Source organism: Colwellia polaris (genome assembly GCF_002104515.1).
Taxonomy (GTDB): Bacteria; Pseudomonadota; Gammaproteobacteria; order Enterobacterales; family Alteromonadaceae; genus Cognaticolwellia; species Cognaticolwellia polaris.
The window spans coordinates 1-203,175 of the sequence record NZ_NBOE01000007.1; the positions used below are offsets into that span (position 1 = coordinate 1).

General features: G+C 37.8%; 167 protein-coding genes, 6 tRNA genes and 1 pseudogene. 83 read left to right on the top strand and 91 right to left on the bottom strand.

All coding sequences use genetic code 11. The annotated features are described in order from the left end of the window. Nucleotides 1-605: 605 nt before the first annotated feature. The 8 genes from B6A32_RS11970 (at nucleotide 606) to ttcA (ending at nucleotide 8,579) form a co-directional block, all read left to right on the top strand. Nucleotides 606-1,106 carry a FixH family protein gene (locus B6A32_RS11970; RefSeq protein ID WP_085304351.1) on the top strand — a complete coding sequence of 167 codons (501 nt, stop codon included), beginning with the start codon at nucleotides 606-608 and terminating at the stop codon, nucleotides 1,104-1,106. 27 nt (nucleotides 1,107-1,133) lie between these two features. Then, nucleotides 1,134-3,533, top strand: a complete 2,400-nt coding sequence (locus B6A32_RS11975) for a heavy metal translocating P-type ATPase (protein WP_085304353.1) — start codon at nucleotides 1,134-1,136, stop codon at nucleotides 3,531-3,533. Further along, nucleotides 3,530-3,763 carry a cbb3-type cytochrome oxidase assembly protein CcoS gene (gene ccoS, locus B6A32_RS19450; RefSeq protein ID WP_085304355.1) on the top strand — a complete coding sequence of 78 codons (234 nt, stop codon included), beginning with the start codon at nucleotides 3,530-3,532 and terminating at the stop codon, nucleotides 3,761-3,763. Before B6A32_RS11975 ends, ccoS begins: the two co-directional genes overlap by 4 nt. Further along, nucleotides 3,753-4,415, top strand: coding sequence for a sulfite exporter TauE/SafE family protein (locus B6A32_RS11985; RefSeq protein WP_085304357.1), 663 nt, complete (start codon nucleotides 3,753-3,755; stop codon nucleotides 4,413-4,415). Before ccoS ends, B6A32_RS11985 begins: the two co-directional genes overlap by 11 nt. A gap of 44 nt (nucleotides 4,416-4,459) precedes the next feature. Next, nucleotides 4,460-5,179, top strand: coding sequence for a fumarate/nitrate reduction transcriptional regulator Fnr (fnr, locus tag B6A32_RS11990; RefSeq protein WP_085304359.1), 720 nt, complete (start codon nucleotides 4,460-4,462; stop codon nucleotides 5,177-5,179). A gap of 203 nt (nucleotides 5,180-5,382) precedes the next feature. Next, nucleotides 5,383-6,315 (top strand): universal stress protein UspE, encoded by a 933-nt coding sequence (gene uspE / locus B6A32_RS11995; protein ID WP_085304361.1) that lies wholly within the window; start codon nucleotides 5,383-5,385, stop codon nucleotides 6,313-6,315. A 615-nt stretch (nucleotides 6,316-6,930) separates the two neighbouring features. Further along, a complete protein-coding gene (locus tag B6A32_RS12000) occupies nucleotides 6,931-7,560 on the top strand; it encodes an SGNH/GDSL hydrolase family protein (protein ID WP_158088484.1) in 630 nt (209 codons plus the stop codon). Between the two features lie 86 nt (nucleotides 7,561-7,646). Beyond that, nucleotides 7,647-8,579: a tRNA 2-thiocytidine(32) synthetase TtcA gene (gene ttcA, locus B6A32_RS12005; protein ID WP_085304365.1), complete on the top strand. Its 933-nt coding sequence runs from the start codon at nucleotides 7,647-7,649 to the stop codon at nucleotides 8,577-8,579. Between the two features lie 270 nt (nucleotides 8,580-8,849). Here ttcA and B6A32_RS12010 read toward each other — a convergent pair whose 3' ends face one another. The 4 genes from B6A32_RS12010 to B6A32_RS12025 form a co-directional block, all read right to left on the bottom strand. Next, nucleotides 8,850-9,713: a glucosaminidase domain-containing protein gene (locus B6A32_RS12010; protein WP_233131409.1), complete on the bottom strand. Its 864-nt coding sequence runs from the start codon at nucleotides 9,711-9,713 to the stop codon at nucleotides 8,850-8,852. Between the two features lie 74 nt (nucleotides 9,714-9,787). After that, nucleotides 9,788-10,576 (bottom strand): hypothetical protein, encoded by a 789-nt coding sequence (locus B6A32_RS12015; RefSeq protein WP_085304367.1) that lies wholly within the window; start codon nucleotides 10,574-10,576, stop codon nucleotides 9,788-9,790. Nucleotides 10,577-10,725: 149 nt separating this feature from the next. Beyond that, a complete protein-coding gene (locus B6A32_RS12020) occupies nucleotides 10,726-11,271 on the bottom strand; it encodes a DUF1415 domain-containing protein (RefSeq protein WP_085304369.1) in 546 nt (181 codons plus the stop codon). Nucleotides 11,272-11,330: 59 nt separating this feature from the next. Further along, entirely contained in the window at nucleotides 11,331-13,121 is a 1,791-nt protein-coding gene (locus B6A32_RS12025; protein ID WP_085304371.1) for an ABCB family ABC transporter ATP-binding protein/permease, read from the bottom strand. A 178-nt stretch (nucleotides 13,122-13,299) separates the two neighbouring features. Here B6A32_RS12025 and B6A32_RS12030 point away from each other — a divergent pair, with 178 nt between their 5' ends. Next, a complete protein-coding gene (locus tag B6A32_RS12030) occupies nucleotides 13,300-13,818 on the top strand; it encodes a DUF2937 family protein (protein ID WP_085304372.1) in 519 nt (172 codons plus the stop codon). An 81-nt stretch (nucleotides 13,819-13,899) separates the two neighbouring features. Here B6A32_RS12030 and B6A32_RS12035 read toward each other — a convergent pair whose 3' ends face one another. Further along, the gene (locus tag B6A32_RS12035) at nucleotides 13,900-14,811 is read right to left on the bottom strand and encodes a LysR family transcriptional regulator (protein ID WP_085304373.1); all 912 of its coding nucleotides are present in this window, start codon (nucleotides 14,809-14,811) and stop codon (nucleotides 13,900-13,902) included. A gap of 162 nt (nucleotides 14,812-14,973) precedes the next feature. On the opposite strand from B6A32_RS12035, the gene B6A32_RS12040 reads away from it, so the two are divergent. Continuing rightward, nucleotides 14,974-16,146 carry an MFS transporter gene (locus tag B6A32_RS12040; RefSeq protein ID WP_085304374.1) on the top strand — a complete coding sequence of 391 codons (1,173 nt, stop codon included), beginning with the start codon at nucleotides 14,974-14,976 and terminating at the stop codon, nucleotides 16,144-16,146. A 33-nt stretch (nucleotides 16,147-16,179) separates the two neighbouring features. After that, on the top strand, nucleotides 16,180-17,328 hold the full coding sequence (locus B6A32_RS12045) for an MFS transporter (RefSeq protein WP_085304375.1): 1,149 nt from the start codon (nucleotides 16,180-16,182) through the stop codon (nucleotides 17,326-17,328). 82 nt (nucleotides 17,329-17,410) lie between these two features. Here the strand turns inward: B6A32_RS12045 and B6A32_RS12050 are convergent, their stop codons facing one another. The 13 genes from B6A32_RS12050 to thrS form a co-directional block, all read right to left on the bottom strand. Further along, a complete protein-coding gene (locus tag B6A32_RS12050; RefSeq protein ID WP_085304376.1) occupies nucleotides 17,411-17,704 on the bottom strand; it encodes an integration host factor subunit alpha in 294 nt (97 codons plus the stop codon). 3 nt (nucleotides 17,705-17,707) lie between these two features. Then, complete coding sequence (gene pheT, locus B6A32_RS12055; protein WP_085304377.1) at nucleotides 17,708-20,119, bottom strand: phenylalanine--tRNA ligase subunit beta; 2,412 nt, start codon at nucleotides 20,117-20,119, stop codon at nucleotides 17,708-17,710. Between the two features lie 12 nt (nucleotides 20,120-20,131). Continuing rightward, entirely contained in the window at nucleotides 20,132-21,112 is a 981-nt protein-coding gene (pheS, locus tag B6A32_RS12060; RefSeq protein ID WP_085304378.1) for a phenylalanine--tRNA ligase subunit alpha, read from the bottom strand. Between the two features lie 365 nt (nucleotides 21,113-21,477). Then, entirely contained in the window at nucleotides 21,478-22,770 is a 1,293-nt protein-coding gene (locus B6A32_RS12065; protein ID WP_085304379.1) for an ammonium transporter, read from the bottom strand. An 82-nt stretch (nucleotides 22,771-22,852) separates the two neighbouring features. Then, nucleotides 22,853-23,191 (bottom strand): P-II family nitrogen regulator, encoded by a 339-nt coding sequence (locus B6A32_RS12070; RefSeq protein ID WP_085304380.1) that lies wholly within the window; start codon nucleotides 23,189-23,191, stop codon nucleotides 22,853-22,855. A gap of 663 nt (nucleotides 23,192-23,854) precedes the next feature. Then, nucleotides 23,855-25,120, bottom strand: a complete 1,266-nt coding sequence (locus B6A32_RS12075) for a GYF domain-containing protein (RefSeq protein ID WP_085304381.1) — start codon at nucleotides 25,118-25,120, stop codon at nucleotides 23,855-23,857. Between the two features lie 69 nt (nucleotides 25,121-25,189). After that, a complete protein-coding gene (locus tag B6A32_RS12080) occupies nucleotides 25,190-25,618 on the bottom strand; it encodes a GYF domain-containing protein (RefSeq protein ID WP_085304383.1) in 429 nt (142 codons plus the stop codon). A 64-nt stretch (nucleotides 25,619-25,682) separates the two neighbouring features. After that, nucleotides 25,683-26,009: a PilZ domain-containing protein gene (locus tag B6A32_RS12085; protein ID WP_085304387.1), complete on the bottom strand. Its 327-nt coding sequence runs from the start codon at nucleotides 26,007-26,009 to the stop codon at nucleotides 25,683-25,685. A 226-nt stretch (nucleotides 26,010-26,235) separates the two neighbouring features. Next, nucleotides 26,236-27,339 (bottom strand): phosphoribosylaminoimidazolesuccinocarboxamide synthase, encoded by a 1,104-nt coding sequence (locus B6A32_RS12090; RefSeq protein ID WP_085304389.1) that lies wholly within the window; start codon nucleotides 27,337-27,339, stop codon nucleotides 26,236-26,238. A 193-nt stretch (nucleotides 27,340-27,532) separates the two neighbouring features. Then, a complete protein-coding gene (rplT, locus tag B6A32_RS12095; RefSeq protein WP_077284679.1) occupies nucleotides 27,533-27,889 on the bottom strand; it encodes a 50S ribosomal protein L20 in 357 nt (118 codons plus the stop codon). Between the two features lie 15 nt (nucleotides 27,890-27,904). After that, nucleotides 27,905-28,099 (bottom strand): 50S ribosomal protein L35, encoded by a 195-nt coding sequence (rpmI, locus tag B6A32_RS12100; protein WP_077342442.1) that lies wholly within the window; start codon nucleotides 28,097-28,099, stop codon nucleotides 27,905-27,907. Between the two features lie 181 nt (nucleotides 28,100-28,280). Further along, nucleotides 28,281-28,835, bottom strand: a complete 555-nt coding sequence (infC, locus tag B6A32_RS12105) for a translation initiation factor IF-3 (protein WP_085304391.1) — start codon at nucleotides 28,833-28,835, stop codon at nucleotides 28,281-28,283. A gap of 88 nt (nucleotides 28,836-28,923) precedes the next feature. Then, nucleotides 28,924-30,834, bottom strand: coding sequence for a threonine--tRNA ligase (gene thrS, locus B6A32_RS12110; RefSeq protein ID WP_085304393.1), 1,911 nt, complete (start codon nucleotides 30,832-30,834; stop codon nucleotides 28,924-28,926). A gap of 234 nt (nucleotides 30,835-31,068) precedes the next feature. Here thrS and B6A32_RS12115 point away from each other — a divergent pair, with 234 nt between their 5' ends. Next, nucleotides 31,069-31,803 carry an START domain-containing protein gene (locus B6A32_RS12115; RefSeq protein ID WP_158088485.1) on the top strand — a complete coding sequence of 245 codons (735 nt, stop codon included), beginning with the start codon at nucleotides 31,069-31,071 and terminating at the stop codon, nucleotides 31,801-31,803. A 140-nt stretch (nucleotides 31,804-31,943) separates the two neighbouring features. On the opposite strand, the gene B6A32_RS12120 is transcribed toward B6A32_RS12115, so the two are convergent. Further along, the gene (locus tag B6A32_RS12120) at nucleotides 31,944-33,590 is read right to left on the bottom strand and encodes an NAD(P)/FAD-dependent oxidoreductase (RefSeq protein WP_085304397.1); all 1,647 of its coding nucleotides are present in this window, start codon (nucleotides 33,588-33,590) and stop codon (nucleotides 31,944-31,946) included. Between the two features lie 192 nt (nucleotides 33,591-33,782). Between B6A32_RS12120 and fdxA the strand changes: the two genes are divergently transcribed. After that, a complete protein-coding gene (fdxA, locus tag B6A32_RS12125; RefSeq protein ID WP_085304399.1) occupies nucleotides 33,783-34,115 on the top strand; it encodes a ferredoxin FdxA in 333 nt (110 codons plus the stop codon). Between the two features lie 267 nt (nucleotides 34,116-34,382). Continuing rightward, entirely contained in the window at nucleotides 34,383-34,589 is a 207-nt protein-coding gene (locus B6A32_RS12130) for a CPXCG motif-containing cysteine-rich protein (protein WP_085304401.1), read from the top strand. Between the two features lie 129 nt (nucleotides 34,590-34,718). On the opposite strand, the gene B6A32_RS12135 is transcribed toward B6A32_RS12130, so the two are convergent. Continuing rightward, a complete protein-coding gene (locus tag B6A32_RS12135; RefSeq protein WP_085304403.1) occupies nucleotides 34,719-35,342 on the bottom strand; it encodes a riboflavin synthase subunit alpha in 624 nt (207 codons plus the stop codon). Nucleotides 35,343-35,450: 108 nt separating this feature from the next. Between B6A32_RS12135 and B6A32_RS12140 the strand changes: the two genes are divergently transcribed. The 5 genes from B6A32_RS12140 to B6A32_RS12160 all read left to right on the top strand — a co-directional run bounded on the left by B6A32_RS12140 (nucleotide 35,451) and on the right by B6A32_RS12160 (nucleotide 41,094). Continuing rightward, nucleotides 35,451-36,785: an MATE family efflux transporter gene (locus B6A32_RS12140; RefSeq protein WP_233131410.1), complete on the top strand. Its 1,335-nt coding sequence runs from the start codon at nucleotides 35,451-35,453 to the stop codon at nucleotides 36,783-36,785. Between the two features lie 165 nt (nucleotides 36,786-36,950). Continuing rightward, nucleotides 36,951-37,027: transfer RNA gene (locus B6A32_RS12145), tRNA-Val, on the top strand. A 128-nt stretch (nucleotides 37,028-37,155) separates the two neighbouring features. After that, nucleotides 37,156-38,349, top strand: a complete 1,194-nt coding sequence (locus B6A32_RS12150; RefSeq protein ID WP_085304674.1) for a leucine-rich repeat-containing protein kinase family protein — start codon at nucleotides 37,156-37,158, stop codon at nucleotides 38,347-38,349. 185 nt (nucleotides 38,350-38,534) lie between these two features. After that, nucleotides 38,535-40,463, top strand: a complete 1,929-nt coding sequence (locus B6A32_RS12155; RefSeq protein WP_158088486.1) for an alpha/beta hydrolase family protein — start codon at nucleotides 38,535-38,537, stop codon at nucleotides 40,461-40,463. A 154-nt stretch (nucleotides 40,464-40,617) separates the two neighbouring features. Continuing rightward, a complete protein-coding gene (locus tag B6A32_RS12160; RefSeq protein ID WP_085304407.1) occupies nucleotides 40,618-41,094 on the top strand; it encodes a DUF2947 family protein in 477 nt (158 codons plus the stop codon). 399 nt (nucleotides 41,095-41,493) lie between these two features. Here B6A32_RS12160 and B6A32_RS12165 read toward each other — a convergent pair whose 3' ends face one another. From B6A32_RS12165 to B6A32_RS12185, 5 genes are all read right to left on the bottom strand, one after another. After that, complete coding sequence (locus tag B6A32_RS12165) at nucleotides 41,494-42,849, bottom strand: Na+/H+ antiporter family protein (protein WP_085304676.1); 1,356 nt, start codon at nucleotides 42,847-42,849, stop codon at nucleotides 41,494-41,496. Between the two features lie 142 nt (nucleotides 42,850-42,991). Further along, nucleotides 42,992-43,765 (bottom strand): HalD/BesD family halogenase, encoded by a 774-nt coding sequence (locus B6A32_RS12170; protein ID WP_085304409.1) that lies wholly within the window; start codon nucleotides 43,763-43,765, stop codon nucleotides 42,992-42,994. Nucleotides 43,766-44,063: 298 nt separating this feature from the next. Further along, nucleotides 44,064-45,116, bottom strand: a complete 1,053-nt coding sequence (locus B6A32_RS12175; protein WP_085304411.1) for an AI-2E family transporter — start codon at nucleotides 45,114-45,116, stop codon at nucleotides 44,064-44,066. 119 nt (nucleotides 45,117-45,235) lie between these two features. Next, a complete protein-coding gene (locus tag B6A32_RS12180) occupies nucleotides 45,236-47,818 on the bottom strand; it encodes an ABC transporter permease (RefSeq protein ID WP_085304413.1) in 2,583 nt (860 codons plus the stop codon). 2 nt (nucleotides 47,819-47,820) lie between these two features. Further along, nucleotides 47,821-48,606: an ABC transporter ATP-binding protein gene (locus B6A32_RS12185; protein WP_085304415.1), complete on the bottom strand. Its 786-nt coding sequence runs from the start codon at nucleotides 48,604-48,606 to the stop codon at nucleotides 47,821-47,823. Here B6A32_RS12185 and B6A32_RS12190 point away from each other — a divergent pair. Beyond that, nucleotides 48,605-49,279, top strand: coding sequence for an arylesterase (locus B6A32_RS12190; RefSeq protein WP_085304417.1), 675 nt, complete (start codon nucleotides 48,605-48,607; stop codon nucleotides 49,277-49,279). The genes B6A32_RS12185 and B6A32_RS12190 overlap by 2 nt on opposite strands. A gap of 6 nt (nucleotides 49,280-49,285) precedes the next feature. Continuing rightward, the gene (locus tag B6A32_RS12195; protein WP_085304419.1) at nucleotides 49,286-50,857 is read left to right on the top strand and encodes a cation:proton antiporter family protein; all 1,572 of its coding nucleotides are present in this window, start codon (nucleotides 49,286-49,288) and stop codon (nucleotides 50,855-50,857) included. Between the two features lie 1,030 nt (nucleotides 50,858-51,887). Here B6A32_RS12195 and B6A32_RS12200 read toward each other — a convergent pair. The 3 genes from B6A32_RS12200 to B6A32_RS12210 form a co-directional block, all read right to left on the bottom strand. Continuing rightward, nucleotides 51,888-53,048 (bottom strand): iron-containing alcohol dehydrogenase, encoded by a 1,161-nt coding sequence (locus tag B6A32_RS12200; protein ID WP_085304421.1) that lies wholly within the window; start codon nucleotides 53,046-53,048, stop codon nucleotides 51,888-51,890. Between the two features lie 87 nt (nucleotides 53,049-53,135). Beyond that, nucleotides 53,136-53,564 carry an organic hydroperoxide resistance protein gene (locus B6A32_RS12205; protein ID WP_085304423.1) on the bottom strand — a complete coding sequence of 143 codons (429 nt, stop codon included), beginning with the start codon at nucleotides 53,562-53,564 and terminating at the stop codon, nucleotides 53,136-53,138. Nucleotides 53,565-53,637: 73 nt separating this feature from the next. Next, nucleotides 53,638-54,324, bottom strand: coding sequence for a type 1 glutamine amidotransferase domain-containing protein (locus tag B6A32_RS12210; RefSeq protein ID WP_085304425.1), 687 nt, complete (start codon nucleotides 54,322-54,324; stop codon nucleotides 53,638-53,640). Nucleotides 54,325-54,506: 182 nt separating this feature from the next. Between B6A32_RS12210 and B6A32_RS12215 the strand changes: the two genes are divergently transcribed. After that, nucleotides 54,507-55,418 carry a LysR family transcriptional regulator gene (locus B6A32_RS12215; protein WP_085304428.1) on the top strand — a complete coding sequence of 304 codons (912 nt, stop codon included), beginning with the start codon at nucleotides 54,507-54,509 and terminating at the stop codon, nucleotides 55,416-55,418. Nucleotides 55,419-55,727: 309 nt separating this feature from the next. Here the strand turns inward: B6A32_RS12215 and B6A32_RS12220 are convergent. From B6A32_RS12220 to B6A32_RS12240, 5 genes are all read right to left on the bottom strand, one after another. Then, nucleotides 55,728-55,803, bottom strand: a tRNA-Glu gene (locus B6A32_RS12220). A 92-nt stretch (nucleotides 55,804-55,895) separates the two neighbouring features. Next, nucleotides 55,896-55,971: transfer RNA gene (locus B6A32_RS12225), tRNA-Glu, on the bottom strand. Between the two features lie 137 nt (nucleotides 55,972-56,108). Beyond that, nucleotides 56,109-56,184, bottom strand: a tRNA-Glu gene (locus B6A32_RS12230). A 145-nt stretch (nucleotides 56,185-56,329) separates the two neighbouring features. Further along, nucleotides 56,330-56,405, bottom strand: a tRNA-Glu gene (locus tag B6A32_RS12235). A gap of 136 nt (nucleotides 56,406-56,541) precedes the next feature. Then, nucleotides 56,542-56,617 (bottom strand) — tRNA-Ala (locus B6A32_RS12240). A 442-nt stretch (nucleotides 56,618-57,059) separates the two neighbouring features. Between B6A32_RS12240 and B6A32_RS12245 the strand changes: the two genes are divergently transcribed. Next, nucleotides 57,060-57,989: a gluconeogenesis factor YvcK family protein gene (locus tag B6A32_RS12245; protein WP_085304430.1), complete on the top strand. Its 930-nt coding sequence runs from the start codon at nucleotides 57,060-57,062 to the stop codon at nucleotides 57,987-57,989. Between the two features lie 147 nt (nucleotides 57,990-58,136). Here B6A32_RS12245 and dcd read toward each other — a convergent pair whose 3' ends face one another. Then, nucleotides 58,137-58,730 (bottom strand): dCTP deaminase, encoded by a 594-nt coding sequence (dcd, locus tag B6A32_RS12250; protein ID WP_085304432.1) that lies wholly within the window; start codon nucleotides 58,728-58,730, stop codon nucleotides 58,137-58,139. Nucleotides 58,731-58,913: 183 nt separating this feature from the next. Next, on the bottom strand, nucleotides 58,914-60,017 hold the full coding sequence (apbC, locus tag B6A32_RS12255) for an iron-sulfur cluster carrier protein ApbC (protein WP_085304434.1): 1,104 nt from the start codon (nucleotides 60,015-60,017) through the stop codon (nucleotides 58,914-58,916). 120 nt (nucleotides 60,018-60,137) lie between these two features. Here apbC and metG point away from each other — a divergent pair, with 120 nt between their 5' ends. From metG to B6A32_RS12280, 5 genes are all read left to right on the top strand, one after another. Further along, nucleotides 60,138-62,261 (top strand): methionine--tRNA ligase, encoded by a 2,124-nt coding sequence (metG, locus tag B6A32_RS12260; RefSeq protein ID WP_085304436.1) that lies wholly within the window; start codon nucleotides 60,138-60,140, stop codon nucleotides 62,259-62,261. Nucleotides 62,262-62,504: 243 nt separating this feature from the next. Beyond that, entirely contained in the window at nucleotides 62,505-64,628 is a 2,124-nt protein-coding gene (locus B6A32_RS12265) for a cation:dicarboxylate symporter family transporter (protein ID WP_085304438.1), read from the top strand. A gap of 62 nt (nucleotides 64,629-64,690) precedes the next feature. Further along, on the top strand, nucleotides 64,691-65,113 hold the full coding sequence (rcsF, locus tag B6A32_RS12270; protein WP_085304440.1) for an Rcs stress response system protein RcsF: 423 nt from the start codon (nucleotides 64,691-64,693) through the stop codon (nucleotides 65,111-65,113). Further along, on the top strand, nucleotides 65,113-65,874 hold the full coding sequence (gene tsaA, locus B6A32_RS12275; RefSeq protein ID WP_085304443.1) for a tRNA (N6-threonylcarbamoyladenosine(37)-N6)-methyltransferase TrmO: 762 nt from the start codon (nucleotides 65,113-65,115) through the stop codon (nucleotides 65,872-65,874). Before rcsF ends, tsaA begins: the two co-directional genes overlap by 1 nt. 97 nt (nucleotides 65,875-65,971) lie before the next feature. After that, nucleotides 65,972-66,883, top strand: a complete 912-nt coding sequence (locus B6A32_RS12280) for a DMT family transporter (RefSeq protein WP_233131411.1) — start codon at nucleotides 65,972-65,974, stop codon at nucleotides 66,881-66,883. Between the two features lie 93 nt (nucleotides 66,884-66,976). Here B6A32_RS12280 and B6A32_RS12285 read toward each other — a convergent pair whose 3' ends face one another. The 3 genes from B6A32_RS12285 to B6A32_RS12295 all read right to left on the bottom strand — a co-directional run bounded on the left by B6A32_RS12285 (nucleotide 66,977) and on the right by B6A32_RS12295 (nucleotide 70,088). Continuing rightward, the gene (locus B6A32_RS12285) at nucleotides 66,977-68,281 is read right to left on the bottom strand and encodes a metal-dependent hydrolase family protein (RefSeq protein WP_085304445.1); all 1,305 of its coding nucleotides are present in this window, start codon (nucleotides 68,279-68,281) and stop codon (nucleotides 66,977-66,979) included. 256 nt (nucleotides 68,282-68,537) lie between these two features. Next, nucleotides 68,538-69,032, bottom strand: coding sequence for an FKBP-type peptidyl-prolyl cis-trans isomerase (locus tag B6A32_RS12290; protein WP_085304447.1), 495 nt, complete (start codon nucleotides 69,030-69,032; stop codon nucleotides 68,538-68,540). Nucleotides 69,033-69,200: 168 nt separating this feature from the next. Next, the gene (locus tag B6A32_RS12295) at nucleotides 69,201-70,088 is read right to left on the bottom strand and encodes a DMT family transporter (RefSeq protein ID WP_085304449.1); all 888 of its coding nucleotides are present in this window, start codon (nucleotides 70,086-70,088) and stop codon (nucleotides 69,201-69,203) included. Between the two features lie 355 nt (nucleotides 70,089-70,443). Here B6A32_RS12295 and B6A32_RS12300 point away from each other — a divergent pair, with 355 nt between their 5' ends. Next, nucleotides 70,444-71,196, top strand: a complete 753-nt coding sequence (locus B6A32_RS12300) for an MBL fold metallo-hydrolase (protein WP_085304451.1) — start codon at nucleotides 70,444-70,446, stop codon at nucleotides 71,194-71,196. Nucleotides 71,197-71,207: 11 nt separating this feature from the next. Here B6A32_RS12300 and B6A32_RS19365 read toward each other — a convergent pair whose 3' ends face one another. The 6 genes from B6A32_RS19365 to B6A32_RS12325 all read right to left on the bottom strand — a co-directional run bounded on the left by B6A32_RS19365 (nucleotide 71,208) and on the right by B6A32_RS12325 (nucleotide 82,264). Further along, complete coding sequence (locus B6A32_RS19365; RefSeq protein ID WP_198946910.1) at nucleotides 71,208-71,375, bottom strand: hypothetical protein; 168 nt, start codon at nucleotides 71,373-71,375, stop codon at nucleotides 71,208-71,210. 529 nt (nucleotides 71,376-71,904) lie between these two features. Continuing rightward, on the bottom strand, nucleotides 71,905-75,855 hold the full coding sequence (locus tag B6A32_RS12305) for an AAA family ATPase (protein ID WP_085304453.1): 3,951 nt from the start codon (nucleotides 75,853-75,855) through the stop codon (nucleotides 71,905-71,907). After that, the gene (sbcD, locus tag B6A32_RS12310; protein ID WP_085304455.1) at nucleotides 75,852-77,198 is read right to left on the bottom strand and encodes an exonuclease subunit SbcD; all 1,347 of its coding nucleotides are present in this window, start codon (nucleotides 77,196-77,198) and stop codon (nucleotides 75,852-75,854) included. The genes B6A32_RS12305 and sbcD overlap by 4 nt, the downstream gene beginning before the upstream one ends. 122 nt (nucleotides 77,199-77,320) lie before the next feature. After that, entirely contained in the window at nucleotides 77,321-78,931 is a 1,611-nt protein-coding gene (locus tag B6A32_RS12315; RefSeq protein ID WP_233131412.1) for an FGGY-family carbohydrate kinase, read from the bottom strand. Beyond that, nucleotides 78,928-80,598 (bottom strand): glycerol-3-phosphate dehydrogenase/oxidase, encoded by a 1,671-nt coding sequence (locus B6A32_RS12320; protein WP_198946911.1) that lies wholly within the window; start codon nucleotides 80,596-80,598, stop codon nucleotides 78,928-78,930. The genes B6A32_RS12315 and B6A32_RS12320 overlap by 4 nt, the downstream gene beginning before the upstream one ends. A gap of 73 nt (nucleotides 80,599-80,671) precedes the next feature. Then, nucleotides 80,672-82,264: an FAD-binding oxidoreductase gene (locus B6A32_RS12325; protein ID WP_085304459.1), complete on the bottom strand. Its 1,593-nt coding sequence runs from the start codon at nucleotides 82,262-82,264 to the stop codon at nucleotides 80,672-80,674. A gap of 118 nt (nucleotides 82,265-82,382) precedes the next feature. On the opposite strand from B6A32_RS12325, the gene B6A32_RS12330 reads away from it, so the two are divergent. From B6A32_RS12330 to B6A32_RS12345, 4 genes are all read left to right on the top strand, one after another. Next, a complete protein-coding gene (locus tag B6A32_RS12330) occupies nucleotides 82,383-83,483 on the top strand; it encodes an AraC family transcriptional regulator (RefSeq protein WP_085304460.1) in 1,101 nt (366 codons plus the stop codon). A 209-nt stretch (nucleotides 83,484-83,692) separates the two neighbouring features. After that, on the top strand, nucleotides 83,693-84,127 hold the full coding sequence (locus B6A32_RS12335; protein ID WP_085304461.1) for a hypothetical protein: 435 nt from the start codon (nucleotides 83,693-83,695) through the stop codon (nucleotides 84,125-84,127). Beyond that, nucleotides 84,124-84,318, top strand: coding sequence for a helix-turn-helix transcriptional regulator (locus B6A32_RS12340; RefSeq protein WP_085304462.1), 195 nt, complete (start codon nucleotides 84,124-84,126; stop codon nucleotides 84,316-84,318). The genes B6A32_RS12335 and B6A32_RS12340 overlap by 4 nt, the downstream gene beginning before the upstream one ends. Before the next feature lie 193 nt (nucleotides 84,319-84,511). Then, nucleotides 84,512-84,931 carry a Replicative DNA helicase gene (locus B6A32_RS12345; protein WP_085304463.1) on the top strand — a complete coding sequence of 140 codons (420 nt, stop codon included), beginning with the start codon at nucleotides 84,512-84,514 and terminating at the stop codon, nucleotides 84,929-84,931. An 877-nt stretch (nucleotides 84,932-85,808) separates the two neighbouring features. Here B6A32_RS12345 and B6A32_RS12350 read toward each other — a convergent pair. Beyond that, nucleotides 85,809-86,372, bottom strand: a complete 564-nt coding sequence (locus tag B6A32_RS12350) for a DUF2780 domain-containing protein (RefSeq protein ID WP_085304464.1) — start codon at nucleotides 86,370-86,372, stop codon at nucleotides 85,809-85,811. Between the two features lie 173 nt (nucleotides 86,373-86,545). Between B6A32_RS12350 and B6A32_RS12355 the strand changes: the two genes are divergently transcribed. After that, nucleotides 86,546-87,064, top strand: a complete 519-nt coding sequence (locus tag B6A32_RS12355; RefSeq protein WP_085304465.1) for a VF530 family protein — start codon at nucleotides 86,546-86,548, stop codon at nucleotides 87,062-87,064. A gap of 82 nt (nucleotides 87,065-87,146) precedes the next feature. Here the strand turns inward: B6A32_RS12355 and B6A32_RS12360 are convergent, their stop codons facing one another. After that, complete coding sequence (locus B6A32_RS12360) at nucleotides 87,147-89,180, bottom strand: methyl-accepting chemotaxis protein (RefSeq protein WP_085304466.1); 2,034 nt, start codon at nucleotides 89,178-89,180, stop codon at nucleotides 87,147-87,149. Nucleotides 89,181-89,538: 358 nt separating this feature from the next. On the opposite strand from B6A32_RS12360, the gene B6A32_RS12365 reads away from it, so the two are divergent. The 4 genes from B6A32_RS12365 to B6A32_RS12380 all read left to right on the top strand — a co-directional run bounded on the left by B6A32_RS12365 (nucleotide 89,539) and on the right by B6A32_RS12380 (nucleotide 94,658). Continuing rightward, the gene (locus B6A32_RS12365) at nucleotides 89,539-90,591 is read left to right on the top strand and encodes a hypothetical protein (protein WP_085304467.1); all 1,053 of its coding nucleotides are present in this window, start codon (nucleotides 89,539-89,541) and stop codon (nucleotides 90,589-90,591) included. 218 nt (nucleotides 90,592-90,809) lie between these two features. After that, nucleotides 90,810-91,787 carry a hypothetical protein gene (locus B6A32_RS12370; protein ID WP_143327906.1) on the top strand — a complete coding sequence of 326 codons (978 nt, stop codon included), beginning with the start codon at nucleotides 90,810-90,812 and terminating at the stop codon, nucleotides 91,785-91,787. A gap of 27 nt (nucleotides 91,788-91,814) precedes the next feature. After that, complete coding sequence (locus B6A32_RS12375; protein ID WP_085304469.1) at nucleotides 91,815-92,306, top strand: GNAT family N-acetyltransferase; 492 nt, start codon at nucleotides 91,815-91,817, stop codon at nucleotides 92,304-92,306. Between the two features lie 72 nt (nucleotides 92,307-92,378). Continuing rightward, nucleotides 92,379-94,658, top strand: coding sequence for an FdhF/YdeP family oxidoreductase (locus B6A32_RS12380; protein ID WP_085304493.1), 2,280 nt, complete (start codon nucleotides 92,379-92,381; stop codon nucleotides 94,656-94,658). Nucleotides 94,659-94,849: 191 nt separating this feature from the next. On the opposite strand, the gene B6A32_RS12385 is transcribed toward B6A32_RS12380, so the two are convergent. The 6 genes from B6A32_RS12385 to B6A32_RS12410 all read right to left on the bottom strand — a co-directional run bounded on the left by B6A32_RS12385 (nucleotide 94,850) and on the right by B6A32_RS12410 (nucleotide 98,701). After that, entirely contained in the window at nucleotides 94,850-95,116 is a 267-nt protein-coding gene (locus B6A32_RS12385; RefSeq protein WP_085304495.1) for a hypothetical protein, read from the bottom strand. 108 nt (nucleotides 95,117-95,224) lie between these two features. Beyond that, nucleotides 95,225-95,629, bottom strand: a complete 405-nt coding sequence (locus B6A32_RS12390) for an SHOCT domain-containing protein (protein WP_085304497.1) — start codon at nucleotides 95,627-95,629, stop codon at nucleotides 95,225-95,227. Nucleotides 95,630-95,722: 93 nt separating this feature from the next. Then, a complete protein-coding gene (locus B6A32_RS12395; protein ID WP_085304499.1) occupies nucleotides 95,723-96,550 on the bottom strand; it encodes an SDR family oxidoreductase in 828 nt (275 codons plus the stop codon). 241 nt (nucleotides 96,551-96,791) lie between these two features. Continuing rightward, nucleotides 96,792-97,193 (bottom strand): hypothetical protein, encoded by a 402-nt coding sequence (locus B6A32_RS12400; RefSeq protein WP_085304502.1) that lies wholly within the window; start codon nucleotides 97,191-97,193, stop codon nucleotides 96,792-96,794. A 160-nt stretch (nucleotides 97,194-97,353) separates the two neighbouring features. Continuing rightward, complete coding sequence (locus B6A32_RS12405; protein ID WP_085304504.1) at nucleotides 97,354-97,815, bottom strand: RDD family protein; 462 nt, start codon at nucleotides 97,813-97,815, stop codon at nucleotides 97,354-97,356. A 61-nt stretch (nucleotides 97,816-97,876) separates the two neighbouring features. Then, nucleotides 97,877-98,701: a DUF2059 domain-containing protein gene (locus tag B6A32_RS12410; protein ID WP_085304506.1), complete on the bottom strand. Its 825-nt coding sequence runs from the start codon at nucleotides 98,699-98,701 to the stop codon at nucleotides 97,877-97,879. 267 nt (nucleotides 98,702-98,968) lie between these two features. Between B6A32_RS12410 and B6A32_RS12415 the strand changes: the two genes are divergently transcribed. After that, entirely contained in the window at nucleotides 98,969-99,634 is a 666-nt protein-coding gene (locus B6A32_RS12415; RefSeq protein WP_085304509.1) for a peptidylprolyl isomerase, read from the top strand. A gap of 78 nt (nucleotides 99,635-99,712) precedes the next feature. Here the strand turns inward: B6A32_RS12415 and B6A32_RS12420 are convergent, their stop codons facing one another. The 3 genes from B6A32_RS12420 to B6A32_RS12430 all read right to left on the bottom strand — a co-directional run bounded on the left by B6A32_RS12420 (nucleotide 99,713) and on the right by B6A32_RS12430 (nucleotide 102,440). Then, complete coding sequence (locus B6A32_RS12420) at nucleotides 99,713-99,973, bottom strand: DUF2999 family protein (protein ID WP_085304522.1); 261 nt, start codon at nucleotides 99,971-99,973, stop codon at nucleotides 99,713-99,715. A 180-nt stretch (nucleotides 99,974-100,153) separates the two neighbouring features. Beyond that, a complete protein-coding gene (locus B6A32_RS12425; RefSeq protein ID WP_085304524.1) occupies nucleotides 100,154-101,353 on the bottom strand; it encodes a DEAD/DEAH box helicase in 1,200 nt (399 codons plus the stop codon). 274 nt (nucleotides 101,354-101,627) lie between these two features. Beyond that, nucleotides 101,628-102,440: a tetratricopeptide repeat protein gene (locus B6A32_RS12430; RefSeq protein WP_085304526.1), complete on the bottom strand. Its 813-nt coding sequence runs from the start codon at nucleotides 102,438-102,440 to the stop codon at nucleotides 101,628-101,630. 422 nt (nucleotides 102,441-102,862) lie between these two features. On the opposite strand from B6A32_RS12430, the gene B6A32_RS12435 reads away from it, so the two are divergent. Then, nucleotides 102,863-104,209 (top strand): MATE family efflux transporter, encoded by a 1,347-nt coding sequence (locus B6A32_RS12435; protein ID WP_198946912.1) that lies wholly within the window; start codon nucleotides 102,863-102,865, stop codon nucleotides 104,207-104,209. A 375-nt stretch (nucleotides 104,210-104,584) separates the two neighbouring features. Here B6A32_RS12435 and B6A32_RS12440 read toward each other — a convergent pair whose 3' ends face one another. Next, nucleotides 104,585-105,496, bottom strand: a complete 912-nt coding sequence (locus B6A32_RS12440; protein WP_085304529.1) for a hydrogen peroxide-inducible genes activator — start codon at nucleotides 105,494-105,496, stop codon at nucleotides 104,585-104,587. Between the two features lie 296 nt (nucleotides 105,497-105,792). Between B6A32_RS12440 and katG the strand changes: the two genes are divergently transcribed. After that, nucleotides 105,793-108,015, top strand: a complete 2,223-nt coding sequence (gene katG / locus B6A32_RS12445) for a catalase/peroxidase HPI (RefSeq protein WP_085304531.1) — start codon at nucleotides 105,793-105,795, stop codon at nucleotides 108,013-108,015. Between the two features lie 76 nt (nucleotides 108,016-108,091). Here katG and B6A32_RS12450 read toward each other — a convergent pair whose 3' ends face one another. Continuing rightward, on the bottom strand, nucleotides 108,092-108,913 hold the full coding sequence (locus tag B6A32_RS12450; RefSeq protein ID WP_085304684.1) for a M90 family metallopeptidase: 822 nt from the start codon (nucleotides 108,911-108,913) through the stop codon (nucleotides 108,092-108,094). A gap of 1,247 nt (nucleotides 108,914-110,160) precedes the next feature. On the opposite strand from B6A32_RS12450, the gene B6A32_RS12460 reads away from it, so the two are divergent. Further along, a complete protein-coding gene (locus B6A32_RS12460) occupies nucleotides 110,161-111,849 on the top strand; it encodes a GGDEF domain-containing protein (protein ID WP_085304536.1) in 1,689 nt (562 codons plus the stop codon). Nucleotides 111,850-112,309: 460 nt separating this feature from the next. Here the strand turns inward: B6A32_RS12460 and B6A32_RS12465 are convergent, their stop codons facing one another. The 7 genes from B6A32_RS12465 to B6A32_RS12495 form a co-directional block, all read right to left on the bottom strand. Next, on the bottom strand, nucleotides 112,310-114,499 hold the full coding sequence (locus B6A32_RS12465) for an OsmC domain/YcaO domain-containing protein (protein ID WP_085304539.1): 2,190 nt from the start codon (nucleotides 114,497-114,499) through the stop codon (nucleotides 112,310-112,312). Between the two features lie 211 nt (nucleotides 114,500-114,710). Further along, nucleotides 114,711-117,335: a glycoside hydrolase family 3 protein gene (locus B6A32_RS12470; RefSeq protein ID WP_085304541.1), complete on the bottom strand. Its 2,625-nt coding sequence runs from the start codon at nucleotides 117,333-117,335 to the stop codon at nucleotides 114,711-114,713. After that, the gene (locus B6A32_RS12475) at nucleotides 117,335-118,609 is read right to left on the bottom strand and encodes a sugar MFS transporter (protein WP_085304543.1); all 1,275 of its coding nucleotides are present in this window, start codon (nucleotides 118,607-118,609) and stop codon (nucleotides 117,335-117,337) included. Before B6A32_RS12475 ends, B6A32_RS12470 begins: the two co-directional genes overlap by 1 nt. 132 nt (nucleotides 118,610-118,741) lie before the next feature. Further along, nucleotides 118,742-121,693 carry a TonB-dependent receptor gene (locus B6A32_RS12480; RefSeq protein WP_085304545.1) on the bottom strand — a complete coding sequence of 984 codons (2,952 nt, stop codon included), beginning with the start codon at nucleotides 121,691-121,693 and terminating at the stop codon, nucleotides 118,742-118,744. 105 nt (nucleotides 121,694-121,798) lie between these two features. Continuing rightward, entirely contained in the window at nucleotides 121,799-124,438 is a 2,640-nt protein-coding gene (locus tag B6A32_RS12485; protein WP_085304547.1) for a glycoside hydrolase family 16 protein, read from the bottom strand. A gap of 263 nt (nucleotides 124,439-124,701) precedes the next feature. Then, on the bottom strand, nucleotides 124,702-125,532 hold the full coding sequence (locus tag B6A32_RS12490) for a LytR/AlgR family response regulator transcription factor (protein WP_085304549.1): 831 nt from the start codon (nucleotides 125,530-125,532) through the stop codon (nucleotides 124,702-124,704). 3 nt (nucleotides 125,533-125,535) lie between these two features. Then, the gene (locus B6A32_RS12495; RefSeq protein ID WP_085304551.1) at nucleotides 125,536-126,657 is read right to left on the bottom strand and encodes a sensor histidine kinase; all 1,122 of its coding nucleotides are present in this window, start codon (nucleotides 126,655-126,657) and stop codon (nucleotides 125,536-125,538) included. 224 nt (nucleotides 126,658-126,881) lie between these two features. Here B6A32_RS12495 and acuR point away from each other — a divergent pair, with 224 nt between their 5' ends. After that, nucleotides 126,882-127,514, top strand: coding sequence for an acrylate utilization transcriptional regulator AcuR (gene acuR, locus B6A32_RS12500; protein ID WP_085304553.1), 633 nt, complete (start codon nucleotides 126,882-126,884; stop codon nucleotides 127,512-127,514). Between the two features lie 57 nt (nucleotides 127,515-127,571). Beyond that, nucleotides 127,572-128,558 carry an acrylyl-CoA reductase (NADPH) gene (gene acuI, locus B6A32_RS12505; protein WP_085304555.1) on the top strand — a complete coding sequence of 329 codons (987 nt, stop codon included), beginning with the start codon at nucleotides 127,572-127,574 and terminating at the stop codon, nucleotides 128,556-128,558. 317 nt (nucleotides 128,559-128,875) lie between these two features. On the opposite strand, the gene B6A32_RS12510 is transcribed toward acuI, so the two are convergent. From B6A32_RS12510 to B6A32_RS12520, 3 genes are all read right to left on the bottom strand, one after another. Beyond that, a complete protein-coding gene (locus B6A32_RS12510) occupies nucleotides 128,876-129,352 on the bottom strand; it encodes a hypothetical protein (RefSeq protein ID WP_233131413.1) in 477 nt (158 codons plus the stop codon). 40 nt (nucleotides 129,353-129,392) lie between these two features. Next, entirely contained in the window at nucleotides 129,393-130,082 is a 690-nt protein-coding gene (locus tag B6A32_RS12515) for a 2OG-Fe(II) oxygenase (RefSeq protein WP_085304559.1), read from the bottom strand. 451 nt (nucleotides 130,083-130,533) lie between these two features. Beyond that, nucleotides 130,534-132,138 (bottom strand): ABC-F family ATPase, encoded by a 1,605-nt coding sequence (locus B6A32_RS12520; RefSeq protein WP_085304561.1) that lies wholly within the window; start codon nucleotides 132,136-132,138, stop codon nucleotides 130,534-130,536. A gap of 612 nt (nucleotides 132,139-132,750) precedes the next feature. Here B6A32_RS12520 and B6A32_RS12525 point away from each other — a divergent pair. Both B6A32_RS12525 and B6A32_RS12530 read left to right on the top strand, forming a co-directional pair. Continuing rightward, on the top strand, nucleotides 132,751-133,410 hold the full coding sequence (locus B6A32_RS12525; protein WP_085304574.1) for a PEP-CTERM sorting domain-containing protein: 660 nt from the start codon (nucleotides 132,751-132,753) through the stop codon (nucleotides 133,408-133,410). A 59-nt stretch (nucleotides 133,411-133,469) separates the two neighbouring features. Next, a complete protein-coding gene (locus tag B6A32_RS12530) occupies nucleotides 133,470-133,937 on the top strand; it encodes a hypothetical protein (protein WP_085304576.1) in 468 nt (155 codons plus the stop codon). A 103-nt stretch (nucleotides 133,938-134,040) separates the two neighbouring features. Here the strand turns inward: B6A32_RS12530 and B6A32_RS12535 are convergent, their stop codons facing one another. Further along, nucleotides 134,041-134,313 carry a GNAT family N-acetyltransferase gene (locus B6A32_RS12535; protein ID WP_158088487.1) on the bottom strand — a complete coding sequence of 91 codons (273 nt, stop codon included), beginning with the start codon at nucleotides 134,311-134,313 and terminating at the stop codon, nucleotides 134,041-134,043. Nucleotides 134,314-134,591: 278 nt separating this feature from the next. Here B6A32_RS12535 and B6A32_RS12540 point away from each other — a divergent pair, with 278 nt between their 5' ends. After that, on the top strand, nucleotides 134,592-135,539 hold the full coding sequence (locus B6A32_RS12540; RefSeq protein WP_085304580.1) for a DnaJ C-terminal domain-containing protein: 948 nt from the start codon (nucleotides 134,592-134,594) through the stop codon (nucleotides 135,537-135,539). A gap of 426 nt (nucleotides 135,540-135,965) precedes the next feature. Here the strand turns inward: B6A32_RS12540 and B6A32_RS19575 are convergent, their stop codons facing one another. Both B6A32_RS19575 and B6A32_RS12550 read right to left on the bottom strand, forming a co-directional pair. Beyond that, nucleotides 135,966-136,433 carry a type II secretion system protein gene (locus B6A32_RS19575; RefSeq protein WP_085304581.1) on the bottom strand — a complete coding sequence of 156 codons (468 nt, stop codon included), beginning with the start codon at nucleotides 136,431-136,433 and terminating at the stop codon, nucleotides 135,966-135,968. A 128-nt stretch (nucleotides 136,434-136,561) separates the two neighbouring features. Then, nucleotides 136,562-137,326, bottom strand: coding sequence for a Crp/Fnr family transcriptional regulator (locus tag B6A32_RS12550; protein ID WP_085304583.1), 765 nt, complete (start codon nucleotides 137,324-137,326; stop codon nucleotides 136,562-136,564). Between the two features lie 367 nt (nucleotides 137,327-137,693). On the opposite strand from B6A32_RS12550, the gene dnaK reads away from it, so the two are divergent. The 8 genes from dnaK (at nucleotide 137,694) to B6A32_RS12590 (ending at nucleotide 150,108) form a co-directional block, all read left to right on the top strand. Beyond that, nucleotides 137,694-139,595, top strand: coding sequence for a molecular chaperone DnaK (gene dnaK / locus B6A32_RS12555; protein ID WP_085304585.1), 1,902 nt, complete (start codon nucleotides 137,694-137,696; stop codon nucleotides 139,593-139,595). A 394-nt stretch (nucleotides 139,596-139,989) separates the two neighbouring features. Further along, the gene (locus tag B6A32_RS12560) at nucleotides 139,990-141,564 is read left to right on the top strand and encodes an endonuclease (RefSeq protein ID WP_085304686.1); all 1,575 of its coding nucleotides are present in this window, start codon (nucleotides 139,990-139,992) and stop codon (nucleotides 141,562-141,564) included. A gap of 665 nt (nucleotides 141,565-142,229) precedes the next feature. Continuing rightward, nucleotides 142,230-142,835: a transcriptional regulator BetI gene (betI, locus tag B6A32_RS12565; protein ID WP_085304587.1), complete on the top strand. Its 606-nt coding sequence runs from the start codon at nucleotides 142,230-142,232 to the stop codon at nucleotides 142,833-142,835. Next, nucleotides 142,826-144,289 (top strand): betaine-aldehyde dehydrogenase, encoded by a 1,464-nt coding sequence (betB, locus tag B6A32_RS12570; protein WP_085304589.1) that lies wholly within the window; start codon nucleotides 142,826-142,828, stop codon nucleotides 144,287-144,289. The genes betI and betB overlap by 10 nt, the downstream gene beginning before the upstream one ends. Nucleotides 144,290-144,369: 80 nt before the next feature. Further along, nucleotides 144,370-146,055, top strand: a complete 1,686-nt coding sequence (gene betA / locus B6A32_RS12575) for a choline dehydrogenase (RefSeq protein ID WP_085304591.1) — start codon at nucleotides 144,370-144,372, stop codon at nucleotides 146,053-146,055. A 181-nt stretch (nucleotides 146,056-146,236) separates the two neighbouring features. Continuing rightward, complete coding sequence (locus tag B6A32_RS12580; protein WP_085304593.1) at nucleotides 146,237-147,454, top strand: choline transporter; 1,218 nt, start codon at nucleotides 146,237-146,239, stop codon at nucleotides 147,452-147,454. A gap of 19 nt (nucleotides 147,455-147,473) precedes the next feature. Next, on the top strand, nucleotides 147,474-148,178 hold the full coding sequence (locus B6A32_RS12585; protein ID WP_085304688.1) for a TorF family putative porin: 705 nt from the start codon (nucleotides 147,474-147,476) through the stop codon (nucleotides 148,176-148,178). Nucleotides 148,179-148,782: 604 nt separating this feature from the next. After that, nucleotides 148,783-150,108 carry an aspartate aminotransferase family protein gene (locus B6A32_RS12590; RefSeq protein WP_085304595.1) on the top strand — a complete coding sequence of 442 codons (1,326 nt, stop codon included), beginning with the start codon at nucleotides 148,783-148,785 and terminating at the stop codon, nucleotides 150,106-150,108. Nucleotides 150,109-150,263: 155 nt separating this feature from the next. On the opposite strand, the gene B6A32_RS12595 is transcribed toward B6A32_RS12590, so the two are convergent. After that, nucleotides 150,264-151,133 carry an MYG1 family protein gene (locus B6A32_RS12595; protein ID WP_085304607.1) on the bottom strand — a complete coding sequence of 290 codons (870 nt, stop codon included), beginning with the start codon at nucleotides 151,131-151,133 and terminating at the stop codon, nucleotides 150,264-150,266. Between the two features lie 322 nt (nucleotides 151,134-151,455). Beyond that, on the bottom strand, nucleotides 151,456-152,244 hold the full coding sequence (locus B6A32_RS12600) for a phytanoyl-CoA dioxygenase family protein (protein WP_085304609.1): 789 nt from the start codon (nucleotides 152,242-152,244) through the stop codon (nucleotides 151,456-151,458). Between the two features lie 264 nt (nucleotides 152,245-152,508). On the opposite strand from B6A32_RS12600, the gene B6A32_RS12605 reads away from it, so the two are divergent. The 4 genes from B6A32_RS12605 (at nucleotide 152,509) to B6A32_RS12620 (ending at nucleotide 155,968) form a co-directional block, all read left to right on the top strand. Continuing rightward, a complete protein-coding gene (locus B6A32_RS12605; protein WP_085304611.1) occupies nucleotides 152,509-153,792 on the top strand; it encodes a lytic murein transglycosylase in 1,284 nt (427 codons plus the stop codon). A 274-nt stretch (nucleotides 153,793-154,066) separates the two neighbouring features. Further along, nucleotides 154,067-154,312 carry a hypothetical protein gene (locus B6A32_RS12610; RefSeq protein ID WP_085304613.1) on the top strand — a complete coding sequence of 82 codons (246 nt, stop codon included), beginning with the start codon at nucleotides 154,067-154,069 and terminating at the stop codon, nucleotides 154,310-154,312. A gap of 294 nt (nucleotides 154,313-154,606) precedes the next feature. Further along, entirely contained in the window at nucleotides 154,607-155,179 is a 573-nt protein-coding gene (locus B6A32_RS12615) for a suppressor of fused domain protein (RefSeq protein WP_085304615.1), read from the top strand. A gap of 102 nt (nucleotides 155,180-155,281) precedes the next feature. Further along, nucleotides 155,282-155,968 (top strand): hypothetical protein, encoded by a 687-nt coding sequence (locus tag B6A32_RS12620; RefSeq protein WP_085304617.1) that lies wholly within the window; start codon nucleotides 155,282-155,284, stop codon nucleotides 155,966-155,968. A gap of 97 nt (nucleotides 155,969-156,065) precedes the next feature. Here B6A32_RS12620 and B6A32_RS12625 read toward each other — a convergent pair whose 3' ends face one another. From B6A32_RS12625 to B6A32_RS19460, 5 genes and pseudogenes are all read right to left on the bottom strand, one after another. Continuing rightward, nucleotides 156,066-156,326, bottom strand: coding sequence for a Txe/YoeB family addiction module toxin (locus tag B6A32_RS12625; RefSeq protein WP_085304619.1), 261 nt, complete (start codon nucleotides 156,324-156,326; stop codon nucleotides 156,066-156,068). Next, on the bottom strand, nucleotides 156,323-156,574 hold the full coding sequence (locus tag B6A32_RS12630) for a type II toxin-antitoxin system Phd/YefM family antitoxin (protein ID WP_085304622.1): 252 nt from the start codon (nucleotides 156,572-156,574) through the stop codon (nucleotides 156,323-156,325). Before B6A32_RS12630 ends, B6A32_RS12625 begins: the two co-directional genes overlap by 4 nt. A gap of 514 nt (nucleotides 156,575-157,088) precedes the next feature. Further along, a complete protein-coding gene (locus B6A32_RS12635; protein WP_085304624.1) occupies nucleotides 157,089-157,406 on the bottom strand; it encodes a CcdB family protein in 318 nt (105 codons plus the stop codon). Further along, a complete protein-coding gene (locus tag B6A32_RS12640; RefSeq protein ID WP_085304627.1) occupies nucleotides 157,406-157,651 on the bottom strand; it encodes a type II toxin-antitoxin system CcdA family antitoxin in 246 nt (81 codons plus the stop codon). The genes B6A32_RS12635 and B6A32_RS12640 overlap by 1 nt, the downstream gene beginning before the upstream one ends. 285 nt (nucleotides 157,652-157,936) lie before the next feature. Further along, nucleotides 157,937-158,140: pseudogene (locus B6A32_RS19460) on the bottom strand (IS110 family transposase); the annotation flags it as partial. Nucleotides 158,141-158,267: 127 nt separating this feature from the next. Between B6A32_RS19460 and B6A32_RS12650 the strand changes: the two are divergent. The 5 genes from B6A32_RS12650 to B6A32_RS12670 all read left to right on the top strand — a co-directional run bounded on the left by B6A32_RS12650 (nucleotide 158,268) and on the right by B6A32_RS12670 (nucleotide 160,886). Beyond that, nucleotides 158,268-158,879, top strand: a complete 612-nt coding sequence (locus B6A32_RS12650; protein WP_085304629.1) for a LysE family translocator — start codon at nucleotides 158,268-158,270, stop codon at nucleotides 158,877-158,879. A 296-nt stretch (nucleotides 158,880-159,175) separates the two neighbouring features. After that, nucleotides 159,176-159,634 carry a hypothetical protein gene (locus tag B6A32_RS12655; protein WP_085304631.1) on the top strand — a complete coding sequence of 153 codons (459 nt, stop codon included), beginning with the start codon at nucleotides 159,176-159,178 and terminating at the stop codon, nucleotides 159,632-159,634. A 112-nt stretch (nucleotides 159,635-159,746) separates the two neighbouring features. Next, entirely contained in the window at nucleotides 159,747-160,034 is a 288-nt protein-coding gene (locus tag B6A32_RS12660) for a hypothetical protein (RefSeq protein ID WP_085304633.1), read from the top strand. A gap of 69 nt (nucleotides 160,035-160,103) precedes the next feature. After that, on the top strand, nucleotides 160,104-160,535 hold the full coding sequence (locus B6A32_RS12665) for a RidA family protein (protein WP_085304635.1): 432 nt from the start codon (nucleotides 160,104-160,106) through the stop codon (nucleotides 160,533-160,535). An 87-nt stretch (nucleotides 160,536-160,622) separates the two neighbouring features. After that, nucleotides 160,623-160,886, top strand: coding sequence for a hypothetical protein (locus B6A32_RS12670; protein WP_085304637.1), 264 nt, complete (start codon nucleotides 160,623-160,625; stop codon nucleotides 160,884-160,886). Between the two features lie 180 nt (nucleotides 160,887-161,066). Here B6A32_RS12670 and ppc read toward each other — a convergent pair whose 3' ends face one another. Then, complete coding sequence (ppc, locus tag B6A32_RS12675; protein WP_085304639.1) at nucleotides 161,067-163,628, bottom strand: phosphoenolpyruvate carboxylase; 2,562 nt, start codon at nucleotides 163,626-163,628, stop codon at nucleotides 161,067-161,069. A gap of 98 nt (nucleotides 163,629-163,726) precedes the next feature. Between ppc and B6A32_RS12680 the strand changes: the two genes are divergently transcribed. Then, on the top strand, nucleotides 163,727-164,671 hold the full coding sequence (locus B6A32_RS12680) for a LysR family transcriptional regulator (RefSeq protein ID WP_085304640.1): 945 nt from the start codon (nucleotides 163,727-163,729) through the stop codon (nucleotides 164,669-164,671). Nucleotides 164,672-164,826: 155 nt separating this feature from the next. After that, nucleotides 164,827-165,729, top strand: a complete 903-nt coding sequence (locus B6A32_RS12685) for an HDOD domain-containing protein (RefSeq protein WP_085304641.1) — start codon at nucleotides 164,827-164,829, stop codon at nucleotides 165,727-165,729. A gap of 43 nt (nucleotides 165,730-165,772) precedes the next feature. On the opposite strand, the gene B6A32_RS12690 is transcribed toward B6A32_RS12685, so the two are convergent. Then, entirely contained in the window at nucleotides 165,773-166,237 is a 465-nt protein-coding gene (locus B6A32_RS12690) for a DUF1499 domain-containing protein (RefSeq protein WP_085304642.1), read from the bottom strand. Nucleotides 166,238-166,560: 323 nt separating this feature from the next. Here B6A32_RS12690 and B6A32_RS12695 point away from each other — a divergent pair, with 323 nt between their 5' ends. After that, a complete protein-coding gene (locus B6A32_RS12695) occupies nucleotides 166,561-167,109 on the top strand; it encodes a TrmH family RNA methyltransferase (protein WP_085304643.1) in 549 nt (182 codons plus the stop codon). Between the two features lie 168 nt (nucleotides 167,110-167,277). Then, entirely contained in the window at nucleotides 167,278-169,008 is a 1,731-nt protein-coding gene (ggt, locus tag B6A32_RS12700; RefSeq protein ID WP_085304644.1) for a gamma-glutamyltransferase, read from the top strand. An 88-nt stretch (nucleotides 169,009-169,096) separates the two neighbouring features. Here the strand turns inward: ggt and B6A32_RS12705 are convergent, their stop codons facing one another. From B6A32_RS12705 to speA, 3 genes are all read right to left on the bottom strand, one after another. Continuing rightward, the gene (locus tag B6A32_RS12705) at nucleotides 169,097-169,942 is read right to left on the bottom strand and encodes a YiiX/YebB-like N1pC/P60 family cysteine hydrolase (protein ID WP_085304645.1); all 846 of its coding nucleotides are present in this window, start codon (nucleotides 169,940-169,942) and stop codon (nucleotides 169,097-169,099) included. A gap of 336 nt (nucleotides 169,943-170,278) precedes the next feature. Further along, nucleotides 170,279-171,205: an agmatinase gene (gene speB, locus B6A32_RS12710; protein ID WP_085304646.1), complete on the bottom strand. Its 927-nt coding sequence runs from the start codon at nucleotides 171,203-171,205 to the stop codon at nucleotides 170,279-170,281. Between the two features lie 11 nt (nucleotides 171,206-171,216). Next, complete coding sequence (gene speA, locus B6A32_RS12715; RefSeq protein ID WP_085304647.1) at nucleotides 171,217-173,127, bottom strand: biosynthetic arginine decarboxylase; 1,911 nt, start codon at nucleotides 173,125-173,127, stop codon at nucleotides 171,217-171,219. A 466-nt stretch (nucleotides 173,128-173,593) separates the two neighbouring features. Here speA and B6A32_RS12720 point away from each other — a divergent pair, with 466 nt between their 5' ends. Further along, on the top strand, nucleotides 173,594-174,208 hold the full coding sequence (locus B6A32_RS12720; protein WP_233131414.1) for a peptidylprolyl isomerase: 615 nt from the start codon (nucleotides 173,594-173,596) through the stop codon (nucleotides 174,206-174,208). 114 nt (nucleotides 174,209-174,322) lie between these two features. On the opposite strand, the gene B6A32_RS12725 is transcribed toward B6A32_RS12720, so the two are convergent. After that, complete coding sequence (locus B6A32_RS12725; RefSeq protein ID WP_085304648.1) at nucleotides 174,323-175,138, bottom strand: mechanosensitive ion channel family protein; 816 nt, start codon at nucleotides 175,136-175,138, stop codon at nucleotides 174,323-174,325. An 811-nt stretch (nucleotides 175,139-175,949) separates the two neighbouring features. Here B6A32_RS12725 and B6A32_RS12730 point away from each other — a divergent pair. From B6A32_RS12730 to B6A32_RS12745, 4 genes are all read left to right on the top strand, one after another. After that, a complete protein-coding gene (locus tag B6A32_RS12730; protein ID WP_085304649.1) occupies nucleotides 175,950-177,176 on the top strand; it encodes a type III PLP-dependent enzyme in 1,227 nt (408 codons plus the stop codon). Nucleotides 177,177-177,767: 591 nt separating this feature from the next. Beyond that, complete coding sequence (locus tag B6A32_RS12735; RefSeq protein WP_085304650.1) at nucleotides 177,768-177,980, top strand: hypothetical protein; 213 nt, start codon at nucleotides 177,768-177,770, stop codon at nucleotides 177,978-177,980. 294 nt (nucleotides 177,981-178,274) lie between these two features. Further along, the gene (locus B6A32_RS12740; RefSeq protein WP_085304651.1) at nucleotides 178,275-178,829 is read left to right on the top strand and encodes a CbrC family protein; all 555 of its coding nucleotides are present in this window, start codon (nucleotides 178,275-178,277) and stop codon (nucleotides 178,827-178,829) included. 293 nt (nucleotides 178,830-179,122) lie between these two features. Then, entirely contained in the window at nucleotides 179,123-179,653 is a 531-nt protein-coding gene (locus tag B6A32_RS12745; protein WP_085304652.1) for a hypothetical protein, read from the top strand. Nucleotides 179,654-179,899: 246 nt separating this feature from the next. On the opposite strand, the gene B6A32_RS12750 is transcribed toward B6A32_RS12745, so the two are convergent. Then, nucleotides 179,900-180,589, bottom strand: coding sequence for a 3'-5' exonuclease (locus tag B6A32_RS12750; RefSeq protein ID WP_233131415.1), 690 nt, complete (start codon nucleotides 180,587-180,589; stop codon nucleotides 179,900-179,902). Then, nucleotides 180,590-182,425 (bottom strand): DUF294 nucleotidyltransferase-like domain-containing protein, encoded by a 1,836-nt coding sequence (locus tag B6A32_RS12755; protein WP_085304653.1) that lies wholly within the window; start codon nucleotides 182,423-182,425, stop codon nucleotides 180,590-180,592. It abuts the gene before it with no gap. 557 nt (nucleotides 182,426-182,982) lie between these two features. Here B6A32_RS12755 and B6A32_RS12760 point away from each other — a divergent pair. Together B6A32_RS12760 and B6A32_RS12765 are read left to right on the top strand one after the other, a co-directional pair. After that, complete coding sequence (locus B6A32_RS12760; protein ID WP_085304654.1) at nucleotides 182,983-183,360, top strand: RNA-binding S4 domain-containing protein; 378 nt, start codon at nucleotides 182,983-182,985, stop codon at nucleotides 183,358-183,360. Nucleotides 183,361-183,899: 539 nt separating this feature from the next. After that, on the top strand, nucleotides 183,900-185,765 hold the full coding sequence (locus B6A32_RS12765) for a monovalent cation:proton antiporter-2 (CPA2) family protein (RefSeq protein ID WP_085304655.1): 1,866 nt from the start codon (nucleotides 183,900-183,902) through the stop codon (nucleotides 185,763-185,765). A gap of 213 nt (nucleotides 185,766-185,978) precedes the next feature. On the opposite strand, the gene B6A32_RS12770 is transcribed toward B6A32_RS12765, so the two are convergent. Next, nucleotides 185,979-186,932, bottom strand: coding sequence for a LysR family transcriptional regulator (locus tag B6A32_RS12770; protein WP_085304656.1), 954 nt, complete (start codon nucleotides 186,930-186,932; stop codon nucleotides 185,979-185,981). 150 nt (nucleotides 186,933-187,082) lie between these two features. On the opposite strand from B6A32_RS12770, the gene B6A32_RS12775 reads away from it, so the two are divergent. The 3 genes from B6A32_RS12775 (at nucleotide 187,083) to B6A32_RS12785 (ending at nucleotide 189,663) form a co-directional block, all read left to right on the top strand. Next, nucleotides 187,083-187,919, top strand: a complete 837-nt coding sequence (locus tag B6A32_RS12775) for a DUF4437 domain-containing protein (RefSeq protein WP_085304657.1) — start codon at nucleotides 187,083-187,085, stop codon at nucleotides 187,917-187,919. Nucleotides 187,920-188,292: 373 nt separating this feature from the next. Next, nucleotides 188,293-189,027 carry an SDR family oxidoreductase gene (locus tag B6A32_RS12780; protein ID WP_085304658.1) on the top strand — a complete coding sequence of 245 codons (735 nt, stop codon included), beginning with the start codon at nucleotides 188,293-188,295 and terminating at the stop codon, nucleotides 189,025-189,027. A 24-nt stretch (nucleotides 189,028-189,051) separates the two neighbouring features. Further along, entirely contained in the window at nucleotides 189,052-189,663 is a 612-nt protein-coding gene (locus B6A32_RS12785; protein WP_085304659.1) for an acyloxyacyl hydrolase, read from the top strand. Between the two features lie 108 nt (nucleotides 189,664-189,771). Here B6A32_RS12785 and B6A32_RS12790 read toward each other — a convergent pair whose 3' ends face one another. After that, entirely contained in the window at nucleotides 189,772-190,929 is a 1,158-nt protein-coding gene (locus B6A32_RS12790; RefSeq protein WP_085304660.1) for a M14 family metallopeptidase, read from the bottom strand. A 182-nt stretch (nucleotides 190,930-191,111) separates the two neighbouring features. Between B6A32_RS12790 and B6A32_RS12795 the strand changes: the two genes are divergently transcribed. Genes B6A32_RS12795 through B6A32_RS12810 form a run of 4 tightly spaced genes read left to right on the top strand, consistent with a single transcriptional unit; the run spans nucleotide 191,112 to nucleotide 196,750 of the window. Continuing rightward, nucleotides 191,112-191,834, top strand: coding sequence for an ABC transporter ATP-binding protein (locus tag B6A32_RS12795; protein WP_101685958.1), 723 nt, complete (start codon nucleotides 191,112-191,114; stop codon nucleotides 191,832-191,834). Beyond that, entirely contained in the window at nucleotides 191,831-193,264 is a 1,434-nt protein-coding gene (locus B6A32_RS12800) for an ABC transporter permease (RefSeq protein ID WP_085304662.1), read from the top strand. Before B6A32_RS12795 ends, B6A32_RS12800 begins: the two co-directional genes overlap by 4 nt. After that, entirely contained in the window at nucleotides 193,264-194,622 is a 1,359-nt protein-coding gene (locus B6A32_RS12805) for a DUF3526 domain-containing protein (RefSeq protein WP_085304663.1), read from the top strand. Before B6A32_RS12800 ends, B6A32_RS12805 begins: the two co-directional genes overlap by 1 nt. A 1-nt stretch (nucleotide 194,623) precedes the next feature. Next, nucleotides 194,624-196,750: a TonB-dependent siderophore receptor gene (locus tag B6A32_RS12810; RefSeq protein WP_085304664.1), complete on the top strand. Its 2,127-nt coding sequence runs from the start codon at nucleotides 194,624-194,626 to the stop codon at nucleotides 196,748-196,750. Nucleotides 196,751-197,033: 283 nt separating this feature from the next. Here the strand turns inward: B6A32_RS12810 and B6A32_RS12815 are convergent, their stop codons facing one another. Next, the gene (locus tag B6A32_RS12815) at nucleotides 197,034-197,630 is read right to left on the bottom strand and encodes a TetR/AcrR family transcriptional regulator (RefSeq protein WP_085304665.1); all 597 of its coding nucleotides are present in this window, start codon (nucleotides 197,628-197,630) and stop codon (nucleotides 197,034-197,036) included. 134 nt (nucleotides 197,631-197,764) lie between these two features. Here B6A32_RS12815 and B6A32_RS12820 point away from each other — a divergent pair, with 134 nt between their 5' ends. Then, a complete protein-coding gene (locus tag B6A32_RS12820) occupies nucleotides 197,765-198,847 on the top strand; it encodes an MBL fold metallo-hydrolase (RefSeq protein ID WP_085304666.1) in 1,083 nt (360 codons plus the stop codon). A gap of 322 nt (nucleotides 198,848-199,169) precedes the next feature. On the opposite strand, the gene B6A32_RS12825 is transcribed toward B6A32_RS12820, so the two are convergent. The 3 genes from B6A32_RS12825 to B6A32_RS12835 all read right to left on the bottom strand — a co-directional run bounded on the left by B6A32_RS12825 (nucleotide 199,170) and on the right by B6A32_RS12835 (nucleotide 203,067). Further along, nucleotides 199,170-201,368, bottom strand: a complete 2,199-nt coding sequence (locus tag B6A32_RS12825; RefSeq protein ID WP_085304667.1) for a hypothetical protein — start codon at nucleotides 201,366-201,368, stop codon at nucleotides 199,170-199,172. An 11-nt stretch (nucleotides 201,369-201,379) separates the two neighbouring features. Then, the gene (locus B6A32_RS12830) at nucleotides 201,380-201,958 is read right to left on the bottom strand and encodes a GNAT family N-acetyltransferase (protein ID WP_085304668.1); all 579 of its coding nucleotides are present in this window, start codon (nucleotides 201,956-201,958) and stop codon (nucleotides 201,380-201,382) included. A 149-nt stretch (nucleotides 201,959-202,107) separates the two neighbouring features. Next, the gene (locus tag B6A32_RS12835) at nucleotides 202,108-203,067 is read right to left on the bottom strand and encodes a 2-dehydropantoate 2-reductase (protein WP_085304669.1); all 960 of its coding nucleotides are present in this window, start codon (nucleotides 203,065-203,067) and stop codon (nucleotides 202,108-202,110) included. Nucleotides 203,068-203,175 lie beyond the last annotated feature (108 nt).

The following is a 203,175-nucleotide window of genomic DNA, read 5'->3' on the forward strand; positions in this document are numbered from 1 at the left end:
GTGCATATTTGGGGTGACATTCGTGATGGTTTTCTTCAAAATAGGTAGTACATTCATGGCGTTTTCTGATTGTTTTTGTTTGGCGATAGATCTGATCACCAAACGTCATGAATGTTCCATTTTTTTTATATTAATTGATTGATATTTATCAATTAGTTGTGGGGATAGGTCAGTATCTGACCCTACTTTATAAAATCAATTAATGTGTATCTGACCCTACATTATATTAATAGCTGTGGGGCAGCTCCACTTATTTGGTGGGACCTATATTATTGAGAAACGCTGATATTTTTTTGGGATCGCTCAGGCTCTAGGTTCAATGAAGGTAGCGATATAAGTTCTAAATATGTGACTGATAAATACCATGCTATCAGTAGTTGAACACCATCCATAAATTCGGTTGGTATCGTATTTAAGGGCAATCAAGAATTTAGTTTACTTAACCTAAATGCACCTAAAAATTTATCCGTGTTTTAAAGGTAAAACAGCCTAATTAATAAATCATAATTCTTTAGGGTAAAGTTTGTTAAATTACAGGTTTTTTAATAGTTCCTGTAAAAGAAAAGTCGTATAATAAGCACTCTTTCAGCAAAGCAGAAATTTTCATGAAAACATCTTGGTATCGTGAGCCTTGGGCTTGGTTTGTCTTTATATTACCTTTTACTGCCGTTGTCGCCGGTATTGCCACTTTTATTATCGCCAACACGGATCCCGATCCACTAGTGGTTGGAGATTACTATAAAAAAGGTAAAGCGATAAACTTAGAGCTAGGTAAAGTTAAGCAAGCACAAAAGCTAGGTATGAGTTTTGGTTTGAAGCTTGTTGATGATCAATTAACTATTCGCCCTACCGGTATTGAAAAAACCTTTCCATTATTAAATGTTAATTTTTTTCACCCAACAATAGCAGAAAGAGACTTCTACTTAGCATTAACAGCTGACGCTAATGGTAACTTTACCCATTACTTTGAAGCTGACCAAAATGTTACGGGTAAATGGCGAGTAACCATTAGTCCATTTGAAAACCACTGGAAAATTCAAAACGTGATCACCCTACCTCAATCTGATTTTATTGCCATAAAACCTGATCTGACTGTAGCAAATTAATTAGCCGGTATTAGTGAGCATAAATTAATGAGCAACGTTTGTTTCCACTGTGATGAAGTCGTTCCCAAGGGCATTAACTTAACAACTCGTATTGATAATATTGATCAACCAATGTGCTGCATTGGTTGCCAAGCGGTTGCCCAAACTATTGTTGATAACAATTTAACTGATTATTACCGTTTTCGCAGTGCGCCAGCTCAAAAAGGTGAAGTATTAATTCCTGAGCAATTACAACGCAACGAAATACTTGATGATGAAAGCTTACAAAATGAGTTTGCTTATTATCATGATGGTTTTAAAGAAACTATTTTAACCATTGATGGCATAAGCTGTTCAGCCTGTGCCTGGTTAATTGAAATGCAAATAAGTAAGCTCGAGGGCGTTAATAAAATTAATGTTAACGCGACAACTCAACGCGCTACAGTGCAATGGCAAGAAAGCCAAGTAAAGCTGAGCGACATACTGAGTTTAATCGATAAAATTGGTTATCACGGTTTGCCTTTTAAGGCGAGTACGGCTGAAAAAAACAATAATAAACAAGCGAAAAACTTTATCAAACGGTTAGGCATTTCGGGCATTTTAATGATGCAAGTAATGATGATCGCTTTTGGTTTATACTTTGGCGCTTTTTCCGATATGACCGAACACAATGTAATGTATTTGCGTTGGGCAAGCTTTTTCTTGACGCTTCCTATTGTTAGTTATGGCGCCTTCCCATTTTATAAAAGTGCCTTCTTTGCTTTAAAAGCACGCCAACTTTCGATGGACGTTCCTGTCTCTATTGCGATTATTTTAGCTTTTATGGCTAGCTGTTGGGCAACATTTACGCAGCAAGGTGAAGTGTACTTTGAATCAGTGTCTATGTTTACCTTTCTACTGCTTATTGGTAAATTTCTTGAGTTTAGAGCCCGCAGCCGCGCCGCTGATGTTTCAGCAAATTTATTAAAATTAATGCCAATGACCGCGACTAAAATTGAGCAAGGTATTGAGCAATTTATTTCAGCCAATTATTTAAAAGCTGATGATATTATTTTAATTAAACCCGGTGAAACCATTCCGGCTGATAGTGAAATATTAACAGGCACAAGCCAAATTAACGAAGCTATGTTGTCTGGCGAGCAACTGCCCCTGAAGAAAACCGCTTTAGATAACATTTTTGCCGGTACCATTAACGGCGATGGCAATTTAACGGCAAAAGTTAAACATAATAATCAAGAGTCGTTTTTAAGTCAGCTCATTCGACTGAGTGAAAATGCACAAAGCCATAAACCTAAATTAGCCAAGTTATCAGATAAAATTGCTCAATATTTTGTTGCGCTAATTCTGATGACGACCATAGCAACGGCAATATACTGGCTAAATCATGATCCAAGCGAAGCATTTTGGATCACCTTATCGGTTCTTGTCGTTACTTGTCCTTGTGCATTGGCATTAGCAACACCAACAGCGCTTACCTGTGCAACTACGCAACTTAATCGTAAAGGTATTATGATTAAGTCTGCCCATGTGCTTGAAACTATGCCTGAAGTTAATGCTATTTCATTTGATAAAACAGGAACATTAACTACAGGTGAGTTCACTATTGTAGATGTAAAAACTTATGGTGAATACTCAAACGAAGCGACGCAAGAAGGACGACAACAAGTGCTTGCCATAGCGGCAGCGCTTGAAGCACATTCGGCTCACCCATTAGCAAAAGCTTTTAGCCCATTTCGTGATCATAACCAAATTACCAGCCAAGTTGTGGTTGCCCCTGGCGCAGGTATTTCTGGTGAAGTAAATAACCAACATTACCGCATTGGTAAAAGTTCTTGGCTTTTAAGTGCTAATGAACACTCAGCTTTTAGTGCGCAGTGTGTATTAATGCAAGGTGAAACATTAATCGCTGAATTTTACTTGCATGATGGCTTACGAGAAGATGCTAAAGCGTTAATCGATTTTCTTTACCAACAAAACATTGAAACCAGCATGCTTTCTGGTGATCACCTGCAAGGCTGCAATAAATTACAATCAGCATTAAACCTTAACAAAGTGCATGCAAATCTCTCAGCACAAGACAAAGTTAACACCATAAAACAGCAACAAAGTACTCATACGGTTGCCATGGTTGGCGATGGCGTTAACGATAGTCCGGTATTGGGCGCAGCTCATTTGTCTATTGCTATGGGTAGCGGTACTGATATTGCTAAAAATGGCGCAGATGTGATATTACTCAATAATAAACTTAAGGGTGTACAAACCTTGCGTGAAGTTGCTATTCGCACCACTCGTATTATTAAGCAAAACTACCTTTGGGCTTTTGGTTATAATGCTATTGTTTTACCGCTAGCGGTTACGGGCCATATAGCGCCTTACATGGCGGTTATCGGTATGTCGGCCAGTTCAATTTTAGTGGTAACAAATTCATTAAGGCTGTTAAAAAAATGAGTATAATTTACGTATTAATTCCCATTGCCGTATTACTCACTGCAATTGGTATTTATCTGTTTTTTTGGGCGGTAAAAACTGAACAGTTTGATGATTTAGAAAAACAAGGCATGAGTATTTTATTTGATGATGAAAATGATAAAGCCAAGCAAAATACCCTAAAGAATAACGAGTTGAATGAAACAGAAACGTCAAAGCAACAGCTAAAAAACCAGACTCATGACACTTGATTTTTTTTCTGCCTTTATTATTGGTCTGCTCGGCTCTGGCCATTGCATTGTAATGTGTGGTGGCATTAGCACTATGCTAACTACTGCTATTTCTGAACAAACTCGCCATAAAAAATTCGCCATTGTATTTGCTTATAATTTTGGTCGTATTGCTTCCTATAGTTTACTTGGCGCTATTGTGGCATTTACCAGCTCTATGGCAGCTAAAAACATCGGCTTTCCTGTTGTTATATTAAAAACTATCGCCGGTATTTTTTTAATTTTGTTAGGACTATATTTAGGGCAGTGGTTAATGTGGTTGAGCCGCATAGAACATTTAGGAAAAAATATTTGGCGTTATATATCGCCACTGACTAAAAACTTTATACCCATTAAGAACGTTAAAAGTGCCTTCGCTTTAGGTGCATTATGGGGATGGCTACCCTGCGGCTTAGTTTACTCAACTTTAACTTGGTCTTTAGCAAGCGCCGATACCCTCAATGGTGCTTTGATCATGTTTTTCTTTGGTTTAGGTACTTTACCTGCTTTAATGTCAATTTCACTAGGCACGTTCAGTGTTAAGTCTTTATTAACTCAGCCACTATTTAGAAAGCTATCTGCCATTTTGGTGATTTCATACGGCATTTATTCTATACTTATTGCATATAGCTAACGCATCTAATATGGTGTTCAGCATGGAAATTTTTATAGGTTATTATGAATAATAAATCGTGTGCCGACCAACAACATATTCACTGCCAAAACTGCAGTATCAGTGAATTGTGCTTACCATTTTCACTCAATAATCAAGAGTTAGAGACTTTAGATAATATTATTGATCGTAAGCTGCCTATCCAAAAAGGAGAGCAGCTATATAACGACGGTCAACCAATGCAAGCGCTTTACGCTGTGCGCTCTGGCACATTCAAAACATATACGATTAACAAACAAGGAGAAGAGCAAATTACTGGCTTTCATTTGGCTGGGGATTTGCTCGGATTTGACGCCATAGCGAATGCGAAACACCCAAGTTTTGCTAAAGCACTAGAAACCTCAATGGTTTGCGAAATACCTTATAATACACTCGATACGTTATCTAATAGTATGCCAAAATTAAAAAAACAAATTTTGCGTATGATGAGCACTGAAATTCGCGAAGATCATGAAATGCTAACATTACTTAATCGTAAAAATGCGGAACAACGCCTGGCCACCTTCTTTAGTACTTTAAGTAGTCGCTATCACGCGCGTGGTTTATCGGCCTCTGAATTTCGTTTGTCTATGACACGTAATGATATTGGTAACTATATTGGTTTAACCGTAGAAACCATAAGTCGTTTACTTAACCGCTTCGATAAAAATGGCTTAATTGCTGTTAATGGTAAACTTATTACCATCGTAAATATTGAAAAATTAAATGAGTGTGCCGCGCTGTAAAATAAAAACTCAGCGTTTTCTCACGACTTTATTATTCAACAATTTACCGCTATGCTTAACATAATATAGTTTATAAAAAATGATAATAATTTGATTTAAAACAAGTATTATCTTTTCAAAATAGATTATTGTTAATACATTAAGCAAGGTTATTAACTGTGTGGTTTGGCCTAATACCATCAGGCAAAGATAAGGAATTAACTATGGAAAAGTATCAAAAAATACTCGCAATTGTTGACCCAACAACAGAAGATCAAAAAGCGTTAAAGCGAGCAATAGAATTAGCACGCAAAACGGGTGCAAGTATCACTGCATTTTTGACCATATATGACTTCTCTTATGAAATGACTACAATGCTTTCAGGCGATGAACGCGAAGCTATGTGTAAATCGGTTATTAATGATCGTACACAATGGTTAGAGTTTATGATTGCTGAGTTAGATGTTTCTGGTATTACTGTTGATTGTAAAGTTATTTGGCATAACCGCCCTTTTGAGCAAATAATCGCACAAGTTATTGATCATGGTTATGATATTGTCATCAAGGGCACGCATCAACACGATAAATTAAAGTCCGTTATATTTACCCCAACCGATTGGCATATTTTACGTAAATGCCCTTGCCCTGTACTGCTAGTGAAAGAACATTTATGGCCTGAAGACGGTAATATTATTGCTGCATTAAACATTGGCAGCGAAGAAGAAGAACATAAAGCCTTAAACGATAAAATCACGGCAGAAGCCAAACAGTTAGCCAAAGTAATGAAAGCAAACTTACACTTGGTAAATTCGTTTCCTGGCACTCCGGTAAATATCGCCATAGAGATTCCAGAGTTTGATGCTAATGATTATAACCTTGCTATGCTCAAGCATCATGAAGAGGCAATGTTAGAGCATGCAGCCGCTTTTAATATCACTGAGGACTACACCCATATAAAAGAAGGGTTACCTGAAGATATTATTCAAAGTGTTGCTGAAGAAATAGATGCGGAACTCGTTATTTTAGGTACTATAGGCCGCACAGGTTTATCAGCCGCGCTAATCGGCAATACCGCTGAACATGTTATTGATCGACTAAATTGTGATGTACTGGCATTAAAACCCGAAGGTTACGTTTCTCCTTTGGATGTTAAATAAAGTTACTGAAGTTCATTACTTATAAAAATACGTCATCCACTGATAATACAATTCTTTGGTTGACGTTTTTTCTCAGCACTTCACATTTAGCACTTCACATTTAGCACTTCATATTTAGCTTTAGCAGCTGACTTCTAGCAACTTGTACACAGCACATTACTCCTAGTAATACCAATTGATTTAATGAATCGTTCAATTTTAAACGAGGATAAATTTTCAGTAGCAAGGCGCTTGATTGATTCTTACATGGATGTAAGTCATTAGAGCAATGCAGGAGCATATTGTCGACCAATAGCAGGCTATTGGGATTGAAAGCAACGTAGATACTGGATATTTAAACCGCTTTAGAATGATCGATTGTTTATATCAATTGGTATAAACCGCACTTATACCTTGTTTACTTACAAATTGTACGTTAATTAACTTCACTTATTAGCCGCTGTTTTTTCTACTATTTGTCTTCGAATATATTTTACGTTATAACTATAATTTACCGTTCCCGTTAGGGTTTTAGCGTTGCAGATAAAAAAGCCACTTACTCATATTCTTTATTGCATTAGTACTTTGTTAATAATGCCCGTATTGCTTATACAAGCAGTTTGGGTTCGCCTTAGTATGATAAAGCTACCTGAAGCATTAGGTGAGCGTTCAGGCACTGCAGGTAGTGGTAAAAAGATTAACTTATTAATTATAGGTGATTCTGCCTCGGCCGGTGTTGGCACAAAAGAACAAAAAAATGCCTTATCAGGTCAGTTAGTTGCGAACCTTGCGACTACCAACACCGTTAATTGGCAGTTAGTCGCTTCGACAGGCTTAACATCAACAGCCTTAATAAATGAAATTGAGAATATCAAAAGCCAAAGAGTTGACTTTGTTTTAGTATCTATTGGTGTTAACGATGTTACGGGCTTAACAAAGCAGCACCAATGGGTTAGTAATATCAAGACTATTGTAGACTTATGTAACGTCAAATTTGATAACCCAAAAGTTTTGATGACAGCGCTTCCGCCTATGCATTTGTTCACTGGCTTACTACAGCCCTTGAGATGGTGGTTAGGATTAAGAGCGAAAAAGCTTAATGAATTAATGATTTTAGCAACAGCTGATAATAGCCAATGCTGCATTCTGAGCATTAACATCCCTTTCACGCCAAAATATTTAGCTAAAGATGGTTTTCATCCATCATCACTTGCTTATAGTATTTGGGCGGAACAAGCAGCAAAGGCATTAAAACCATCGACTTAAAATAGATAAATAATTTCACTAAGTTCAACTTTGTTCAAGCTGTGACTTCCGCTATACTACGCGCCAATATTTATCAGGAAATTATTATGAGCGCAGTTTTAACATCAGCCCTAACGCCAAGCCAAAACACTCAACTAGACAAGCTTGAAAAGCGCCTTCGACGTCATGTTGGTCAAGCCATTGCTCAATATAATATGATTGAAGATGGCGATAAAATCATGGTCTGTGTGTCGGGTGGCAAAGACAGCTATGCCATGCTTGAGATATTAATGCGTTTAAAAGAGTCGGCCCCGATTAATTTCGACTTAATTGCGGTAAACCTTGATCAAAAACAACCCGGGTTTCCTGAGCACATTTTACCAAATTACCTTGAGTCAATAGGGGTGGCTTACCAAATTGTTGAAGAAGACACTTATTCTATTGTAAAAGAAAAAATTCCTGAGGGTAAAACCACTTGCAGCCTATGCTCTCGCTTACGCCGTGCATTATTGTACAAAGCCGCTAAAGCATTAGGCGCCACTAAAATTGCACTTGGCCATCATCGTGACGACATGGTAGAAACATTAATGCTGAATATGTTTTACGGTGGTAAGTTAAAATCAATGCCCGCTAAGCTCGTATCTGACAACGGTGAACATGTTGTTATTCGACCACTAGCATTCTGTAAAGAACAAGAGCTAATTCAGTATGCGGCATTAAAACAATTTCCGATTATTCCTTGTAATTTGTGTGGTTCACAACCTAATTTACAACGCCAAAACATTAAGGCCATGCTACAAGATTGGGATAAAAACCATCCAGGGCGCATAGAGTCAATGTTTACTGCTATTAAGAATGTTGTACCTTCACATTTATGTGACAGTGAACTTTTTGACTTTAAAGGCATTAACGCAAACTCTGGCATTATTGATGGCGGCGATACCGCTTTTGATCAAGAAACATTTACGTCAGCAGCGCCAGAAAAAACAGCCGTTAATATACAAGCAGCAGATTTATTAAACGTAACTGAAATTAAGTAAGCGCAACGATTTATCAACAAATTATCTTTGATAACGTCAAGTAACTTATAATATATTCTGACAACTACATGAGCTCAGTCAGCAATATTAACCTTAACTTACGATTAATAATTTAACTTTTTAGTCTAGGTAAGGCTAGAAAAAGACTGGATTTTATCTTCGGCTCTGAATAATTATGGAACTCGCCGCTCGGTATTATATATATTACGAACGGCATAACCATGTAAAGCGTCCCCTTTTACAATGCTTAGAAGCTTTACATGGAAAACATTAATGATTTTGTTTAATCGTTGCGCCAAAGTAAGGTCGATTATGTCGGATCATTTCTGTCAGTTCTAACACATAATCAGCACCACGTTCAGAATATGCGGTTAATCCTGTTGCCAGTATTTCGGGCACTAAGGGTTGGTTTTGTTCTCTTAATTGGCCACGAATAATCCTGAATACGCTATAAGCACGATGAGTATTTATGTTATGCAAATAGCGCTCAACACCTTGTTTCACCGAGCTGTAAGCCGCAACTTCATGTGCGGCACCAGAGTTACGGCTATTCGGCACCATGCCACAGCCTTCGCTATAACACCAAACACCGAAAAAATTTAAACCAATTCTAGCAAATCGAGAAGTACCCCATGCAGACTCATTGGCTGCTTGCACTAAAACAAGCGCTTGCGGGATCACATCGACTTTAAGTTGAAGTTCGTAAAGCTGCTTTAATAGTGAAAACTTTTTACTGACCTTATAATCGTTGACTAACTTAGCCACTAACGCTTCATCTTCAACACTAAAGGGTTGCTCTAAAGTTAACTGCTCGATTAAACGTTCTACCTCTGCACGCTTAGCCAATATTTTTTTATTTTCGGCAGTAACTGCAGGTTTAATAAAAGCAAAAAATTTACGTTTTTTCTCTTTTACATCGCGGATCTTAGCAAAGTTGGGTAACTTAACATCATGCAGAGGCTTCTCTACCTTTTTAATGACTTTTTTAATGACTTTTTTTGGCGCTGTTATTTCATTCGAACTACTGATACTGATCTCTTCTAGCTTTAAAAAAGTAAAAGGTGCCACTAGCCCTGCGCCCAACAGCACTAAACATATAAGCCCTAAAATTTTTTTCTTTTTAATATTAACCAAAACAATTACTCCTTGTGCAGCTACTTTTAGTATAGAGCACCGTCTACTTTACTCTACTTAAGGAAGCGGTTGTCTTACGCTGAAAATGTGTCATTCGTGTTGTTATTTTTTTGTGCTTCGGCTTGCATTTGTAAACCAAATATTTCGCGATATAAAATTCCTTTCACATTGTAAAAAAGCGGCGCTAAATAAGCCAAACAGAAAAGAAAAAATGCGATAGCAACAAAACCTAACTCTGAAGCACCTGCAGCGGCTACAGGTAAAGCGGCAACCATGACAGCCAAGGCTAGAATTAAGTAAATTGAAAATATTTTAAACCATTGAAAACGTGTAGCCTGAATGCTTACCGTTATGGCTTTTAACGGTGACATTTGCTTTTCTACCACTAAAGGTAAGACTAACGATAATGCCACAGCTAAAAATATACCGGGTATATAGAACAAAGCTAAACCCATAGTAACTAAAGTAGAGGTGAGTAAGGCGCTAACCGCTACCCAACTACCGCGTTTAAAAAAACCAAAAATCAATTTTGGTTTGGTTTTCAAACCAACAGAGTGAAATACGCCCATCATTTCTACACCAACAATAAAGGGGTAAACCACTAAAGTAACGATAATATTAAGTAAAGTGGCAGACTGCTGGTCTTGAATCGCAACTTCTATACCACCGAGTTGGCTACTGACTATAATTGACACTAACATACCGATAACAAGGCAAGTCAGTAACCCTAAATTAATTGACATGCGCGACTTTAAGGTTAATTGCCACGCTTCTTTTAATATTGCTACTACATCAAGAGAATATTCGCCTTTTACAGCTTCTTCAACGCTACCACCAACTTTTATAACAGGAAGTTTTTCCACAAAAATATACCTAATGAGTAAGCGCACAAGTGACGCTTATATCTAAATTGTTGCCAGTATATCGTAATTCAAAGTACGGTGTGAATAGCAAAGAAAAGTTATTAGCAATATGAAAACTAAGCAGGATTTTTAAGTTGATTTAATCTTTGCTAACTATTGCTAATTTTATGTAGTAAAGACTGAAAATATTTTGCTCCCATTTTTTCAGCTAAGGCAATATTATTTTCAGGAATAGCTTCAGGGTTTTTATATACACTGAGCACGCGTTCCATGCTTTGCTCGCGAATTAAGTGCAATGTAGGGTATGGAGAACGGTTGGTATAGTTACTGGCATCATCGTAATCAGCATCAGCAAAGCAGTATTCTGGATGAAAGGTCGCTATTTGAAATATCCCTTCAAAGCCATGTTCAACAATAAGATCATTGCTGTCATCAACCAAATCAAGAAAACGGTTAAAATCTCTAAAACCATCACTGTAAATTAACAAACTTGTTTCAATGGCTGGATTATCATTTAAGTAATGACATTGCGCTAAAAACTCAACTAAAGCAGTTTTTAGCTGTGCTTTCTCACTTACATGATAATGAATGGTTTGGTTTACAAACTCTTTCTTAGCAAATGGGCAGAAGTTCAGGTTGATAATAACCTGAGTTAACCATTGCTTGGTTTGCTCTATTTCATGTATTACCGTCATAAAATTTTACTCAATTTTTCTCTTTCTTTATTCATACTGAGTAGCAAGTCGTAGAAAAGCTATTCACTGTTGTCTGATTGTTGTAATTGCCACATTCTATAATAATGGCCTTTTTCAGTGATTAAATGCTGGTGTGTACCCTGCTCGACAATTTCACCTTGTTGCATAACAATAATATTATCAGCATCGACAATAGTTGATAAACGATGTGCAATAACCAAGCTAGTTCTATGTTCTGCAACTTCTTTAATGGCACGTAATATGGCTTGTTCTGACTGGCTATCAAGTGAAGATGTTGCTTCGTCGAACACTAAAATTTTCGGGTTCTTCAAAATAGTACGCGCAATTGCAACACGTTGTTTTTCACCACCTGATAACTTTAAGCCACGCTCTCCAACTATAGTTTCAACGCCTTCAGGTAATCTTGAAACAAAGTCAGATAAATGTGCTAGTTTGAAGGCATTATGTACGTTTTCAGCACTTGCCTCTGGTGCTCCATATTGTACATTTTCAAAAAGCGTATCATTAAATAACACAGTATCTTGTGGCACTATGCCAATATTTTTTCTTAATGAGTGCTGTGTAACAAGACGAATATCTTGTCCATCTACGGCTATTTTACCGCTGTCACAATCGTAAAACCTAAATAACAACTTCACTAGTGTTGATTTTCCAGAGCCACTTTCACCGACTACAGCAACCTTTTGACCTGCTTTTATGGTAAACGATATGTTTTTAATAATAGGCCTTTTAACATTATAGGCGAACGATACATCTTCAAATTTAATTTCCGCCTGCGTTAGGTTTAATTCGCTAGCCTGTGCATTGTCTTCTACTTTAGGTTTTCTTAGCATCAGATCAAACATTTGCTCTATATTGGCTAATGAACCTTTAATTTCACGGTAAACAAAACCTAGAAAGTTCAACGGAATAAATAGCTGCATCATAAAAGCATTGATCAAAACAAAGTCACCTAAGGTCATTTTCTCGTGGGTTACTTGGTAGGCAGCTAAAGCTAACATTGCGGTCATTGCACACGATATAATCAACGCTTGGCCACCATTTAGGGCAAATAAAGATAAACGATTCTTCATTTTTGCCTGTTCCCAGTTAGCTAATTGGCTATCGTAAGATTTTGCTTCAAAGTCTTCATTAGTAAAATATTTAACGGTTTCATAATTTAGTAGGCTGTCAATTGCACGCGTGTTACTCGATGAATCTGCCTTGTTGGCTTCTCTTATAAAACGAGTTCGCCAGTCTGTTGCATACACTGAATAAGCAACATACAACACGATAGAAGATAAGGTAATGAGCGCAAACCAAATACCATAGTTAAAAAATAAAATCCCCACGACCATGGTTATTTCTATTAAGGTGGGAATAATATTAAAGACCATAAAGCGCATTAAAAAATTAATGCCGGTGGTACCTCGATCTATATCACGCGATAAGCCACCCGTTTGACGATTTAAATGAAAGTCTAAATCTAATTTGTGTAGATGTTGAAAAACTTTTAAACCAATACGTCGGATTGCCCGTTCGGTAACTCGACCAAATAAAGTGTCACGAATTTCAGCAAAAAGTACGATGGTTAATCTGACCAACCCGTATGCCCCAACTAATGCAAATGGCACAAGGTAAATACGGTTTTCTTGTTGTTTATCTAAAATATCAACAATGTCTTTAAGAATAAATGGCAGGTAAACACTGGCTACTTTGGTTAACACTAAACAAGCTAAGGCAAAAAATATACGCGCCTTAAATTCAAATAAATAAGGCAATAGCAATTTAACTACATGCCAATTAAAAGTAGTAACTTCATGTTCACTATGATGTGATGATCTGCGCATGTTTGTGGTTAACTTCCAAGTGAATTTAATGTGACTTACCGATTTTACGTCACGCTATATTATCACTGTTAGGCAATTAATAGTTTAAAACCTAACACTGACTTAGTTTTTTTGCGCTGAATTTTGTCATTAATTGTGCTAACGTAACACTATATTCTCCATCGGGTAACTTATCATTATGTTGACGGTATTTAACAATATTATTGATCGTTGCTTTTTCACGGTTACATTTATTTTAGGTGTGCAGCTGCCTGAGTTTATGCAGCAATATCAGCAACGTCTCGGTGGCCACTTAGCCGAAGCTCAATCTCAATTGGCTCAATTTGAACTGATAGCACAGCAACACTTTGAAGGCAGTTTAATTACCATGATTGCACGCTATAAAGAAAACACTGAAGCTTCTATTATCAGCACGGGCGAGTTAATTGAACATTTATCTTTACGTGTAGACTACTTAGCAAATCATTTAACACAAATATCTCAATCAGATTATCTCAACAGTGTATACCAAATTATTTGGCATTTAGACAAGCAAATAGCTTCAGGGACCGCCGAGAACTTTTCCATGGCAATTCCGCTAGAACTCAATGCTATAGCTACGGGTGCCACTTTAGCCATTGGAGGATTAATTTTGAAAGAGTTAACGGTATTGCTTGTTAAATACCCATTTAAAAAAACTAACGCTGTAACCCCCTAACCCACGATAAAACGTCAAACAAACCCCACAAAAAATATTGTTAATTTCTTTCAGGGCAATAATGCGAGTTACTCAAGGTGCTTAATTTTCCATACTTTGCCTAATTTCGTCTTTAGCATTTAACGCTACCTCTACAAAAGCGCAAACGGTTGCACGGTTATTATTTTTATTATATTGAATTTGTAATGGTATTGGCATATTGATGTTTTTTAGTGGTAAAAAGTGGCAGTCTTCACTATACAGCTTACGTACACAGTAAGGTGCAATAGCTACACCTAAACCTGCTGACACTTCTGTTATTAAGGTTTGCATATGCCGAGGCTGACTGGTTATATTGGGTGAAAAGTTAGCTTCTTTACATAGCCTAATGGTTTCATCAAAGAGCCCAAACGCTTCACTTCGATTAAAAATAATAAAGGCTTCATGCTTCAACTCTGTTAAATCTACACTTTGCTTACTAGCAAGTTTATGATTTGCATTCACAATAGCAACAAGCTTGTCTGTATAAATACAATGACTTATAAACTCATCGCTTATTGACTGAGGTAAGGGCCGAGAAAATGCGACATCGATTTGATCACTTTTTAGTGCTTCAATTTGCTCGGTAACTGTCATTTCAAATAACGTTACATGCACCTGCGGAAACTGTGATTTATATCGACGAACCAATGTAGACAAAAAAGTTAAACAAGCTGAGCTTAAATAGGCAATATTAAGTTTCCCTATTTGTCCATTATGTGCACGTTTAACCTGTACTTTTGCCTGCGCTGTTAACGCTATAATTGAGTTTGCATCTTTTAGTAGTTGCTCTCCCGCTTGAGTAATAGCAACATCGCGTGAATTTCGGGTAAATAAACTCACACCAAGCTCTATTTCTAATGCCGAAATATGTCGGCTTATAGCAGGTTGTACTGTATGAAGCTCCTTTGCTGCTTCTGAAAAACTTTTATGTTTAGCAACGCTAATAAAGCTTTTTAAAACTTTTATATCCATTGATTTATTCCAATTATATTTTGAGTCATATTGCTTAGAATTATTGCGCTTAAAAAAACACCATGAATACATTTTTAGTATAGATTCTATAATATATTAACATTTTTTATATAGATAAAAACCAACTATCATCGTGTCATTATTTTTTACCTTGAGATAAAAATGCACACACCTTCGCAGCGCCAACCTTTAAATCAATTTCTTTTATTATTAATGGCAACCACTATTGCCGCAACAGCAGCAAACTTGTATTACAGCCAACCTATTCTGCCATTAATTGCCCAAGAGTTTTATTTAACTGATTCACAATTAGGCAGTATTCCCGCCTTAACTCAGTTGGGATACGCTTTTGCACTTCTCTTTATTTCTCCGCTGGGTGATGCTATCCCGCGCCGGCGTTTAATCAGCGTTTTATCTTGCTTACTGGTAATGTCCTGCGCTTTAGCGGTAGTTGCACCGAGTTTAACGTTTTTATTAATCGCTGTATTTCTGATCGGGGTAAGCGCGAATATTACCCAGCAGCTGATCCCTTTTGCTGCCTCACTGGTATCGCAAGAAAACAAAGCAACAACTCTTGGTACATTAATGATGGGATTAACCCTGGGCATTCTTCTTTCAAGAACGTTAAGTGGATTTGTGGGAGAGCACTATGGTTGGCGCAGTGTTTTTATCATGTCGGCAGTGTTAGCAGCCATATTCGGTATTTTATTGCAGCTATTTTTACCCAATAACAAACCGCAAAGTCGTCTACGTTATTGGCCGCTACTAAAAAGCACGCTTAATTTATTTACCCAACATAAATCATTACAAACATTCACATTATCGGGGGCATGTTGGTTTGCTGCGTTTAACGCGCTTTGGGCAACACTTGCAATCTATGTCAGCCAAGCTCCGTTCAATTATAACGCACAGCAAGCAGGACTCTTTGGTGTAATTGCTTTAGCTGGTGTAATTGGCGCTAAAGCTTCTGGCAAGTGGGTTAATAAATTGGGCGCTAAAACGTTAATTTTAATTGTGCTTGGATTAGCGGCTACTGGGTTTTCAATAACGGGGCTTTTTTCCGGTAACCTTTTAGCGCTAATTATTGGCATTATTTTTATCGACTTCGCTATTTTTAGTGCACAAGTTGCTAATCAAGTTCGAGTTTTTAGTATTGATGCAAACGCACAAAGCCGAATAAACGGTATTTATATGCTGGGTTATTACACCGGTGGTGCATTAGGTTCAATTGCTGGTATTAAAGCTTTTTCGCTTTACCAATGGCCAGGCGTTGTCATTATCAGTATTTTTTTCATTTTATTGAGCACTACTTTCAACTCATTCGCTAAAAAATAATCACTTTTCTATTGCCCTTACTTTGGAGCTTTTATGCATCAGTTAAAAATAATCGGTAGTTATACATTATTGTGTATTTCCTGCTTAACAATCATGGTTGGTGCACTGGTTGCACCTGGTTTAATCAAAATTTCAAGCGCATTAGGTGTATCTGATAACGCAATATTATTAGTAACATTACCCGCTTTAGGTGCGATTATTTTTGCCCCAATAGCTGGTAAGCTAATTGATCGTTATGGTGCCTATAAATCGGTAATTGCTGGACTATTTCTCTATGGTTTTTTAGGGGTAAGTGTTTACTGGTTATACGGTCCAATGCTGGTTTTTACGAACCGAGTTCTACTCGGTGGTGTAACTGCCTTAGTTATGGCAGGTAGCACTGTACTTATTTCGCAATGGTACTTCGCTAAAGCGCGATTAGATATGATAGCTAAACAAGGAATGGCGATAGAATTAGGTGGGGTAATATTTTTATCTTTAGGTGGCTTATTTGCTTCTTGGCATTGGGCATTGCCTTTGTCACTTTATTTAGTTTCATGGATATTTCTCGTTATGTTGTTGCTTTTTATCCCTAAGCGTCACCCCAACGAACTACAAACCAATGCTCCTAAACAAGCTATTCTCGACAATAAAACGCTATCTCTAAACAGTATTTATGCTATTGCTGTTCTGAGTATGATTGCCTTTTTTACCAGTATTATTTTACTTCCTATTAGTATGCATGAAAAAAATTACAATGAAGAACAAGTCGGGTTTTTACTTGCGTTTATATCGCTAATCGCAGTTGTAACCGCCAACTTTATGCCCAAACTGACCAGAATATTCAGAGAGAAAAAAGTTTTAGTATTAGCTTTTATTGCCTACAGTGCTTCGTTCTTTTGTTTCTTACAACAAGGAGCAGCTTTATTGGTTATTGGTGCTGTTTTTAGCGGTATTGGGTTTGGCTTAAGTGTTCCACTATTAAACCATATGACTGTTGAACTTAGCGATATAAAAGTTAGAGGGCGTAATTTATCCTTTTTCACGATGGCTATATTTTCTGGCCAGTTCTTAACATCTTTTGTTGAGTACATACCTGGCGGTATAACAAACGTGTTTATTAGTGGGGTAATATTTTGTTTGCTGGTTGTTATGACATTATCTGCTTCATTGATCGGCTTTCAACAAAAACAACGCCAATAACTAAAGTATTGATTTTTTGCCAATAAAAAAGGTTGCCTAAGCAACCTTTTTTAATACTGTACTAACTACAAAACTGACTTGCTTATTCGCTATTACCGTCTTCTACGCGACTTTTAAGTTTTTGGCCAGGTCGAAAAGTTACTACTTTACGCGCTGAAATTGGAATGTCTTCACCTGTTTTAGGGTTACGACCAGGACGTTCACTTTTAACACGTAGGTCGAAATTACCAAAACCAGACAATTTAACTTGCTCGCCTGATTCTAAGGTTTCGCGAATTTCTTCAAAAAACACTTCAACCATATCTTTTGCGTCACGCTTACTTAGCCCGACTTTTTCAAATAAATGTTCTGCTACTTCTGCTTTTGTTAGCGCCATTATTTAATCCCTCAGAGATGCATTTAGTTCAGTTTTTAAGGTATCAACCACTCGGTCAACTACGTCAGTGATATCCTTTTCTTCTAAGGTTTTATTATTATCTTGCAATGTCATTGCTATTGCTAAGCTCTTAAAACCAGATTCTATACCATTACCTTGGTATACATCGAACAAGTTTAGATCAACTAAATAATTTCCGCCAACCTTTTCAATAAGTTGTAGTACTTTATTTGCACTAACTTGCTCTTCTACCACTACAGCGATGTCACGTCTGTTGGCCGGAAAGCGAGATATGTCGCGTGCTTGAGGGATATTTTGTGTACAAACTTCGCTCAATAAAAGTTCAAAAACTAATGTGCGTCCATTAAGGCCTAATTTTCGTTCTAATTCAGGATGTAAGGCACCAACATGACCAACCAGTACACCATTTTTATGAATAGCAGCTGTTTGTCCTGGGTGTAAAGCGTCAATTTCAGCCTTAGAAAAAACAAATTCACTTTCGTTATTTGTTAATCCTAGCAATGCTTGCACATCAGATTTAATGTCGTAAAAGTCTGAAGCAGCTTTTTCAATATCCCAATGTTCTTCACTGCGTTGACCGCTTAGAACACCTGCAATCATGTTTTCTTGACGAACACCATTTTCTACACTGTTATCTGGGATAAAACGTAAACCTGCTTCAAATAAACGTACACGTGCTTGTTGACGATTTTGATTATAGGCAACCGATTGTAATAATCCGGTCCATAAACTTACACGCATTTCTGACATTTCAGAAGAAATAGGATGCGGTAAAGTCATGGTCTCTTGTCCAGGGTGTAATTGCGCCTGTACTTTCGGATCAACAAAACTATAAGTTATTGCTTCTTGGTAGCCACGATTAACTAAAACGTTACGTAGTTTACTCAGTGGCAACTGTGCTTCTTTTTGCTCACGCATCGCTAACGTTGCTTTTGGTGAAACATTGGGAATATTGTTGTAACCAAATATGCGAGCAACTTCTTCAATTAAGTCAACTTCAATACTGATATCAAAACGGTATGCTGGTACAACAACAGTCCACACTTTGTCTTGCTCTGTTCCGTTTTCAGTAACGTTAAAGCCTAAACGCGTTAATATATCGCTAACAGTAGCATCTTTAATATGGTGGCCAATACGAGCATCTAACTTTGCTCTGCGCAGTGTTACAGTTTTTTCAGCTGGAATATTATCTTTTGAAACGGCTTCAACGATAGGTCCGGCTTCACCACCGACAATTTCAAGCAGTAATTGTGTTGCACGTTCCATAGCATCATGTTGAAGTTGTGGATCAATACCACGTTCATAACGGTGCGATGCATCAGTATGTAAACCATATTGACGTGCCTTACCTAAGATAGCTAAAGGTGCAAAAAACGCACTTTCTAAGAAAATATCTTTTGATTCGTTAGTAACACCTGATGCTAAACCACCAAAAATACCCGCCATCGCTAATGCTTTTGCGTTATCAGCTATCACCAACGTTTGTGTTGATAATGTAACTTCATTACCATCTAACAAGGTTAGTTTTTCTGCTTCATTAGCGTAACGTACGTTAATGCCACCTTCTATTGCTGCCAAGTCAAAAGCATGCATTGGGTGGCCTTGTTCAAGCAATACAAAGTTAGTTACATCAACCACAGGATCAATTGAACGTGTACCACAACGACGTAGCTTCTCAACCATCCATAAAGGTGTTTGGGCATTAACATTAATGTTTTTAATCACACGACCTAAATAGCGTGGACAAGCAGATTCAGCGGATAATGTGATATCAAGCGTATCATCAATTGTTGGAGATACTGTTGCTATTTCAGGCTCAGTTACACTTAAGCTATTTAATACACCCACTTCACGAGCCAAACCTTTAAGGCCTAAGCAATCGCCACGGTTAGCAGTTAAGTCCACATCAATCGTTACATCGTTAAGATCAAGGTATTCACGAACACATTGACCAATAGGCGCATCGCTGGCTAATTCCATGATACCGTCAGCGCTGTCGGCTAAACCAATCTCAGATTCACTACACAACATACCGTGTGATGGTACACCGCGAAGCTTTGCTTTTTTAATTTTAAAATCGCCCGGTAATACAGCACCAACAGTGGCAACGGCTACTTTTAAACCTAAACGACAATTTTTAGCGCCACAAACAATATCGACTAACTCACCGTCATTAAAGTCTGGACCTAAATTAATTTTTGTTACTTGTAATTTGTCTGCGTCTGGATGAGGGCCACATTCAACCACTTCACCAATTAACACACCGCTAAATTCACCCGCTACAGGTTCTACGGCGTCAACTTCTAGACCAGCCATAGTAATTTGATGTGCTAATTCATCTGAAGATATAGCAGGATTAACCCACTCACGTAACCAAGATTCACTAAATTTCATTATATGGCTTTCCTACTTGAACTGTTTTAAGAAGCGAAGATCATTTTCAAAGAATGAGCGTAAGTCATTTACGCCGTAACGTAACATGGTTAATCGCTCAACCCCCATACCGAAAGCAAAGCCGGTATAAACTTCAGGGTCAATACCAACGCTGCGCAGTACATTTGGATGCACCATGCCACAGCCTAATACTTCTAACCATTTGCCATTTTTGCCCATAATATCGACCTCAGCAGAAGGTTCAGTAAATGGGAAATATGATGGGCGGAAGCGAATTTCTACTTCTTCTTCAAAAAAGTGATGTAAAAAGTCATGCAACACACCTTTTAAATGCGTAAAACTTACGTCTTTATCCACCATTAAGCCTTCTACTTGATGGAACATTGGCGTATGTGTTTGGTCATAATCGTTACGATACACTTTACCCGGAGAAATAATACGCAAAGGTGGCTGTTCTTTTTCCATGGTACGTATTTGTACACCAGACGTTTGCGTACGAAGCACTAACTTAGGGTTAAAGTAGAACGTATCATGATCTTGACGAGCAGGATGATGTTCAGGGATATTTAAAGCATCGAAGTTATGAAAGTCGTCTTCAACTTCTGGGCCTTGTTTAACAGAGAAACCTAAATCACCGAAAAAGCTTTCAATTCTTTCAATGGTACGCGTAACAGGGTGTAATCCACCTAACTCATCGCCACGACCAGGCAATGTTACATCGATAGATTCAGCAGCAAGTTGTTGCTTGATAACAGCGGCACGTAATAATTCACCACGTTCAGTCAACAATTTTTGCACTTGCTGTTTAGCGATGTTAATCACTTGACCCGCTTTGGGCTTTTCTTCTTTTGGTAACTTGCTTAGGCCTTTCATTTGCTCAGTGAACAAACCTTTTTTGCCTAAGAAATTAACGCGAACTTGGTCAAGTTCTGCAGGATCAGTCGCCGCTGCAATTGCTTGTTCTGCCTGCAATATAATATCGTCTAAATTCATGAGTTCCTCTAAAGCGTGTTCAAAGCGCCCATAGTTTTAGTACAAAAATATAGGGCATTAACATCGGCCTAATTTGGCCTTTAGCTAGACTTTTTCGATTAATAAAATGGTGAACGATTTTACACAAAAAATTAACGTTAGAGTAGAGTAAATATACGTTTTTCAAGAAATATCACCGCTAATTACTAATTAAACGCCATTGAGATAATAAATTATTAAATTACTAACCTATAATTAGTGATTAAACACTACAATAAATATTTAATCGTGTTATTCCAGATAAAAAAATGGCTTCAAATTCTGAAGCCATTTTTTGTTTTAATCTTGTTTATTTTCAAGATTATGAATATCGCTAGTAATCTCTATTACATGTTATAGCCAACTTCATCATGCTCTGTTAAATCTAAGCCAGTAGTTTCTTGCTCTTTTGAAACCCTTAACCCTTTAGTCATTAATGCGACTAATTTAAAGAGAATGTAAGATACAACAGCGGTATAAACAATTGTAGAACCTATGCCAATTAACTGTACGGTTACTTGCCCAAGCATAGTTGTAATACCCTCAGCGTAACCAAAGCCACTAAACGCACCCAGTTCTGTAGAAGCAAATACACCGGCCAGTAAAGTGCCTAATATGCCACCTATACCATGAACGGGAAACACATCTAAAGAGTCGTCAATTTTAAGCTTCTGTTTAATATAAACTGTTGAGTAAAAACAAATAATACCCGCAGAAATACCAATAATTAACGCGCCACCAGGGCCAACAAAACCTGACGCTGGCGTAATAGTACCTAAGCCAGCAACCATACCAGTTACCGCGCCAAGTACACTTGCTTTACCAAATTTTCTCCATTCAATTGCAGCCCAAGTTAAGGCACCAGCAGAGGCAGAAAGATGAGTAACTAGCATTGCCATCGCAGCATCTCCATTAGCTGCTAAAGCACTACCACCATTAAACCCAAACCAACCAACCCATAACATACCTGCGCCAGTCACTGTCATCGTTAAGTTATGCGGTAACATAGGTGTTTTTGGAAAGCCGTGACGAGGACCAAGCACTACTGCGGCAACAAGTGCTGCAACACCAGCAGTAATATGTACCACAATACCACCAGCAAAATCATAAACGCCCATTTGTGCAAGCCATCCGCCGCCCCAAACCCAATGGGTAATCGGTGCATACACAATTAAAAGCCATAACCCCGAAAACAATAATACCGCTGAGAACTTCATTCGCTCTGCATAAGCACCGACAATAAGCGCAGGTGTTATTACCGCAAAGGTCATTTGAAAAAGCATAAACAAACTTTCTGGAATATCCCCTGCTAGTGTCTCTTTGGTCATGCCAACCATTAGCACTTTACTAAAGTCGCCTATCCAGGCATTACCTTCGCCAAAAGCTAAACTGTAGCCAACAATAAACCATAATATTGATGAAACACCTGCAATGGCAAAACACTGCATTAAAATTGAGAGTATATTTTTACGACGAACTAAACCGCCATAAAAAAGCGCTAAGCCTGGTAAGGTCATCAATAAAACTAATGCGGTTGAAGTTAATACCCATGCGGTATTCGAACTGTTAAGTGTTGCCTCTTGCGCATAGCTAGGTAAAGAAACCAGTAAGGCGATAAGTGTGATTAATATTTTATTCATTTTTACATCCACTATTTAAATCTATTTGCTATATGTACTCTTTAGTCGAGTTTGTTATTACTTCTACATGAACTAGCTAGTATTAAATAGCGTCGTCGTCTACTTCTCCGGTTCGAATACGGGTAATATTCTCAATATTGGTGACAAAAATTTTACCATCACCAATTTTTCCGGTTTGAGCCGAGCTAACAATAGTGTCAATAACACGCTCAGCAAAATCGTCTTTAACTGCAATTTCAAATTTAATTTTTGGTAGAAAATCTACTGAGTATTCAGCGCCACGATAAAGCTCAGTGTGGCCCTTTTGACGACCAAAGCCTTTGACTTCTGTTACTGTCATACCATCTAAACCAATTTCGTTTAGAGCTTCACGGACATCGTCCATTTTGAAGGGCTTAATAATTGCGGTTATTAGTTTCATTCGATCACCTTTAGTGCATTCATAGTTAATTTATTTCTTATTATTTCCTAACACTAAGCACCATTTATGCCCAACTTAAAAAGTATAACTATAATAACAACTTAAGGAGAATCCACTTGATTTGAATAAAGAACAACGAACCAGTATGGTGCAAACTAAAAACAGAAAGGCGCTATATTGGTGCGAAAAAGCCGTCTTGCTACTGAATGGGGCAACAATGTAAATGCTAAGCTAGTTATGTCGGCTAGTTATGTGGGCTAGGAATGTATGCGGATAAATAAGCCTATTGTCATAAAGTTCTAAAGCCCTATAAACCATATCTAACCTAAACGCTGAATAAGCAGCACTTGCTCAATGCTCCCTTTTAACCCATTGCCTGCGTTAAAACGTCGATAAATAGCGCGCTATCCATAAACATTTTTCTTGGGCAATGACATAAATGAAGCATTGATGGAGTCTATTCGTGATGTTCACTTTGCTATAGCATTTACTTTAGCACCTAAACTTTTGATTCACTTGAGTATCAAGCACTCATTACCCAGAGTTCAGGTTATATAAAAAAGCCCCGCTAATGCGAGGCTATTTTCAATACAAGTGTATTAACTTACTTAGGGTTTATCCGCTAGGTTTTCGTCTACTTTGCATACAATGCAAATTAACTTTTTATCTTCGTCGTCTTCTACGTGGTGCTTTTAAGGCCTCATCTTCAGCGCTAACAGCTTCAGTGGCTGGCTGTTTAACATCCTCATTTTTGTTATCTTTTTCTATGATATCAGTAAAAATATTCTTGGAAGTTACAGGTTCTTCTTTAGTAAAAACAGATTTGAAGATATTTTTCACACCAGACTCAAGTTTAGACTGTAGATTGGGGTTCTTATCATCGTTTTCTTCTGTCGCCAGATTACTAGGGTTGGCTACATTAGCTGTTTTCTCTTTACCCTCAACCTGAGCTTCAACGGAAGGTTCTTTTACTGCCACAGGCTTAGCTTTATCATTAGATGCTTTTACGGCTTCTACTTGTTCACTTGCTTGCTTTTTTGTAACGCCAGCTTCTTCTGTAGATGTATTATTGTTATTGTTTGAGTCACTTGGGCGCGTATTAACCTTTTTAATATCAACGCGTTTAGGTGCACGAGTACTAATAACCTTAGCCGTTGGTACTTTTTTCACTTCAGGCGCTACTTTGCTATTATCTTTTTGCTCTGCAGTGTCTTCAGCCTTTGCGTTTTTTTCAGCTTCTGTAGGTTGCTCAACCTTTGTAACTTTAGTTGATTCAGCTTTTTGTTCAGGCTTTGTATTTTTTACGGTTTCAGATTTTTGCTCAGGCTTTGCATTTTTTTCGGTTTCAGCTTTAACAGTGTCTTTTGATACTAATTGAATTGACGATGCATTAGTTTTCGTTTTTTGAGCTTGCTGTGGCACAACAGTGCTTTTTACTGACTTAGTCGACACCTTTTCATTAAATTCATTTACTACTGTGTCTAGCTTTGTTTGAGATAAATTAACTACCTGCTTAAGATTATTTAATTTTGCTTCCAAAGCTAAATATTGCTGTTCAACATCATTAATATTGCCCTTCATTTCAGGACTTAATGACGCCGTTAGTTTTTTATAATTTTCAATCTCTTGTGCAAAGAGTGAGGCATTAGCTTCACTATCAGCAAGTTTTTGATTCATTTCATCAAAGTATTGATTCAACGTTTGTTCTTTCGAAAAAAACTCATCAATAATGACTTGAGGTATTTGGGCGCTGTTTTCAGGCTCGGGTAATAATGCCTGAAATTCACTTATACTATGAACGGGTAACCATTGTGTGTAACTAGCCTGCCAAGCATAAGCATCTTGATTTTCTACAACATATTTTTTTGCTTCGGCTATTGCTAGAGGTTCAGTTACTTGACCATTTTTTGAAAAAATCCATGTATTCATTATTTATTCTTCTTTTTATTGAAATTACATTTAACGAATAAAAATATAAACGTACGTATTACATTTAATTTAATTTAATTTAGTTTTAATCGCCAGGTTTTGTTGTAGCGCAGCAAATTGCTGTTCAATATTAGCAATAACCGAACTTACTTCACTATTTAAGCTCTGGGTTAACTCTAGATAACGATTTATTTCTCCCGTTACCTCAGCAATATCATCACTAATTGGCGTAAGTTCCGAGTCTAGTTTATCTAACTGAGTCACCAATTGACGCTCTTCTTCAACAAAAGCTAACCTTAACTCTTCAGGAATATCGAGTGGAGGAGAAGGAATATCTGCAGCAACATTAAAATGGCTAATTTGATTGACTGGTGTCCAGTGCGAATATAACGGCTGCCATGCATATAGATATGGATTATTTGCCACCAATGCTTGTGCTTCAGTTAAATCAAAAGGACCTTTAATTTTCCCATTATCGAGTAGAAACCATTTATTCATTATTATTACCTTTTATTATTATTGTTTAACTCATTAATCAATCACAAAAAATAGCCAAGTGTTACTACATTGATAAGGTAGGTTTATCCATATTCATAAAAAGTTGAATGGCATTTTGTATTTGCTGGCTTAGATTTTCGTGATCTTCCACGAAAGCGACTCCAACACCCGCATCATTACCATTTTGAGAATTTTGAGGAGTTACCCACCCTACTTGAGCTTTAACACAAATTGACTCTAGTGAATCAGGTAGACTAACGTAAAGGTTGATCGGTGTGCCTAAATCATACTCATCATCAGTACGAAAAAACAAACCACCATGTTTGAAAAAAGGCATATAAGAATCATAAAGATCTGCGTTATCATGATATTCTAATAAAATACTTTCCATTGTTTATCGACTTCCCTCTTACCACTGTATTAATTTAGCTAAAAACTGTAATTATTATTTTATTAATGCACATCATTTAACTACCCTTGTGAATCAGTGTCAAGTTCCTTAAAACTTAATTAAATAACATGTACAAGATATTATCATCAAAATTTACTGATAAAAAAGCCCCGCTGTTACGAGGCTGTTTTAGTATATTGGTATCACGATTAATTAACACTCAAGCCTAATCGATCAGTTGATATTTATCTCGTAAAATATCAATAATTTCTTGTTTCGGATTTTGCGATAAAACAATTTTTTCACCAATGACTTTCTCTGCAATGGCAAGATAAGTTGCCGATAGAGACATTAACACTTCAGCAGGTAGTTCGTTATCGCGAGCAAGCGCTTCACGCTCTGTCATTCGGTCTTTATTCAAAAGAATATCAGGGTCTGGAAAGTGGCTAAGAAGTAATTGGCGGAAGCCTTCTTTAGAGTTTTCAACAATTTTACCCGCACGATATTGCTCGCCATCCCAAATGCGTGATGAATCAGGCGTGCCTACTTCATCCATATAAATTAGTTTGTCATTACCGTTACGGTCTTTAACATAGCCAAATTCAAATTTGGTATCGACAAAAATTTGATCAATGTTAGCTAATGCATCAGAGATAACATCAAAGCCCTCTGTTAATAACTTTTCATATAAAGCTATATCTTCGGGTGACTTGAAGTTAAAAGCCGCAAAGTTATCTTCAATGTTTTTACGCGTAATGTTAACATCGTCAACCGCTGGAACGCCTGGAATACCTTGCAAAATGCCTTTTGTAGACGGAGTTTGTAGCAGTGTTGGTAACTTACTGTCTTTTTCAAGCCCATCGTTTAGCTCGATACCACAAAACTCACGCTCGCCTTTTGCATAAGAGCGCCACATTGAGCCGGTAATATATTGACGACAAATAGCTTCTATCATTACAGGCTTAGCTTTTTGTACGATCCAAACAAAAGGATGAGGAATATCGAGAATATGGCTGTCAGCTAAACCTTGCTTTTTAAATAGTTTAAACCAATGATTAGAAATAGCATTAAGTGCCGCACCTTTGCCCGGAACGCCTTTCATGCCACCTTCACCGTGCCAAATACAATCAAAAGCAGAAATACGATCGCTGATCACCATAATCGCTAGCGGTGTATCAAGTGCAACATCGTAGTTTTTTTCTTCAATTAAACGACGGCTGTCATCTTCAGTTAACCAATATACAGAACGTACTTTGCCACTATGAACAGCAGCACCAGTGCGGATAGGCAAATCGTTGTTTACCGCTAAAATTTGATCAGCAAGACTCATAATAAGACCTTTACTTCCTATAGTTAAATAAACGTTTAACTAAACAGGTTGATGTTCAAGTGAGTAACCCGCTTAATTAATCGCTCATGCCATAGCAACAATATTTCCTGACTTAGTAGTCAGTTTCTTAACATTTAAAAAAAAGAAAAGGACGCCAGAGGCGTCCTTTTTTTATCGAGCTAATATCTCAAACTTATGCTAAAGAAGCTTGCGCTTTTTCAACTAAGAATGTGAAAGCTGCTTTATCGTATACTGCGATGTCAGCTAGGATCTTACGATCGATTTCAATAGAAGCCTTTTTAAGACCATTAATGAAACGGCTGTAAGATAAACCATTTTGACGAGCTGCTGCGTTTATACGAGCAATCCAAAGTTGACGGAATTGACGCTTACGTTGACGACGGTCACGGTATGCGTATTGGCCAGCTTTAGTTACAGCTTGGAAAGCAACGCGATAAACGCGACTACGGGCACCGTAGTAACCTTTAGCTTGCTTTAGAACCTTTTTGTGACGTGCACGTGCTTGTACACCACGTTTTACTCTTGCCATTTTCTATTTCTCCTATTAACCGTGACGTAAAAGTTTTTTAACTGACTTAATGTCAGATGCGGCGATCATGCATTTAGCACGAAGATGACGCTTAACTTTAGTACGGCGTTTAGTCAAAATATGACGAAGACCGGCTTGTTTAAATTTATAGCCTGTGGCTGTCTGTTTAAAGCGCTTTGCAGCACCTTTATTGGTTTTCATTTTAGGCATGTTAATAACTCCGCATTGTTATGCCAAATATAAAGTAAACGAGGGCGAGAATTTCTCAGCGCTTAGTAGTTAAACTAAGATGTCGAATTCTACTTGTAGGCCTTGTCTACCAGCTTAAAGATAATAGCGGTGAGTTAATTATTCCGAAAAACAATTAACTACTTGTCAAACCGGGTCCTATCTATTTTTTAGGGGCGAGAACCATCACCATTTGACGCCCTTCCGCTCTACGAGGGAAAAACTCGACTACAGTCAATTCTTCTAAATCGTTTTTAACGCGAGTTAGAATTTCAAGACCTAGTTCTTGGTGGGCCATTTCACGGCCACGGAAACGTAATGTTACCTTGACCTTGTCGCCGCCTTCTAAAAAGCGTTTCAGGTTGCGTAGTTTGACCTGATAATCGCCTTCATCTGTTCCAGGACGGAATTTAATTTCCTTAACCTGTATTTGTTTCTGGTTTTTACGTTGTTCTTTCTGTTCTTTAGCTTTTTCATAGATAAACTTACCGTAATCCATGACGCGACAAACAGGAGGTTTAGCTGTTGGGCTGATTTCTACGAGATCTACACCTGCGTCATCCGCTTGGTCCATTGCTTCATCTAAAGTAACTATGCCACCAGGTTCGCCGTCAAATTTAATTAAACGAACTTCATTGCCCTGAATACCTGTGATTAACTCATTTAAACGATGCGCCGGCTCTTTTTGCCCGCCACGTTGTCCACCTTTAATAGCCATGTTCCTCCAAAGAACGTTGTGACCAAGTAAGCACTAATTTTAGCTCACTTGGGTTAAATAATAATATTACGTGTTTATTTCAAAGTGTTTATTGACGAGTTTTCACTTCGTTCGATAATTTAGCAACAAAGTCGTCTACGGACATTGTACCTAAATCTTCACCACTTCGAGTTCGTACTGCAATTTCGCCAGTTTCCATTTCTTTATCACCAACAACTAACAAATACGGAACACGCTTTAAAGTATGCTCGCGGATTTTAAAGCCTATCTTCTCATTTCTCAAGTCTAGTTTTGCTCTAAATCCATTTTCTTTTAGTTTTTTTACAACTTTTTCACAATATTGACCCTGTTTGTCGGTAATATTCATCACAGTTGCTTGAATTGGCGATAACCAAGTTGGAAATTTGCCAGTGTACTCTTCGATCAAAATTCCGATAAAACGCTCAAGTGAACCCAAAATTGCACGATGGATCATCACTGGAATGTATCTTTCGTTGTCTTCACCAACATAAGTTGCGCCTAAACGCTCTGGTAAAGCAAAATCGAGTTGCACAGTACCACATTGCCAAGCACGTCCCAAACAATCCATTAAGGTAAATTCAATTTTAGGACCGTAAAAAGCACCTTCGCCTGGTAGGTATTCAAATTTAATATCGCTGTCAGTTAATGCTTGAGCAAGGCCGGCTTCAGCTTTATCCCAAATTTCGTCACTGCCAATACGGTTTTCAGGACGCGTAGAAAGCTTAACAACAATATCTTCAAAGCCAAATGAGCCATAGACGTCGTAAACCATTTCGATACATTTGGTTACTTCAGCTTGTACTTGTGACTCCATACAGAAAATATGGGCATCGTCTTGCGTAAAACCACGTACACGCATTAAGCCATGTAAAGAACCCGATGGCTCATTACGGTGACAACAGCCAAACTCAGCAATACGCAGTGGCAAATCACGATAAGATTTTAACCCTTGGTTAAATATTTGTACGTGGCCTGGGCAGTTCATGGGTTTTATTGCGTATTCACGCTTTTCTGACTCAGTGGTAAACATGCCATCAGCATATTTATCCCAGTGGCCAGATTTCTCCCAAAGGCTGCGGTCCATCATCATTGGCGCTTTAACTTCGTCGTAATCATATTCGTGTAGCTTTTCACGAACAAATTTTTCTAACTCAGTGTAAATCGTCCAGCCATCGTTATGCCAAAACACCATACCTGGCGCTTCTTCTTGCCAATGGAATAAATCTAGCGTTTTACCAATTTTACGATGATCGCGCTTTTCAGCTTCCGCTAAACGTACAATATAAGCTTTTAATTGTTTTTTATCTGCCCATGCTGTGCCGTATACACGTTGCAGCATTTTATTATCTGAATTGCCACGCCAGTATGCGCCAGCAACTTTCATCAACTTAAAGTGATGACAATGACGCATGCTTGGCACGTGAGGACCACGACACATGTCAATGTATTCTTGATGATGATAAAGCGCTGGTGTATCTGACTTATCAATATTTTCATCAAGAATTTCTAATTTGTAGGTTTCACCACGTTCGGTGAAAGCATCGTAAGCATCTTGCCACGTACCTGTTTTTTTAATAACTTCATAGCCGGTTCTGGCTAATTCTGTCATGCGCTTTTCTAGTTTAACTAAATCGTCTTCGGTGATTGATTCTTCTAAATCAACATCATAATAAAAACCGTTTTCGATTGTCGGACCAATAGCCATTTTGGTGTTTGGCCATAATTGCTTAATAGCATGGCCTAATAAATGTGCACAAGAGTGGCGAATGATCTCTAAACCTTCACTATCTTTACTGGTAATAAGTTGCAGAGCTGCATCTTCTTTTATTAATTCACAAGCATCAACTAATTCACCGTTGATACGACCAGCAATGGTGGCTTTTGCCAAACCAGGACCAATATCAAGGGCAACGTCCATTACAGACACAGCTTGTTCAAAAGAGCGTTGACTACCATCGGGAAGCGTAATTACAGGCATGTAGTTTTCCTTTGTTCAGTGGCGACACACACTAAGTGCCGCTTGAGATTTATTAATTAATATTTATAACGACCACATTAATGCTTAAGCAATAAATGGCGCTATATAAAGCTAAATTCGATATTATATTGTTAGACTACAAACACAAAGATATGAGAATGAAAAAATTGTGCTGAGCCGAGCACGGGAATATAGGGGAATTCTCTATAATTTGCAATGGACAGGACCAGTATATTGAACAAGCAAGTAAAAAAAACGTTAACCTTTAAAATAGTCATGATGCTTAGCACTTGTTTTAGCTTGTTATCAATGCAGAGTTTAGCAGCACAAAGTACTGTTGAGGTTATCAATGAAAGTTATAGTGAAAACCAAGAAACTCCTTGGAAATTATGGAAGAAAAATGCTTCTTTCAGCGTTAGTTACCGTATTAATAGCGAGGCCAATTTAATTGAAGTAAAAGCACAAGCCAGATTTAACTCAACGCTTGCCGGTTTTCTTTACTTTATTGAAGATTTAAGCCTAACACCTCAATGGCTTGACAACGCAAAGTCAGCGCAGCTTATTGAAGAAGTTTCAAACAACGAGCATATCTTCAATATTCAGTTTAATAGTATATGGCCATTTTCTGCCCGTGAGATGGTTGTGCACTCTAGATATTGGCAAAATAAAGATTTATCGATTGATATTTTGGTTAAAGACGCAAAGGAAACTTCAAAAAACCAACACGTGGTGCGTATGCAAGTTCTAGGTGCTCATTGGAAAATTGTACCTATTGAGCCTAATAAAATCGATATTACTTATCAATTTATGATTGACCCAAAAGGTAACGTACCTCAATGGCTAGCCAAACCGATGACATTGCGTGGTATTTGGTCTAGCTTGCAAAACATGAACGCGAAATTACCTAAAAGTAAGTATCAACAAGTGACTAAAGCGAACATTAAAGAGATGTTGGAAGTAAGTGATTAAGTAACTTGTGATAAAGAAAAGTGCAACTAATACCTTAATATACACCTCAATATTCATCTCAATAAAAATATAACAGTCACTTTTTAATGATAAAGCTTCAAGTTACCCTGAACATTAACTTGAAGCTCTAAAATGGCATTTTAAGCGTGTTGTTTAAGCATAGAAAGCGCCATAGCTTCAGCAACTTTAATGCCATCAATACCTGCAGATAAAATACCGCCAGCATAACCTGCTCCCTCACCTGCAGGATACAGCCCTCTAGTATTAACACTTTCAAAGCTTTCTTTATCACGTGTAATATTAATCGGCGATGAGGTACGAGTTTCAACAGCAGTTAAAGTTGCATCAGCCATCGAAAAGCCTTTTATTTTACGTTCAAATGCAGGCAAAGCCTCACGTATTGCTTCAATAGCGTAAGCCGGTAATGTTTCACTTAAGTCACAGTACTTAACACCGGGTTTGTAAGAAGGCGAAACTGAACCATGCTCGCCACTTTTACGACCAGCGAGAAAATCACCAACAAGTTGCACTGGCGCATCGTAGTTTTCACCACCGAGTTTAAAAGCGGTTTCTTCAAGTCGACGTTGAAATTCAATACCTGCAAGGACATTGTCTTTACTGCCGTTTTCGTCATAATCTTCAGGTGATATGCCGACAACAATGGCACTATTAGCATTGCGTTCATGGCGTGAATATTGGCTCATTCCGTTAGTGACTAAGCGACCTTCTTCTGATGCTGCCGCAACCACGGTTCCACCCGGGCACATACAAAAACTATAAACTGAGCGACCATTTTTACAGTGGTGCACAAGCTTGTAATCTGCAGCGCCTAAAATAGGATTACCCGCATTTTCGCCGAAACGTGCATCGTCAATCACCGATTGTTCATGTTCAATTCTAAACCCGACTGAAAATGGTTTAGCTTTTATGAAAACACCTTTTTCATGCAGCATAGCAAAAGTATCACGCGCGCTGTGACCAATTGCTAAGGCAATATGCTTGGTCGATATCACTTCACCCGTTGCTAAGGTTAAACCAGTAACTTGCATATTATCAGTGCCGTCATTCGCACTTTCAAAATGAATATCGTCCACACGTTGATCAAAACGCACTTCGCCACCAAGACGATGAATTTCAGCACGCATTTGCTCAACCATGGTCACTAATTTAAAGGTACCAATATGTGGTTTACTAACAAATAATATTTCTGCAGGTGCGCCAGCATCAACAAACTCATGCAATACTTTACGACTATAATGTTTTGGATCTTTTACTTGGCTGTATAATTTACCGTCTGAAAACGTACCCGCGCCACCTTCACCAAACTGTACGTTTGATTCAGTATTAAGAATTTTTTTACGCCAAAAACCAAAAGTATCTTTAGTACGCTGACGTACATCTTTTCCGCGTTCTAAAATAATAGGCTTAAAACCCATTTGTGCTAATAATAAACCAGCGAATAAACCACAAGGGCCCATACCAATAACCACAGGACGCTCGCTTAAGTTTTCAGGTGCCTGCCCAACAAATTTGTAGCTAGTATCGGGACTGGTTTTAATGTTCTGGTTTTTACTGTGCGTTATCAACAGTTCTTCATTAACGGTTGTTTCAACGTCTAGTGTGTACATTAGAATGATGTTGCTTTTTTTACGCGCGTCATAACCACGTTTAAAAACTGAAAAGTCTACAAGCTGCTCAGCAGAAATTTCTAATATAGAAAGAATAGCTAGCTTTAATTCTTCAGGTTGATGGTTAAGGGGTAATTTGACGTTAGTTAAACGCAACATATTAGGTTTCCAAAGCAAGACTAGGGTAAAAATTGGCGCTATTTTACCTGATACTCTCAGCGATACCAAATACAAAGCTAAAACATTAATTGAAATTGTTGGCTAGCAAGGTATGATCCGCATATTAATCGCAAATATGCGCTAGATTTAAACATTTAACATCCAACTAACTTCCAACTTAAGCAGAGTAAAATGGCGTTTGTAGTAACTGATAATTGTATTCAATGTAAATATACAGATTGTGTCGCTGTATGCCCTGCTGACGCCTTTCATCAAGGTCCTAACTTTTTAGTTATTAACCCCGACTCATGTATTGATTGTGATTTATGCCCGGTTGAATGCCCTGCAGAGGCAATTTATCAGGAAGATGAAGTACCAGAAGATCAAAAAGACTTTATAGAGCTTAATGCTGAATTGGCAAAAACATGGCCGGTTATTACCGAAGTTATTCCTGCCCCTGCTGATGCCGAGCAATGGGACGGTGTTGCTAATAAAATAGAAAACTTAATTATCGATATTGAGTAATCTATAAGGAAAATCTATAAGGAATAATTAATTTCTAACCTTAACTTCTCTCCTTATTCCCTACCGTAATCATACGAAGCTAACCTTTGGTGTTGATATAAAACAACTTACCAGAAAACAACCTTAGTATGGCCTTGGATTTCGGCCATCAAGCTTTATCATCAGGGCGATAATATTTAACTTTTTTGCGATTACATCACTCGCATTTTCATTAAAAATGACCATACTTAAAACTAGGGTTTATAAAGTTAACATCGAGGAGGCAACATGCCCCATGATATTAAAGAACAACGCATTGAATGCCCAAATTGCGGCCATCATATCCGTGTATCATTAGACGCTAGTGAAGGCGACCAAGACTATTATGAAGAATGCCCAGCGTGTTGCATGGAAATGCATTTGAATTTGCACATAGACGAATACAATAAAAAAATTCAGCTAGCGGTTGCCAGCGATAATGAACAGTACTTTTAAGCTGAGAATGTAAGGCAATGCTCAACCCTTTATTATGCTTTAACAGTAAGGCAAGTAAGGCTTAATTACCTTACTTGCTAACCATTAAAATACAGCAACTAAAATGTGTAAACTAAAAGCTTAGCTTATTTAATTTAGGTTAAGCTTCATACGTTCAACTGTTTCAACTATGGTCATAGTTTGCTGATCAATCTCAATATTAACTTTATCGCCAATACCAACAAATTGTAAATTGGTACGCGATAACGTTTCAGGGATTAAATGCACTGAAAATGTATCAGCGACTTCAGCGCCTAACGTTAAACTAATACCATTAATACTAATAAAGCCCTTAGCAAAAATATATTTTTGATATTCAGGCGCTATAGTAAAACTTATGGTGCAATTATCTTGGCTATCTTTACGGTCAGCAACTATAGCTTGAGTATGAACATGGCCACTGAGCATGTGCCCGCCAATTTCATCGCCAACTTTTAACGAACGCTCAACATTGACCTTTGAGCCTAGCTTTATATCAACAAGGTTTGATACTCGAAGGGTTTCATCAATCACATCAAAACTTATAAAACTGCTGCCATTGTCTAACTCACCAAATTCAACAGCCGTTAAACAAACGCCATTAATGGCAATACTTGCACCAATTTCAAGGTTTTCAATTAATGAAGGTGCTAACGCAACAGTTAACCTTATCGCATTATCTTTACTAATTATCGCAATTACTTCAGCTTGTGATTGCACTATACCGGTAAACATATATCATCCAGTTAAATACTTTATTTTTTGCTATCTTAGCAAGAAAAACTCGATGATATAATTGCCTTGATGAACATTAACCGCTTTTTTTCCAATAGTAAAAACCTGATGAAATTGGCTTATCCAATTTTAATTGCTCAATTGATCCAAAATTTAATGGGCTTTGCTGATACCGTAATGGCAGGTCGTGTTAGCGCCACTGACATGGCAGCAGTTGCTGTGGCGAGTAGTGTTTGGTTACCCTTAATTTTAGCCATATCAGGTTTAATCATGGCATTAGCCAGTATTGTTTCGCAGTTATCTGGCGCTAGACAGTACGATGAGGTAGCAAAGGCTAGTTACCAAACCGCTTGGATAGCCGTTACCTTTTCCATCATCATTATTATGCTTTACTACATAGCAACACCTTTGTTGATAGACTCTATTGACATGGAGCCTGAACTCAAACAACTGATGTTTGACTACCTAGGTTACATAGTTTGGGGTGGCCCAGGTTATTGTCTTTACTTAGTATTACGTAACTATTCAGAAGGACTCGCTTTTAGTCGCCCGACTATGATCATCAGCATTTTGGGTTTATTGATTAACATACCAGCTAACTATATTTTTATTTATGGTGAGTTTGGTATGCCAGCCTTAGGCGGTGCGGGTTGTGGTATAGCAACAGCGATTGTTTATTGGGTAATGTTTCTCGGAATGCTTGCCTACACTTATTTTTCAAAACATTTAAAGCACGCACCACTGTTTACTAAATTCTATTGGCCGCAGTGGTCAGAAATTAAAGTCATTCTTGCTTTAGGCACACCTATCGCATTTTCGTTGTTGTTTGAAGTAAGCCTGTTTGCTGCGGTTGCCATAATATTAATACCCTTTGGCGCAAATGTGGTTGCAAGCCATCAAATAGCGATTAACTTTTCTGGCTTAGTGTTTATGGTGCCATTAAGTTTAGCCATGGCTGTTACCATTAAAGTTGGTTTTGAAGTCGGTAACAAAAACCTTGAAAAAGCCAAAGAGCTTTGTCGATACTCAGTTATTTTAGGGCTCATTATTGCCGTAGTAACCGCCGCTATTACGTTATTATTTAGAACGCAAATTGCCGCTATCTACACTATAGATACTGAAGTACTCGAACTTGCCGCCAGTTTAATGTTTTTAGCGGCTTTATTTCAGTTTTCAGATGCTATTCAGGTAATTTCTGCCGGTGCGCTTAGGGGTTATAAAGATACCCAGTCAGTGTTGTACATCACCTTTTTCTCATACTGGATTATTGGATTATCTGTTGGGTTAATTCTTGGACTAACCAACTGGATTGCGCCAGCCTCAGGCCCTTACGGCTTTTGGATAGGCTTTATTTCTGGCTTAACGGTTGCTGCTATATTATTAGCTTGGCGTTTAAAAGTAATACAAAATCGCTTCGATCAAAAAGCAGCATTAGCAAGTTAAACTCATTAATAGCACTGAAATGTAGCTAAAATAAACAAAGCTGACAACAAGTGCTGAATTAATCAGCAGTTACATCGGGTTTTAAATAAAACTGCTTGCACTTGCCAAAGCAGATCGCTAACATAGCGCCTCGTTGAGTTGCTCAACAGTTTACATGAAAATATTGCTCGCTTAGCTCAGTTGGTTAGAGTACTTGCATGACATGCAAGGTGTCACTGGTTCGAGTCCAGTAGCGAGCACCATATTAGGGTTTATTAACCCAGAAAAAGCCCGAAAGCATTTTATTACGCTTGTCGGGTTTTTTTATATCTAAAAACTAGTATGGCATTTTATTTTCACCTACTAAAACAAGATTAGGATGGTTGAGTCAATGCATACGCTAACGCAGTTAATTTCAGGTGAACTCAAAGGTATTTCACGCTTAAAGCTTGCTGAACAATTAAATGAATTTCCTATGGAAATTTTAACTTTAGCCGACAGCTTAGAAATTTTAGATTTATCTGACAACCAACTCACCACGTTGCCAAGCGAATTAGCTCAACTTAAAAAGCTTAAAATAATTTTCGCCTCAAACAACTTATTTACTGTGCTACCAGAAGTTTTAGGACAGTGCGAAAATTTAGAAATGATCGGTTTTAAGTCTAACCAAATTCATCATGTACCTGCTAATTCGCTACCTGAAAAACTACGTTGGTTAATTTTAACCGATAACGTTATTGAAACCTTACCCGACACATTAGGCGAGCGCCCAAGATTACAAAAACTAGCATTAGCCGGTAATAAACTAACCAAACTGCCGTTAACATTAGCCAAAGCAAACAATCTTGAATTAGTGCGTATTTCGGCAAACAACTTAACAGAATGCCCTGAGCAGTTATTAAATTTACCTAAGCTTGCGTGGTTTGCGTTCTCAGGTAACCCGTTTAGCCGCTCAACTCTTAACGTAGCAACAGTGCCTTCGCTGCCCTCTTCAAGCTTTAACTTACAAAATGTACTTGGGCAAGGTGCGTCAGGGGTTATTTCAAGCGCCACTTGGACAGATAAGCCGGTAAATTTTCCTGATGAAGTTGCAGTGAAAGTGTTTAAAGGTAAAGTTACTAGCGACGGTTACCCAGAAGACGAGTTACAAGCTTGTTTAAAAGTGGGTCATCATCAAAATCTAGTGCGCTCTTTGGCACAAGTGAACGAAGATGACTACTTAGCGTTAATCATGAACTTAATTCCGAGTAATTTTAAAAATTTAGGTTTACCGCCAAACTTTCAAACCTGTACTCGTGACACCTTCCCTGAAGGCTTTACTTTAAGCGCTGCACAAATTGAAAAAATAGTGCAGCAAATGGAAAGTGTGTTTGAACATTTACACGCAAATAAAGTATGTCATGGCGATTTGTATGCCCATAACACTTTGTTTGATGCACAGGCTAACATTATATTTGGCGACTTTGGCGCTGCCACTATGTATCACATGCTAACACCTACTCAGCAAGCGTTAATTGAAAAAATTGAACGCCGTGCTTTAGCTTATTTTATTGAAGATTTATTCAGCGTTTGTAATAACAAATAAACATACACTTGAATAAAGCTTTAAAGCTCGGATCATTAATTTACACTAAATTGCGCGCGTTAAAGTGTTACCAGATATAAAGTCACTTTTGTTAAAACACTTCTAAGGTATTAATTAAATTAACTATTGCTTATTAATTATACGTAAGTAGTATGTGTAATAATTATATTTTCAAGGATGTTTTGATGTTTAGAATAATCACTTTTATTGCACTTACCTTTGCTATTTGCTCAGTTTCTAACGCTAAAGAAAACCTACCTGCTCTTAATATCTTCGCAAACAATCCAGAAATAAGTTTAATGACGCTATCACCAGATGGCTCAAGAATAGCGTTCAAAACCTTTCAAAATGAACAAGAAGTTCTTCTTATTAAAGACATTGCTACCGGACAAACCTTAGGCGGAACAGCACTAAGTGGCATTGATGTAAAAGTCGCCTATTTTATTGATAACTTTAGAGTGATATTACGAGCATCTGAATACAAAAAACTTCATGGTTTTAAAGGTATGCATAATGTAAGTAGCGCCTTTGTTTACGACCTTAAAACCAAAGAAGTTAGACAGCTGCTAACGCCTGGTTATGGTATTTATAAAGGCCAAACAAGCTTGGGTGGTATTGTAGGTTTATCGCCAGATAAAAAAACCGCTTATATGCCTGCTTATTACAGAAGTGACAGAGGATATAATGTTTATACCTTAATGAAGGTTAACCTTGAGAAAAAGAAAAAACCTAAACAAATATTTATTGGCACAAGCGACTCAGTAGATTTTTTTGTTGATGAAAACGGCGAACCACTAGTTCGTGAAAGGTTTAATGACAAAACCAACAATCATAGAGTGCAAAGCTATATAAATGGTGAATGGATTGACATATTCTCAGAAACTACGGCTTACCGCTATCGTTCATTTTCAGGGTTAACGCCTGATAGAAAATCTTTGGTAATGACCAAAACTGGTGACAACGGTCGTCGACAATACTTCACCATGTCTTTAAAAGATGGCACCATATCTGAGCCTATATTTAGTCGAGATGATGCTGATGTTGAACAAGTGCTAACTGATATTCAACGAGTTGTTTATGGTGTTCGATATTCAGGTTTTAAACCTAGCTATGCTTTTTTTGATCAGCAATTAACTCAAAACTTTAAAATTATTCAATCAGCTATGCCTGAAAGCAGCTTTAGTTTAATTGACCACACACCCGATTGGTCAAAAATGATTTTTAAACTAGAAGGTGGTGAGCAAGCGGGTGAGTACATAATGTTTGCTAATAATAGTTTCAGCTTTTTAGCCGCAAGTCGTGCAAAAGTTTCTGCTGATATTGTAAACCCTGTTTCAGAATACAGCTATAAAGCACGAGACGGTTTAAACATTCCAACACTACTTACCTACCCGAAAGGAAAAACCAAACAAAAGCTCCCAGTAGTTATTATGCCACACGGTGGACCAGAATCTTACGATCGAATTAGTTATGATTGGCTAGCACAATACTTAGCAAGTAGAGGTGTTTTAGTTATTCAGCCACAATTTAGGGGTTCAAAAGGCTTTGGTATTGATCACCTGTTAAAAGGTCGTGGTGAATGGGGCAAAAAAATTCAAAATGATATTTCAGATGCCGTTATAGCACTGAGTAAAGAAAACATGATTGATCCAGACCGCGTATGTATTTTTGGTTGGAGTTACGGCGGATATGCGGCCTTAGCCGGAGCAACCTTTACACCTGATTTATATCAATGTGCCATTTCTATCAATGGTATTAGTGATGTTGAATCCATGTTAGATTTCGAAAAACGTGAACATGGTCAATACAGTGAAACATATAGTTACTGGCAAGAAGTTATCAATAAAAATAGCCAAGATGAAAACTTTCTGCACGATATTTCACCGATAAACTTTGTTGATAAAGTTAAAATCCCTGTGCTGTTAATTCATGGCCAGCGTGACAAAGTGGTTGATTTTGACCAGTCTGATGATTTTTTTGATGCCTTAGAAGATGCTGATAAAGATGTTAAGTTACTAGAACTAAAAGGTGAAGGACATTACTTATTGAAAAATGAATCTAGAATAAAAGCTTTAACCGCCATAGATGATTTTCTGAAAAAACACCTGTTTTAATTAACCATTATTAACAACTAAAACGTTCCCTTAAAACCAACAAAGGCAGATACTTTATCTGCCTTTGTTGGTTTTAAGCCTGCAATTTCACTTCAATTAATGAGATACTAACCACTATTGTTATACTAAACCAAAAGTTATCGACAAAACCTTTATGAACTACACCACAATTGAAGAATTAAAAAACGCTTGGATTTTCAAGCATGCTAGTCTACCGATCAGCGATAGCGACAAGACAAAAATAAAACCTATGGTGAGTAATCGTGCAAAAATACTTTGGGACGGTGCTATTAGTAAAAAATCGGATCATCCTGACTTTTTTAAAAAAGGTGATTGGCCAGAAAATTCAGCAAACTGGTCTGATAATGGCAAGTGGGAAACTATTTGGGAAAGTGATGAGAGTTTATTACCCGAGTTAATTTTAGCGCACTTGACCTGGGATAATAACACCGTTGTTTACTATTGCAGTGCTCGCAACAATGTTATTGAAACTACCTGGGCGGTATTTCAACGTTGTTGGAAAAACTTTTTGTTTATGGATGACGGTGCGATTTTAATTGGCAAAAAGCGCAATGAAGCGGTGCAGTTTTTATCAACCGGCTATTTTAAAGTGGGTAATAAACCTAGTTAACCTGAACTCTGGATAATGAGTGCTTGATACTCAAGTGAATCAAAAGCTTAGGTGGTAAAGTAAATGCTATAGCCAGGTGAACATCACGAATAGACATCATCAATGCTTCATTTTATGCCATTTCCAAGGCAAAACGTTTATGAATAGCGAGCTATTTATCGACGTTTTAACGAAGAAAATGGCTTAAAATTGAGGGTTGAGCAAGTACTGCTTATCCAGAGTTCAGGTTAGTTAGAATAAGTTAAGGCAATTTAACACAGAAACGCTTCAATTATATTTATTGCAACTTACCGATTAAAGTCCTATTAATGCTCTCCCTGTAGATGGTTCTATTCTGGCAGGGAGACACATATCGCCACAATCACAGTAAGATTAACTCACCAATTCAAGTCAGCATTTTTATAAAACCATAGCGGCTATCCAGCCGAAAGCTATTAACGGAAAATTATAGTGAATAAATGTTGGCACTACGCTGTCCCAAATGTGATCATGTTGTCCGTCTATATTTAAACCCGCTGTTGGCCCTAATGTAGAGTCAGAAGCTGGCGATCCTGCATCACCAAGCGCTGCTGCTGTGCCTACTAAGGCAACAATAGCCAATGGTGAAAAATTTAGCTGCAAAGCAAGCGGCACATAAATCGAAGCAATAATGGGAATGGTTGAAAATGAAGAGCCAATGCCAATTGTGATGAAAAGTCCAACCAGTAACATTAAAATAGCAGCAATGGCTTTACTGTCACCCATAATTTCCGCCGATGCAGCAACTAGCGAAGTAATATCTCCTGTTGAGCGTAATACTTCTGCAAAACCTCCTGCGGCGATCATAATAAAACCAATCATGGCCATCATACGCATGCCTTGGGTAAAAACATCGTCTGAGTCTTGCCATTTTAATGCACCTGACAATAAGAACACTAAAAATCCTGCCACACCACCATAAATCATTGAGTGCGTTAGTATTTGAATAGTAAATGCTAACACTATAGCAAATACCGCAACACCAACGGTTCTAGCGCAATAAGGAGCCTCGTGCCCCTCTTCTATACCTTCAACTTTTTCTAATTTTTCTAATTCGTATTTACGTTTATTTCGATAACTATAAAAAACCGCAACTAATAACCCCACTAACATCCCTGATGCCGGTATCAACATAGCTACAGCGGCGTTAATACCTTCAGTTTGCATACCGCTTTGTTGGATATTGGCCAGCAAAATATCATTTAAAAAAATAGCACCAAAACCAACGGGGAAAAACATATAAGGGCTAACTAAACCAAAGGTTAAAATACAGGCAATTAATCTTCGGTCAATGCCCATTTTAGTCATCATAAATAATAATGGCGGCACAAGAATAGGTATAAAAGCAATATGAATAGGAATAATATTTTGTGATGAAAAAGCGGCTAACAAGAGAAAGCTTAACACCAAGTATTTAATTTTTCGGGTTTGGTTTTCAGTGGTAACGCCATTGAGCTTTTTGGAGATTTTACTCGCAAACATTGCCGGTAAACCTGACTTAGATATGGTAGCGGCAAAAGCCCCTAGCAAAGCATAACTTAAAGCAGTTCTTCCACCTGAGCCTATGCCTTTGTTAAAAGCGTCTATGGTTTCGGTGATATTAAGTCCACCGACAACGCCAGCAAAAATAGCCGATAACAGCAGAGATACAACAACATTTACCTTAAGTAAACTTAAGCATAACATGAGTAAAATCGAGACTAAGACGGTATTTACTATTGCAGAGCCTGCGTTCATAGACTCATAAAACATATAAGCAGTAGCTATTGATAATATTGAAATAACCACTTTAACCTCTACACACATGAAGTTAGCGTTTTGAAGCTTAACTTTTTCCATTGTAGCACCTTGTGATAACGACGAGTTGTCGTATGAATTATTATTTTCCGTAAAAGGTTTTACGTGCTGATGCAGATAATGCCACGCCAGGCTTATTGTTATAAGCAAGTACGACCATCATTCTAGTAATATCACCAATGGTTGGGGTAACGCGGTGAATAGCATTTCGGCCTCTAAACAGCACTAAAGCGCCTGGTTCAATTGTTAGCATGTTGGGTTTAATCTCACCCGTAAGCACTTTCTCGGCATCTGCAAAGTTCATTTCTCCTTTATCAGCATCTCGAACATCTCTGACATACTGAAACTCACCTCCTGCTTCAGGTTTTTGAATCATTAACGTAGTAGCAAAAGAAGAGTTATCAAAATGCCAACCTAACTCTTGACCTTCGCTAGCATAATGCAGGTTAATTGAAGAACAATCATCATCATAACTATAAAGCGCCTGCTCGTTTAACACCGTTTTTAGAAATGAGCGAAAGGTGTCACTGTCATAAAGTGTTCTCAGGACCGATTCTTCAGATATTTTATCATCTGTAATACAGCCCTTGCTTGATATAACTCGCTTATTTCTAATATGATCTTCAGGATAACTTAAATCCGCATCACTAATATAAATGTTGTGCTGTTGATTAGTAAAAAAAGCCAGATGCTTTTTAGCTTCACCTTCAAGCCTTATTTGCTCTAACGCCTTTTTAGTAATGAAATTATCAATAACAATGGCACCATCACGATCAAGCGTTGCTTTACAGCGCTGTATGTAAGCTGGATCAGTAATCTGATTCAACTTAAGGCTTATAACGTCTTCAAATTTCATTGCTTTCTCCAAGTAAACCGCTAGAACTCAACACTAAATAGATTGATTTTTTTACAATAAATCTATGTTGCTTATTAGTCTATTATCTGAAGTTATTAATTAAGTACAATACTATATTTTTGCAATTCACTTTTACTGCTGGGTAATAATCTAACTTAATAAGGTTTATTTAAAAACAATATCAAGATGAAGTGAAATAGGTTTTGCCTGTAGTTTTCGCACACAAAAAAAGGGAATTAAATTCCCCTTTCAATGTTTATCTTTCCGTGTTGTTCAGCCCTGTATTAAATAATACTGACTAACCTTTACTTTCGTTGTTGCTTCCATCTTCACTCGATAATAACACAGCAAACCAGTGCCCTTCTGCAGAGTTTTCTAGCGCTATTTTTATCACCATAGTTAAAGGTACTGATAACAACATGCCTACTGTGCCAAGTAACCAGCCCCAAAAGATTAATGAAATAAACACCACTAAAGTTGATAACCCTAAGCCACGGCCCAGATAACGCGGTTCAACCACATTGCCCATGACTGTATTTATGGTTAAGTAACCTAAACCAATAAAACCTGCTGCTGCCGGCCCTAATTGTAATACCGCTAACGACATAGCTGGTACAGCGGCGATAATAGATCCGATATTAGGAATGTAGTTAAGTAAGAAGGCTAACACGCCCCAGAGTAAGAAAAAGTCTAAACCAAAGGCCCATAACATTATTGATACGATGACGCCGGTGGCAATACTCACCAAGGTTTTAATCGCTAAATAGTTATTTACTGACGCTAAAAATTGGTCAATTTGTTTTAAACGTGCTTGTGGATCATCAAGCGCTAAGTGAAGTTTATGCGATAATGATGACGCCTCAAACAGCATAAAAATTACCGTAATAATGATCAAAAATAAATTGGCCATTACCCCACCTAAACCACTGAGCATTTTGGCAGCTAAGCCCATAGCGGCAGCTGGATCGAAGTATTCAATTAACAGTTCAGGCGAGATAATAATATTGTAATTATCGAGTTGTTTAGTTAACCAAACAAATTGCGCTTGAAGCTGCTCACGATACTCTGGAATAAGTTGTGATAATTCATTTAACGAGTTTCCTACTAAGCCAGCTAATGAAAGCGCGATAGAAACAAAAATGCCTATCACGAAGATAACTGCTACTGGTTTTGGTATTTTATATCGCGCAGCCATTACCACTAATGGGTTACATATAATGGCGATAAAAACCGAGAGTAAAAAAGGCACGAGTAACGTTGCCGCTGTTTTAATCCCCGCGAGTACAACAAATAATGCAGCAGTAACGAGTAAAAACTTCACTGCGCCTTCAGACTTTCCTTGTAAACCCATTTTTAAAACCTATTTTTAGAATTATTATCATAAGTACTTAAAACTATACGCTATTTAACACCATGCTCGCTACTGTAACCAGCATATAGTTTTACTAAACTAAACCGCTAGTGAACAAGTTACATAGTACGTCGAATTAATGTAACGCTCGATAGTTTAAGTAAACGCCAACAACTAAGCATACCAATACTGCCAACAAAAAGTGCCCCTGCTCCAATACCTACTAACCAATATTGAAAATGGAAACTGCCTGGCATGTTAAATACTTGGCTTTGCAAGATGTAAACGGCTATTTCCATACCAATGCTGGCCATTAAGCCTGCAATAGCTCCTAAAGCGACAAACTCGAACAGCACACTATTGCGTAGCAAACTGCCCTTAGCGCCTAAGGTTCTTAATATCGCTAGCTCTCGTTCACGCTCTTCCATACTTGCTTGAACTTGCGCCACTAATACTAAGCTGCCCGCTAGCACTACTAGAATTAAGATCAGCTGTATAGCAACCGTTACTTGCTCAATAATACTATTAAGTTGCGCCATAATCGCAGCAAAGTCCATCACGGTTATGGTTGGAAAGTTTGCCAAAAAGCGATAAACCAAGTCTCGGTCTTTATCCATAATCGACCAAGCAGAGATTGATGTTGTAGGAAATTTATCAAGTACACTTTGATTAAAGACCATGATGAAGTTTAACTGACGACTTTGCCAATTAACTTCACGAATACTGGTAACTGGCACAGTGAAAACGTCTGAGCCAATCGTAAACGTTAACTCATCACCTAACTTAATAGCCAAACGTTCGGCGATATTACTTTCAACCGATACTTGAGGTTTTTCGTCGTCAACTTGCCACCACTGGCCAGATATTATTTCATTTTCTTCCGGTATTTCGTCGCGCCAAGTTAAACCAAGCTCACGGCCCATGCCTTGTCTGCTTTCTTGTTGCTCTGCTTTCTTAGCTTTTGGTTTTTTATCAGTAGCTGCATTTTCGCCGCTTGTAACAGGTGTTTCTTCTTTATCTTCATCAACCGTTTTTATCCCGTTAATGGCCGATAAGCGCCCACGATAAACATGATAGAAACCTTGGTTAGCAATATTATTTTCTTCAACAAATGCTTTTAATGGATCTATTTGGTTTTGCGTAATGTTAATTAAGTAATGATTAGGTGTATCTTCTGGAAACTGTTGCTCCCACTCAGATAATATTGAGCTTTTCATTACGGTGATTAACAGCAATAACTTTATGGCGATAGTAAAACTGACTAACTGCACACTGTTTTCACTGGCGCGACGTTTTAAATTTGCTAATGCCAAATGCCAAGATTTTCCAGCCTTAGTGCCAACACTGCGCCCTGCACTCATTAACCCGCGGCCAAATAACAACAAAATAAACGAGACAACCACGCCACCCAATAACAAAGCAGCACTCATCACTATATCTTGGCTGAAAATAAAGAGCAGTAAAAACAAGGCTAATAACGGCGGTAATTGATGCCAACCAAAACGCGCAACTTGCTCTTGATTAAACCCTCGAATAACATTTAACGGTGAGCTTTTGACTAGACTCATAATAGGGTGAATAGCAAAAGCAATAGCGCACAATAACCCAGTGAAAATGGCGGTTACAAACGGTTTAAACGTTACGGGAGCATCTGCTAAAGATAAGTAGCTCGCAATGGCGTTAACGCCAAGTAACATCAAGCCATATCCAAGCAACAAACCTGTGGCTATACTCAAGCAACTTAATAAGGTCCAATGCAAACAATAGAGTTTTCTCACATGAGAAATAGAAGCACCTAAAGCTTTAAAAATTGACACGGTTGACTGATGTCGCTGACCATAACGGCGACTAGCTACCGCAACAGCAACTGCAGCTAATACAATACCGAGCATACTTGCTAGTGAAAGAAACTTTTCTGCGGTGTCTAATATTCTTGATAAACGGTTTTGTGCCGCTTTTGCATCATACCAACGTTGTGTTTCATTAATTTGTGGCTTTATCCAAGTCTCAAAGGTTTCAATAGCATCAGTTTCGCCAGCAAATAAATATTTATAAGTAATACGACTACCTGGCTGAATTAACTCGGTTTTTGGCATATCAGCAATGTTCAAGATCACCGTAGGGCCGGCAATAAACGCCCGATACGAACGATCAGGAATATCGGTAACAACGCCAGCAATAGTCAGTGGCGCGACACCAATTTCAATAATGTCTCCGATTTCAACATTCAAACGACTTAGCACACTTGGCTCTACCCAAACACTACCTGGGCTTGGCGCGTTAACAACTGTACTTTCAGCTTGTGTTAATGAGGTTTTTACCCGTAATTCACCACGTAAAGGATAAGTGTCTGATACCGCATCAAGTTCGCTAAGCAGCATGTTATCGCCAGCAAAAGCCATTGACTCAGTTTCAATTTTACGTGCAGATTTTATCGCTAAAGATTGGCTTTTCTCGAGTATAGCGCTATCAACTTCTGAAGACATTCGCAGCACACGATCAGCACCTATGGTATTAGTACTGTTTGAGACAATTGCATGTTTAATTTGGCCAGAAAACCCGGTAAGCGAAAATACCGTGGCAACGGCAAGCACAATAGCGAGAAATATAATGGTTAATTCACCACGGCGAAGCTCATGATGTAACAGGCGTAACGATTGAGAAAGCCACTTCGTAGAGGCTGTTGGTTTAACACTACTCATAATTAACCTTCTTGCGAAACTGGCGTTTGTGTTTCACTCTCACTTTGATTGATGTTTTTACTATTGATTTGGTCTTTGCCTAAATCATCAGTAGCCACTAAAGCTGAAGGTTCGGTTAAAATGCCGCTGTCCATTTCAACTTGTCGCTGACATCTTGCCGCTAATTTAGCATCATGAGTAACGAGTACCAGTGTTGTACCTTCTTTCGCATTTAAGTCAAAAATTAAGTCTGTAATATGTTGGCCAGTTTTACTATCCAAATTACCGGTAGGCTCATCAGCAAATAAAATATCAGGCTGAGCAATAAAAGCACGAGCAATAGCAACACGTTGCTGTTCACCCCCAGAAAGCTGAGATGGATAATGATCAAGTCTGTCAGCTAACCCTACTTGTGCAAGTAAAGCTTCGCCTCGAACTTGTGCGTCGGGCATGTTAGCCAGTTCAGCAGGCAACATAACGTTTTCAAGTGCGGTTAAACTGTTAATTAACAAAAACTGTTGAAAAATAAAACCTACATGCTGCGCTCTAACTTGGCTACGTTGTTCTTCATTAAACTGGTGTAATGGCTGGTTTTTAAGATACACTTGTCCGGTACTTGGCAAATCTAGCCCGGCTAAAATTGATAATAAAGTCGTTTTACCCGAACCAGATGAACCAACAATGGCAATTGATTCGCCCGCAGCAACGTTTAAATTTAACGCTTGAAGTAAAACTAAGGTTTTATCTTCAACTTGTACTGACTTAGTTAGGTCTTTAACGCTTAGAATACTCTCGGAATTTACTTGCATGAAAAATTATCCACTTTATTTATTGTTTATTAGCTTACTTTTTATTACTTCAACGAACGTAACTGCACAGGGTAATAAAACCAATACGATCGATAACAGCATTCGTATCACACCAACCAGCAATATTTTACTCTTAGGTGATAGTATCAGTGCAAGTTATGGGATGAAACCCACCCAAGGCTGGGTACATTTACTTAATGAAAAGCTTAACGAGCAAAATCAACCTTACACAATAATAAATGCCAGTGTTAGTGGCGAAACGACGAGTGGCGGTTTATCTCGGCTAGCAGGCATTTTAGCTAATCAAGATGTTGACCATTTATTGATTGAGTTAGGTGGAAACGATGGTTTGAGAGGCTATTCTCCTAAGTTAATAAAAAATAATTTGTTACAAATGGTGAAACTTGCACAAGATAAAAACATTAAAGTTTCAATGATTCAGATAAAAATCACACCAAATTACGGCCCAAGATATAATAAAATGTTTGAGCAGGTTTTTGAAGACGTTGCTAAAGCAAGCAATATAACCTTACTACCATTTTTCATGGAAGCGGTTGCCACCGATAAAAGCCTTATGCAAGCCGATGGCATTCACCCTAACGCAGAAGCCCAACCAATAATTGCCAATTATGTTGAGCAGCAACTTAATAATTTAATGACGATGGAACAGTAAATAACAATGGAATTTATTTGGATTGGTTTTGCGTTTATTTGTGGCTTATTAACAAAGTTGGTGGCTTTACCACCGTCAATTGGTTATTTGGCTGCTGGGTTTATCTTACTTTTTCTAGGTTATGAAGCTGATAGCATGATCCATGTATTAGCTGACATTGGTATCACGCTAATGTTATTTACCATAGGTTTAAAGCTCAATATAAAAGACTTACTCAAAGCCGAAGTTTGGTTAGGCAGTATAAGCCATACCGCTGTTTGGTTAGTTGTTGGTGTGGTCATCATAAAAGGTATGGCATTAATTACTATTCCTTTTATCAGCGGTTTAAGTTTAACAACTTCAGCATTAATTGTATTTGCCCTAAGCTTTAGTAGCACCGTTTGTGTTGTTAAATTAATGGAAGAGCACGGAGAAATGCGAACACGCCATGGCAAACTCGCCATTGGTATACTGGTAATGCAAGATGTTATCGCCGTAATATTTTTAGTTGTAGCTACCGGTAAAATACCAACCCCTTGGGCTGGCTTATTACTGCTGTTCATTCCTTTAAAACCATTAATAAATAAAGCTATTGATAAAGCAGGCCATGGAGAGTTAATTCCATTAATGGGCTTTTTCATTGCCTTTGGTGCCTACGAATTGTTCGAATTAGTGCATATTAAAGGGGATTTAGGCGCGTTGTTAGCTGGCATGTACTTAGCGTCTCACACTAAAGCGAGTGAAATAACTAAGTCACTACTGAGCTTTAAAGACTTATTTTTAATTGGCTTCTTTTTATCTATCGGTTTTACCGCATTACCTACAGTAGAAATGCTAGTAATAGCCTCAGTATTAACATTGTTGCTGCCTATTAAGTTTATGCTGTTTTTCTTTATTTTAGTTAAACTGAAACTCCGTGGCAGAACTGCATTTTTATCCGCTTTAGCCTTAAGTAACTTCAGTGAATTTGGCCTTATTATTGCCGCATTAAGTGAAAAAGCCGGCTGGTTAAGTTCTGAGTGGCTAGTAATATTATCATTAACGGTAGCCTTGTCATTTATCCTCACTAACGTGTTATATAACTATGCCCACGACTACTTTGCCAACCATAAAGAAAGGTTTAAGCGCTTTGAAAGTAAAAAACGTTTAATAGAAGATGACTTTATTCAACCTTGCGATTCCCCTATTGCCATAATAGGTTTGGGCCGTGTTGGTATCGGTGCATATAATGCTTTAAATGCTCAAGTTGGTAACCAAGTTTGGGGCTTAGACACTGATAAAGCAAAAGTAGAATGGCTAAATGAACAAAGCATTCAGGCCTATTTTGGCGATGCTGAAGATGCCGATTTTTGGGAAAGCATAGACTTGAGTAAAATTGAGCTAATACTATTAGCTTTACCCTCAATACTCGACATGAAAAGTATCACCCGTCAATTAAGACGCACAAATTACCAAGGTAAAATAGCCGCTATTGCCCGTTATGATGATGAACATGAAGCGCTAGAAAGCTTCGGGGTTGATAAAGTGTTTAACTTTTATAACGAAGCTGGTGTGGGTTTTGCTGAAGAAAGTATGAGCCTAATTAAGAAGATTTCATAACGATTGAGGTTTACGCTTATTTAACAACCAAAAAGCTTAATTAAACCCAAATTAATTATGACTTCTCCTGCCGTCCTCCTTATTTTCTCCCTGTGAATAGTTCTTTTACAAGGAGAAAAGAAGGAGAAAGTAATGAGCAGCAACTAAATTCAATAAAGTTAAGACCCGGCATTAATAGAAAGTAATGCATAAATTTCAGGCATAAAAAACGGTGATATTTTTTATAATTAGTAACCAAAAGCTTAATTAATTCCAAATTAATTATGACTTCTCCTGCAGTCCTCCTTATTTTCTCGCTGTGAATAGTTCTTTTTACAAGGAGAAAAGAAGGAGAAAGTAATGAGCAGCAACTAAATTCAATAAAGTTAAGACCCGGCATTAATAGAAAGTAATGTATAAATTTCAGGCATAAAAAACGGTGATATTTTTTATAATTAGTAACCAAAAAGCTTAATTAAACCCAAATTAATTATGACTTCTCCTGCCGTCCTCCTTATTTTCTCCCTGTGAATAGTTCTTTTTACAAGGAGAAAAGAAGGAGAAAGTAATGAGCAGCAACTAAATTCAATAAAGTTAAGCCCCGGCATTAATAGAAAATAATGTATAAATTTCAGGCATAAAAAACGGTGATATTTTTTATAATTAGTAACCAAAAGCATAATTAATTCCAAATTAATTATAACTTCTCCTGCCGTCCTCCTTCTTTTCTCCCTGTGAATAGTTATTTTTGCAAGGAGAAAAAAAGGAGGAAGTAATGAGCAGCAACTAAATTCAATAAAGTTAAGCCCCGGCATTAATAGAAAGTAATGCATAAATTTCAGGCATAAAAAAACGGTGATATTTATTGTAATATCACCGTTTTAAATTTGTTTAGCTAACATTAATTAACTTAAGTTAAGGTTATCAGCCCCAACTTACAACACTCACTTGCTAAGTTCTCAACCTCTTTATAAAGACTAATGTAGAGGATGAACTAATATCTTGTTAACCCATTAAAGCAAGTCAACACGCTACTTTTCTGGTGTTATAATTATACCGCTAGGGTTAATATCTCACGACTTGTTTGTAAGCTAATATCGCTGTTTTCGCCTAACGCCGTCATACCGTGTTGCTCTAAACGTTCAATCAATAAATCTATATCTTTGCTGCCAAGCTCTACGTCTGATAACCGTGTTGGTACTTGCATTTTTTCAAAAAATTCTTCAGTTAAACGAATAGCTTGATCAATACGAGCATCTTCATCACCTTCGGTTATTTGCCAAACACGTGTTGCATATTGAAGCAGTTTTTCACGTTTTTGTGCTTTACGTACTTTCATTACCGCTGGTAAAACAATCGATAAAGTACGCGCATGATCAATACCAAAAGCACCGGTAAGCTCATGACCTATCATATGCGTTGACCAATCTTGTGGTACACCTGCGCCAATAAGACCATTAAGTGCCATGGTTGCCGACCACATAATATTCGATCTAATATCTAAATCATCTTTGGTGTCAGCTGATAATGCTTTAGGGCCTTCTTCAATTAAGGTTTGCAATAAACCTTCACTAAAGCGGTCTTGCACTTTGCCGTTAACACTATAAGTTAAGTACTGTTCGATAGTATGAACAAAGGCGTCAACTACGCCATTACTGATTTGGCGATCTGATAAAGACAAAGTAACTTTAGGATCTAACACAGCAAATAAAGGACGAACTAACGGGCTTGAAAACGCAAGTTTATTGCCATCTCTTGTTACTACAGAGTTACCATTACTTTCAGAGCCAGTAGCAGGTAGCGTTAAAACGGCACCAATAGGTAAAGCTTTTTTAACGGCTTGCTGTTTAGCAAGAATGTCCCAAGGGTCATTGCCATCTTCATATAAGGCTGCTGCAGCAATAAATTTAGCACCATCAACAACAGAGCCGCCGCCTACAGCAAGTATGTAATCAATTCGTTCAGCTTTAATAATTTCAGAAGCTTTCATTAAGGTGTTGTAACTTGGGTTTGGCTCAATACCTGAGAACTCGAAGAAAGTATGTTCGTTAAGCGCCGAAATTACTTGTTGATACACACCATTACTTTTAATAGAACCGCCACCATAAACAAGTAAAACTCTTGCATCTGATGGAATTTCTTGTGAAATAGCGGCAATTTGCCCTTCACCAAAATGAATGCGTGTTGGATTTTGAAAACTGAAATTTAACATTGTTATATCCTAATATTATTCTGTAAGTCATGTATAAATGCACTTTTTGAACAGAAAATTTGAGTCTTTATTCTGTTCAAAAAACTATTAAATAATGCTCAACACTATATCAATATTGCCGCGTGTTGCATTTGAATATGGGCAAACTTGATGCGCTTTATCTACCATGATTTGTGCTTCGTTTTTATCCATATCGCCTAACGACACCGCAAGTTTAACTGCAATACCAAAACCACCTTCAACTGCACCAATAGCAACTTCTGAGTTGATATAAGTATCACTAGGTAAAGTAATTTTTTCTTGGCCGGCAACAAATTTTAGTGCGCCAATAAAACAAGCGGCATAACCGGCAGCAAATAATTGCTCTGGATTAGTACCCTGCCCGTCATCACCACCTAAACCTTTAGGTGTTGACAATGTAAGGTTTAAACGGCCATCGTCTGATTTTGCACTACCTTCACGTCCACCAGTGGCTGTTGCTTTTGCGGTATAAGCTATGTTTTGTAATTCTTTCATGACATATTCCTATATATTGGCTGTAGAAAGTCACATATAAATACGTAACTTTCTAAGTTACAGCTACGTAAATTTAAGCAGAAAGTTGAGCAAGTAATTTCTCAGCAGCTAGCGCTGAACTCGCAGGGTTTTGACCAGTAATAATTAGGCCATCTTGTACTGCAAAGGCATGCCAATCTTCTGCTTTTTGGTATTCGCCACCACGTTTAATCAGTTCATCTTCGAGTAAAAAAGGCACGACTTCTGTTAGTTCTACCGCTTCTTCTTCACTGTTTGTAAAGCCAGTTACTGCTTTGCCTTTAATGGCAAACTCGCCCGATGCTTGTTTAACATTTAACAACGCTGCACTCGCATGACAAACAGTTGCTACGGCTTTACCAGCGTTTAAAAAGCTTTCAAGTAAGCTGATCGAGTCAGTGTTATCGGTAAGATCCCATAATGGACCATGCCCACCAGGGTAAAATACGCCATCAAAATCACTTTCGTTAACTGAAGATAATTTTACTGTAGCCGAAATTTTAGCTTGTGCTGCAGCATCATTGTCGTAACGGTCAGTGGCTTCTGTTTGAAAATCTTCCAGCTTACTTGTTGGGTCAATAGGTGCTTGACCGCCTTGTGGTGAAGCAATAGTTACTTCAGCGCCAGCGTCGATAAATGCATAATAAGGGGCGGCAAATTCTTCAACCCAAAAACCTGTTTTTTGACCTGTGTTGCCAAGCTCGTCATGTGAAGTAAGTACCATCAATATTTTCTTAGTCATATTCATTCATCCTTTTATTTGTATAGGTTAATGTAAGTGCGATTGTCTGTGTCTGCATTTTCAATAAAGTAAGTATATGCACTAAAATCCACATGAACAATGCAGATTAAACTGACAACATTGTATCAATAATTAATACAATGTATGCTTGACTACATTTTTTGATTGATTGGGCGTTGGTTATGGATATTTCATTTGAACAACTTAAGAGTATGGTTGTTTTTGCTCAAGTCATTGAACAAGGAAGCTTAAGTGCGGCGGCGAAACATTTAGGATTATCACGAGCTGTAGTGAGTTATCACCTGAAAAAACTTGAAGAACAGCTTGAAGTAAAACTCCTTAATAGATCAACCCGTTCTATTAACCTTACCGAAGCTGGCCAAGCCTATTATGAACGTTGTCGCATTATTGCTGAACAAGCGAGTGTAGCTAAACAACAAATTGAAAATTTCAAAAACGAACCCATAGGATTACTTAAGATAACCTGCCCAGTGAATATTGGTTTGCAGATGGTTGTACCTGCACTGAATGAATTTAAGAGAATTTATCCTAAGATTGGGCTTGATGTTATGTTAACTGATGAAGTAGTAAACATTATGAAAGAAGGGATAGATTTAGCTATTCGCGGCGCTCCTTTACCCGACTCTGGTTTACAAGCAATTAAACTTGCTACTTTGGAGACATGTTTATGCGGCGCCCCTGATTACTTTCTTCAATATGGACGGCCAACAAAACCGGCAGATTTAGCTGAACATCAATGGGTAATATACAAATTAACCTCGGGCGTATTAACGCTGAAAAAAGGTAGCCGATCATTCAGTATTGCCACCAAAGGAAGTATCAGTACAAATAACGCAGCAGCTCGTACCGCTTTTGTTGAGGATGGTCATGGCTTAGCGCGCATCCCTAAATATGATGCACGGCCAAAAATAAAGGCAGGTACCCTAGAAACCGTACTTGATGATTATTTATTTAGTGATATAAACGTTTATGGTGTGTTTCCACCAGGTACAGCAAACGCTAAAAAGCTTAGATTACTACTTAACTTTTTAAAAGAATATTTTACGCGTCAAATAAGCAATAAATTACCCTAATGTTAAATGAAAATATTAGATATGCTATATATTACAACAAGTTGACTAATACCAATTGAAATAAATAATCGAACATTTAAAGGCGGTTTAAATCGTCAATAACGGCGTTGCTCTCAATCAAGCGCCCTGCTACTGAAAATTTATCCTCGTTTAAAATTGACCGATTCATTATTTCAATTGGTATTATTACATTGGGTATATTTAGCTTTTGACTACTAGCTAAATGACAGGCATAAAAAAACCGACAAAAGTCGGTTTTTTTATTTCACTTTTAAGCACTGCTTAAATTACTAAAAGTAAAATAATAAGTGGCATCCCTAAGGGGATTCGAACCCCTGTTACCGCCGTGAAAGGGCGGTGTCCTAGGCCTCTAGACGATAGGGACACTAAAACAATATGAACATAGCTAATTAGCTACTTCATGTTTTGTATCTGATTGCTAAATGTATAAAAACACTTATCAATCTAAGTTAATGGTGGCATCCCTAAGGGGATTCGAACCCCTGTTACCGCCGTGAAAGGGCGGTGTCCTAGGCCTCTAGACGATAGGGACACATTAATACCAATAGAAAACTTAACACCTTGTTACCGTAAAAAGCTCTAGCCTAGTGAACTTATAATAACACTGTATATTCTATAGTATGTGTCAAAAAACACTTACCAATAAACTTATCAAACTAAAAAAACGAGTGGCATCCCTAAGGGGATTCGAACCCCTGTTACCGCCGTGAAAGGGCGGTGTCCTAGGCCTCTAGACGATAGGGACACATTATAAACTCAAAATACTTACCATAATAAAACCGTATAAAGCTCTAGCCTAGTGAACTTATGATTTACATTATATATTTCTTGTTTGTGTCTTAAAACACGAACTCATTTTCATTTTACTTCCGAAGAAGCTTCCGAAGAAGTGGCATCCCTAAGGGGATTCGAACCCCTGTTACCGCCGTGAAAGGGCGGTGTCCTAGGCCTCTAGACGATAGGGACACTAAAACGATAAAACATAGCAATAAAGCTTTGTTTCTGGCTATCCGATTAACCTAGTCTTTCAACCTAGTTCATCCAATCGCCGTTATCTTTTTAACTATCTTTCACTTGTGCTATCAACACGAGTGAATAATATTGGTGGAGCTATGCGGGATCGAACCGCAGACCTCTTCGCTGCCAGCGAAGCGCTCTCCCAGCTGAGCTATAGCCCCACATAGAAATAAAATAAGTGGCCTAATACTTACTTTACTCCAACATCCAAAAAGTAACTCAGTTACTCGTTGAAAGCGAGGCGCATTCTAAGCAGCGACCATGATACTGTCAACCCTTATTTTAGATATTAGGTCATTTTTTTTAAAGATTTAAGTTAACTGATTACTTATAATACAAGTTGTTTAAATTTTACCTAAATTTTACTTATTCGAGTTAATTTAATCGTCAAAATGTATGCGTTATTAATAACGCATACATTTGCCAACAACAATGAGCAACATCCATATAAATTCCAACTGAACTAAAATGAATAACAATACCTGAGTATATAGTGATTTGTTGATTAATCCTTCTAACAGCACTATACCCTATAGCGAGTTGCTTTATTTATTAATCATAAAAAGGTAAAGTTGGTTTTCAATTGAAAAGATAAAAAATTATATGCAGCTAAAAGAGCTCAACGTTGTTGCCATTGGTGGTGGACACGGCTTAGGACGTGTACTATCTACCCTCTCCTTTTTAGGCAACCAACTTACTGGTATTGTTACCACAACAGATAATGGTGGTTCTACCGGCCGTTTAAGAAAACGCAGTAGCTCTATCGCATGGGGTGACTTACGAAACTGTCTTACTCAACTTGTTGACGAAAAGTCTGTGGGTAGCCAACTGTTTGACTTTAGATTCGACGGTGAAGATGAGCTTGGTGGTCATAATCTTGGTAATTTGATTTTATATGGATTAGGAGAAATACATTCTCGTCCGCTTGATTCGATAAAACTTGTTCGTCGGTTATTAAGAGTTAAAACGCCGGTATTACCTATGTCTGAAACCCCCACCGACCTTATGGCTTTTTACCCTGAAGGACTTTGCCGTGTCGGCGAAATATCTGTTGATAAAATGTCGATGATGCCCAAGAATTTAATGTTGGCTCCTTTAGTTAAAACATTACCAAGCTGTGTAGAAGCCATTTTAAACGCTGACCTAGTTATACTAGGCCCAGGAAGCTTTTTAACCAGCGTGATCCCTCCTCTACTAGTGCGAGATATTAGCAATGCTTTAGATCAAACAAATGCTCACCGAGTATTTATTGATAATATAGTAGCTGAAGATAGTCCGGCTGCGGCTCTTACGTTAGATGAAAAGCTAACTTGGATAGAAGAAAACGTTGGTTGTTTGCCAATTGATAGCGCTATATGTCACGACACTCGTGTAACCTCGACTCGTATCGATGTTTGTCATCATGAATTAAACAGTGATAGTGTTGGTCATTACCATAGTCGCGATAAATTAATTGCGGCTTTAAATATTTGTATTTCAAAGGCAAGTAACCATATCAAAATAGCGCAAGCAGCTGCCTTGCGCGCCAACTAAGTTAATATATTCATTATTTAAAACCAAAAAGCCAACGATATATTCGTTGGCTTTTGTTCGCATAATTTTTTTTAGTCATTGAATAAATTAAGTAACCTAGTTCTTCATAGGTAAGAAATTAGTATCTAATGATTCAATTTGATAATGCTACTTGTGACTTTCGTCTTGGCTTATACGGCTAGCAACTGCACCCATTTGGTCTTTATATTTTGCATCTTGGCGCTTGTTATAAGGACGAGCCGCGCTTGACGACATAGTTTCAAAATTCAATGCGGCAATTTTCATTTTTGGACGTAAAGCTAAAGGCAATTTACCACTGTTATAGAATTCTAAGACTATTTGTCCTGACCAACCGGGATCAATTCTATGCGCGGTAACATGCACCATTAAACCTAAACGAGCTAAAGAAGAGCGACCATCTAACCAACCAACTATATTGTCAGGTAAGGTTACTGACTCTAGCGTAACGGCTAAAGCTAATTCACCTGGATGAAGGAAAAAAGCATCACCGTCCGGAATATAAATTTCATCACTCATAACAGAGTTCATGGCTTTTTGCATTTCTGGCTTAGGACCGCTTAAGTCGATATAAGGCGCAGTATGGTCTTGAAAAACACGAAACTCATTACCTAAGCGAATATCTACGCTAACACCTGATATCATACTTCTGTCAGGTGGCGGTGAAATTGCTATTTGCCCTTTGCTAAGGCATTCTTCTATATCTATGTCACTTAATCTCATGATGACTCTTCTTAGGTTTCGTTGTTATAAATTCTAATTCATTGCTTGAATTATGTTGTATTGTATTAACGTAAAATCATGCTTAATTCTGCTGTTAATTTTACGTCATTCTTGTATTTAGTTTTACTTCTTATTGTGCTTTGTTTCGTTATATTTCTCTGATTAATTCAGCTATGCACTGAACTATTTTTCACTATCACTTACTTCGACTTCAGCGGTTGCTGGGCTACCCATATCGAGTTGATAATATAGTTGTGCTGCAACATTACGCGCTATAGTACGATACAGCAGCGCAACTTCTCCAGTGCTATTTTCATTAATTGCAAAACGACCCGTGTCAGCATCTTCTCGAATACGAATATCTAGCGGTAATTGTCCTAATAATAGACTATTTGCTTCTTTCGCTATTCGTGTGCCACCACCTTCACCAAATAAGTGTGATTGGTGACCACAATTTTCACATTGGTGATAACTCATATTTTCAATAATACCGAGCACGGGCAATTTAACTTGTTCGAACATTGCCATACCTTTAATAGCATCAGCTAAGGCAATGTCTTGAGGTGTTGTGATCACCACCGCACCGGCTACAGGCACTTGTTGAGCTAAGGTTAACTGAATGTCGCCCGTACCAGGCGGCATATCTACAATTAAGTAATCTAATTCTGGCCAGTCGGTTTCGTTCAGTAGTTGTGAAAAAGCTCGGCTTGCCATTGGCCCTCGCCAAACCGTAGCGTCGGCATCATCAACAAGAAAACCAATCGACATTGCACTTAAACCATGAGCCTCAAGTGGCGTGATTAACTTACCATCTACAGAGCTGGGTTTTGAGCCCTTTAATCCCAACATGGTCGGAATTGACGGGCCATAAATATCAGCATCTAAAACACCAACATTGGCCCCTTCAGCAATTAAAGCATAAGCTAAATTTACCGCTGTGGTTGACTTACCAACACCGCCCTTACCTGACGACACGGCAATAATGTTTTTTATACCTTTAATATTATGCTCTCGCACAGCGTTGATATTATATTCAACGTCAAAGCTAACAGTTTGCTGAACTAATGCTGAGAGTTGCTCAGCAATATCATGAAGCTGCCCGTCACACGGGAACGGCAATGCCATTTTAACTATGATGTTTTTTTTAGCCAAGCGCATCGTTAAAGATTGGGCAATTGCCTGTATGCCATGTGGAAATATATCTGAGCGATATGCCGCTAAAAAATCATTAATGGCTTTTTGACTATCGACACTGACTTCATTTTTGGAAAAGAAATTTGATAACATGATTAAAACGCGCTTTTATCTCGCCTTTATTGATATAAAGACGATAATTCTTAATGAAAAGTAACGACAAATTCTGTACCATTCCCTGCATAATTACCACCAATAATATGTAAACTTTATATGTCTTTATCAAAGTCATCTGTGCAAGCAGCAGATAAGCGTAAAATTTTAGTCACTTGTGCCCTTCCCTATGCCAATGGTTCTATTCATTTAGGTCATTTATTAGAACATATTCAAACTGATATTTGGGTGCGTTTTCAACGTATGCGCGGTCATGAAACTTATTTTGTATGTGCTGACGATGCTCACGGCACACCAATTATGTTGAAATCACAAGAATTAGGCGTTACACCTGAAGAGATGATAGCCGCTGTTCGTGAAGAGCACATGGCAGACTTTGCTGGCTTCCATATTAGCTACGACAATTATCATTCTACGCACAGTGATGAAAACAAAGCCTTTGCTGAAGAAATTTATAACCGATTACATGCTAATGGTCATATCAAAACTCGTACTATTTCACAGTTATATGATCCAGAAAAAGGCATGTTCTTACCTGATCGCTTTGTTAAAGGCACGTGCCCTAAATGTAAAAGTGAAGACCAAAACGGTGATAGCTGTGATAACTGTGGCGAAACCTACTCGCCTACTGAAGTATTAAACCCGCGTTCAGTCGTTTCAGGTGCTACGCCAGTTTTGCGTGATTCAGAACATTACTTCTTCGACTTACCCGCTTTTGGCGATATGTTACAAGAATGGACACGCAGTGGCTCTTTACAAGAAGAGATGGCCAACAAACTAGCAGAATGGTTTGAGCAAGGTTTAAAACAATGGGATATCAGCCGTGATTCGCCTTATTTTGGTTTTGAAATTCCGAATGCTCCTGGTAAATACTTCTATGTTTGGTTAGATGCGCCAATTGGTTACATGGGTAGTTTTAAAAATTTATGTGACGAAAAAGGTATCGACTTTGACGCTTTTTGGCAATTAGACTCTGAAGCTGAGCTTTATCACTTTATTGGTAAAGATATTATCTATTTCCATAGTTTATTTTGGCCTGCCATGCTTGAAGGTGCAGGCTATAGAAAACCAACATCAGTTTATGCGCATGGTTTTGTTACCGTTAACGGCGCTAAAATGTCTAAATCTAAAGGCACCTTTATTAAAGGCCGTACTTATTTAGAGCACTTAAACCCTGAATATTTACGTTATTACTATGCGGCAAAATTGACTAGCCGTATTGATGATTTAGATTTAAATCTTGAAGATTTTGCGCAACGTGTAAATTCAGACCTTGTTGGTAAAGTGGTTAATATCGCTTCGCGCTGTGCGAGTTTTATTACTAAACGTTTTGACGGCATGCTTTCAACTAACATTGACAACCAAGCGTTAGCTGACGAAGTAATGGCAGCCGGAGATAGTATTGCTGCTCACTACGAAGCGCGTGATTTTTCTCGCGGTATGCGTGAAATTATGGCACTTGCTGACAAAGTGAATGAATATATCGCCATTAAAGAACCTTGGCAGTTAGTCAAAGACGAAACAAAACAGCAAGAAGTGCAAGATATCTGCTCGTTGGGCATTAATATGTTCCGCACATTAATGATCTATTTAAAACCTGTACTACCAGTTTTAGCTGATAGCACGGCTCAGTTTTTAAATGACGAACTTATTTGGGAAGGTCATAAAACCTTATTAACAGATCATAAAATCAACAAGTTTAAAGCCTTATTACAGCGTGTTGATATGGACAAAGTTAATGCGATGACTGACGCCTCAAAAGATAACATGAGCCCTACACAAGCCGCAGATGCAGAGAAAAAACCTGCTAAAAAAGCTAAAGCTCAAAAGGTGGTTGATAACTCAGCAGCGCTTGCAGACCCTTTAGCAGCAGATCCTATTTCTGATGAAATACAGTTTGAAGACTTTGCTAAAATAGATTTACGTATTGCGAAAATCATTAACGCTGAACATGTTGAAAAAGCAGATAAATTACTACGCTTAACCTTAGCGTTAGATGACAAAGAAAATGGTGAAACACGCCAAGTGTTTGCCGGTATTAAATCTGCGTATCAACCTGAAGACTTAATTGGTAAACATACTGTGATGGTGGCGAACTTAGCACCTAGAAAAATGCGCTTTGGTATGTCAGAAGGTATGGTTTTAGCTGCAGGACCAGGCGGTAAAGACTTATGGATACTAAATCCTGATGATGGCGCACAGGCCGGAATGCGTGTTAAATAGGTACCTACGAAAAATAGCGATTTAACGTGGCTATATAAAATAAAAAGGCAAACCTAAATTATCAATCGAGGTTTGCCTTTTTTAATGTTACACCCTATTAATTAAATTAACTGAGCTACTATTTTACCAGTGACAAATCAGCAGTTAGTTAATCAACTTGATATTACATCTCGTAACTTTTATTAACTCGCTTTATTATAATATTTTCAATAATAAAGCATAAATATAATACGATTATTCTCTATGACATTATTTAAGCTCAGCAATGTTCCAACTTCTACTCGCATAATTGTCGCCATGTTTTTGGGGCTAATTATAGGTAGCTTCAGCGTTCCGTTGTACTCAACAGTTAATCACCTTGCTAATGCTTTTGTCATGTTATTACAAATGACCGCCCTTCCTTATATCGCACTGTCTCTGATGGTTGGTATTGGCGGCTTGTCTGCTAGCAAAGCTAAGTCAGCGCTTAAAGTCACTTTGATACTCGTGATATTACTCATCGCCCTGATGTTATGCTTTATTTTAATGGCACCTTTATCATTTCCCAACTGGCAAACAGCCGAGTTTTATAGTGCTAATACGGTTAAAGTCAGCCAAGAGTTTAACATTATAGAATTGTTTATACCGTCAAACCCCTTTAACGCTTTTGCAAATGCGCTGATCCCAGCGGTGGTATTTTTTAGTGTTTTTATTGGTGTTGGTTTAATGCCGATTAAAAATAAGCGTCAAACGTTAGCAGTACTGAGTAACTTAAGACAATCAGTAAGCAATATCAGTCATTTAGTGATGCGTTTAGCGCCTATTGGTGTGTTTTGTATTGGTTGGCGAGCAGCAGCAACGCTAGATGCATCTCAACTTGATGGCTTAATGATTTATGTTGCCAGTGCGCTTGTTTTAACGGCTTTATTGGCTTTTGTTGTATTTCCTGCGCTATTAGCCACTGTAACGCCATTTGGTTATAGAGCCATTTTAAAAGCTTCAAGAGAGGCGATGATTACGGCTTTTGCAACCGGTAGTTTTTTTGTTGTTATTCCCATTATTGTCGAAAAAACCAAACAACTAATTTCCTCACAGTACCCTGACACTGACAACGTTGACAAAGTCTCAGATGTTATCGTGCCTATAAGTTACAGTTTACCGGTAGGTGGTAAATTACTTTCACTGCTTTTTGTTTTGTTTGCCGCTTGGTTTTCAGGTGCTTACATCAGTTTTGAAGATTATGTAAAGCTTGTTGTAATGGGCATTCCGCAGTTATTTGGTACTAGCACCTTAGCAATGCAAAACCTGTTAGAGATATTCAATGTTTCGCATAGCATGTTCGACTTTTTCCTTGTGGCTGAAAACCTAGTTGTTGGCCGTTTATCTGCCTTACTATCTGTTACTTTTGCCTGTTGCTTACCTATTTTGGTGGCAACCAGCATGGCAAAGTCATTTACGCTAAAGAAAAAAGCACTGCTTAAATACTTACTGATTATTCCTGCTTTGTCTGTTATATCTTTCATCAGTTTAAAGCATGCTTTCAGCTCTATAAGCTACCAATATGAAGGCTACACTAAATTCATAGAGCGTGATTTTTTAATGGAAAGCGTAAACACTACACTTTTAGATAAAGCACAAACCATTAACCAAAACATGCAACCGAATGTAAGTGTATTAAACCGTATTAAAGAGCGAGGTTACTTGCGTGTAGGATACTTTCGCGATGATTTACCTTACTCTTTTCACAACGATAAAGGCAAACTTGTTGGCTTCGATATTGAAATAATGCACCAACTAGCTTTAGATCTTAATGTTGATATTGAGTTTGTTAAAATCTTTCATAATCAAGCAAAAACATTGCTCACTTCAGGTTATTTGGATATTACTACCGGCGTACCGGTTATTCCTGACAACATGACAAAATACACATTAACTATGCCTTATAGCTCGCAGAGTTTAGCGATTATAGTTAAAGATAAACGTCGTGCAGAGTTCACAAAATGGGACAATATATTACAGCGTGATGATCTTATTTTAGGTATTCCAGAAAGCTTTTATTATGAAAAAGCCATTGCTAGAACCTTTACTCATGGCAAAGCTTGGGAAATATCAACGCCTAGATTGTTTTTTAAACCCGAGTATTCACATATAGACGCTATGCTTTTTGGTGCTGCAGCATCATCTGCATGGACAATGCTAAATCCAAGTTACACCGTGGTAGTCCCTAAACCGGAATTATCGCCACTGTTTATGGCATTTCCTATCAATAAAAATGACCATAGTTTTGAGTTATTTATGCGCAATTGGATCACCATGAAACAACAGAGTAAAACCATTGATAAACTGTTCGATTATTGGATCAGAGGCGACAAAAGTATTACCCCTTAAAAGCCAATAAAGCTGTATTTACTCAGTAAAATGAAAAATTAACCAAGAGTTGAAAAACAAAAATGAAAAAAACCACAAAGGCACTTTTCTCAAATAAAGCCAGTATTGCAATAATTCTATTTGTCGCTGCATTCATTACTGGCTGTGCAAAAATAAACGATATTTCAACGAATTTAGACCGCGAAAACTTTAAAAATTACTTTTCGCCAGCCAAAGTAAAAATTTATACCGATGAGAATGAGTTTGTTGGTAAACATAAATTTATTGGTTTAGTTGACGGTGAGTCTTGCCAAGAAAAAGCTCATCATGCTGCTCCAAACGAAATTGATGCTCGCACGGAAGCTAGAGGCAAAGCATACAAACTGGGTGCCAATGCCATTATTTTTAGTCAGTGTGTCATGATCGAAGAAGATAAAGCCGCTAAATATTGTTTGTCTTCAACGGTTTGCTATGGTCGAGCTTACCAAATTGAACAAGTAAAATAATGACAAGCAGCGTTAATTTCAACGTTATTGGCACAATTGACTCGCCCTACAAGGAAAAATTTGCCATTCCTAGGCAGCCAGGTATTGTTACTGCCGCGCAAGGACAACTGCATTTAACTGGCTTAGCGAATAACGAAGAGTTAGTGCGAGGATTAGAGCAATTTAGCCATATTTGGTTGTTATTTGTTTTTCATGGCACGCAGTCGCAAGGTTGGAAACCCCTTGTGCGGCCGCCACGTTTAGGCGGTAACAAAAAGCTGGGTGTGCTGGCAACCCGTTCAACTTTCAGGCCCAACCCTATTGGTATGTCGGTGGTAAAGCTAGATAGAATTGAGCATTGTACGGTTAACTCAGATAATAGAAATAGCACAGAAGATAAAACGTCTCAGGTGATATTACATATCAGCGAATTAGACTTGCTTGACGGTACACCTATTATCGATATTAAACCTTACTTGCCCTACGCAGATATTGTTGAAAACGCTCATGGTGGCTATGCGCAAAACCAACCAAGCAATAATATCACTGTCGAATTTTCACCGTTATCACTTAAAACCTTAGCTGACAATATAACGCACTATCCAACTCTACAAAGCCTGATTGAGCAAGTGTTAATACAAGATCCCCGCCCTGCTTATAAACACCATAAATCTGACGATAAAGTTTATGGTATGAGCCTGTATAACTTTAATATTAAATGGCAGATGACTGATCTTACAACATTACAAGTGATCACAATAGAAGACGCTAAACACGTTTAAGTTTAGCCACTAAATTACTATGTAATGTCCGATTATCGCCATGATTCATTGGTTATCTATTTATACTAAAGCTAACTACAATATCTAAGGATTTTCATTGAACACACCGAATAGCCAAAATTACCAAGCCTATCTTGAGCTGTTGTTACTCGCCGCTATTTGGGGCGCATCTTTTATGTTTATGCGAGTAGGAGTCCCTGAATTTGGTCCAATAGTATTTGCAGCTCTTCGAACGGGTATCGCGGCTATTTTTTTGATTGTGTGTTTAGTTTTATTCAAACAAACTAAAGCCTTGAGAGGCTACTGGGGTAAAATATTTGTTGTTGGTGCGCTCAATACTGCACTGCCATTTGCTTTGTTTAGTTACGCAACCTTAACCCTAACCGCTGGAACAGCTTCAGTTTTAAATGCTACCACACCAATGTTCGGTGCTATTGTTGCTTATATTTGGTTGAAAGATAAGTTAAGTCTTAGCGCAACTTTCGGCTTATTTATTGGCTTTATTGGGGTCTATTTATTAGTATCCGACAATTTACATTTTGGCGTAACAGTTTCAGCGCCAGCAATGCAAAGCAACGCGTTGTTCCCCACATTAGCCGCTATGCTTGCTGCGCTTTGTTATGGCATTTCTGCCAATTATACTAAAAAATATTTAAGCGCTATAAAACCATTGGCTTTAGCTTCAGGCAGCCAAATTTCAGCCACTATTATGCTAGTACCGTTAAGTTTATTTTTTCTCCCTGAAACCATACCTAGCAGTAATGCTATCGGCTCTGCTCTGTTAATTGGCATAATATGTACAGGCTTTGCTTACATATTATTTTTTCGACTTATTGCCCAACTCGGCCCTGCAAAGGCAATATCAGTAACTTATTTAATTCCTGCATTTGGTATTCTTTGGGGGGCTTTATTCTTAGCTGAAACTATCAGTTTGATGATGCTTATTGGTGGTAGTGTAACCTTGCTTGGCGTGGCGTTAACGACTGGAATACTACAAAGAAAAAAGTAACGAATAGATATTAGCAATGCAAACTACAAATAAAGCGTACAAATAAACGTTTTTTAATACCGTTTATTTGTACGCTAATATGATCTTATTTGGCTATTTTTGTTTAACAACCTTACCTGTTTTCATCACAAAATCTACATCGAGTAATTCATCAATATTATTTAACGGGCTAGCGTGCATGGCAATAATATCGGCTACTTTCCCCACTTCTAATGTGCCTAAGGTTTTTGATTTGCCAATTAAGTCAGCGCCATTAATGGTTGCCGATACTAAAATGTCTTGTGGCGTCATGCCAGCTGCAAACATTAATTGCGCTTCTCTCGCATTATAACCATGTTTTGAAACACCGCTATCAGTACCATAAGCTATTTTTACGCCGGCTTTGTAAGCGCGTTTAAAGTTATCGGTCATATCGCCGCCAACACGTATCGCTTTAGCGCGAATCGCCGGTGACATAAAGTCAGTAGTTTTTGCTAAATTAACCACGGTGTCTCCAGCCATTAATGTTGGCACTAAATACGCTCCGCCTTTTTTAAAGAGCTTAATACTTTCTTTGTCGGCATAGCTGCCATGTTCAATACTGTCAACGCCTGCGCGTAACGCGGCGTTAATACCCGCTGCAGCATGTGCATGGCTTGCCACTTTACGTCCTAGCGAATGTGCAGTATCAACCACTTCTTTAATTTCATCATCAGCCATTTGTTGGCCAGTACCCGTATCTGTGTCTGATAACACACCACCTGTGGAGGTAATTTTAATGACATCGGCACCAAACTTTATTGCGTGACGAGTAGCGCGTCGACAATCGTAAGGACCGTCACAAACGGTTTCTGCTGTGTGCAGTTTCATTAAATCGGGCGCCATGCCATCTACATCACCATGCCCACCGGTAACGGCAACACTACTACCAGCAGCAACAATAGTTGGTCCAGATATCCACCCTTTTTTTACCCCATCGCGTAAGGCAAATATTTGCTCAGCACTCGCGCCTAAATCACGAACGGTAGTAAACCCGGCCATTAATGTTTTATGGGCAAAATGAGCACTTTTCATTAACGTGTCGGCATCAGATAAGTTCACCGTATCACTGTCGTTGCTCGGGCCAAGTTCACCTTGTAAATGTACATGCATATCCATTAAGCCTGACATAACAAAGCTCGAAGACAGATCAATGAATGTGGCATCTGTTGCAATACTTTTTACATCAACAAAGCCTGATTTAAGTTCAGTAATTTTACCATCGTTAATCACTAGCGTTTGTTTTTTAAGTGGTGCTTTACCGGCAGTAACTAATAACTCTCCGGCATGTATAACGGTTGTTTGTGCGAATGCTGTATGAGATATCGCTGCACTAACCATTAGCGCAATAGTTGTTATTGAAGATTTTAATCTAAGCATGTCTCGACCTTATTGTTATTTTAATGTTTACCTCTAGTTATAACAGTATGGCAAAAGAATGAAAATTGTAATCGATAAATGGGGAGATTATTCAGTTCAATAACCACTCGGTTAATTTAGTGATTAGTTTTAATTTATAGTGAGGAGCTTTATTTTTATCGCCTTAGCATGGTTCTTTGTCGGCCATAAAAACAAAAAACCAGCGCTAGGCTGGTTTCTTAATCACAAAACTATTAATTCGCGTAATGTGTTTCGCTTAATGCTGATGACCACCAGCGCCGTGCGCATGGCCATGTTCAATTTCTTCTGCGCTAGCTTCACGTACGTCCGCAACTTCAAGATCAAAGGTTAATACTTTACCTGCTAATGGCGGATTAATATCAACAGTTATCATAAATTTACCCGCTTTAACGACTGTAACTTGACGTTGGCCGCCTTCGGTATTAACTACCGCAGTCATGCCCGCTTTCCATTTAGCACTTGGCGAAGGTAAACCTTGTAAATGTTTAACGGGTACACGCTGAATAGCGTCTTCTTGGCGTTCGCCGTAGGCATCTTCAGGTTGCAAAGTTACTGAGAACTTATCACCCTTTTCTTTGCCTGCTAATGCGTTTTCTACGCCCACTAACATATTTTTATAACCGTGAAGATAAGCTAATGGCTCACCTGCGTGAGAGTTTTCTATTTCTACGCCTGCTTCATCTTTAAGTACGTAGTGAAACTGAACAACGGTTTTATCAGTAATTTTCATTTTATTTCCAAGCTAATCATTTAGGTTAATTTGCCAATAAAGTCGGCAAAAAATAATGCGTAAATCGTTGCGCCAGAGTTTAACAAAATAGTACAGGCAATTGAATTAAGAATTTATGCTTAGTATGAATTTTATCGCGGGTAACTAGGATATTGAGTCGATATCAATTTATGCCCAAAGCAATAAAATCAAGACACTGAGCACTATCAAAAACATACCTAAGTATTCAACAGCCGATATTTTTTCTTTAAAAATACGATAAGTAATAAACAGTGTTATAAAAAATTCTACTTGTCCTAGAGCTTTAACGTAAGCTACATGCTGAAAACTCATCGCAGTAAACCAACCTATCGAGCCAACAACACTGGTTAATCCTACAAATAAACATAATCGCCATTGCTTTATCATGGTGATAAGTTGATGCCTGTCCTGCCAATAAACGTAAATCAAAGAAATAAACGACTGTACTGTGATCATAAAAGTTAAGGTCAGCGCCGCGCTTAATAGTAAATCGCTATTTAAGGCCAAACTTGATTCTCGAACTAGCAAGGTGGTAATGGCTAACCCTAAACCTGACGCTAAACCAAAACCCGCCCCAGGATTTTGAAAAACATCTTTAGCGGTAAACTTTACTTTCGACACTAACAAAATACCAACCACACCAATAATGATTGAGAACCAGCCCATAAAACTTAAGCCAATGGAGAATAGAAAAAAGCCTACAATCGCAACTTGAATTGCCTCTGTTTTCGCTAAGCTCGTTGCCACTGCAAAATTACGGTATTTAAATGCAATCATTAAACATGCCGTACCAATAATTTGCATCACAGAAGCAATGAGCGCGTATTGAATAAACTGTGTATTTAAATCGGGGATTTCTAGGGCGCGGTAGTCTGATACCCACCATAAATAAAGCCAAGCAAAAGGCAACGCATAAACATATCTTACCCCTGTTGTGGCCATCGCATTAAGGTGCTGTGTTAGTTGCTTTTGACCAGCTGTTCTAATTGCTTGCATAAAAGCAGCAAGTAAAGTGAAGTAAATCCAGATTTCCAAAGGAATTCCAAGGTAAGCCTTATGTAACAGTATTGTATGATTTACTTTTTCAAAAAACTATCTATCAATGACTATATTCATTATCAATGGGATTAATTTTTTATATCAATATGAAAGTAGGTTGTTGAGAGTATGCCCCAGAAAACAAGCGTAAAATCAGCCTTAACAGGTTTTAAGATACAAATTAATAAATTAACCTAGCATAGATGTTCAACCGATACTCAGTGAGGTAGTCGCTTTATTAACCACCGACATTAGTGCTACTTAAGCATCAAACAAATAACTGGTCACACCTGTTGAGGTTAAATCAATAAAGAGTTACCTTAGTTATCTCGAGGTTATGCTAGGCTTTACAATGCTAAAATTACATTGCTTAAATGGTTATATTCAAAATATTTATCTAGCAGAATATGCCGATAAATTATTATTACTTGATGGCTGTTGTCGTGCTGACATTAACGTTATAGAAGACTTTATAATTAATCAGCTTAACCGTCCTATGTCTGATCTTGCCTTAATTGTCGTTACCCATATGCATCCAGACCATGCTGGTGCCGCCAATGTTTTGCGAAAAAAATATGCTTGTAAAATCGCAGCTGCAAATGTACCTGGGCAATGGTATTCAGGGTTTGATGGTAAATTGATGCATTTAACCGATATGTTACTAACGCTATGGGTAGCAGGTCGACAGAAAAAAGCTAAAAAGTATCTCTACTACTCAAGTACATTAACGCCCGATTATTACTTAAGCGATCAAGCGGTTTTACCTGGTTTTGAAGATTGGCAGGTGCACTTTACACAAGGTCACACTGACCGAGATATATCATTGCATCACCAAGCAACTCAGCAAATTTATGTTGCCGATTTAATGGTGAAAGTACGTGGTGCTTTTATCCCACCTTATCCGGTTTTTTACCCAAAGCGCTATTTACAATCATTAACTAAAATTAAGGCATTGAATATAGAGTCAGTGCTTTTGGCGCATGGTGAGAAGGTGCAATTAACTGAACAACAATGGCAGCAACTTATTTCGTTGGCTCCAACGAAACCTGCCACACATTGGCGTTCAGTTAAAACAAAGCTTAAACGGGTGTTATTTAGCCGCTAAGGTATCAGAACTTAACTTTGATATACCCAAGCTAAAAATGATTTAGACTCATTTACATTAGTAAATGAAATTAATTTTGTACCGTTTTTATCCGTTACTGCAACATTGTTTTTGTTAACAGAAATTGATTGAATCGGTGAGGCGATCGAATAGATCGTACCTTGGTATGTATAAGACATAATAAACTCTTTTAATGTGCGTTAAAACGCATGAACAAAAGCTATATTATTGTATAGTGGAACTTTTTTATTTGAAAAATAACAACTTTTAACGAGCCGCGCTCGAAAAATCAGACAATAATTTAAGCTTAATAAATTAAGTGATGACTAACTGTGAAAGGGAAAGGCAAACACGATTTTATAAATAATCGGTTAAATAGACTAGATGGGAATAGTTAACGAGCGCACTATAATGTTATTTGTTTAACAAGTAAACGTTTTTTACTGCTCTTTTATGATTTATTTATCAAATCTTTATAACTAAAGTCATTTAGCCCTCTTGAACGAGGACAAAATAAAAGTATCAGTAAGTGCTAAGGTTGATCAATATATGCATCAAAACTGACAGAAGCACTAAATAACAGAATCTACTAGCTTATTATTGTCTGCTTCCTTCTTGCGCTTACTGGTAATCCGCAAAAATGTAATAAAGTAAAATTGTTCGCTAAGTATTTACAAAGCAAATAACCTCCAATACTTTTAACCTCTTTTAATTCCCATGATATCGATAACACTCAGCTAACTCACTGACACCTAAACCATTCTGTTTTTTCACTTCAATTTGTACATCAATACGTTTTTTTAAGGCATCTACATGACTTATAACACCGATCATTTTGCCACTGGCATTTAATGAATCTAGAGCCGATAAGGCAATTTCAAGGGTGTCGTTATCTAGTGTGCCAAAACCTTCATCAAGAAACAGTGAGTCAATACTAGTTTTTGCACTGACTAAATCTGATAGCGCGAGTGCTAACGCCAAACTAACTAAAAAGCTTTCGCCACCCGATAAGGTTTTGGTATCGCGCACACTATCGGCTTGCCAAGTATCTAAAACCTCTAGCGCTAAGTTCTCTGATTGCTGGCATTGTAATTGATATCGACCATGTAATTTATTTAGCTGTTGGTTGGCTAAATACACTAAGTGCGACAGTGTTAAGCCTTGAGCAAAGCGTCTAAACCTTGCGCCGTCTGCTGCGCCAATTAAACCATTAAGATGCGAGAGATCATCAAGTGCTATTTGCTGCTTTGTAATTTCATCAAGTAGCGACTTTTGCTCATCGCGCTGTTGTATATCTTGCGAAATTTGCTGACTTAATTGGCCTTGACGAATTTGCAGCTGCTTCAATGTTTCGGCACAAATAGCGGCTTTATGATCAAATTCAGTGACATCTAAATCTTTTTCTAGTACTAACGACTGAGTAAACATTAAGTCGTTTAAGCGCTCGTCGTTGTTAATATTTCCGGCGTTATTCCCTGTATCATTATCGGCATCAACATGAGTCGACTCAACCAGTGCTTTGGTTTGTATTTGTAGCTTCACTTTATCTTGTTCAAGTTGCGATAATTGTTGCTGTACTTGTGTTAATTGTGCTTTGGCCTGTTGAGTTTTTTGCGTAATTTCTTGTTGTAAAGACTTCAAGTTAAGCCTTTGCTCTTGAGTTAATAACGCGGCTTTAAAGTCTGCCTCTGTTGCAAAATCACTTTGGGCTAGTTGGTTTTGCCAAGTTTCTATAGCAACTTGCTGCTGTGGCAATAAACGACTTATTGCAGCAAGGTTTGCATTTAATTTACCGGCAATGTTTTGTTGCAGGCTTTTTTGATCACTCAGGTTATTTTGCAACTGCACCAACAACTGCTCTTGGGTTTGCTGCTGCTGTTTTAATTGTTTACGTGCTTGTTGTGTATCTTGTTCTCCAAAGAGTGTTTTACGTTGTAAGCGTGTTTCATCTTGCTGTTTTTCAATCAGCATTAATTCATCTTTAATCGCTTGCTCTGTCAGGCTAAGTTGCTCTATTTTACTATGAGCAATAGCCAGCTGTTGCTGTATTTGTTGTAATTGCTCATTTTCTGTAGCGACACCATTAAGCGCTGTTTGATACGCCTGACCTTGTTGTTCTAGTTCAGATAACCAAGCATTTTGTAACGGTAAAACATCAGAAAACTCATTAGTGGCTACTTCACTACCAGCCGCTTCATCGTTTTGATATACATTGAAAATATCTGGTAAAATCGTCTGATTATCTTGCATTAGCTTACTAAGTTTTTGGTAAGTTGACGCTATTTTTGCCAGCTGACTTTGTAAGTTTTGTTTGTTCTGCTCTGCTTGCTGATGCAATTGGTTTAGTTGTACAGTTTTATTTTGGCTAAGGTTAGTTAAGTTGACTAGTTGCTTGTCTAGTCCCAACACTAATTCAGTTTGCTGCTGCGTTGTTTGTTTTAATTTTTGTAGTTGGTTATTGGCATTATTAAGCGCTTCAAAGTGTTGTTTTCGAGCTTGCATATCAGCATTTATTTGCTCGAAAGCTGACAATTCTAGTTCAATTTTTAGCTGTTCGCGTAAGGTTAACCACTGTGTTGTCAACTGCTGTTGTTCTTGTAGTTTTGTGCTTTTGTTTTCATTAATTATGTTAAGTTTATCTTTCAGTCGCTCTTGTTCTGCAGATAAGCTTTTACCTTGAAGTTCAAGTTGTTCTAATTCTGCAGTAAGCTGTTTCAAGCGCTGCTGGTGCTCATTGCCTACTGAATTATTTTCACTCAGTGCTTGATAATCAGCAACGGCTGGGTGGTGATCTGAGCCACATAATGGGCAAGCTTCATTGGCTTTTAAGTTTGCTCTATGCGCACTAAGCGACATAATGGTTTTTTGTTGCTCAACAATCAGTTGCACATCAAGCAATTCTGCTTTTTGGTTTTTATAGCGCTCTCGCAACGGTGCTAATTGCTCAATCACATTGGTTAGCTGCTGATTGTCTGCAGCAATGACTTGCTCTATGTTGCCTAGTTCAGCACTGAGTACTTGATACCTTTGCGCATTATGTAATGCTTGTGTTTGCTCATTTAAGCTTGATTGCAGCTCGTGCAATTGTTGGCTGAGCACAGATTCATTTTGGCAATGATAATGCTGTAACAACTGACTGACATCGTGCTCATGAGCCTTAAGGGTAAGTTGCTGTTGTTGACACTCTGTTTCTAATGCAACTAATTGCTGTTGCTCTTTATTGAGTTCACTGGTTAGTAATTCAGTTTGGTTTTGTAAGTTTGTATTTTGCGCTATTAACTCAAAACTCCCCTGCTTTTCATTAAACATTTGCTCAAGCATATTTCGCCACAATGGCAAGTGCTCAGGTAAAGCCGATAAATGAGCTTGTTGCTCAATAATGTTTTGTGAATGGGAGATTTTATCTAACTGCTGTTTTTGCTGTAACGTTAGTTGTTCAACTTGAGTTTTCGCTTGAGTTGTTGCCTCAGCCGCACTCTTAACACGATTAGTTTGCTGATTTTTTTGCTCTGCCAATTGCGCTATTTTACTGTCAAGCGGGAGTACTTGCTCAACAATTAATTGCTCTGTTTCTTGCTGCTGAGCAATGAATTTCTCATGAGATATTAAAAACGCTTTTAAGGCCTGTTCGGCAGCTTCTAGCTGTACCTGACTTTGTTTATTATCAACTTCAAGGGCTTTCTCTTGGTCTTTAAGCTCAGAAAACTGATGATTAAAATGACTAAGTTGTTGAAAATCTGCACGTAAGTTTTCTGCAGGCTCAGATAAGGCTAAAGCTTGCAGTTGTGTAGCGTTATCTGTTTGTAATTCTTGTGCAGCAGCTTGTTGTTGCTCAGCAATGGCGCTTTGCTGATTAGCGTTTTGCACATTCACTAGCCAATTTCGAACTTGTTGCCAGTGCGCAAGCTGCGCTTCATAAGGCTGTTGCTGAGCTGATACTTTATTGAGTTGGTTGTTAATCTCGCTTTGTTGCTCTGTAGTTAACAACTGCATGCCTGTACTTTTAGCCTGCAATAGCTTTAACTCATTGGTTGCACTTTTATGTTGCTCGAATACGGCTTTAGAGATATCGCCATAAATTTCACTACCGGTAAGCTCTTCTAATAAATCGGCACGTTCATTAGCAGGGGCATTTAAAAAGGCAGCAAATTCACCTTGTGATAGCATCATCGACTTTTTAAAGCGTGAGAAGTCTAACCCCGTTAAACGCGCTATTTCGCTGCGAATATCAGAAACTTTTGTTGCGATAACTTCTGCTTCACCTGAGCTAGGATCAAAGGTATCGGCAGTGTTGGGGTTAGCAAGTATTTTAGCTAATTCGGCCGTCGGTTTTTGCAAGTTCCCATCAATACTATTTTTTGCGCGCCGCTGACTCCAAAACGCACGGTAAGCTTGCCCCTTAACTTCAAACTCTACCTCAGCTAAGCAATTTGCTGTTTGACGGGTCATTAATTGGTTTTGCTTATCTGATATGGTTAACCTTGGAGTTTGGTGATATAGCGCCAAACACATAGCATCGAGTATTGTAGTTTTACCTGCTCCCGTAGGACCAACAATGGCAAAAAGCGCACTGGTATCAAATGGTGACTGGGTAAAGTCAATTTTCCAATGACCTTTTAAAGAATTGATATTTTCAAAGCGAAGCGACAATATTTTCATGACTTAGTCTCCTCGTTACCCGTGCTTTTAGTAGTACTTACTTCAGCTTCTTTATGTTCAACCAACGCCCGTTTGGTTGAACTGGCGAGTTGTGTTTGCTCAGCAATATTTAAATATAAGCTGTTTAGGCGTTGTTTACGTTGCTGCTGCTCTGGAGTTTGCCAATTTTCTAGCGCTAAGCGTGCATCAAATACCTCTTGAACACTTAATTCGCTTAAGGTCACTTTTTTCTCGTGACTTGGCATTTGTTGGCGTGCTTTTTTGCTGCGCCTGACCAGTAATACTTCAACGGGGAAATCTTTCACGATTTGTTCGATTCTAGCGCTTAAATCTAGCAAGTATTCTGCGCTTTCAACTTCTATATCTAACCAAATTTTTTCTTGGCTAGTAGACTTGCTATCACTTAGTTCAAGGGCTAACGATTCCGTAACCGCAGTAATATCTTGGGTTAGTGTATCTAAATGGGTTTTTACAATAGCTAAAGGTTGAAAACATGGCACGTTAGATAATGTTACTTCGCCGAGCTCTCCATTTTTAAATTCAGCAATAACAATGCTTTTTTGAGTTTTAGCTTCATCAAAACTTAATGCGATAGGCGAGCCGCTATAACGAATATGCTCACTTTTAGTTACTTTTTGCGGACGGTGAATATGACCTAAAGCGATATAGTCGGCAGCAGGAAATTCGCTGGCAGGAAAAGCCTCTAATGTGCCGATATAAATATCACGTACCGAATCACTGACCGATGCGCCAATAGTGGTTAAATGCCCGGTAGCAATAATGGGTAAGCGAGCCGCTTTATCTTGTTGCTGTGTTGATAATGTTTGTGCATGCTCAAATAACACTTGATAATGCGCTGAAATAGCTTGTTGTAATGACTGTTGTTTTTCGCTGGCTGATTGTCCAGCATAACTTTTAACAATATCGCGTGCTCGAATAAACGGAATAGCGCAAATAACCGCTTGTTGATCAGTTTTAAGGCTTTTAAGGATAAACACTTGTTCAGACAAATTGCCGCTGGCGGTTGATACCACCCTAGTTGATAACTGCTGTAATAACTTTTGCGACTCAGATAGCATAGCAACTGAGTCATGATTACCCGCTAATATCACTAACTGGCAGTCGGTTTGATGGAGTTTGGCGATAAAATCAAAATACATTTCGCGAGCATAACTTGGCGGTGTGCCGGTATCAAAAATATCGCCCGCAACAATAATGGCGTCTATTTTCTGACTTTGCGATTGTTCAACTAGCCAATCTAAAAACTGTTGATGCTCACGTGCGCGACTTTTGCCATAAAAGTGTTGGCCTAAATGCCAGTCGGATGTGTGAATAATTCTCATAATTTAGTGTGCGCCAACAGCTTAAAATCAAAGTAATTATTCTACCGACTCTATTGAATGGTTGCTACAACACTTGTTTGAAACATAACTAATTAATTCAGAATCATCTTATTTTTAGACAACTAATCAGGGTAGCCAGTTATTTTTTTAATATTTTGATAAATAGGCTTTAATTGTTGATACATTTTCAGATAAACCTGTTTGTATAATTGGTTATATAATTTTACGTTAGCTGGGTTAGGGGTAAACGTTTGCTCAGTACGGGTCATTGCGCTGGTTGCTTGCCGGTAGTTGTCATAATAGCCTAAGCCAACAGCGACATTAATGGCAGCGCCTAAGCCTGACGCTTCAAAGGTATGCGGTCTGTGTACCGGCAAATTAAAAATATCAGCGGTTAGTTGCAATGCGGCATCAGATTGCGAGCCACCGCCTGACACCATTAACTTGGTTATTTTACATTTTTGACGTTTTTCTAAGTTCTCTTTACCTTCTCTTAAGGCATAAGCCAAACCTTCTAAAATCGAGCGGTAAATATGTGCTCGCGTATGTACATCACCAAAGCCGATAATCGCCCCTTTTGCTTCAAGGTTTTTTAACCCTGGAGACCAATAAGGTTGTAGCATTAATCCCATAGAGCCTGGCGGTACTTGTGCAACGAGTTGATCAAACAAGCTCTCAGCACTAACGCCTAATGTTTGTGCTTTTTCAACTTCATTTTGACCAAATTCTTGCTTAAACCAGTTAACCATCCAAAAACCACGATAAATCATCACTTCACTGCTGTATTGCTCGGGAATAGCTGACGGATAAGGTGGAATAAAACTGTGCGGTTCAACATATTTAGTGTTGTTTGTATTAATAGTTGCGGTTGTGCCATAACTTAAACTTGCTGTGTCTGGTTGAATACAACCTGAGCCCAACACTTCACAGGCTTTATCAGACGCTGAAGCAATTAATTTTGTTCCTACTTTTATCCCCGTATGCGTGGCGGCATCACAGGTGATTTCTCCCAGAACATCACCCGGTTTAACTAAACTTGGCAGCATTGAGCGCTTTACCGGTAATGCATGCCACTTCCAATCCCAAGCTTTTGCCCAGTTTTGCTTTTTATAATCAAAGGGAAAGTAACCAACAATACTGCCTATTGAGTCTTTAAATTGCCCCGTTAAACGGTAGGTTAAAAATCCTGACAATAATAAGAATTTATCCGTATTTCCCCATACATTAGGTTCATGTTGCTCAAGCCAGTTCGCTTGCGATTTACGACGAAAATATTCAATAACTTTACTTTGACCTATTAAGGAGAATGCGGTGCGCCAATACCAAGGCATTGCCTTGTTTTGTTGACATAAACGCTGATCAAGCCAAAGAATAGCCGGTCGAAGCGCTTCGCCATGTTTGTCTAAGTTGATCACGGTTCCACGCTGAGTAGTTACCGTAACCGCCGTCACCCTATCACGATAGCCATTTTCAATAACCTCATTTTGCTGCCAAAGTTGCTGACAACACTGACCTAGCATTTGCCAGAAGTAATCAGCATTTTGCTCAGCCCACCCCGGATTTTTAGAAAAATAAGCTTCCAATTCAATACGGCTTCTAGCGAGTAAATTCCCCTTTAGATCAAACAGTAAAGCGCGAACACTTTGTGTACCATTATCTATGGTTAACATTAAATCACTTGTTTGCTTTTCAGTGTTTTGGGGTTTATCACTTTCGGTCATGTTATTACTCATATTGATGCACCATTAGCTTGTGGCAAACTATATGAACATTGCCACAGCGCTAAATATCGCTTAATTTCTTGTTGCCATTTTGTTTCGCTCCAAGATAAATAAGGCGAACAAAGTACTTTAATTTGCGGCAAAATGTCACGAGCGCCCGCCGGTAATACGTTACCCAGTCGTGTACGGCGTAGCAATAGATCATCAAGATGTTGCACTTGTTCAAATCTTACCGCCCAAACTAACTCCGCCCACAAGTGCCTACTATAACGTATCGGCTGACAATCTTGTTTTGCACTGGCTTGAATAAATGCAGCACTAAATTCACCATAACAGGCCATTATTTGTTGTTGAATATGATGACTAAAAGTTAGTTTTAGCTGGTGATCAAATTGCGATAAAATAGGTTGTTGACTCGCAACATTAAGCGCGCCCGTTAACGTAGGTTCGTTTGCTTTATCTTCAAGCATTAACTGCTGACAAACCTGATCAAGCACTTGCTGTGCAATCAACCTAAAAGTAGTTAACTTACCGCCAGTAACGGTGAATACGCTTTGTTGTTGCGTGATATGGTGATCGCGTTTTTCTTTCGATGGCGTTAATGCATTATCTGTTGTACTGACGGGACGAACACCGGCAAAAGTTGAAATAATATCGTCTTTGGTTATTTTCGCGTTTGGAAATTGCTGCTTTACCGCCGCTAGTAAATAATCAAATTCTGACTGACTTATTTTAGCTTCAAACGACATGTCATCATTATGATCAACATCGGTAGTACCCACTATAGTTACATTTTGCCATGGGTATATTTGCACAGGCCTTTTATCTTGAGGGTGTTGAACAGAAATAACACTAGCCACCGGTAAGCGCCAACTCGCTATCACTAAATGGCTACCACGTAACGGCCGCATATTTACTGATGATTTATTATAATTACCGCTCTGTTTATCATGGTTTACTGGTAACAAGTTTGACCAAGCTCCACAAGCATTAACAACCACTTTAGAATCAATTATTAATGCTTGGTTTTGCCCTTCAAGTACAACTGATAATTGGCTGCTTTTGTCATTAATAGTAAGTGTTGATACTTGAGCATAATTGAGTGCTTGTCCACCGAGTTGCAATGATTCTTGGATCAAACGTTGTACTAATCGAGCGTCTTCGGTTAGTGCATCAAAAAACTGTGTGCCACCAAGTAAGTCTGGCTCAACCACATGCGGTGCTAAAGACAAATATGCGGATTTTGGCCAAAACTTATGCTGTTTTTCGCCAGCGATAAAGTCATAACAAGACAATAAGCAATTAAATAACCAAGGTCCTGGAAACGCTTTTTTATAATGACTTAGTGCAAAGCTTTGCTTGGTGATTAGAGGCTGCCCTTCTTTTAATAAGCGTTGACGCTCAATCACAGATTCTCGGATTAATGCCACTTGCCCTTGTGCCATGTAACGTAAACCACCGTGAACCATTTTCGAAGAACGACTCGAACTGCCCCATGCAAAATCTTTTTGCTCTAACAACAACACTTTTAAGCCCATTTGGCAGGCTAACTTTAAAATGCCAGCGCCAGTAATACCGCCACCAATAATCACTAAATCCCAATCAGTGGTGTTTTCAATGTCAGCGATACGTTCGGTGCGCGACTGCATTATATTTTGGCTAAGTTGTGTAGTAGTCATATTAAGAACATCAATGTTTTCATTGTTTTAAGCTTCACTCTTAAGGGGCGTTGAACTTACTTAGATATGAATTTTATTTTAATAATGTACCGGGATTAAGTTGCTGTTCGGCGTCAAAATGCTCAACGAGATTGGCCAAAACCTTCATGCCCAACTCACCTTTTTCAATCGATAAATACTGCGCATGATCTTTGCCAACACCATGTTGATGACTAATAGTGCCGCCATTGTTAACTATGGTCAGGCTCGCCAGATGTTTAAGCTTTTTCCAACGCGCAAGTGTTGCTGAATAACTATTAGCATTTCGATAAACATAAGTGGTATATAAGCTACAACCTTGGCTGTAAACATGAGAAAGATGAGTAAATACATGAACCTTTTCATTTTCGGCTGCTAAACCATCACGCATTGCTGCTTCAACTTTTGCCATTAAGTTATCAACATTGCTCCAATCAGTAGCGGTTTCAAAGGTGTCAACCACATACCCTTGCAACCATAAAGCCTCGCGCAAATAAGGCGAACGAAAGCGATTGGCTTGCCATTTCTTACCTAATAGCTCACCTGTACTAACACCTTTGAATTTTTTTACCACACGATTTAATTGCTTTTTACTGGCTGAAACTTGTTGTTTAGTGCCGGTTAAGCCAAAAGTTAACATGCATTTATCGCTTGCACAGCCTCGCATAGATAAGTAACGCTCTAACCACTTTATCGCACTTTCATGACCAGCTAGCTTTAATTGCGTTTGTGTTTCAACCGCATTACTCACTCGCAGCATAGACAAAGCAATGCGTTGTTGCACAGCTTCCTGACAAAATTGACTTGCTGCTTGCCAGTTTTTAAAGAAGATCACCGAGAACTTCTCTGCATCAGCAACTTTACTTACCCGCACTTTTATTTCAGTTAAAATACCAAAGCGACCTTCTGAACCTAGTAATAACTCACGTAAGTCAGGCCCTGCTGAAGATGCCGGAAATGTTGGTACGTCAAGCAAGCCAGCAAAAGTTTCCATATTGCCACCAGCAAATAATTGCTCTATTCGACCATAACGTAACGACTGCTGACCACTTGAGCGACTAGCAACCCAACCACCTAATGTTGATAGCTCGAAAGATTGCGGAAAGTGCCCTAGTGTATAGCCGCGAGCTAATAACTGTGCTTCTACCATAGGGCCAGGCGTGCCAGCGCCAAAAGTGGCAATTTGGCTTTGTTCATCTAAATGCAGTAATTGGTTCATTCGCCCCATATTAACGGTTAGCACAGGGCGCGAAGATTGTTCTACATTGATATGTCCAGCGACACTTGTACCACCGCCGTAAGGAATCAAAACGATGTTTTCTGCTTTTGCGTAGCTAAGAATATCTTTAACATCTTGGGTATTTTCAGGGAAGCACACACCATCAGGAAAACAGTTAATTTCGCCACTATGCATGGCTAGCCAGTCGGGTAATGATTGCCCTTTGGCATGCCGTACACGTTGTTCAGCATCAACAGAGACTAATGGGTGCTGGGGTAAACGAGATTCTGGTACGGTGTTAATTACCTCGGCTAAACCAATATCTTCAAGACGATGTCCTGCCCCGACAAGGGTACTTAAAAACTCTCCTGCCGATTGTGGTAACTCCATTGAGGTGTTTTCATCTCCCCAGCCATTCCAACGTCTCATTTTACAACCCTTTATTATTTTATTACGCATTATATTAAAGCAAGTGTATAGTGATGAAATGTCCTAAAAAGACAGTCGAGGTGACATATTTGGACAACTTTATAGGCGACAAGCAACAATGAGCAGTTTTATTCATTTATCAGATAACGACAAACAATTAAGCAAGCAATCGAAAAAACAAAACGATGCAAGCTTAAATAATAGTCTCGGCCAAGCTTCTGTTGCCGCTATTAAGCAATATTTACAATTAGCCGACGAACAAAAACTCGATATTGCTACCATCTGCCAATCTATCGGCTTAGATAAATCACTTTTATCTGATAACAGCCAGCACATTAGCGGCGAGCTTTTTCAACAACTTATTGCGGCCTTACTTGAACAATCTAACGATGAGTTATTCGGCTTACATACCGCAAAATATGTACAACCTGGGTCTTATAGTGTTTTGGGTTTTATCTCGATGAACTGCGAAAACCTAGGGCAAGTTATCAGTAAAATTCAACCTTTTGAAAAATTAGTTGGTGATATGGGCACAACAACTATTTCGTCATTAGGTGAGCAAGTAAAAATTAGTTGGCATTGCCAGTTTACCGACACAAGTGTTAAGCGCCATATGGTCGATAATTGTCTCTCGTCTTGGCTAACCTTTGCTCGATATTTGGTTAGCCAAGACAGCAACCCAAGTGAACTGCGCTTATGCCGCCAGCAACCTTCGTTGAGCCAGCAACAAGAATATCAAGCGATGTTTAAGTGTATAATTCACTATGGTCAAAGTGAGAATGCCATAATATTTAATAAAGCTTTATTGTCGGTGCCATTAAACAAAGGTGATCAACAGTTATTATCTACTCTTGAAAATCATGCAAAAACCTTAGTTTCTAATTTAACAATAGAAGAAGATATTGCGGCGCAATTAAGAAATCAAATTGAAAAATCGTTAAAAAGCGGAGCTTTTCACCAGCAAGACATGGCAGATAAATTTGGCATTAGCACCAAAACGTTACAGCGCCGTTTAACAGCATTAGGCTTGAGTTTTCAAAGTTTACTTGATGAAACTCGACTCTCTATGGCTAAAAAGCATCTAGCGAACAATAGCTTAAATTTAAATCAAATTAGTATCGAGTTAGGCTTTACTGAACCAAGATCTTTCTACCGTTGGTTTAATAAACTCACCCAACAAACCCCAGGTGAGTTTAGAAAAAATAGCTTAATTTCTTAACTTTATAACCTTGTAGAACTTTAGCTTGTAGTTTTTCACTTCCTAAACAATTGTTATTTATATTTAAAAAATAATTCACACTACAAAAAAGTAAAGCCAACCAACCTAAAAGTAAATTAAACTTGACACGACTCATCTACCCACCTAATATCAAAAATGTAAAGTATACATTACTTTTTGTAATCAAAAGCAGACATTGGAGAGTGACCATGACAGACAATAATAGTGATACGTTGAGCAAACCTAGCTCGTTTAAACAAAGAAATAAAAGCAATATCGTAAAATTAAAATTTTGGACCGCCATGTGGGTATTAACCATGGCATTAACAAATTTTGGGCCTTGGTTGCTATGGGACTACAACCTTACTTTCTCGGCTTTAGCAGTAATACTAAATTTAGCCTTAGGTGTTAAAATGGTATTAGCAAATATTAACCATTTAAAAGGTTTAGATGAAATGCAACAGCGCATTCAGCTCAACGCCATGGGTATAACCTTGGGCCTGAGTTTAATTGTAGGACTAGCTTATTCGAATTTAGATGTACTAAACCTAATTAGTTATCATGCTGAAATTTCGCATTTAGTTATTTTTATGGGCTTAACTTATTTAATAGCGACTTTTATTGGCCAGAGTAAATACCAATGAAAAATAAACTCAAAGTACTACGCGCTGAAAGAGACTGGACACAGGCACAACTTGCTGAGGCTTTAGACGTTTCTAGACAAACAATTAACGCCATTGAGAAAGGTAAATTTGACCCTAGTTTACCTTTAGCCTTTAAAGCAGCCAGATTGTTCAAATTAGCCATTGAAGACATATTTCAAGATGAAGTGTAAAACAATATGAAAAGTGCCCTGCTGTTAACGTGCCTTGAATGGTGAAAATAACACTAAATCTAATAAACCCGAATATATTAACTCGGGTTTATTAGATTTTATTGTCGTTAGCTGACTATTACCTGTTTAGTTTTGATAAAACCTCTATAATCTCCCCATGAGTTATATCAAAATTTGTAAGTAAGGTAGATCAATGAATACAAAAATATACCAACACGTTCATGCGTTAGCGAAAGATTTATTACAGGCATCTGTAAGAAAAAATCAAGCGACATTCGATGAGTATTACCTCGAGTTAAAGCAATTATGTGAAGAACATGAAGACAGTGATAAAGATCACCCCGTTCAGTGGGAAACCCTGGCTGACTTTACCGACGACTTAGTATTAGCCGTAAGCATTTACGAAAAAGCTTTACTTAAGGCACAAGCAATTAATTCAAAAGATTTTCTTTCATCCATTGCATTCGCCATTGCTTCATTGCAAGTAGAGCTAGGTGATAAAGCAAGTGCAATCGCACACTTAGAAAGCGCTAAAATTAACAGTAATAAAATTGCAGATAAAGAATTAAAAGCTGAAATTAGTGAGTTACTAGAAGAGTTGCAAAGTACTTAATACTTTTGGAGTTTCGAACAATGTTTGTTTCTTAGTGTTGTGATCTCCTGTAGTCCTCCTTCTTTTCTCCCTGTGAGATCTTTTTTTTACAAGGAGAAATGAAAGAGAAAACAATGAGATCATGTTTTAGTGCAGTAAGTAACAACAAAAATGTAATAACACTTTTTATCTTAACTCTATTTTTTAACAAACATTCTATGTGTCTTAGTGTTGCTCTCCTGCAGTCCTCCTTCTTTTCTCCCTGTGAGATGGTTTTTACAAGGAGAAATGAAGGAGAAAACAATGAGAATGTGCTTCAGTGCAGTAAGTAACCACAAAAATGTAATAACACTTTTTATCTTAACTATACTTTTTGACAAACATTTTACGTGTCTTAGTGTTGATCTCCTGTAGTCCTCCTTCTTTTCTCCGTGTGAGATGGTTTTTACAAGGAGAAATGAAGGAGAAAACAATGAGAACGTGCTTCAGTGCAGTAAGTAACCACAAAAATGTAATAACACTTTTTATCTTAACTCTATTTTTGACAAACACTCTATGTTTAGCGTTGAATTTAATATTTTCAATTTAGGATGAGTGTCTGGGTTAATTTGTTTCTTAGTGTTGCTCTCCTGCAGTCCTCCTTCTTTTCTCCCTGTGAGATGGTTTTATTTTTACAAGAAACAATGAGAAGGAAATAAGGGGGTGTTAGTAGAAATAGTCGTTACTTTTTAAAATTATGCAGTTATAAAAACACTAAACTGAACTGCTTTTATATTGCAAGATTGGCTCTGCGGTGAAGGTAATAAATATAAAATGAAAAAAACACTTTCAAGTAAACTTCATTACTCGAAAGTGTTCAATAAATAACAAAAAACACGACAAAAATTAAAAGGTTAAATTAACCTAAAAATTTGCCTAAACCGTCTGTTAATATTTGTTTGGCTTGTTGTCCTTGCTCTGTATCTAAATAGCTTTGGGCTGTAGAAATAAAGTTAGTGATCATTTCTGGTTTTAAACCTAAAGCTTCAAATTGCTTTTTAATATCGTTTACTGACTTTAAAGAGTCGCTATATTCTGAAGCTTTATCAAGTAAACCGCCAAAGCCTTCGCTAGAACCAGAGTTTAATTGGCTAAGGTCTGGCATTTGGCTAACAAGCCCTTCTACGCCAGGAACAGATTTAGCTAAGGTGCTAAATTGGTCAGCAGAAACATTATCTTTAACAAAATTAAAAATAGCTCCCATGCCGCCAGCTGCTTGGTCTGCGTTAACATCTAATGAGCTAGTTAACATATCTACTAAACCATCTGTGCTTTGTTTAGTTACTGCTGGTGCTTCGATTGTTTGCTCTTTAGTTTCACCTAAACCAACTAAGCTTTTTAAGCTGTCAAACCAACTAGTTTCTTCTGCTAAAGCCGACGTGCTTAAAGTTGAAATCGTTAAAAGTACGATAATTTTTTTCATTTGGAACATCCATTTTTATAAATTAGTTTTAAGAATTGTAACAATTGTACAACATTTAACTTCAGGATATGAACTGCTAAATTTTTCTTCAGGCTAAAACTAAAAAATCAAAGCTTATAACCCTGGCAATTAGGTGTATAATATTAAGTAATGTCAGCCAAATTAAGTCGATCATGAGTCAAGAAAACGAACAATTAAATAATCCTTTGCACGGATTAAAACTAGATACACTTTTAAACGAGCTAGTCACTCATTATGGTTTTGATATTTTGGCTGAGTATACGCGAATTAATTGCTTTAAAAGTAATCCAAGCCTTGCATCAAGTTTAAAATTTCTCCGCAAAACCGAATGGGCGAGAGAGAAACTAGAGCGTTTTTACCTTTACGATTTTAAAAATTTACCTGAGCCGGGTGAAGACGAATTTGAAATACCACCACGTAAACGTATTATTCCCTTACATGTAAAGCCGAAGAAACCAAAAGTTTTAGTGCGCGGCGAAGCCATTATTCCTTTGAGTAAAGATAGCTTTAAAGAAACTCATCGAAGTAAACCTGAGCATAAAAAGCCTTATAAGTCTGAACACAGTCGCAGTAATAGTAACGTGAAATCAAATGACAAACGTGAACGTGGCTCTACAAAAGGTTCTAATGAAAATAAACCATTTGATCCTTATGCTGATGCGCCTCGATAAAAACAGCTTAATTTAAACACTTAAAAGCCCTAAATAACCTGTATTATTTAGGGCTTTTTTTTATTAGTTTATACGTAACAATTTAAAGTTTAAAACGAGCTACAGAGTCTGTTAACGAGTGCGCTAGTTGATTTACATCATCACTTCGGTTTGATAACTCTTGCGATTCTGCTGCATTATGTGTCGCAGCTTGCGCGGCTTCATTCATTGTAACTTCAATTTCTTGGCTAAAGCCTAGTTGTTCATTTGAAGCGACACTAATACTTTTGCTCATTTCATCAATGGTGTGTAATGCACTTTCAATTTGTTTGATAGCATTATTTAATTCTTGGCTTTGAGCGACACATTCCCCTGCTTTATTTTGTCCTTGTGAAATGGCAAGTTCCGCCGATTGAGTTTCTTTTTGTAATGAGTTAATCATTTGCTGAATTTCAGCTGTAGATGCTTGAGTGCGAGAAGCAAGTGACCTAACTTCGTCAGCTACAACAGCAAACCCACGACCATGTTCACCCGCTCTTGCTGCCTCAATGGCTGCATTTAAAGCCAACAAATTAGTTTGATCAGCAATACTGCCAATTGTATCTAAAATCCCACCAATACTATCACTGTGCTTACTAAGCCTTGCCATTACGTCAACTGAGTCACTTAAACTGCTTGATAATGACTCAATACGACTGCTGTTATCATCAGCTATCGTGCGTATTTCAAAACTATGCTTTGAAGCTTCAGAAACATTATTAGCAGTTAAAGTGGCTTCATCAGTTACGTTAGAGGAACTAATAAACATTTTTTCAGCGATTTGCTTGGCATTATTTACGCGAGCAATTTGTGCTGAAGTAGACTCGGCAATTCGATGGCTCTGTTCACTGGTGACTTTCGCTGACTCATCTAAAGAGTATGCATTTTGACTTATATTTTTAAGCAATAGCGTTAAATCATCACTGAGTTTGTTGATGCTATTAAATAAATCACCAAATTCATCCTCATTGGTAATTGTTAAACGTTGCGTTAAATCTCCCTGTGCAATTAACGCCAAAGATTTATTCGCTGATGCTAAAGGCCCTAACATAGTGCGTGTAGTTGCTACTGCGATAAAGGTCGCTAAAACTATAAAAATCAATGCCATATATATAGCTAAATTAACACCGGTAGCGACTTTAGATTTTGTCGTTGATTGCAACTCATCGAAACGTTCTTCTGCCAGTGACAATAACAAGGTTAATTGATGGTAGCTTTCATTGAAACTCTCAACAGAAAGATTATATGCAAGTATTGCATTGGTAAAATCATCAAGCGCTTGTTGTTTATTTTGATATAACTCAGCCGGTTCAACTAATAAGTTATTTAAGGTTGCAAACTCAATAGCAAATGCTTCTAGTAACGACTTATCGTTAACATCGGTAAATAACCGCTGCATAAATTCGTAATTATCGTTGATATTAGCCATTAAAAAACTTACATCATCTTTGTGCTGCGCCAAAACACTAAGTTCAGAGACCTGTTTTAAGCCTGACATAGTGCTTTGCAACGTAAACAACATATCATCTATTCTTGTACCGTTGCCGATAATATCTTCTAATAAACGCGCTTCGCCGGGCAATACAAGTAACTCTACATCGAGCATATGATTACTTGCTCGGTCACGACTTGTTAAAAAGGTTTGATAGTTAGCTTCAAACCTTTCATTTGCTGAAGCTACATTTTTTTTAGACAGATAGAATTTTTCACTTTGGCTTACATATGCTTGATAATGTATTTTTGCCTGCTCCAGTGTTTTTAGCATCTTAGGTTGGTCAACTAACTTGCCTTTTAACACAGTCACTGCCGATTGAAATTCTTGGTTTAAATCAGCGTATGCTTGTTCACTTTTAAGTAAGTCCGACGTATTGGTTTGGGTAAACCCCAAGGCGCCTACTTTCATCATATTCAGTAATTTGATCTGTAAAGCGTTGCTTTGTTTCTGAACGGGCACAGCCAACAACTCAACATTAGTGTTAGCTTGACTAATTTGGTTTAATGAATTGTAAAAAAATATGCTTCCTGCAACCAATAAAATCCCTATTGTGCTAAACCCCATTATTATTTTTTGTTTTATTGTTAATGGTAGGTTGAACATAGACACCTCTAAATAAACTTTCTTATGTATTAAAATATCAATCGATTCGATTAGCCACGATTATAAGTTGCACATGGAAAATGTAAACAACACTGAAAACAAACACCTCGCACAACAATTAAAAACTCAACTCCTTCTATATATTATGGTTGGTAAACAAACTTTTTAGCAATTTTTCTGGAAAATAAGTGAGTTTTCACTAAATAGTATGTTTAAAGCGTGAAAAGTTTGGGCTGGATTATACCTTAAGTCTGCTCTATTATCATCTAACTGGTCGAACGTCCGATCAGCTAAAGCTAAACAATAAAACTATGACGTAAAATAAAAATTATAAAATTATAAAATTATGGGGATATATATGCATTTAATCAAAAATGTGGCAGCGATTGCTGTACTGGGTTTAACGCTTTGTTCTACCGCAGCAGAAAGTAAAGAGCACAAAATAGTGTTGATTCACGGCCTACAACCACAACAACTGATATCAGATGGAGACGTAACAGCTAGCGGACAAGATTACTGGCAGGGTTATTGGAATAACGTAAGTGACGCTAGAATCGATTGGCCTTCATACGAGCGCATTGAAGGTAAAATAGCCACAGACTATTTATGGCCAAAGTTAAAATCATTCTCGCAAAGCAATTTTTGCGACCCTGGTTGTATATTTGTAACACATTCAACCGGCGATTTAGTGGCACGATACATTATAGACAATCAAGAAACTTGGTTAGAAAATGCTGGCCTTGCACCACTTAATATTGTTGCAACATTCGATATTGCTGGTGCTGGAGGCGGCAGTGAACTTGCAGATTTAGCGGTAAGTGTTGCCCAAGGAACAGAAACTTGGACCTTCATTATTGAAGCTGCTTTAGAGGCTTGGCTTGGAGGCGACTTAAGTGATGAAATGGGTGTACTTCACGACCTAAAAGTGAATAATGCCAGACGCTTAGCACCATTACCTGATGCACGAATTCCACGTTTACGCTTTGTGGGAGATGCTTCAGAATATTTAGGTGTTACAAGCCCTTTTATTCAAGGTAATGACGACGGTGTTGTTGGTAGTCATTCGGCATGTGGTGGTAATCGCCAAGCACGCTTTGGCAGTTGTAGCTCACAAGTTGATTTTAACGGCAAAATTGCCAATCAAAATAATGCTGTTTCAGGTTTCATGCCTTATCACTACCCTATGTTAATGGGTGAAAAATATAGCCATGGCTCACTGCTTGAACCTTCGCAAGCGGGTAAAGTTACAGCAGCAAGTAATCATCAAAATACGTTATCTGGTGAAAGTGTTCACTTTGACACATACACTAAAACAAGTGGTTGGTGGATTTGGAAAAGTAACTACCTTTATGTAGAAAATTCAGTATCAGACAGTATGTCAACATTGATTTATGATGCTATCCCTAATTAAAGTTTACCTTAGTTTTTATTAATAACCGCAAAAATATCAACTTGAGTTAAATATGGCTGTGCTCTATAAATGTAAGCACTATAGAGTCACAGCCATTTAACTAAATACGAATAAAAAATTAAAAAGTAGAAGACTTTGACATGAGAAAAAAAGCTGTTTTAAAGCGAACAATTATATTAAGCCTAGTAGTTTTTATTACATGGCTGTTCTGGCCCACAATGTCGGAGCAAAAAACGCCAAAAACCAAACAGGAGCAGGTAAAAAAAACAGTTCAACCATACAGCCCCAAACAAAATAAGAGCAACCCACAAACTGCAGCAGTGTCTATTTTACCAGACAAAATAACCTCTAACGACTCAGCAACACTCGTAGCCAAAGCCTATGCTAGCGAGCTTAATTTCCCGCCCTACTCACAACCATTAACCTCACAAGATTTTGACCGATTAGAACCTAATCATTTCAACCCACAATCTATTCCAGTTGATGATTTTGGCAACAGCGTATCGGCAGCATTATCTAAATATCGTTATACTTATCCTGAAATAGTTTATGCGACCCTCTCAGGTGAGAATATCGATAACGCATTGCTACAACTTGTCGATATAAATAGTGGTAAAACACTACTAACACGCTCATTTAATCAAGAAGATAACACTTGGCATGCAGAGTTTGACGGCGAGCGAAACTTACCAAATCAGCTTCAAGCAACGGTTAAAGCAAGTATTAACGGTAAAGTGATAAGCTTAGCATTAGCACTACAATATGTTGACTCGGTCGCCACTCTTGAAAGTTTCGAACCTGCTATCAGCCAAGATGCAGATATGGTAATTACGGCAAACTTAACTACCAGAGAGCAAGGACTTTATCGTGTAAGGGCTAATTTATTTGATGCTAACAACCAGCCAATCGCACATTTAGTGAGTAAAGAAAGGCTTAATAAAGGTTCTGATTCACTTGAATTAAAAGCCCATCAAAGTGTATTACAAGGCAGGAAAGCACCGTTTTATCTCTCAACTTTTTCTGTTGAGTTAATGTCTCCAGCACCTGGTAAGCCGACAAAATATGGCGATAGCAGTATCAAAAAGCATGAAATAATAGACTTTGCCACTTCAAGTTTAAGTGCGCTACCATACCAGCCTAGTCAGCAAGAACAACAGCGATTACAACTGTTGCAAAATATGGCGCAAGGTAAGTGATTTAAAACCTAAGACAAGGTTATAACGATGAACATTATGCTAGCTAAACATAAACATGCAGAAAGGTTGTCAGAGATAATACAAGCAACTTTTCATCTTGCTTGTCCAGCAACCTCTGATAGAGATTTGCAATCAGTTTATATAGCTAGGCACTTATCTGCTCAACACTTTCAACGATTTATTAGTGATGATCAACTTCAGGTTTGGGTGGCACTTGATTCAAATGAACCCGTTGGGCTGGCGGTTATCGATCTTAAATGTGAGCAAAGCCCACTGCTATCAAAATTGTATGTTTTACCCTGTTATCATGGCCAAGGGGTTGCACAAAAGTTGTATAAAGCCGTTATCGATTATGCAAAAACCTCAGGTTACCAAGTATTAAACCTTTTGGTATATTCAGGTAATGTAAAAGCGAAGGCATTTTATGAAAACCAAGGTTTTAAGTTTATTGGCTGTTGTGACTTTAAAATGGAAACAGAGTTACATAAAGATCACTTATATCAACGTTTAATAGCATAAAATCTTCAAGGTATATAAGTTTGATCGGTTCAACTTAATAAACGTTAACGCAACACCCAAATGAGAATTAACATGTCTAAACCTACAAAGTCTACTCCCGCATACACTTCGCCTGCGGGTGGTTGGGGCGCACTTAAAAGCTCAGCTAAACATTTAATTAAAAGTGAGAATGCCGCTAAAAACGTTAAAGCATTATTACGCGCAAACCAGCCTGGGGGTTTTGACTGCCCTGGTTGTGCTTGGGGCGACGCGCCTAAAGCCGGTAAAGTTGATTTTTGTGAAAATGGCGTGAAAGCTATCGCATGGGAAGCGACAAGTAAAAGAGTAGATGCTGACTTTTTCCAGCAACATTCGATAACCGAGCTACAACAATGGGATGACCATTCACTCGAAAAAAGTGGCCGATTAACACAACCCATGTTTTTTGATGGTAAAAATGATCACTATCAAGCCATAACTTGGGACGATGCGTTCAGCATTATCGCTAACAACTTGAAAAAGCTGCCATCTCCTAACGAAGCACTCTTATATACTTCTGGTCGAGCGAGTAATGAGGCCGCTTATTTGTATCAATTATTTGGCCGAGTTTTAGGTACTAATAACTTTCCCGACTGCTCGAATATGTGTCATGAAGCCTCTGGCATAGGCATGACCAGTAGTTTAGGTACCGGCAAAGGCACGGTTACCATGGCTGATTTTGATGAAGCAGATGCTATTTTCGTTTTTGGTCAAAACCCAGGGACAAATCACCCGCGCATGCTAGGCACCTTACGAAAAGCCAGCAAGCGAGGTGCAACTATTGTGAGTATCAATAATTTACAAGAGCGTGGCTTACAACAATTTTTAGATCCGCAAAGCCCGAAAGAAATGATCCTTTTTACTGGCACCAACATTAGTCAGTATTATTTCACGCCTAAGTTGGGTGGCGACATGGCTATTCTGCGTGGTGTAGCTAAGTTATTATTAGAGCGCTTCGAGCATGATAAAAGCGTACTTGATAACGAATTTATCGCAGCACATTGCCATAACTTTGCCGCTTATCAACACAGCGTAACAGCAACGCCTTGGCAGCAAATAATCGACCAAAGCGGGCTAACAAAAGCTGACATAGAACAAATTACTGATATTTACGCGAGTAAGAAAAAAGTAATTTTTACCTGGGCTATGGGCATTACGCAACATAAGCACTCGGTAGCGACCATTCAAGAACTGGTTAATGTATTATTGCTTCGAGGTAACATTGGCAAGCTAGGCGCTGGAGCATGCCCTGTTCGTGGCCATTCAAATGTACAAGGCAATCGCACCGTCGGCATTAATGAAAAACCGTCTACGGCATTTCTTGATGCTTTAGAAAAACAATATAGCTTTAAACCACCGCGCGAAAATGGCTTAAACACCGTTGAATCTTTACAGGCTATGTTATCTGGTCAGGCTAAAGTTTTTATTGCTTTAGGTGGTAACTTCTCTGCCGCGACACCAGATACCACAAGAACATATCAAGCATTGCAACAATGTGATTTAACCGTGCAAATAAGTACTAAGCTCAATCGAAGTCATGTTATTACCGGTAAACAAGCGTTGATTTTACCTTGCTTGGGACGTACTGAAATTGATAACCAAAACAGTGGAGAGCAGTGCATTACAGTTGAAGACTCCATGAGTATGGTACACAGCTCTACTGGCCAAAATGAACCAGCTTCACAGCATTTACGCTCTGAAACAGCCATTGTTGCCGGAATAGCCAAAGCGGCTGTTGGTGAAGATGTGATTAATTGGACAAACCTCATGAGCGACTACAGCTTAATTCGTCACGATATCAGTAAAGTGTTGCCTGATTTTTCTGACTTTAACCAACGAATAAAAATTGGTAGAGGTTTTCATTTAGAAAATAAAGCGGCGCAACGTCAATGGAAAACACGTTCTTCTAAGGCAGAATTTTCAAGCGCCCTGTTACCCGAACAATTAGCACATGAAGTTGCTCAAGCTTATACCGAAAAACCAATTTTAACGTTGCAAACTTTGCGCTCACACGATCAATACAACACCTCTATTTATGGTATGGACGATCGCTATCGCGGTATATATGGCGAACGTCGTGTGGTTTTTGTTAATGCTGAAGATATGATAAAACAGCAACTAAAAAATGGTGACAAGGTAAAAATAACTACCGTATCAAATGACAATATTGTACGTTCAATTAATGACTTTAAAATAGTTGAGTATGCTATTCCACAAGGCTGTGCAGCGGCTTATTACCCGGAAACAAATCCCTTAGTACCATTGGAAAGTACAGCTGATAATTGTGGCACACCCACGTATAAATCAATTGCGGTTACGTTTGATAAGTTATGAGGTATTAATCAACTTATTATAGCTAATAGCATTTAACCAATACGATGAACGAGTGCACCTTTGCTGATGCGCTCGTATGGTAAAGTAACGTTTGAGCTACCTAAAAAGTAAAATGAATTAGCTAAATTATTGATTGATAATTTCTTGTTACTGAAATGTTTTATATAGCTAATATCATGAAACTTATAACTTTATATAAATAAAAGTAAAATTGCCCCACCAACGCCCATAATGGCGAAATATTCAATCCCTTGGTTAAATTTAGTCAATAACCCAAAATACACATAGGTAACACACAACATAATTATGCTAGCAATAAAGAGCGCTAAAAATGGAATATCTGAGAACAGGCTAAAGAAAAAAATAGGTAGGCAATAAAGCAATGTTGGAGATAATGGCTCAGTTTTAATATCGTGCAATTTAAGCGCCGCAATTAGAAATAGTATTTTAAATAGCATCCGTACCTCGATAAAATAAGTGCCCTTTAAAGGCGAAATAGTTTTTAGTTTTTAGTTTTTTAGCTAAAACCTTAGTAAAGCTTAGCTCATGTTTTAGCTAATTTTTGATTAACTGCCCCAATCCTCATCCAAAATATCTTGTCGTTTCGCTTCGTATTCTGTTGTTGTAATTAAACCATCTCGATATAAATGCTCAAGTTTTCTTAAACGGTTGGCGTAATCTTTCTCAGGAGGCGAATTATCTGGCTTTGTACTTTTAAAACCTTTCAGCGTTAAATCATGGTCGGTTACTTCATGGTGAAGGCTCTTCTTACCAAAAGCATTGCGGTAAGACTGATAAATATTTGCGCAAACCACAATCAGCCAAACGATCATAAATAACTTACCAAAAAGTGGCATCTCTGAAAAATCGAATGCCACTAAGGCAACGATTAACATCCCGATCCCAACAACTAAACTAACGGTTGAATTATATTTTGATTCTTTGGTTTTTGATGTCCCAAATAACTTCATTTAGAAATCCATTTTAATTAGTTTGTACTTCTCGAAAAATATCATGATTAACGCTATATAGGCTTATTATTCATGATATTTAAAGATAGTTTATTACCCTTTAGCGAGCATATAATCTAACCAGCGTGCTGGCAATAGTCGTTTAAGTACAGCAAATAACTTTGTTGCCGTGGTAATTCTATAGCGCACTTTAGGCTTTTTACTCTCTAAGGCATGAATTAAGGCTTGGGTAACATCAAGTGGCTCTAAGGTAAAAGGCGCATTCGATTTTTCACTATTTAAGCGCGCAATCTGTTGTTGGTATTGTTCTTTATGATCGCTATTGTCTAGATCAATATTGGCGTTAATAGCCGCTAGTGCATTAGCGCGAAACTGCGTATTAATCGGTCCTGGTTCAAGTAAAACCACTTCAATATTCGCACGCTTTAATTCTAGTCTTAAGGTATCTGTAAGCCCTTCAATGGCATACTTTGAGGCATTATAAGCACCGCGATATGCCATAGAGACAAAACCTAAAACTGAGCTACATTGAATAATTCGACCATGCCCTTGGCGTTTCATTATTGGTATTATTTGTTTGGTGAGTTCATGCCAGCCAAAAACGTTGGTTTCGAATTGCTCTCTTAGTACCTGCGAGGGTAAATCTTCTAATGCTCCTGGTTGTCCATAAGCGCCGTTATTAAATAGATAATCTAAACGTCCACCTGTTTGTTCTAGCACTTGGCTAACCGCTTGGGTAATACTGTCAGTATTTGTAAGGTCAAGTTGATATGCCAACAGGCCTTTAGCTTTCAAGTCAGCAACATCTTGTGGTTTTCGTGCCGTGGCAAATACTTTATAACCTCGTGCAGAAAGGGTTAAGGCTGCATGTAAGCCAATGCCGCTTGAGCAGCCAGTAATTAGAATAGATTTTGTGGACATGATAAAGACAAGTGATTAAGAATAGATAAACAATAGCTTACTTGAATATTAGAATGATTAGAACAATAAAAGGGATAATATAGAGATGATAAAATCAAATAAAAGTGCAAACAAACAAGCCGTTATTTTAAAATAAGCACTATCAATATAACTGCTTTGATAGTGCTTTTATAAGGTAGACTCGCAAGCTAATAAAAATTACGACTTATTTGGAATATACTTACAAAGTTTTACTTAAAAATCAGTCAACCTTAGCAACTTCATCGAGTTTATAAGTAATTTCATTTAAAATTTTCGCTGACCAATCAGGTGCAAAAACGTTAGTTTGCATTGCTCGCTTAGATACCACTTCAACCTTACACGTGTTATCAGATTCACTATCAACAAAAACGGCTACATTCTCGCCATAGCTAAACGCTGTAATACCACGCTGTGCCAATATAATACCGGTTTCTTTTGATGAAGAAATAAGCTCTAACTCTGAAACGTTAACAGCATTAACCGCTAATGGCCAAATATCTTCTTTTGAATAGTTATATGTTTTTGAAACCCCCGTACCTTTACCTTTAACTGAATCAGCAAGGGTTGTACAACCGGTTGTTATCGTTATCGCTAGTACTAATAAAATACTTCTTAAAGTCATGGTAACTTCCTTTATTTCTATAATTAGTGTCCTTGTCAGGACTTTTTTGATGTTACTGATGTGTAGCTCGTTTAATCAAAGACGGTAACTAAACATTAAATTTGGCCATTATTTCATATAACGTCAAACGTCAGGCTTCGCTTTATTATTTCCATTATTATTAAGAATATATCACCACAGTGCCTGCCATTTTGTCATGCCAACCCTGTTTTTTATCGTCCCATACAATCCATAAAAAGCCTAAACCTAAAGCAAACATAGATACATAATAACCAAGGTACCTAGTAATGCACTGCAATGGTGTAGGCTGATTACCGGTTTTAGCGTCTACAATTTTTGCTGAAACAAGCATTTTACCTGGCGTTGCTGATTTATATATCCAGAATAAAATAACAACTAAAACAGGTAGAATATAACTGATAATAAAATCGCTTGAACCTTTAAACGAGTCGTCTGTTTCAAAATATTCAGCGCCATAAATCGAATATAAGATAGGTAATGTCAACATAACCACGAGTACTGAATCAATAATGCTGGCTAAAAATCTAGACCCAAAACCAACATATTGAACCGCTTCAATATTTTGTACCCTATCGTTTTCTGATATATCGTTATTTTCCATTGAACTACCTTAGATTGATTATTTAAAACTGAGTCGCTTAAAATTATTATTTTACAAAGGCTTATTCAATAAATTCTGATGCAATATTTTCAAAAGCAGTAGTTGACCAAAAATTTAACGCTTGACCAATACCATCATACATAACGGTTAACTCTTTTTGACCTAACGGTTGTTGATAGAACTTTGTGTATTGTTCAATTTCTTGCTCTGTTAACTGATCGTAAATAAAATATGAAACCATGATCATTTGTTGCTCTAAGGCTGGACGCATCATTTGTTCCATTTGAGCCATTTGCTGCTGAACTTGCTCAGTGTTAATGCTCTGACCGGGGTTAGCAACCGTTAAACCTTCAACCGTACCTTTTGCAACTGCCAATACTATATTTAGCGAATGCTCTACCAAGTTAGTTACTTCCACAAATTCTCTGATGACTTTAACTCGAGCAGGTGTTGGAGGGGTTGTTTGAAGTGCTGCCATGTAGCTCATAAAGTCTTGATTAAAGCTAGGCGCTGAAGCTTTTTCTTCAGCCAATTTTATTCTTCTGGCTAAATCACCATTTAACCACTGCAGTAACTGCTGCATTTCACTAGCGGTAAAATTGTCTTTAACGTGTTCAGAAACAACAAGCTTCACCTCTTCTAGCTGCCAAGCATTCAACAAGATTTCCATTACTTTTTGAGATTGCTCCGGATCTTTCGCCGTCATCTGCATTTGCTGATTCATAGCGCGCATTTGTGCAGGAATCCCTTGCAAGGCAGAGTCTATACCTGAAAGCGCTAAATATTGTGTAACATCTTCATCACTAATGTTTTTAGCTGCACTAAGTTGACTGAAGGTTAAAGACAGTAAGAGTATTATAAAATTCAGTAAGTTTATTTTTTTCATTGTCATTCCTTTAACTTTATAAGTTATTTAAATTTATATTGTTTAACCTCTGAACAATATCACATAGTATTATTATTGACGAAAGTTATTTCTTTCTGCTTATATAAATTAATTACGCCGTTCAACCTACCTAGAATACAAACATAAATCATTGAAATTAAAGTTGATTAACACTGGTTAATTCACTAACCTACTATTTCAAAGCTAAGATGTAAGCGCCGAATTTACTCTGTGCTAAGCCACCTCAATGAAAGGAATGAAAAACACATGCTCAAAGGTAAATTTTCATCACTCAAGTATTACTTATTACCGTTATTAACCATCATACTCACCGGTTGTTTTAACGCTGATCCGGCTGTAAAAGCAGTCAATGCATATATCGAGCAACAAAAAATAGATAAAAATCAAGCACAATGGAAAACTAAACTAGAAAAACCTGAAGTGGTAACATTTAACCCTGAAGCTCAATACTTCTGGGACCTTGAAACAACAGAAGGAAAGATAGTAGTTAAGTTATTTCCTGAAACAGCACCGATGCACGCCACAAGTACTCTATATTTAACCAAGCTTGGTTTTTATGATGATTTAGTATTTCACCGCGTTATTTATAAGTTTATGGCTCAAGGTGGTGATCCTTTAGGAAATGGCAGTGGTAATCCTGGCTATAAATATGCGGGGGAATTTGACGGTAAATTAAGTCACGACAAACCTGGCTTACTCAGTATGGCAAACTCAGGACCCAATACTGACGGAAGTCAATTTTTCCTAACCTTTGCTGCAACACCTTGGTTAGATGGTAAACATACTATTTTTGGAGAGGTGGTCGAAGGGTTAGATACCACATTGCCAGCCATTGAAAGCCTTGGCAGTCGCTCTGGCCGTACTCAAAAAGAAGTAAAAATTATTAAAGCCACTATTCGGGTTGAAGAATAACAGCCTTGAAGCGCTAAAATAGACCTTAACAGCAGATAAACAAGTATTCTGCTGTTAACTCTGCCTAATTACCTACGGTTAAGAATTTTCTTTATTCAACGAAGCCTTAGCCGCTTCTACTTTTGAAAAATCAAAACCGAGTTCATTTACTGCTTCTTCAATTAAGCCAGGGTTTTGTATTAACATCATCATGAGTGCTTGCAGTTTTTCTTGTGGAATACCTAACTGCTGTACCGTTACCATCGCCATCATAGGGTTTTCTGTTAATGCTTGAAATACTGTTTTTGTTTGTTCGTCACTTACGTTATGTTCTTTTAAAATTGCAATAATTGGATTCATGAATTTACTACTCTCTATTTTATAACTTAATTTTTGGTGCTTAATTGTTAATTAGGATTTGCCTAACTTTGGGCTTGAGCATATCAATTACAAGCTTTACTGTCGTGGCTTCAATTATACTATTGCCGCTTTAAATGTAAAAACTTACACTATAATTTGTTAAACAAAATATAGTACTGATTAAGTACGCTGGTTTTTCGGCACATAATTTAAAATTGAAACAGGTACCACTTTTTTAACTGGGAAGGGTTCAAACTCTCTTCGTTCAATAACGTGCCCTAATCGGCTTTCTATAGCGCAAAGGTTTCTAAAGTTATCTTTGGCAACAAAAGATACTGCTTCACCATTTTTACCTGCTCGACCCGTTCGGCCAATACGGTGAATATAGTCATCAACTTTATCCGGCAAGTCGTAATTTATTACGCGCGCTAACTCACCAATATCTATGCCCCTAGCCGCAATACCTGTAGCCACTAAGAAGTTAATTTTACCGGCCTTAAAGTCATTTAATATTTGTTCGCGCACGGCTTGTGTTCTGCCGCTGTGAATCGACTCTGCAGCAATACCACGTTTTTCTAATTGACTAACAAGCTTAGCCGCACCATGTTTTGTTTCAATAAAAATTAATGCTTGCTGCCAGTGTTGTACTTTAATTAAATAACTTAATAATGCTGATTTATTAGTTTTATCTACGGTAACTAACCATTGCGTTATTTTCGGCTTAGATGTACTGTTTTGAGCAATTGAAATTTCTGTAGCATGATGCAGTGTTCGTTTTGCCAGTGCTCTAACATCATCGGAAATGGTCGCTGAAAATAATAAGTTTTGACGGTGCTCAGGCAAACGTTCAATAATTTTATTAATGTCATCAATAAAGCCCATATCTAACATTCTGTCAGCTTCATCAAGCACAAATGCTTCTAGTTGGTCAAAGTAGACTGCTCGTTGGTGCAACATATCAAGTAAGCGTCCAGGCGTTGCTACCAGAATATCGATACCCCAAATTAAGCGTTGTTTCTGTGGCTCTATTTCTGTACCGCCATACATAGCCATAGAACTGAAATTTAAATATTTACTGTATTGAGCAACGCTAGCTTCAACTTGAATTGCTAGCTCTCGCGTTGGTGTAACAATTAACACACGAATGCGCTTACCGCGAAGATTTCGCTCTGGTTCATTGTCAACAGCGTGCAACTTTTCTAATAAAGGCAATACAAAGCTCGCGGTTTTACCCGTTCCGGTTTGCGCTGCAGCAATCAGGTCTTTACCTGATAAAATAACCGGTATTGCACGTTTTTGAATATCAGTCGCTTCGCTATAATTTAAATCAGCTATCGCGTTGATAATTGGGCTAGAGAGCCCGAGTTTGGAAAATGGCATACGGTGTCCAAAATGTATAATTGGCATACAAAAAGTAAGACCAAATAAACTCAAAATATTTAACAGGGAGGTTAAGTGCGAGTATAGCAGTTTTAAAATTACGCTTGTAGCTTGAGCAGAGTTTAAATAAGTATTTTATTTACTGAGGAGTTTAAAGCTAATGCGTTATAAATTCTTATATAATACTTTAATCATTATATAAAAAATGCCAACTAATATGATTAGTTGGCATTTTTTTAACTACCAGTTAACGGGTTTTATCTAATCTAATTTTTTAGTTAGAGTAAGAATAGTTAGAAGTAATGTTGAAGAAAGTATCAGCAGATTGACGACCTAATCTAGCTTGGTAACAACCTACTTGTTCATCACACGTTTTTCCTTGTAACTTTGAGCCAGTCGTTTTCTTTCTTCTTTTAAAAGTAACTAATTGCTCATCAAATAAAGTCGTTAACGGCGCAGAGCTAACCGTTATTATTTCGATATGTGATTTTGGCCAAGCAAAGTTATCATCTTTATTTTTAACTAATGGTTTCTTTTCCATCGCCGCTAAAAGCTTCGGAAATGACGCTGAGTTTTTATTAATAGACTCATTAATTGACGTTAATAGCTCAGGTAGCCTTTTGTCTTTTTGTTTATACGCTTTTGCTAAATAAAGATCAGCTTTCGACAAGTTCTTGCTCACTAATTTATCGTTTATAAATAGTGTACCTAGGAGATAATTTGCATCTTTATAATTATCTTTAGCCACTTTCTCTAAATATTTTACGCCGGTAGCAACATCTTTATTTTTTTCGCTAATTAAAGAAATAACACCGACAAGATATTGAGATGATGGCTCTCCTTTTTTAGCGGCCTTTTTAAGATACTTTAAAGCTTTATCTTCATCTTTATCAGTACCATAACCAATGTAATAAAATTGGCCTAAAGTAGCATTCGCTTGAACATAACCTCGTTTTGCACCCATTTTAAATTTTTTAAAATAGTCAACACAGTATTTGCTCTGACATTCTACAATTTCTTCCGCTTTCAAGTTAACTGAAAGAAATAATAAGGAAAAAGTCAGTACCACTCCTAATAAGTTCTTCATATATGTCCTTCCGTATTGTGTGAATAGAGTTTTAATCCATGTAATATTTACATTTAATTAACGTAATCAGCATAAATTATGTACATATAGTTATCAACTTTATTAATGTAACAAAACTAATTTTGAGGATTAACCTATCTAGCCTAAGTTAATTTATCGCCTGATTAATTATTCATCTACAGTGAAGTTTCACGTTAACCAAAAGCTAATGAATCGCGGCAACGCTCTGGTTTGGTCAAGATATATAATAGTTAAATTTTCAACAATATTTTTTTAATAACGTTGCTCTGCAAAGAGCTACTATTATTTAAAATAATTGATAATAAAAATGCGCTAAATAAGAATCAATAAAAGCAATATACTTTTAGACAGTATAGAATTCATCTTATTGATATTTAAACTTTAAGATGGCCCACAACGAAATGAAAGACTTAACTCAAGGTTCAATTCCAAAGCATTTAATCTCTATGGCAATGCCTATGATGATAGGAATGTTTGTACAAACCTTGTACTTTCTTGTTGATTTATATTTTGTCGGTAAATTAGGAGCAACGGCTTTAGCTGGATTAAGCTTAGCAGGAAACGCTATGTTTTTAATTTTTGCTTTAACACAAATTATAAATATTGGCACAGCAACCCTTATATCACATGCGGTTGGAGCAAAAGATCAATTAAGTGCCAATGGCATATTCAACCAATCAATGATGATCTCAAGTGCCATTGGAATTGTCGTTTGTGTGATCGGCTATCTTGGCGCAAATAGTTACCTTAGTTTTGTTTCTCAAGATGCAGAAACAATCGTTATGGGTTTAAGGTATTTATATTGGTTTATTCCCTGTATGGCGTTACAGTTTTTAATGGTTTCTATCAGCGCGGCACTTCGAGGAACTGGCATAGTAAAGCCAACGATGATGATTCAAATGTTATCGATTTTGGTTAATATTATACTTTCCCCAATATTAATTGCCGGTTGGGGTACAGGTTACGCAATGGGCATTGCTGGTGCTGGCTTGGCGAGTTCTATTTCAGTAGTTTTTGCCGTTATTTTGTTATTGTACTATTTTAAAACCTCAGAGAAGTACATCAGCCTTGATTTCAATCAATGGCAAATCGATAAAACAAGTATAAAAAAATTATTTGCAATAGGTTTACCCGCAGGCGGTGAGTTCTTTCTCATGTTTCTTTATATGGCCACTATTTATTGGCTTATTCAGCACTTTGGTGCCAACGCACAAGCAGGGTTTGGCCTAGGCTCACGAGTAATGCAGGCGCTATTTTTACCTGCAATGGCTATTGCTTTTGCTGCTCCAGCCATTGCAGGACAAAACTTTGGTGCACAAAATTACCAAAGGGTTCGGGAAACATTTAAGTGGTCTGCAATTATGACCTGCAGCTTAATGACTCTGCTAACAATTGTATGCTTATGGCAAGCAGAGTTATTACTCGTAAGTTTTACTACCGATAAGCAAGTGATCATGATCAGTGCCGCTTTTTTACAAATTATTTGCTGGAACTTTATTCCCTCAGGCATAGTGTTTACTTGTTCTGGTATGTTTCAGTCATTAGGTAATACTTGGCCGGGGCTAATAAGTACAGCAGCGCGTTTACTGGCTTTTATTTTTCCAGCGCTTTGGTTGTCGAATCAAAGTGATTTTAAGATTGAGCAGTTGTGGTACATATCTGTATCAACTGTTTGTTTTCAAGCGCTGCTCAGTTATTACTTTTTACGAAGAGAGTTTAAAAGTCGCTTATTACCTCAGCGACTTTAGCCACAATAACACTGTATATTGGTATCACTAACAACAAAACAGAAAAATCTAATCTATACTCCTCAATATAAATAGTTTAATTATCAGTCTTTTATTGGCTTACATTGCTGATCGCCATAATAATTATTACTGTAATTGCACATTACATTCGATTTATTGGTATTTACATTAGCTTGATGGCTAGGTTTCAAAAAGCTTTGAAGGTTTACAGTTATATTTATCAATATATTTTTCATTGTTTTTCCTCTTAATTAGATATAACACTCTGATAACGTATTCATGATGACTTAAAGTATTGGTTCGGTAAATTTGATTAAATCAATAAAGTCATCCTATAAAACAGATACATAAAATTTACTTAGTAACCTGCCAACACTAAAGGCTTAAGCTGCACTTTTTAGACAATTCTTGGCTAAATATATCTCTTAACAGGGTAAGTTCATTTGTGCGTACGTAATTAGGACGAATAACTAACGAGATAGTGCGATGTGGACCAGGCTCATTTAAATGTATCGCTCTAATTTCTGACTCATTGTAAATTAATTGATCTAATGCCATTTGTGGCACTAACGTTGTTCCTAACTTACCTGCAACCATTTGAATCAAAGTATGTAAACTTGCAGAATCGAAATCAGTATCTTGTTTTTCACTTTGCATGCTACAAGCCGCTAAAGCATGCTCTTTTAAGCAATGGCCATCTTTTAACAACATAAGCTTGTCAATTTCTAATTCTTCACTGGTAATTTCTTTCAGCTGATTCGAACATTCATCTTTATGACTAACCCAATAAAAATCTTCTTGCCAAAAGTTGAAGCTCATTAAGCCTTCTATCGGAAACGGCAGCGCAAGTACTGCGGCGTCAATATCACCTCGCCTGACCATATCGACTAAGACTTGTGATTGTTCTTCAATTATTCTTAATTTAAAGTCAGGATGTTGTCGTCTCACTTCTGGCAGCACTTTCGGTAATAAATACGGGCCTATAGTGGGTATAACGCCTATGGTCATCGCATTAGCAAAAGGCTGTTTATTCGATTGCGATATTTGTAGTAACTCATCAATCTCAAATTTTATCGATTTTGCTTTTTTTAAAATTAACTGGCCATGGTTAGTGATCAGCACTTGTTTATTGTTACGCTCAAAAATAATGGTACCTAGCTGCTTTTCTAGCTCAATAATGGCTGTGCTTAAAGCCGATTGAGAAACATGGCAAGCATCTGCAGCTTTTTTGAAGTGTAAGGTTTTTTCTACGGCAAGGGCGTAATGTAATTGTTTAAGTGAAATCATAATATTGAATTTCAAAACCTCAGTAAAATCGTTAATTGTTTTAATAGATAATATCGAACATTTTTCTTAGTTTAATCAATTTTTTGCAACCATGTTCTCTTTACTGAGTTAAGTTAACTCGATATTGCTTAATGTAAAAATTAAAGCATTGATTTAAAAATAAAAAACAAATAATTCTAAAAAATTGAAGACTATCTTCTATCTAATAGATTATCCAAGGTAGTGGTTCCACACTAAGCTTATAGCACATTAATTTTGACAATCAGTTAACCGTCAGAAAATACTGAGGAACTATTATGCTTAAAAAATCACTTCCAATAGCTGCGGCAATTACCGTTGCGCTTTCAACCATCACACTGTCGAGTAACGCTTTAGCTACTAACGCAACAAAGACCAACCAATTTTGGTGGCCAGAACAACTAAACTTAAGCCCGCTTCGTCAACACGGCGCCGAATCTAACCCGTATGGGGCCGAATTTAACTATGCAAAAGAATTTGCCACTATAGACATACAGCAACTCAAAAAAGACATTGAAACGACATTAACCGACTCTAAAGCTTGGTGGCCTGCCGATTGGGGACACTATGGTCCGTTAATGATTCGAATGGCATGGCATAGCGCTGGGGTTTATCGCGTACATGACGGTCGAGGTGGTGCTTCTGGCGGTCAACAAAGATTCGATCCATTAAATAGCTGGCCAGACAACGTAAACCTCGACAAAGCACGTCGCCTGCTTTGGCCTGTAAAACAAAAATACGGCCGTAAACTTTCTTGGGCTGATTTAATGGTACTTTCTGGCAATGTAGCATTAGAGTCAATGGGCTTTAAAACCTTCGGTTTTGCCGGTGGCAGAAGCGATGACTGGGAACCCGATTTAGTTTATTGGGGACCAGAAACAACAATGCTTGATGACAAACGTCGCGACAAAAAAGGTAAATTAAAAGGCCCACTTGCCGCTGTAGAAATGGGCTTAATCTATGTAAACCCCGTTGGGCCTCATGGCGTACCTGACCCACTATTAGCTGCTAATGATATCAGAATGTCGTTTGGTCGCATGGCGATGAATGATGAAGAAATTGTTGCCCTTATTGCCGGTGGTCATACTTTAGGTAAAGCACATGGCGCGAAAAAACCTGACAAGTGTGTTGGCGCAGAGCCTGCCGCTGCCGCTATTGAAGAGCAAGGTTTAGGTTGGAAAAATAAATGTGGCTCAGGTATTGGAGCAGATACCAGCAGTAGTGGTTTAGAAGGCGCATGGACAGTAACGCCAACACAATGGTCATCTAACTATTTAGACAACTTAATGAACTTTACTTGGATACAAACTAAAAGCCCAGCTGGCGCTATTCAGTGGATACCAAGCGAAAAAGGCGCTGAAAACTTAGTGCCTGATGCACACATTCCAAACAAACGTAATGCGCCGATTATGTTCACCACAGATTTAGCACTAAAAGAAGACCCTAGCTTCCTTAAAATTGTTGAGCGCTTTAGAGCAGACCCAAAACAGTTCGACAAAGCATTTGCTAAAGCTTGGTTTAAATTAACTCATCGCGATATGGGACCTCGTGCTCGATATGTAGGCACAGAAGTACCTAGTGAAGTGCTAACCTGGCAAGATCCGCTACCAGAAGTAAAGCACCCGTTAATTTCTGCTAAAGATATAGGCAAGCTAAAACAACAAGTTTTAGATTCTGGAATAGCGACTTCTGCATTAGTTAAAACAGCATGGGCGTCAGCAGCGAGTCACCGTGTGACCGATATGCGCGGTGGTGCCAATGGTGCCCGTATTCAACTTGAGCCGCAAAAGAGTTGGCCGGTAAATAATCCTGCAGAGTTAAGTAAAGTGTTAGCGAAGTTAAAGTCTATTCAAGCAGACTTTAATCAGCAGTCAAAGAACAAAAAAGTGTCGTTGGCTGATCTTATTGTTATAGGGGGTGCTGCAGCTATCGAGCAAGCAGCTAAAGCGGCAGGATATAAAGTTGAGGTACCTTTTGTTGCTGGTCGAGCCGACGCGACTCAAGCGCAAACTGATATTAAATCATTTAATTATTTAAAACCTGACGCCGACGGTTTTCGTAACTATTACAATGAAGATAGCTACATGTCACCTGCAGAAATGTTGGTTGATAAAGCAAATTCATTGGGCTTAAATGTACCAGAAATGACAGTATTGGTTGGCGGTATGCGTGTATTAAATGCCAATTTTGACGGTTCTTCATTGGGCGTATTAACTAAAACCCCCGAAGTATTAACTAATGACTTTTTTATTAACTTACTTGATATGTCTACCACATGGAAAAAAGACCAAAACAACGTAGGCGTTTATCAAGGATACGACCGCATGTCTAATGCATTAAAATGGCAGGCAAGCCCTGTTGATTTAATTTTTGGTTCAAGCTCAGAGCTACGTGCTATTGCGGAAGTTTATGCTTCTGATGATGCAAACAATAAATTTATTAATGACTTTATTAAAGCATGGGTCAAGGTTATGCAACTTGATCGTTTCGACCTAAAGTAAATGTAATACAGAGTTAGTTTTATATTAAAAGCGAGTATGGCTTAGTGGCTATACTCGCTTTTTTGTAGCATCAATCCTACCAGTGCATAGGATCAACATGATAATACTGAGTTAGCTGTTGATATAGTTTTGGGTGTTGCTGACTAAACTGCCTAGATTGCTCAAAAAACACCTCACTCGCTACAGCAAAAAATTCTGCAGGATTTGTTGCACCATAATAATCAAACAATGAAGGCTCTCCCCTACTCGCTTGTTTTTGTAATGTTTCAAACTGCTTGTTAAAAATGGCTGACCAAGACTGATAACTTTGATTTGCTGCCAATATAGGTGCACCATTAGCGCGACCGTCTTCTTGATCAAGTTGGTGGGCAAATTCGTGAATCACCACATTGCGTCCATCGTCAGGTATTTGTGCACCTTCTAAGGTATCTTGCCACGACAGCACTACTTTGCCAAAATCCCATGATTCACCCGCTAGCACTAATTTTTGCGTAAAATAAACCCCGTCATTACTGCGTGTTTGTTGTTGTTTAACAAAAGCACTGGGATAAACCAATATAGTGTGTAGCTTAGGATAATAATTAGTTTTACGATTGAGTAATAATAAACAAGCTTGAGCCGCAATAGTAATTCTTATTTCATCTGTGATCACAACGCCATTACAACCGACAAACTCTTTTTCAGCTAAAAAAACTTGAATGTGTTTTTTTAGCTGCAACTGCAAGTCTGCTGGCATTTGTTTAAAATATGGCATGCGCTGCTGAATAATTTTGCGCCATTGCTTTTTAAACGGTTTGGCTTTTATTAAACGCCGCTTATATTCTAGCCAATGGGGTTTTCCAACCAAATAAGCAATCAGCAGTAAACCAATAAATACAGGTAATAAAAAGGAAAACATAATACATTTCACAAAGGAGTTTTATTATAAGATGAGGACACAAACTTCAAATATCAATTTAATAGATAATCTTTCATAATTTGATTGTAAATACAGAAGAAAATAAAAAATTACAAACCAATTGAACTTATTCTAAAAACGCCACTCTTACTATATAAGAGACTTACTTCCCTGAGTTTTTATGTTTATATTTTATGTTTTGTAATGCGTTTATCTTTAGGTAAACGCTTTTTTTTGCCTAAAATTCAGCAAAAATAAAAATATTTAAAGCCCATTGAACTTATCCTAAAAACACCGCTCTTATTATATAAGAGACTTACTTCCCTGAGTTTTTATGTTTATGTTTTGTAATGCGCTTATCTTTTAGATAAACGCTTTTTTTTGCCCAAAATTTAGCAAAAATAAAAATATTGAAAACCCATTGAACTTATCATAAAAACACCGCTCTTATTATATAAGAGACTTACTTCCCTGAGTTTTTATATTTTATGTTTTGTAACGCGTTTATCTTATAGGTAAACGCTTTTTTTTGCCTAAAATTACCAAAAATATAAAAAAGAAATAAAAATATTAAAACTAATTGAACTTATCTTAAAAACATCACTCATACTTTATGAGAGACTTACTTCCCTGAGTGTTTTATGTTTATATTTTATGTTTTTTAAAGTGTTTATCTTTTAGGTAAACGCTTTTTTTTGTCTGTAATTTAACAGTTCACATGGCAGGTAATAAAACACATTAATTTTTAATACTATTTTACGATGCAGCAACTAGATACTGGCATCGATGAAGTTGTCTGAATTCAAGAACGTGATGAGCTCAATAGTAAATTACCAATGCAAGAGGGATTATCCAAGTAACATATAATAAAGATTAGAAGCTAGCCTTAATATAGTTTACTATAGTTTGATGTAATTTCAGTGCTCATATAAGGATGTTTAGAATATTGTAAGTATTTGGTTTATCCTCTAAAGGTTAGTTATGTCATCTAGTAAAATATTAAACCTAAAAACTCTCTTTTTCTATCTTATCTTTCTATGTACAGTTTATACTTCATTACCCACACTGGCTGCTACTTCAGAGTTTTATCCCTACGACCATCTCAATAAAACTCAACTGGGTTTAGCGTTATTAGATGTTGAAAAAGTTATCAGAATGAAGCAAGTAAAGCTTTAGAGCGTTTAAATTTTCTCAAAAAATCAGAAAGTTGGGTAGATAGCCCTACCACAATAGCTAGATACTATAGTTTGAAGCTGAAAATTCTTAGTAGGCTATCAGCTTCAACAGAGATTAAAGGGCTAATCGAAGAATTTAGGCAATTTGCTAATAGTACCGATATTGAATGGCTAGTTTTAGAATCAAATTACCATAGAGCCGATGCTGCCTTAATCAATGACGGAGACAACAACACGACTCTTGAGCTTATTAATAGAACATTACCAAAAGCTATTGAAATTAATTTTCAACACCTCGTTAATCGTCTTTATAATTTAAGAGCTATTGCAAAGCAAAACAGTGGGGATAATAGCGGTGCATTGAAAGACTTCCATTTAGCATTAAACAATTCATCTAGTTATCAAAATGAAGGCTGGGCTATAACAATTTATTCAAACATGTCTATTATCTACTTAGAGATAGAAGACTACGATAAAGGTCTGGAAATAAACGATTTAGCATTCGAATTATTTAAAGAAGAAAAAATAGAAAACGATCAAATTGAAACATCACTATTAATAATGAAAGCTCTTTTCTTGAAAAATACCAATGATTACGAGCAAGCAATTAAAACTTTTTATCAAGCTGAAAATAGTGCCATAAAATCAGGTTTAATTAATCTAATCTTGAATGTAAAAAGTAACCTTTCAGGCGCATTATTAGCGGATAATAAAGCAAATGAAGCCAAAAAAGTGGTTTTAGAATGTATTGCAGATTCAGTTCAACATAGTTTAAGTTCTACTCTGTCTTACTGCCAATCAAATTTAGCCCATATTGAAATTGAATTAGGCAATTATCCCGAAGCTATTACGTTATTAAAACAAGCAAAAAGTAGCTTTGAGAAAAAGAATAATATGAAAGCTGCCATACAGCAACAACTTAGCTTAAGTGTCGCTTACGAGCGCTCAGGCGACTATTACACTGCATTACAACAATTGAAAAAGTATTATGAACAAAACATTGATCTAATGTTTAATGAACGAACAAAAGAGATATCTAGAATAGAAGAGGCTTTTGAGGCTAAATTAAAAGATAAACAAATAGCACTTCTTAAAGCTAATAATGATCTACAGTCAGCTAGATTACGAGAGAACGCATTAACTAACCAGCTAATAATCATCATATCAATTTTTTCAATTATTTTTTTACTGTATTTTATTCGCAACTACATAAAGATCAAAAAACAGACAGTTTTTTTAGAGAAATCAAATGCTACGTTACTTGATAACAGCTTTATTGATCCATTAACCAAAGTCGGAAACAGAAGAGCGCTTGCCGAATATATTACGATGCTTGAGGACAATACAAAAAATATTGAACACTATGTTGTTATTCTTGATATTGATCATTTTAAAAATGTAAATGATACCTATGGTCACATGGTCGGAGATGAAATTCTTGGTGAAGTGGCTAATCGATTGAGCGCTGAAACTAGGGACAAAGATAAACTGGTTCGATGGGGTGGAGAAGAGTTCGTTTTTGTGATCGCGGGGGGAAATAAAGACAACAAAACCTCTGTTGCTAATAGAATTATTAAAACCATTTCAAGTAAGGCTATCACGACAAGTGTTGGTGAAATACGGGTTACCGTTTCAGCAGGAGCAGCTAATATTAAACCAGGTCAACTCAATAAGGAAACTTGGCCAGAAGTACTCAAAAAAGTCGATCGCGCCTTATATATAGCTAAAGAAGGCGGAAGGAATCAAGCGGTATTGATATAAGTTAATTGTATTAGTCGGTACGACCCAGTAACAATATTAACTAGGGTCAACTTTAATACCTATCAGCCTTACAATAATAATTTTAACGACCGGATTAACTCAACACTCACACCTAACTTTCAGTAGTTGACAAATAATTGGCTAATATACTTTTACGTGTGATAAAGCATACACAAGAAGCTAATGTTAGCTTGTGGCTAGCTTTTGACCTAGCTCACAATGTCAAAAAACGAGCATAATGATGTAAAGATGCAACGGCCGCTGAACTCGTGTGATGAAATATACGATTAAAGCTTAAATGCGTGGTAGATATACACTAAGCTACAAACATTATTTATAAAAAAGCCAATACCTAAGTTCTGGTATTGGCTTTTAAAGTTATGACTCATGCGACTATTTATTGCGTAACCTAGCGTTTGCTATGATAGTTATTGATAGTTAACACATAGAAAATCTAGTGTTATTTGCTTTCAGCTTGCACTTTTCTTGCTTGATGAAGCTTCTTATAACTGTCGATTAATCTTAAGTGTTTATCTAAACCTTCTAAGTTCATGCCGGTTTTTGTTAAGCCGTAAAACTTCACTGTGCCTTCAGTTGAGCCAATAACATTATTCATTGTTTCTTCGCTAAACATTCTATTAAGGTTATGAATATAATCTTCTAGCTGCATGTCTTCATCGATTTCAATTTCAAGTACCGCTTGCATCGCTTGATAAAACAAACGGCGCTCAACGGTATTATCATTAAACTGTAAGAATTCTTCGACTAATTCTTGCGCGTCTTCTAAGGCACCTAAGGCTAAATAAATCAGTATTTTAAGCTCTAAAATCGTCAGTTGGCCCCAAACGGTGTTCTCATCGAACTCTATACCTATTAATGTTCTAATATCGATATAATTATCTAATTGGCTGTCTTCTAAGCGTGTTACTAAGCTTTCGAGTGCATCATCATCTAAAATATGCAGGTTCAGAATATCTTCACGGTAATTAAGTGCCTTGTTAGTGTTATCCCAAACTAGGTCTTCAACAGGATATATTTCTGAATAATCAGGTACTAATATACGACAAGCGGTTGCGCCTAGTTGGTCAAATACCGCCACGTAAGCTTCTTTACCTAAGTCTGTTAAAATACCGAATAAACGATCGTTTTCTTCTGCACTAGTGCCAGAAAAGTCCCATTCGCAAAACTCAAAGTCTGCCTTATTACTAAAGAAGCGCCATGAAATTACACCGGTTGAGTCAATAAAGTGCTCAACGGCGTTTTCAGGCTCAGAGACCGCAAGGCTACTAAATGTAGGTCTTGGCACATCATTTAAGCCTTCAAAACTACGGCCTTGTAATAATTCAGTTAAGCTACGCTCTAACGCGACTTCAAAACTTGGGTGCGCACCAAACGAGGCAAATACGCCACCGGTTTTTGGGTTCATTAAAGTAACGCACATTACCGGGAATTGACCACCTAACGAGGCATCTTTAATTACTACTGGGAAGCCTTGTGTTTCAAGCGCTTCGATACCAGCAAGAATACTTGGGTATTTATCTAATACGCTTTTAGGCACATCGGGTAAGGCAATTTCTTGTTCAATAATTTGGCGTTTAACTGCGCGTTCAAAAATTTCAGACAAACACTGCACTTGTGCTTCAGCTAAGTTATTACCGGCGCTCATGCCATTACTTAGAAATAAGTTTTCAATCAAATTTGAAGGAATATATACTGTTTCACCGTCTGATTGGCGTGTGTAAGGAATAGCACAAATACCACGTTCAACGTTTCCTGAGTTAGTATCAATTAGGTTAGAGCCACGAAGTTCATCGTCAGGATTGTAAATATCTAAGCAATAATCATCTAAAATACCTTCAGGTAAATCATCACTTTCATCTAACGTAAACCACTTTTCGTTCGGGTAATGTACAAAATCGCTGTTAGCGATTTCTTGCCCTAAAAACTGATCATTATAAAAAAAGTTACAGTTAAGGCGTTCAATAAACTCACCTAAGGCTGAACATAGTGCGCTTTCTTTTGTGGCACCTTTACCGTTGGTAAAACACATTGGAGAAGCGGCATCTCGAATATGTAATGACCATACATTTGGCACAATATTACGCCATGAGGCAATTTCAATTTTCATGCCTAAGCCCGCTAATATCGCGGTCATGTTTTTAATGGTTTCTTCTAGCGGTAAATCTTTTCCTAGAATATAAGTGCTGTCTGTGCCTTGTGCGCCTGCCATTAACATGGCTTGTGCGTCATCTTCTAAGCTATCAACCAAATCAACTTTAAATTCAGGCCCTGTTTGTATCACTTTTTTAACAGTACAGCGGTCAATTGAGCGACGAATACCTAAACGGTCTTTTTCTGAAATACTTTCAGGCAGCTCAACTTGAATTTGAAATACTTGCTTATAACGATCTTCAGGATCAACAATATTGTTTTGTGATAAGCGAATATTTTCGGTTGGAATATCGCGAGAATTACAATACACCTTAACAAAATACGCCGCACACATAGCTGACGAAGCAAGGAAGTAATCAAACGGTCCGGGCGCTGAACCATCACCTTTATAACGAATTGGTTGGTCGGCGACGACGGTAAAGTCATCAAATTTGGCTTCAACTTTTACGTTGTCGAGAAAGTTAACTTTAATTTCCATTAGATTGGATCCCACAATTGATTGCTGTAACTACCAAAATTTCACTTTGAAACTTTGCTAACCAGCGAATTTATCTTAATGCGGGAATTATCGTGGTTTTTGCCGCAATAGTCTTGGGTTAATTGCATAAAACCCTAAAATTGAGCAAAGAAAAAGGCGAGTAGAAAGCTACTCGCCTTTTTATCAGCATTTATACTTTAGTGTTTCACCCTTAATGGCACTGAATTAATAAAGGTTTAGGTGTATTAATTTCAGCTTGAGGTTGATAGCGAATATCGCTTACTGAAAGTTTAATAGCGCCGTTGGTATAAAGGGCAAACGGTGAAACAATTTTGTCCATCGCAATACCTTTATCGACAAAACATTGTAAATCGATGGCGATATTTTGCCATTGTCCTTGCACTAATGTTTGCATTTGCTCAGTAATATCAACAGCTGCTCGACAGCTACCTAGTGCATCACCAATAGATTCACAGTGCATTTCAACAGTTACTGACGCAGTTATGTTGGAATCACGTTTAACAGAAATTACCAAGGCAGAATTTTGTTCTAATTCAAAACCAAGATCTTCTCTGAAACTACTTGAAAATATCACACCTGCTTTTGCCGTGCCTGAAGTATCAATTCGAAAGGCATCTTCTTGAACAACTTTATCTACCGTACGATAAGTAATACCGGGAAGTTTGGCACTATTTGAACGTAGCTCTGATGATTGTTGATCAGAAGGTTTCTGCTCAGAAGATAAGAACATGCGCCACGGTTTAGCCACTTTTCCAGAAAATATCGTGGTGTTTTTGGCGAGGCCTTCATCATTACTCATCTCTTCAGATAGTGTATCTGATAATTGCACTTGGCCTTTATTGTTGTTGTACGTTAAACCAAAACCGTAAGGTAATAACGGCTCGTAAACTTCATCAAATCGGTTAACAATTTGAGTCGCCGTTTTTGGCCATGAGAAAGAAAGCTTGCCTGTAAAGTCATGCTGTATTTGCTTGTTTTTATCGGTTAATAGCACATCGGCTACAGCCTTACCTTCAGAACCTGGTAACCAAGCAGCAACAAAAGCATCACTGGCATTCAACTCAGCATTTACCCACATAGGTCGACCGCTGATAAAAATACTGACAACAGGAATACCTTGAGCTTTAAGCTTTTTCAATAAAGCTAAATCTGTTTGCATACCACGTTGATAGGCTAAATTATCTTTATCGCCATGCCCTTCTGCGTAAGGTTCTTCACCAAAAACAACAATGGCAACATCTGGCTTTTGAGAAAACTGACCGTTCTCGCTCAACGTAATTTTTCCGCCTGCAGCGTTAACTTGAGATGCTAAACCTTGATAAATTGAGGTGCCGCCAGGGAAATCTTCATTGCTGTTATTAGTGCCTTGCCATGTAATACTCCAGCCACCTGATTGCTTACCAATGTTATGGGCAGCGTCACCAGCGACTAAAATATTTAACTTAGGTGAAAGTGGTAATAAATTAGCTTTGTTTTTTAACAATACCAAAGACTCTCTAACCGCTTGGCGAGCAACTTCACGATGTTCTTCGCTACCTACTAATTCAGTTTTACCTGAAAAAAGTCGATTAGCTGGGCTAGGTTTATTAAACAAGCCTGCACGTAATTTAACGCGCAAAATACGACTAACCGCATCGTCGATGCGCGCCTGAGGAATAACACCTTGTTTAACTTGCGCTAGCGTGTTTTCCATTAACGGCTTCCAAGCATCTGTAGGCACCATGAAAACATCTAGGCCTGCATTTGCTGCTTGCGGGCAGTTATCATTAGTACAACCAACAATTTGTCCGTGACCATTCCAGTCGCCAACAACAAAGCCATCGAAGCCCATTTTGTTTTTCAACACATCAGTTAACAAATAACGGTTACCGTGAATTTTATCACCATGCCAGCTGTTAAATGATGCCATAACCGATTGAGCGCCAGCGGTTAAACCACCCACATAACCTTGGGCATGCAAGTCAAATAAGTCTTGCTCTGACGTTAAGTTATCGCCTTGGTCGTCACCGTCAACGGTGCCACCGTCACCAATAAAGTGCTTTACGGTACTGATCACACGATCGTCACCTAAAAAGTCATTATCTGCATGGCCTTGTAAGCCTTTAACCACGGAGGCGGCATAAGATCTAACAATTTCAGGATCTTCAGAATACCCTTCGTAAGTTCGGCCCCATCGATCATCCCTAACGGTTGCAACTGTTGGTGCAAAAACCCAATCGATACCCGTAACCATGACTTCGGTAGCGGTAATTTTTGCAATTTTCTCAACTAAAGCTGGGTTATTTGCTGCACCTAAACCAATATTATGTGGAAATAATGTTGCACCAATAACGTTGTTATGACCATGAACCGCATCTGTTCCCCACATAGTAGGAATAGTTGAACCATCAAGCGAGTCATCAATTGATGCCTGATACATAGACTCAGCTAAAGCAATCCAATCTTGTGGCGTTGCATGCTTGTTATTATCTGGAAAAGCACCACCACCATTTAGATAAGAGCCGAAACCGTATTTACGCATGTCGGCTACCGTAATATCACGGATTTCGGGTTGGATCATTTGTGCAACTTTTTGCTCTAACGTCATAGTTGATAATATGCGCTGTATTTGCCTCTCAACATCGCTATCTGCTTTAACTTCAGAAGTAATTGTTGGCCATATTGACAAGTTCTTTTGAGCTAATACTGATTGCTCTGTCGCTACTTGTTTAAGGTCTGATGTATTTGCGTTTACTTCAGCGCTTGTTCCAGAGTTACAAGCCGCTAAACTCAGTGCAGAAACAGTTGAGATAAATAGGTAAGAGAATTTATTCATTATGCTGCTTCCTTCAAAATATTCGCTGCAGGTTTAGAGCCGGTCCAGCCATAAAAAACAATATAGATATAACAAATTACCGGTATGATAAAAGATAATTGCACGCCAACTAAGTCAGCTAAAACACCTTGCACTAATGGCACAATGGCACCACCAACAATCGCTAAACAAAGTATGCCTGCGCCTTGGCTAGTATGTTTACCTAAGCTATTTAACGCTAAACTAAAAATAGTAGGGAACATAATAGAGTTACAAAGCCCAACTAAAAGAATGGACCACATGGCTAAACCGCCACTGGTTAGCATGGCAATACTAATTAAAATCACTGCAAAAAATGCGTTAAATGCTAAAACTTTCCCTGCATCAACTTTCTGCATTACCGCCGCGCCGATAAAGCGACCTACCATAGCACCGCCCCAATAATAGGTGAGGTACTTAGCGGCTTGTGACTCTTCTAAACCGCCTATGTTAGCTTCACCAAAAAAATTGATTAAAAAGCTGCCAATAGAGACTTCTGCGCCTACATATACAAATATGCCTAATGCACCTAAAACTAAATGGCGATACTGCCAAGCTGAACCTGAAATAACTTCATCCGCTTTAGTTTCAGCGCTAGCAATATGAGGTAGCTTTAACCAAGCAAAAATAGCCGCTAAAATTAATAACGCTGCAGTTAAGACTAAATAAGGTACTTTTACTGAATCGGCTGAAGGCTCTGTGGCCATTGAATGTACAGCTTCGTTTAAGATAAACAAACCACCTAAATATGGCGCAACTGTGGTACCTAAAGAGTTGAATGCTTGAGTCATGGTTAGTCGTGAGGAAGCTGACTCTGTTGGCCCCAGTAATGTAACGTATGGGTTAGCCGAAACTTGTAAAATGGTAATGCCACTTGCTAAAACGAACAATGCCGAAAGAAACATTGGGTAACTGTGCATTGACGCCGCAGGATAAAACATTAAGCAACCTAATGCGGCGATCACTAAACCTGCAACAATTCCCTTTTGATATCCTACTTTCTTCACTAACTGCCCTGCTGGTAAAGACACAATAAAATAAGCACCAAAAAAACAAAATTGTACTAACATCGATTGTGTGTAGCTTAAATCGAAAATAGCTTTTAAATGTGGAATAAGGATGTCGTTTAAGCAGGTAATAAAGCCCCACATAAAAAACAGTGATGTTAATGAAACCAGCGCAAATCGATTTTGGTTGGGTGCACCTAAATCTGCAGTGCTAAGTTGTTTGTCTACTACGACTGAAGAACTAGCCATAAGATAAATTCCTATACTTTGGAATTAGTCATACCATCGTCTTGTTGAGTTCAATTAAGCACACTTAACAAGTGGTAATACTAAATAAAGAGAAGTGCGCGCCTATTGGTTAAACAGGCGCTATGTTTACGTTTACTGAAAGCTATAACGAACGCCTAAAGTGTATCTTGTACCGTATTGTCGAGCAGATAAAAACTGTGCTTCGTAACGTCCAAAAGACTCTTCTGTTTCGTTATTTAAGTTAACGCCTTCAACAAAAACTGTTAAGTTTTCATTAACATCGTAGTTAACGCTCATATCAATTTGTCCAAACTCTTTAGCAAACTGTGGAGGAGCATCGTTAGAGCCTTGATCTTGCCCAACACCAATGAGGTACTGATCACGCCAAGCGTAAGTTAACTTAACTGATAAGCCATTTTTTTCATAAAATGCCTGAAAGTTTGCAGAGTCACTTAAACCAACAAGTGGAGATTGTTGCTCTAAACTTTCGGTATCAAAGTTAACGTCACCATCAACAAAGGTAGCATTTGCGCCAAAACCAAAACCTGATTCACCAAAAAGGTGTTGAATAGCAACTTCAAAGCCATCAACCATTTTTTCATCAGAGTTATACGGTTCACTGATATTCCACGACATTAATGGATCATCAGCATTTGGCACGATGTAACCTTGTGCATTTAGTTCGGCACCATTTTCTTGCATTCTTGCAAAAACATTATCACCGGTAGTTGCTATACCTTCTGCCGTTAAATCAGCAATGGCTTGCGCATAACGAGGGCCTTGAGAAATATCTCGGATACCATCATATTGACTAGTAGTACTTCGACTGCTGATAAAGTTTTTAACGTCTTTTCTAAAGTAACCCACTGCAGCATAGCTACCTTCGCCGTAATAATACTCTAGGCTAAAGTCCAAGTTCTTAGATTCGTAAGGGTCTAAATCCGTATTACCTTGGCTACCTGTACGCGAGTCTAAACCTGGGCTTGGGCTTAACGCTAAACCACCAGCAAGATTACCTAATGGCGCACGAGAAATTGTTTTACTCCAAGATGCACGAGCCACAATGTCATCGGTTAAATCAACACGAATATCGATCATAGGTAAAAGAATATCGTATTCACCTTCTTCAACATAAAAGTTGTTTTCACCCGGGGTATATTGCGTATGCCATTCTGTACCACCTAGCCACCAAACATTGGTAGGCACATCTTGTAAGACATTACTCTCAACTTTTGTTTCTTCATAACGTAAACCAACGTTAATTTGCACTGGGAAGTCTGCAACATCGAAGTCCCACAAAGATGAAACATAAATACTGTTGGTGTTTTCTTCAACCGAGCCTTGCGACTTAACACTGCCCTCACGGTATGGATCAGTACTGAAGTAATCATCGCCAAGTAAACTTTGGTTTAAATAAGCTTGTGAACGAGCTACCGCCTCGTCAAAATCAAAGCTGTAGTAGTAACCAGCTCCAATAGGGCTGTCACCATTTGAAAACTCATCTAAAAAGCCACTTGTGCTGTTGTAAGTAAACATACTGTCTGGAAAAGCAGCAGAGTAATTAGGATTAAATAAGAAGCCACCAATTAAGCCACTCCAAGCACTTGAACCACTCATTTTTTGCTCTGTACGTGCAATACCAAACTTAACTGTCATCAATGGAATGTCGTAAGTGTTATCCCACGAACCATCTATTTGTAATTGCTCAACTTCAGATTTACCTGGGCTGTGAATGAATTGGCTAAAATGTGAATCCATTTCACTGGGTGCAAGCGTAGTTGAACCATTATCCCAAAAAATAGTGCCTTGTGGGATATCGCCATCACGAAAATCATAAGTTTTAGTTACTAACTGGTCTGAACCAAATACTAATGAACCAGTACCATTCATGCCTTTATCTTTGCCATTATCAGTACTACTTTCAGAGTTATGATAATCAAATGAAAGACTTAACTCGTCAGTTGCTTGCCATTCAATATTAAAGCCTACTGAGTTTTCTTCAACTTCGGTGGTATCTCTATTGGCAGTATATGAACCATCATTACCCGATAAGTCAGCATAAATAACGGTGCCATTTTGATCTAACTCGTACGCATTGATGTTGCCACCATAATCATGCCACTGACCCCAACCAATTGCATTTGTGCCGGTAGTCGATAAGCCTGTGGTGTAATCAAGTGTCATCACTAGGCTATCCAGTGGTGCGTATTGAAAAGTTACATTGGCATTAGTTCTTTCACGCTCAACATCAGCAATGCCGTAGTTCATATCGCGCGGGAAAAATGCGCCAGCGGCTGCGTTAGCAGAACGGTTATCAACAACTTTATCAGCATCTAAACTAGGGAGTTGTGCATCAGGTTGAAATTGCCAACCTTGAATACCCGCTGATTGTTGCTGAAAGTCACGTTGTTGATGTGAAAAAGAAAGTGCTACACCGAAGGTCTCATCGGCAAAAGTGTTGCTGTATAAGGCAGATACTTCAGGTGTAACATCATCACCTTGTACATTTGACTCATCATAAATGGCTTTTGCTGATACTGAGAATTTTTCACCTGGACTATTTAACGGCTTAACCGTAAGGATATTAACCGTTGCACCTAAACCACCGCTAGGTAAATCACCACGAGCAGTTTTGTAAACTTCTAAAGCACTAACACCATCTGACGACAAATTCTCTAGACTGTAAGAACGAGAATTACCCGTACCCGGCATTTGGCGGCCATTAAGGGTAATTAAATTAAATTCAGGGCCAAAACCGCGAACTGTTATTTGGCTACCTTCGCCATTTGAGCGACTAACCGAAACACCTGTTATACGTTGCAAAGACTCTGCTAAGTTGGTGTCAGGGAATTTACCCATTTCTTCTGCAGAAATCGCATCAACGACGCCTGACATTTCTCTTTTTACATTCATTGAGCGGATCAAACTACCTTTGATGCCTTTAACTTCAATGACTTCTACTTCATCAATATTGTTTTCTAATAAGTTTTCTTCTGCTGCTACTAACTGCGTGCTTATACTCGCCGCTAATATTGACGATATAGTCAATGCTATACGCGTTTTGGTAAAAGTTGATTGTTTCATGATTGCCCTACTTACTAAAAATAGTTTGTTATTAGCGACTTGTTGTACTCTGAAAAGCCGCTTAACTTTTTAATTGCTATCTATTATTTTCTATTGGTGAATTGGCTAGTAAACCATTACGTTGTCTAAACGATATACCGCACCTTCACCAGTACCCCATTCAGGGAAGACCATCACGACATCAATGAAACTAATATCTAAGCCTGCATCGAATAATGTTTGTAATGGAAATGTGTAGGTTTGCCATTCACCAACAACAGGGTCTAGGCCTTCAGTACTAGCATTTAAAGCCAATTCAACAGCAGTAGTTGCGCCATCAGATTCAATTTTAAATAACCACGTTGCTGAAGCATCATTTGGCGCTGAAATAACTTTTAGGTCAAATTGCACAACACCACTGGCTAAAATAGCTGAAGCATCGAGAAATACATCATCATCAGCAAGAATACCCATCACCGTAGGCTGAGCACCAATAACAAACTCTGCGGTCATACCATGGTCAGTGTCATCATTTTCAAGTGTCGGAGTAGAGCCACCACAGCAATCCCAAATAGACCAGCCTGTTGCAGCAGCTTCACCAAATAAAACGTTGATTTGTGGTGCGCTAGTTGGGTCGTAAACTTTCACGTTGTCTATACGATAAATTGCGCCATCGCCAGCACCCCAGGCAGGAAATACCATAAGTACATCAATAGCGCTTACATCCAAACCTGCATCAGCTAAATCAGCTAGATTAAATGTGTATGTTTGCCATTGGTCTGTGGTTGGTGCTTCACCTTCAACACTGTCTGTTAATGCCAACTCAACCGCCGAAGCATTATTGTCAGCTTCAACTTTAAAAAGCCAAGTGTCAGCACTCGGCATTGAGGTTACTTTCATATCAAATTGAATAACGCCATTGGCAAGAATGCTTGTGGCATCAAATGGTGCAGGTGTTTCAGTGTTGTCTATACGTGAAATAAAGCCCATCACTGTTGGCGTTTCACCAATAGAAAATTCAGCTACGTTGCCGTGAGCGTCGTCATCTAATTCAACCGTAGGTGTTGAACCGCCACAGCAATCCCACATTGGCCAGCTTGGGTTTTCGTTATCAGTAAAAATAACTAATTCAGGAGAAGCGCCGATATCGCCTTCAATTGAAAAATTAGCAACTTGAAATACAGCACCTTCACCAGCGCCCCAATCAGGAAATATCATGACAACGTCAATTGCGCTAACGTCTAAGCCTTTCGCTACAAAGGCTGACAATGGAAATGTATAGGTTTGCCATTGGCCAACAACCGGGTCTACACCTTCATTACTTTGATTTAACAGCATGTCTGCTGCCGTGTCAGCATCGTTACTTTCTACTTTGAAATTCCAGTTTGCGCCAGCCCCTGGAGCTGTGATCAGTTTCATATCAAAAGTGATCACGCCATTAAGATCTACTAACGGAGAAGCATCGAATGGAGTGCCTTTACCTTCGGGGTCTGTAATAAAAGTATCACGTGAAATAAAACCAACTACTGTTGGTTCGCCACCAATAACAAACTCAACCACATCACCTTTGTCTGCATCAGAAACTAGTGCTGGTGTTGAGCCACCACAACAATCCCATGCAGGCCAATTTGGGTTAAAAGCGCCTGAAAAAATACTAAGGTTTTTAGCAATACCATCACTAGGAGGCACAGGCACTGGAGCCTTACCTTCAACAAGACCGTCTTCTAAGCTATCGTAGCCAGGTCTTACTGTTTCACAACCTTTACCTGTTTCAGGATTCGACAAACATTCATAAACTCTTACATAATCAACTTCAAATTTGTTGTCTGCATGAAAAGCCGTAGCATCAACGCCTAATTCGTTTACGTTTTCAGGCCAGCTTCCGCCGACAGCAAAGTTAAGAATTAAATAAAATTCTTTATCAAAAGGAGCGGTATCCCAAAAGGTTTTAAGCTCACCTGATACTTGTTCATAATATTCGGTAAACCAACCTTTATGTGCAAGACCTACAGCTTCATCTTTACTGTTGTAACGAACGCTTGATTGACGTTGTGTGGCATATAAATAACCATCCATATACCAACGTATTTCACCTTCTTGCCACTCTAAAGCATAAGTATGAAAGCCATCTGCAGGGTTTGCGCCATCAGCTAAGCTATATGACTTACCCGATGACGAATTATCAGGCCAACTTTTTCCGTAGTGTAGCGTACCGTGAACATTGCTCTCTACGTTACCTTCAGCATCGGAAACACCTAAGTTAACAGATTCAAAAATATCGATTTCACCAGAGCGTGGCCATTCACCGTACTCTTCATCTGTCGGCATCATCCAAAACGCTGGCCAACTACCTTGTCCGGCAGGCACTTTAGCGCGCATTTCTACACGGCCGTATTTAAAGCCTGCTTTGTAACGAGTGATCATACGTGCTGACGTGTAAGGCAGTGCCGCGCCTTCTTCGGCAGGTAGCGCGACAATATTTAGCATGCCGTCGGCTAAATAAGAGTTATCAGCACTATCGGTATAACACTGCTTTTCTTGATTACCACCACCGTCACAGTTAACTTCGTGCGTCCAGTTTTGGCTATTTATTGCAGTGCCATCAAACTCATCACTCCATACTAATCCCCAGTCGCTAACTGGCAATTGTGGATCAATTTTATCTGGTTTTGTTTCAGTTTCAGCACTACTACCACCACACCCAACTAAGGCGATGGTTGATAGCAAAGCAAGCAACTGTGTTATATTTTTTGCAGCTTTTAACATAATTTGTTTTCCAATTACCCAACTATTTTTGTTGTACTAGAAACGCGTATGATTGTAATTATATTATCTGATACGAGTTCACAAGTAGCATAGTTCGGCAGCCATAATGTTATTTGCATAACAGAACAGACTACCCCCGAAAGTCATACTGATTTAAATTACAAATAGTTACAAATGAAATGCGCCATCATGGTTGTAGCATGCGCCATAGAAGGTTTTTTCAAAAAATAAGCGACAAGACGAAACAAAAATACGATAAGTGGTTAAAGCTGTTTTGATTCAACAATTGTTTGGATACTTGAGCTAAAATTACGACTTACTTTTAACTGCACATCGTCACCTAAATCAAGAATACTTTCGCTATTACGCAAGGGCTTAATGCTTTTAATGCAGTTAACGTTAACCAAGGTAGATTTATGAATTCGAGAGAATACTTTCGGGTCGAGTTGACTCACTAATTTTTTCATTGTTATTCGCACAACATGGGTTTCATTAGCCGTATGAACACACATATAATCGCCAGCGGCATCAATCCACCGAATCGCTTTTATGGGTAAGAATACTTTTTCATTATCACTGTTTTTAATCACTAACTCTTGATTAAAAAGCGTAGGTAAAGGTAAGTCTGTTGCTAGCCAGTTCTCTAACTCTGTTACCGCTAAGCCAGACGTTTCACCTAATGCACGTAAAAGTTTGAATTTTTCATTACTGGAGTCTTTAGGTTCAATGCGCTGTAGAATACGCTCCACTGTTTTTTGTAAACGCCCTAAATTAGCTGGCTTTAAAACATAATCTATAGCATTAAGTTCAAATGCTTCTAGCGCGTACTCCCCGTAAGCACTTACAAAAACCACCATAGGCATAATATCAGCCTGTAATGCTTGCACAACCTCAATACCATTTAATCCAGGTAGGCGTAAATCTAAAAACAGAACATCAGGGCATAATGTTTGACACAAATGAATAGCTTCATCTCCATCACTAGCTTCTGCGATAACGTTAATTTCAGGTAGCTTTTCTAACCTTAACTTTAACCCTTCCAAGGCGAGAGGTTCATCATCAACAATGATTGCCGTCAGTGGTTTTTTTATCATAAATTAAACCTTTTTCTCAAATGGAATAGAAATAGCAACCATAGTTCCACCCTCTGCAGTATCGGTAATATTTACTTCAAAGTCGCCATTAAACATGGCACTTAATCGGGCTTTAGTATTACTTAAACCAATACCAAAACCATCACTGACTTTATCATGACTTTCTTGACCATTGTCGATAACTTGCAGTAGTAATCGATCATTTATTTGTTTAGCGCTAATACATATTTTGCCGCCAGACTTTCTTAATTCAATGGCATATTTAATTGCATTTTCGACTAAAGGTTGTAATAACATGCAAGGAACTTGGCAAGTCAGCGCTTTGCTTGACACATCAATGTCTACATCGAGTCGCTCACCAAATCTAACTTTTTCAATCGAAAGGTAAAGCTCAATTAACTCAAGTTCTTTTTTTAAACTCGTTTTACTTTTGTCACTTTTATCTAACGAATAACGAAAGAATTCACATAACTTATCGAGCATTTCATTAGCTGTTTCATTTTCATTTTTATAAATTAAAGTTGAAATGGCGTTCAACGTATTGAACATAAAATGCGGATTGAGTTGATATCGCAACATTTGTAATTGTGCGTCTTTTGTAGCGGTTTGCGCACGTAATAACATTTCATGCTCGCCTTGCAACTTAGTGTTATAAAGCATAATAAAATAAATTGAAGTCCATACAAACATAGTGGTCAATGAGAACATTAACCAGCCACCAAACTCTAAAGTATTCCATGCTTCATTCCATTGTTGTTGATAAACCAACATTTTAAAAAAGCTTAATTTGAGCACATTAAATAACAAGCCCAATGAAGCTGCGGAAACAAAACTTAGGAATAAAGTTTTTTTAAGTGGCAAGTGCACAATTTTACGGATCAGCTGCCACTGTAAATAAGATAAAATAAAGCCGCTGAGCGTTTCCAGTACTAAATTTATCATTTGACCAGAAAAATTAAAGCCTTCAAGCCCAATTTGCGGGCGGATAATAGCTAAGAACACCACTACGGAATAGCCTAACCAACCCGTAATTTGTAAGGTCCAAAACTGATGGCTTTGCTTGGAAAAAGCCTGCGGGCCTAATTCAAGAGTGCCTTCTTCATGATTTTTTGGCGCTATTTCCATTGTAGATAAGTCACTTGATTAGCCAACGTCATGGCTAAAGATATAACAAATAGCAGTCAACGAGCAAGAAATGAGTCAAGACGAGTTATATCTGCGACAACCCATTATTATTAAGTTCACTCAATACAATACAACACAACCTAAACCTAAACGTAAAAAGCACTTTAAAAGAGATTTTTAATTAACCATTGCAATTAACTAGACGATCGGTCTAATATATAAAAATGAACAAAGATACTAATCTACCCAAACGTGGCCGACCTGCTAAATCAGGTCGCGACAGTAACCAAACGAAACAACTACTGATACAAAGTGGTGTCGAATACTTTACTGAATTTGGCTTTGCCGCTTCAGGAATTGATCTGATCTTAAAGAAAGTGTCTGTACCTAAAGGCTCTTTCTACCACTATTTTTCGAGTAAAGAAGCGTTTGGACTGGCGGTTATTGAGGAATATAGTCGCTACTTCGCTAAAAAATTAGATATACATTTGCTTAATGAAAATAACAAACCATTAATACGTATAGCTAACTTTGCCATTGACGCGAAAGAAGGCATGACACGTTACAATTTTAAACGCGGTTGTTTAATTGGTAACCTCGAACAAGAAGTTACTCAACTACCTGAAAGTCATCGGCTGCAATTATTAGCGACATTTGATGATTGGCAGCGAAAAATGGCCGTTTGTCTACAATTAGCACAACAGGAAAATGCCATAGCCCCTTCATTAGATTGTAATGCCTTAGCAAGTTTTTTTTGGTTAGGATGGGAAGGTGCGATTGCTAAAAGTAAATTGACACAAAACCTAGCGCCAATTGATGGTTTTATCGATACTTTTCTACTATTAGTTAAAAAATAAGTAATTACAAAATAATGTTAATTGCATACAAACAATCAATGTACATCGGAGATAAACATGTTTAAGAGTTTAGTCATTAATAAAAACGATAGCCAAGGCTATCACACAGGTATTGAAGCGCTTTCTGAAGAGAGTTTAACCGACGGTGATGTACTAATTAAAGTGCTATATAGCACAATTAACTATAAAGATGCTTTAGCGATTACAGGTAAAGCTCCGGTAATTCGACGTTTTCCGATGGTACCTGGTATCGACTTGGTTGGTGTTGTTGAGCAATGTGATAATGATAAATTTAACATTGGCGATCATGTGCTTTTAAATGGGTTTGGTGTTGGCGAAAAGTACCTTGGCGGTTTATCACAAAAAGCTCGGGTTAAAAGCGATTTTCTTATTCCATTGCCAGAAGGAATAACCCCTTATAATGCTATGGCTATTGGCACCGCTGGTTATACAGCCATGTTATGTGTAATGGCACTAGAAAACTACGGTATTACGCCTGAAAGCGGCAATATTTTAGTTACCGGTGCAACGGGCGGAGTTGGTAGCTTTGCTATTAGAATTCTTGCTGAGTTAGGTTATACCATTACTGCTTCAACCGGTAGCGAAGAACAAGCCGCTTACTTGAAAAAACTAGGTGCAAAAGAAATTATTGATCGCGCTGAATTATCTGCACCGGGTAAACCATTAATGCCAGAACGTTGGGCTGCTGCTATTGATTCTGTTGGCAGCACAACACTTGCAAACGTTTGTGCCAGCATAAATTATGGCGGATGTGTTGCCGCTTGTGGTTTAGCTCAAGGTATGGACTTTCCGTCGACGGTTGCACCTTTCATTTTAAGAGGCGTTTCATTATTAGGAATAGACAGTGTTATGCGCTCTCAAGAAGACAGGTTAGAAGCCTGGAGTCGCCTTGAGCAGTCAAAGTTAGCCGAAAAAATAGAGCAAATATCAACTACCGTGAGTTTAGAAGAATCAATAGCCGTAGCTGATAAATTACTCAATGGTGAGGTTACTGGTCGTGTTGTTGTTGATGTAAATGCATAGATAACTAGATAACTAAACGACAGACATAGAAGTTTATCTTCATGTCTGTCTTTTTGCTGATGTATTTAACCTGAACTCTGGATAAGCAGCACTTGCTCAATCCTCCCTTTTAAGCCATTATCTGCGTTAAAACGTCGATAAATAGCTCGCTATTCATAAACGTTTTGCCTTGGAAATGGCATAAAATGAAGCATTGATGGGGTCTATTCCTGATGTACACCTTGCTATAGCATTTACTTTGCCACCTAAGCTTTTTTTTCACTTGAGTATCAAGTACTCATTATCCAGAGTTCAGGTTATTTAACTAATACTAGCAACTACATCTCGACTGTTCTGATCAGAAAATAGCTTGGCCAAATCTCTCGCACTTCTCGCTCCCATTGTGGGTCAACTTTGCCATCGGGTAATTGTAATAGCCAAAACTTAGCCCACTTTTGCACATTTTTACCTGATTTACTCAACTTAAGTGGCAAAAAACGGCGCTTGTATTCATTACCTTGGTATTCGAAAACAGCATTGTTTCGCGCTCTTTTATGTAAAAAGTCTAGTGCCGCGGTAATTATTTCAACTTCCGATAAAGGCAAATACCCTTGAGTTTTTAAACTGGCTAAGATTTCAGCTTTTTTAATACTAACCTGCATATATGCATCAATGTGTGGTGTATAAACTTTACCTGTTAGGCCATAAATAGAGGCAAGTTCACGATCGGCTAATGCTTTAAGCGGCAATAACTCTTGGTTAATATCAGTAAGATCACGCATAACATACAGCGGTTTAGTCAGTTTCTTTGGCAATGAAAGTTTCCTTAATTTTCTTTAATCTACAAGTTTAGTACTAACGCGGCGGATCAATGTTGTTAGCAATACTGCTATTTAAACGGAACCAACCTGCAATGGCATATCTATCGCGCATTGCTGGTAGCACTTCATGTGGAAACTCTTCACTTAAAAACACCACAATAGTACCAAAACTTGGTGTTATCGAAATATTTCTATTATCTATTAATGAAGATCTGGCTTTTTTGTCTGGATAAAGCACAAGCTCGCCGCCATCATCAGGAGACCACTCTTGATTAAGATAAACCACCACAGATAATACGCGATTACCCTCACCTTTAAAGGCATCTTTATGCTTTTTATAAAAATCGCCCTTGGCATAATGTGAAAAGTGACTTTCAAAAGAAAATAAGCCCAAAAACAGTCGCCTGTTCAAATAATGCTGTAATTCTGAGGTCCATTCTATCCAAGCAGAGCCCGCATCACTGTTACCTGTTATCCAACAAATTTCATCTGTGCGAATAAAGTTATTAATAACATGATCTGTTGATCGACCTATACCAGCACGCTTAAAGTTGGTTTGTGGCATGTCGATAATATGCTTTGCTAACAAAGTGGTTAAACTTTCAGGTAAAGCGTAAGGACAAATACTAAAGCCCTTCTCGATAATATCATTCGATATGCGCTCAAACAGTGGCTCAAATAATGTAAGGTCTTTTGTAAGCGCAACTTTTTGAATATGGTTCAACGAGAATATGTCTTGGTGAGGAAAGTTAACATGGCGTAGCTAATTAAATAAAATTGAATATGCGCCATAGTAACACCAAGTATCGGCATTAACTTAAGCTTTGTTTTATAAATTGAATAAATTGTTCAGATGAGGCGCTAAGCAAGGCTAAACGACTAAATTTCGATAATTGTCGCGGCTATCAATAGCTATTTCTGAGTTAACGATTGGAGATAACGTCTGGAGTTAACGTCTGGAGTTAACGTCTGGAGTTAACACCACGAAATTAGGCATGAAATTTACAGATCAAATAAGCTTTCGATATTACATTTAACATCTCACCTAAATATTATTTTTAAATAGATGATTGTACTAGCCATAAATTAAAAAACGCTTAAATACAGTGTTATAAACTGTATTTAAGCGTTATTAACAAATCAGGTTTTAACTCGCTATTTATATAACGAGTTAACTAAGCTGTTTTTTTCATTTGCTCTACGGTATCAAGGTATTCGTCTAACGAGCCTTGAAAATCTATCAATTTTTTATCTTTAATATCAATAACTCGAGTTGCTAGGCTTGAAACAAACTCACGGTCATGACTAACAAATATTAATGTGCCTTCAAAATCTTTTAAGGCATTGTTTAAAGCATCAATGGCTTCGATGTCCATGTGGTTAGTTGGCTCATCCATAATTAACACATTAACATCAGCCATCATTAACATGCCAAATAACAAGCGGTTCTTCTCACCACCAGAGCAGTTACGGGCTTTTTTATTAGCGTCGTCATCAGTAAATAACATACGGCCTAACATGCCGCGAACACTTAAGTCGTTGTGGCAAGGTCTACGCCATTGAGACATCCAGTCCATTAGTGTTAAGTCATTATCAAAAAAGTGACCACTATCTTGTGGGCAGTAGCCAACTGAAGCATTTTCAGACCACTTAACTACACCTTCAACGTTTTCAAATTCATTCATTAAACAGCGCAATAGTGTAGTTTTACCAACACCGTTTTCACCGATAATAGCTAACTTTGCACCGGCTTCTAGTAATAAATCGCCACCTTTAAATAGTACTTCGCCATCAAAACCATGGCTCAAGCCTTCAAGTTCTAGGGCTTGACGGTGCATTTTTTTACCGGGAGCAAAAGCAATTTTAGGTGTAATACGACTTGATGATTTAACGTCATCAAGCTTAATTTTATCCATTTTTTTAGCACGAGAACTTGCTTGTTTAGCTTTTGACGCGTTAGCACCAAAACGGTTAACAAAGTCTTGTAGTTCAGCAATTTCAGCGACTTTTTTATCGTTACCGGCTAGTAACTGCTCACGTAATAAAGCCGATTGAGCTAAGTAGAATTCGTAGTTACCAGGGTAAATACGTAATTCACCATAATCAATGTCGGCCATATGAGTACAAACAGAGTTAAGAAAATGTCTATCATGGGAAATAATAATCATGGTGCATTTACGTTTGTTCAGCTCGCCTTCTAACCAACTAATCGTATGAATATCCAAGTTGTTGGTTGGCTCATCAAGTAATAAAATATCAGGGTTTGCAAACAAAGCTTGTGCTAGTAACACACGTAGTTTCCAACCTGGCGCAACTTGCTGCATAGAGCCATAGTGAAAAGACTCTTCAATACCGGCATCAAGTAATATTTCACCCGCGCGACTTTCTGCGGTGTAACCGTCCATTTCGGCAAATTGGCTTTCTAAGTCGCCAACGCGCATGCCGTCGGCCTCACTCATTTCAGCCTGTGCGTAAATAGCATCTCGCTCTTGTTTAACTTTCCACAGCGGCATATCACCCATGATCACAGTATCAATAACATTGTGTTCTTCAAAAGCGAATTGATCTTGCCCTAAGGTACTCACCTTGTTACCTGTGCTAACCGACACATTACCTGAGCTTGGCACTAAATCGCCGCTCAATATTTTCATAAATGTAGATTTGCCACAGCCATTTGCGCCGATTAAACCGTAGCGGTTACCGTTGCCAAATTTAGCCGAAATATTTTCAAATAACGGTTCTGCGCCAAATTGCATAGTAATGTTCGATGTCGTGATCAAGAGATAATCCTATTTTCTGTTAACTAAACTCACCAATTAACAACGACTAAAAGTTAGCGTTAAAGTAAGAGTTAATACTGTAATTGCTGTAACCAAGCCAGTTAGATCGATAAACAACTGCCAGCCACCATAATAAAGGCGCGCATTATACAGTAATAACACCATGATCCCCACTTAAACTTTGCTTTAAAATGATTATTTTATAGACAAAGCCAGTTTACTTTATTCTTTACCCGTTTTCCTTACAGCCATTAAGCTTTGCATTTATAAAGCAGCCATTAAAGTGCATGAATAATAAGTACTTAAATGTTCAATTTGCTTTATCAGGAATTATTCACAATACAGACGAATTGCTAACAACACGAACATCAAAGTTAAGCATTTAATTTCATTATTAATTTTGTAAAGTAGCTCTGTATTAATTAAGCCACAATTTTTTCAATATACTGAATGGGAACTTTTAAAAAATAATACCCTGATAATAGATTTTTCCGCTATAATTTATTCACATCACATACTGTACATATTGTGTTTTTCGCTAATAATGAATAATTAAAATCAATGCAAAAAACAAATAACCAATATAGTTTTCTCTTGAAATAAGGAATATTTATGAACGCATTAAAAACGTTACTTTTAGCTTTCAGCTTACTAGTGGCTTCTCAAGCCAAAGCTGGTTTTATCACTATCAATGAATCAGCGCTTGATGGCATATTTTCTCAATCGAGTTTTGATAATAATCCTATCGATATTCGTATTGGCACAGCAACCGAATTAGTTTTTCCAGATCTGCTAAACATAACCACCAAACAACAAGTGACTAAACTTTTTAACCAGCATATTGGTCCATTTGATTTTGTAAATTTTTACTTTATTGACTTCATCAGTGCTTGTGGTAACGCCAATAACAATAATTTTGTTGGCTGTGGTGAATTTCCAGGGAACGACTTTGTTGTAGAGTCAAGTTTTGCTGCAGGGGCTAATGGCAGTGAATTATTAGCGCATGAGTTGGGGCATAATTTAGGATTAGACCATCGCTCAGGCGGCTTAATGGACCCTAACATTAATAACAGTACATTATTAAGTTCAACTGAAGTTTCAACTATCAGAAACAGTAGATTAGTTCAAACTGATGGCCAAAATTTTTGGATTAACATCAACCCTGTAGCAATAGTCGCTGCCGCTACGACACAAGTACCAGAGCCTAGCACTTTATTATTACTCTTATTATCTATTAGTTTTTTTGTGAGAAAAAATCGTTTAAAAAACTAGTTTACACTTTTTCAATAATCATCAATATTAAAACCTACGGTAATCGCGTAGGTTTTTTTATGTTAAATAGCAGGACTGTTATGCAAATTCTAAAGTGCGTTTTATTTACTGTATTGTCTGCCTTATTATATACAAGCTCAGCGAATAGCTATGAGCAAACTGAAATAGAGAGTTGGATTGAGTATTGTCCAAGTAAACGACTGTGTTTTGAGCACCCTGCAAGTTTAAAACCTGCTAGCGTACAAGCAATTGACTCGCTTGCCGGACAGTTAGAGAATAATAAAACTGTTTTGCATTATGATTTAGGGCTATATGCATCAACATTTCGCGAACTAACATCGGCTAACTCAGCACCAATAATGGTTGATGGTTATAAAGGAAAAGTACTTACCTTTAAAAATACCATAGCACTCACCATAGAGAAAATAGCAGGTAATGATAGATTCTCTATGCTGTTAGAGTATAAAGATACGTTGAAAGCTGAAGAGGCTGAGCGCATTTTTAAATCTGTTAAGTTTAATTTTTAAATTCTAACGTAATATATCCAATAGAAAGTTAGCCGTTATAACTTTATCAACCTCATTTATTACTTAACCTGAACGCTGGATAATGAGTTCAGGTTACTTATAATTATGCAAATAAATGGCTTTTTTCAGGGTGTTTCTGCTGATAATTCACAATATACGAACAATCAGCCACAGCTTTTTTATTATCTTTTTTAATCTGTTCGAGTACCGCCTCTAAAAGAGTTTTAGCTAGCCCTTTACCTGAAAGTGCCTCAGGTACAACGGTATGCGTTAAATGCATTTTTCCATTTTGATCATCGTATGTTATATAAGCAATATGTTCATCAATATGGAATTCATATTTAGAGTCTTTTGAGTTATGTATTAATGTGGCCATAATTTCTCCGTTGAAATCGACAGGGTTAACTTTACTTCTGAAAATAGCACGAAATATTAACAAGTACATGTCATAATTCGTTGCTAGTGTCGTATTGTTAACATGAGTTATTTTCCTATGTATTTATGCTCAGAATACCAAATAGGATTTACTCAAATTATTCGTTGGTGATCCCTCGTTCGAATTTAATAATCATCAACGCTTTTTATCACAACTATATAAAAGATATACAAAACTAATGACATTAATTATCTGCAGTGTATATGCAAGAGATCAGTATGAATTATAAAGATTACTATAAGATCATGGCTGTTGATAAAACGGCTACCCAAGATGAAATTAAAACCTCATATCGGAAACTAGCACGTAAGTTTCACCCAGATGTAAGTAAAGAAAAAGATGCAGAAACTCGCTTCAAAGATATCAACGAAGCTTACGAAGTATTACGCGATAAAGAAAAACGTGCCGCTTATGATCAACTCGGCAGCAATTGGAAGGCAGGCCAATCTGGCTTTACGCCACCGCCAAGTTGGCAAAACCAATATCAACAAGGCAACGGAAATTTCAATGCTGGTAGCCAAGGCGATTTTAGTGATTTTTTCGAGTCTTTATTTGGTGGTGGTTTCGGCAAAGGACAACAAGCATCAGGTGGCCGACGACCGATGAAAGGAAAAGACAGTAACACAAAAATTTTGATCAATATTGAAGACGCTTACACTGGAGCAACCCGTAACTTTTCGCTGCAAGACCAAGTGGTGAACCCGCAAGGTAGAGCGCAAGCTAAAGATCGAACATTAAAAGTGAGTATTCCTAAAGGGATTAAGCCTGGTCAAAAAATACGGTTACAAAAGCAAGGACAAGCAGGTATTGGCGGCGCGCCAAATGGCGACTTATACCTTGAAGTGGCTTTCAATCCAAACCCACTATATGTTATTGAAGGCGCTGATGTTATAACAGAAGTTAGCATTAGCCCATGGCAAGCCGCGTTAGGTGAAAAAGTAATTGTGCCAACACCCACAGGTAATATTGATTTAAGCTTGCCAAAGTTGATCAGTAGTGGCAGTAAAATGCGATTAAAAGGCCGTGGACTACCATGTAAAGTTGCGGGAGATTTTTTTGTTAAACTGAAAATTGTTTTCCCTAAAACGCTTTCAACAGAAGAGGAAGCTCTTTATCAAAAGTTAAAAACAATAGAAACGAAAGCAAATAATGAAAGTAAAACTTAAGTAACCTGAACTCTGGATAAGCAGTACTTGCTCAATCCTCCCTTTTAAGCCATTACCTGTGTTAAAACGTCGATAAATAGCCTGCTATTCATAAACGTTTTGCCTTGGAAATGGCATAAAATGAAGCATTGATGGTGTAAATTCGTGATGTTCACCTTGCTATAGCATTTACTTTACCACCTAAGCTTTTGATTCACTTGAGTATCAAGCACTCATTATCCAGAGTTCAGGTTAAGTACTCAACATCCGTAAGCCTTTAACTAAACTTTTATATGTAATGTGACTTCAGACAAAGATAAAGATAAAGATAAAACGTTAGTAGAAATTGACTTGCTTGAATTGAAACGCGATATTTTTGCCACTTATGGTAATAATATCGCGCTTTATTTTATGCATTAAACAGCCAATGCGATAAGGACTCTATATTTAATCAACACAACCAGAGATTGTGATATCGGGACGTTCACCCTTATCTGCTCGGGTATACACGAGTTTACAAACATCTGCACTGTCAATTTCGCTTGTGCTCAAATCTTCAGTGTCTTTTGTCAGTGTGAAAGTAATAGCGGGGTTTGAACCGGTTAACTTAAATTCATCTTCAGTAAAGTTAAGCACTTTTTTTAAATTTTCCTGCGTAGCAAATGGATAACCATATCGAATTCTGATACCTGATTCGAGCTCTTCATCAAAAGAGTCACCAAGACCTTCAATAATTGCTTTTGTGTAAGTTAAATTAGATGCTCCCTGCAACGAGGCTTTAAGGCCATTCATTACCGCTTGTCTTGCATCATCTTGCAGGTTTATAAATTTAGGTAATGCCGTAGCGGATAAAATTCCCAGTATAATAATTACAACAACCAATTCGATCAATGTGAAACCGGACTGTTTCTTCATAGGACAACTTTTCTCTATAATAGAATTTTCGCGTAACTTAACATCTCTCTATTTTTAATGAAAATATTGTCACTCTAATCAGTGTGAAGGCTATTTATTCGTTCGTAATAAAAACGTTACATATTTGACTAACGTTTAACCGACGGCGCGTTAGCTAAGGTTTGAGTATATTTTGCCTCTTTTTCTAGAGCTTCTAAATCTTTGATTACCAATTGATTGCGTTTTTTATCTATAATATCTTGTTTCTTCCAAAGCTGTAATTGCTTGTTAATCACTTGCCTCACCGACCCACTCATTCTCGCCAAGGTTTCATCATTTAAGCCATTGACTAAATGATGTTGATGTTCTTGAGATTTTGCCCCCGTGTAAAATTTAATTTTATTAATATGCTCTAGAATAATACGGCTTAAACGCGTAGTTACATCATGTAAAACTAAACTACTCGCTTGTTGCTCTTTTTCACGCATTTTTTGTGCTAAATAAGGCATAAACTGCTGATTAAATTCGGGATAAGTCCACAGCCAATCTCGCATAGTAGCGAGTTTAACTGATAATAATTTAACCTTTGTTAAAGGAGAGACTATCACCTCGTGAGGCTGGTTATCTAATAACACAATTAAATCAAAGCAATCGCCAGCATAAAGCATGTCTACGGTTGCTTCTCTGCCAGTTTCGGGATTACTTTGCTTGATCTCTACACTCCCTTCAAGCAAAACATAAAAGCGCTGAGTTAATAGCTGCGAGTTAAAGTAATCACCTTTTTGCCATTCATCAAGTTGAAACTCTTGTTGAAAGTCTTCAATTAACTTGGTCGGTAAGTCGGCAAAAATATTAGCTTGTTTAACTAACACTGGGCTGGCTTTATGGGGTAAATGCGTAACATCTTTCTTCATAAGGAGTGTGATTTAAGCTTTGGCGTAAACGAGTAATTTTATTTTACTGAGTTGTAGCTATATAGCAAAAATTAATCTTCAGGTTTATGTGAGTAACCTAAAAAACATGAATAACAACAGCATTATTTAAAGAACAGTTTAAGCAGCCGATAAGTTCAGTACGGCGTCATTAATTATAAAAAATATTAAATCATTACAACTGTCATATTTGTGACAGAAGCATTTCCCCTAGTTACGTATTATAGCCCCACTAACCAACCAGCTTGCATTAAACCATTAATACAAGTTTGTTTATATGGTCAAATTGCTTACTGGGAAATAGCCTTAAGCATCAGACCTTTTACGAAGTTTAAAATAGGTGATTATTATGTCTAAGACTATTGGTATTGATTTAGGTACAACAAACTCATGTGTTGCAGTTATGGAAGGCGGCGTTGCAAAAATTATAGAAAACTCAGAAGGTAGCCGAACTACACCATCGATTGTTGCTTATGCTAACAACGAAACATTAGCTGGTCAGCCAGCAAAAAGACAAGCAGTAACTAACTCGGCTAACACGTTATTTGCTATAAAACGTTTAATTGGTCGAAAATTTGAAGATAAAGAAGTACAAAAAGATATTAAATTAGCGCCTTATAAAATTGTAAAAGCTAAAAATGGTGATGCTTGGGTTGAAGTAAACGGCAAAGCGTTATCACCACAAGAAGTGTCAGCACAAATTTTACGTAAGTTGAAAAAAGACGCAGAAGCCTACTTAGGTGAAACCGTAACCGATGCCGTAATTACCGTACCGGCTTACTTTAATGATTCACAACGTCAAGCAACCAAAGATGCGGGTAAAATTGCAGGGCTTAATGTTAAACGTATTATTAATGAGCCAACAGCGGCAGCATTAGCATACGGTGTTGACAAAAACAGTAAAGCTGACCAAAAAGTAGCAGTTTATGACTTAGGCGGCGGTACCTTCGACGTGTCTATTATTGAAATAGCCAATGTTGACGGTGAAAAACAATTTGAAGTATTAGCAACCAATGGTGATACCTTTTTAGGTGGTGAAGATTTTGATTTACGCTTAATAAATTACCTAGCTGATGAGTTCAAAAAAGAAAATGGTATTGATATTAAACAAGATCCTTTAGCTTTACAGCGCATTAAAGAAGCGGCTGAAAAAGCGAAGATCGAGTTGTCATCAGCATTACAAACCGACGTTAACTTACCTTACGTTACCGCTGATGCTAGTGGGCCAAAACATTTAAAAATACAAGTTACTCGCGCTAAGTTAGAGTCGTTGGTTGATGACCTAGTAAAAAGTACTATTGCCCCTTGTGAGCAAGCATTAAAAGATGCGGGTTTAAGTAAAGGCGATATCAGCGAAGTAATTTTAGTGGGCGGCCAATCTCGTATGCCAAAAGTGCAAGCAGCCGTAAAAGACTTTTTTGGTAAAGAACCACGTAAAGATGTAAACCCAGATGAAGCCGTTGCTATGGGTGCTGCAATTCAAGCAGGCGTGTTGTCAGGAACCGTTGGCGATGTGTTATTGCTCGATGTAACGCCATTATCATTAGGTATTGAAACCTTAGGCGGAGTTATGACTAAGCTTATTGATAAAAATACCACGATACCTACTCGTGCATCTGAAACGTTTGCCACAGCTGAAGATAATCAAGCAGCGGTAACGGTACATGTACTGCAAGGCCAGCGTGAAATGGCAACAGATAATAAATCGTTAGGGCAATTTAACTTAACTGATATTAACCCTGGCCCACGCGGCACGGTTCAAGTTGAAGTTACTTTTGATATTGACGCCGATGGTATTTTAAATGTTACCGCGAAAGACAAAGCAACAGGTAAAGAGCAAAGTATTAAAATAACTGCCTCAAGTGGCTTAACTGAAGATGAAGTGAACCGTATGGTGAACGATGCAGAAATGCATGCAACTGAAGATAAGAAAAAGCGTGAGTTAGTTGAGCAACGTAACCAAGCGGATCAATTAATTCATACCGTACAAACGTCGATGAACACGTTAAGTGAGGAACAACAAGGCGAGCTTAACACCTTAATCGAGCAACTGAAAATGGCGGTTAATGGTGATGACAAAGGCGCAATTGAAATGCGACAAAAAGCATTACAAGAAGCTTACACTAGTATGATGCAAGCTCAACAAGCGCAATCACAGCAAGCAGAACAACCACAAGGAAATGCTGCTAATGATGAAGCTCACCAAGGGGATGTTATTGATGCAGACTTTGAAGAAGTTAGTAACGGTTAAATACTAACAATGCACTAAATTTACACCATTAAATATTCATAAAAAAGTGCTAACGAAAAAACCCTGACATTTATTGTCAGGGTTTTTTATTAAATTTTCCCAATAAAAACAAACCAGTTAGTCAACTAAACCCTACACCTCATTATCCTAAGTAAAACTATCACTATTAATGGTCTACAAATTGTAGGCAATATGCGTACTGCTTCAAATGTAACAATTTGTAAACACACTACAACAAACAGTTGAAATTAAAGACTTAACTATTTGGTTATATAATTTTGTGATCTAACGAGTGACTTATCTTACTCTGTATTGCAAGCATAATAAAAAGAAGGAACATTCTTTGAAACATAATAAAAAATTAATACTTACTCTACTCAGTAGCCTTAGCTTTATGGCAAATGCTGATGTACTTAATGGTAATTTCGAAGCTTGGTCAAATGCAAGTGCCAACAATTGGACAACTGTAGACACGGGCATCAGCGTTAGCCAAAACACCAATACGATAAAAACTGGCACAAGCTCTGCCGCTATTTCGGTTAATACCGCAACACAAGGCTCAACCGATTTTTTACAAAATATAGCCGTAACCGCAGGCCAAAATTATGATTTTTCTGTTTGGGTTTATCATACCGAAGGAGGTGTTAAAGCTAGACTTTTCGCTGACGGTTATCGAGGTTATTCAGATCCTAATTTAGTTAATCAATGGCAACAAGTTAGTTATACATACTCAGCCAGCACCACAAAAGAAATAGCAGTTGGCTTGCGCTTTTATGACACCACAGGCTTCGACGGCTCTGAAACCGTTTATGTTGATGACTTTGAACCCACTGCAAGTGCAGGCACAGGCGGCGGTACTGGCTGTTCAGGCGATGAAATCACCTTTAGCTTAACCACAGATCAATATGGCTATGAAACCAGTTGGTCAATAAAAAACAGTAGCAATATAGAGCAAGCCAGTGGCAGTAATTTAACTAATTCTACTAGTTATAGCGAAAACATTTGCTTAACCGATGGCGATTATACTTTCACTATAAACGATAGCTATGGCGATGGAATTTGCTGTACTTATGGTAACGGCTCTTATGATATCTCGCTTGCAGGTACTTCACTTGTTTCAGGTGGTACGTTTACTCAAACAGAAAATAAAACCTTCACACTTGGCAATACTGGTGGCGGCACTAGTGGTGGTAATCCAGGTACTTATTATCAAGGGATTACAACGCAAAGCGGCTACAGCCTTAAAACCGCTTTACACAATCTAATTAAAAATCACACCGCTCAAGGCTATGGCGCAATCTGGACCTTCTACGCTAATCATTCATTAGATACCTATTATGATAACGACGGTACAGTTTTAGATATATACTCTGAAAAGCCTTTCGGTAGCGACAGTTATTCTTATACAAAAGTTACCAATCAATGTGGCTCTTATAGCGGCGAAGGTGATTGTTACAACCGTGAACATTCATTTCCAAAAAGCTGGTTTGGAGGCAAAATAGAGCCGATGAATTCAGACATTCATCATATTTTCGCTACCGATGGTTTTGTAAATGCTAAGCGAAGTGGCTTTCCATACGGTGAAGTAGCGAGCGCCACCTTTACATCGACCAACAATAGTAAACTAGGCTCGGCAACGTCTGCACTCGGTTATAACGGCACCGTATTCGAACCTATTGATGAATTCAAAGGTGATTTAGCACGCGCTCAACTTTATATGGCAACTCGCTATCAAAACGTTATTTCATCTTGGCAAACTAATAGCACTTACGGCAATGCAATATTAGATGGTAGCAGCAATAAAGTGTTTGAAACATGGCAGTTAAATATGTTGCTGCGCTGGCATGCAAATGACCCCGTTAGTCAGAAAGAAATTGACCGAAATGAAGCGGCTTATTTACATCAAGGTAATCGCAACCCATTTGTTGACCACCCTGAATATGTAGAAAGAATTTGGACAGTTAATTAACAACCTCCTAGTAAACGAAATGGTGCGAAAGTCACCATTTCGTTTACTTCCTATTTTCGCTCACAATTTTAAAGTTATTATGTGGGGTCAGGTACACTTTAACAATTATCAAGCGATTCATAATAACTTCAACGACAATAATGAGCCTCAATCTAATTCAAAAGTGATCAGAGAATAATGGCAGATATTGTTCTAGAAACTATCCCTCCTTCAGATAAATTTAATGATCCACGTTTCACCATTGCTTATAAAAACTTAAACATTTTAGAGTGGCAAACTAAATTGTAATTGGCTAGCAATGACGATAGATATGTCCATCAATATTTAATCATCAACTTCACTACAGCTTGACTATCCCTTTCCCTCGAATAAATTCGATTATTTTTTGTTAAGTCTTTTTTAGGCCTCTAATTCATAAATTAAACAACAACACGATTATCAGTCCACGGTAAAAATATAGTTAGACCACTAACCTTTAATTACCTTTTTATAATTTAATTAATAGCGTTCAATACTCGCCCATAACGTATATTCAATACAAAGAAAAGCTTATTTCCAGGTTCATTCCGCTAAGGTCAGCTTTTAAAGCTGAGTTGATAATTCCATCAAAAACCATTAGAATAAAAATTAATTGAACGTTCAATCAATAAAAAAGAAACCATAATATGCCTAAAGTTGGAGTAAAATCTCTACGTAAACTACAGTTAATTGATGCAACCTTAGCGTCTATTGGTGAACATGGATTACAAAGTACAACCATTATAACCATCAGTAGAATTGCGGGGTTATCCTCTGGCATTATTAGTCACTATTTTGGAGGTAAACAAGGCCTAATAGAAGCAACAATAATGCACCTTTTAGAGCAATTAAAAGTAGTTTTACTTGAACGTGTGTCGCCAAAAAAACTTAATGCTGCTGAACGACTCAATATGATTATCGAGGCAAATTTCACCTCATTTCAGCGCTCTACTCCAACCATAAAAACGTGGCTGAGTTTTTGGGCAGAGTCAATGCATGATCCAAAGCTGAAAAGATTACAAAATATCAATAGTAAGCGTTTATATAGCAATCTGCTTTTTTCATATCGTCAGTTATTAGCAGAAGATGTTGCCATAATGGCATCTCAAAAAACCGCAGCGATGATTGATGGCTTATGGTTACGCTGTGCCTTAAGTTCTTCGCCTGAAGAAGAATTCATCAAAGCTGAACAACTATGTAAAAGCTTTGTAGACGAACAAATTAAACAATATGGAGATATTACTTGTCATTAATATGTTATAAAAATTATGTCGATGGTACTTATATAGATAATGCCAGTGGTGAAACATTTGATGTGATTAACCCCGCTACAGGAAAGGTTATTTATCAAGTTGAAGTTGCCGATGCACAAGTTCAAGAAAAAGCTATCGCCAGCGCGAAGCTTGGTTTTGAAACTTGGTCTGCAATGAGCGCTACTGAACGTAGCCGAATTTTGCTTAAAGCTGTTGCGTTATTACATGAACGCAATGAAGAATTAGCCAAAATTGAAGTTCTTGATACTGGCAAGCCATGGCAAGAAGCTTCAGTAGTTGATGTATTATCAGGCGCTGATTCAATCGAATTTTTTGCTGGGCTAGCACCTGGTATTGAAGGTAATCAACAAGCTGTTGATGGTGATTTTTACTATACCCGTCGTGAACCTTTAGGTATTTGCGCAGGCATTGGTGCTTGGAACTACCCATTACAAATTGCTTGCTGGAAAGCTGCTCCTGCATTAGCTTGCGGTAATGTAATGATTTTTAAACCTTCTGAAGAAACGCCACTTGGCGCATTAAAATTAGCCGAAATATTTACCGAAGCAGGCTTACCTAACGGCGTATTTAACGTTGTGCAAGGCGCGGGTGAAGTAGGTGCTTGGTTAACACATCATCCAGAAATTGCTAAAGTTTCATTTACTGGTGAAGTAGGAACTGGCAAAAAAGTTATGGCTGCAGCTGCAAGCTCACTTAAAGATGTCACTATGGAACTCGGCGGTAAATCACCGCTGATTATTTTTGATGATGCCGATATCGATAATGCCGTTTCTGCCGCCATGTTAGGTAATTTTTATACCCAAGGCGAAGTTTGTACAAACGGTACTCGCGTATTCGTTCAAGAATCACTATATCCAACCTTTATTGAAAAACTGCTTGAGCGTACTAAAAATAATATTGTTGCGGGCGATCCTATGGACCCTAACACAAACTTTGGTGCACTAATTTCAGCTAAACACAAAAAATTAGTAGAAAGTTACATTGATATTGGCGTTAAAGAAGGCGCAACTCTGCTTCATGGTGGCAAAGCGTTACAACCAGAAAGTTCGCCAAACGGTTATTTTGTTGCGCCTACTATTTTTGGTGACTGTACTGACGAAATGACCATTTGTCGTGAAGAAATTTTCGGCCCAGTAATGAGTGTACTAACATTTACTGATGAAGAGGAAGTGATCAGCCGAGCCAATGCTACAGAGTTTGGTTTAGCCGCCGGTGTATTTACTCAAGATATTACCCGTGCACACCGCGTTGTTCATCAAATGCAAGCCGGTATTTGTTGGATCAATAGCTATGGTGCATCACCAGCTCAAATGCCTGTTGGTGGTTATAAACAGTCAGGTATTGGTAGAGAAAATGGCCTTGCTACACTGAACCATTACACTCAAATAAAAGCAATTTATGTTGGGTTACAGCCTCTCGACAGCCCTTTTTAACCAATAGAACAACTCAGTTTGTTGTTCGCTAGTTTGGCTGTAAAAAGTCTTCATGTACTAAATTATTTTAAAGGTTTTAAATGAAAAGTGAAAAATTTGATTACATTATTGTTGGCGCAGGATCTGCGGGTTGTGTTTTAGCAAATCGTCTAAGTGAAGACAGTAATAACAACGTATTACTGATTGAAACAGGTGGCAGCAATAAAAGTATTTTTATTCAAATGCCAACGGCCTTGTCTATTCCGATGAATTCAAAAAAATACGCTTGGCAATTTGAAAGCCAGCCAGAGCCGTTTCTAGATAATCGACGCATGCACTGCCCTAGAGGGAAAGTATTAGGCGGTTCTTCTTCAATTAACGGCATGGTTTATGTACGTGGACATGCAAAAGATTTTGATGAATGGCAGCAACATGGTGCCCAAGACTGGGATTACGACCATTGCTTACCCTATTTTAAAAAATCTGAAGACTGGGCATTTAGTGCTAATGAGTATCGCGCAAAAGGCGGTCCATTAGGCGTAAACAACGGCAATGAAATGAAAAACCCGCTTTATAAAGCATTTATTAATGCCGGAGTTGAAGCGGGTTATTTTGAAACGCAAGACTATAATGCCGCGCAACAGGAAGGTTTTGGCCCAATGCACATGACGGTTAATAACGGTGTGCGCGCTTCTACCGCAAATGCATATTTACGACCAGCAATGTCGCGTAATAACTTAACGGTTATTACACATGCTTTGGTACATAAAGTTATTCTTGAAGGTAAAAAAGCTGTCGGCGTTAAGTACGAACATAAAGGTAAAATAATTGATGTTGCAGCAAATAAAGAAGTTATTTTATCTGCTGGCTCTATCGGTTCACCGCATATATTACAATTGTCAGGTATTGGCCCTAAAGCTGTGCTTGAAGCCGCAAATATTGAAGTAAAACACGATTTACCCGGCGTAGGTGAAAACTTACAAGATCACCTAGAGTTTTATTTTCAATTTAAGTGCAAGCAGCCAATTACACTCAATGGTAAGTTAGATTGGTGGAGTAAATTACTCATAGGCACTCGCTGGATATTAAGCAAAAAAGGCTTAGGTTCAACTAACCATTTTGAATCTTGTGGCTTTATTCGCTCAAAAGCCAGTGTTGAATGGCCAGATCTTCAATATCACTTTTTACCGGCGGCAATGCGATATGACGGTAAAGAAGCGTTTGCCGGTCACGGGTTTCAAGTACATGTTGGGCACAATAAACCTAAAAGTCGTGGGCAGATCAAAGCTATTTCTAACGATCCTAAAGCGCACCCAGAAATTAGATTTAACTACCTTGAGCACGAAGAAGACCGTGAAGGATTTCGTGCTTGTGTTCGCCTAACGCGTGAAATTATTAACCAGCCAGCACTTGATGCATTTCGTGGTGAAGAAATTCAGCCAGGTATTGAAGTACAAACAGATGAAGAAATCGACTCTTTTGTACGTCAATCTGTTGAAAGTGCTTACCACCCTTCTTGCTCATGTAAAATGGGTACAGACGCAATGTCAGTGGTAGACCCACAAACACGCGTTCATGGCATTGAAGGATTAAGAGTGGTTGATTCGTCAATATTTCCAACAATTCCTAATGGTAATCTCAATTCACCCACCATTATGGTTGCTGAACGTGCTGCTGATATTATTCGCAAACGAACGCTATTAGCGCCAGCTAACGCAGACGTTACGCTAGCAGCTAACTGGCAAGAACAACAACGTTCAAATGCACCAAAACGCACAACAAAATAATGTTTTATCGCCAGTGTTATTTCAAACATTAATGATTATCGCCATGGTTTATACCTCGCCATAGACCATGGCAACGATTAATGTTTAAGCTTCATCGCCTAGAAATAATCACTATAATTATAAGAAAAAATAGGAGTTAATTTATCTTTAAATTGTTTAAAAACTTTACGAGGAAATTGTCATGACTGCATGGTTATCTGGCGGAATATTATTTACTTTTTTAGCTATCGCATTCATTTTATATCGATGGGGAAATATTCGCTGTGTTGGTGTAACACCGGTTAAAACCTTCACCTTTATTGCTATTCTATTTACTTCAGGACTCGATGTGGGGCTTATTATGTTCCCATTAACTGAGTTTGCAGGCTACGCAGACTTAGCCTCCAGCCCTGAATACGGGTTTACTAACCCGCTAGCAATAGAGTTTGGTTTTTGGGCTTTTCTTATCTGGAGTTTTTACTTCCTTACTTGTTTTTATTTTTGTGTTATTGAGCCACGCGTAAAGTTCTTTGAAATTCCGCTGGTAAAATTCATTAATAATGTTGTCATAATAGGTACCTGTGCATTTACGGCTTATTTATTACTGTCTAACTTACCTTGGTATATGCCAGAGCTTGGTGATGGTGAATCTGTTATCGGTAGCTTCTACTTAATCGTATTATTCGTTATTGCCTTTGCGGTATATTCAAGTACCAATATACGTTATGTACGCATTTTAAGCCTAGCAACCACTTGGCTTTTTATCGCATTAATTGCCGTGATGTGGGGCGGTGCATTTTTAGGTGAAAGCTCGAACATCGGTCAATTTGCCACTACCTTTTCTCTGTTAGGCGGCTACTTCGGTAACATTCACGAGTTTGTTCTGCCAATGAATGCTTATCATGAATTCTATCTTTACTGGTGGTTTGCATGGAGCATTATGATCGGCCAATTTACATCACGTTTTGTTGGTGGTTTACGTACTTATCAAGTGCTATTGGCTATGTTGATATTTCCGTCTATTCCGATCGCATTATGGTTCAGCGTATTGTATTACTACAGCATGAATACTATAGAAACTACAGGGTTCTATAATATTGCCATGGTATTGGTTGGTATTACCTTTGTAGTTAACTCGCTAGATTCACTGATCCGTTTATATACTGATAATTTGAACATAGGGGTAACCCGTATCGGTAAAGTTAAATATTTCTTAGGTAATCTTGTTGCCTTAAGTTTGCTTACCTTACTATTTAAATTAGATTTTCTAGCAATTCAATGGGTTGGCGCATTAGTTATTGGGCTATTTTTCTCTTGCTTTGGTTATATTATTTTCAGAAAATTTAACGAAGTAGCGGCAATAGAAAGTTCACCAAAAGAAAATAAAATTGATTTTACTAAATTAGAACAAGTGACATAATAAAATGGGAATACAAGTAATGAAAAGCAATCTTATTGCCCTAGCAACATGTAGTTTGCTAGCAGCTTCATCAGCTGCATTAGCTGACGTATCTACCACCGTAAACGTAACCTCTGACTACACCTTTAATGGTGTAAGCCAAACGGGTAACGATCCCGCATTACAAGCAAGTCTAGATTACGCTGGCACTGACGGTTTTTACGCCGGTGTTTGGGCGTCTACGGTTGACTTTGGTAGCGGTGAAGACACCAATCTTGAATTAGACGCATACGCAGGGAAATTTTTTCAGCTTGAAGAAAAAATTGGCCTAGATGCCGGTATTGCTTACTATACCTATCATGGCGACTCAGCTTCAGATACTTATAATTATCCAGAGGCATATGCCAAGTTTAGTTATAATTCATCTTTGGGTGATACAGAATTAAACTTTTGGTACAGCTGGGATTATTTCGGGCTTGATGCTGGTCACTATATAACAATGATTGCTCATACCTTTGAAGTAACACCAGGCCATAACATTAGAGCAAGTTTTGACCGCTCAACGTCAAATGATGTAAACAAATGGGCGTGGAACGGCAATAAGTCATACAACCACGTTCGTCTTGAATACATGACTAGCTATGAAGGTTTTGATTTTAACCTTGCTGTTGAAGACACGAATATGAATATTGATAGTGCAGATTCACGCATTATTTTATCTGTATCTCGTACCTTTGATTTATAAGGCGCTAATTGTTAAGAGCCAGGTTAATAATATCCAGGCCTATAAACATTAGGCTAATAATATGAATGGCCAAACTTAAATATTAGTCGCACATTTGCATACAAGCGCCCTTACATATCGTATGTAAGGGCGCTTTTTTATTTAACCTGAACTCTGGATAATGAGTGTTTGATACTCAAGTGAATCAAGAGTTTAGGTGGTAAAGTAAATGCTATAGCAAGGTGCACATTACGAATAGACACCATCAATGCTTCATTTTATGCAATTATCTGCATTAAAAAGGAGCATTGAGCAAGTGGTGCTTATCCAGTTATCCAGAGTTCAGGTTATTTACTAATTCACCTGTAAAAAGTAACCCTTAGCAATTACCTTAATGACATAAAATAAAAAAAGCATTGGGTTAAATCATAGATAAAATCTTGCTTAGAAAGTTTACATAAAAGCTTTACTTGAAAACTTTCCCTAAAAAGAAGTAACTTTTCACCATTAAGTATCGAAAAAGCAAAGGTAGCACTTCCTGACATCAAACTATCCCTGTATTATCTGCACCATTAAATTTACCGCCCAAATGTAGAAAATACACCCGTTAGATTGGAAAAAAATAATGACCAAAACACACAAGCCAAATAGTGCCAAAATGCTTAAACGAGCACACACCAATATGCCTTTAGGCGTTGCTGACAGCTACCGCTATTGGGGTGAAGAAAACACCGTATTTTTGAAAAGCATGCAAGGTTGCACTATTACTGATTGTGACGAACAAACATTTGTTGATTTTCGTTTAGCCTATGGCCCAATTATATTAGGTTATCGTGATGAACGTGTAGATAACGAAGTTATTAACGCCATTACTAACGTCGGTACTATTTCTGGTTTTTCAACAGGGCTTGACTCTGATGTGGTTGAATTAGTTAAATCACTCTGCCCCAACATTGATAAAATGCGCTTTGCCAATTCAGGCACCGAAGCAGTTATTGGCGCTGTGCGTACTGCTAGAGGCTATACCAAACGCAATAAAATTGTTGTGGTTGAAGGTGGTTTTCATGGTTTACATGACGAAGTTATGTGGAAGTCTGACGTTGATAACTGGGATGCAGACGATAAAAACTCACCAGAAATAATTCCTTTTGGTGCGGGTATTCCACAAAGTACACGCGAACACCAAGTTAGTGTGCCACTAAACGATATTTCAGCTATAGACGCTGTTTTTGCAGAATATGGTCATGACATAGCGGCCATTTTAATTGAGCCTATTATGGGTAATTGCGGCTCTATTGCATCAACACAAGCTTACATGCAAAAACTACGCGATGTTTGTAACAGCAATGGCTCTGTACTGATAATGGATGAAGTAAAAACAGGTTTTCGCGTAGCTAAAGGTGGCGCTCAAGCTTTATATAATATACACGCCGACATTACCACTTATGCTAAGGCTATGGGTAATGGCTATCCTGTTGCTGCTTTTGGTGGTAAAGCTGAAGTAATGGACACTATTTCTTTTGATAAAGGTGGCGTTACTCATGGCGGTACTTATACCGCAAACATGGTGGCATTAAGTGCGGCAAAAGCAACATTAACATTACTTAAAGAAACTAATGCACTCGAAACCATTGACCTAGTAGGCCAAAAAATTCAAACATTACTTTCACGTGTGTTTACCAAGTTTGGTGTTGAACACTGTTTTGCAGGCCCTAACGCCATGTTTGGGGTGCATTTTGGCACAAACGTACCACAAAACTATCGTGACTGGAAAAGAACAAACAGCGATTTATACACGCAATTCGCCCTTAACTTAATAGACAATGGTGTAATGTTAGAACCAGATTCGCGTGAACCTTGGTTTATTTGTGAAGCGCATCAAACCATGGATTTAAATTGGTTAGAGCTAGTGGCTGAAAAATCGATGGCGGCAGCAATTAAAGCGCAGTAAATGCTAAATGGGCACTCAGTTCACGCCCAACCACCGCCACTTTAAATTATGCGTTTACCGAGCAAAATAAAAGGTAAACGCATAAAACCTAGCTATAAATCACACTAAATACCCTATATTAGGTACATCACATAACTAGGTATAAAAGCATTTTTCTATTCTTGAAGCGCTATAGCGGCCATTTTCATTGTACTTTCTAGCGATTGTGCGCCAGCAATAAATAAACCATTATGACAAAACATAGCGTCATCAATACCCGTTACATCTTGCAGCGCTTTATCAGCTAAACCCGCCCATGATTTAGGCAATGGCTTTCTGTCTTCAAATGACCCAAGTTCAACAGGCACGGTTTGAATTCTAAACGGACCAGAGCCCGACGGGTAAATAACATACAAAGCTTCTTTAGATAACGTATGAACCGTTGTTTTCCACGGTGTGTATTTTTCTAATACAATAACTCTTGGGTCTGCTGCATTTTCAATCGCTTTAGCGACAATTGATTTCGCATTTATGCCACTGCTAGCAGAAGCAATAAAGCGAGTTAAAACCCTTGATGCAAATGCCACCGCTTCATCAAAACAAGCATCAAAATTACTTTCTTCTTGCCACGTTGGGTTAAACATTGAAATAGTTTGGCTGAGACTAATACCTTGTGACACACCTTCAACATGACCACAGTCAATCGCGTCAATTGTCGATACTAAACCCGCATCAACCGAATGAGCTACTTCTTGAGAGCCTTGGCATATTTCTACGCCATATTTTTGCCAAATCAAACCGAAAGATGAGTAAGGAATACCATTTTCACGCGCACCGGCACCACCACGTTGATGGTGATCAAATCGGCCAGTGTCTGGGTTATATTCACCGCCCACATCAATCACAATATCAGCCTGCGCTATAACCGCTAAATCTCGTGTACGTACAAGGTTAAAGTCAGGAAAAATACTTTTAAGCGCAGCGATACTGAACACATCATCTGCATGAAAATTACCATTATGAGTTACTATTGTTTTATCATTCATTTATTTTGTTTCATGCCGTTTTAGAAAAAGAGAAAGATGCTGCGAATTAAATATTACGTTTAAAAGTAGCGAAAAAAGTAAGTGCCGAATTCTATCTGAATACCACGCATAACAACAGCTAACTTTAAACTTCAATAACGTAAATTAAGCCTACGTATACAGAACACGACTAAGGCACTATTGAGCCTATCCATAACTTATACTTGCTAATAGTAAGCTAACGCTTAATCTATACCGAATGAATACCGAATGAATACCGAGCAAATGCCGAAGCAAGGCAAAATGTAGGCAAAATATAGGCAAAATATAAAAAGTAATTCTCTTAAAGTTCGCTATGCAACTTTAAATTAAGGGTATTAATAAATAGCCTTGGCTCAACAATTTCATCTAACATCGAGCTATCGGGTAAACAGTCATCATCAACATAATCGGCAAAGTCTCCTGCTGAATCAAACACCAAAATATCTAACGCTAATCTGTCTAAACCATATAACCCACGATGGATCATATCGGCAGAAAACACTAATAAATCGCCTGCCGCTAAGCGTATTTTCTTACCGGTAGTTAAATCGTCACTACTTACTTTGCCTTTTTCTTCTTGGCGAACATTAAACTCTTCTTCGTTGTCCCAGCGCTTATGTGTTTCTGGAACTAGCTCCATACCTAATTCATCAAAAAGTGGTACGCGTAAATGCACAACCTGAGTTTGTGCAATCGCATTTTTTTGTCCTTCAAGATCATGATCGTACTGGCAATCACGATGCCAGAAATCTTTTTGCGACGGATTAACAGGGTTAAAGAACAATTGAGTATTCATAAACGCAGGGTTATTAGCAATAAGGGCATCAACAACCGCCATGACTTTCTTGGAGCTGATAAAGTTAAAAAGCGAAATACGCTCGTCTCTAACTAAGTACTCACTACCGGTAATTAACGAAGAGTTAAAAGCTTCTTCTTGATAAAACTTAGCATTATCTTGTTGCCACAAGTGATGAAACTTTAACACTACGGCCCTAAGTTCTATTATTTCTGAGGCACTGAAATAATCTCTAACCACAAAGAAACCTTGTTCTTGATAATTATGTTGCCATGTTTTACTACTTTCTAACATTAACTAAGCTTGCCGTAAGATATTTTATGGTGGTTATTATAACCGTTTGAAAAAACGAATGCCTAGTCAGTATATTCCTTTTGTTGTTACCAGCTAGCGTTTGAAAAATAATGTGCAAACCACATTTTCTAATACAATAACCGTTAAATAAACAATTAAATATTTAATAAAAGATTGTCATCAATGTATTATTTAGCCATGGTATTGTACTCTCGTATTATTTCTCAAATTCATCGGCAATATTAGTTAAGGAATATTTTTTTCATGGCCTCATCGAACTACCTAGTCAAAAAAATTATCACATTTTTCAATTACCGAAAGCTTATAACCACTTGTGCACTTTTACCCATGATGGCAAACGCAACTATTGCTGACGAAAATTTTCAGCAGTGCAAGGTAAACTTAGCTGAGCGTGCAAAGAACACAGGGTTCTCCACTTATATCACGCAAACCGTAATTAATAATATTACCCCTATTGAGCGAGTAATCGCTTTAGATAAAAAGCAGCCTGAATTTAGCCAAACGTTCGAGCAATACATTAAAGCCAGAGTAAGTAATTATCATGTTCGCGTTGGCAAAGAAAAGCTAAAACAAAACAAAGCATTATTTGATAGTTTAGAAAAAGAATACGGTATTCCCCGACAATATTTAGTCTCGTTCTGGGGCTTAGAAACTGTTTTTGGCAAACACAAAGGTAAAATGTCGGTGCTTAACTCGTTGGCAACACTGGCATGTGATCAACGTCGCAGCGAGTTTTTTACTCTAGAGCTACTAAACCTTTTCACCTTAATTGAAACAGAAAAAGTAACGGTTGATCAGCTACAAGGCTCTTGGGCTGGCGCTATGGGGCATATGCAATTTATGCCAACAGCCTTCTTAAAATATGCTGTTGACGGCGACAACGACGGCAAAGTAGATATATGGCAAAGCGAAGCTGACGCACTTACCACCGCGGCAAATTACTTAAATCAAATTGGTTGGCAACCAGAAGAACGCTGGGGCAGAGAAGTAAAGTTACCTGAAAACTTTGCCTTCGAAAAAGTGAGCTTCGACCAATACTACTCACTGAGTTATTTAAGCCAACTAGGTATAACAACAACGAATAATCAAGCATTATCAACATACGATATTCAAGCCGAGCTTTATCTTCCTTCAGGATACAAAGGCCCTGCTTACCTACTCTACCCAAATTTCAATGTCATTATGACCTGGAACTTATCTAAAAGTTATGCACTTTCAGTCGGCTTATTAGCAAATAAATTAGTCGGTGCTAATGGGCTTGAGTTTTTAAAAGGCGAGCAAGCGCTAAAAAATAGATTTAGCTACAAAGAGATGAAAAACCTACAAAGCCAACTCAATACATTAGGCTTTGAAACCGGCAAACCTGATGGCATTTGGGGGCCGAAAAGTCGCGACGCTATTCGCTCGTTCCAACTGGCACATCAACTTATTGCCGATGGATACCCAAATACAGCCTTATTTTCGAAAATTAAATCAGTGCTAGATAAAAGTGAAGAAAAAACGACGAAAATAGATTATCAAGGTTAGATAAAATAAGTATTTTTTATTTCACCTAGCCGCTGTATTCACACCCAGTAACCTGTATTTCCTGCTTTATTGTAGAAAGGCAGATTTAATCTGCCTTTCTACACAGGTGTATTCAATGGTTGATAATAAGTAATTGAATGTAAAAATTAAGTTATGTATATTGATTTGAATAAATATTCATTAGATGGGTTTTGCGCTTGTGGAAAGGCGGATTTGATCTGTCTAATACGCTGTTAGTTAGGTGCAAACTCATCAAATTAAGCATGGAGGCTAGATGAAAACTTGGGTTATTACTTTAACTATTATGTATTTTTCATGGCATTTCACTGATGTAAGGTCTGAAAGTGCATTGCATAGTGTCTTATTTCCATTAATTACCATATTCTTAGCTATATATTTATTTCTCAAAGCTCTCGCCAAATTAGGCCTCTTAAATGGTGGTAGTTCTAGTGGTGGTGGCGGTTTTTCTGGTGGTGATGGAGGAGGTTTTGGTGGTGACGGTGGTGGTGGCTGTGATTGATTGCACCTAACAAGCTAATTAATAAGGACAAAAAACAGTTGGCTGTTTTCGTTCCTCAACATTTTAGCCAACAATTTTTTGCCCATTATTAGGGCGTTGAGGCTGTAGAATTTCTCCAAACTGAAAAATGGCGTATGATTTTTGTTTTAGTACAGCCTTTAAAGTTCACTTATTAGTGGAGTATTGCCTCAGAATACACGTAGCAACGCAATTTGAGGTTTAATTTTTAATAAATTTTGAGGCTGCTTTTTCTAAAATAGAAATTCTACAGCCCCGTTATGAGGAGAGTGAAGCTTGAGTTTTGAATTTGATATTCGTAGAACTATCATTCTTTCAAAGTATATGAATAATTGGGGAATGCCTGAATATCGGAATGTCACAAATAAAGGTAATCACTGTGTTGAGCTTTATTCGTTTCCGGAAGAACTTTTTACTCGTTTTGCTACCGTAGGGCTATCATCTGGAATCCTACCCAATTCAGATAAATGCAATTCCGAAATTGTAATGGTTTTGCCTACAAATGTAGTGGCTAAGCAAACCAATGAAATAGTGAATTATATTTTTGATATAGTTGCTTACTTAATCGAGACCTTAGATCGTAATTTAACAGCAGAAACCACAATTCCGGAAAGTGAATTGGCGCCTGCTGGGTGGCCCAAAGCTCTGCTTTTTGATGAACCAAGAGGCGAAGTTGATGATTTATCATGCTTTCATATCGGTTCTCAGCATGTTGAACTATTTTGGATGATTCCAATATTTGGTAATGAGTACAGCCTTATAAAAAATGGAGAGATTGAACGATTTGATGAAATTGTCGAAAACATGGATATAGAAATTACTGATGTAAGACGAACGTCTTGTGTGTAACTCCTCATAAATCGGGTAGCCGGAGGTTTCTCTCCTCCAGCCCCTATTTTAGCCAACAATTATTTGCCTCTTAGCGAGGCATTAGTTTTACAAGGAGAGTATGTGCGCATTCTGAAAGTTAGTATATTAATTATATTATTTTCCTTTATTTCTTCGTTTCTATTTTTTAAAAAAGAAGCAATAGCATGTGAAGCTATAAGCATTACAAATTTTGAAGAGATACCCCCCAATGTATATGCGGATCCTAGCGTAGCTAGGGAACAACGAACGTTACTTTTAGATTCAATCGATAAGGCTTACAGCAGAGTAAATCAAATATATGGCGAGATAAACTCTTATCCTAGATTGATTGTGACAAATAATCTTGAATATAGAAAATTCGGACTTAATCCTACAGGTATGCAAAATTCAGGCTTTTTTAGAGAGTGTATATTCTTAGGTTCAAAGGGAATGAATGTTGACGTTATAGCTCATGAATTAGTGCATGCTGAAGTTAGATATAGAACTAATATTTTTACTGAACTCACAAAATTGCCAGCTTGGTTTATTGAAGGTACGGGCATAAAAGTAGATTTTAGAACCCCATTTTTAATAGAAAATATTAATGTTTCACAAAAAGAAGTAGAGCAAATTAAGTCAGTATTTTTTCTTCGAGACTTCCCAAATACAAGTGTTAAATCGTATCAAGCCTCAAGAGTTGCAATTGAAAATTTAGACCCAAAATTTTTATATTTTGGATTAGAGCGATTAGACAATGGTGAAAGCTTCGAAGAAGTTTTTGGGATGTAAAACCAACAAAGAATTAAACAAGGACAAAAAACAGTGGGCTTTTGCACCTCCTTCGTCGCTTATTCTAGCCAACAATTTTTAACCTGTTAATTGGGGGTTATGTACCGTAATGGTAACGGAGTTGCGCAATTAGAATAGCGTCACCTTGATGTTTATAAACGATCCTATGCTCATCGTTTATGCGCCGTGACCAATACCCAGATAAGCCATGTTTTAAAGGCTCTGGTTTGCCAATACCTTCTTGAGGAGTTCTTTGAATATCTTTAATGAGTAAATTAATACGTTTAAGTATTTTTTTATCGGTAGTTTGCCAATAAAGGTATTGTTCCCAAGCTTTTGTTGGGAATGTTAATTTCATTCAATAAGCTCTCTTTCAGTTCCATTACCAGCTTCAAGCTCGGCAATGGAATCTAAAAGGCTTTTAGCATTTGCAGGGGATCTTAGTAAATATGTAGTTTCTTGCATGGCGTTATAATCTTCTAACGACATCATAACAACGGGAGCTTCACTTTTACGTGTAATAATAATTGGTGCGTGATCATTACAGACATTCGCCATTGTATTTGCTAAATTTGCTCTAGCGGCTGTATAACTTATTGCATCCATGGGTAACTCCAAAGCGTTCATGTACGTTAATTGGTACAGTATAGCGCACTGGTACATAATAAGTCACTCAAAAGGTCAAAAAACAGTTGGTTTTTGCTCCTGTGTCGCTTATTTTAACCAACATATCATATGCCTCTTAACGAGGCGTTGAGGCTGTAGAATTTCTCCAAACTGAAAAATTCCGCATGATTTTTATGTTCGTACAGCCTTTAAAGTTTCACTTTATAGTGGAATATTACCTCAGAATTCACCTAGCAACGCAATTTGAGGCCTAACTTTTAATAAATTTTGAGGATGATTTTTCTAAAAGAGAAATTCTACAGCCTCGTTTTGTGCCAGTGCAAAAAGGCTTGAGAAATATCATTATATCTATTGCTTGGTGTTTGTTATTTATTTCAATAATTCAGATGGTTGGTGTATAAACATCTAAGAAATTAAACAAGAAATAAACATTTGGCTTTTTGTTCACTACGTTCACTTATTTTAACCAAAATATTTTCCTGTTAAATGGTTACTATATGCCCGTAATGGCAAGGTCGATTGCTGCAATAATTTCGTCTCTTAATGGTTCAACTGAGCCAACAGGATCTTTGAGTAATTTGGCTGGCATTGAAGCAATCTGAGGTGTGAGTAAAATATATTGTTCCTTTTCATACTCAATCAAAGGAGTTAATCCATCCATTTGCTCATTTCTAAAATGAGAGAGTTTTCCTAAAGGGATCACTATTCTTGTTATAATATTGCTAATTAATGCATTTTGTATATCAATAATATAAGGGTATGCGTCACGGCTTTTTTTACTTGGATTTATATATACATCAAATTGCGACATTAAAATTCTCTAAATTCATCACCAAAACACCCATTATCATCTACAAAGTCATTGTAGGCCTGTATGGCATTTTTATTTTCTTTTACCCACTTGTTAGCTTCAATACTTTTTAATTTATCTTTTAATGCTTGCTCTAAAGTTGCAGATAAATTAATGTTAAGAGCTCTGGTTTTCTTTAGTAAGTCGCTATTTAGGCTAAGATTAGTTGCTTTTTTTGGGGCGTTAAAATCGTATAATGCTTGCATAATATGTCTCCAAGTAATTATTAAATTTAGTATGCGCATTCCGATGCGTATTGTAAAGAGCATACAAGAAATTCTACAGGACATAAAACCGTTGGCTGCGATAGTGACTCACACATTATAGACAACTATTTATTGTCTGTTAACGAGGCGTAGAGGCTGTAGAATTACCCCAAAATATAAAATGAAGGATGTTTTTTGTGTTCATACAGCCTTTAAAGCTTAACTACTAGTGGAATATTGCCTCAAAATTCACGTTGCAACACGCCCTGAGGTGGGCCGCAAGCATTAAAACTTGTTTTCCACCGCATATTTTAATAGCGGCGAGCCTTTGCTTTTTAAGGCCGCTAAGTACGTTGATTCATCATACGCTGCCTTTGTTTTCCAACACCGAAAGAGTATTCTTATCCACTTAAAAGCCAGTGCTCTTATGATAGTGTTATGTGGCTTTCCTTTACTTTTTTGTTGTTCATAATACGCCTCGGCCCAAAATAAATACCGAAATGTTTATGATTGTTAAAGTAAAATGATCCAGTTAGAGTATTTTTATTACATAAAAAGCGAAAAACCCTAAAGAGTCTGTGGGCAAACAGGCTAATTCTCAAACATAGAGGAAGTGATGGAATACATATACTCACTCGTATTATTTACAGTCGCATCTTCTGCGACGCCGGGTCCAAATAACATTTTAGTAATGACATCAGGGGTTAACTTTGGTGTTAAAAAAAGCTTACCTGTTTTTTGTGGCATATGCGTTGGGTTTGCTTTAATGCTGTTATTAGTTGGTATCGGTTTTGGGCAAATATTTGAGGTTTTTCCGAACCTTAACACAATGATTAAAATCGTTGGCGTTGGTTACTTACTCTATTTAGCTTGGATTATTGCGGGTTCAAGCAATAGCTTCAAATCAAAAGAGCAACAAAAGCCGCTAACTTTTCTTAACGGTGCGTTGTTTCAATGGGTTAACGCAAAAGCTTGGATTGTTGCAACTGGTGCAGTTGCTGCATTTACGACTTCAGGCGATGAGCACTTAGTTCAAGTGGCTTTGGTTGCTAGCACTTTTTTAGTTTTATCATTTCCTAGTGTAGGTATTTGGCTAATTTTTGGCTCATGGCTAAAAAAGTATTTAAATACCAAAGCTAATCAGAAAGTATTTAATTTAACGATGGCAAGCCTACTAATTATTTCGGTTTTACCCGTATTAGGCGAGCTAATTGAAAAGTTTACCTGACAAGCAAATCTAGGTTGTGCCTACAGCCAATTGATCATAACACTCATCTTAAATTGCCAATGCGACTTTAATAGGTACAGTATGTGTATTCCCCCCTACTTAATCTTGTTTATATTATGATTTTAAAATTAAAAAGTGATATGGTTTCAAATTCTTATATGTAAACTACAGTGTAGTTTACATATAAAAAAATAAACAAGGACACGTAACTGTTAGCTACGTTTCGCTACGCTACACAACTTTAGCCAACCATTACTTAGTCTGTTATTTGTGCCTTAGCTTTCAAGGAGAGAACATTGAAATATCTACTAATATCGTTAACTTTAATTATGTCATTCGTGAGTAATGCGAATGACAAAAAAGAAATAGACAACTTAGCTAAACCTGTTTTGGCTTTATTTGAAGAAAACAAAATCAATAGTGTGGCTAGCAAAGCGCTAGAAAATAGCTCTATCAGTGATTACATAAGTAAAGCTGACCTAGTTCAATCAGATAGTCAATTTTTTGGTTATTTAAACGTTCTGGGTAAATTCCATTCTCAGGAGTTAATATACGAACAAGGCATAGAAGGTACATTCATATCACGTTGGTATGTATTAAAGTACGACCGCCAGCCAGCATTAATTTACTTGGAATTTTATAAGGCTAAAGATGAATGGCAAATTCATTCAATTAACCTTAAATTAGAACTTGATGATTACATCGAAGAAAGATCTAAAATAGAAATTGGCAAGCTTGGTGTTAAAAGTAATTAATTAGTGCAATCACCTTAAATTTTAAGGCTGTTTTTTCTAAAAGAGAAACTCTACAGCCTCGTTAGTTTTCTTAGAGATTTTAATCTCTACATTTATCGAAAAGGATAGTTTGATGTTAAATAAAATAATCGTTCTCACATGCTCAATGTTAGTTACAGGCTGTGTTGTTGTTCCAGAAGTGGATAATTCTCAACAATATCAATGTGGTTTATCTACAGATAAAAAAACTCTGAAGGTGGTTAATTTAATGAAGGGTGACACTAGCTTTTATAAATGGAATGATGAATTTTTATCCATTATTACTATGCCATCATCAGCAGTTGTCTCAAGCGTATATGTAGCGGTTAATAATGTTTATCATTTTGGGGAACAGCAAATAAAATGTGGTAATAACAACTAACGAAGAACGCCGTTGGTATTTACTTTTCATCATTGGAGCTTATTTTACTTTTCATCATTGGAGCTTAAATTGCTAAATTTCATAAAAAAATCATTACCTTTATTCTGTGCCATGTTTTTGTTCGGTTGTACCACTATGAACCAAGCTATTGAAAGAAAAAATTATTTTCCTTGGGAGAATGACACTGGCTATTCTCAAGTAGTGAAAAGTGATAAAACTTTATATATCTCAGGCATTACCAGCGAAAAAGAAACTTTTGTAGAGCAAGTAGACGATATTTACACGATCATAAAAAAAATATTAGCTGATTATGATGTTGGAACAGATGCTATTGTAAAAGAAGTTATATTCACAACGGATATTGAAGCACTGAAGTTAGCTATTCCAACACGTAAAGCTCATTTTAATGGTAAATACCCGTCTTCAAGTTGGGTAGAAGTTAAAAGGCTTTGGAGTAAATCACACTTGTTAGAAGTGGAAGTTGTTGTTGTTTTACCTTAAATATAAGGCATTTTAAAGGACAATAAACCGTTGGTTTTTGTCTCTTAGAAAGATGTTATTCTTTTAGTTAAAGTAAGGATATTTAAATTGAATTTAGTGTTTATAAAAAGCATTTTTTTGTTTTTGGTGGTTTCAATAACTGTTGGATGTGCGGCTACATCACCCTCTTTAAAAAGTGATGTTAGTTCACTTGATTGTAATAAAAAACTCGCGTTTATTCAGTCGCCTGAAAACACAGTTTCTGATGATGGTTTTACAATATTATATGATGGGGAAAATAAAGAAATATTTGCTGAATTAATTGAGCAGGCACATGCCAATCAAATGGCGAGTGGTTGTATCAAAGGCTAGCAAGCACTTCAAACGGAACAAACGAGTAACCTTATAACGGCTAAGCTCAAGCAAAATCCCCATTAGCTTTAGAGGGTTTTTAACAAAAAAAAAGCAGCCAAACTTAGGCTGCTTCTCATCTCATTTCTTCATTGCTTTCTTAATATTGCTAGGAAAACCGTTGTTTTATAAAGCCAACTGTTAACCGGTGTTACGCATTCCGGTTGCGATTCCGGTCATACTTACCATTAATAGTTGCTCACAAACAGGATGTTCAGGCTGTTTACGTAAGCGTTTTAACGCTTCTATTTGCAATAAATGTAGTGGTAAAAGGTACGGTCGACGTAAGTTAAACGAGGCTAAATTCCACGGGTCGCTTTCAAGAGACTCTGTTTGGCCTAGTAATTCGAGTACTGTTCTTCTATCAGCGGTTAATTGTGTTCTAAGCCCTTCTCCCATTGGCATTAATTCACTCTCAACTAAGCTTTGGTCATAAAGTTTAGAGATATTAATATCTGACTTTAAATACACCATTTCAGTCAAAGATATACGCGCTCTAAAATAAGGCCAGTTTTCAAGCATATCTTTAATAGTGTTTTGGTGCTCGGCATCAGCATTTGCAAGCGCTTCACCAAAACCTAGCCAGCTTGGCACAACTAATCTATTTTGGCTCCAAGCAAATATCCAAGGAATTGCGCGTAGCGATTCAATGCCACCGTCAGATTTTCGTTTGCTCGGTCGAGAGCCTAAGGGTAAAGATGACAACTCTTGCTCTGGTGTGGCTTGTCTAAAATAGGTAACAAAGTCGTCTTGTTCACAAACGTAGTTACGATATATTTCACAGCTACTTTTTGCCATATCTTCCATGGCATTACGCCATGTATCTTTTGGCGATGGTTGTGGCTTAACTAAGCTTGCTAATATGGCACTGGCATATAAATGTAAACTACGAACGGCCAAGTTAGGTAAACCGAACTTAAAGCGTATAGTTTCGCCCTGCTCTGTAACTCTTAAGCCGCCTTCTAATGTGCCTGGAGGCTGAGACGCTATAGCTGCATGCGCTGGCCCGCCGCCACGACCGATAGTACCGCCACGGCCATGGAATAGTTTTAGGGTTATATTATGGCTTTTCGCAGCAGCCACCAAGGCTTCTTGCGCTTGATATTGTGCCCAAGCAGCAGCTAGCACACCGGCATCTTTTGCTGAATCACTGTAACCAATCATTACGTGTTGCGCGCCATGTGTGCGTTTCGTATAAACCTTATCGCTTAATAATTTATCAATAACGCCAGCGGCACGGTTTAAATCATCCAAGGTTTCAAACAAAGGCGCAATCGGCATTTGCCAAGTTATTCCTGTGGCCTTCATTAACAAATTAACCGCTAGCACATCACTTTGCTCACTGGCCATTGAAATAATATAAATACCTAAAACTTCTTTGGGTTGCTCAGCAATGAAAGAAAAAGTATCTAGCACTTCTTGCGTTTGTTCACTCCATGCTACATTTGGCAATAATGGTCTTGGATTATTAAGCTCTTGCTGAAGAAATTCACAACGTTTTTTCTCATTCCACGTCAAGTAATCTCCTAATCCTAAGCTTTGAGTAATTTCTGAGATAGCTTGATCATGAAACTCACTGTGTTGGCGAACATCGAGTTTAACCAACGAAATACCAAAACAATGTACTTTTCGAATAACATCTAACAACATTGAGTTGGCGGCTCGCTCTAACCCTGCAGCCAGTAAACTTTCTCGACAAATAACTAAAGGTTTAAGTAAGTCTTCTGGGCTAGCAATAACACCTTGGGTTTCATTATTTTTCAAGGTTGTAACACTAGCTTCTAATTGAGCAATAGTTTGCTTTAAAATATGGCGATAAGGACCAATATTATCAGTATCAGCTGCGATTAACTCGTCACTGGCTTTGTTCATCGATAGTTCAAGGTAGAGGTTTTGAAAATCAATTAAATACAGCTCTGCTGCTAATAGCCTTGCATTGATAATAGCTTGTTTACTGAGTTTCGCTGTTACAAAGGGATTACCGTCGCGATCCCCTGCCATCCAACTTGCCATAGTAATTGGTGTAGCATCTAACGGTAGAGCTTGGCCCGTAACCGCTTGGCAAAGTTCGTCAAGTTCACGCACAAAAGTCGGAACAGCAAACCATAAGCTATCGCGAATAGCATCTAAGCCCCAGCGCGACTCATCCAAAGGAGTTGGACGTTGCGAGCGTATTTCGCTTGTGTGCCATGCTTGTTCAATTAGCTCTTCAATTCGGCCATTTAGCGCTGCACCTGATTGCGCTAGCTCTTCAGCAACTTCGTGATATTTATGTATAAAAGTACGACGATTTACTTCTGTTGGATGCGCGGTTAATACAAGTTCAATATGAAGTTTATTAATCGCTGATAAAAATGCCTCAGGCGTACAACCACTAACCTGCTCTTTTAAAGAAGCTAACGGGTGCGGTAAATCAAGCTCTGCCAAGCCTTGTTCACTCGTGGTATGTTGTTGTTCGGCAATATTTGCCAAATTCAAAAATTGGCTAAAAGCACGACCATAAATTAACAGGTCTTGCTCATCACAAGATTCAAATAAAGTTTGTAGCTCATTAATAGCTAAAGCATCTTGCGCTACGCCGTCTTTAGCGAGTACACGCACACGTTCAACATTTTCTAACCAACGTTGCCCTTTGTCATTGGCAATGGTTTTACCCAATACAGAGCCAAGTGAGCGAATATTTTGAGATATAGTTTCTAACATGCTTTGTTCTCTTTTTAAGCGAATTAACATAAGCGTAGAATTATTTTAAAATAGAGTCTAATATATAAAATTAATTAACATCATAGATAAAAATCTATATGCCATTAAATTTACAGTCAAACCGACAGCCCACCATGAGGCAATTACAGCTTGTTCAAGCGTTGGCTAGAGATCAAAGTTTGTCAGTAGTTGCTGAAAATTTACATATTTCTCAGCCTTCGGTCTCTATTCAGCTGAAAAATCTCAGCGAATTAATCGGTTTACCGGTTTATCAAATGCAAGGTAGAAAACTTACCCTTACCGATGCAGGTAAAGCAGTACTTCGCAGTGCAAATACTATTTTTCAGACCTTGGATAACCTCAAAACTGATATAGATAATTTGCAAGGCGTAATAACAGGTACATTATCAATTTCAGTGGTAACCACCGCACAGTATTTTTTACCATTACTACTTGCCGCCTTTGCTAAACAACACCCAAAAGTAGAAATAAAATTAGAAATAGGTAACCGAGAAAAAATACAAAGTCGATTGCATGACAATAGCGACGACTTTTATATTTTCAGTAATATTCCGCAAAATGTGCCCGTGCTTGAAACCCCTTTTTTAGATAATGAAGTGGTGGTAGTGGTGCCAGAAAACCATGAGTTGGCACAATTTCCAAAAGTGAGTTTAGCGCGGTTAAGCCACTATCCATTTATTCTGCGAGAGTCAGGTTCGGGTACGCGCGAATATACTGTCGAGTTATTTAAGCAACACGGTTTTAGTTTGAACGAAAAAATGACCATAGCGAGCAGTGAGGCAATTAAACAGGCTGTTGCAGCAGGTTTAGGTATATCGGTACTAAGCAAACACAGCCTAGATTTTGGCATAATGCCCGGTATAAAAATTATTAATGCAGAAGACTTCCCTATTCGCAGTAAATGGCGATTAGTGCAAAATGCATCTCGACAGCCCACCATTCTTGCTAATGCTTTTCATAAATTCATGGTAGAGAATGGTGTCGATATTTTGGCTTCAGCAGTTCAGAATAATCAGGTATAACTAAAAATGGCTTTGATAAATTATCGACAATAAACAGTTGAGTGATATAGTTACTTTAACGAATAGTTATTTTACTCGTAATATTATTTTAACGTTATAGTATTAAGTTAAGCTACACAACAATGTAAACCTAAAGAATATAAGGAGATATTCAAGTGCTCTCAAATATATCGACCATTTTTTATGACATTATGTTTGGCGATATAAACGCTAATATTCCCATGAGCAAGCTCGAAACTAAAGTATTAGAAAAAGTTAGCGCTATATTAAATAATCCTACGAGTCTTAGCACACATATTCCTACACTACCCGCGATGCTAGTTCGTCTTTTAAATGCCATTGATAATCCAGACTCAAGCGTACAAAGCTTCGTTGAAATTATTGAACAAGACCCTGCATTTGCCTTGGCAGTTTTAAAAACAGCTAACTCTGCCCTTTATCATCGCGGCGAAAAAGAAATTGTATCGTTAAACCGAGCGATTACTTTTTTAGGTTTAACAGGGTTGTTGCAAATTGCCACAACGCTTTTAATGGCAAAAGTTATACCCAGTAAACCTATTTATTACGCTATGTTCGGCAAACAAATTTGGCTTCATAGTGTGCAATGTGCAACGCTTTGTGAACTTTTAGCCTCGAAGCAAGATGAAAACGCATTCGACGCGTATTTTTTAGGGTTAATTCATGATTTAGGAAAGGTCATTATATTTGATTGTCTATCAAAAGCATTAGCTGAAGAGATATCAAGCCTGCCAGGCACCACTATCTTTAAAAAATTAATGACCAAAATGTCTGTCAATATAAGCTATTTAATTTCAATTGAGTGGAAACTGCCAAAAATTTATTGTGAAGCATTAGAGCAACAACAAACCAAGCCCACCTCAACTTTGGCCGTACTGTTATATAATGCAAATCAATTAGGTGAGCTGTATTTAATGGTGAATAAAGGTGTTATTTCTAACGCTGAATGCAAAAAAATGATAACTAAAAAGGCTATTGATGAAGATATTTGGCTCAATTTCACCAATATAGCACCAGAAATTGAGCGAAACTTAATTTAAAAAAGTAAAGCACTCAAACAAGCCTAATACCTAGCTAATGCATTTACTTTTCACGAGCCTCAAGGCTCAAGCGTATTAATTCAACCCGCTCCCTATTAACATTAAAATCAGAGTAGCCCAGCCTAGCCGCTGAGCGAATATAAATAGTTTTTTCACTTGTTTTAGCAGGGAAATAAAACTCTACATCGTCAACAAAACCAAAGATTGTTGAGCTAAACTCAGCGCGAATGTAGCTATTTTCAGTCACAGTTACCTTCGAGTTATCTAATGTATTTACAACCTGTAAAATGGCATTTTTAACATCCTTATTTGAACCTACAATAACAATTGGTTTAATATATTGAGCTTTATCTTGTGAGAAACTATTAACACAATTGGGTTTATTAGGGCACGGTATTAACTGACCATTTTCAATACCTAGCGAAGGTGCGTTTGATGAACACCCCGTTAAGGCGACAAAAATTGACAAAACAATACTGGTTGTAAAAACGTTATACACTGCCTTCATGAAGACCTCTTCTTTAAAAATAAATTTAAGCCATGATAGTTTACTTTGTACTAAATGCTTATTTTTTTCAAGTAGTTGAACTAGTTACTCTGAATTATTCATTTCAAGCTGAGCATATTTTTTGCGTCTTTCGCTTTCAACTAAAGTACTTTGCATGAGCTTATTTTAATGGCAAAAAACTTAAGCAGATATAGATAAATAATTATTTGATCTTCCATAGATAAAACCGCACAATCCTTCGCGATGAAAACCACAGTGCAACCCTCTTACAAACTAGCCTTAACGCTAGCAGTTTGATCACCAAAGTAAAAAGAGTAGAAATAATGCCGTCAAATATGCAGCTAAGCAAAGAAGAGCTTAGAGAAACCAAGTTATCTCGCGATGAATATTTAACAAAACCCAAGATTCCTTTAATTGTTGTACTAGACAATGTAACCAACAGCTACAACATAGGTGCATTTATTCGTTTGGCAGATGCTTTTGCAATTGAAAAAGTCATTGTTTGTGGTACTGGGGCTTTGAGTATTTCAGATAAAAAAATGAAAAAAGCCTCAAGAAATGAAGCTAAGTGGGTAACGGTTGAATATAAAGAAAGCACGGTTGACACCTTAAACCAGTTGCTTACTGATAACTATGCTATTTATAGCGTAGAGCTATGTCATGAGTCGGTCGATTATGCAACGATTGCCTATCCTGAAAAAACCGTATTAGTATTGGGTAACGAACGAAAAGGTGTAAGTGAAGCTGCATTAGCATTGAGTGATCAGCACATACATATTCCAATGTTTGGTATGGGTAACTCATTAAATGTTTCAACCGCAGGCGCGATTGTATTGGCTCAATGTGCGAACCAAATTAGACATAAGCTTTAATTTATTTTATATAGCTCAAATACGTTAATTATTTTAATTGCCATAATATTATTAATTAATTGCTTTGTTCACTGTTGATAATATATAACATTAACCTAGCTTAATGTTCTGTGCTGCTAGTAAAAAAAGCACAATGCAATCAGTAGAATAACCATCAAGGAATACCCCATGACCTATGGCGCTCGTATTTATAGTCTTATTTCTATTTTGTTTATTTCAGTTTTTATTTCTCATGCTAATGCGGAAAATAAAGCTGTTGCAAAAGTTTCTCAAGCCGCAGTTGCGATTCCCGATAAATATGCTGCAAAAGTAGCTGAAGACATTCTTCTTGCCGGAGGTAACGCTGTTGACGCGGCTATAGCCACAGGTTTCGCATTAGCCGTTACCTATATTGATGCAGGGAATATTGGCGGCGGTGGCTTTATGCTTATTTATATCGATGGCGAAGCCTTGTTTTTAGATTACCGGGAAACAGCCCCTTTAACCGCGCATCGCGATATGTATTTGAATGATGAAAAAGCCGTTATTCAAAACTTAAGTTTAATTGGTGCTAAAGCGCCTGGCGTGCCAGGAACGGTTGCGGGCTTTTGGGAAGCGCATCAACGCTTTGGTAAATTGCCATGGCGTAAGTTAGTAGAGCCGGCAATTAAGTTAGCAGAGCAAGGATTTATTCCAGCCAAAATACTGGTTGATGATATACAAGGCAATTACCAGCGCTTTAATGGCCTGACTAATTTTCAACAGTATTTTGGACATGTTGAACACGGCAAAGTATTTAAACAACCTGAGCTTGCAGCAACCTTAAAACGCATAGCCAAAAATGGCCGCAAAGAGTTTTATCATGGTGAAACTGCAAAACTGTTGGTTAAACAAATGCAGAAAAGCGGTGGTATTATCAGCGCAGAAGATCTTGCCCAATATAAAGCGGTTTGGCGCGAGCCTTTAAAAGCTAACTGGCGCGACTATCAAATTTTGTCTTCACCACCGCCAAGCTCTGGTGGTTTTGGTGTTATCCAATTACTGAAAATGAAAGACTATTTAAGCGAAGAATTTGCAGGCGTTGGTCATAACTCTGAACAGTATGTGCATTTAGTTGCTGAAATGGAAAAACGCGTATTTGCTGATCGCGCTGAATACCTTGGTGACCCTGCCTTTGTTGATATTGACATGACACACTTAATTAGCGACGAATATATCAAACGACGTGCTATGGAAGTACAACCACATGCCATATCGCGTTTAGAGTCGGTTAATCCAGGTCTACAATCACCCAATACTACGCATTACTCAATTGTTGATGCTGATGGCAATGCGGTTTCAAATACCTATACCATTAACTGGGCATATGGCTCGGGTGTTGTGGTTGAAGGCGCAGGCTTTTTATTAAACAATGAAATGGATGACTTTAGTGTTAAGCCAGGTGTCGCTAATATATTTGGCGTAGTGGGTAATACCGCCAATGAAATACAGCCAGGCAAGCGCATGCTTTCTTCAATGTCGCCGACCATTCTTTTGCAAAACAACAAACCCGTTATGGTGATTGGTACGCCAGGTGGCTCGACCATATTCACCTCAGTATTCCAAGCGGTAGTAAATATACTTGATTTTAAAATGACACCGCTTGAAGCTGCTAGCGCTAGTCGTTTTCATCATCAATTACTACCACCTGATTTAATCACGCAAAGCCCTTCGCTTCCGCTGCCCGAAAGTACCATTAAGGCGTTAACCAAGCGCGGTTATCGCGTTGAGCCTCACAGCTGGGAATTTGGTGATATACAGGTGATTTATAAAGATGGAGATAATCTTATACCAGCGTCTGACTCACGCGACAGAGGTGTTTCAAAGGTCATTGATATAAAAAGTGATGTAGTAAGTGATGTAGTAAGTGATATAAAATAAAGGCAATTAGATTCAATTTAGTTAAATTGAGTTGAATTTTTAGGGTCAGCGATTTTCAAATAATGTAGCTGCTGCCCCTATTCAACGGCTATTTTGAGCTTGGTTTCTGAGCCATATCTTTTCTTTGGTCTACCCACTGAATTTCCTTATAGTTAAAGCCCTTTTTAAGCGTGGGCTTTACAATTTCAAAATACGGCGACAAGTCAAAATCCCTTGGAATAAAATGGCTGTAATGTCTTTTCTTTAAACGGTTTTTATTAAATAGTCGATTTTTTAGCTGCGATAAGCCTTTTACGGCTAATGCTTGTTTTTTTGACTCATGACTATCAGGCACATTTAAAGGTAAAATAGGATAACGAATAGACTGAAAAGCCTGCGCAACTAACGTAGAACAAATAACTTTTGTAGGATCACCACTACCAAACTCAAGTAACCTTCGACGAAAACGAAGCGGTACAGGTGGCGTTGGCAGTAAATAGCGCATTAAATCAAATATATTTTTTGTGTCGTATTGCACACCAATTCGATCAGTAACAAATGCGATTAAGGCTTTATTATCGGCTTCGGTTAAACTAACTGGGCGACAAATTCGCATATTAAATCCCGCATATTTATCTAAAGGCACGGTAGTAACACCTTCAACCAAATCAGCTTCTAATAAAGGCTGTAAATCAGGTTTATCGCCAATATAAATACACACATGAGACCAAGTAGATTGAGTCAAATATTTAATCGCGGTACTAATGCGACTATCACCTTCTATTAATAGTAAGTCACCGGGTAAAAGCGTTGCTTTTAATTGTTCAGTAGTAAGCGTACTAAATGTTGTGTAAGAGTCACGGGGTTTATTCAAAAACGTTGCTAATTTATCACCCAGCATGTTGGCAATGCGTGTAAAAACATTCGTATTTTGGTGTTGATTTTTTACTGACATTGCTAATATTTATTCCTTAATAAGCGTTATCTTTTCTCAATATTTATGATTTATATTCATCAGGTATTGATGTAAACAGCATAAACCTAGCACCTTTTGCATGCAACGTTGTAAAGACTTAACACTTAAAGTTTATTTTTAGTCGCTAACGTTGAAAACATAATGATTAGTAGCTATTAGTCTGACAAAAATTAAAACTAAGGTTAAAGCTCAGGCTTATGGAATAACAGATAACGATGAGATGGTTAGTTAAAAAATGCTAACTAAGAGGAATATATGAGTTAGTTCGTAAGTTATGTAGCACAACTTACGAACGCTAATGCGGCTTTAGCTGCCTTAAACTAATTTATGCTTTACGGTCCAAAGATGAGCCAATTCAACAGCAATAGTGGCTGCTGCCAAAGCGGTTACATCGCTATTATCATAGGCGGGAGCCACTTCAACTACATCCATACCAATAATATTAATACCCGCCAACGAGCGCAATATTTTTAAGGTTTTATCTGTCGTTAAACCACCACAAACCGGCGTGCCTGTACCTGGCGCAAATGCTGGGTCTAGGCAATCAATATCAAACGTAAGATAAACCGGCATATCGCCAACCCGACTTTTAATTTGTGCCGCTATTTCATCAACACTCATATCATTGGCTTGCATGGCATTAATAACAGAAAAACCATGGTTTTCCTCTTTATAATTAGTGCGTATACCAACCTGAACAGACTTATCACAGTCTATAAGGTTTTCTTTCGGCGCATGATAAAACATGGTGCCGTGATCATAACAACTGCCATTGTTATAGGTGTCGGTATGCGCATCAAAATGGATCAATGCCATTTTGCCAAATTTTTTCGCATGTGCGCGCAAAATAGGCAAGGTAACAAAGTGGTCTCCGCCTAAAGATAAAACCGTTTTGCTTGAGTCGAGCAACTGCCCTACAGCCGTTTCAACTTGTGTGCAAAAATGCGCCGCATCACCGGGTGCAAATACCAGGTCGCCTGCATCAATTATTTTGCAATTTTTTAATAAGCTAAAAGGCCATGGGAAACGCTTACCTTCCCAAGCTAAATTCACGGTTGCTTGTCTAATGGCTGTAGGACCCATTCGGGCTCCAGAGCGCCCAGTTGTTGCCATATCAAACGGTAAACCTAATACCACAATATCAGCTGATGACGCTGTTGGGTTTTGATCTAACGGCTGACGTAAAAAAGTCATCGCATTAGAGTAAATTGAATCATCAACTTGATTGAAAATATTTTTCATTACATTTATCTCTAAAGATCTTCAAGGTAGGTGTAGCCTTTAAGACCATCAACCAATTCTTTGAAAATTTCATCACCTTCACTTTTCGATAATCTAGCGTCGATAAGTTCAGCATAAGTTCGTTGAAATAATTTCGCGTCTAAGTGCACGTAATTCAACATATCTTCAACGGTATCGCCTTCATTAATTTCTGTAATTTCAGCTTCACCATCATCATTTAAAAACACTACTGCACTGTGAGTATCGCCAAACAAGTTATGCATATCGCCTAAAATTTCTTGGTAAGCGCCGACTAAGAAAAACCCTAATAAGTAAGGTTCGTCTTCTGTCCATGCTGGTACAGGTAAAGTGCTTTCTATACCTTGTCCATCAACATATTGATCAATAACACCATCAGAATCACAGGTAATGTCTAATAACACAGCTCTTTTTTCATGTGATTTTTCTAAGTTATTTAACGGTAACACCGGAAAAACCTGATCTATACCCCATGAATCAGGTAAAGATTGAAACAATGAAAAATTCACGAAAAATTTATCGGCTAGCTTTTCAGCTAAATCATCAATTATTGGTCGATGAAAGCGGTTTTTACTGTCCATTAATAAATTTAATTCATAACAAATACGCAAGTTAACTTGCTCAGACCAAGCGCGTTGCGTTAAATCTAATAACCCCATAGAGAATTGACTATGTACTTCAGCCAAATCACTTTGTGTATCATGATAAATTTCGATCAAGGCACGGTCGTCTTGATTTTCTTTTAACTGCTCTAATGAACGCCACATATTGTTTAGCAGCACAGATTCATCATCTAAAGGCGCAGCTATGTTCTCTGGCTCATAAGATTCAGCGCCAATAACATTCGATATTAATACCGCATGATGAGCTGTTAGTGCTCTGCCCGACTCTGAAATAATCATCGGCATAGGTTGTTCGTAACTCTTACAAATATCACCAATTGTATTAACAATATTATTTGCGTACTCAGCAAGACTATAATTCATAGAGTTATGTGATTGACTGCGTGTTCCGTCATAATCAATCGCTAATCCGCCACCAACATCCATGCACAAAATACCAGCACCTAGGCGTCTAAGTTCACAGTAAAAACGTGCGGCTTCACTTACCCCTAATCTTACATCTCTTATATTGGCGATTTGAGAGCCTAAGTGAAAATGCACTAGCTTTAAAGTATCAAGCATGTCTTCTTGCTTAAGTGTATTTACAACACTCAACACTTGTGAGGCTGACAAACCAAATTTAGATTTTTCACCGCCGCTAGCTTGCCACTTACCTTTACCTTGAGAAGCCAAACGTACACGAATGCCTAAACGGGGCTCTACGTTTAATTTTTTCGCTTCAGATAAAATCATCGCCAATTCAGACATTTTTTCTAATACGATATGTACTTTATGGCCAAGCTTCTCGCCGATTAATGCTAAACGAACATATTCTCGATCTTTGTAACCGTTACAAACAATAACCGATGAAGCTTTTTGCGCCATAGCTAACACAGCCAATAACTCAGCTTTACTGCCGGCTTCAAGCCCAAGTTGGGTGTATTCTTTGTTATGTTGGCTAGCTAAAATTTCATCAACAACTTCACGCTGCTGATTTACCTTAATAGGGTAAACCAATAAATATTTTTGTTGATAATCATAAGCCTCAATCGCCTGATTAAAGGCTTCACATAAACTGTGAATACGGTGATGAATTATTTGCGGAAAGCGCACTAAAGCAGGCAATGTTAAGCCTTTATCTTCAATCATTTTTGCAATAGTCGTTAAATCTACCGTGTGGTTTTGATTTTCGAACTTAGGCGCAACATACACGTTACCGCTATCGTTGATCCCGAAATAGCCCTGACTCCAATGACGTACGTTGTAGTTTGCACGCGCTTGATCAAGATTATCTTTATTCATTAGTTTCCCTTTAGCCTTTTTATTTAAAAATACAGAGGCAGATTATCATTAGTGATTGGCGCGAATTAGAAATTAAGCATGATGTAAAGTCCAACAAAAAAAATAATAATAAATGACAATTATTATTGATTAATCAATCTCTGTTGAGCTTTGACGAGAAGCGACAGATAAAATGAATAACAACGTAGACGCTAAGTTTTACTCAAGATAAACCGTATATTATGTTCAGCTTAACCCTTAGCTTTGTCCTCGCTAAACTTAACTTTTATTAAGTAAGCTAAACTCTGGATAAGCAGCACTTGCTCAATGCTTACTTTTAACCCATTAACCCATTAACCCATTAACCCATTAACCCATTAACCCATTAACCAGGGTTCAGGTTAAGTAAGCTTTTACGTTTTATTAAGATAATAACTGTTAAGATATAAGTATTTTCGCTTATCTCATATCAATAAAAGGTACTAACGTGAATAAAGTTTTTCTGCTGATAATAACCACATTTTTAATAATATTAAGCCCGTCATCACTCCTAGCCGCGCCCAGTAAAGGCCAATATATTCAACCGAATAATTTGTCCCCTAAAGTACGTATAGAAACCACAATGGGCAATGTGATTATTGAACTAGATCGCTACAGAGCGAAGATTACCGTAGATAACTTTTTAGGCTACATATCGCGAGGACAATACGATAAAACCATGATCCATCGCGTAGAAGAAGGCTATCTTATTCAAGGTGGAGGCTTTATGACAAACTACACCGATGTCGAACCAGACACGCCTATTTTTAACGAGTCAGGTAACGGCTTAAAAAACGCAGAAGGTACTATCGCCATGGCTAAGCAGCTAAACGATGCCCATTCAGCGACGAATCAATTTTTTATTAATCTTAACGACAATACAAATTTAGACCCAGGTAGTTCATGGGGTTATGCTGTTTTTGGTCAAGTTGTTGAAGGCTATGATGTACTAGAAGCGATGGCACAAGTAGAAGTAGGTTACAGCGAAGAACTAGGTTACACCACGGTTCCTAAAAAAATGATAACCATTATTAGAGTCGTTATTTTAGATGAAGAAGAATAAATGCTATTGATTTAATTCTAACTCATTATATAAAAAAATGGGGATATCAAATGATATCCCCATTAATTATCAGCTTAACGTTTAGTTTAGCTTTACGCTTAATTATATAAAGTATTAAGCGTCTTTATGAAGATGAACATCCATTTGTGGGAAAGGAATATTCAAACCTTCGTTACCAAAAGTTTTGTATACTTTCTCGTTCATTTCAAAGAAAACAGCCCAGTAATCTGGAGCATTAACCCAAGCACGTACCGTAAAGTTAACTGAGCTATCAGCTAGTGCTGAAACAGCGATAAATACTGCTGGATCTTTTAATATACGGTCGTCTGCATCACATAAACGTTGAATCACTTCACGCGCTTTATCTAAGTCATCACCGTAAGCCACACCAATAGTCCAATCAACACGACGCTTTGGCTCAGTTGAGTAGTTAGTCATAGACGCTGTAGACAAACCACCGTTAGGAATAATAATAGTTTTATTATCAGGTGTTTTTAAAATGGTGTTGAAAATTTGAATTTGAGAAACACTACCAACATAACCTTGTGCGTCAATTACATCACCAACTTTGAAAGGTTTGAAGATTAAGATCATCACACCGCCAGCAAAGTTTTGTAATGTGCCCGACATAGCTAAACCTACAGCTAAACCAGCAGCACCAAGAATTGCAATGAACGAGGTCATTTCAATACCAAGCATGCCCAGTACCGTTATAACAAGCATTACCTTCAGTAAGCCATTAACAATGCCGGTTAAAAATGGCATTAATGATGGATCAGTACCTGCTTTAGTTAGCGCACTTTTAAATACACTACCAATAATTTTGATTATCCAACCACCGACGATCCATACCAGAATGGCACCAATCAATTTCGGGCCATAAAGTAAGCCCATCTCCGTAATTTTTTCTAGCATTTCATCTGTATTCATAATTTTTCCCTGGATTATTTATAACGTAAACAAAAAACTAAATGCTTTATCTACAAATTAAATTTAACTTTTTCTTATATGTTACTGTGAAAGCTGAATTTGTTAAATTACCACAAATTAAAAGTAACAAAATGTAATATAGAATAAATTGACTTACTTTTCTCCTATATTTTGCATTGATATCAGATTTATATGCTATTTAATTTTGAAAATTTACAAACAGTATATAAATCAACCAAAAAAGTCATATATCATGTAAAATTTTCCGCCGCTTAGCTTACAAGTTACAAATAGCTATTATTCAAACAGATAAATAATTGCTGTAAATATAGCCTTAAATGGCTTGAGTATATTAAATAAAAGCTTTCACAAGATTTTTTGGATGCTAGTAAAGCTACTCACGAAATCGAGCGGTTAATTGATTAGAAAGCTGAGTTAATATCTAAATATCAAAGCAAAACACTGATAAATAATGATTAAATTTACATATAAAAAGCAAAATACCGAGGTATAAATCAACCTAAAAACAGCACCTAACTTGTTTGATTTATCACCAAGAAAAAATATTTTAAAATTTAAAAAATAAATATTGCAAAAATTAAAAACTCACATTATTATCCTGCCGCTTTTGTTGATAGCCAATCCGAGTACATTACAAATTTAGTTTGTAGCAAGGCAAATGAGCAACTATCCAAGAGTGAATTTGACTGTGCATAAGCACTATTGATATCACTCAACTGACTCGTAGATAAACCATATCCGAGCGGTTGCATAGGACGTATTACCTACGCCCTTAATTTTGGGGAATACCATGGCTTTATCAACGACATTACAAGATTTTCAACTTAAAATACCTGCAGAAGTTGCAGTTAATCAAGGCGAAAGCTTTGCTTACGTGCAACCAACTAATCAAGAAATTGAACAACTAGCAGCACAGTTTGGTGCGCCTTTAATGGTGCTTGACTGCGAAGCTGTTCGCCATCAATATCACGCGCTTAAAAATGCGCTACCGGGTGTTACGCTACATTTTGCTTTAAAACCTTTACCCTTAGCTGCAGTAGTTCGCACGTTATTAGCTGAAGGCGCAAGTTTTGACTTAGCCACTAGCGGTGAAATTGACTTAGTGGCCAGCCAAGGTGTACCAAGCGAACGCACTATTCACACGCACCCAATTAAACGCGATAGTGATATTCGAGATGCGCTAGCTTATGGCTGCACTGTGTTTGTGGTAGATAACATTAACGAACTAGAAAAGTTTATTGCTTATAAAGACCAAGCTGAAATTTTAGTGCGTTTAAGTTTTCGTAATAAAGATGCTTTTGCTGATTTATCTAAAAAGTTTGGTTGTAGTCCTGAAATGGCAATCGAAATTATAACTTATGCTCAACAATTGGGTATTCGTATTAAAGGTTTGTCATTCCATGTGGGTTCGCAAACGGCTAGCCCAACTAAATACGTTGATGCGATAAATGCTTGTGCAAAAGTAATTACCCAAGTAACAGAACTTGGCTTACCTGCATTAAGCACATTAGATATTGGCGGTGGTTTTCCAGTGCCTTACAGTAATGACGTATTGCCAATTGATATTTTTTGCGCGCCAATTAACGTAGCGCTGGCTCAATTGCCTGAAACTATGCAAGTACTAGCAGAGCCTGGACGATTTATTGTTGCCAGCTGTGTAACGAGTGTTGCATCTATTATGGGGCAAGCTGTACGTGAAGGTAAAACATGGTACTACTTAGATGACGGTATTTACGGTTCATTCAGCGGTTTAATGTTTGATGAAGCGGCGTACCCTATCGACAGTGCTAAACAAGACGGCGAGCGATTTGACTCAGTATTAGTTGGCCCAACATGCGACAGTATCGACGTAGTGCGCGAGTCAATTATGTTACCAAAACTAAACAATGGCGATTTAATTATTAGCCGTATGATGGGTGCTTATACTTTAGCAACCGCTACCGACTTTAACTTCTTCAAACGTGCAGAGGTTGTGGTATTAAACGAGCATGTACTTAGCCAAGAATTAACCGGCTAATAGCTTAAAAACTCCCGCGCAATTGATACGCAGGCTTGTATCAATACACATAAAACGCAGTTAACTACTGCGTTTTTTCTTTAAAAAACGTTAAGTTAGATTAACTATATTTATGATGAATGAGAAAGTAACAGCACTTATTTACTTTTTATGATCCCTTGAATCAGATCATTGAAATTCCCTCTGTTGATTCAAACTGAAACATCTTTACTACTACTTTTGCTATCCAATTACATCTAGCGCAGTCACGTTTACCGGCATACTTGTGAGGCAATTTAAAACTCATTCCTGTCATTGAAGTTTAAATCACTTAAGGTAACCTGAACCTAGACCCAACGCGGAGGACACACCTTCTGGTTCTTAATTCAGCTTAATAGCTGGGTATTTAAATTCAGCTGTAGCGGTAACCCCCTAAGTCAGAAAATGAGAAAAATTTCTTAATTTCGTCCAAATTAATATTTGAGCCCTTATCTGTTGCGGTGGATAGTAATACCTGCAAATATCTGTTATTAATATAGAATAAGTAAGGTGAAAGCTTTTTTCCATAAAAGAGGTGAGTTATCTTTTATTACAATATGTATACAGGGATTTATGCGTCCAGAGCTGAAGCAACAATTAGAAAATGAGCTTTCTAAAATTAAGCACAAAAACTTTCGTGCTTGGTCTATAGCTTTTCTAACCCTAGTTATCTTTCTTTGGTTTATTGTTGGTCTGTCTTCAAAAAGTTCAGTTCCTGTTAATGGTGTTGCTATTAGCCAACATGCATCATTCCGAGAAGATGGTAATAAAATTTACCATGGTTAAAGTTCCTGAAAGAGAGAATTTAGTAAAAGTATCTCTACCTAAACATTTACCCATAAAGCGTAATGTTAAAGTTGAGTTGAGCAAACATAAATCAACTTTATTCGACACTTATAGATTTACGTTTGTACGTTACCTAGAGTAATGTAGACATAATAAGCTAATAAATTATATAAAAGCACTGTACAAGTTACTCAACCTGCTACGTACAATTGGCTCGCGATCTGCAATTAACAGCGTTCACACTCAGTTTATTTTTATTCCCATTAACGAAATTTTTAGCATTCTAGAGAGTATATGGAACTTCCAAGGTTTAAGTATCACCCAGAGCCACTTGTCACAGGCTCAATTGAAAAATCAGCTTGTGTCTGCGCGTGTTGCGGTAAAAAAACTGGTTTTATTTATACTGGCCTTCCTTATTCTGAAGAGGACTTGGAAGATTCAATTTGCCCGTGGTGCATTGCTAATGGTGAGGCGCATAAAAAATTTAATGCCGAATTTACAGATTATGATGCTGTTAGTAATTATGGTATATGGTCTGAAGTTTCTTCAGAGATCAAAGAAGAAGTTGCTTTCCGTACGCCTGGTTTTAGCGGTTGGCAAGAGCACAAATGGTGGACTCATTGTAACGGCGCGGCTTCTTTTATCGGATTGGCAGGCGCCAAAGAAATAAAAGAGCATGGTTCCGATTTAATTGAACAGCTTAAATCAGAAACTATTAATGCTTATGAAATAAGTGACGAGGACTGGAATAACTTTTTTAATGCCTTAGATGTTGATGGCTCACCTACCGCATATATATTTAAATGTAATCACTGCGGTAAATTGGGTGGCTATTCCGACTTTGATTAAAAGAAGGAAGATCTTTTAAAAGGAAAAAAGTAGTTGGTTCTTGTTCAATCGTCGATTATTTTATCCTAAAGCGATAAAAGGTTTGATTGAAAAGAATCTCTTACTAAGTTGATCTATATTGGAAACTAGTGAATGATTTTTATGTTCATACAACCCGTAAAAGTCATTTGTAATGTAATATCGCCTCATATTTCACGTAACAAGTTAATTTGAAGCTCAATGTTTAATAATTTCATCGGCTATTTTTTCTAAAAGAAAAAAACTTAAGCCTCGTTAAACTGCTAAGGAGTAGTATGTCTAAATTTCTATTCGTAATATTAATCGTTTTTTCTAATTCAAGTATTGCTACACAGCAAATCAAGGAAACTTTTATTGTGGCTGGTGTTTCAAACTCAATTGATTCTAATCCTTTGGAAACATTATTCACCTATGAAGAAATACACTTAATGCTTGATTCTAAAGGCTGGTGTTCTGCTAATTGGCGTGGCTATAAAGGTACTTGGGAATTAAAAAACGGTGAATTATTCCTTAATTCTTTTGTTAAAGGCGCATGTAGTGACAATCCACCATTAATAGATCCAGTTTTATTCTTTGGTGAAAAAAAATATCCTGTTAAAGCAAAGTGGTTTAACGCGAAAATTGAAGTTCGTTTAAGTGAAAATAGATACACGAGTTGTTTAACTTTAGAGGGTGAAGAAGTAACAACCGGATATAACTATGATGCTATGGTATATGAGTTTTCAGCGGGCGATTTTGTTTATAAATCAAAACAAAAAATTGAACATGTGTGGCAGCGAAATCTAAGTTGTTCAAGCCGAAATTAACAAGAAACACATCCTAAATTACTTTACCTTTATGATGAGTGTAATTTTAAAATTTTTAGTATATCGAGTAATGAAATACCTAGTTTCCTTGAGCACTTTAGCATAAAGCTTCTCGCTATTTTTGTTAATGGGAAGGAGATAAAGTTATCGCCAATTGAGTTCATATATACTGAAGATATTGGAATTGCACCATTAAATTGTTGAAATAACAACACGTACATAAGTAACACTGAGCAAGCTTATTAATCATTCGCTATGAAAAACATTCACCGCTTTGGTTATTCGCAAACTCGCTAAGGTTTCTGCTTCGTCAGGCGAAAACTTCTGAATTTGAGCAAAAAGAAGTTCCAAAGTAGCCATAGCATCATCAAGTGCATTATGAGCTGGTACAGCAGGCAAACCATATCTTGCACGACACACCGGCAATACCACTGAATTAGGTGGTGGTGGTCTTAAATGTCGAGTTAATTGGTACAAACCAAATGTTAACGTGTCTAATGTTACGATAGTAGGTAACGGTAAACCTAGTTCGCGAAAAACTCTTTGTAAAATGTTCATATCAAGATTGGTACAATGAAATACCCAAATATGGCTTTGTGCATAGCGCTTAAGCTTTTCTAAAACTTCACGTACCGGTTCGCCCTGCGCAATATCATCAGCCGTTAAACCATGTATAACAGGGCTTTGATGCAAAGGTGCTCTGGTAGACACTAACTGATAAAAACAACTCTGTAACTGAATTTGATTCCCTTTGCCTTCAACCCAGCCAATAGATAAAATTTTAGCATCGGCTAAATTCATCGATGTCAGCTCTAGATCGATACTCAGAAAAGGTATTTCCGATAAACGCTTATCTCGCCACTGCGGAGGTATTGAATGTTGAGGCCGTAACCAGCGATTAAATTTTTGCCACATAAACGCGCTACCTTTGATCATTTATGCACTACCACCAGCAAACTTAAATAATGCAGCTTGTTGTGTTCGGCGAATAACGCGGAAAGCTTCTTTAAGTTGATATTTTTCTATCGACGACAAATCACTCATTGATAAATAGTTGTCTTTAGCATTATTTTGAGTTTGATGACGCCAGCGCAATCGATTAAGTAAAAGCCATACGTCACGCAAGTTTTTTACATTTTGGCTTGAAAGTTCAGGTTGGTTCATTAAGCTTTCAAGGCGTAATGGAATTGCAGGCATAGTCAAGCCATTGGCAAGCGAGTACACCCTCACCAAATCATTAATTATAGCAACACCACTGTGCTTTAAATCAATACAATCTTTTTTAGGCAAGCCTTTCTTGTAGCTGAACTTTTGAAATACCGATAATGGCACCATTGATTTGCAAGCATGCCTTGTTAATGCAGCCAGAAAGCGAGTTTGTTTAAATAACGGGGCACGCGCCTGATGTAACTGAGTAAGTAAATGAATATTACCTGCAACACCTCGTACATCTAGGAATATATTACAGTTTAGAATAGCTTCTGGTGTTGGTGATTGTACCCAATTTTCAGCTTCTTTTATTGCTTGGTTTACTGACAATCGTAGCAAGGGGTTGCTCGCCATAATATTGCCTGTACACAATCTAATACCGCATTTATCTAGCCCTCTACATACATATTCAGCTAAATCGGCAAAGTATTGAGCGGCTTGTTCGTCAGGTTCAGTAGCCAGTAGTAAACCATTATCTTGATCCGACCCCATAGTTTGGTCTTCTCTTGCTTGCGAGCCATAAACTAGCCAGCAATAATCCATTGGCGCAGCACCATGCTCTTTCACAAAGAAGGTGATTAATTTTCGGGTCATAATATCAGTAGCTTGAGAAAGTACTTTGCCTGCTATATCAAAATCCCCTAAACGCTTTGCGTGTTTAGAAAAGTATTGAGGTAACTGCCACGATAACCGAGACAACTCGTGCATAGAGGTTGCTTTTGATAACGCTTTTACCAGTAACAACACATTACTGCGTTGATGGCGGATCATATCGGTGGCCGTTAAAATTCCTACAGGCATTTCACTGTCTTTATCTATAATTGGCAAATGGTTGACGTTGTGCTCTGTCATCATGCATAAGGCATCAAACAAGGTACGTTGATGTGTTATTTTTGCAGGTTCAGTGGTCATAATGCTACTTAAGGGCTGCTGTACATCAACTTGCTCAGCCACCACCCTGTTACGTATATCTCGGTCAGTAATAATGCCGGCCAAACGCTGATTATCGGTTATCACCAAAGACGAAACACAATGTTTTGCCATTAACCGAACGCCCGTTAAAATACTGCTATTTAAATCGGCACTGATCATCTCTTGAGCTAAAGCTTCATGAACCGGTTTATACATCCATATAGATGTTGAATCATCAAGCTGCTCACTATGAATTTTTTCTGCGCTATAATGACGAAAAAAGCTACCAATGCCCGGTTGAACCGATACACACCACTCAAAAGTTTGAGCCGGAATACAATAAACTAAGCCTGGGCTGTCTACTGTCATCGTGATTAAATGATCTTCTTTATGTAGCACATTGCCACAGCCAAAATAATCTTCTTCGCTTAAATGTCTGGTCTTTTCAGGAGAGTCTTTCACTGAAAATTGGCCACTATTTATTAAAAATAGCGAACCACGTTGCTGTTCGAGTATTTGTTCAGCATCACCTTTGCTGATGTAACAAACGGTAATTGTTGAAGCCAAATGGTTTAATTGATCTTCTGTAAGTAAATCAAAAGGAGCTGATGAGCCTAAAAACTCTAGTGTTTGCTGGGGAATATGAATCACGAACTCTCTCTTTTAATAGTAAAATGTAGTAACAAATACGATAAACAAAACACCAATGAAACCTAATTTTTCATCATTATAATACTAGATTACTTACGCGACATTTGATAAAAAATGTAATTGATTCAAGCTTACAATAATTTAACAGCAAGCTCATTGCTCCTGTTCAGTAATATCTACATGTATGTTTTTTAAAATACTTTTAATTCGCGAATTATTAAATATGAGAATATGTAACCTGAACTCTGGATAAGCAGCACTTGCTCAATGTTCCCTTTTAATCCATTTTCTGCGTTAAAACGTCGATAAATAGCCCGCTATTCATAAACGTTTTGCCTTGGAAATGGCATAAAATGAAGCATTGATGATATCTATTCGTGATGTTCACCTGGCTATAGCATTTACTTTATTACCTAAGCTTTTGGTTCACTTGAGTTTCAAGCACTCATTATCCAGAGTTCAGGTTATGTAAATTTTATTATTTGGCTTTATTCAATAACGGTTATATATGCTAGAATCTAGCCATATTATTATTTAAAAATTATTAGGCGTATTTCATGTCTGAACATCCAATTTTCGAAATTTGTGTTGAACCAATAGAGCTTTGTAAGTTACTTAAAATTGCCGATATGGTTGGCGGTGGCGGCGAAGCTAAAGCCGAGATCACTGAAGGTAATGTTAAAGTAAATAACGAAGTAACAGTGCAAAAGCGTAAAAAAATTCGCCATGGCGATATTGTTGAACTTAACGCTAGAGTGATTAAAATCGCTTTAAACCCTGATCAAAAATCAGCTGAGTTCATTAACACCGTTATTTCGGCGAATAAAAATGCCAAAAAGAAGAAAAAAGCCAAAAGTAAAGCGCCAGTAAACTCATCTGAATCGGCAAAAAAACCATCAGGCGAACGTACAAAAAGAAAACCTACTTCCGTTTAATAACCCATTAATACTTACAGGTAATTTACGTTTTATTTCGCCTTTACATTGGGTAATAATGTTTTTTTGTAAATTTCAAAAATGCAAGCGCTTACAATAACGAAAACCGAAAAACCAAGCCAAACAGGCTTTTCGGTTTTTATTCATCATAACTACTCGAAAAATTGCTTAAAGCATTAATTACTGAACTGTATTTTTACTTTACTTAGCTGATTTAGAATAAAAATTTAATCAGGTAAAGCACAATAACTTTTGAAGTAACCCTCAGTTATTCAATTAACCTGTTTGACCGAGAATTTATCCTCGTATTTAATTTATTATGATGTAATACCAATTGGTATAAATGTTGAAACGTGTGCATCGAGTTAATAGCTACAGCGAAATTAACGTGAAATATTTAAGAGATAAACTTAAGATTAAACTATTACTGTTTAGACAACTGTCACTTTTTTAGACAGTTTTCATACTGTATAACATATACTTATAAAATGAGTGTTCATCAAAACAAGCCGTTTTACCGACATTAAGCGAGGAATAATATGCTAGAAATGGCAGTAATCTATTTAGCCGCTGCAATAATTGCAGTACCAATAGCAAAGCGTTTAGGTTTGGGCTCTGTACTGGGGTACTTAATTGCCGGTATTGTTATTGGGCCTTTTGCGTTAGGACTGGTTGGCGACCAAACAGATGTGATGCATTTTGCTGAGTTTGGTGTGGTTATGATGCTATTTTTAGTTGGATTAGAATTACACCCTGCTAGATTATGGAAGCTAAGAAAATCAATACTTGGTTTAGGTGGTTTACAAGTTTTAGTCACTAGCGCGCTATTATTTATAGTTTGCTACTCATTACTTGATTTGCGATGGGAAACGGCCTTAGCCATTGGTTTAATGCTCGCGCTTTCCTCAACTGCAATTGTCATACAAACCTTAACGGAAAAAGGCTGGATAAAACAAGAAGCAGGACAAAACGCCTTTTCTGTTTTGTTATTTCAAGACATTGCCATTATTCCCATTTTAGCCCTGCTGCCACTACTAGCATTTTCAGACATCGCCAACACTGCATCGACCCACAGTAGCCTAATTGAACACTACCCTGTATACGCTCAAGTGCTAATTGCTTTATTTGTTATTGCCGCAATAATATTGGCGGGTAAATACATTTCAGCACCGTTATTTCGCTATATTGCAGAAACCCGATTACGCGAATTGTTCACACTGTTTGCACTATTCTTAGTGATTGTTATCTCGGTGATTATGAAAAACATAGGTTTATCCCCTGCTTTAGGTACATTTTTAGCAGGCGTTGTTTTGGCTGAAAATGAATTTAGACATGAATTAGAAGCAGATATCGAACCTTTTAAAGGCCTGCTACTTGGGTTATTTTTTATCACCGTTGGTGCATCAATCGACTTTCCATTATTGATGACAGAATTTAGCCTAGTCGTGCTATTAGTATGCGGTCTTATTATTATTAAAGCCGTTGTTTTATATGTTTTAGCCATAGCATTTAACATTAAAAGCAAGCAAAAATTCTTATTTACTTTAGCACTAGCACAAGGGGGTGAATTTGCTTTTGTGCTATTGTCAGTAACAACTTCGTTAAATATTCTTACGCCTGATCAAACCAAAATCACCACGTTAGTTGTTGCTATTTCTATGCTAATGGCTCCGCTATTACTCATGTTCTACGATAAAGTGATCAACCGTGAAACCACCTCACAACCAAACTTTGATAGCCTAAACGAAATTGAAGCAACTAAAAATGTAATTATTGCTGGTTACGGTCGCTTTGGACAAATAATTGGCCGCTTACTTACCGCACAGGGTTATCACTTATCAATACTTGACCATAGCTCTGGCCAAATAGAGTTATTAAGACGATTTGGCAATAAGGTTTTCTACGGCGATGCTGCTCGCAAAGATCTTTTAGATGCTTCAGGAGCCAATGACGCCCAATTACTGGTTATTGCTATCGACGATGCTGACAAAATACTTGAAATCGCCTCGCTGGCACAAAAGCACTATCCGCATTTAAAAATAGCTGCTCGTGCAATTGACCGCCGCCATGCTTATCAATTAATGAAATTAGGTATTAATACATTTAAACGAGAAACATTCGACTCTGCACTAAACCTAGGTGTTGACGCACTTACTTTACTCGGAAACGATGAAGAAATTTCTATACGCGCAGGAAAACTATTTGCTGTACATGATAATGACTCTCTACTTGAGTTAGCTGAATTATGGGGCGACGACCATAGTTATGGTATTGCCTCGAAACAGCGTACCGAAGATTTAAAACAAGTGCTGCACAATGATAAAAAAGAACAAGAGAAATTAAATGCCTGCAAAAATGGTGATGGCGAAGCGTGTAAAGAAATTCAAGAAAGCGGATTACACTAAAGGTTAATTTACCCAGTATATTGAATTACCTAATTAACAATAACGCTGATTGCTTGATAAAAGCACTTTAAAACATAGCCTTTAGTAGCTGTATTTTATTGTGCTTTCAAGGTTGCTCGCGTTATTTTTTTCAATCAAAAAATATTAATGGCTCTAAAGCCTTGGGCTTTTCAAACTTAACCATGAACGATAAAGACACAACATAAGTGGTAATTAATTTTCTGTTGGCCACTCTGTTTCTGTCAGTATTTTTTTCGCGATTAATTGCATTCTAAGTCCGCTAATAGTTTCTTTTAACTCGTCACGAATAAGCCTTATAGCGGGTGAGATCAGCTGTCGGCTTGGCAGCACTAACCACATTTCAGTTAGTGGCACTTTGTAATCTGGCATTAATCGTTTAAGCCTGCCAGAGAGTAAGTCTTGTGCAACATCAATAGCCGATTTTTTAGCCAGGCCTTCACCATCAATACACCATCGCCTAACAATATCACCGTCGTTTACGGCTCGGTCACTATTCATTTTTATCTTATATTTTTTATTATCGTTAACTAACTCCCAACCGTCGTGAACCACTTCGTATAATTTATAAAGCAATGCATTGTGTTGAGGCAGATCATCTGGGGTCAACGGTTCACCATGCTTGGCAATATAATCTGGCGCAGCACATAATACATGTGGAATATTGCAAATTTTAAAACCGTATAAATTCAGATCTTTTGCTGCATCTTTAGTAATTGCACGCAAAGCAACATCAACCCCATCTCGATAAAAGTCGACTCGGCTATCACTAGCATGTAGACGCAAGGTAACTTCACTATAATTGTTCATCACATTATTAAGTAAAACGCGCATTAAGTTACGACCCATTTCAGACGACACAGCGATACGAACTTCACCACTGATTGATTTCTGTTCCTCATGAATTAATACTTGTCCCTGCTGTAATAAATCTAAGGCTTGTTGGCAAAGCGGCAAATAGCGTTCACCTTCAGGGGTCAGGCGTAATTGCCTTGTCGTTCGAACAAATATTTGTGCACCTAAGGTACTTTCAATACGTTTTAAAGCCACACTTGTAGCAGAAGAGCTCATATCTAACTTATGCGCTGCTGCTGTAATAGATCTAAGCTCAGCAATGGTGAGCAATACTTGTAAATCAGTAATTTTCATTTGATCCTCGAAGATCTGCGCAAGAAATGTCAGACCTGTTAACCAGTCATTATCCACGTATTCGCGAAAGTGTATTAAAGATTACCCTATTTATCGAATTAATCTTATCTTTTAAAATTACCACATACTCATTCAACAGAGCCTATAAAAATGACACGTTTATTCACTATACCAAGTATTGCCTTATTAACCGTGCTACTAGCACCTAGCAGTTTTGCCGATACAGCCTTAAAAAACACCTCGTATTCAAAAGTTGTAGCAGCAAGTAATATTACCTGGGGCTATTTAAACCCGCTTCGTGGCGATAAGAGCCCAGGCGCTGCTGATTTATGGGGCGATCGCACCAAAGATACAGCAACAGGTATGTTAGTGCGCTTTAAAAAAGGCTTTGAATCTCCGCCTCATATTCACAACATTACTTATCGCGGCATTGTGATTGATGGTCAAATGCATAATGATGATCCTAACGCAGCAAAAATGTGGCTGCCAGCGGGTTCTTTTTGGACCCAGCCTGCAGGTGAAGATCACACTACTGCAGCCAATAACCCTACTAACTTAATTTATCTTGAAATTGACTCAGGGCCATATCTTGTTAAACCTTCAACAGAAGAGTTTGATAACGGCGAGCGACCTTTGAACTTGCACCGCGATAACATGGTATGGCTCAACAGTAGCGAGCTAAATAATATTACCGCTGAAGGCGTAAAATTTACCTATGTATGGGAAAGTAATGCCAAGATGAACGGTTCACTAATCAAATTACCTGCAGGTTTTACAGGTGAAATAACCACTCAGGCAAGCGAGTTTAAAGCCGTTGTTATTGCTGGCGATATTGAGTATAACTCAGTAGATCAAAAAAAATCACAGCACTTAAGCCCTGGTAGCTATGTCGAATCAAACGGTAGCTTTACTCATAACATTACTAATAAAACAAATGTTGAAGCGACAATTTATATTCGTACTAATAGCCCATACCAAGTTAAGTAAAAAGCTCAACAGCATAAACTTTGGTTAGATTGTTTTTTAATTTAAAAAAACGCATTCAATTGATACTATAAAAATGACTAAGCATGACATGAGATAATAAATGCATGCTTGGTCATCACATCGTACAGTTCTCACATTAAATTACGCTTTTTTACAATCAATTACCTCGTAAAAACAAGTTCAAACAAGACACATAAACCACTGATTATTAACAAATAATCACATAGTTATTTTAAATTATTTCTTATTAAGAACCTAGTCATGCTCAAAATATAAAAAACTCATTTTTTCCGCTTGAAAAACAATTCTGATCGGCATAACATGCGCGCAAATACCAATCGGTACAAAACAAACTAATAATTAAGGCGTAATGATGACAAATTTAATTGAGAATAAAGTTGCACTAGTAACAGGCGCAAATCGCGGCATTGGTAAAGCGATTGTAGATTCACTTATAGCTAACGGTGCGAAAAAAGTTTACTTAGCGGTGCGCAACCCAGCTTCAACTAAAGAAATAGAAGCAAAGTACGAAGATAAAGTGGTTACATTAACCGCAGATGTTGGCGATGCAGAATCAATAGAGCAACTAGCAAATCAAGCTACTGATGTAGAAATACTGGTTAATAATGCTGGTATTATGCACCTAACTTCGCCACTGAGTGAAGATGCTGAAGCATCATTAATGCAACAATTTAATATCAATGTTTTTGGCTTAATGCGTGTAGCCAATGCCTTCGCTGAAACTTTAGAAAACAACAAAGGCACGCTTGTTCAATTGAACTCTATTGCATCAATAAAAACTTTTGGCGATATAGCAACCTATTGCGCCTCTAAAGCAGCTGCATATTCAATTACACAAGGGCTAAAAGAAAAATGGGCTGACAAAGGTATTAGTGTATTAAGTGTACACCCAGGCCCTATTGGCACAGAAATGGGTAATGAGGCTGGCTTTGCCGGTGCGCCGGATGCAACAGTGGTTTCTAACGCGATTATAACAGCATTAAACAATGGCGATTTTCACGCTTTCCCTGATCCAGTCGCGAAACAGCTTGAAGCAGCGTACCAAAGTTACTCAGACCAAATTATTACTGGCGAACTTTCTCTTTAACAAACATAAATATCGAATTTAGCAATGAATAACAAACATTTACTTAGTCGTAGGTATACGCAATTATTTGGGTTGATTTTTATTACCCTCTTTTTGGCCGCTTCAGCATATGCAAGCAATAGTAGCCAATTAAAGTCATCAAGCTCTAGCAACACAGTATCTCAAGCTGTTGCTGTTGATTGGTTGATAGGTGATGATGATATTACCGGTGTACGCTTAGCTTATAGGCCTTATGTATACACGCTAAGTAATGTACCGTTATTTGATACGCTTGATATTTATTGGGAAGTGAGTGCAAACTTTTGGGAGTATGGTGACAAAAATCACCATACAACCAACTTAGCAGTTGCTCTTTCACCCGTTGTTAGTAAAACCTTTTATCATATTAATGAAAAATACCCACTAAAATGGGAGTTTGGAATTGGCGTATCACTGGTAAACGACACGAGGTTTGCTGGTAAAGATATAGGGTCTCATTACCAATTTGAAGACAGACTTGGCATAGCTGTTGATGTAGGCGAAGACTTACAGCAATCAATCGCTCTACGTTATATGCATTATAGTAATGGCGGTTTAAATAGTCGTAATCCGGGTGTCGATTTTTTAAACCTATCATACGCATATAAATTTTACTAAAGATATGCGTAAGTTAGATTTTTAATAATACCAGCGGCTAAACTCATCCAAGAAACTTAGCAGTATAAGTTTATTTTATATCTGCTGTTTCGCTGGCATGCGCTATTGTTAAAATTTTGCCACTGGTGTTGCTATGGTCATAATACTTTGGCCTTTTTTTATCGCTGGACCATCAAGGCCATATAATGCAAAACCATCGCTAGGGGCTAAAATTAATTCAAGCGTATTACCAAAGTAATCTTTTAACTCTCCTAGCAAGTCGCCTTTTTTAAAGTGTTTTCCACTCATATCTTTAGGAAACCATAAGCCTGACTGCTCAACAGGCACAGAGCGCGTACCGTCAAAATACTGTGTTTTTTGGCGCTTAGATGTTTTAGCTAGTTTACCTTCATCCAAGTTAGTTATACCTAAAACAGCAAGGCTATTATCAAGCCCATTAACCATAGCGTTAACCTGGCGTTTGTCTTTCGAACCATTTTCGCCAATTTCCACTAAAATTGTTGGTATTTTTTCTGCAACTCCTTGTCTATTCAGTGAACGTCTAGTGTCGATTTGTTGCTGTGTATTCATTTTATATCTAACAATATTCGAGAAATTAAAAGCTTCTGCCACTGACAAAGCCAAAGGAAAATTACTCGCTAATGGGCCACCATAAACGCCAACAAATGGTGCTAACCACTCACCACCATCACCGCTATGTAAATCAATTAGAAAGTCTGCTTTTGCGACTACATTTTCAGAAATGGCCCAAGCAATTCGCTCGGTTTGGGTACCCTGCTCTTTGCCTGGAAAGCTACGGTTAAGGTTTTTACGATCGTAAGGATTAACATAAACAGATCGCTCTTCAAAAGCAGAAACATGCGCCACCCTAACGATGATAATACTACCGTTCATTTGGGCGGGTTCAAGCGCAGCAATCCATTTATTTACCGCAATAATAGAAGTGTATTCGTAACCATGTACACCGGCAACAATCGCTAGCACAGGTCCTTTTTTAGCGCCATGCACAACAGTAACCGGAATAAATGTTGCTAGATCTTGAGCGCCTTTGGGTATATCAATACGAAAATTTTCTTTCGTGCCTGGTAAAACAGCAGTATTGAAAAAATTAAATGCCTGACTTGTATTGGCAGAGCCATTTACAGACTCATTCACAGAGCCATTCACATTACTATAGGCGAAACTTACATTGGTAAATAATACACTTATGATCAGCAATAACGGTTTAACAAAACCCGAATTACCATTTACTTTTTTACAAAACAATTCTCATTCTCACTTTTATTTAGATTAAGTTTTACTTGATTGATGTTATGTTATAACATTTACCTAGATCAATAAACTTAAATTTACTGGCAGCTTGCTCATAGTTAGCGAAAAGTTTACTGATAATTTTTAGATACTCGCTCAAAAGCAGTAACACCTTCAACAAAATAATAGAGAAGTTAATGCAAAAAGAAATGATTGTAGCGTCATCACTGTGTGTGCGCTTTGCTAAACAAACTGTACTAGATGAAGTAAATTTTAAGGTCGGACAAGGTGAAGTTTTTGCACTTTTAGGCGGCAATGGTGCAGGAAAATCAACAACCTTAAAAACATTTCTAGGTACCATAGCGCCACAATCCGGCACGGCAACGGTGATGGGTATGTCGGTAACAAAAGACATTGACTCCATTCGCCAAAAAGTAGCTTATTTACCTGAGTCAGTGATGTTGTACGGGCATTTAACTGGCGTTGAAAACATAAAATACTTTTTATCACTTGCTGATATCGAAAAGTCAGCGCCTGATATCGAACAAGCCTTAATGCGTGTGGCGCTACAAAAAAGTGCGTGGCATAGACCTATGTCGAACTATTCAAAAGGCATGCGTCAAAAAACCGCAATTGCCTTGGCGTTACTACGTGAAGCACCGGTTTTATTTCTTGATGAGCCAACCTCAGGCTTAGATCCAAACGCCATAGACGAGTTTAACCGCCTCATTAAAACGTTAGCCGCTGACGGAGCAACCGTGTTTATGGTAACTCACGACGTATACGGTGCCTGCCAAGTAGCACACCGAATTGGCTTGCTCGATAATGGCAAAATTGTTGGTATGTTTGAGCGTAAAGACCAAGCCCATATTGACACTGAAGAAGTACACGCGGCTTTCTCTGCGAGAAGCCAACAATGAGCGTTATTAAACAAGTAACTCGAGACGAGTGGCGCTTTTGGCATCGCACTAAGCTTGCCGCCACCATTATTATTATTGGTACGTTATTAACGCTTGTTTCTGCTGTTGTTAATACCCTTGAAATGCAGCATGCAAGTCACGAGCGTGAACATTTACAGCAAAGTGCACAAGCGCAGTTTTTAGAGCAACCAGACCGTCATCCACATCGTATGGTGCATTATGGTCATTATGTTTTTCGTACACCTTCAGCGCTCAGTATTATTGAACCTGGCGTAGATGCATTTACCGGCACGTCAATCTTTCTTGAAGGCCATAAGCAAAATACTGCGATGTTTTCTGATCAGCGCCAAGCGTCAGGCATGACCCGGTTTAGTAGCTTAACGCCTAGCTTTTTACTACAAGTCCTTGTGCCGCTATTTATTATTTTAATTGGCTACGCGAGCGTAACGCGAGAAAAAGAGGCCGGCACACTTAATATCATGATCACCCAAGGGATTAATGTTTGGCACTTATTGTTAGGTAAATACTTTGCTTTAGTCAGTAGCGGCTTATTGATGCTTCTCCCGCTTATTATTGCGGCTATTTGGGCGAGCATAAAGGGTGAATCAGCACTGATCACTAGCAGTTTTGTGGCTGGATATATTCTGTATATTTTAGTCTGGAGCGGTATTGTATTAGCGGTTTCAGCAATAAACAAAAAGAACAGTGCTAGCTTTGCCATATTAGTCAGTTTATGGATTGTATTATGTATTTTACTTCCTCGTATTGGTAGCTCTAGTGCTGCGGCAATTGCCCCTTCACCCAGTAAACTAGAAGCAGATTTTGCCGTTAAAGAAGAACTGCGTAAGTTAGGCGACGGACACGATGCTGCTGATCCTGCATTTGAACAGCTGAAGAAAAACCTATTAACAAAATATAATGTCGATAAAGTTGAAGACTTACCGATTAACTTTCGTGGTACTGTCGCTCAATATTCAGAAAAGAAACTTACTGAAATACTGAACCAATTTGCAGAAAAACGTATGCAAGAAGAGCTTGAACAAGCGCATATTGCTCGACAATTTGGTTGGGTAACACCAACAACGGCTATTCGTTCTTTCTCAATGCTAGTTGCCGGTACAAGCCTTGAAACTCACCATAGATTTTTGCGTGAAGCTGAGAAACTACGCTTCGACTTTGTGCAATCACTTAACAAAGTACATCAAGACAACCTCAGTTATGAAGCTGATGCTAATCGCAACAAAAATGCTGATGCAACCAAAGCAGCGCGCGTTGATGCTGCTAACTGGCAAGTATTGTCTGAGTTTTCATTTAAGCCTGATACTGCACAAACAAGACTGTTTCGAAGCGCTATTTACGCGGTTCAATTATTTTTTTGGTTCGGTTTGATTGTGCTTTTATTAAGGTTTGCCGTTAGGAGAATAAGCTAATGTCAGCATTTTCAAATATTAGCAGAGAAGCTCGTTTTCTCGTGAAACAGCGCTACTTTTTGGCGCTATTAAGTATCGTATTGTTATTATCCGTATTTTCAGTGTGGTCAGGTATTAGTGAAACCAAGACACAATTAAGCACCATTGAAAGACTGCAAGAAAAAGATGACGTCGACAGAGCCAATGTACTGGCGAAACAATCAGATTACGGTAGCGCCGCTTATTACACTTTTCATTTAACGCATTCAGCTCCTTCAGCAATGGCTTTCGCTGCTATGGGACAACGCGATATTTATCCATGGAAACATCGTATTCGCATGTTGGCTTTGGAAGGACAAATATACGAAACCGATTCCGACAATCCAGAATTGTCGTTTTTAGGACGCTTTGATTTTGCTTTTCTGATCAGTGTGTTATTGCCATTGTTTGTTATTTTGCTGCTGCATGATCTTCGCTCTGCGGAGCGTGAAGCTGGTCGTTATGACTTGCTCATTGCCACCGCCAGCAAACAACAGCGCCTTTGGCTTTCAAGAGCTAGCGTGCTATGCACCGCCTTAGCCATTGCCTTACTCTTGCCCTTTGTTATCGGCGCACTCATTATGCAAGCCCCGCTTGTGTCTACCCTGCAGGTTATTGCGGTTGTACTTGGCCATATTTTATTTTGGATGCTGCTAACGCTTTGGTTTACCTCAAGTAAAGTTACCGTCAAACAAAGCTCGGCGCAAATTGCCTCGGTTTTACTGGCAGTTTGGCTTGGCGTAACCGTATTGGTGCCGGTTGCAAGCGATATTGCTATTGACGAAATGGTACAAAGCCCTAATGGTGGCGAAATTGTGTTAACTCAACGTGAGGCGGTTAACGATGCTTGGGACCTGCCATTTGCTGAAACTTGGGAACCCTTTATAGCGACACATCCACAATGGAAAAACTACACTGAAATGAACTCGCAATTTGAATGGAAGTGGTATTACGCTTTTCAACAGGTTGGTGATCAAAAAGCGGCAGCGATTTCAACCGCATATCGCGAGGCAACCTTCGAAAAAAATACTTTAGCGGGGCGCTTTGCCTTTCTTTCTCCGCCGATGTTAGCCCAAAAACTTTTATCGTCAATCGCAGAAACAGACACGCTTGCTGCGATGAAATACGAGCAAGAAGTGCGAGATTATCATCAGGCCTTACGCCAATTTTACTATCCGCTGTTGTTCGGTAACGCTAATCGAACGGAAACGCAAAGTAATCAAACAATCAACAATAAAACAACAGGTAATAAAGCAGCGTTTGATCCTAAAGCCCTGTCGAAATTACCGAAGTTTACAACTTTTAAAAATACTATAGATAGTTCTAAGGAAAATATTTAGCATGAAACGTTCTGCTTACAAAAACCGACTAAAGCCATTAAGTCTTATTATATCGACCGCTCTAGCATTACCAGCTGTAACTCATGCTGCTGACACAGCGCCATCAGCCAAAGATGACGTTGAAGTAATCGAAGTAAAGTCATTACGCCAAGCATATCGCGGTAATGTTCAAGAAAAAGATCTTCCTCAGGCTATCTCAACGATATCGTTTGAAACTTTAGAGCTAACCGGTATTACCGACCTACAAGACTCGTTAGAGCTAGTTAGTGGTGTTACCCGACAAAACGATTTTGGCGGTCTTTGGGATATGTTTGCTATTCGGGGCTTTGCAGGTGATGAAAACCTACCTTCAGCATATTTAATTAATGGCTTTAGCGCTGGGCGTGGCTTTAGTGGCAACCGTGATATGTCAAACGTTGAGCGCATGGAGGTGCTTAAAGGCCCAAGTTCAGCATTGTATGGTCGTGGCGAACCCGGTGGTACCGTTAACATTACCACCAAAAAACCACAATTTACTGAAGAAGGTTATTTTAAACTCACCGGTGGCAGTTTTAATACTTATCGTGCAGAAGCTGATTATACCAATGCCTTATCAGACGACTTAGCATTTCGTATTAATGGTGCCTATGAAGACGCAGAAAGCTATCGCGACATGGTTGAGAAGAAAAAAACCATTCTTACCCCATCATTTTTATACAAAGTTAATGATGACACGCTTATCAGTTATGAGCTTGAATACTTAGATCAAGAAGCAGATATGGACCGTGGTGTGGTTTTTGTTGAAGGTAAAAAGTTCTCTGATTCAAATTTTTATGGCGAACCAGCAGATGGCCCTGTTGAAATAGAAGCTATTGGGCATCAGCTACAACTTCAGCACGAGCTTTCAAACGACTGGTTGTTAACCGCAGGCCTTAGCTATCGCACATCTTCTTTTGAAGGTAGTGTGTCAGAGCCGCGTTGGTACGATGCTCAAAACAATAGCGTTGTGCGCCAACGTCGTTACCGTGAATTCGATGCAGAAGATTTATCAGCACGTTTCGAGTTCAGCGGTTCAACCGAGCTATTTGGTTTACAACATAACCTACTTATTGGCGGTGATGCTTATCAATATGAATTAGACCGCCTTATTTTACGCTATCGCCATAGTGGTGCTGAAGGTGACGGCGCTGACGCTTTCGCGATTGATTACGATAACCCGGTTTATCGTAATAACTTACCTGAAATGGGGCCTAATACCTCAGATTTAGAAGAGCAAAGTGGTCAAGGAATATATTTTCAAGATCAAATCGACTTATCTGATAACTTAAAAGCTATGTTTGGTATGCGCTACGACAGCTTTGATCAAGACATTACCTACCGTTTAGACAACGACCGTAAAACCAGTACCTCTAAGTCATACTTTAACCCTCGCTTTGGTTTGGTTTATGCTCTATCTGATGAAGCTCGTATTTACACCAGTTACTCAGAAGGCGCACGCCCGAATTCAGGTACAAACGCCAATGGCAACAGCCATGATCCTGAAGAAAGTAAATCTTATGAAATAGGCTTAAAGTGGGATCTTGCCGAGTATGGTTTTAAAGGTACAGCGGCAATATTTAGCACAGAGAAAACAAACATACTTGCCAGTAGCCCGAACGGTGACGGTACAACTGAAGCATTAGGTGAAGCAGAAAGTTCAGGTATTGAATTTGATCTCTCTTATGCGTTGGCAGACGATACTATATTGTCAATGTCGTACGCGTATATCGATGCTAAAAACGCTAAAGAAATAAAACTGTGGGACTATTATGTTATTGAAGACGGTGCAAGGCTAGGTAATGTGCCAGAGCACAGCGGTAGTATCATGCTACGCCAGTTTACTGAGTTTGCAGGTTATGAAGGTAGTGCAGGTTTTGTTGTGCAATATGTTGGCACTCAACTTGGAGATTTCTTAGAGCAAGACTTTGAATTACCAAACTACACCTTAGTTAACTTATTTGCCAACGTAGCCTTAACCGAGAAGCTAGCGTTAAACGTTAATATCGACAACTTACTCGACGAAGAATACTACGCTAACTCTTATTTTGAAGCTTGGACTATGCCTGGTGCACCACGCTCAATTAAAGCAAGCGTGAAATACTCGTTTTAATCGTTAATTCATTAAGCAGACAATAATTTGTGTGCGCAATGAATACTGGAGTTGATTCAGACATAATTCACCAATAGTGGCCGTAATTAATATAACGCGGCCATTATTGGTGATTTTATCAAAAGTATGTCTTTGAAGTAACTGAAATTAAAAGTATTAATATAAAGATAGGTATAGAAATAGGTATAAAGATAAGCCTCACTAGAAATACTGTTCTGGGATTGATGAGCTTGGCATTAAACCTAGACTTAAACCTAGACTTAAACCTAGACTACCTTTTCAATCAAGCAGCTTTATAGCGTGCTAAAAATAGTGCGACGGTTTGCTTAATAACTAACTCTGGTTGTTGGTGCTTTGCTGATTCAAACCCATATAATAATGGGTAAAATACGAATGACTTTAATTGATATACAAATTGTTTTGCCGCTACATCAACTTCGTCAATATCTAATACTCCCGCACTGTTTGCATCTTGTAAAAACGGCTCTAAATAACGCATACAACCCATTGAATTATTAGCTAACGATTGAGCTAGCTCAGGTTGTAACAACATTTGCATAAAAGCAATTTTAGCAATGCGTAAAAAATTAGCAGAAGTAAGTAACCTAACTTCTTGCTCGGCAATAGCGGTTAACTGCTGTTCTATCGCTGTATTTTGATCAAAAGAAATAACCTCGTCATTATTAATGTTCGCTAACATACGGGCTAAAATGGCATGAAATAGTTCATCTTTAGTCGCAAAATGATTATAAACAGTACGTTTAGACGCCCCTGCTTGTGCTGCAATTTGGTCCATGCTGGTATGCTCAACGCCACTTTTATAAAACAATGCTTCTGCTGCATCTAAAATAGCTAAACGTTTTTTTTCTGAGAGCTTCATAAATCTATCTTCCGTTAGTTATAACCAATAGTTTATCGGAATAATAAAAAAATGCACTAAGTAGTTTACTTTTTAATAAAACAATGAAAAACTACACTCAATAGTTTACTTTACGTATTTAAATAGGTTTTACAATGAGATTTTTAAAATGGTTCCTTGTGATCATCGCCCTCATTATTTTTGGAGTGTATAGCGTGGATAAAAGTTTAGTGGCCAGCAACATAGTAAATACAACAGGCGTTGCACATTACGCAGAAGGCAAATTTTATAATGATGCAAAAGTGGAGCCTACTAACTTAAAAAAAACTTTGGGGATAATCGCTCGATACTTTAAAGAAAAACGCATTAACATTGAGCCTGCAAAGCCATTACCTATGCAAGTGTTAACCAAAGAAATACTTAATAACCTAAGCAGTAATACTGTTCATATTGTTAAACTTGGTCACTCTAGTATGTTGTTAAAGGTGTATGGCGAATATTGGTTACTCGACCCTGTATTTAGCGAACGTGCATCACCGTTTTCATTTTTAGGACCAAAACGTTTTTCTCCTATGCCTATAAGTATTGCTGACCTGCCCGCTATTGATAAAATTCTTATCTCGCATAATCATTACGACCACCTTGATAAAGCAGCAGTAAAACAGTTAGCAGATAAAACTAAACACTTTTATGTTCCATTAGGGGTTGAAAATGATCTGAAAAAATGGGGAATTAGTGAAGAGAAAATAACAGCATTTAATTGGTGGCAAGAACAGCAAACTGCAAATGCGTTAATTGCTTTTACCCCTACTCAGCATTTTTCAGGCCGAGGCTTAAGCGATGCTAACAACACACTTTGGGGATCTTGGGTAATTAAAACTCAAGAAAACAGCATTTATTTTAGTGGCGACTCTGGATACTTTGCTGGCTTTAAAGAAATAGGTAATAAATACGGGCCTTTTGATTTAACCCTAATAGAAACCGGTGCTTATGACAAAGATTGGGCCGATATTCACATGACACCTGAGCAGTCTGTGCAGGCACACATAGATTTACAAGGTAAAGTCATGGTGCCCATTCACAACAGTACCTTTGATTTAGCTTTTCATAGTTGGACAGACCCACTTGAGCGCGTAACAGCCGCAAGTACCGTTAATAATGTTATGTTAAGTACACCACAGTTTGGGCAACTTTTTAGCATAAACGACGCCCCAATAGTTGATAAGTGGTGGTTATAAACACTTAATTAAAACCTAGCGGCAATTAAGCCGCTTTTTAATACTTAACTTGAACTCTGGATATTGAATTTGATACACAAGTGAATCAAAGTTTAGCTGGTAAAGTAAAAGCTGAACATCACGAATTTGCCCCCTCAATGCTTAATTTTATGCCATTTCCAAAACAAAACGTTTTTGAATAGCGAACAATTTAGCGACGTTTTAACGCAGATAATGAGTGCAAAGAGAGCATTTAGCATGTGCTGTTTATTCAGTGTTCAGATTACTTATTGCTACACCTTTTTATACTAGGAAATAAGTTATAACCACAAGCGGTTTGTCCTTACTTATCACTGCCGTTTTTATTAAGCAGCAATATAATTAACATCATCGCAAATAGCGTAACAATACTCACTTGCAAGGGACCGCTAATTTTAATCCCCAAGTTACTGCTGTTTATAATATCAAAAATATCTTTTAACGCGCCTACCGATATTAACCCCATTGAGCCTGATATTATGCGAGTTAACCGTTTGCTGTTTCGTGTGCGCAATTTTTCATAAAGTTTAGCGTTTTCAGCGATAATTTCATCTTGTCTAAATTGAATTTTATCTAAAGTTTCTTGTGTACGAATGTGTAGTTTTTCAAAGCCCATACGATCAAATACTTTTTGAATCAGGCGCGTATGATCCGGAAAAGTCATCATACTGCCTGCGCTGATCAACTCTAATAACCAATGGGCATCACGAGTAAACTGTTTCAAGCAATTATCTTCAATAGTAAGCTTTTTAACTTGCTCCCTAAGTACTTTAGCAGACAGCTTTTTATCGTTCAGTTTCTGCACAGAATTAACTTGGCTAACACTGAGTTGTTTATCGAGTAACTTATTGGTTAGATGGAATAAATTATTAATAGCAGCGGCCACATCTATCATTTCAGCTGATTGATCTAATACCCAATTAGGTTGTTGTAATAAGCCTAAAACACACTCGTGCTGATTAATGTAAAAAAATTCGTCATGGTTAAAGCAATCTTGATTTAAATTGTTACTGGCTAACGGCGGGGTTCTAAGACACCAGTCATCAACAGCACTGCGCAGCTCTCGTTGCGGTAGTATAAATAGTGGGTAAGCAAAATGCGATTTTAGCGACTTTGCAGTAACCGCAATATACTTATCATCAACACACTCAACTACACGATCAATCAACGTTGAGACAAAACGATTATCCGTTTTATTAAAAGTAAGAATATCGTTAATAGGCTTCTCGCCGTGCTTAAAAGTGCCATTGAGCACTGCTGCCAATTCGGTAAATCGATTTTCGGCAAAATCTTCCAGTAAACCTATATCTTCATTGTGCCAATGCATTTGTTGATCCATCGCAAAAGGCGTACCAAGAGACATCGCATGTCGAACACCACTGCCACTTACACCGTCGAGATCAGCTTTTAGGGTTAACGCAAAAATGCCCATTGGGTAATAAATCAATTCTACGGCAAAACATAGCGCTTTATCATTGCCGTTTCTATTTCGAAATGGCGTACTTAAACTGGGTAACTGCCACGAATATATATTTTCAAATTCGCGGGCAATACCTGCCCAAGTATCGTTGAGCATATTACGCACGGGCGTTTCTGCTGCCCATTGCTCAAGGTACAGTAAATGCGACTTTGGCGCGTCGGTAATAATATTAGATAACGACTGTAACAGTTCATTAATAACAATATGATTAACGCTGGCAAAATATGAAATAGTGATTGCGCCGCGTTCAACAATTAACTTACCCGAGCCTGGTGCTCTATTTTCGCTAAAAAACGTTAATGGTGGCCATAAAGCTTCTAAATCGGTCGACATAATATATTTGCCGTTCGAGCCCAGCGCTTGAACCGCAGCAAGAAATTTAGGCCTTAATTTGCTCATATTTAACGCTAAGGTTTCGGGCTCACCCCAACGTATTTCTAACAACTGGGCAATTATCGCCACACCTTCACTGTAATATTGGTATGAACTAAATTCTAAAGCAAAATGCTCGGCATATAATTGACAATCAGCATGGCTAAGCTCGGCCTTTAGCGCTGTTATTTCGCTTAACGTGTTTGCAATATTTTTTGTTGCTTGGGCCATTAAAAATTCTTGGCTAGTGTATATACCTCGGTCAATACAACAGATTTCAATTTGAATGCCAGCAAACATTTTCAGTGAATTAATAATCTCTGAACTTGGTAACAATTCAAGTGCCGTAATGCCTGAGCGGATCAGCGTTTCTGCATGGCAGTATCTGTTGGTTTCTTCAACCTCATGGCGAGCAAAGCCATAACAGGTACAAAACATTAATAAAAGTTCGTTATTTTCAACGTTTATAAGCTGTGCTTTTGATATTTTCGGCTGAGCTTCTAACTGGTTAATAATGTTAAACGCAGCAGAGTTATGGCCTTGTAATTGTTTTTTTGCCCAATGGAAGCATGCTTCAAAATCTTCTGAACGAATAAATTCAAAAAACGATGTTAAGATAGATTGCTGCGCGGTATTTTGCTCAAAACTCATAGAACTGCCTTTTAAATTATATATTTTCGCTGTTGCTCTAGCCTGGGATCATCAGAAGATAAGTAATAACTCTCAGAGAATATATGATGAACAATGTGCCACAATTGCGCTTTGGTAGGCGCGCTTTGCTCTGCTTTAGCATAAAGCATTAATGCCATTTCAGTTGATTGCATATCATCATAATGCGGAGACAGGTATTTAATACCTAATGTAGAAAAGCCTAATTGTTTATAGAAACGTTCTGGTCCTGCTTCTGCTTCAACCAACAACCATTTAAAATCACTACTTTGGTTAAAAAAATCAAATAACTCTTGGCACAATAACTTGCCTAATCCTTGCCCTTGGTGACTAGGAGAAACAAACAAGTAACCTAACATAGCAAAATGTTTAGACCGATAAACTTCCGTTAAAGACATGCCTATAGTTTTATCGCCTTCATGTACCAATATGCAACGCGAACTACCACTATTTACCGCCGCTTCAATGTTGACTATTGCTTCTCTTTCCCACTCAGGAAATATTTCACAATATAACACCATAGCACTTTCCCATAATGGGCCAATAGCTTTTGTAAGTTGTTTAGTTTGCATGATTTTCTATTCTAATTTTTCTTGAATGATACCTAATATAATTATTATTATCGACTTTATTAAGCCACTTGAGTTAAGAAGAATTAATCGCTGATGAATGCCGAGCTAAATCCAAACTAATTCTCGACTAAAGCTAGACTAAAGTTAGGCTAAGCATTGATCATAATCAGTGAATATAGCGCGTTGGCAGAAATGTTGGGCGAGCCCTTTTGTGCACTTTCAGCCTCTTTAACCCGCAGAGTAATAGCGGTGTTTATGGGTGACTTAACACCACATTGTTCGGCTAAACTAACCACTTCACCGTTAATAAAGTCTATTTCTGTTGGGCGCCCAAGCGCTAAGTCTTCATACATTGATGAGCGCGCATCGGGATCAATTTTCAACATTGAACCGGCAACAATTTTATATAAAAAGTCGGGCATTGATAAAATAAACGGTAATAAGCTCGGAATAACTTTGCCATTTTTTACCGGCTTAATTCCCGCATGCTTTAAAACTTGCAAAGCTTCTTTAATTGTTAGCGCAAGAATTTTTCGGTAATGTCTATCGTGCAATTGTTCTCGAAGTGGCAAACCAGAAAGTGCGTTAATTGAATTATTTAAATTCATGAGTAACTTACTCCACTGAAGTTGACTTAAATCATTATATATATCAACCGGTAGCTCGCTTTTTCTAAAAGCATGAATAAGTGGTTCAGCAACATTATCTTTGTCTGCAATGGCTAAATCCCCTTCTGTACCACAATGGAAATGCGCTTTGCCCTTACTTAAAACATTAAAAGGCACCATACCTTTTAACACCTGATGCTGAGGTAAAAACTGCTTTAATATGTTTGCGTTGCGTATTCCATTTTGAAAACTAACCACTACCGCCTTAGGTTTCGCATATTGTGCTATTGCTTGTGCGACTTCTTCAGTATTACCACTTTTAACGGTCACTAAAATATAGTCAGCATTTTGTATATCACTTAATGCCAAGGAAAAGTTAATATTTTCTGTGGCTATATGCTCATTTCTTTCGCGCCAATCTGTTAACGTTAAGCCATGAGTATTAATTTGCTCTTGAATACGAGGGCGACCAATTAAGGTGACGTTGGTATGACTCCCCACGTCAAGTTAAACCGCAAAATATCCTGCTTTTTTTCGAGCCATAATTTTTTCTCTTTTTAAGTTGAGTGAGTTAACGCATAGAATGAAGCAAGTAATTTCGTCGGTTAT

Excerpts from the sequence above, each read along its gene's own strand:
- B6A32_RS12380 (WP_085304493.1), top strand. The coding sequence starts at position 92,379 with ATGTCTAAACCTACAAAGTCTACTCCCGCATACACTTCGCCTGCGGGT.
- B6A32_RS12440 (WP_085304529.1), bottom strand. The coding sequence starts at position 105,496 with ATGATTTCACTTAAACAATTACATTACGCCCTTGCCGTAGAAAAAACC.
- infC (WP_085304391.1), bottom strand. The coding sequence starts at position 28,835 with ATGGCTATTAAAGGTGGACAACGTGGCGGGCAAAAAGAGCCGGCGCAT.
- B6A32_RS12290 (WP_085304447.1), bottom strand. The coding sequence starts at position 69,032 with ATGAAAATTACTGATAAAACCGTTGTTCAGTTTCACTACGTACTTAAA.
- metG (WP_085304436.1), top strand. The coding sequence starts at position 60,138 with ATGTCTTTATCAAAGTCATCTGTGCAAGCAGCAGATAAGCGTAAAATT.
- B6A32_RS12410 (WP_085304506.1), bottom strand. The coding sequence starts at position 98,701 with ATGAAAAAAATAAACTTACTGAATTTTATAATACTCTTACTGTCTTTA.
- B6A32_RS12405 (WP_085304504.1), bottom strand. The coding sequence starts at position 97,815 with ATGGAAAATAACGATATATCAGAAAACGATAGGGTACAAAATATTGAA.
- B6A32_RS12660 (WP_085304633.1), top strand. The coding sequence starts at position 159,747 with ATGTTAAATAAAATAATCGTTCTCACATGCTCAATGTTAGTTACAGGC.
- B6A32_RS12090 (WP_085304389.1), bottom strand. The coding sequence starts at position 27,339 with ATGAGTCTTGCTGATCAAATTTTAGCGGTAAACAACGATTTGCCTATC.
- B6A32_RS12805 (WP_085304663.1), top strand. The coding sequence starts at position 193,264 with ATGTCAGCATTTTCAAATATTAGCAGAGAAGCTCGTTTTCTCGTGAAA.
- B6A32_RS12695 (WP_085304643.1), top strand. The coding sequence starts at position 166,561 with ATGCCGTCAAATATGCAGCTAAGCAAAGAAGAGCTTAGAGAAACCAAG.
- B6A32_RS11975 (WP_085304353.1), top strand. The coding sequence starts at position 1,134 with ATGAGCAACGTTTGTTTCCACTGTGATGAAGTCGTTCCCAAGGGCATT.
- B6A32_RS12080 (WP_085304383.1), bottom strand. The coding sequence starts at position 25,618 with ATGAATAAATGGTTTCTACTCGATAATGGGAAAATTAAAGGTCCTTTT.
- B6A32_RS12595 (WP_085304607.1), bottom strand. The coding sequence starts at position 151,133 with ATGAATGATAAAACAATAGTAACTCATAATGGTAATTTTCATGCAGAT.
- B6A32_RS12740 (WP_085304651.1), top strand. The coding sequence starts at position 178,275 with ATGGAACTTCCAAGGTTTAAGTATCACCCAGAGCCACTTGTCACAGGC.
- B6A32_RS12175 (WP_085304411.1), bottom strand. The coding sequence starts at position 45,116 with ATGGGTTTACAAGGAAAGTCTGAAGGCGCAGTGAAGTTTTTACTCGTT.
- B6A32_RS12430 (WP_085304526.1), bottom strand. The coding sequence starts at position 102,440 with ATGAAGAACTTATTAGGAGTGGTACTGACTTTTTCCTTATTATTTCTT.
- B6A32_RS12475 (WP_085304543.1), bottom strand. The coding sequence starts at position 118,609 with ATGGCTAGTTCTTCAGTCGTAGTAGACAAACAACTTAGCACTGCAGAT.
- B6A32_RS12435 (WP_198946912.1), top strand. The coding sequence starts at position 102,863 with ATGAAAGACTTAACTCAAGGTTCAATTCCAAAGCATTTAATCTCTATG.
- betI (WP_085304587.1), top strand. The coding sequence starts at position 142,230 with ATGCCTAAAGTTGGAGTAAAATCTCTACGTAAACTACAGTTAATTGAT.
- B6A32_RS12335 (WP_085304461.1), top strand. The coding sequence starts at position 83,693 with ATGACAGACAATAATAGTGATACGTTGAGCAAACCTAGCTCGTTTAAA.
- B6A32_RS12725 (WP_085304648.1), bottom strand. The coding sequence starts at position 175,138 with ATGAATACAGATGAAATGCTAGAAAAAATTACGGAGATGGGCTTACTT.
- B6A32_RS12770 (WP_085304656.1), bottom strand. The coding sequence starts at position 186,932 with ATGAAAATTACTGATTTACAAGTATTGCTCACCATTGCTGAGCTTAGA.
- B6A32_RS12635 (WP_085304624.1), bottom strand. The coding sequence starts at position 157,406 with ATGTCGCAATTTGATGTATATATAAATCCAAGTAAAAAAAGCCGTGAC.
- B6A32_RS12385 (WP_085304495.1), bottom strand. The coding sequence starts at position 95,116 with ATGCTATTTAAAATACTATTTCTAATTGCGGCGCTTAAATTGCACGAT.
- B6A32_RS12465 (WP_085304539.1), bottom strand. The coding sequence starts at position 114,499 with ATGGAAATTAAAGTTAACTTTCTCGACAACGTAAAAGTTGAAGCCAAA.
- B6A32_RS12580 (WP_085304593.1), top strand. The coding sequence starts at position 146,237 with ATGACTGCATGGTTATCTGGCGGAATATTATTTACTTTTTTAGCTATC.
- B6A32_RS12365 (WP_085304467.1), top strand. The coding sequence starts at position 89,539 with ATGCATTTAATCAAAAATGTGGCAGCGATTGCTGTACTGGGTTTAACG.
- B6A32_RS12035 (WP_085304373.1), bottom strand. The coding sequence starts at position 14,811 with ATGGATATAAAAGTTTTAAAAAGCTTTATTAGCGTTGCTAAACATAAA.
- B6A32_RS12200 (WP_085304421.1), bottom strand. The coding sequence starts at position 53,048 with ATGTTAAATTTCAGTTTTCAAAATCCAACACGCATTCATTTTGGTGAA.
- B6A32_RS12765 (WP_085304655.1), top strand. The coding sequence starts at position 183,900 with ATGCTAGAAATGGCAGTAATCTATTTAGCCGCTGCAATAATTGCAGTA.
- B6A32_RS12495 (WP_085304551.1), bottom strand. The coding sequence starts at position 126,657 with ATGGAAATAGCGCCAAAAAATCATGAAGAAGGCACTCTTGAATTAGGC.
- B6A32_RS12610 (WP_085304613.1), top strand. The coding sequence starts at position 154,067 with ATGAAAACTTGGGTTATTACTTTAACTATTATGTATTTTTCATGGCAT.
- B6A32_RS11970 (WP_085304351.1), top strand. The coding sequence starts at position 606 with ATGAAAACATCTTGGTATCGTGAGCCTTGGGCTTGGTTTGTCTTTATA.
- B6A32_RS12245 (WP_085304430.1), top strand. The coding sequence starts at position 57,060 with ATGCAGCTAAAAGAGCTCAACGTTGTTGCCATTGGTGGTGGACACGGC.
- fnr (WP_085304359.1), top strand. The coding sequence starts at position 4,460 with ATGAATAATAAATCGTGTGCCGACCAACAACATATTCACTGCCAAAAC.
- acuI (WP_085304555.1), top strand. The coding sequence starts at position 127,572 with ATGTTTAAGAGTTTAGTCATTAATAAAAACGATAGCCAAGGCTATCAC.
- B6A32_RS12075 (WP_085304381.1), bottom strand. The coding sequence starts at position 25,120 with ATGAATACATGGATTTTTTCAAAAAATGGTCAAGTAACTGAACCTCTA.
- B6A32_RS12640 (WP_085304627.1), bottom strand. The coding sequence starts at position 157,651 with ATGCAAGCATTATACGATTTTAACGCCCCAAAAAAAGCAACTAATCTT.
- B6A32_RS12485 (WP_085304547.1), bottom strand. The coding sequence starts at position 124,438 with ATGTTAAAAGCTGCAAAAAATATAACACAGTTGCTTGCTTTGCTATCA.
- B6A32_RS12450 (WP_085304684.1), bottom strand. The coding sequence starts at position 108,913 with ATGTTTTCCTTTTTATTACCTGTATTTATTGGTTTACTGCTGATTGCT.
- B6A32_RS12530 (WP_085304576.1), top strand. The coding sequence starts at position 133,470 with ATGTTAAATAGCAGGACTGTTATGCAAATTCTAAAGTGCGTTTTATTT.
- fdxA (WP_085304399.1), top strand. The coding sequence starts at position 33,783 with ATGGCGTTTGTAGTAACTGATAATTGTATTCAATGTAAATATACAGAT.
- B6A32_RS12735 (WP_085304650.1), top strand. The coding sequence starts at position 177,768 with ATGCGTCCAGAGCTGAAGCAACAATTAGAAAATGAGCTTTCTAAAATT.
- B6A32_RS12210 (WP_085304425.1), bottom strand. The coding sequence starts at position 54,324 with ATGACTAAGAAAATATTGATGGTACTTACTTCACATGACGAGCTTGGC.
- B6A32_RS12540 (WP_085304580.1), top strand. The coding sequence starts at position 134,592 with ATGAATTATAAAGATTACTATAAGATCATGGCTGTTGATAAAACGGCT.
- B6A32_RS12585 (WP_085304688.1), top strand. The coding sequence starts at position 147,474 with ATGAAAAGCAATCTTATTGCCCTAGCAACATGTAGTTTGCTAGCAGCT.
- B6A32_RS12285 (WP_085304445.1), bottom strand. The coding sequence starts at position 68,281 with ATGCTTAGATTAAAATCTTCAATAACAACTATTGCGCTAATGGTTAGT.
- B6A32_RS12830 (WP_085304668.1), bottom strand. The coding sequence starts at position 201,958 with ATGCAAACTAAACAACTTACAAAAGCTATTGGCCCATTATGGGAAAGT.
- B6A32_RS12375 (WP_085304469.1), top strand. The coding sequence starts at position 91,815 with ATGAACATTATGCTAGCTAAACATAAACATGCAGAAAGGTTGTCAGAG.
- B6A32_RS12390 (WP_085304497.1), bottom strand. The coding sequence starts at position 95,629 with ATGAAGTTATTTGGGACATCAAAAACCAAAGAATCAAAATATAATTCA.
- B6A32_RS12195 (WP_085304419.1), top strand. The coding sequence starts at position 49,286 with ATGGAATTTATTTGGATTGGTTTTGCGTTTATTTGTGGCTTATTAACA.
- B6A32_RS12745 (WP_085304652.1), top strand. The coding sequence starts at position 179,123 with ATGTCTAAATTTCTATTCGTAATATTAATCGTTTTTTCTAATTCAAGT.
- B6A32_RS12705 (WP_085304645.1), bottom strand. The coding sequence starts at position 169,942 with ATGTCAGTAAAAAATCAACACCAAAATACGAATGTTTTTACACGCATT.
- B6A32_RS12820 (WP_085304666.1), top strand. The coding sequence starts at position 197,765 with ATGAGATTTTTAAAATGGTTCCTTGTGATCATCGCCCTCATTATTTTT.
- B6A32_RS12070 (WP_085304380.1), bottom strand. The coding sequence starts at position 23,191 with ATGAAACTAATAACCGCAATTATTAAGCCCTTCAAAATGGACGATGTC.
- apbC (WP_085304434.1), bottom strand. The coding sequence starts at position 60,017 with ATGTTATCAAATTTCTTTTCCAAAAATGAAGTCAGTGTCGATAGTCAA.
- B6A32_RS12020 (WP_085304369.1), bottom strand. The coding sequence starts at position 11,271 with ATGACGGTAATACATGAAATAGAGCAAACCAAGCAATGGTTAACTCAG.
- B6A32_RS12780 (WP_085304658.1), top strand. The coding sequence starts at position 188,293 with ATGACAAATTTAATTGAGAATAAAGTTGCACTAGTAACAGGCGCAAAT.
- rcsF (WP_085304440.1), top strand. The coding sequence starts at position 64,691 with ATGAAAAAAACCACAAAGGCACTTTTCTCAAATAAAGCCAGTATTGCA.
- B6A32_RS12800 (WP_085304662.1), top strand. The coding sequence starts at position 191,831 with ATGAGCGTTATTAAACAAGTAACTCGAGACGAGTGGCGCTTTTGGCAT.
- dcd (WP_085304432.1), bottom strand. The coding sequence starts at position 58,730 with ATGAGATTAAGTGACATAGATATAGAAGAATGCCTTAGCAAAGGGCAA.
- betA (WP_085304591.1), top strand. The coding sequence starts at position 144,370 with ATGAAAAGTGAAAAATTTGATTACATTATTGTTGGCGCAGGATCTGCG.
- B6A32_RS12340 (WP_085304462.1), top strand. The coding sequence starts at position 84,124 with ATGAAAAATAAACTCAAAGTACTACGCGCTGAAAGAGACTGGACACAG.
- B6A32_RS12205 (WP_085304423.1), bottom strand. The coding sequence starts at position 53,564 with ATGAAAGAATTACAAAACATAGCTTATACCGCAAAAGCAACAGCCACT.
- B6A32_RS12030 (WP_085304372.1), top strand. The coding sequence starts at position 13,300 with ATGTTGACGGTATTTAACAATATTATTGATCGTTGCTTTTTCACGGTT.
- B6A32_RS12135 (WP_085304403.1), bottom strand. The coding sequence starts at position 35,342 with ATGTTTACCGGTATAGTGCAATCACAAGCTGAAGTAATTGCGATAATT.
- B6A32_RS12750 (WP_233131415.1), bottom strand. The coding sequence starts at position 180,589 with ATGATCAAAGGTAGCGCGTTTATGTGGCAAAAATTTAATCGCTGGTTA.
- acuR (WP_085304553.1), top strand. The coding sequence starts at position 126,882 with ATGAACAAAGATACTAATCTACCCAAACGTGGCCGACCTGCTAAATCA.
- rplT (WP_077284679.1), bottom strand. The coding sequence starts at position 27,889 with ATGGCAAGAGTAAAACGTGGTGTACAAGCACGTGCACGTCACAAAAAG.
- B6A32_RS12355 (WP_085304465.1), top strand. The coding sequence starts at position 86,546 with ATGAGTCAAGAAAACGAACAATTAAATAATCCTTTGCACGGATTAAAA.
- B6A32_RS12120 (WP_085304397.1), bottom strand. The coding sequence starts at position 33,590 with ATGTTGCGTTTAACTAACGTCAAATTACCCCTTAACCATCAACCTGAA.
- B6A32_RS12680 (WP_085304640.1), top strand. The coding sequence starts at position 163,727 with ATGCCATTAAATTTACAGTCAAACCGACAGCCCACCATGAGGCAATTA.
- B6A32_RS12040 (WP_085304374.1), top strand. The coding sequence starts at position 14,974 with ATGCACACACCTTCGCAGCGCCAACCTTTAAATCAATTTCTTTTATTA.
- B6A32_RS12170 (WP_085304409.1), bottom strand. The coding sequence starts at position 43,765 with ATGAAATTTGAAGACGTTATAAGCCTTAAGTTGAATCAGATTACTGAT.
- B6A32_RS12350 (WP_085304464.1), bottom strand. The coding sequence starts at position 86,372 with ATGAAAAAAATTATCGTACTTTTAACGATTTCAACTTTAAGCACGTCG.
- uspE (WP_085304361.1), top strand. The coding sequence starts at position 5,383 with ATGGAAAAGTATCAAAAAATACTCGCAATTGTTGACCCAACAACAGAA.
- B6A32_RS12415 (WP_085304509.1), top strand. The coding sequence starts at position 98,969 with ATGCTCAAAGGTAAATTTTCATCACTCAAGTATTACTTATTACCGTTA.
- B6A32_RS12300 (WP_085304451.1), top strand. The coding sequence starts at position 70,444 with ATGCTAAAATTACATTGCTTAAATGGTTATATTCAAAATATTTATCTA.
- B6A32_RS12490 (WP_085304549.1), bottom strand. The coding sequence starts at position 125,532 with ATGATAAAAAAACCACTGACGGCAATCATTGTTGATGATGAACCTCTC.
- B6A32_RS11985 (WP_085304357.1), top strand. The coding sequence starts at position 3,753 with ATGACACTTGATTTTTTTTCTGCCTTTATTATTGGTCTGCTCGGCTCT.
- B6A32_RS12370 (WP_143327906.1), top strand. The coding sequence starts at position 90,810 with ATGTCGGAGCAAAAAACGCCAAAAACCAAACAGGAGCAGGTAAAAAAA.
- B6A32_RS12185 (WP_085304415.1), bottom strand. The coding sequence starts at position 48,606 with ATGCAAGTAAATTCCGAGAGTATTCTAAGCGTTAAAGACCTAACTAAG.
- B6A32_RS12825 (WP_085304667.1), bottom strand. The coding sequence starts at position 201,368 with ATGAGTTTTGAGCAAAATACCGCGCAGCAATCTATCTTAACATCGTTT.
- B6A32_RS12425 (WP_085304524.1), bottom strand. The coding sequence starts at position 101,353 with ATGCCATTTTCCAAACTCGGGCTCTCTAGCCCAATTATCAACGCGATA.
- B6A32_RS12360 (WP_085304466.1), bottom strand. The coding sequence starts at position 89,180 with ATGTTCAACCTACCATTAACAATAAAACAAAAAATAATAATGGGGTTT.
- B6A32_RS12320 (WP_198946911.1), bottom strand. The coding sequence starts at position 80,598 with ATGACTACTACACAACTTAGCCAAAATATAATGCAGTCGCGCACCGAA.
- B6A32_RS12535 (WP_158088487.1), bottom strand. The coding sequence starts at position 134,313 with ATGGCCACATTAATACATAACTCAAAAGACTCTAAATATGAATTCCAT.
- tsaA (WP_085304443.1), top strand. The coding sequence starts at position 65,113 with ATGACAAGCAGCGTTAATTTCAACGTTATTGGCACAATTGACTCGCCC.
- B6A32_RS12330 (WP_085304460.1), top strand. The coding sequence starts at position 82,383 with ATGAGCAGTTTTATTCATTTATCAGATAACGACAAACAATTAAGCAAG.
- pheS (WP_085304378.1), bottom strand. The coding sequence starts at position 21,112 with ATGAATTTAGACGATATTATATTGCAGGCAGAACAAGCAATTGCAGCG.
- B6A32_RS12050 (WP_085304376.1), bottom strand. The coding sequence starts at position 17,704 with ATGGCGCTAACAAAAGCAGAAGTAGCAGAACATTTATTTGAAAAAGTC.
- B6A32_RS12085 (WP_085304387.1), bottom strand. The coding sequence starts at position 26,009 with ATGGAAAGTATTTTATTAGAATATCATGATAACGCAGATCTTTATGAT.
- B6A32_RS12265 (WP_085304438.1), top strand. The coding sequence starts at position 62,505 with ATGACATTATTTAAGCTCAGCAATGTTCCAACTTCTACTCGCATAATT.
- dnaK (WP_085304585.1), top strand. The coding sequence starts at position 137,694 with ATGTCTAAGACTATTGGTATTGATTTAGGTACAACAAACTCATGTGTT.
- speB (WP_085304646.1), bottom strand. The coding sequence starts at position 171,205 with ATGAAAAATATTTTCAATCAAGTTGATGATTCAATTTACTCTAATGCG.
- B6A32_RS12775 (WP_085304657.1), top strand. The coding sequence starts at position 187,083 with ATGACACGTTTATTCACTATACCAAGTATTGCCTTATTAACCGTGCTA.
- speA (WP_085304647.1), bottom strand. The coding sequence starts at position 173,127 with ATGAATAAAGATAATCTTGATCAAGCGCGTGCAAACTACAACGTACGT.
- B6A32_RS12165 (WP_085304676.1), bottom strand. The coding sequence starts at position 42,849 with ATGAACGCAGGCTCTGCAATAGTAAATACCGTCTTAGTCTCGATTTTA.
- B6A32_RS12810 (WP_085304664.1), top strand. The coding sequence starts at position 194,624 with ATGAAACGTTCTGCTTACAAAAACCGACTAAAGCCATTAAGTCTTATT.
- pheT (WP_085304377.1), bottom strand. The coding sequence starts at position 20,119 with ATGAAATTTAGTGAATCTTGGTTACGTGAGTGGGTTAATCCTGCTATA.
- B6A32_RS12650 (WP_085304629.1), top strand. The coding sequence starts at position 158,268 with ATGGAATACATATACTCACTCGTATTATTTACAGTCGCATCTTCTGCG.
- B6A32_RS12560 (WP_085304686.1), top strand. The coding sequence starts at position 139,990 with ATGGCAAATGCTGATGTACTTAATGGTAATTTCGAAGCTTGGTCAAAT.
- B6A32_RS12130 (WP_085304401.1), top strand. The coding sequence starts at position 34,383 with ATGCCCCATGATATTAAAGAACAACGCATTGAATGCCCAAATTGCGGC.
- B6A32_RS12325 (WP_085304459.1), bottom strand. The coding sequence starts at position 82,264 with ATGAGACGTTGGAATGGCTGGGGAGATGAAAACACCTCAATGGAGTTA.
- B6A32_RS12525 (WP_085304574.1), top strand. The coding sequence starts at position 132,751 with ATGAACGCATTAAAAACGTTACTTTTAGCTTTCAGCTTACTAGTGGCT.
- B6A32_RS12140 (WP_233131410.1), top strand. The coding sequence starts at position 35,451 with ATGAAATTGGCTTATCCAATTTTAATTGCTCAATTGATCCAAAATTTA.
- B6A32_RS12625 (WP_085304619.1), bottom strand. The coding sequence starts at position 156,326 with ATGAAATTAACATTCCCAACAAAAGCTTGGGAACAATACCTTTATTGG.
- B6A32_RS12785 (WP_085304659.1), top strand. The coding sequence starts at position 189,052 with ATGAATAACAAACATTTACTTAGTCGTAGGTATACGCAATTATTTGGG.
- B6A32_RS12480 (WP_085304545.1), bottom strand. The coding sequence starts at position 121,693 with ATGAAACAATCAACTTTTACCAAAACGCGTATAGCATTGACTATATCG.
- B6A32_RS12180 (WP_085304413.1), bottom strand. The coding sequence starts at position 47,818 with ATGAGTAGTGTTAAACCAACAGCCTCTACGAAGTGGCTTTCTCAATCG.
- B6A32_RS19365 (WP_198946910.1), bottom strand. The coding sequence starts at position 71,375 with ATGTCTTATACATACCAAGGTACGATCTATTCGATCGCCTCACCGATT.
- B6A32_RS12345 (WP_085304463.1), top strand. The coding sequence starts at position 84,512 with ATGAATACAAAAATATACCAACACGTTCATGCGTTAGCGAAAGATTTA.
- B6A32_RS12730 (WP_085304649.1), top strand. The coding sequence starts at position 175,950 with ATGGCTTTATCAACGACATTACAAGATTTTCAACTTAAAATACCTGCA.
- ccoS (WP_085304355.1), top strand. The coding sequence starts at position 3,530 with ATGAGTATAATTTACGTATTAATTCCCATTGCCGTATTACTCACTGCA.
- B6A32_RS12420 (WP_085304522.1), bottom strand. The coding sequence starts at position 99,973 with ATGAATCCAATTATTGCAATTTTAAAAGAACATAACGTAAGTGACGAA.
- ggt (WP_085304644.1), top strand. The coding sequence starts at position 167,278 with ATGACCTATGGCGCTCGTATTTATAGTCTTATTTCTATTTTGTTTATT.
- B6A32_RS12000 (WP_158088484.1), top strand. The coding sequence starts at position 6,931 with ATGATAAAGCTACCTGAAGCATTAGGTGAGCGTTCAGGCACTGCAGGT.
- B6A32_RS12025 (WP_085304371.1), bottom strand. The coding sequence starts at position 13,121 with ATGCGCAGATCATCACATCATAGTGAACATGAAGTTACTACTTTTAAT.
- B6A32_RS12630 (WP_085304622.1), bottom strand. The coding sequence starts at position 156,574 with ATGGATGCAATAAGTTATACAGCCGCTAGAGCAAATTTAGCAAATACA.
- rpmI (WP_077342442.1), bottom strand. The coding sequence starts at position 28,099 with ATGCCTAAAATGAAAACCAATAAAGGTGCTGCAAAGCGCTTTAAACAG.
- B6A32_RS12690 (WP_085304642.1), bottom strand. The coding sequence starts at position 166,237 with ATGAAGGCAGTGTATAACGTTTTTACAACCAGTATTGTTTTGTCAATT.
- ppc (WP_085304639.1), bottom strand. The coding sequence starts at position 163,628 with ATGTTAGAAACTATATCTCAAAATATTCGCTCACTTGGCTCTGTATTG.
- B6A32_RS12045 (WP_085304375.1), top strand. The coding sequence starts at position 16,180 with ATGCATCAGTTAAAAATAATCGGTAGTTATACATTATTGTGTATTTCC.
- B6A32_RS12305 (WP_085304453.1), bottom strand. The coding sequence starts at position 75,855 with ATGAAAATATTGTCGCTTCGCTTTGAAAATATCAATTCTTTAAAAGGT.
- B6A32_RS12470 (WP_085304541.1), bottom strand. The coding sequence starts at position 117,335 with ATGAATAAATTCTCTTACCTATTTATCTCAACTGTTTCTGCACTGAGT.
- B6A32_RS12400 (WP_085304502.1), bottom strand. The coding sequence starts at position 97,193 with ATGACTTTAAGAAGTATTTTATTAGTACTAGCGATAACGATAACAACC.
- B6A32_RS12605 (WP_085304611.1), top strand. The coding sequence starts at position 152,509 with ATGGCCTCATCGAACTACCTAGTCAAAAAAATTATCACATTTTTCAAT.
- B6A32_RS12150 (WP_085304674.1), top strand. The coding sequence starts at position 37,156 with ATGCATACGCTAACGCAGTTAATTTCAGGTGAACTCAAAGGTATTTCA.
- B6A32_RS12160 (WP_085304407.1), top strand. The coding sequence starts at position 40,618 with ATGAACTACACCACAATTGAAGAATTAAAAAACGCTTGGATTTTCAAG.
- B6A32_RS12590 (WP_085304595.1), top strand. The coding sequence starts at position 148,783 with ATGACCAAAACACACAAGCCAAATAGTGCCAAAATGCTTAAACGAGCA.
- B6A32_RS12550 (WP_085304583.1), bottom strand. The coding sequence starts at position 137,326 with ATGAAGAAAGATGTTACGCATTTACCCCATAAAGCCAGCCCAGTGTTA.
- B6A32_RS12315 (WP_233131412.1), bottom strand. The coding sequence starts at position 78,931 with ATGAGTAATAACATGACCGAAAGTGATAAACCCCAAAACACTGAAAAG.
- ttcA (WP_085304365.1), top strand. The coding sequence starts at position 7,647 with ATGAGCGCAGTTTTAACATCAGCCCTAACGCCAAGCCAAAACACTCAA.
- katG (WP_085304531.1), top strand. The coding sequence starts at position 105,793 with ATGCTTAAAAAATCACTTCCAATAGCTGCGGCAATTACCGTTGCGCTT.
- sbcD (WP_085304455.1), bottom strand. The coding sequence starts at position 77,198 with ATGAGAATTATTCACACATCCGACTGGCATTTAGGCCAACACTTTTAT.
- B6A32_RS12065 (WP_085304379.1), bottom strand. The coding sequence starts at position 22,770 with ATGAATAAAATATTAATCACACTTATCGCCTTACTGGTTTCTTTACCT.
- B6A32_RS12600 (WP_085304609.1), bottom strand. The coding sequence starts at position 152,244 with ATGTTAGAAAGTAGTAAAACATGGCAACATAATTATCAAGAACAAGGT.
- B6A32_RS12215 (WP_085304428.1), top strand. The coding sequence starts at position 54,507 with ATGGATATTTCATTTGAACAACTTAAGAGTATGGTTGTTTTTGCTCAA.
- B6A32_RS12155 (WP_158088486.1), top strand. The coding sequence starts at position 38,535 with ATGTTTAGAATAATCACTTTTATTGCACTTACCTTTGCTATTTGCTCA.
- B6A32_RS12190 (WP_085304417.1), top strand. The coding sequence starts at position 48,605 with ATGAAAAATTATCCACTTTATTTATTGTTTATTAGCTTACTTTTTATT.
- B6A32_RS12795 (WP_101685958.1), top strand. The coding sequence starts at position 191,112 with ATGCAAAAAGAAATGATTGTAGCGTCATCACTGTGTGTGCGCTTTGCT.
- B6A32_RS12815 (WP_085304665.1), bottom strand. The coding sequence starts at position 197,630 with ATGAAGCTCTCAGAAAAAAAACGTTTAGCTATTTTAGATGCAGCAGAA.
- B6A32_RS12395 (WP_085304499.1), bottom strand. The coding sequence starts at position 96,550 with ATGTCCACAAAATCTATTCTAATTACTGGCTGCTCAAGCGGCATTGGC.
- B6A32_RS19575 (WP_085304581.1), bottom strand. The coding sequence starts at position 136,433 with ATGAAGAAACAGTCCGGTTTCACATTGATCGAATTGGTTGTTGTAATT.
- B6A32_RS12760 (WP_085304654.1), top strand. The coding sequence starts at position 182,983 with ATGTCTGAACATCCAATTTTCGAAATTTGTGTTGAACCAATAGAGCTT.
- thrS (WP_085304393.1), bottom strand. The coding sequence starts at position 30,834 with ATGCCTGTAATTACGCTTCCCGATGGTAGTCAACGCTCTTTTGAACAA.